212 protein-coding genes, 1 pseudogene and 1 riboswitch (2 of these 214 running past the window's edge) are annotated in these 230686 nt (G+C 34.8%); of the genes and pseudogenes, 113 read left to right on the forward strand and 100 right to left on the reverse strand.

The features are described from left to right. Positions 1-1058: the 3' portion of a glycosyltransferase gene (locus tag RM542_RS00685; RefSeq protein ID WP_311383777.1), read on the forward strand. 55 nt of this gene lie to the left of the window's left edge; 1058 of the gene's 1113 nt are visible here — the last part of the coding sequence; the start codon falls outside the window, past its left edge; it ends in the stop codon at positions 1056-1058. On the opposite strand, the gene RM542_RS00690 is transcribed toward RM542_RS00685, so the two are convergent. Further along, positions 983-2038 (reverse strand): ATP-binding protein, encoded by a 1056-nt coding sequence (locus RM542_RS00690; protein WP_311383778.1) that lies wholly within the window; start codon positions 2036-2038, stop codon positions 983-985. The two genes, RM542_RS00685 and RM542_RS00690, sit on opposite strands and share 76 nt — an antisense overlap. An 86-nt stretch (positions 2039-2124) precedes the next feature. Next, on the reverse strand, positions 2125-2811 hold the full coding sequence (locus tag RM542_RS00695; RefSeq protein WP_311383779.1) for a response regulator transcription factor: 687 nt from the start codon (positions 2809-2811) through the stop codon (positions 2125-2127). 267 nt (positions 2812-3078) lie between these two features. On the opposite strand from RM542_RS00695, the gene RM542_RS00700 reads away from it, so the two are divergent. From RM542_RS00700 to RM542_RS00725, 6 genes are all read left to right on the forward strand, one after another. After that, positions 3079-5985 (forward strand): TonB-dependent receptor domain-containing protein, encoded by a 2907-nt coding sequence (locus tag RM542_RS00700; protein ID WP_311383780.1) that lies wholly within the window; start codon positions 3079-3081, stop codon positions 5983-5985. 45 nt (positions 5986-6030) lie between these two features. After that, positions 6031-9057, forward strand: coding sequence for a hypothetical protein (locus RM542_RS00705; protein WP_311383781.1), 3027 nt, complete (start codon positions 6031-6033; stop codon positions 9055-9057). A gap of 146 nt (positions 9058-9203) precedes the next feature. Beyond that, positions 9204-9512, forward strand: a complete 309-nt coding sequence (locus tag RM542_RS00710) for a T9SS type A sorting domain-containing protein (RefSeq protein ID WP_311383782.1) — start codon at positions 9204-9206, stop codon at positions 9510-9512. A gap of 144 nt (positions 9513-9656) precedes the next feature. Next, entirely contained in the window at positions 9657-9980 is a 324-nt protein-coding gene (locus tag RM542_RS00715; protein WP_311383783.1) for a T9SS type A sorting domain-containing protein, read from the forward strand. 76 nt (positions 9981-10056) lie between these two features. After that, positions 10057-11040, forward strand: a complete 984-nt coding sequence (locus RM542_RS00720; protein WP_311383784.1) for an acyl transferase — start codon at positions 10057-10059, stop codon at positions 11038-11040. A 106-nt stretch (positions 11041-11146) separates the two neighbouring features. Further along, positions 11147-11686, forward strand: a complete 540-nt coding sequence (locus RM542_RS00725; protein WP_311383785.1) for a cupin domain-containing protein — start codon at positions 11147-11149, stop codon at positions 11684-11686. Between the two features lie 10 nt (positions 11687-11696). Here RM542_RS00725 and tyrS read toward each other — a convergent pair whose 3' ends face one another. Beyond that, positions 11697-12992, reverse strand: a complete 1296-nt coding sequence (gene tyrS / locus RM542_RS00730; RefSeq protein WP_311383786.1) for a tyrosine--tRNA ligase — start codon at positions 12990-12992, stop codon at positions 11697-11699. Between the two features lie 86 nt (positions 12993-13078). On the opposite strand from tyrS, the gene RM542_RS00735 reads away from it, so the two are divergent. Continuing rightward, a complete protein-coding gene (locus tag RM542_RS00735) occupies positions 13079-14092 on the forward strand; it encodes an NAD-dependent epimerase/dehydratase family protein (RefSeq protein WP_311383787.1) in 1014 nt (337 codons plus the stop codon). Here RM542_RS00735 and RM542_RS00740 read toward each other — a convergent pair. Genes RM542_RS00740 through RM542_RS00750 form a run of 3 tightly spaced genes read right to left on the reverse strand, consistent with a single transcriptional unit; the run spans position 14046 to position 16571 of the window. Continuing rightward, positions 14046-14534, reverse strand: a complete 489-nt coding sequence (locus RM542_RS00740; RefSeq protein ID WP_311383788.1) for a DUF4296 domain-containing protein — start codon at positions 14532-14534, stop codon at positions 14046-14048. The two genes, RM542_RS00735 and RM542_RS00740, sit on opposite strands and share 47 nt — an antisense overlap. After that, the gene (locus RM542_RS00745; protein ID WP_311383789.1) at positions 14506-15840 is read right to left on the reverse strand and encodes a dihydroorotase; all 1335 of its coding nucleotides are present in this window, start codon (positions 15838-15840) and stop codon (positions 14506-14508) included. The genes RM542_RS00740 and RM542_RS00745 overlap by 29 nt, the downstream gene beginning before the upstream one ends. A 2-nt stretch (positions 15841-15842) precedes the next feature. Next, entirely contained in the window at positions 15843-16571 is a 729-nt protein-coding gene (locus RM542_RS00750) for a polyprenol monophosphomannose synthase (protein ID WP_311383790.1), read from the reverse strand. A 94-nt stretch (positions 16572-16665) separates the two neighbouring features. On the opposite strand from RM542_RS00750, the gene RM542_RS00755 reads away from it, so the two are divergent. Genes RM542_RS00755 through RM542_RS00765 form a run of 3 tightly spaced genes read left to right on the forward strand, consistent with a single transcriptional unit; the run spans position 16666 to position 19735 of the window. Next, positions 16666-18330: a glycosyltransferase family 39 protein gene (locus tag RM542_RS00755; RefSeq protein WP_311383791.1), complete on the forward strand. Its 1665-nt coding sequence runs from the start codon at positions 16666-16668 to the stop codon at positions 18328-18330. Further along, complete coding sequence (locus RM542_RS00760) at positions 18327-18983, forward strand: DUF4271 domain-containing protein (RefSeq protein ID WP_311383792.1); 657 nt, start codon at positions 18327-18329, stop codon at positions 18981-18983. The genes RM542_RS00755 and RM542_RS00760 overlap by 4 nt, the downstream gene beginning before the upstream one ends. 5 nt (positions 18984-18988) lie before the next feature. Continuing rightward, positions 18989-19735 carry a uroporphyrinogen-III synthase gene (locus RM542_RS00765; RefSeq protein ID WP_311383793.1) on the forward strand — a complete coding sequence of 249 codons (747 nt, stop codon included), beginning with the start codon at positions 18989-18991 and terminating at the stop codon, positions 19733-19735. 60 nt (positions 19736-19795) lie between these two features. Here the strand turns inward: RM542_RS00765 and pckA are convergent, their stop codons facing one another. After that, positions 19796-21412 carry a phosphoenolpyruvate carboxykinase (ATP) gene (pckA, locus tag RM542_RS00770; protein WP_311383794.1) on the reverse strand — a complete coding sequence of 539 codons (1617 nt, stop codon included), beginning with the start codon at positions 21410-21412 and terminating at the stop codon, positions 19796-19798. Between the two features lie 74 nt (positions 21413-21486). Beyond that, positions 21487-21873 carry a DUF423 domain-containing protein gene (locus RM542_RS00775; protein ID WP_311383795.1) on the reverse strand — a complete coding sequence of 129 codons (387 nt, stop codon included), beginning with the start codon at positions 21871-21873 and terminating at the stop codon, positions 21487-21489. Between the two features lie 79 nt (positions 21874-21952). Between RM542_RS00775 and RM542_RS00780 the strand changes: the two genes are divergently transcribed. Genes RM542_RS00780 through RM542_RS00790 form a run of 3 tightly spaced genes read left to right on the forward strand, consistent with a single transcriptional unit; the run spans position 21953 to position 24798 of the window. Continuing rightward, positions 21953-23326 (forward strand): saccharopine dehydrogenase family protein, encoded by a 1374-nt coding sequence (locus RM542_RS00780; RefSeq protein WP_311383796.1) that lies wholly within the window; start codon positions 21953-21955, stop codon positions 23324-23326. 48 nt (positions 23327-23374) lie between these two features. Continuing rightward, positions 23375-23845, forward strand: coding sequence for an Lrp/AsnC ligand binding domain-containing protein (locus RM542_RS00785; RefSeq protein WP_311383797.1), 471 nt, complete (start codon positions 23375-23377; stop codon positions 23843-23845). Positions 23846-23859: 14 nt separating this feature from the next. Beyond that, positions 23860-24798, forward strand: coding sequence for a lipid A-modifier LpxR family protein (locus tag RM542_RS00790; protein ID WP_311383798.1), 939 nt, complete (start codon positions 23860-23862; stop codon positions 24796-24798). A 60-nt stretch (positions 24799-24858) separates the two neighbouring features. Here RM542_RS00790 and RM542_RS00795 read toward each other — a convergent pair whose 3' ends face one another. From RM542_RS00795 to leuS, 4 genes are all read right to left on the reverse strand, one after another. After that, complete coding sequence (locus RM542_RS00795) at positions 24859-25557, reverse strand: zinc metallopeptidase (RefSeq protein WP_311383799.1); 699 nt, start codon at positions 25555-25557, stop codon at positions 24859-24861. 185 nt (positions 25558-25742) lie between these two features. Next, positions 25743-26846 carry an alanine dehydrogenase gene (ald, locus tag RM542_RS00800; protein WP_311383800.1) on the reverse strand — a complete coding sequence of 368 codons (1104 nt, stop codon included), beginning with the start codon at positions 26844-26846 and terminating at the stop codon, positions 25743-25745. 195 nt (positions 26847-27041) lie between these two features. Further along, positions 27042-27296 (reverse strand): SemiSWEET transporter, encoded by a 255-nt coding sequence (locus tag RM542_RS00805; RefSeq protein ID WP_311383801.1) that lies wholly within the window; start codon positions 27294-27296, stop codon positions 27042-27044. Between the two features lie 70 nt (positions 27297-27366). Next, positions 27367-30183 carry a leucine--tRNA ligase gene (leuS, locus tag RM542_RS00810; RefSeq protein WP_311383802.1) on the reverse strand — a complete coding sequence of 939 codons (2817 nt, stop codon included), beginning with the start codon at positions 30181-30183 and terminating at the stop codon, positions 27367-27369. Positions 30184-30272: 89 nt separating this feature from the next. Here leuS and RM542_RS00815 point away from each other — a divergent pair, with 89 nt between their 5' ends. The 5 genes from RM542_RS00815 to RM542_RS00835 all read left to right on the forward strand — a co-directional run bounded on the left by RM542_RS00815 (position 30273) and on the right by RM542_RS00835 (position 33752). Beyond that, positions 30273-31151 carry a permease-like cell division protein FtsX gene (locus RM542_RS00815; RefSeq protein WP_311383803.1) on the forward strand — a complete coding sequence of 293 codons (879 nt, stop codon included), beginning with the start codon at positions 30273-30275 and terminating at the stop codon, positions 31149-31151. 23 nt (positions 31152-31174) lie between these two features. Then, entirely contained in the window at positions 31175-31438 is a 264-nt protein-coding gene (locus tag RM542_RS00820) for a DUF3098 domain-containing protein (protein ID WP_311383804.1), read from the forward strand. Further along, on the forward strand, positions 31439-32233 hold the full coding sequence (locus RM542_RS00825; protein ID WP_311383805.1) for an undecaprenyl-diphosphate phosphatase: 795 nt from the start codon (positions 31439-31441) through the stop codon (positions 32231-32233). It begins immediately after the preceding gene. A gap of 17 nt (positions 32234-32250) precedes the next feature. Next, entirely contained in the window at positions 32251-32952 is a 702-nt protein-coding gene (gene truB, locus RM542_RS00830) for a tRNA pseudouridine(55) synthase TruB (protein WP_311383806.1), read from the forward strand. Between the two features lie 77 nt (positions 32953-33029). Continuing rightward, positions 33030-33752 (forward strand): energy transducer TonB, encoded by a 723-nt coding sequence (locus RM542_RS00835; protein WP_311383807.1) that lies wholly within the window; start codon positions 33030-33032, stop codon positions 33750-33752. On the opposite strand, the gene RM542_RS00840 is transcribed toward RM542_RS00835, so the two are convergent. From RM542_RS00840 to RM542_RS00860, 5 genes are all read right to left on the reverse strand, one after another. Continuing rightward, positions 33735-34355: a thioredoxin family protein gene (locus tag RM542_RS00840; protein WP_311383808.1), complete on the reverse strand. Its 621-nt coding sequence runs from the start codon at positions 34353-34355 to the stop codon at positions 33735-33737. The two genes, RM542_RS00835 and RM542_RS00840, sit on opposite strands and share 18 nt — an antisense overlap. A 78-nt stretch (positions 34356-34433) precedes the next feature. Then, on the reverse strand, positions 34434-35831 hold the full coding sequence (locus RM542_RS00845) for a TolC family protein (protein ID WP_311383809.1): 1398 nt from the start codon (positions 35829-35831) through the stop codon (positions 34434-34436). 2 nt (positions 35832-35833) lie between these two features. Next, entirely contained in the window at positions 35834-37186 is a 1353-nt protein-coding gene (locus RM542_RS00850) for an HlyD family efflux transporter periplasmic adaptor subunit (RefSeq protein WP_311383810.1), read from the reverse strand. Further along, positions 37179-38861, reverse strand: coding sequence for an ATP-binding cassette domain-containing protein (locus RM542_RS00855; RefSeq protein WP_311383811.1), 1683 nt, complete (start codon positions 38859-38861; stop codon positions 37179-37181). The genes RM542_RS00850 and RM542_RS00855 overlap by 8 nt, the downstream gene beginning before the upstream one ends. Before the next feature lie 4 nt (positions 38862-38865). Continuing rightward, on the reverse strand, positions 38866-39540 hold the full coding sequence (locus tag RM542_RS00860; protein ID WP_311383812.1) for a TetR/AcrR family transcriptional regulator: 675 nt from the start codon (positions 39538-39540) through the stop codon (positions 38866-38868). A gap of 130 nt (positions 39541-39670) precedes the next feature. Between RM542_RS00860 and RM542_RS00865 the strand changes: the two genes are divergently transcribed. Further along, positions 39671-40021 carry a hypothetical protein gene (locus RM542_RS00865; protein ID WP_311383813.1) on the forward strand — a complete coding sequence of 117 codons (351 nt, stop codon included), beginning with the start codon at positions 39671-39673 and terminating at the stop codon, positions 40019-40021. Between the two features lie 6 nt (positions 40022-40027). Here RM542_RS00865 and RM542_RS00870 read toward each other — a convergent pair whose 3' ends face one another. After that, positions 40028-40954, reverse strand: a complete 927-nt coding sequence (locus RM542_RS00870; RefSeq protein WP_311383814.1) for a LysR family transcriptional regulator — start codon at positions 40952-40954, stop codon at positions 40028-40030. A gap of 82 nt (positions 40955-41036) precedes the next feature. On the opposite strand from RM542_RS00870, the gene RM542_RS00875 reads away from it, so the two are divergent. The 8 genes from RM542_RS00875 to RM542_RS00910 all read left to right on the forward strand — a co-directional run bounded on the left by RM542_RS00875 (position 41037) and on the right by RM542_RS00910 (position 47796). After that, positions 41037-41279: a hypothetical protein gene (locus RM542_RS00875; RefSeq protein WP_311383815.1), complete on the forward strand. Its 243-nt coding sequence runs from the start codon at positions 41037-41039 to the stop codon at positions 41277-41279. Between the two features lie 11 nt (positions 41280-41290). After that, positions 41291-41584, forward strand: coding sequence for a hypothetical protein (locus tag RM542_RS00880; RefSeq protein ID WP_311383816.1), 294 nt, complete (start codon positions 41291-41293; stop codon positions 41582-41584). Positions 41585-41587: 3 nt separating this feature from the next. Beyond that, positions 41588-42550 (forward strand): sodium-dependent bicarbonate transport family permease, encoded by a 963-nt coding sequence (locus tag RM542_RS00885; RefSeq protein WP_311383817.1) that lies wholly within the window; start codon positions 41588-41590, stop codon positions 42548-42550. A gap of 9 nt (positions 42551-42559) precedes the next feature. After that, positions 42560-43123 carry a DNA-3-methyladenine glycosylase I gene (locus RM542_RS00890; protein WP_311383818.1) on the forward strand — a complete coding sequence of 188 codons (564 nt, stop codon included), beginning with the start codon at positions 42560-42562 and terminating at the stop codon, positions 43121-43123. Next, positions 43113-43691, forward strand: a complete 579-nt coding sequence (locus tag RM542_RS00895) for a hypothetical protein (protein WP_311383819.1) — start codon at positions 43113-43115, stop codon at positions 43689-43691. The genes RM542_RS00890 and RM542_RS00895 overlap by 11 nt, the downstream gene beginning before the upstream one ends. Continuing rightward, entirely contained in the window at positions 43672-44364 is a 693-nt protein-coding gene (locus tag RM542_RS00900; protein WP_311383820.1) for a DUF2490 domain-containing protein, read from the forward strand. Before RM542_RS00895 ends, RM542_RS00900 begins: the two co-directional genes overlap by 20 nt. Before the next feature lie 94 nt (positions 44365-44458). Next, complete coding sequence (locus RM542_RS00905) at positions 44459-46111, forward strand: solute:sodium symporter family transporter (RefSeq protein WP_311384884.1); 1653 nt, start codon at positions 44459-44461, stop codon at positions 46109-46111. A gap of 26 nt (positions 46112-46137) precedes the next feature. Then, positions 46138-47796 carry an alpha-glucosidase gene (locus RM542_RS00910; protein ID WP_311383821.1) on the forward strand — a complete coding sequence of 553 codons (1659 nt, stop codon included), beginning with the start codon at positions 46138-46140 and terminating at the stop codon, positions 47794-47796. Positions 47797-47803: 7 nt separating this feature from the next. On the opposite strand, the gene aat is transcribed toward RM542_RS00910, so the two are convergent. Together aat and RM542_RS00920 are read right to left on the reverse strand one after the other, a co-directional pair. Further along, on the reverse strand, positions 47804-48472 hold the full coding sequence (aat, locus tag RM542_RS00915) for a leucyl/phenylalanyl-tRNA--protein transferase (protein ID WP_311383822.1): 669 nt from the start codon (positions 48470-48472) through the stop codon (positions 47804-47806). Between the two features lie 68 nt (positions 48473-48540). After that, positions 48541-48918 (reverse strand): DUF3127 domain-containing protein, encoded by a 378-nt coding sequence (locus tag RM542_RS00920; protein WP_311383823.1) that lies wholly within the window; start codon positions 48916-48918, stop codon positions 48541-48543. A 136-nt stretch (positions 48919-49054) separates the two neighbouring features. Between RM542_RS00920 and RM542_RS00925 the strand changes: the two genes are divergently transcribed. Continuing rightward, the gene (locus tag RM542_RS00925) at positions 49055-50203 is read left to right on the forward strand and encodes a HAMP domain-containing sensor histidine kinase (RefSeq protein WP_311383824.1); all 1149 of its coding nucleotides are present in this window, start codon (positions 49055-49057) and stop codon (positions 50201-50203) included. A 17-nt stretch (positions 50204-50220) separates the two neighbouring features. Then, complete coding sequence (locus RM542_RS00930; protein ID WP_311383825.1) at positions 50221-50556, forward strand: hypothetical protein; 336 nt, start codon at positions 50221-50223, stop codon at positions 50554-50556. Here RM542_RS00930 and RM542_RS00935 read toward each other — a convergent pair. Both RM542_RS00935 and greA read right to left on the reverse strand, forming a co-directional pair. Further along, a complete protein-coding gene (locus tag RM542_RS00935) occupies positions 50549-50941 on the reverse strand; it encodes an HIT family protein (protein ID WP_311383826.1) in 393 nt (130 codons plus the stop codon). The two genes, RM542_RS00930 and RM542_RS00935, sit on opposite strands and share 8 nt — an antisense overlap. Positions 50942-51011: 70 nt before the next feature. Continuing rightward, positions 51012-51485, reverse strand: coding sequence for a transcription elongation factor GreA (greA, locus tag RM542_RS00940; protein WP_311383827.1), 474 nt, complete (start codon positions 51483-51485; stop codon positions 51012-51014). A gap of 169 nt (positions 51486-51654) precedes the next feature. Here greA and RM542_RS00945 point away from each other — a divergent pair, with 169 nt between their 5' ends. Next, positions 51655-52092, forward strand: a complete 438-nt coding sequence (locus RM542_RS00945) for a hypothetical protein (protein WP_311383828.1) — start codon at positions 51655-51657, stop codon at positions 52090-52092. On the opposite strand, the gene RM542_RS00950 is transcribed toward RM542_RS00945, so the two are convergent. From RM542_RS00950 to RM542_RS00985, 8 genes are all read right to left on the reverse strand, one after another. Next, positions 52089-53078 carry a Gfo/Idh/MocA family oxidoreductase gene (locus tag RM542_RS00950; RefSeq protein WP_311383829.1) on the reverse strand — a complete coding sequence of 330 codons (990 nt, stop codon included), beginning with the start codon at positions 53076-53078 and terminating at the stop codon, positions 52089-52091. The genes RM542_RS00945 and RM542_RS00950 overlap by 4 nt on opposite strands. A gap of 46 nt (positions 53079-53124) precedes the next feature. After that, positions 53125-55299: a TonB-dependent receptor domain-containing protein gene (locus RM542_RS00955; RefSeq protein ID WP_311383830.1), complete on the reverse strand. Its 2175-nt coding sequence runs from the start codon at positions 55297-55299 to the stop codon at positions 53125-53127. 131 nt (positions 55300-55430) lie between these two features. Further along, positions 55431-55520, reverse strand: a riboswitch (TPP riboswitch). Between the two features lie 80 nt (positions 55521-55600). After that, positions 55601-55900 carry a hypothetical protein gene (locus tag RM542_RS00960; RefSeq protein ID WP_311383831.1) on the reverse strand — a complete coding sequence of 100 codons (300 nt, stop codon included), beginning with the start codon at positions 55898-55900 and terminating at the stop codon, positions 55601-55603. 406 nt (positions 55901-56306) lie between these two features. Beyond that, on the reverse strand, positions 56307-56513 hold the full coding sequence (locus RM542_RS00965; RefSeq protein WP_311383832.1) for a hypothetical protein: 207 nt from the start codon (positions 56511-56513) through the stop codon (positions 56307-56309). 103 nt (positions 56514-56616) lie between these two features. Continuing rightward, on the reverse strand, positions 56617-58716 hold the full coding sequence (locus tag RM542_RS00970) for a DUF4301 family protein (protein ID WP_311383833.1): 2100 nt from the start codon (positions 58714-58716) through the stop codon (positions 56617-56619). Beyond that, positions 58671-59309, reverse strand: coding sequence for a nicotinamide riboside transporter PnuC (gene pnuC, locus RM542_RS00975; protein ID WP_311383834.1), 639 nt, complete (start codon positions 59307-59309; stop codon positions 58671-58673). Before pnuC ends, RM542_RS00970 begins: the two co-directional genes overlap by 46 nt. Further along, entirely contained in the window at positions 59293-59553 is a 261-nt protein-coding gene (locus tag RM542_RS00980) for a hypothetical protein (RefSeq protein WP_311383835.1), read from the reverse strand. The genes pnuC and RM542_RS00980 overlap by 17 nt, the downstream gene beginning before the upstream one ends. 31 nt (positions 59554-59584) lie before the next feature. Further along, complete coding sequence (locus RM542_RS00985; RefSeq protein WP_311383836.1) at positions 59585-60229, reverse strand: 4'-phosphopantetheinyl transferase superfamily protein; 645 nt, start codon at positions 60227-60229, stop codon at positions 59585-59587. A gap of 65 nt (positions 60230-60294) precedes the next feature. On the opposite strand from RM542_RS00985, the gene ahcY reads away from it, so the two are divergent. The 3 genes from ahcY (at position 60295) to RM542_RS01000 (ending at position 63336) form a co-directional block, all read left to right on the forward strand. Further along, positions 60295-61611 carry an adenosylhomocysteinase gene (gene ahcY, locus RM542_RS00990; protein WP_311383837.1) on the forward strand — a complete coding sequence of 439 codons (1317 nt, stop codon included), beginning with the start codon at positions 60295-60297 and terminating at the stop codon, positions 61609-61611. Positions 61612-61704: 93 nt separating this feature from the next. Next, positions 61705-62808 (forward strand): SDR family oxidoreductase, encoded by a 1104-nt coding sequence (locus RM542_RS00995; protein ID WP_311383838.1) that lies wholly within the window; start codon positions 61705-61707, stop codon positions 62806-62808. A 45-nt stretch (positions 62809-62853) separates the two neighbouring features. Then, positions 62854-63336 (forward strand): hypothetical protein, encoded by a 483-nt coding sequence (locus tag RM542_RS01000; RefSeq protein ID WP_311383839.1) that lies wholly within the window; start codon positions 62854-62856, stop codon positions 63334-63336. Positions 63337-63346: 10 nt separating this feature from the next. On the opposite strand, the gene RM542_RS01005 is transcribed toward RM542_RS01000, so the two are convergent. Both RM542_RS01005 and RM542_RS01010 read right to left on the reverse strand, forming a co-directional pair. Then, positions 63347-64102, reverse strand: coding sequence for a LytTR family DNA-binding domain-containing protein (locus RM542_RS01005; RefSeq protein WP_311383840.1), 756 nt, complete (start codon positions 64100-64102; stop codon positions 63347-63349). Then, a complete protein-coding gene (locus RM542_RS01010; RefSeq protein ID WP_311383841.1) occupies positions 64102-65190 on the reverse strand; it encodes a histidine kinase in 1089 nt (362 codons plus the stop codon). The genes RM542_RS01005 and RM542_RS01010 overlap by 1 nt, the downstream gene beginning before the upstream one ends. Positions 65191-65425: 235 nt before the next feature. Between RM542_RS01010 and RM542_RS01015 the strand changes: the two genes are divergently transcribed. From RM542_RS01015 to RM542_RS01025, 3 genes are read left to right on the forward strand one after another with little or no spacing between them, the layout of a single operon-like run. After that, the gene (locus RM542_RS01015) at positions 65426-67810 is read left to right on the forward strand and encodes a TonB-dependent receptor (protein ID WP_311383842.1); all 2385 of its coding nucleotides are present in this window, start codon (positions 65426-65428) and stop codon (positions 67808-67810) included. Positions 67811-67843: 33 nt separating this feature from the next. Further along, positions 67844-67966, forward strand: a complete 123-nt coding sequence (locus tag RM542_RS01020) for a hypothetical protein (protein WP_311383843.1) — start codon at positions 67844-67846, stop codon at positions 67964-67966. Positions 67967-67970: 4 nt separating this feature from the next. Beyond that, entirely contained in the window at positions 67971-68510 is a 540-nt protein-coding gene (locus RM542_RS01025) for a DUF1569 domain-containing protein (RefSeq protein WP_311383844.1), read from the forward strand. Between the two features lie 21 nt (positions 68511-68531). On the opposite strand, the gene RM542_RS01030 is transcribed toward RM542_RS01025, so the two are convergent. The 7 genes from RM542_RS01030 to rplU all read right to left on the reverse strand — a co-directional run bounded on the left by RM542_RS01030 (position 68532) and on the right by rplU (position 78469). Beyond that, positions 68532-69077, reverse strand: a complete 546-nt coding sequence (locus RM542_RS01030; RefSeq protein WP_311383845.1) for a RidA family protein — start codon at positions 69075-69077, stop codon at positions 68532-68534. Further along, on the reverse strand, positions 69064-72165 hold the full coding sequence (locus RM542_RS01035; RefSeq protein WP_311383846.1) for an FG-GAP-like repeat-containing protein: 3102 nt from the start codon (positions 72163-72165) through the stop codon (positions 69064-69066). Before RM542_RS01035 ends, RM542_RS01030 begins: the two co-directional genes overlap by 14 nt. 42 nt (positions 72166-72207) lie before the next feature. Beyond that, positions 72208-73290: a membrane dipeptidase gene (locus RM542_RS01040; protein WP_311383847.1), complete on the reverse strand. Its 1083-nt coding sequence runs from the start codon at positions 73288-73290 to the stop codon at positions 72208-72210. Between the two features lie 98 nt (positions 73291-73388). After that, a complete protein-coding gene (locus RM542_RS01045) occupies positions 73389-74405 on the reverse strand; it encodes a phytase (protein ID WP_311383848.1) in 1017 nt (338 codons plus the stop codon). 68 nt (positions 74406-74473) lie between these two features. Continuing rightward, the gene (locus RM542_RS01050) at positions 74474-77308 is read right to left on the reverse strand and encodes a TonB-dependent receptor (protein ID WP_311383849.1); all 2835 of its coding nucleotides are present in this window, start codon (positions 77306-77308) and stop codon (positions 74474-74476) included. A 183-nt stretch (positions 77309-77491) separates the two neighbouring features. Beyond that, positions 77492-77752 (reverse strand): 50S ribosomal protein L27, encoded by a 261-nt coding sequence (gene rpmA / locus RM542_RS01055; protein ID WP_311383850.1) that lies wholly within the window; start codon positions 77750-77752, stop codon positions 77492-77494. Between the two features lie 39 nt (positions 77753-77791). Next, the gene (gene rplU, locus RM542_RS01060; RefSeq protein ID WP_311383851.1) at positions 77792-78469 is read right to left on the reverse strand and encodes a 50S ribosomal protein L21; all 678 of its coding nucleotides are present in this window, start codon (positions 78467-78469) and stop codon (positions 77792-77794) included. A gap of 270 nt (positions 78470-78739) precedes the next feature. On the opposite strand from rplU, the gene RM542_RS01065 reads away from it, so the two are divergent. Both RM542_RS01065 and RM542_RS01070 read left to right on the forward strand, forming a co-directional pair. Beyond that, on the forward strand, positions 78740-80062 hold the full coding sequence (locus tag RM542_RS01065; RefSeq protein ID WP_311383852.1) for a pitrilysin family protein: 1323 nt from the start codon (positions 78740-78742) through the stop codon (positions 80060-80062). A 1-nt stretch (position 80063) separates the two neighbouring features. Further along, a complete protein-coding gene (locus tag RM542_RS01070) occupies positions 80064-82136 on the forward strand; it encodes a pitrilysin family protein (RefSeq protein ID WP_311383853.1) in 2073 nt (690 codons plus the stop codon). A gap of 25 nt (positions 82137-82161) precedes the next feature. Here RM542_RS01070 and RM542_RS01075 read toward each other — a convergent pair whose 3' ends face one another. Then, complete coding sequence (locus RM542_RS01075; RefSeq protein WP_311383854.1) at positions 82162-83055, reverse strand: EamA family transporter; 894 nt, start codon at positions 83053-83055, stop codon at positions 82162-82164. Between the two features lie 136 nt (positions 83056-83191). Here RM542_RS01075 and RM542_RS01080 point away from each other — a divergent pair, with 136 nt between their 5' ends. Together RM542_RS01080 and RM542_RS01085 are read left to right on the forward strand one after the other, a co-directional pair. Further along, positions 83192-83515 carry a heavy-metal-associated domain-containing protein gene (locus tag RM542_RS01080; RefSeq protein WP_311383855.1) on the forward strand — a complete coding sequence of 108 codons (324 nt, stop codon included), beginning with the start codon at positions 83192-83194 and terminating at the stop codon, positions 83513-83515. Between the two features lie 4 nt (positions 83516-83519). Then, complete coding sequence (locus RM542_RS01085) at positions 83520-83948, forward strand: hypothetical protein (RefSeq protein WP_311383856.1); 429 nt, start codon at positions 83520-83522, stop codon at positions 83946-83948. Between the two features lies 1 nt (position 83949). Here the strand turns inward: RM542_RS01085 and gldD are convergent, their stop codons facing one another. The 4 genes from gldD to mutY are packed head-to-tail and all read right to left on the reverse strand — an operon-like array spanning position 83950 to position 87365. After that, complete coding sequence (gldD, locus tag RM542_RS01090) at positions 83950-84504, reverse strand: gliding motility lipoprotein GldD (protein WP_311383857.1); 555 nt, start codon at positions 84502-84504, stop codon at positions 83950-83952. Further along, entirely contained in the window at positions 84494-85822 is a 1329-nt protein-coding gene (locus RM542_RS01095; protein ID WP_311383858.1) for a gliding motility-associated protein GldE, read from the reverse strand. The genes gldD and RM542_RS01095 overlap by 11 nt, the downstream gene beginning before the upstream one ends. A 24-nt stretch (positions 85823-85846) precedes the next feature. Further along, entirely contained in the window at positions 85847-86311 is a 465-nt protein-coding gene (locus RM542_RS01100) for a single-stranded DNA-binding protein (RefSeq protein WP_311383859.1), read from the reverse strand. 22 nt (positions 86312-86333) lie between these two features. Continuing rightward, a complete protein-coding gene (gene mutY, locus RM542_RS01105; protein ID WP_311383860.1) occupies positions 86334-87365 on the reverse strand; it encodes an A/G-specific adenine glycosylase in 1032 nt (343 codons plus the stop codon). Between the two features lie 112 nt (positions 87366-87477). Here mutY and RM542_RS01110 point away from each other — a divergent pair, with 112 nt between their 5' ends. The 5 genes from RM542_RS01110 (at position 87478) to RM542_RS01130 (ending at position 91132) form a co-directional block, all read left to right on the forward strand. Beyond that, a complete protein-coding gene (locus RM542_RS01110; RefSeq protein ID WP_311383861.1) occupies positions 87478-87768 on the forward strand; it encodes an HU family DNA-binding protein in 291 nt (96 codons plus the stop codon). 260 nt (positions 87769-88028) lie between these two features. Beyond that, positions 88029-89576, forward strand: coding sequence for a ribonuclease E/G (locus RM542_RS01115; protein ID WP_311383862.1), 1548 nt, complete (start codon positions 88029-88031; stop codon positions 89574-89576). Between the two features lie 65 nt (positions 89577-89641). Then, positions 89642-89845, forward strand: coding sequence for a DUF4177 domain-containing protein (locus RM542_RS01120; protein WP_311383863.1), 204 nt, complete (start codon positions 89642-89644; stop codon positions 89843-89845). A gap of 3 nt (positions 89846-89848) precedes the next feature. Then, complete coding sequence (locus RM542_RS01125) at positions 89849-90673, forward strand: DUF3667 domain-containing protein (RefSeq protein ID WP_311383864.1); 825 nt, start codon at positions 89849-89851, stop codon at positions 90671-90673. A gap of 3 nt (positions 90674-90676) precedes the next feature. Next, positions 90677-91132 (forward strand): regulatory protein RecX, encoded by a 456-nt coding sequence (locus RM542_RS01130; protein WP_311383865.1) that lies wholly within the window; start codon positions 90677-90679, stop codon positions 91130-91132. Positions 91133-91177: 45 nt separating this feature from the next. Here RM542_RS01130 and RM542_RS01135 read toward each other — a convergent pair whose 3' ends face one another. From RM542_RS01135 to RM542_RS01170, 8 genes are all read right to left on the reverse strand, one after another. Further along, positions 91178-92044, reverse strand: coding sequence for a cupin-like domain-containing protein (locus tag RM542_RS01135; RefSeq protein ID WP_311383866.1), 867 nt, complete (start codon positions 92042-92044; stop codon positions 91178-91180). Between the two features lie 70 nt (positions 92045-92114). After that, positions 92115-93200, reverse strand: coding sequence for a biotin synthase BioB (gene bioB, locus RM542_RS01140; RefSeq protein ID WP_311383867.1), 1086 nt, complete (start codon positions 93198-93200; stop codon positions 92115-92117). A gap of 291 nt (positions 93201-93491) precedes the next feature. Beyond that, positions 93492-98375, reverse strand: coding sequence for a DNA repair ATPase (locus RM542_RS01145; protein WP_311383868.1), 4884 nt, complete (start codon positions 98373-98375; stop codon positions 93492-93494). Between the two features lie 5 nt (positions 98376-98380). After that, entirely contained in the window at positions 98381-98779 is a 399-nt protein-coding gene (locus tag RM542_RS01150) for a lipoyl domain-containing protein (RefSeq protein WP_311383869.1), read from the reverse strand. 87 nt (positions 98780-98866) lie between these two features. Next, positions 98867-100933 (reverse strand): SPFH domain-containing protein, encoded by a 2067-nt coding sequence (locus RM542_RS01155; protein WP_311383870.1) that lies wholly within the window; start codon positions 100931-100933, stop codon positions 98867-98869. 33 nt (positions 100934-100966) lie between these two features. Continuing rightward, positions 100967-101677, reverse strand: a complete 711-nt coding sequence (locus tag RM542_RS01160; RefSeq protein WP_311383871.1) for an OB-fold-containig protein — start codon at positions 101675-101677, stop codon at positions 100967-100969. A gap of 46 nt (positions 101678-101723) precedes the next feature. Beyond that, positions 101724-102443: a PspA/IM30 family protein gene (locus tag RM542_RS01165; protein WP_311383872.1), complete on the reverse strand. Its 720-nt coding sequence runs from the start codon at positions 102441-102443 to the stop codon at positions 101724-101726. 2 nt (positions 102444-102445) lie between these two features. Beyond that, entirely contained in the window at positions 102446-102841 is a 396-nt protein-coding gene (locus tag RM542_RS01170) for a molecular chaperone Tir (protein WP_311383873.1), read from the reverse strand. A gap of 219 nt (positions 102842-103060) precedes the next feature. Here RM542_RS01170 and RM542_RS01175 point away from each other — a divergent pair, with 219 nt between their 5' ends. Both RM542_RS01175 and RM542_RS01180 read left to right on the forward strand, forming a co-directional pair. Next, the gene (locus RM542_RS01175) at positions 103061-103819 is read left to right on the forward strand and encodes a helix-turn-helix transcriptional regulator (protein ID WP_311383874.1); all 759 of its coding nucleotides are present in this window, start codon (positions 103061-103063) and stop codon (positions 103817-103819) included. A gap of 18 nt (positions 103820-103837) precedes the next feature. Further along, the gene (locus RM542_RS01180) at positions 103838-106633 is read left to right on the forward strand and encodes an AAA domain-containing protein (protein ID WP_311383875.1); all 2796 of its coding nucleotides are present in this window, start codon (positions 103838-103840) and stop codon (positions 106631-106633) included. Positions 106634-106801: 168 nt separating this feature from the next. Here the strand turns inward: RM542_RS01180 and RM542_RS01185 are convergent, their stop codons facing one another. Continuing rightward, a complete protein-coding gene (locus tag RM542_RS01185) occupies positions 106802-108040 on the reverse strand; it encodes a beta-ketoacyl synthase N-terminal-like domain-containing protein (protein ID WP_311383876.1) in 1239 nt (412 codons plus the stop codon). Between the two features lie 24 nt (positions 108041-108064). Here RM542_RS01185 and RM542_RS01190 point away from each other — a divergent pair, with 24 nt between their 5' ends. After that, positions 108065-108496, forward strand: a complete 432-nt coding sequence (locus RM542_RS01190; RefSeq protein ID WP_311383877.1) for a cytochrome c oxidase assembly factor Coa1 family protein — start codon at positions 108065-108067, stop codon at positions 108494-108496. Here RM542_RS01190 and bioA read toward each other — a convergent pair. After that, entirely contained in the window at positions 108493-109764 is a 1272-nt protein-coding gene (gene bioA, locus RM542_RS01195) for an adenosylmethionine--8-amino-7-oxononanoate transaminase (RefSeq protein ID WP_311383878.1), read from the reverse strand. The genes RM542_RS01190 and bioA overlap by 4 nt on opposite strands. Before the next feature lie 126 nt (positions 109765-109890). Here bioA and RM542_RS01200 point away from each other — a divergent pair, with 126 nt between their 5' ends. Together RM542_RS01200 and RM542_RS01205 are read left to right on the forward strand one after the other, a co-directional pair. Further along, complete coding sequence (locus RM542_RS01200) at positions 109891-110610, forward strand: glycosyltransferase (RefSeq protein WP_311383879.1); 720 nt, start codon at positions 109891-109893, stop codon at positions 110608-110610. 4 nt (positions 110611-110614) lie between these two features. Continuing rightward, positions 110615-112093, forward strand: coding sequence for a glycosyltransferase family 39 protein (locus RM542_RS01205; RefSeq protein WP_311383880.1), 1479 nt, complete (start codon positions 110615-110617; stop codon positions 112091-112093). On the opposite strand, the gene bioD is transcribed toward RM542_RS01205, so the two are convergent. The 9 genes from bioD to RM542_RS01250 all read right to left on the reverse strand — a co-directional run bounded on the left by bioD (position 112079) and on the right by RM542_RS01250 (position 123954). Next, complete coding sequence (bioD, locus tag RM542_RS01210) at positions 112079-112693, reverse strand: dethiobiotin synthase (protein ID WP_311383881.1); 615 nt, start codon at positions 112691-112693, stop codon at positions 112079-112081. The two genes, RM542_RS01205 and bioD, sit on opposite strands and share 15 nt — an antisense overlap. After that, positions 112690-113076: a DUF2007 domain-containing protein gene (locus RM542_RS01215; RefSeq protein WP_311383882.1), complete on the reverse strand. Its 387-nt coding sequence runs from the start codon at positions 113074-113076 to the stop codon at positions 112690-112692. Before RM542_RS01215 ends, bioD begins: the two co-directional genes overlap by 4 nt. Further along, positions 113069-114211: an 8-amino-7-oxononanoate synthase gene (locus RM542_RS01220; RefSeq protein WP_311383883.1), complete on the reverse strand. Its 1143-nt coding sequence runs from the start codon at positions 114209-114211 to the stop codon at positions 113069-113071. Before RM542_RS01220 ends, RM542_RS01215 begins: the two co-directional genes overlap by 8 nt. Before the next feature lie 89 nt (positions 114212-114300). Beyond that, the gene (locus RM542_RS01225) at positions 114301-114579 is read right to left on the reverse strand and encodes a hypothetical protein (RefSeq protein ID WP_311383884.1); all 279 of its coding nucleotides are present in this window, start codon (positions 114577-114579) and stop codon (positions 114301-114303) included. A 26-nt stretch (positions 114580-114605) separates the two neighbouring features. Next, positions 114606-116114, reverse strand: coding sequence for a F0F1 ATP synthase subunit beta (gene atpD, locus RM542_RS01230; protein ID WP_311383885.1), 1509 nt, complete (start codon positions 116112-116114; stop codon positions 114606-114608). 165 nt (positions 116115-116279) lie between these two features. Beyond that, positions 116280-119054, reverse strand: coding sequence for a TonB-dependent receptor domain-containing protein (locus tag RM542_RS01235; protein WP_311383886.1), 2775 nt, complete (start codon positions 119052-119054; stop codon positions 116280-116282). A 207-nt stretch (positions 119055-119261) separates the two neighbouring features. Further along, positions 119262-121109, reverse strand: coding sequence for a glutamine--fructose-6-phosphate transaminase (isomerizing) (gene glmS, locus RM542_RS01240; protein ID WP_311383887.1), 1848 nt, complete (start codon positions 121107-121109; stop codon positions 119262-119264). A 134-nt stretch (positions 121110-121243) separates the two neighbouring features. Next, on the reverse strand, positions 121244-123139 hold the full coding sequence (locus tag RM542_RS01245; RefSeq protein ID WP_311383888.1) for a DUF4270 family protein: 1896 nt from the start codon (positions 123137-123139) through the stop codon (positions 121244-121246). Between the two features lie 5 nt (positions 123140-123144). Further along, on the reverse strand, positions 123145-123954 hold the full coding sequence (locus tag RM542_RS01250; RefSeq protein ID WP_311383889.1) for a glycogen/starch synthase: 810 nt from the start codon (positions 123952-123954) through the stop codon (positions 123145-123147). 101 nt (positions 123955-124055) lie between these two features. Here RM542_RS01250 and panC point away from each other — a divergent pair, with 101 nt between their 5' ends. Genes panC through RM542_RS01280 form a run of 6 tightly spaced genes read left to right on the forward strand, consistent with a single transcriptional unit; the run spans position 124056 to position 131020 of the window. Continuing rightward, positions 124056-124904, forward strand: a complete 849-nt coding sequence (gene panC / locus RM542_RS01255) for a pantoate--beta-alanine ligase (protein ID WP_311383890.1) — start codon at positions 124056-124058, stop codon at positions 124902-124904. Between the two features lie 14 nt (positions 124905-124918). Continuing rightward, on the forward strand, positions 124919-125269 hold the full coding sequence (gene panD, locus RM542_RS01260; RefSeq protein WP_311383891.1) for an aspartate 1-decarboxylase: 351 nt from the start codon (positions 124919-124921) through the stop codon (positions 125267-125269). 2 nt (positions 125270-125271) lie between these two features. After that, positions 125272-126237: a lysylphosphatidylglycerol synthase transmembrane domain-containing protein gene (locus tag RM542_RS01265; protein ID WP_311383892.1), complete on the forward strand. Its 966-nt coding sequence runs from the start codon at positions 125272-125274 to the stop codon at positions 126235-126237. 24 nt (positions 126238-126261) lie between these two features. After that, the gene (locus RM542_RS01270; protein WP_311383893.1) at positions 126262-127404 is read left to right on the forward strand and encodes an alpha/beta hydrolase-fold protein; all 1143 of its coding nucleotides are present in this window, start codon (positions 126262-126264) and stop codon (positions 127402-127404) included. A 46-nt stretch (positions 127405-127450) separates the two neighbouring features. Beyond that, entirely contained in the window at positions 127451-128812 is a 1362-nt protein-coding gene (radA, locus tag RM542_RS01275; RefSeq protein ID WP_311383894.1) for a DNA repair protein RadA, read from the forward strand. A 36-nt stretch (positions 128813-128848) separates the two neighbouring features. Further along, positions 128849-131020 (forward strand): PQQ-binding-like beta-propeller repeat protein, encoded by a 2172-nt coding sequence (locus RM542_RS01280; protein ID WP_311383895.1) that lies wholly within the window; start codon positions 128849-128851, stop codon positions 131018-131020. Here RM542_RS01280 and RM542_RS01285 read toward each other — a convergent pair. Together RM542_RS01285 and RM542_RS01290 are read right to left on the reverse strand one after the other, a co-directional pair. Continuing rightward, entirely contained in the window at positions 131017-132057 is a 1041-nt protein-coding gene (locus RM542_RS01285) for an aldo/keto reductase (RefSeq protein WP_311383896.1), read from the reverse strand. The genes RM542_RS01280 and RM542_RS01285 overlap by 4 nt on opposite strands. Positions 132058-132122: 65 nt before the next feature. After that, positions 132123-132884, reverse strand: coding sequence for an exodeoxyribonuclease III (locus RM542_RS01290; protein ID WP_311383897.1), 762 nt, complete (start codon positions 132882-132884; stop codon positions 132123-132125). Positions 132885-132937: 53 nt separating this feature from the next. On the opposite strand from RM542_RS01290, the gene RM542_RS01295 reads away from it, so the two are divergent. The 3 genes from RM542_RS01295 to RM542_RS01305 are packed head-to-tail and all read left to right on the forward strand — an operon-like array spanning position 132938 to position 135944. Continuing rightward, positions 132938-134992: a TonB-dependent receptor domain-containing protein gene (locus tag RM542_RS01295; protein ID WP_311383898.1), complete on the forward strand. Its 2055-nt coding sequence runs from the start codon at positions 132938-132940 to the stop codon at positions 134990-134992. 35 nt (positions 134993-135027) lie between these two features. After that, complete coding sequence (locus RM542_RS01300) at positions 135028-135600, forward strand: sugar O-acetyltransferase (protein ID WP_311383899.1); 573 nt, start codon at positions 135028-135030, stop codon at positions 135598-135600. Between the two features lie 2 nt (positions 135601-135602). After that, positions 135603-135944 (forward strand): VOC family protein, encoded by a 342-nt coding sequence (locus tag RM542_RS01305; protein ID WP_311383900.1) that lies wholly within the window; start codon positions 135603-135605, stop codon positions 135942-135944. Between the two features lie 55 nt (positions 135945-135999). Here the strand turns inward: RM542_RS01305 and katG are convergent, their stop codons facing one another. Beyond that, positions 136000-138195, reverse strand: coding sequence for a catalase/peroxidase HPI (gene katG / locus RM542_RS01310; protein WP_311383901.1), 2196 nt, complete (start codon positions 138193-138195; stop codon positions 136000-136002). A gap of 272 nt (positions 138196-138467) precedes the next feature. Here katG and RM542_RS01315 point away from each other — a divergent pair, with 272 nt between their 5' ends. Then, a complete protein-coding gene (locus tag RM542_RS01315; protein WP_311383902.1) occupies positions 138468-139214 on the forward strand; it encodes a hypothetical protein in 747 nt (248 codons plus the stop codon). A gap of 8 nt (positions 139215-139222) precedes the next feature. Here RM542_RS01315 and RM542_RS01320 read toward each other — a convergent pair whose 3' ends face one another. Continuing rightward, positions 139223-140764, reverse strand: a complete 1542-nt coding sequence (locus tag RM542_RS01320; RefSeq protein WP_311383903.1) for a glycine--tRNA ligase — start codon at positions 140762-140764, stop codon at positions 139223-139225. Between the two features lie 38 nt (positions 140765-140802). Continuing rightward, positions 140803-141699, reverse strand: coding sequence for a hypothetical protein (locus RM542_RS01325; RefSeq protein ID WP_311383904.1), 897 nt, complete (start codon positions 141697-141699; stop codon positions 140803-140805). Positions 141700-141775: 76 nt separating this feature from the next. Between RM542_RS01325 and RM542_RS01330 the strand changes: the two genes are divergently transcribed. Both RM542_RS01330 and RM542_RS01335 read left to right on the forward strand, forming a co-directional pair. Next, the gene (locus RM542_RS01330; protein WP_311383905.1) at positions 141776-142441 is read left to right on the forward strand and encodes a ComF family protein; all 666 of its coding nucleotides are present in this window, start codon (positions 141776-141778) and stop codon (positions 142439-142441) included. Positions 142442-142495: 54 nt separating this feature from the next. Continuing rightward, positions 142496-144115: an Ig-like domain-containing protein gene (locus RM542_RS01335; RefSeq protein WP_311383906.1), complete on the forward strand. Its 1620-nt coding sequence runs from the start codon at positions 142496-142498 to the stop codon at positions 144113-144115. On the opposite strand, the gene RM542_RS01340 is transcribed toward RM542_RS01335, so the two are convergent. From RM542_RS01340 to RM542_RS01370, 7 genes are read right to left on the reverse strand one after another with little or no spacing between them, the layout of a single operon-like run. Beyond that, a complete protein-coding gene (locus RM542_RS01340) occupies positions 144102-144875 on the reverse strand; it encodes an amidohydrolase (protein ID WP_311383907.1) in 774 nt (257 codons plus the stop codon). The genes RM542_RS01335 and RM542_RS01340 overlap by 14 nt on opposite strands. A 5-nt stretch (positions 144876-144880) precedes the next feature. Further along, on the reverse strand, positions 144881-145504 hold the full coding sequence (locus RM542_RS01345) for an NUDIX hydrolase (protein ID WP_311383908.1): 624 nt from the start codon (positions 145502-145504) through the stop codon (positions 144881-144883). A 5-nt stretch (positions 145505-145509) separates the two neighbouring features. Continuing rightward, a complete protein-coding gene (locus RM542_RS01350) occupies positions 145510-145989 on the reverse strand; it encodes an ankyrin repeat domain-containing protein (RefSeq protein WP_311383909.1) in 480 nt (159 codons plus the stop codon). Between the two features lie 36 nt (positions 145990-146025). Continuing rightward, complete coding sequence (locus RM542_RS01355; RefSeq protein ID WP_311383910.1) at positions 146026-147387, reverse strand: DUF5689 domain-containing protein; 1362 nt, start codon at positions 147385-147387, stop codon at positions 146026-146028. Positions 147388-147425: 38 nt separating this feature from the next. After that, entirely contained in the window at positions 147426-148394 is a 969-nt protein-coding gene (locus RM542_RS01360; RefSeq protein WP_311383911.1) for an alpha/beta fold hydrolase, read from the reverse strand. Then, positions 148394-149395 carry a bestrophin family ion channel gene (locus RM542_RS01365; protein ID WP_311383912.1) on the reverse strand — a complete coding sequence of 334 codons (1002 nt, stop codon included), beginning with the start codon at positions 149393-149395 and terminating at the stop codon, positions 148394-148396. The genes RM542_RS01360 and RM542_RS01365 overlap by 1 nt, the downstream gene beginning before the upstream one ends. Before the next feature lie 52 nt (positions 149396-149447). Further along, positions 149448-150425: a nitronate monooxygenase gene (locus RM542_RS01370; protein WP_311383913.1), complete on the reverse strand. Its 978-nt coding sequence runs from the start codon at positions 150423-150425 to the stop codon at positions 149448-149450. Positions 150426-150531: 106 nt separating this feature from the next. Between RM542_RS01370 and RM542_RS01375 the strand changes: the two genes are divergently transcribed. Then, complete coding sequence (locus tag RM542_RS01375) at positions 150532-151008, forward strand: thioesterase family protein (protein ID WP_311383914.1); 477 nt, start codon at positions 150532-150534, stop codon at positions 151006-151008. A gap of 159 nt (positions 151009-151167) precedes the next feature. Next, positions 151168-153360: a hypothetical protein gene (locus RM542_RS01380; RefSeq protein ID WP_311383915.1), complete on the forward strand. Its 2193-nt coding sequence runs from the start codon at positions 151168-151170 to the stop codon at positions 153358-153360. Positions 153361-153388: 28 nt separating this feature from the next. Here RM542_RS01380 and RM542_RS01385 read toward each other — a convergent pair whose 3' ends face one another. Genes RM542_RS01385 through RM542_RS01410 form a run of 6 tightly spaced genes read right to left on the reverse strand, consistent with a single transcriptional unit; the run spans position 153389 to position 156414 of the window. Further along, positions 153389-154276: a DMT family transporter gene (locus RM542_RS01385; protein ID WP_311383916.1), complete on the reverse strand. Its 888-nt coding sequence runs from the start codon at positions 154274-154276 to the stop codon at positions 153389-153391. Further along, positions 154273-154626, reverse strand: coding sequence for an ArsC/Spx/MgsR family protein (locus RM542_RS01390; RefSeq protein WP_311383917.1), 354 nt, complete (start codon positions 154624-154626; stop codon positions 154273-154275). The genes RM542_RS01385 and RM542_RS01390 overlap by 4 nt, the downstream gene beginning before the upstream one ends. Before the next feature lie 13 nt (positions 154627-154639). After that, positions 154640-155242, reverse strand: a complete 603-nt coding sequence (locus RM542_RS01395; protein ID WP_311383918.1) for a short chain dehydrogenase — start codon at positions 155240-155242, stop codon at positions 154640-154642. Between the two features lie 5 nt (positions 155243-155247). Next, positions 155248-155940: an amino acid racemase gene (locus RM542_RS01400; RefSeq protein ID WP_311383919.1), complete on the reverse strand. Its 693-nt coding sequence runs from the start codon at positions 155938-155940 to the stop codon at positions 155248-155250. Positions 155941-155943: 3 nt separating this feature from the next. Next, positions 155944-156072, reverse strand: a complete 129-nt coding sequence (locus tag RM542_RS01405; RefSeq protein ID WP_311383920.1) for a hypothetical protein — start codon at positions 156070-156072, stop codon at positions 155944-155946. A gap of 39 nt (positions 156073-156111) precedes the next feature. Further along, on the reverse strand, positions 156112-156414 hold the full coding sequence (locus RM542_RS01410) for a helix-turn-helix transcriptional regulator (RefSeq protein WP_311350076.1): 303 nt from the start codon (positions 156412-156414) through the stop codon (positions 156112-156114). A gap of 68 nt (positions 156415-156482) precedes the next feature. Between RM542_RS01410 and RM542_RS01415 the strand changes: the two genes are divergently transcribed. Next, on the forward strand, positions 156483-156944 hold the full coding sequence (locus RM542_RS01415; protein WP_311383921.1) for a DinB family protein: 462 nt from the start codon (positions 156483-156485) through the stop codon (positions 156942-156944). Here RM542_RS01415 and RM542_RS01420 read toward each other — a convergent pair. Beyond that, entirely contained in the window at positions 156941-157693 is a 753-nt protein-coding gene (locus RM542_RS01420; RefSeq protein ID WP_311383922.1) for a DUF3298 and DUF4163 domain-containing protein, read from the reverse strand. The genes RM542_RS01415 and RM542_RS01420 overlap by 4 nt on opposite strands. An 82-nt stretch (positions 157694-157775) precedes the next feature. Here RM542_RS01420 and RM542_RS01425 point away from each other — a divergent pair, with 82 nt between their 5' ends. The 4 genes from RM542_RS01425 (at position 157776) to RM542_RS01440 (ending at position 163627) form a co-directional block, all read left to right on the forward strand. After that, complete coding sequence (locus RM542_RS01425) at positions 157776-158930, forward strand: cystathionine gamma-synthase (RefSeq protein ID WP_311383923.1); 1155 nt, start codon at positions 157776-157778, stop codon at positions 158928-158930. 132 nt (positions 158931-159062) lie between these two features. Next, positions 159063-160406 carry an NADP-specific glutamate dehydrogenase gene (gene gdhA / locus RM542_RS01430; protein ID WP_311383924.1) on the forward strand — a complete coding sequence of 448 codons (1344 nt, stop codon included), beginning with the start codon at positions 159063-159065 and terminating at the stop codon, positions 160404-160406. Between the two features lie 85 nt (positions 160407-160491). Further along, a complete protein-coding gene (gene recO / locus RM542_RS01435; RefSeq protein ID WP_311383925.1) occupies positions 160492-161211 on the forward strand; it encodes a DNA repair protein RecO in 720 nt (239 codons plus the stop codon). 1 nt (position 161212) lies between these two features. After that, complete coding sequence (locus RM542_RS01440) at positions 161213-163627, forward strand: TonB-dependent receptor domain-containing protein (protein WP_311383926.1); 2415 nt, start codon at positions 161213-161215, stop codon at positions 163625-163627. A 52-nt stretch (positions 163628-163679) separates the two neighbouring features. Here the strand turns inward: RM542_RS01440 and RM542_RS01445 are convergent, their stop codons facing one another. After that, positions 163680-164069 carry a hypothetical protein gene (locus tag RM542_RS01445; RefSeq protein WP_311383927.1) on the reverse strand — a complete coding sequence of 130 codons (390 nt, stop codon included), beginning with the start codon at positions 164067-164069 and terminating at the stop codon, positions 163680-163682. A gap of 170 nt (positions 164070-164239) precedes the next feature. On the opposite strand from RM542_RS01445, the gene ileS reads away from it, so the two are divergent. The 4 genes from ileS (at position 164240) to RM542_RS01465 (ending at position 169333) form a co-directional block, all read left to right on the forward strand. Further along, entirely contained in the window at positions 164240-167638 is a 3399-nt protein-coding gene (ileS, locus tag RM542_RS01450; protein WP_311383928.1) for an isoleucine--tRNA ligase, read from the forward strand. A gap of 3 nt (positions 167639-167641) precedes the next feature. Beyond that, a complete protein-coding gene (locus RM542_RS01455; RefSeq protein WP_311383929.1) occupies positions 167642-168025 on the forward strand; it encodes a TraR/DksA C4-type zinc finger protein in 384 nt (127 codons plus the stop codon). 76 nt (positions 168026-168101) lie between these two features. Continuing rightward, positions 168102-168677 (forward strand): hypothetical protein, encoded by a 576-nt coding sequence (locus tag RM542_RS01460; protein ID WP_311383930.1) that lies wholly within the window; start codon positions 168102-168104, stop codon positions 168675-168677. A gap of 32 nt (positions 168678-168709) precedes the next feature. Then, positions 168710-169333, forward strand: a complete 624-nt coding sequence (locus RM542_RS01465; RefSeq protein WP_311383931.1) for a lipoprotein signal peptidase — start codon at positions 168710-168712, stop codon at positions 169331-169333. Here RM542_RS01465 and RM542_RS01470 read toward each other — a convergent pair. Beyond that, the gene (locus RM542_RS01470; RefSeq protein WP_311383932.1) at positions 169330-169890 is read right to left on the reverse strand and encodes a 5-formyltetrahydrofolate cyclo-ligase; all 561 of its coding nucleotides are present in this window, start codon (positions 169888-169890) and stop codon (positions 169330-169332) included. The two genes, RM542_RS01465 and RM542_RS01470, sit on opposite strands and share 4 nt — an antisense overlap. A gap of 536 nt (positions 169891-170426) precedes the next feature. On the opposite strand from RM542_RS01470, the gene uvrC reads away from it, so the two are divergent. From uvrC to RM542_RS01510, 8 genes are all read left to right on the forward strand, one after another. Continuing rightward, entirely contained in the window at positions 170427-172214 is a 1788-nt protein-coding gene (uvrC, locus tag RM542_RS01475; RefSeq protein ID WP_311383933.1) for an excinuclease ABC subunit UvrC, read from the forward strand. Between the two features lie 9 nt (positions 172215-172223). Next, positions 172224-174473, forward strand: a complete 2250-nt coding sequence (locus tag RM542_RS01480) for a patatin-like phospholipase family protein (protein WP_311383934.1) — start codon at positions 172224-172226, stop codon at positions 174471-174473. 333 nt (positions 174474-174806) lie between these two features. Beyond that, a complete protein-coding gene (locus RM542_RS01485) occupies positions 174807-175583 on the forward strand; it encodes a DUF3108 domain-containing protein (protein ID WP_311384885.1) in 777 nt (258 codons plus the stop codon). A gap of 9 nt (positions 175584-175592) precedes the next feature. After that, entirely contained in the window at positions 175593-176558 is a 966-nt protein-coding gene (locus RM542_RS01490; RefSeq protein WP_311383935.1) for a tryptophan 2,3-dioxygenase family protein, read from the forward strand. 4 nt (positions 176559-176562) lie between these two features. Further along, positions 176563-177876 carry a peptidoglycan DD-metalloendopeptidase family protein gene (locus RM542_RS01495; RefSeq protein WP_311383936.1) on the forward strand — a complete coding sequence of 438 codons (1314 nt, stop codon included), beginning with the start codon at positions 176563-176565 and terminating at the stop codon, positions 177874-177876. Continuing rightward, the gene (pgi, locus tag RM542_RS01500; protein WP_311383937.1) at positions 177842-179479 is read left to right on the forward strand and encodes a glucose-6-phosphate isomerase; all 1638 of its coding nucleotides are present in this window, start codon (positions 177842-177844) and stop codon (positions 179477-179479) included. The genes RM542_RS01495 and pgi overlap by 35 nt, the downstream gene beginning before the upstream one ends. Positions 179480-179636: 157 nt before the next feature. After that, positions 179637-182900 carry a carboxypeptidase regulatory-like domain-containing protein gene (locus RM542_RS01505; protein ID WP_311383938.1) on the forward strand — a complete coding sequence of 1088 codons (3264 nt, stop codon included), beginning with the start codon at positions 179637-179639 and terminating at the stop codon, positions 182898-182900. Positions 182901-182991: 91 nt separating this feature from the next. Then, positions 182992-183426, forward strand: a complete 435-nt coding sequence (locus RM542_RS01510; protein ID WP_311383939.1) for a hypothetical protein — start codon at positions 182992-182994, stop codon at positions 183424-183426. A 73-nt stretch (positions 183427-183499) separates the two neighbouring features. Here RM542_RS01510 and RM542_RS01515 read toward each other — a convergent pair whose 3' ends face one another. Continuing rightward, complete coding sequence (locus RM542_RS01515; protein ID WP_311383940.1) at positions 183500-184570, reverse strand: endonuclease/exonuclease/phosphatase family protein; 1071 nt, start codon at positions 184568-184570, stop codon at positions 183500-183502. 234 nt (positions 184571-184804) lie between these two features. Between RM542_RS01515 and RM542_RS01520 the strand changes: the two genes are divergently transcribed. The 5 genes from RM542_RS01520 to RM542_RS01540 all read left to right on the forward strand — a co-directional run bounded on the left by RM542_RS01520 (position 184805) and on the right by RM542_RS01540 (position 189895). Next, positions 184805-187549, forward strand: coding sequence for a TonB-dependent receptor (locus RM542_RS01520; protein WP_311383941.1), 2745 nt, complete (start codon positions 184805-184807; stop codon positions 187547-187549). A gap of 124 nt (positions 187550-187673) precedes the next feature. Then, entirely contained in the window at positions 187674-188150 is a 477-nt protein-coding gene (locus tag RM542_RS01525) for a cytochrome c (RefSeq protein ID WP_311383942.1), read from the forward strand. 82 nt (positions 188151-188232) lie between these two features. Beyond that, entirely contained in the window at positions 188233-188946 is a 714-nt protein-coding gene (locus RM542_RS01530) for a membrane or secreted protein (protein WP_311383943.1), read from the forward strand. Positions 188947-188967: 21 nt separating this feature from the next. Next, positions 188968-189558, forward strand: a complete 591-nt coding sequence (locus tag RM542_RS01535; RefSeq protein ID WP_311383944.1) for a DinB family protein — start codon at positions 188968-188970, stop codon at positions 189556-189558. Positions 189559-189643: 85 nt separating this feature from the next. Beyond that, entirely contained in the window at positions 189644-189895 is a 252-nt protein-coding gene (locus tag RM542_RS01540) for a hypothetical protein (RefSeq protein ID WP_311383945.1), read from the forward strand. Between the two features lie 15 nt (positions 189896-189910). On the opposite strand, the gene RM542_RS01545 is transcribed toward RM542_RS01540, so the two are convergent. The 5 genes from RM542_RS01545 to RM542_RS01565 all read right to left on the reverse strand — a co-directional run bounded on the left by RM542_RS01545 (position 189911) and on the right by RM542_RS01565 (position 195586). Continuing rightward, positions 189911-191536, reverse strand: coding sequence for a SulP family inorganic anion transporter (locus RM542_RS01545; protein WP_311383946.1), 1626 nt, complete (start codon positions 191534-191536; stop codon positions 189911-189913). 112 nt (positions 191537-191648) lie between these two features. After that, positions 191649-192068, reverse strand: coding sequence for a Dabb family protein (locus tag RM542_RS01550; RefSeq protein ID WP_311383947.1), 420 nt, complete (start codon positions 192066-192068; stop codon positions 191649-191651). 46 nt (positions 192069-192114) lie between these two features. Continuing rightward, positions 192115-192909: an SDR family oxidoreductase gene (locus tag RM542_RS01555; protein ID WP_311383948.1), complete on the reverse strand. Its 795-nt coding sequence runs from the start codon at positions 192907-192909 to the stop codon at positions 192115-192117. A 1-nt stretch (position 192910) separates the two neighbouring features. Continuing rightward, positions 192911-194584 (reverse strand): sodium:solute symporter, encoded by a 1674-nt coding sequence (locus tag RM542_RS01560; protein ID WP_311383949.1) that lies wholly within the window; start codon positions 194582-194584, stop codon positions 192911-192913. Between the two features lie 30 nt (positions 194585-194614). Beyond that, entirely contained in the window at positions 194615-195586 is a 972-nt protein-coding gene (locus tag RM542_RS01565; RefSeq protein WP_311383950.1) for a phytanoyl-CoA dioxygenase family protein, read from the reverse strand. A gap of 164 nt (positions 195587-195750) precedes the next feature. Between RM542_RS01565 and RM542_RS01570 the strand changes: the two genes are divergently transcribed. Continuing rightward, positions 195751-196614, forward strand: a complete 864-nt coding sequence (locus RM542_RS01570; RefSeq protein WP_311383951.1) for an AraC family transcriptional regulator — start codon at positions 195751-195753, stop codon at positions 196612-196614. A gap of 74 nt (positions 196615-196688) precedes the next feature. Here the strand turns inward: RM542_RS01570 and RM542_RS01575 are convergent, their stop codons facing one another. Further along, a complete protein-coding gene (locus RM542_RS01575; protein WP_311383952.1) occupies positions 196689-197615 on the reverse strand; it encodes a nicotinic acid mononucleotide adenyltransferase in 927 nt (308 codons plus the stop codon). A gap of 136 nt (positions 197616-197751) precedes the next feature. On the opposite strand from RM542_RS01575, the gene RM542_RS01580 reads away from it, so the two are divergent. After that, positions 197752-198741 (forward strand): NAD(P)H-dependent glycerol-3-phosphate dehydrogenase, encoded by a 990-nt coding sequence (locus RM542_RS01580; protein WP_409220515.1) that lies wholly within the window; start codon positions 197752-197754, stop codon positions 198739-198741. Here the strand turns inward: RM542_RS01580 and RM542_RS01585 are convergent. The 3 genes from RM542_RS01585 to RM542_RS01595 form a co-directional block, all read right to left on the reverse strand. Beyond that, on the reverse strand, positions 198738-200402 hold the full coding sequence (locus RM542_RS01585; protein ID WP_311383953.1) for a glycerol-3-phosphate dehydrogenase/oxidase: 1665 nt from the start codon (positions 200400-200402) through the stop codon (positions 198738-198740). The two genes, RM542_RS01580 and RM542_RS01585, sit on opposite strands and share 4 nt — an antisense overlap. Before the next feature lie 94 nt (positions 200403-200496). Continuing rightward, complete coding sequence (locus tag RM542_RS01590; RefSeq protein WP_311383954.1) at positions 200497-200805, reverse strand: antibiotic biosynthesis monooxygenase; 309 nt, start codon at positions 200803-200805, stop codon at positions 200497-200499. Next, on the reverse strand, positions 200805-201161 hold the full coding sequence (locus RM542_RS01595; protein ID WP_311383955.1) for a hypothetical protein: 357 nt from the start codon (positions 201159-201161) through the stop codon (positions 200805-200807). Before RM542_RS01595 ends, RM542_RS01590 begins: the two co-directional genes overlap by 1 nt. Positions 201162-201251: 90 nt before the next feature. Here RM542_RS01595 and RM542_RS01600 point away from each other — a divergent pair, with 90 nt between their 5' ends. The 5 genes from RM542_RS01600 to RM542_RS01620 all read left to right on the forward strand — a co-directional run bounded on the left by RM542_RS01600 (position 201252) and on the right by RM542_RS01620 (position 205181). After that, positions 201252-201758 carry a CvpA family protein gene (locus RM542_RS01600; protein WP_311383956.1) on the forward strand — a complete coding sequence of 169 codons (507 nt, stop codon included), beginning with the start codon at positions 201252-201254 and terminating at the stop codon, positions 201756-201758. 285 nt (positions 201759-202043) lie between these two features. Beyond that, positions 202044-202538, forward strand: a complete 495-nt coding sequence (locus RM542_RS01605; protein WP_311383957.1) for a CAP domain-containing protein — start codon at positions 202044-202046, stop codon at positions 202536-202538. A 127-nt stretch (positions 202539-202665) separates the two neighbouring features. Beyond that, entirely contained in the window at positions 202666-203205 is a 540-nt protein-coding gene (locus RM542_RS01610) for a 3-hydroxyanthranilate 3,4-dioxygenase (protein ID WP_311383958.1), read from the forward strand. Positions 203206-203210: 5 nt separating this feature from the next. Further along, complete coding sequence (locus RM542_RS01615) at positions 203211-203585, forward strand: DUF1304 domain-containing protein (RefSeq protein ID WP_311383959.1); 375 nt, start codon at positions 203211-203213, stop codon at positions 203583-203585. A gap of 42 nt (positions 203586-203627) precedes the next feature. Next, entirely contained in the window at positions 203628-205181 is a 1554-nt protein-coding gene (locus RM542_RS01620) for an aldehyde dehydrogenase family protein (protein WP_311383960.1), read from the forward strand. 3 nt (positions 205182-205184) lie between these two features. Here RM542_RS01620 and RM542_RS01625 read toward each other — a convergent pair whose 3' ends face one another. Then, positions 205185-206141: a sugar phosphate isomerase/epimerase family protein gene (locus RM542_RS01625; protein ID WP_311383961.1), complete on the reverse strand. Its 957-nt coding sequence runs from the start codon at positions 206139-206141 to the stop codon at positions 205185-205187. A 412-nt stretch (positions 206142-206553) separates the two neighbouring features. Here RM542_RS01625 and RM542_RS01630 point away from each other — a divergent pair, with 412 nt between their 5' ends. Next, a complete protein-coding gene (locus RM542_RS01630) occupies positions 206554-207465 on the forward strand; it encodes an OmpA family protein (protein ID WP_311383962.1) in 912 nt (303 codons plus the stop codon). Positions 207466-207489: 24 nt separating this feature from the next. Then, positions 207490-208047, forward strand: a complete 558-nt coding sequence (locus RM542_RS01635) for a hypothetical protein (protein WP_311383963.1) — start codon at positions 207490-207492, stop codon at positions 208045-208047. A gap of 61 nt (positions 208048-208108) precedes the next feature. On the opposite strand, the gene RM542_RS01640 is transcribed toward RM542_RS01635, so the two are convergent. Continuing rightward, positions 208109-209104, reverse strand: coding sequence for an acyl-ACP desaturase (locus tag RM542_RS01640; protein WP_311383964.1), 996 nt, complete (start codon positions 209102-209104; stop codon positions 208109-208111). Between the two features lie 56 nt (positions 209105-209160). Further along, positions 209161-209886: a metallophosphoesterase gene (locus tag RM542_RS01645; RefSeq protein ID WP_311383965.1), complete on the reverse strand. Its 726-nt coding sequence runs from the start codon at positions 209884-209886 to the stop codon at positions 209161-209163. A 142-nt stretch (positions 209887-210028) separates the two neighbouring features. Here RM542_RS01645 and RM542_RS01650 point away from each other — a divergent pair, with 142 nt between their 5' ends. Continuing rightward, entirely contained in the window at positions 210029-210973 is a 945-nt protein-coding gene (locus tag RM542_RS01650) for a carbohydrate kinase (RefSeq protein WP_311383966.1), read from the forward strand. 80 nt (positions 210974-211053) lie between these two features. Here the strand turns inward: RM542_RS01650 and RM542_RS01655 are convergent, their stop codons facing one another. The 3 genes from RM542_RS01655 to RM542_RS01665 are packed head-to-tail and all read right to left on the reverse strand — an operon-like array spanning position 211054 to position 213824. Next, entirely contained in the window at positions 211054-212190 is a 1137-nt protein-coding gene (locus RM542_RS01655) for an ATP-binding protein (protein ID WP_311383967.1), read from the reverse strand. Beyond that, the gene (locus RM542_RS01660; RefSeq protein WP_311383968.1) at positions 212187-212942 is read right to left on the reverse strand and encodes an SDR family NAD(P)-dependent oxidoreductase; all 756 of its coding nucleotides are present in this window, start codon (positions 212940-212942) and stop codon (positions 212187-212189) included. Before RM542_RS01660 ends, RM542_RS01655 begins: the two co-directional genes overlap by 4 nt. A gap of 9 nt (positions 212943-212951) precedes the next feature. Continuing rightward, a complete protein-coding gene (locus tag RM542_RS01665) occupies positions 212952-213824 on the reverse strand; it encodes an aldo/keto reductase (RefSeq protein ID WP_311383969.1) in 873 nt (290 codons plus the stop codon). 158 nt (positions 213825-213982) lie between these two features. Between RM542_RS01665 and RM542_RS01670 the strand changes: the two genes are divergently transcribed. From RM542_RS01670 to RM542_RS01745, 16 genes and pseudogenes are all read left to right on the forward strand, one after another. Further along, a complete protein-coding gene (locus RM542_RS01670; RefSeq protein ID WP_311383970.1) occupies positions 213983-214984 on the forward strand; it encodes a MoxR family ATPase in 1002 nt (333 codons plus the stop codon). A gap of 75 nt (positions 214985-215059) precedes the next feature. Continuing rightward, positions 215060-215926, forward strand: a complete 867-nt coding sequence (locus tag RM542_RS01675; RefSeq protein ID WP_311383971.1) for a DUF58 domain-containing protein — start codon at positions 215060-215062, stop codon at positions 215924-215926. Then, entirely contained in the window at positions 215927-217588 is a 1662-nt protein-coding gene (locus RM542_RS01680) for a BatD family protein (RefSeq protein ID WP_311383972.1), read from the forward strand. After that, the gene (locus RM542_RS01685) at positions 217588-218589 is read left to right on the forward strand and encodes a VWA domain-containing protein (RefSeq protein WP_311383973.1); all 1002 of its coding nucleotides are present in this window, start codon (positions 217588-217590) and stop codon (positions 218587-218589) included. The genes RM542_RS01680 and RM542_RS01685 overlap by 1 nt, the downstream gene beginning before the upstream one ends. Before the next feature lie 4 nt (positions 218590-218593). Next, positions 218594-219637 carry a VWA domain-containing protein gene (locus tag RM542_RS01690; RefSeq protein ID WP_311383974.1) on the forward strand — a complete coding sequence of 348 codons (1044 nt, stop codon included), beginning with the start codon at positions 218594-218596 and terminating at the stop codon, positions 219635-219637. Then, positions 219630-220076, forward strand: a pseudogene (locus tag RM542_RS14860) (tetratricopeptide repeat protein); the annotation flags it as partial. The gene RM542_RS01690 and the pseudogene RM542_RS14860, both read left to right, overlap by 8 nt. A gap of 434 nt (positions 220077-220510) precedes the next feature. Continuing rightward, entirely contained in the window at positions 220511-222292 is a 1782-nt protein-coding gene (locus RM542_RS01700; protein WP_311383976.1) for a BatD family protein, read from the forward strand. After that, complete coding sequence (locus tag RM542_RS01705; protein ID WP_311383977.1) at positions 222289-223047, forward strand: tetratricopeptide repeat protein; 759 nt, start codon at positions 222289-222291, stop codon at positions 223045-223047. The genes RM542_RS01700 and RM542_RS01705 overlap by 4 nt, the downstream gene beginning before the upstream one ends. Positions 223048-223104: 57 nt before the next feature. Then, positions 223105-223410, forward strand: coding sequence for a hypothetical protein (locus RM542_RS01710; protein WP_311383978.1), 306 nt, complete (start codon positions 223105-223107; stop codon positions 223408-223410). A 74-nt stretch (positions 223411-223484) separates the two neighbouring features. Then, positions 223485-225071 (forward strand): SulP family inorganic anion transporter, encoded by a 1587-nt coding sequence (locus tag RM542_RS01715; protein ID WP_311383979.1) that lies wholly within the window; start codon positions 223485-223487, stop codon positions 225069-225071. Between the two features lie 4 nt (positions 225072-225075). After that, on the forward strand, positions 225076-225702 hold the full coding sequence (locus RM542_RS01720; RefSeq protein WP_311383980.1) for a carbonic anhydrase family protein: 627 nt from the start codon (positions 225076-225078) through the stop codon (positions 225700-225702). Positions 225703-225810: 108 nt separating this feature from the next. Next, entirely contained in the window at positions 225811-227664 is a 1854-nt protein-coding gene (locus tag RM542_RS01725; RefSeq protein ID WP_311383981.1) for a SulP family inorganic anion transporter, read from the forward strand. A 91-nt stretch (positions 227665-227755) separates the two neighbouring features. Continuing rightward, positions 227756-228775: a phenylalanine--tRNA ligase subunit alpha gene (gene pheS / locus RM542_RS01730; protein ID WP_311383982.1), complete on the forward strand. Its 1020-nt coding sequence runs from the start codon at positions 227756-227758 to the stop codon at positions 228773-228775. Positions 228776-228784: 9 nt separating this feature from the next. Then, on the forward strand, positions 228785-229180 hold the full coding sequence (locus tag RM542_RS01735) for a hypothetical protein (protein ID WP_311383983.1): 396 nt from the start codon (positions 228785-228787) through the stop codon (positions 229178-229180). A 148-nt stretch (positions 229181-229328) separates the two neighbouring features. Next, positions 229329-230522 carry a histidinol-phosphate transaminase gene (locus RM542_RS01740; RefSeq protein ID WP_311383984.1) on the forward strand — a complete coding sequence of 398 codons (1194 nt, stop codon included), beginning with the start codon at positions 229329-229331 and terminating at the stop codon, positions 230520-230522. Positions 230523-230526: 4 nt separating this feature from the next. Continuing rightward, positions 230527-230686, forward strand: the start of a protein-coding gene (locus tag RM542_RS01745; RefSeq protein WP_311383985.1) for a permease. The gene runs 974 nt beyond the window's last position; 160 of the gene's 1134 nt are visible here — the first part of the coding sequence; the start codon lies at positions 230527-230529; its stop codon lies beyond the right edge, outside the window.

Here is a 230686-nt window from a genome sequence, read left to right on the forward strand (position 1 = left end):
CAACACGATGTATTCCAATTATAAAAGCGCTTCAAGAACATGGACATCAACCCTATATTGCCTCTGATGGCGTTGCACTATCATTACTTCAAAAAGAATTTCCTAATGTACCTTCTTTTAAACTAACATCATACAAAATAAAATATGCAGCTAAAGGCAAGAATTTCAAATTGAAGATGATTTGGGATTCACCTAAAGTCCTCAAAGCAATGGCCAAAGAAAAGAAGGAGGTTAAACAACTTATAAAAGAGCATGAACTTCAGGGAATAATTTCTGATAATAGATTAGGAGTTTATTCAAAAAAAGTGCCCTGCGTATTTATTACACATCAGCTCAATGTACTTTCAGGTAATACCACTTGGTTTAGCTCAAAAATGCATCAAAAAATTATTAAAAAATTCCAAGCTTGTTGGGTACCCGATTTAAAAGAAAAACCGAATCTGACTGGAAAATTAGGGCATCTAAAAAAATCAAAACTGAATATTGTTTACCTAGGCCCATTGAGCAGGTTTGAAAAAAGTGATGGTCATATAATTTATGATTTAATGGTTTTATTATCTGGCCCTGAACCCCAAAGAACTTTACTAGAAAAAAAACTACTTAAAGAATTAAAAGAATTTTCAGGTCAGGTACTTTTCGTTAAAGGTAAAATTGAAGATGAAAAAATAACGAAGGAAATTACCTTGACTAATGGTAAAATTACCGTGTTCAATTTTATGCAATCAAAAGAGTTAGAAAAGGCAATAAATCAAAGTAAATTCATATTGTGCAGATCAGGTTATACTACTGTGATGGATTTAGCAAAATTGGAAAAAAAAGCCTTTTTCATTCCAACCCCAGGGCAATACGAACAAGAGTATCTGGCCAAACGTTTAGACAAGCAAGGTATGGTTCCTTTTAAAAAGCAAGATGATTTTGCACTTGATGAATTAAAAAATATTATTAATTACAAAGGCTTGACCTCATTAAATTCAACCATTAATTACGAATCATTATTTGAAGTCTTTTCAAGCGTAAAAGAAAATTCAGAGCCAACGTCGACTTCACTCTCCACATAAATTCGTTCATCATGCGCTTCAATAATGTGCTTAACAATAGCCAAGCCAAGACCAGAACCACCTTCTTTACGACTACCACTTTGGTCCACCCTATAAAAACGCTCAAATAGTCTAGATATATGCTGTTTCGGAATACCTTCTCCATTGTCTGTGACACGCACAATTACTTTGTTTTTAATTAAATTTTCAACACTAACTTCTGTAGTTCCATTTGGGTTGCCATATTTTAAGGAATTAACTAAAAGATTGGTTAATACTTGCTGTATTTTTTCTGCATCACCCCAAACGTAAATGGGCTCGCTATACTCCATATCAAAAGTTAAACTAATCTCTTTTTTAGCCGCTCTCATTTCAAGTAATTCAAACACACTTTGAATTAATTCAATGATATCAAATTCTTCTTTTTCTAGACTTAAATCACCAGCCTCTAACTTAGTTATCATATCTAAGTCTTTCACAATGTAAATCAAGCGTTCGACTCCTTTATTTGCTCGTTTTAAGTACTTTTCATTTACTTTAGAATCTTTGATTGCGCCGTCTAACAGCGTTAAAATATAGCCCTGTACGGTAAATAAAGGTGTTTTAAGTTCGTGGGAGACATTGCCCAGAAAATCTTTCCGATATTCTTCTCTAATTTTTAAGGTATCTATTTCAATTTTTTTGTCTTCTGCAAATTTTCCAATTTCCTCAGTTAAGGTCTTCATGTCTGTAGTGACTGGTTTAGAAGAAAATGAAGAAGATTCTAATAAAGAAACGTCGTCATATATTTTTTTTACCCGACGGTAAATAAAACGCTCCACCCTTGCTTGAATAATGAAGAAAGAGACTAAAAAACAAATAGGAGAAAAAATAGCTGGTAGAACCCAGTCAAATTGATTCGTTAGCAATAAAATACCACACAAACACAAAATGAGCGTCAAACAAATAAATATGGAGGAACGCAATGCAAAGCGATAAGATTTTTTGAGTTTTATGGACATTGTTAGGTTGAACTCTTAATTAACGGTGTAAAATAAGAAAATTAACCATTTATAATACTTACTGCTTGCTTCTTGAAGAAATAAAACTAGAGAACAAACTTATAACCAACCCCTTTAACAGTTTTAAAATGATGATCGCCAATTTTCTCTCGAAGTTTTCGAATATGAACATCTATTGTTCTACCACCAACAACGACTTCATTGCCCCATACCTTATCTAAAATAACTTCTCTTTTAAATACTTTACTAGGTTTTGAAGTCAATAAAGAAAGTAATTCAAATTCTTTTCTAGGTAAGATTATTTCCTTGCCATCATTTACAATTTTATATTCTTCGCGATTTATGACAATATTGCCAACCTGTACAATATCTTCTACTTCAGTTTTATTTTCTTTTAGTCTTCTCAGTAGTGCTTTTACCTTACTAACTAAAACCTTAGGCTTAATTGGCTTGGTAATATAATCATCCGCTCCAGCATCGAAACCGGCTACTTGTGAATAATCTTCTCCACGTGCTGTTAAAAAAGTAATGATAGTATTTTCTAGACCAGGTGTGCTACGCATTATTTCGCAAGCCTCGATACCATCCATTTCAGGCATCATCACATCTAAAATAACAAGATGCGGTTGTTTTTTCTTTGCTTTGGCTACACCTTCAATACCATTTGTTGCGGTGTAAACTACGTAGCCCTCTGAGGATAGATTGTAACTAACAATCTCAAGAATATCTGGTTCATCATCTACTAAAAGTATCTTAACATCCTTGGTATTCATAGGTTCAAATTTTCTAGTTTGGTCATTTCAGATAAGAAAGAATTCTCTTTTAAATAATTGTATATCAACGTTTTAATAAAAATATTCGAATTAAAAAAAATATCCTTTTCGCCCAAATGTAAAGATAATACAATTACCTCTCTGTCACTTAACATTGATTTAATATCATAACATTATCGTAATGCTTTTGAAACAAATCTTTAACATGTGGATAACATGACTTTTACAGCCTCTCGCGTTCTTTGCGCCAATTATACTTAACTAATAATGAGATATCTTTTTTTAATTATCGCGATGGTTTTTTCTTTAAACCTCATCGCACAAGAAACTACTGGCAGTATTGTTGGTAAGCTTATTGACAAAGAACAGAACAATGAACCTTTAGCTTTTGCTAATGTTCTTATCAAAGGAACAACTATTGGTACCCAATCAGATTTTGATGGACTTTATGGAATCTCAGGTCTTGAGCCTGGAGTATATACCGTTCAATATAGCTATTTAGGTTACGAAACTGTTGAAATTCCAAATATTACAGTAGAAGCAGACAAAGTTACCAGTATTGATGTACCTATGAGCGCTTCATCAGGTTTTCAATTAGATGAAGTTGTAGTAACAACCGTGGCCAGAAAAGATTCAGAAGTAGCTCTATTGTTGGAACAGCGTAATGCCATAACAGTTGTAGAAAGTATTGGTGCAAAAGAATTAGGTGACCTAGGAATAAGAGATGCAAAGACTGCGACTACAAAAATTTCAGGGGTCACAGAAAGTGAAGCTTCTGGCGATATATTTGTTCGTGGTCTTGGAGATCGCTATTTATCAACAACCCTGAATGGACTCCCAATTCCTTCAGACAATGTTGACAGAAAGAATATTAATTTAGGTTTATTCCCGACTCGAGTTATTCAAAACGTAAGTATAAGCAAAACTTATTCTGCAAAAGGTTCAGCTGATCAAGCCTCTGGTAATATCAACATAACTTCAAGAGAATTAGCTGGTTCTTCTGAACTAAGTGTAGGTATTTCCGGTGGTTTAAATTCAAGTGTTTTTCAAGACGACATTAACAATAACTTTAAAACTTCACCGAATTTAGATGATTCAACCTTCGGGTTTTATAGTTCAAAAAATCCGCTTATTAACCAAGTTACTCAGCAAGGTTGGGATCCAATAATACGAGAGAATCCATATAATTTTGGGGCCAACATAACAATGGGTAAAAAGTTTTTTAATAACAAACTATCATTTTTATTAACTGGAGCTCATAGCGAAAACTACATTTATAATGTTGGGTCATTTCAATTCTTAGAATTTGGTTTTGTTCAAATAGGTGTTCCGGATTATGTGACTTATCAAACAACGATTAATAATTCAGCCTTATTAGATTTAACTTGGTATATAAACGATAAAAACAAGATAAAATCTACAACTACTTTTCTAAATACTCTTAATGATTTTGTGATTGAACAAGGTGCCGCAGGCGAAGCCCAAATTAGTGATGATACTGGAAATAGAGGAGGTTCGGAGTTTGCTAGAGATCAAAATACCAAGCAAACACAGTTATTGGTAACTCAACTTATTGGACAACACACTTTAGGAGAAAAAAATAATTTAAAATGGGCTGTTGGTTTTAATAATTTAAATGCAGATGAACCTAATAGAATACGAAATCAACTCTTTTTTGATGCAAATGGTCCTTCGGATATTGAACTGAATTCTCAAGGAGGTTTTAACCAACGTAAAGCTGCTCAATTAATAGAAGATATTGAGTACAATGGCTATATAAATGATTCTTTTCATGTTATAGATGAAGAAGATTCTGGCAAATCATTTGATATTGATTTAGGCCTAGCCTACAGAAATAAAGAAAGGGACTTCAGCTCTGAATTCATTGGAGTTACTGAACCAGTGCGTTTTACCTTAAGCACAAACAGTTTAGACGATTTAAATTCAATATTCACTATACCAAATTTCCAAGACGGTAATTTAGAAATCAACCAATTGGGTCAAAACTCAAACGGCGAACGTCAAGATACCTATAATGGCACTTATGAATCAAAAGCAGCTTATGCTGATTTTAATGTTCAATTCGGTAAATGGAATGTGAATGCTGGTTTAAGAGTGCAGTTAGATGATATTTTTGTCACCTACGACGTTGGTAATGACGGCGGTTCAGGAAGAGTTGGTGAAGTAAACCAAGAGTATAATAATGTTTACCCGAGTGTAAATCTTAAATATACTTTAAATGAAAAACAAGCATTAAGATTTGCAGGAAGTAGAACGATAACATTACCTGAATTTAAAGAAATTGCACCATTTGAATATGTTTCGCCAAGTGGATTAGTAGTTCTTGGTAATGCCGACAATTTAACCGCTTCATTCTCAAATAATTTCGATTTAAAATGGGAGTTTTTTCCCTCTAATGATCAATTAATTTCGTTAGCCTTATTCTACAAGAATATTGAAAATCCAATAAATAGAACTTTGGCCAAAGGTGGTGAAAATCGTTTAACTTTTGACAATACAGGAGATAATGCAACGGTTTATGGTATTGAATTAGAAAGTAAAATTGGTCTAATTACACCAATTGTTAATGAAGACGATGGCGGTTATTCTGGGATTGATTTAAACCTTGTTTTTAATGCTACTTATATGGAACATAAACAAGATTTGAAGTTTTTAACAAATGATGAGGGTGGAGTAACCGAATTCTTTCGTTTTGGTTCTAGCAGAGAAACCGGCCTAGAAGGTGCTTCAGATTTTATAATGAACACAAGTCTAAATTTAAAGACTTCAGGGGATAACAAATTTGCAGCTTCTTTGAATGCCAGTTATGCGTCAGATAAGATATATGTTTTAGGAAATCCAGATGGTACTGCAAATTATGATTATAGCTACAACGATAATATTGTTGAAAATGGATTTGTTGTTCTTAATGGAAGGATTAGCAAAACATTCGCAAAAAAATTAGAAGTGTCATTAACAGGTCAAAATTTATTAAATCCAGATATTAAACAAACGCAGAACGTGCTCGATAACTTTGTAGAAATTAGAGATTTCTCAGATGATATTGATGTGCGCTTAGGCCCTAATGCTCCTGAAAGAATTTTACGCAGTGAGGTTGTTAGGCAATACAAGCTAGGTAGAACCATTCGTCTCGGTTTTAACTATACATTTTAATCTTAATATAAATCGTTAACTAAAAATTTATTTAAAACTCTAATTATGAAAACGAAAATCTTTAAATTTTCAATGATGTTTGTCGCTGCTTTAGCTCTTACGCTGACTAGCTGTGGGAGTGACGACAATGACCCAGTAGCTGCTACTTGTAGCGATGGAATTCAAAACGGAACAGAAACCGGTGTTGATTGTGGTGGAACATGCGAACCATGTATTGCTGAAGCAACTTGTGATGATGGTATTCAAAACGGTGATGAAGAAGGTGTAGACTGTGGTGGTTCAAGCTGTAACGCATGTACGGAGTCTGTAGAATTAACCGGTTCACAAACGGAAGATTTAACTTTAGACGCTGCCAATACTTACACCCTGACAAATAGTTTTAGTATTGAAACTGGTGCTACTTTGACAATTCCTGCCGGAACAACTATTACTGCAACGGCTGCTTCTGGTGAAGAAACTAATACTTACATAGTTGTTCAAAAAGGAGGTGCAATTAACATTGAAGGTACTGCTGCTAATCCTGTTGTTTTTACTTCATCTAATAGTACTCCTGGTTCTTGGGGAGGTTTAGTTATTGCTGGTGACGCAACTACTACTAAAGGTGTTGATGCTACTGCTGAGGTAGGCAACATTATCTACGGCGGTTCAAATGATGCTGATAATTCTGGTAGCATTGATTATTTAATTATCAATTATGCTGGTGCTCAAATCAACTCTGAATCTCAGTACAATGGTCTTACACTTTATGCTGTTGGTTCTGGAACTTCTATCTCAAATGTTGCATTATTAAATGGTACTGATGATGGTGTTGAGTTCTTTGGTGGTACAGTTTCTGCTTCTAACTTCTATATGGAAAATAACGAAGATGATGCTATTGATTGGACTGAAGGCTGGAATGGCACATTAACTGATGCCTATGTTCTTCATACTGTTGATGGTTTCTCTACTGCTGTTGAAGCGGATGGTGATAATAATAACCCTTCCTTAGTGAATCTTACTTGTGTTTCTACAGTTGGTGGTACAGCTTTACAATTCAAAAAAGAATCTGGTGCTACTATCACTGGTCTTTCTTTAAATGGTTATGACACTTCTTTAGACTTTAGAGATGGTGGGGCTGTTACTAACGTAACAATTGATGGTGTTGTATCTAATCCTGCTTTATCATATGTTGCTGACCCTTCAGTTGATATTACAATGTTCTCATGGGCAACAGATACTGAAGTTGAAAGTAATGTTCTTACAGGAACAGTAACAGCAGACTTAACTCTTGACCCTGCCATTGATTATTTCTTAGAAGGTTCATTGAGTGTAGAATCTGGTGCTACATTAACTATCCCTGCAGGAACAAGAATAGTTGCTGATGTTCAAGCGGGTACTGAAACTAGTACTTATGTTGTAGTTCAAAAAGGTGGTGCTATTGATATTCAAGGTACTGCTGCTGAGCCAGTAATTATGACTTCTGCCAATGAAACTCCTGGTGATTGGGGTGGTTTAGTTATAGCAGGTGATGCGACTACAACTAAAGGTGTTGATGCTGTTGCTGAAGTTGGTAATATTATTTATGGTGGTACTAATGACATGGACAACTCGGGATCAATTGATTATTTGATCATCAATTTTGCTGGTGCTCAAATCAATTCTGAATCTCAATATAATGGGCTTACCTTATACGCTGTAGGTTCTATGACAAGTATTTCTAACGTTGCTTTATTGAACGGTACTGATGATGGTGTTGAATTCTTTGGTGGAACGGTTTCTGCTTCTAACTTCTACATGGAAAATAACGAAGATGATGCTATTGACTGGACTGAAGGTTGGAACGGTACATTAACTGATGCCTATGTTCTTCATACTGTTGATGGTTTCTCTACTGCTTTAGAAGCAGACGGTGACAACAATAACCCTACATTAACCAATCTTACTTGTGTTTCTACTGTGGGTGGAACTGCTTTACAGTTCAAAAAAGAATCTGGTGCTACAATCACTGGTCTTTCTTTAACAGGTTATACTACTTCAATAGACTTTAGAGATGGTGGTGCAGTAACAAATGTTACTATAGATGGGGCAACTTCTGACCCTGCAGCTACTTACGCTGCTCCAGCAACTGTTAGTGCAAATGATTTTATTTGGGCAACTGGAAATGATGAAGCACAATCTGCTATTCTAACCGGCTCAGTTTCTTCAGATTTAACTTTAGATGCTGCAATCACTTACTTTTTACAAGGCTCTTTGAGTGTTGAAGAAGGTGCTAAGCTTACTATACCTGCCGGGACAGAAATCGTTGCAGATGTTGAAGCTGGAGAGGCAACAAGTACTTATATTGTAGTTCAAAAAGGTGGTGAAATAGACATTCAAGGTACTGCTGCTAATCCAGTAGTTATGACTTCATCTGCTGAAACTCCTGGTGACTGGGGCGGATTAGTAATTGCAGGGAATGCAACTACTACTAAAGGTGTAGACGCTGTTGCTGAAGTTGGTAATATCATTTATGGTGGTACCGATGACGCTGATAGCTCAGGTAATATTGATTACTTAATCATCAACTACGCTGGTGCTCAGATTAACTCAGAATCTCAATACAACGGTCTTACACTTTATGCTGTAGGTTCTGGAACTACTATCGACTGGGTTGCTTTGTTGAACGGTACAGATGATGGTGTTGAGTTCTTCGGTGGAACTGTTTCTGCTAATAACTTCTACATGGAAAACAATGAGGATGATGCAATCGATTGGACAGAAGGCTGGAACGGTACTTTAACTAATGCTTATGTTTCTCATACGGTTGCTGGTTTCTCTACAGCTGTTGAAGCTGATGGTGATAACAATAATCCATCTTTAGTAAACCTAACTTGTGTTTCTACGGTTGATGGAACTGCTTTACAATTCAAAAAAGAATCTGGTGCTACTATCACCGGTCTTTCTTTAACTGGATACACAACTAACGTTGATTTTAGAGATGGTGGAGCTGTAACCAATGTAACTGTTGATGGTGCTACTATTGACCCAGCTGCTGCATATGATGCTGCTGCTACGGTTGATGTTGCTACGTTTGCTTGGGCAACAGGAAACTAAGTTTTTCGTCTAAAAATTATTAAAGCCCCACAATGTGGGGCTTTTTTTTGCACTTCATCGAAAAGTGTAGCTTTTTTCCTTAACAATTCATTCACACGCTTTCTATTTTTTTATATTTGTGGCATAGCCTTTGTTATCAATACTTTATGAAGCAACTTTACCTTGTGTTTTTCTTTATGGTTTGCTCGCTTGGATTCGCTCAAGAATCTCAAGGCAATGGCGATATTGAAGGTTTTAAACTCTACCCAAACCCAACAATCAACGGAAAAATCTTCATTAATACTGCTCAAAACGCACCAAAAACTGTTCATATTTTTGATGTTTTAGGAACCCAAGTTTTACAAGCTACTATTTTAGGTAAAGAGGTTAATGTGTCAAGTTTAGACAAAGGAGTTTATATTCTTAGAGTTTTTGAAAAAGATAAAGTTGCCACCCGAAAGCTTATTATCAAGTAATTTCATCTCATTCTTTACTTGATTTCTTGGTTATTCGTGCAGTTCATCGGACTGACCTACAAAGTTTTGCGTTTCACAACATTTAATGGTTTTCTTCGTTAGTAGCTGCTACTTTTACTATGCTATTACCCCAAATTGGCATATATGAAGAAAATCTACTTAATCTTACTTATGGTTTTACCTCTATTCACATTCGGTCAAGAATTGGTGAGTGTCAACGATGCTAAACCAATTGAAGTTAAAGGTTTTAAAATGTACCCTAATCCAGCTTATGGTGAAGAAGTTTACATTACTACTGAAACCAATGGTAATAAAGAAATTCAAATTTTTGATGTTTTCGGAGAAGTAGTATTGCATGAGCGTATTGCGACTAATACTCTAAACATTTCAAAATTAGTGCCTGGTGTATATGTACTTCAGGTTACGGAAAACAAAAAAACTATGACTAGAAAACTAGTCGTTAAATAAACATACCCAAACTAACATTTAATAGTAAACCCTGGCCTAATGGTTGGGGTTTCTTATTTGGTTATTTTTGTTCTTAATGAAGATTGATACAACTAGAATTTTTAATATTAAATCTGACACAGACTTTGAGTCTTTAGCTCTTGAGATATTTAAATTTCAGTTTAAGAACAATAGAATCTATAACAGTTTTTGTAATCATCTTAGTATTAATGAGGCCAAGGTGAATAATCTTCAAGACATCCCCTTTCTCCCCATTTCATTTTTTAAATCGCACCGAATCATCACAAATTCAAAACCGGCAGAGGCTATTTTCACCAGTAGCGGAACCACCGGTGCTTTAACCAGTCAACACTTTGTAACTGACATATCCATATATGAGAAGAGTTATCTAAAGGCGTTTGATTTATTCTATGGCAACTTAGAGGATTATTGTATTCTGGCATTATTGCCATCTTATTTAGAGAGAGAAGGCTCTTCATTAATATATATGGCTCAAGATTTTATTAAAAAATCAAAACATTCAAAAAGTGGTTTTTATCTAAATGACACTAATAAACTAATAGAAACCTTAACTGAATTAGAGCGTAAACAAAACAAAACACTTTTAATTGGCGTTTCTTTTGCGCTGTTAGATTTAGCCGAATCACATTCCTTTAATTTAAAAAATACCGTAGTGATGGAAACCGGTGGGATGAAAGGTAGACGAAAAGAATTAATACGCTCAGAACTTCATGAAATTCTTGGTAGCAGTTTTGGTATCTCTAAAGTACATTCAGAATACGGAATGACAGAACTTTTGTCCCAGGCTTATTCTGCCGGTGATAGTATATTCAATTGTCCGCCATGGATGAAAATTATGACACGTGATACTGAAGACCCCTTAGCTCTTCAATCACATGATAAAACCGGAGGTGTTAACGTTATTGATTTGGCAAACATCAATTCTTGCTCATTTATTGCCACTCAAGATTTAGGCAAGACCTATGAAGATGGTTCCTTTGAGATACTAGGTCGTTTTGATAACTCAGATGTACGAGGTTGTAATTTGATGGTGTTATAACTATTTACCCTCCAGTTATATAGAAAAACTAACCATTTATGAAAATTAAAAAATTCTTGTAAGAATTTTCATTATTTTTCTTTTCCAACCTTAAACCACCAATAGTATGAACCGAACAGATTTTTTAAAAACTAGTATCTATGCTGGTGCTGGTATTGTATCAATACCTGTACTTGCATCAAAAAATGTTACTGAGACAAAAGAAATTCAAGACCCAAAGATAGTTAGAGCTGATGAAGGACTAAGAGTCAACGTTTTAGGTGATCAACAGACCTTTAAATTAACTGGAGAAGATACTGATGGACGTTTGACGCTAATAGAAGAAGTTAATCCTCCAGGTACTATGATTCCTCCACATGTGCATACCAATGAAGATGAAGTTTTTAAAGTACTTGAGGGTGAACTGGAAGTTACGGTTGGTTCAAAAACCGTAATCCTTAAAGCTGGTGACCTTGCTTTTGCCCCTAAAAATATTCCTCACTCATGGAAAGTTATAGGTGATAAAGACTGTAAAACAATTTTAAGTGCTTTCCCTTCTGGAATTGAGCTTATGTTTCAAGAACTTGGAGAATTACCTCCTGGGCCACCCAATTTTGAAAAAGTGACTGAAATATGTGGTCGTTTTGGCATTTCTTTTATTCAATAAAAAATTTGCCTTAATTAACCACTAAAACAAAATAGTTCTTTTTTCCTCGTTGCAATAGCACAAACCTATTGTTAATGAGGTCATTTTTAGTAATTCTGTAGTCTTCTTTTACTTTCTCTTTATTGACAGAAATAGAATTTTGTTTTAGTTCTCTTCTAGCTTCACCATTGGAACCCAAAAATCCGGTTTTCGCTGATAGAGCAGCAATCATATCTAAACCTTCATCTAGATCAGTAATGGAAACCTCGGCCTGAGGAACGCCATCAAATACGTCTAAAAAGGTTTTGGCATCTAGCTGTTTTAAATCATCAGAAGTTGATTTTCCGAACAAAATATTACTTGCCTTAATGGCATTATCTAAATCTACTTGAGAATGCACCATTATAGTAATCTCTTCAGCCAATTTTCGTTGTAAAGCCCTTTGGTGTGGGGCCTCTTTATGATTTATAACTAATTGTTTTATTTCATCTTTAGATAGAAAGGTAAATATCTTAATGTATTTTTCTGCATCAGCATCGGAGGTATTCAACCAATACTGGTAAAATCTATAGGGCGATGTTCTTTCGGCATCTAACCAAACATTACCACTTTCAGTTTTACCGAACTTAGTACCATCTGCTTTTGTAATTAATGGGCAAGTTAGTGCATAACCCTTTCCTCCTCCTATTCTTCTAATCAATTCTGTACCCGTAGTAATATTACCCCATTGGTCACTTCCACCCATTTGTAAGGTGCAATTGTGTGCTTTATATAGGTGTAAAAAATCGTAACCTTGAACCATTTGATAGGTAAACTCAGTAAAAGACATACCTTCTTTTGCTTCTGAAGACAAACGTTTTTTTACTGAATCTTTGCTCATCATATAGTTCACAGTGATGTGTTTGCCTACATCTCTTATGAAATCTAAAAAAGAAAAATCTTTCATCCAGTCATAATTATTGACCAAGATGGCAGCATTAGATTCTTTGCTTTCAAAATCAAGAAACCTACTTAATTGCTCTTTCAAAGCTTCTTGGTTGTGACGAAGTGTTTTTTCATCTAACAAATTACGTTCGGCCGACTTTCCTGAAGGATCACCAATCATGCCCGTTGCACCACCAATGAGTGCAAATGGCTTGTGACCCGCTAATTGAAAATGACGCAACATCATTACACCAACTAAATGACCAATATGTAAAGAATCTGCTGTAGGGTCTATACCAACATATGCAGCTTGCATCCTATTCAATAAATGTTCTTCAGTACCGGGCATGGCATCATGTAACATGCCTCTCCACTTTAACTCTTCAACAAAATTCTTGGTCATAATAAATTACCTATTTATTCAGCTGCAAATATAGAATGTTGTTGGTTCTTACCTAAAAAATAGTTTGATAATAGGTACATTTGGATATGATTTTAGTCACGGGTGGAACAGGATTAGTTGGGTCGCATTTACTTTGGGATTTGGTGCAAGCGGGCCACAAACCGCGAGCTACATACCGCACAAAGAAAAAGCTAGCGTCCACCAAAAAAGTTTTTTCATATTACGATAATACCAATGAATCACTTTTTAATGCTATTGAATGGGTACAATGTGACCTATTAGATATAACGGCTTTAGAAAAAGCTTTTGAAGGTATTTCTTTTGTTTATCATGCAGCAGCCTTAATCTCTTTTGAACCAAAAGATTATCAGAAGCTTTTAAAAGTTAATGTAGAGGGCACTTATAATTTGGTCAATTTGTGTATTGCTCATAACATCAAAAAACTTTGTTACGTCAGCTCTATTGCTGCTATTGGAGATTCTATTGGTGATAAACCAGTAAAAGAATCAAATGAATGGAATGAAAATTCAACTTCGGGATACGCCGTTTCTAAACATGCAGCCGAAATGGAAGTTTGGAGGGCTTCACAAGAAGGTATTCCGTCTGTTATAGTCAATCCTGGTGTGATTTTAGGTCCTGGGTTTTGGAAATCTGGAAGCGGACTATTCTTTTATGCTGCCTGGAAAGAATCCAAATACTATTTACCAAATGGTACCGGATTTGTATCAGTTAATGATGTTGTGAACGCTATGGTTAAACTGATGGAATCTAAGGTAAAAAATGAGCGTTTCATTTTAGTGAACCAAAATTGGAGTTATTTTAAATTGAATGTTCTTTTGGCTAAACAACTAAATAAAAAGACTCCTAAAAAAGAACTTAAGATTTGGATGCTGAATATTCTTTGGAGAATGGATTGGATAAAATCTTTTGTAACCGGTTCTAGAAGAAAATTATCCAAGCACGCCGTTAAGATTTTAGGCCAAACTCAGTTTTACGATAATTCTAAAATCAATAAATTTATAACCGATTACAAATTTGAAGATTTACAAAAAGCTACTGCTCATCATTGCTCTCTGTTCTTGAAAGAACAGGGTTTCTAGATTTCTGACCAATCTTTTTTAAACTGTCTCTGACTTTGTCGGCATTTTTGCGAGCATTCTCTGTTATTGTTTTACGAGCCTTTTCAACCTCTTCGACTTGAACCTCTAGTCGTTTTAATATGGTTTCATAGATATTCTCATACTCTAAAGGCATTGAGGCATAATAAAGATCGCTCTCCGTAAACTGAACACTATCAATTTGATGTTTTTCAAATAAATAAGGCATTATCTCCACCGAATTATCTTTAAGCGCTTTGGGGTTTGTCGCATTGGCCGCATTCACCAAAGCCAAATCATATAAAATTTCAATCATTTTATCTTTTGCTATAAGGTCTTGAGGGGGTTCAATTACCTTTTCGGCACATGAGCATAAAACACTCAAAAGCAATAGCGAGCAAACTATTATTCTTAAGTTACCTATCAAAAGTGAGTCTTTTGGCATTACGTTGTTTTGAAAAGATTCCATTATTAAACGCAAGGTGTCCATTTACGAGAGTTCTTTTTACTTGATTATCAAAAATAAGCCCTTCAAAAGGAGACCACCCACATTTATAGAAAATATTATCTTTTTTAACTTCCCATTTAGTCTTGGGAGCTACTTCAACTAAGTCGGCGTAAAAGCCTTCTTTTATAAATCCACGTTTTTCGATGTCAAATAACAAAGCAGGGTTATGACACATTTTCTGAACAATCTGCTCTAAAGTTATAAGACCTTCAGAATGTTTCTGTAACATAGCGGGAAGCGCATGTTGCACTAAAGGACCGCCTGATGGTGCTTTTAAATATATATTGTCTTTTTCTTCAATAGTATGCGGAGCATGATCTGTTGCGATAACGTCAATTCGTCCATCTAATAATGCCTGCCATAACTGATTTCTATCATCCTTCGTTTTAACCGCCGGATTCCATTTGATAAGTGTTCCTTTTTCATCATAATCATCATCTGAGAACCAAAGATGATGTATACAAACCTCAGCAGTTATTTTTTTATCCTGTAAAGGAATATCATTGCGAAACAAGGCTGTCTCTTTACCGGTAGATAAGTGAAATACATGTAAGCGAGCTCCTGTTTTTTTAGCTAAAGCTATTGCTTTAGAAGATGAAAGATAACAGGCTTCTTCGCTTCGTATTATAGGATGATATTTTATTGGGATAGCATCGCCAAACTCCTCTTGATATTTTGCTAAATTCCGTCTTATGGTACCTTCATCTTCGCAATGCGTAGAGATAACCATTTCGGTATTCAAAAATATCTGCTCCAATACTTTCTCGTTATCCACCAACATATTTCCTGTCGATGACCCTAAAAATAGCTTAACTCCAGAGCAGCTCTTCTTATCTAATTTTTTTAGCTCTTCTAGGTTATCATTGGTACCCCCAAATAAAAATGAATAATTGGCAAATGATGACTCTTTGGCAACTGAAAATTTTGCTTCTAGTTTTTCAATAGTAGTTGTTTGCGGATTGGTATTAGGTTGTTCCATAAAAGAGGTAATCCCGCCTGCAACAGCAGCTCTACTTTCTGTTGCAATGTTCCCTTTATGTGTCAAACCTGGCTCTCTAAAATGAACCTGATCATCAATCACACCAGGCATAAGCAGATTACCTTTAAAATCAATAACTTCGGCATTATCATTAGAGATATCACTTGCCATTTTTTCAATAAAATCTCCTTTTATCAAAAGATCTGTCTCAAATTGCTTTCCTTCATTGATTGCTATCGCATTCTTAATTAAAACTCGCTTCATATTCAAAAACTTTTTCTAAAAAAAATACTTCTTAATTTCATGCTTATCACACCTAGAATAGCCTCTCTAACTATCGCTGAGTTCATTTTTGATTTTCCGTTAATTCGGTCAGTAAAGATTATAGAAACTTCTTCGATTTTAAATTTTTTGAGATATGCTCGATACTTCATTTCAATTTGAAATGCGTAACCAATAAATCGTACACGGTCTAATTCAATTGCTTCTAGAACTTCTCTCTTATAACAAACAAAACCAGCAGTAGGGTCATGAACCCACATGCCAGTGATAAGTTTTACATAAAATGAAGCACCATAAGACAGTAGTATTCTTGTAAGTGGCCAATTAACCACATTTACTCCTTTTTTATAACGAGAACCAACTGCTAAATCTGCTCCATTCAAACATGCCCGATGTAACCTCAATAAATCACTAGGTTTATGAGAAAAATCGGCATCCATTTCAAAAATAAATTCATAACCCCTTTCTAATGCCCATTTAAAACCGTGAATGTAAGCCGTACCTAAACCTGCTTTTTCTGTGCGTACCTCTAAGAAAAGCTTGTCAGAAAATTGTTCTTGTAATTCTTTAACGTTGTTTGCGGTTCCATCAGGAGAATTATCGTCAACAATGAGAATATGAAAGTCTTTTTTTAAGTCAAAGACAGTCTTAATTATGGCCTCAATATTCTCAATCTCATTAAATGTGGGTATGATTACTAATCCTTCTGGCACAAACTCAAGTTTAAAGAAGCAAAAATAGTGTTTTTATAAGCTCTCTTAATTGGTTTTCTTTATTTGTAACTTTGTATTGATAACTACAACCTCAATGGCAAAACGTTTTCCAAAGGCTTTTTTTGTCTTTTTAGGAGCTTTGTTTTTACTCAACTTAATACAAAGCTTTTTTACACCTCTTATATATGACGAGACTTATTACTGGTATTATGCTCAACAATTAGCTTGGGGCTATTTTGACCATCCGCCAATGGTAGGTTTTCTGATATGGCTTGGCAATTCAATATTGGCCGGAGAGCTTGGTGTGCGGTTTTTAAGTTGCATTTTAGGTTCGGGAACAATAACTATATTATGGTTATTAGTTGATAATGATTTAAAGAAAAAATATGTGCCACACTTTTTTCTTCTATTGTTTTCAATGGCCTTATTTAACGCTTATGGCTTTTTAACACTACCTGACACACCGCTTTTATTCTTCACCGCACTCTTCTTATTTGTATATAAAAAATTTCTAAAAGAGCCATCTATAGTAATGTCAATTGCCTTAGGGGTGGTTATGGCATGCCTGATGTATAGTAAATATCATGCCGTTCTTGTAATCATATTTGTGCTGATTTCTAATTTGAGCTTGTTAAAAAATAAGTTTGCCTGGTTGGCAGTTATTATAGCGCTGTTATGTTACGTTCCACATTTTAAATGGCTATATGACCATAATTTTGTTTCTATTGAATACCATATTTCAGAACGGCCAAATCAACCTTATACTTTTGAAGGATTTACCCTGGGGTATCTCTTGAATTTAATCGTAAATTTTGGATTACTTTTTCCTTGGTTTTATTGGGTTTTATTTCAATCTAAACCAAAAACTAAATTTAAAAAAGCATTAGTTTATTTAAGTTACGGTGTAATCGCTTTTTTCTTTTTATCTAGTTTTCACAGAAGAACGCAAGCACAATGGGTAATCGTTATTTGCATACCTATGGCAATATTAACCTATGAATATTTATTGCAAAATGGAAAAAGTAGAAAGTGGGTTTACCGTATTTCTATGGTTAGTGCTGTTTTACTTCTTTATGCAAGAATGGGTCTAATTCATAAACCTATGTTACCTATTATTTACGAAACTCATGGAAATAAAGAATGGTCAAAAGAACTTAAAAATATAGTTGGTGATACACCGGTTGTTTTTGAAAATAGTTATCGGAGAGCACCCATGTTTTCTTTTTATTCTGGAAATGAAACATTTTCATTGAACAACATTTACTACCGCCGAAATCAATATTCCATTGATAGCTCGGAAGCGGCTTTACAAAATCGAAGAGTTGCCTATGTTACCCCCTTTGCAACTAGTGGGGATTTCAGTTATACGACACTAAGTGGGCGAAAATATTTTGGAAGTTATATTGATAATTTTCAATCTTACAGAAAACTTGAATGCCAAATTGATGATAAGGAGATTGTATTGAATAACGAAGAATTAAGTTTGACAATATATAACCCTTATGAAGAAAAATTAGATTTAAATGATTTCAATTTTAATGTAGGTTATTTGAACAAATACAAGCAGTTAAAAGAAATTAAACCACTTCTTTTAACTTCGAACAATAGCGAACAATTTTTAAAACCAAATGACACCACTATTTTAAAAGTTAAGCTTATTATACCCGAAAAAATAGTGCCGCATTATATAAAATTCGCTGTATCTAAAAATGGGCTATTGCCAGGTATAAATAGTACGAGTATTAAAATTGAAAAATGAATCCGATATTTAGAAATATAACCACATTAGATTGGGTAACTGCGATTCTTGTATTTAGCCTAGTGTTGTTAGTTATTAGTAAATACTTTTTCAAAATGTCTTTTTCAACTTTTCTCATTTTGCCGTTTAATACTAAATATTTCGCCCTGAGCAAAAAAAAAGGTAAGCTTTTTAATGGGTTTCATTTACTTATTACACTGTTTCAATTGTTAAATATTGCGTTATTAGTTTTTATTGCCAATAACGTTTTAAATGAGAATCCAGTAAACACTTTCCCAAGTTTTTATTGGGTTATTTTAATATCAATTCTAGGCTATCTTTTTTTTAAAATTGTTCTTCAAGCATGTAATGGCTATTTCTTTGAAAATTTGAGTGAAATGAACGATTTAATTTTTGAAAAGTTAAGTTATTTCAATTACGGAGGATTAATCGCCTTTTTGGGTAATGTTATAGTTCTTTACATAATTCCAGAATCTAAAGTCATAATTTATATAGTCCTAAGCCTAATTTTATTAGTAAATGCTAGTGGTTTGGTCACTATATTGAGAAACCATCAAAAATTGATTGTTGCAGACATTCTTTATTTTATTTTGTACCTTTGCACACTCGAAATTTCACCCTTAGTGATTGTCGCAAGCTATCTAAAAGATTGATTCTTATGAAAGTAAAAACGATTTTGGTATCTCAACCAGAACCAAAGATGGAAAATTCTCCATATTCACGACTTATTGAAAAGTCAAAGGTAAAAGTTGATTTTAGACCTTTTATTCATGTGGAAGGCGTTGACGCTAAAAATGTGCGTCAACAGAAAATTGACCTTAATGATTTTACTGCAATTATTTTAACAAGTAGAAATGCTGTTGACCATTTTTTTAGAATTGCAGAAGAAATGCGATTTAAGGTGCCTGACAGCATGAAATATTTTTGTCAGTCAGAGGCAGTTGCTTTTTACTTACAGAAATATGTGGTATACAGAAAACGTAAAATATATGTTGGTAAACGTTTGTTTACTGATTTAACACCAATGTTTAAAAAATATAAGGATGAAAAGTTTTTAGTTCCTTCATCGGATAGCTTAAAACCACAGGTTCCAAAAACTCTTGATGATCTTAAATTAGATTGGAAAAGAGGTGTTTTTTATAAAACGGTGGTAAGCGACCTTTCTGATTTAAGAAACGTGTATTACGACGTATTGGTTTTCTTTAGCCCTTCAGGTATCGAGTCATTATTGAAGAATTTTCCTGACTTTGAACAGAATGATACTCGAATTGCAGTTTTCGGAAATAGTACAGTTAGCGCCGCGACGGACGCAGGTCTTCGGATAGATATTAAAGCGCCAACTCCTGAAACACCATCTATGACTATGGCTCTTCAAAAATATATTTTAGACGCTAATAATAAATAAGAGTCTATCCTTACATAAACAAAAAATCCCCAAGTAAATAGTACTTGGGGATTTTTTGCTTTAGAAGGCATATCGTTGCGGCCCACCTCGCCTAATTTCTTCATTGGCATAAGCTTCAAATTTTTTAAAATTCTCTCGAAATGCATTAGACAATTTAAAAGCTGTTTTATAATACGCGTCATCATCATTCCAAGTAGCTCTAGGACTTAATACTTCTGATGGAACCCCTGGACATTCTCTAGGTTGGGCAACACCAAAAACAGAATGAATATGATAATTGTCGTAATTATATAAACCAAGGTCACCATTTAATGCTGCACTAATCATTGCTCTTGTATACTTTAGTTTCATTCGAGTACCAATACCATAAGGGCCTCCTGTCCAACCTGTATTTACAAGCCATACATCAACACCTGACTCAATCATTTTTTTGCTTAACATCTCGGCATAGTTAGCTGGATGTAAAGGCATAAATGGAGCTCCAAAGCAAGCAGAAAATGATGGCTGAGGCTCTACCACACCTGCCTCAGTACCCGCAACCTTTGCCGTATAACCAGAAATAAAATGATAAGCCGCTTGTGATGGTGTCAATTTTGATATTGGAGGTAATACTCCGAAGGCATCTGCAGTTAAAAAGAATACATTTTTGACATTTTTGCCAATTGAGGGCTGTTGAATATTATCAATATGATAAATAGGATAACTAACTCTAGTATTTTGAGTGATGGAAGTGTCCTCAAAATCTACGTCACCCTTATCATTCATAATGACATTCTCTAAAATCGCTCCTTTTTTGATAGCGCCATAAATCTCTGGCTCATTCTCTTTTGAAAGGTTAATGACTTTAGCATAACAACCTCCTTCAAAATTAAACACGGTGTTTTTTGATGTCCAACCATGTTCATCATCGCCAATCAATTTACGATTAGGATCTGTTGAAAGGGTTGTTTTACCAGTACCTGATAATCCAAAGAAAATAGCAGTGTCACCCTTTTCACCAACGTTCGCCGAGCAGTGCATTGGTAACGTGTTCTTATCAACAGGTAAAATAAAATTTAAAGCAGAAAAGATTCCCTTTTTAATTTCACCTGTATAGCCAGTGCCACCAATTAAAGCAATCTTTCTCGAAAAATTAAGGATAGCAAAATTGTGTTGTCTTGTTCCATCAACAGTGGAGTCTGCCATAAACCCTGGAGCGTTAATAACAGTCCACTCAGCCTCAAAATGCTCTAACTCAACATTTGTAGGCCTTAAAAACATATTATATGCAAACATGTTTGACCATGGATATTCATTAATTACTCGAATGTTTAAACGATAATCTGTTTCTGCACAAGCATAAGCGTCTCTTACATAAAGTTCTTTATCATTCAAATAATCAATAACCTTATCATGTAACGCGTCAAACTTTTCACTATCGAATGGGATATTAATATCTCCCCACCAAATTTTGTCTTCAGTTATCTCATCTTTTACTATAAAACGATCCATTGGTGAACGTCCAGTGAACTCTCCAGTATTTACCGCCAAAGCACCAAAAGATGATTCCTTTCCCATCTTTTTTTCGATAGTTATTTGGTGTAATGCTTCTGAGGTTAATTGATAATGAATATTAGTATGATTTATTCCGTTTTTCGTTAACGAAATCGTTTTCGTAAGCTGGTCATTAGTGGCCATAAAACTTATTTTTTTTAAGTTGGTACAAAGCTAAAAAAAAAATAACCCTACACCACTTAAAATATTGTTCTAATTCACAATTTCTTAGACAAAACCACGTAGGCCAGATAAGCCCATCCAAAAATTAAAAAGAGACCTCCTATAGGCGTTATAAATCCAATTTTTTTAAAATCAAAATTGGTTAATACATTGGTAGCCAGTAAATAGATAGAGCCAGAAAACAAAATTACTCCTACCAATACTGTGTAGTATACTGTCATCTTGGCCCCATTTGTTATTACAGGAATTAGACTTAAAATCATTAAAAATAAGGCGTGATACATTTGATATTTCACACCAGTTTCAAACGTATTAATTTCATCTGGTCCAAGTACTTTTTTTAAGCCATGGGCTGCAAATGCCCCTATAATAACAGCCAAAAGCCCAAGTATGATACCTGTAACTAAAATTGTTTTGTTCATAACTCAAATGTCTTTATTCTTTAAAAATATAACAATTTGATACCTTAGTCTTCGTTATTTACAAAGGTAGCTTAATCTTATGTCACGAAAAATTTTAGTCTTAGGAGCAGGGAAGTCAACATCTTATTTAATTGATTATTTTCTAGATAAATCTGAATCTGAAAATCTGAAAATTACCATAGGAGATTTACACCCTATAACTATTCCCAAGTCCATACAACAGCATAATAATTGTAGTGTTATAACCCTAGACATTTTTAATGATATAGAAAGACAAAGTACTATCAAAAAATCAGATATCGTAGTCTCAATGTTGCCCGCCCGTTTCCATATCAAAGTTGCTGAAGATTGCCTTGCTTTTAAAAAGCATCTTGTGACAGCTTCTTATGTTAGTGAGGATATAAAGAAGTTAGATAAAGAGGCTAAAGACAAAAATCTAATTTTCATGAATGAAATTGGTCTAGACCCAGGACTTGATCACATGAGTGCGATGGAAGTAATTGACCGAATCCGAGAAAAAGGCGGTAAAATGCTGCTTTTTGAATCATTTACCGGCGGATTAGTAGCTCCTGAAAGCGACGACAACTTATGGAATTATAAGTTTACCTGGAATCCAAGAAATGTGGTTGTTGCAGGACAAGGGGGTGCTGCGAAATTTATTCAAGAAGGAACCTACAAGTATATTCCTTATCAAAAATTATTTCGCCGAACTGAATTTTTAGATATTGAAGGATATGGCAAATTCGAAGCTTATGCCAATCGCGATTCCTTATGGTACCGAGAGGCTTATGGTCTTGAAAGTGTCTTAACGCTTTATAGGGGTACTATGCGCAGAGTCGGTTTTTCAAAAGCATGGAATATGTTTGTTCAACTAGGAATGACTGATGACAGTTATACTATTGAAAATTCAGAGGGTATGTCATATCGCGAATTTGTAAATCTATTTTTGCCCTATTCTCCAACAGACTCGGTAGAATTAAAACTAAGACACTATTTAAAAATTGACCAAGATGATAGTGTATGGGGAAAACTACTAGAGCTTGATTTATTCAATTCAAATAAGCTATTAAGTTTGAAAAATGCTACCCCAGCTCAAGGACTTCAACAAATTCTCGAAGCAAGTTGGACCCTTAAAACAAATGAAAAAGATATGATAGTCATGTATCATAAATTTGGATATGAACTGGGGGGAGAAAAAAAACAGCTCGACGCAAATATGGTTGTAATAGGCGAAACAAAAACTCATACTGCAATGGCAAAAACCGTAGGCTTGCCAGTTGCCATTGCTACAATTCAAATTTTAAATAAAAAAATCATTACCCCAGGAGTTCAAATACCAATTTCAAAAGAAGTTTATGAACCTATCTTAAAAGAACTTAGAACTTTAGGAATCAATTTTAAAGAATATCGAGTGCCGTATTTAGGTTACAATCCTGATTCGGTGGCTAGTTAAAAGTTCGAGTCGTTTTAATACCTTTGGATTTCTAATTTCGGACAAATCATGAAATCCTCTAACAATTCGGTTAAAATAGATGGTATTGACAAAAAGATATTAAGGTATTTGATGCAAGATGCCCGAAAACCAATACTTGAGATTGCTAGAAACATCGGTATCTCTGGTGCTGCTATTCACCAAAGACTTCGAAAACTAGAAGCGTCTGGTCTTTTATCCGGATCAAAATTTGTAATTAATCCGAAGGTTTTAGGGTATACGACCATGGCTTATATTGGTATTTTTTTAGATAAAGCTATGTCAAATCCTAGGGCAGTTTCAGCTTTGGAAAAAATTCCTGAAGTTCTAGAATGTCACTACACAACAGGTAACTGGTCCATACTCATTAAAGTATTATGTAAAGATAATGAGCATCTTATGCATGTACTTAATAAAGAAATTCAACAAATAGAAGGGGTATCAAGAACGGAAACTTTTATATCGCTTAATCAACAAATTGATAGACAGATTACGATTTGACGACTAAGCTATCTATGTTAACAAAAACATTCGTCTTTTTTCCTCTTGCAGTCTTATTATTATTTTTGAATAATCATCTTCATGCTCAAACCAGTGCTCCGATTAGCTACAATCAGCAACTAGAGTTAAAACATGATAATGATTTTTTTATGCTTACCGACCGCTATTATTCATCTGGTTTATTTTTAACTTATCGAAAATTTCTTTCTAAAGGCATTTTCAAGAATAACAACGAACAATTAGACTTTACCATTGGTCAAGAGGTATACACGCCCTCACAAACACAATCTACAAATAGTGCAGTCTTTGATAGACCTTATACCGGGTTTACCGGACTAAAGACAACGTGGTCGGCTTCGTCTCAAAAAAGTGAACTTTTTAGAGCTGAAATTTTAATTGGTATTGCTGGTTTAAATTCTGGTGCAGGAGGTTTTCAACGTTGGTACCATCAAGCAATTGCCATATCAGACTCCCCATTGTGGATTGATGAAGTTAACGATAGCTTTCACTTAAATACCTATTTAAGTTATGTGAAAGACTGGACTATAGCTCCAGAACCCTTTGGAATTCGTTTGGCGCTCCAACCCACCCTTGCATTCGGTTCAAGAGACATTTATCTTGAAGCAGAAGCCATACTTTTTTTTGGTCGTAGAAATGAAATCGGTAAAAGTATTGCATATAATAGGCTAGGTTCTGTAGATAGGGAAATCTATTTTGCTCTGAGAGCAAGCTACCGAAGTGTTTTTTATAATGGCCTTATTGAAGGAAACTTGTTTGGTGATAATTCACCTATATTAACAGAAAGTTCTCAATCCATCTTACGTTTGGGATTTGATTTCTACCATCGTTTTCAACGAAATGATTATAAAGTAGGGCTTCGATTTAATTCTTCAGAAACAGTAATAGCAAAAAAACATAAATACGTTATGCTTTCTTATAGTAAAAGCTTTTAGCCAAAAAAGCCTGTTTGAAATACTTTCAAACAGGCTTAAAGAATTTTATCAAAATTATTTTTAATCGCGGCTTGCCACTCTCATTGCAAAATATAACAAAGTAGCCAATGCCCCAATTGCAGCGACAACATAAGTTCTAGCTGCCCATTTTAATGCATCCTCAGCACCGGCATATTCTTCTTGACTCACTATATTTTTGTTCTTTAACCATGCTAAAGCTCTATTACTTGCATCATATTCCACAGGCAAGGTTATAAAACTGAATAAGGTTCCAATGCCATAAAGAGCAACTCCGACCCAGGCAATGGTCCCTCCAATTGCAGTAGTACCCATCAAGGCTAAACCTCCAAAAATGACGAACATTGAAAACCTAGAAGTAATATTCAAGATAGGTACCAATTGTGATCTCATTTTCAACCAACTATAGGCTTGTGCGTGTTGTACGGCATGACCAACTTCATGAGCTGCTACAGCCGCCGCTGATGCATTTCGTTGTGCATAAACTCCTTCACTTAAATTAACCGTTTTATTTGCAGGATTGTAATGATCGGTTAGCATGCCTGGAGTTGAAATTACCTTTACGTCTCTAATGCCATGGTCATCCAACATTTTTTGCGCAATCTCAGCACCACTCATTCCATTTCTCAAATGAACTTTAGAGTAGTGTTTAAATTTACTTTTTAAACGCCTACTAACCAACATACTAAATAAGCCAAACACAGCTGCTATTACTATATAACCTATATCAAATCCAAACATAATTTTCTGTTTTAATTAATTTAAAGATACTAAAGTATTTTAGGGCAAATGCCATTCACATTAATCTCCGTTAATCTTTAGCTCCAAATTTCAAATGCAAAAACCCCGCCAAATACCCTGAGTTAGTATTTCAGGACATGACGAGGTCTCGTAAACTGACAAAATGTTAGTAAAAGCGATGTTTTTTAAACTAACACGGGACTTTGCAAATTAAAACTCTCTGCTATTTCTTTATAAACTACTTCACCTTCAATTATATTTAAACCTTTTTCTAATGACTTATCCATTCGGCAAGCACTTTGCCATCCATTATTGGCTAATTTAAGTACATAAGGCAAAGTGACATTAGTTAAAGCTACCGTAGAAGTGTAAGGTACTGCACCCGGCATATTGGCGACGCAATAGTGAACCACATCATCAATAATATATGTCGGATTTTCATGAGTAGTTGCCTTAGTAGTTTCTACACAACCACCTTGGTCAACCGCAACATCAACAATTACGGCTCCCGGATTCATATGTTTCAACATATCGCGGGTAATTAGATTAGGTGCTTTAGCTCCTTTTAATAGAACCCCTCCTATTATTAAATCGTGTGTTTGTATGTGCTTTCTAATATTAAATTCGTTAGAAAATTCAGTTACTACATGAGGTGGCATCACGTCGTTTACATAACGCAAACGTTTCATATTAATATCAAGAACTGTTACATGAGCCCCAAGACCTGCGGCCATTTTTGCAGCCTGAATACCCACAGTACCCGCACCCAAAACTAAAACTTTACCTGGGGCAACTCCTGGAACTCCGCCCAACAAAACACCTCTACCCTTTTTAGGTTTCTCAAGATATTTTGCTCCTTGCTGAATAGCCATTCGACCGGCAACTTCTGACATTGGAGTTAATAAAGGAAGTGTACCCTCATCATCTTCTACCGTTTCATATGCAATACAGATTCCTTTCTGCTTAATCATTGCACGAGTTAAAGACTCACTTGAGGCAAAATGGAAATAAGTAAAAACAATTTGACCTTCTTGTATTAATTCATATTCTTCTTGAATTGGTTCTTTGACCTTTACAATCATTTCACTAATGGCATAAACTTCACCAATGGTATCTAAAATAGCTGCTCCAACTTTTTGGTAATCACTATTGAAAAAACCACTGCCTTCACCTGCACCAGACTGCACATATACGGTATGATTATTCTTTACCAGTTCAAAAACACCAGCTGGTGTCATTCCAACTCGACTTTCATTGTTCTTAATTTCTTTGGGTATGCCTACAATCATTTTACTGTTTATTTTGATTATTGACCCAAAAGTCACTCAAATAAACGATTGAAGAAAGAAAAATTCGATAAAATGCATACTTTTTTATACAAAAAGTACTTTTATATAATTATTACCCCTATTTTTATAGGGTTAATTTTCATAAATGTTAGTTGTTTTAATATTGACCCCTACTTTTTTTAGGGGTCTTTGTTTTTATTTATGTTTTATTTTTAAAGCTAACATTATAATTACAAGAACACCCGTAATGGTATTCGCTAATATTATGGCCAAACTTTCATGGTAAATTCCATAAATCAACCATAATATTAGGCCTATAAACAAAACCACATACATGGTTAATGAAATATCAGCAGTAGATTTTTCTTTTAAAGCTTTATAAACTTGGGGTACAAAGGCTGCCGTCGTGCATGTAGCAGCAATCAAACCTATAATTTCTATAGTTTGCATACACAATACTTTTTGAATTCACTATTCAAAATCGATAGTGAATTATTACTATTATTATGAAGAAAGGTATTTAACCTACAATATTCACAATCTTACCTGGTACCACAATAACCTTTTTAGGAGTACGACCAGCCAATTGTGTTTGGGTTTTTTCATAAGCCATTACAGCAGTTTCAATCTCTTCTTTACTTAGTTCTAAAGGCAGTTCCATTGTAAAACGCATTTTACCATTAAATGAAATTGGATATTCTTTACTACTTTCAACTAAGTATGAATCATTAAAAACAGGAAAAGATGCTTCAGAAATTGATGCTTTATTTCCCAACTTTTCCCAAAGTTCTTCCGCAATATGCGGTGCATAAGGCGAAACTAAAATAGCTAGAGGCTCTAAAATAGCGCTACTGTTGCATTTCTGGGCAGTCAGTTCATTGACACAGATCATAAATGTAGAGACCGAAGTATTAAAGCTAAAATTCTCAATATCTTCTTCTACCTTTTTGATGGTTTTATGAAGGGTTTTTAAATTCTCCTTAGTTGGTTTTTCATTATCAATAGACAAATACAGTTTCCAAAGTTTTTTTAAGAACGAATGCACACCGGTAATACCTGCCGTATTCCATGGTTTGGATTGTTCTAAAGGCCCCAAAAACATTTCGTACAATCTCAAACTATCTGCTCCATATTCATCACAAATCGAGTCAGGATTTACCACATTGTATTTTGACTTGGACATTTTTTCAACTTCACGACCAACAATGTACTTTCCATCATTTAAAATGAATTCCGCGTCAGACAAATCAGGTCTCCATTTTTTAAAAGCTTCAACATCTAGTTCATCTGAAGAATTAATCAAACTGACATCTGCATGAATAGGTGTTACTTCCTTATTGGTTATTAATCCTTTTGATAAGATTTTACCCGTACTTTCTTCTCTGTAAACAAAAGCACTAGTTCCAGTAATCATCCCCTGATTAATCAACTTCTTCGCAAACTCCCCTTTTGGGGCGATACCTTTATCATGTAAGAATTTTTGCCAAAAACGGCTATATAATAAATGCCCAGTAGCATGTTCGCTACCACCAATATATAAGTCTACATCTTCCCAATACTTAATGGCCTCTTCAGAATAAATCGCCAGATCATTATGCGGATCCATATAGCGGTTAAAGTACTGTGAGCTACCTGCCCAACCTGGCATGGTATTTAACTCGAGAGGCCACACTGTGGCATTATTTATTTTATCATTACCAACTACTTTATTGGTCTCAGTGTCCCAAGCCCAGTGCGTCGCATTTCCCAATGGCGGCTCGCCTGTTTCCGTTGGCAAGTATTTTTCCACCTCTGGTAATTCTATGGGCAAATGTTCTTTCCCAATCATTTGTGGCATTCCATCCGCATCATAGTAAACAGGAAAAGGCTCTCCCCAATAGCGTTGACGACTAAATACGGCATCGCGTAATCGATAATTGATCTTACCTTTACCTTGCCCTAATTGCTCTAACTCAAAAATAGCTCTCTTTACTGCTTTTTTATAAGGCAAGCCATTTAGAAAATCAGAATCCGTAATAACAGTCTTCTCTTTATCTGCGAATGCTTCTTCTGAAATATCAACGTCTTTAAAAATATTAGGTATGGCAATGTTAAAGTGTTTAGCGAAATCATAATCGCGCTGGTCTCCACAAGGTACAGACATTACAGCACCAGTGCCATAGCCCGCTAAAACATAGTCCCCTATCCAAATTGGAAGGAGTTCTTTGCTAAAAGGGTGAATAGCATATGCGCCGGTAAAGGCACCTGAAATGGTCTTGACATCGGCCATTCTTTCGCGTTCTGACCGTTTGGCCGTGGCTGTTTTATAGGTTTCTACCTCAGCTTTTTGCTCTGGTGTGGTAATTTTAGCTACCAACTCATGTTCTGGGGCCAAAGTCATAAATGAAACTCCAAAAATAGTATCAGGGCGAGTAGTAAATACCTCGATGGGGTAAGATTGATTATTATCTACAGTAGTTGATGTCATAAAAGTGACAGATGCGCCTTCGCTTCTTCCAATCCAATTGGTTTGAGAATCTTTTAAAGGCTGTGGCCAATCTACGGTATCTAATCCATCCAACAATCTTTGTGAATAAGCCGTAATACGCATCATCCATTGACGCATTTTTTTACGAATAACTGGATGACCTCCACGTTCAGAAACGCCATTTACTATTTCGTCATTCGCCAAAACCGTGCCCAATGCTGGACACCAATTTACATCAGCGTCAGCTAAAAAGGTTAAACGATATTTTAATAAAACCTGTTGCTTCTCTTTTTCTGAAAAACCATGCCAAGTTTCATTAGAGAACATTTTAATGTCATCATCACATGCTGCATTTACGTTACTATTTCCTTCTTTTTCAAAAATTTCAATTAGGTTCTGTATATCCTCCGCTTTATCGGACTCATTATTGTACCAAGAATTAAAAAGTTGAATAAAAATCCATTGTGTCCATTTGTAATACTTAGAATTTGAAGTACGTACCTCTCGGCTCCAATCAAAAGAAAAACCTAATCTATCTAACTGTTCCCTATATCTATTGATATTTGTCTCTGTTGTAATTGCTGGGTGCTGACCTGTTTGAATCGCATATTGCTCCGCAGGCAAACCAAATGAGTCATAACCCATGGGATGTAATACGTTGAAACCTTTATGCCTTTTAAAACGCGCGTAAATATCACCTGCTATATAGCCTAGTGGATGCCCCACGTGCAAGCCTGCCCCTGAAGGATAAGGAAACATAGACAATGTATAGTACTTTGGCTTATCTGAATCATTTCTGGCCTTAAACGTTTCGTTCTTTGCCCAATAATTTTGCCATTTATTTTCGATTTCTTTAAAATCGTAGTTCATCGTATTCACTGCTTTTGTAATGCGCAAAAATAGTGGTAATCCCTTTAAAACCGATTTACTTTTCTATTTTTACTTTTTCAAAGATATATATGGCGCAATATATTGAAAGGTATCAAAGACGACGCTTAATATCATCGTATTTTTCGGTGGTGTTGAGTATTGCTCTAGTGCTTTTTCTTTTAGGGGTTCTTGGAGTGCTAGTTTTAAATACTAAAAAGTTGGCCGACCACTTTAAAGAACAGATTACAATTTCGGTCTTTTTAAAGGATAATGCCAAACCTGTAGAAATTGACCAGCTCCAAAAAAGTCTTGCAATGGCTGACTACACAAAATCTGCACTTTATGTTTCAAAAGAAGACGCAGCAGAACAATATAGTGAAGATATTGGGGAGAACTTTCAAGAATTTTTGGGATATAATCCTTTAAAAAATTCTGTAGATGTAAATCTTAAAGCAGCTTTTGTTTCGCCAGAACAAGTAGAAGAAATTGCCGTGGGTATTGCTTCTAAAACTTATGTCGATGAAGTAAGTTATGACAAACCATTACTGTCACTTTTAAATGACAATGTAAAAAAACTTAGTCTCTGGATTCTTATAGCTAGTGCCATTTTCACATTTATTGCTGTGTTACTTATCAATAGCTCAATTCGCCTTTCTATTTATTCAAAACGTTTTATTATTAAAACCATGCAAATGGTTGGGGCAACTAAAAAATTCATTCGAAAACCTTTTATAACAACTAACCTTAAATTAGGAATATTAGGGTCTTTGTTAGCCCTTTTGGCATTAGCCGTTGTTTTGTATTATGTCAATTCTAATTTTCCTGAATTGAACCTTTTTCAAGATTTAACAGTATTGATTATATTATTTTCCGGAGTGTTATTGTTGGGTGTTTTAATTTCATACATCAGTACATACTTTGCTACCCAACGTTTTCTGAATTTGAGAACCGATGACCTCTATTATTAAAACAAAAAAGAAATTTTTCCGTTATGAGTAAGAAAAATAAGACAGAGCAAAAACCAAAGATGGAATTTATCTTTCAAAAAAAGAACTATACTTTTTTGTTTATTGGACTCGGCTTAATTGCATTAGGCTTTATTCTGATGGCAGGAGGAGGTAGTGATGACCCAAATGTATTCAACCCAGAAATTTATAATTTCAGAAGAATTCGTTTGGCGCCGACTTTGATTCTTATTGGTTTGGGCATACAGATTTATGCCATCTTATTGAATCCTAACAAAAAAAAGAAATAATTGGAAATAATTGATGCTATTATCCTGGGTATCATTCAGGGATTAACGGAGTTTTTACCTGTATCTTCAAGCGGACATTTAGAACTAGGCAAGGCAATTTTAGGAGCAAATGCTATCCCAGAAGAAAGCCTGCTCTTTACTGTTGTTCTGCATTTTGCAACGGCATTAAGTACCATTGTAATTTTTCGCAAAGACATTCTTGATATTTTTAAAGGGCTATTTCAATTTAATTGGAATGAGGAAACGCAATTTGCAGTTAAAATTATTGTTTCTATGATTCCCGCAGCTTTAGTTGGCTTCTTTCTTGAAGATTTTATGATTGTATTTTTTGACGGTGCTATTATCATTGTAGGTATTATGCTAATCATCACAGCTGTATTACTTTATTTGGCAGATATGGCTAAAACAACCAATAAAGGTGTTTCATTTAAAAGTGCTTTTATCATAGGTTTGGCTCAGGCTGTGGCCATGTTACCAGGTATTTCAAGAAGTGGTGCTACTATTTCCACTTCAGTTTTGTTAGGGATTGATAAAACGAAATCTGCACGTTTTTCATTTTTGATGGTTGTACCTTTAATTTTTGGTAAAGTTGCTAAAGATATTTTAGGTGGAGAATTGAGTTTTGAAAGTTCTCAAATGGCACCTATGACAGCAGGCTTTATAGCTGCTTTTGTAGCAGGGCTTTTTGCCTGTACTTGGATGATACAACTGGTTAAGAAAAGTAAATTAACCTATTTTGCCATATACTGTTTGGTGGTAGGGCTAATCGCAATTGGTTGGAGTCTGTGGGCTTAATGATTTAGGTTCTTTTCATGAAACAAACCAAAGAAGATTTTTTAAACGGTCAAACCCTGCTTATTGATAAACCATTGGGCTGGAGTTCTTTTCAAGCTGTGAATGCTTTAAAATGGGCTATTAGAAAAAAATTTCATCTTAAAAAAATCAAAATAGGGCATGCGGGTACTTTAGACCCACTAGCTACAGGACTTTTAATTATATGTACTGGAAAATTCACAAAACAAATACCAGAACTTCAAGGGCAAATAAAAGAGTACACCGGCACTTTTACTTTAGGTGGAACAACACCTTCTTATGATTTAGAAACCGAAGTGAATCAGGAATTTTCTATTGATCATCTTACCTTAGATATAATTCATAAAACTACCTCAAAATTTATTGGTGAAATCGACCAAAAGCCACCCATATTTTCTGCCCTTAAAAAAGATGGAAAGCGCCTTTATGAATTTGCTAGAAAAGGAGTTGAGATCGAAATTAAAACAAGAAAAGTTACCATTTTCGAATTTGAAATTACCGCTATTGACTTGCCGAAAGTAAGGTTTAGAGTAGTCTGTAGTAAAGGAACTTATATTCGTTCTTTAGCCAATGATTTTGGTAAGGCCCTTAATTCTGGTGCTCACCTATCAGAACTTAAAAGAACCAAAATCGGTGATTTTGACGTAAATAAAGCCATAACTCCTGCTATTTTCAAAGAACAATTGGCTGTTGAGGATTAAGAAAACATTGAATCAAAGTACATTACAGCCTTGTATTAATTAAAATAATTTTGTGAAATTTCGGTTATAGTAGCACCATGAATCTAAATAGAAAGCAATTATCATTATTAATTACCATCTTTTCGATGGCGATTGTGCTATTGCTACTCTATAGTATTAGACTAGGTGGGCAACAAGAGGAAGAATATGTGATTGAAATGGCACTTGCCGATGAGGATATCGAAGAGTTATTACAAGAAGAAGAACAACGATTAGAGGAGTTAAAAAACAACTTAGATCCCATTAAAAGTCACATGGCTTTAAACGAAACTGCCAAACCAAGTATTGGGGAACCCGAGCCTTTAAAAACACTTGAAGAAATCATGGAAGAACGCCAAATGAGCGAAAATACTAATGATTTTTTAAGTAACGATTCTGGTTACGCTGCTAGTTTAAAAGAGCTTGCTAAAAAACGTAAAGAACGTAAAGAACAATTAGGTGAAAAAGAAGCTGAAAAGAAGGAGTTTACCAATGCGTTAAAAGACAAACGCACCTCAATTTCATTTTCATTAGTTGATAGAAATGCTTACGATTTACCACCTCCAATTTATACGTGTTTGAATGGAGGTAAAGTGGTAATCAATATTGAAGTTGATAAATCAGGCAGTGTTACTGAGGCCTATTTAAATGCTAAAAGTTCAACAACAACTGATTTTTGTTTGATTGATAACGCTATCGCTTACGCGTTAAAAGCTCAGTTTAGCTCAGGCAACAAATCACAGCAAAAAGGAACCATCACTTACTTATTTCAAAGTAAGTAATTTCACTAAATCATCAAGGATGGTTTGACCTTTATCCTTATTATACCAGACTTGTAGATTTTCTTTAAATTCAGGACTTAATTTGCCATGCTCTGTTTTGTAGTCATTTACCATTTTGGTTGCAGTACTTGGTCTCGGACCCCATTCATTTAGCACTTCATTAGTTTCTGAATTAAGTGCAATTAGTTTAGGAATGGATTGTGCACCATTTGTGAGAAATAAATTCATTAATTCAAGATTCTCATCACGCAAAACAATTTTTAAATCGAGTTTTGAGTTTAACTCAGCCATTTTGTTCATAACGGGCAAGCTAGGAGAGGCATCACCACACCAGCTCTCGGTCAAAACCAACCAAGTAGTTTTAGAATTTAGATTTGCAATCTTACTTTTATATTCTTTGGATATCTTCAAAGTTTTGTCCCAACGTTTCATTCTCCTATCATTAAGCTGGGTATAATTAATCAAGGTATCGGTTTGAATAGGTCCAGAATTAGAATTTGTCTCTGCTAATTTTTTAACTAAATCTCTATATTCACGATAACTTATTGCCTTTTCTAGCGCTTTTTTAATATTCTCTTCAACAGGTCTATTCGAGTTGTTCATACTAATAGTAATACAGTTTTGCTTTTTACAAAACTATCGTCGCTTATTTAAATTAAAACTGACAATCATCATATTACATTAAATATTATCTGGGTTAATTGCTAAGCTTTTAAAGAGTTTAGCCTTAGTAGTAAAAAATTTATTTTGCACCTGGTTTTGTTTTAACTCCGCATCAATTAGTTTGCTCTCTCGTGAGTTGATTAAGAATAAAGAACTTTCTCCAAAACTAAACTTTCGCTCTTCAGCACTTAAAAGTGTATTGTAATCACGAACAATATTGAAAATCAGTTCATTTTGAGTTACATACGAATCAAGTTCTTTATAAATTGCAAACACCTTGTTTTTGATTTCAACTTGCGCATTATCTCTTTCGTATTGGGCATCTTTCAATTTAAACTTTGCCAGCCGTAAATCACCACGTTCCTTTCTTAAAAACAAAGGAAAATAAAAATTTATACCCCCTTTATATTGCTGACTCTCAAATGAATTCAACAATTCAGGTGTAGCCGTCAAAAAATTGTAATTAACATCTATAGCGGGTAGTAATTTATTGATTTTTAATCTTTTATCTACCAATAAACCATCAATCTTAAAATCAAGTGATCTAAGCTTAGGGTGATTCTCTATGGTAAAACTATCTAAAGGTTTACCCATTATTTCCAATGTTACATCAATATCTTCTTCAACATTCACATCTGGTATAACGTTGGGTTGTAATTCTACAGGAACATCATTTATCCATAGAAAGTTTGATAACTCCAAAGTTTTATTCATTAATCTAACCTTAGCTTGCTCTAAGCCTAGGGCTCTATTTTGAACTGCAATTTTAGCTTCAACAGTATCTATTATTGCAATATCGCCGGCTATAGCTCTTCGCTTAACACCTTGAAAGCGAACTTCTGAATTCTTTAAAAAATTACTAAAAATCTTTGCGTCATTATATGCCTGCAACCAATCAAAGTAAGCTAAAGAAGCATCAAACAAAATCTTATTTACCAATAAATCTTGATCTGCTTTTGTTTGCTCACGGAAGAATTTTGCCTTTCGCAAAGTTGCCATACGTTCATTTATCCAAAAACCTCGCGCTAAAGACATTGATACTCCTGCACTGTATAGACCGTCTACCGGATAGGTTTCATCTTGATTGATAAAATCGCCTTCAGATTGTTCAAAACCACCTTTAAATTCAACACCAAAATATGTTGGTATTTTAAACGTGCCATTTAATCGCTCCCAATACTCACTATCCTTAAACTCTTTACGTTCAAAATCAACCTCTATTTTAGGATCAAAACCACCACGTGCCTTCATTAAATTAGCTTGCCCAATAGAAATAGTCAACTGCGCCTGTTTTGCAATGGGATGGTATTTTTTCACATAGCCTAAATACTCATTGAAGTTGAGTGTTATGGTGTCTTGTTGGGCATTAACGATTATAACAATCAAAAATGCAACCGTGAACAGTAGCCTTTTCATCATCATTTCTTTTTTGCCGTAGCCATTTCATTTTCAGGTTGGTAGTAGTTAGGCGGGAATCCGTTTAACTGTCGCCATAGTTCAAACCAAATGGGAACATCTTCTAAAAGTGCAATAGTAGTTGCTCCTGATCCAGCCCTTAAATCCTTAGGCCATTCCTGATCGTTACTATCGGGAGCAAGCAATACTCTATACTTGCCATTTTCACTTATAAAACGATCTATAGCTACAACCTTGCCGCCGTAAGTTCCATAAGAAACATTTGGCCATCCACTAAAAACTATTGCTGGCCATCCGTCAAATTGAATACGAACCTCTTCACCTACATGTACTAAAGGTAAATCTATAGGCTGAACATAAGTTTCAACAGCCATATCAATACTTGAAGGCATAATACCTACCAATTTATCACCCTCTTTAAAAGTCTCTCCAATTCCGCCCTGGATTGCTCTATTGATATACCCATTTTGCGGAGCTCTTATGTAATAAAGGTCATTTCTTATGGAATAATTACTAAACTCATTTTCTAATTTAGTAACCTGCGCTTCAGAATCAAATTGATTTGATTGAGCTGTGAACATATCGCTCTGCGCTTTTGAAATCTTATCAGTATACTCCGCTTGAACACGACTTATTTCGACCTTAGCATTGATAACTTCATTCTTACTGGCCAACAACTTATTCTCTTGAGATATTAATTTTGCTTGAGTTTCTTGAAGTTTTAAGCGTTTTTGTTCAACATCAGTCACCGCCTTTAATCCTTCACTTTCAAGTTGAACAGTACGTTCATATTGCCTTTGAGCAATAGTAATATTTGTTTTAGATGCCTCAAAATCAATACTATCGCTTTGTACTTTTAATTTTGATTGTAACAGCTTATTCTTTGCTTGTTGTAACTTTAAACCTCGTTCATTTGCTAAGGCTCCAATTTGGGTATTAAGCGCCTTTACCTTTCCTTCATAAGAAGAAACAGACATTTCTTTGGCCTTTATTTGCTGACCAGTTCGTTCAACCAACCTTGGGTCAAAATATTCGTTCTTAACCTCTGAAATGAATAGAATGGTATCACCCTTATTCACAAAATCGCCCTCACGTACATACCACTTTTCAATTCGCCCTGGTATCGGAGATTGTATCGTTTGTGGTCTTTGGTCGGGTGTTAGCGTAGTTAAATAACCTTTACCTGTAATATTTTGAGTCCATGGTAGAAAAAGAACAATCAAACCAATAACCGAAAAAGCTAACAAAAAGCGATTAAACTGCTTGTAATGCCTTTTATGAAAAACCTTTTGGGCTGCCTTGTAACGAGAAAGATCTATTTTCTCATTCAATTTGTTTGGAGAAATATTAAGCATCTTTATTCGTTTTTTCGTTAACTATTTGACCCGCATCCATCGTAATAATTCTACCACACCGCTGCGACCATTTTTTATTTTCACTAACGATAATTAGAGCCCAGCCGTTTGTGCTATCGCTCAAAAAATTCATAATATCATTTGCTTCGTTATCATTAAATTGATCCAATGGGTCTTTCAACACCAAAAGCTTGGGTTTTCTAACAATACTTCTTGCTAAGACAATTTTCTTGGAAATTGTATATGGTATCTGTCTCCCCTCGGGGTATAAGACTGTTTTTAAACCTTGTGGCTGGTCTTTTACAAACTCAGTAAGCTTTGTTTTTTCAAGAGCCCAATAAACCTGCTCAGTAGTTACTGTAGGGTCACCAAAAGTGATATTATTTATAATTGTTCCCTCAAAAGGAGTCTCCTCACTTAAAGATTGCCCTAAATGTGAACGATAATAGTTCAAATTAATCCCTGTAAGCGCAACATCATTTATGAAGATTTTACCTTCATCCGGTTCCAATATTCCTGCTATTAATCGTAATAAAGTAGACTTACCCGAACCACTTGGGCCTTGTAACAAAATAGAACAGCTTGGCGTAATAGTCAAGGAAACATTATCGATAATTTTCTTATCTCTATCCGGAACATGATAAGACACATCATTTAATTCTACATTAAATCCGGTGTTCTCTTTGAATGGCTTTTCCCCCATTTGAGGTTCTAAATCTTTATCAACTACTTGACCCAATTTTTCTAAAGAAGTTAATAAATCGTAAAAAGTTTCTAATCCGAGAATTAGCTTTTCAACAGAACTAATAACTAATAAAATAATAATCTCTGCAGCTACAAACTGCCCAATATTCATTTCTTGATTCAGTACCAAAAGCCCTCCAATTAATAAAAGTCCTCCGGTCACTAGTACTTTGAATCCAATCATTTGGATAAACTGAATGACCAGAATTTTAAAATGGCTTTCACGAGCTTCTAAATAATTGGCCACTAACGTATCATTTTTGTCAATAGCATGAGTCGTTTTACCAGATAGTTTAAAGCTTATTATGGATCTTGCAATTTCTTGAATCCAATGGGCAACCATGTACTTATTTTTTGATTCGTCAAGACTAGTTTCTAAGCCTTTTTGGGCAGTAAACTTGAAAACGACATAAATCAAAAGCAACAAAAGCAGACCATAAATGATAAAAAATGGATGATAAAATGAAAGTAATAACAACCCAAAAATTATCTGCAGTAAGGCAGCCGGAAAATCAATAAGTATTTTTGATAACCCTTTTTGAATAGTCAGGGTATCAAAAAATCTATTAGCTAATTCTGGAGGGTAAAAATTTCTGAGTTCGCTCATCTTAATTTTTGGAAAACGATACGAAAACTCAAATGAAGATCTTGTGAATATTTTTTGCTGAACGTTCTCGATAATTCGAATTTGCATGAGCTGTAATAAGCCAACAAAAGCAACACCTAAAGTTACCAAGACAACAAGAACAATCCACGAGGTACTTACTTGTGCGCCTTGAATAAGGTTAATAATTGCCTGAATACCTAAGGGCAGCGAAAGATTAACTAAACCGGCAAAAATTGCATAATAAAACACCTGAAAGACGTCTTTTTTATCAAGTGACAAAAGCCCTATAAGTCTTTGCCAAGACGTCAGTATAGTTTTAGCCATTAGTTTATTGGTCTATTGTTTTAAAAACTAAATCTAACATGAACTTACTCGGAGTATTTTCTTCATCGCAGTTGGTCAAGGTCTGAAAATGATCTTTCAAAAAATGTTGATGAAGAGAACCCTCTAAAATAGAACTAGCTAAACTAGAAGGATAGATATACTTAGCATTAACAGCATTTATCATTTCTTCCAAACGGGTAACCATTCTCTTGTAAATAACAAAATAACCGTCTTTATTTTCTTCATCTACTTCTTTGGTTAAAAATGACTTTGAAGATTCATTAATTACAATCTTATTTAGAAGCACCTCATTAATATGAGAGTAGGCATTATCTTCAACAATAGTTCTAGTAACAATGTTTATTGCTTGAGTTAATTTCTCTTTAGGGTCTGAAATACTATTTGTTGCAAAAACCAACTGATATTCCAACCAACCCCAATACCATGATGTTAGATAAACCAATAGTTTATGCTTATTTTCAAAGTATCGATAAATAGAACTTTCATTGGAACCTATTTTAATTCCTAATTTTTTGAAAGTGAAACTTTCAAACCCCATGTCATCAATCATGAGAATACTATGTTCAATGATACGTTTACCCAAATCAGAAGATTCAGGGTCTTTCAAATAAATTTTTTCATTAATTGCAATCTTGATGGTTTGTAAAAGCCTTTCCATTAGTTATATTTTATGCCGCAAATATAATAGTATTACTTTTATGAATTAACTGTTTAACTTCTTTTTAACGTAAGTCTAACTATTTTAGTTGCAAATAACTCATAGATTTACTTTATTAAAAATCATGCCTATGAAGCAATTAATTACTCTAATTTTTTTAATTCTAATGATTTTTTCAGCACAAAGTCAACAAAATAATTTTATTAAAAAATTTGATTATTTCATCGAAAGCCGTGGAAATACTGATGCAAATCTGATACTGACTCTACCCTATCAGGAAATAGTGCGATTAGAAAGTAAATTGAATTCCAATTCAGGCTTAGGACCATCATTTAATTACTACGGAACATCAGTCATAGTAGATCAAATGAATATTCTACCTAATGGAAACAAACAAGTTATACTTCGCAGGGAAGATGGTCGTGATTTTTATGGATATAGACCCACTTTAAAGGCAATACTCGTTCAAGACTGCCAATAATAGGCTTCATTTATAAGAGTTAAACCAGCTAAACTCGGTATTAATAATATTTTCCTTTTGTTCTATTATGTAGGATAAAAAAGTTTTAGCAACAGGTGAAAACTTTTTCGATGGTAACCAGATAAGGTTCCAATTTGTTCTTATGGGTAGATTTGGCAAGTTATAGATATTAACACTATTATTTTTTAACTCGTTCTTAATACCTATTAAGGGCATAATAGAATAACCTAAACCCGCCACGACGGCTTGTTTAACGGCCTCATTAGAGGTGAGTTCAATTTTTTTAGAAACTTTTATATGCTTTGAACTTAGGTAATTCTCCATTGCCATTCTCGTTGCAGAACCATTCTCTCTAAATATAAGTGGAGCTTCCGCTAAAGATTTTAAATTCATCGTTTTAGTCGGCTTCAAAATATTATCATTGCCCACTAAGTATAAAATGTTTTCCATAAGTTCTACCCTGTCAACTTTCAAGTGTTTTGGAAGTACCGATACTAAAGCAAAATCAACCTCATTATTTTCTAAATTCTGAACAACTGAGGATTTATTGGTAACATCCATTATTAAATCTACCCCAGAATGTTTAGACATAAAGCCTGATAAAAAATAAGGCATTACATACTTACCGGTAGAAACTACTGCCATTTTTAATCTTCCAGCTAATTTACCCCCATATTCAAGTGTTTTATAGTTAATCGCACTGATTTCATTCAACACATTTTCTGCAGCAATTGCAATTTCTTTTCCGAATTCAGTCAAAAATAACCGTCGACCAACCACCTCAGTTAAAGGGATTGGAAACTGATCTTGAAAATTTTTCAACTGAATTGACACAGCCGGTTGTGTCAAATGCAATTCTTCTGAAGCTTTTGTAATACTTTGATTTTGTGCCACTTTAACGAATATTCGGAGCTGATTCAAAGTATAATTCATAAATTTTATTTATATAATTCATTATAAATATAAATATTTATATATGAATAATTTGATTCAACTTTGCCAAAAATTTAGAATCATGTTGTTTAAACTTCCTATCGCTCAAAAGTTTACCAAAAGAAAAGATGCGTCAAGGCTGAACGACGCTTTATACCCTTTCTATTTCACTATAATGGGTATGGTTTTCGGTGGTGTTTTAATATTATCAGCAGTAAATAATTTTCTATTTTTTGAATGGCTCGCCTTGTCGATGACGATAATAATGGGCTTAATGACAATTCACTTATTAGGTAATCAACAAACAATAAAACATAAATCTTAAAACAAAAGAAGATGGAAACAATGATTAAAACAGATCAAAAAATTCAATTAGTTGATGGCAGTTTTTCAGCCTCTGAAGCATCAGATGTTATTCTTGCCCTCCTTGATGAAAAAATTAATTTTCATAAACTTCAACGTATTTCTTGGTGTGAAGGTAGTGCTGATGCCGATACTAAATACCCCGATGGTCGTATTCAAGAATTAGAAAATGAAAAACGAATTGCTAAAGAATTTATCTCTAGCATAAGAAGTGAAGGTAAAAGACTACGAATTAATGGTATTCTTGAAATCTCCCTCGAAGAATAATTGATGGATTTACACTTATTAGTTGACAATTTAACCAACCCAGCTCTATTATTCTTCTTTTTAGGAATAATTGCTGTTCAATTAAAAAGTGATTTAGAAATTCCGCCTAATTCCTCAAAATTTATATCCCTATACCTGCTTTTTGCAATTGGATTTAAAGGAGGGCTTGAGCTATCGCATAGTAATCTAAATATGGAGATTATTTGGTCTCTAATTTTCGGTATTGTTCTCGCCGTTCTAGTACCCATATATTCCTACTTTATTTTGCGTAGGAAGTTCTCTGTAGAAAATTCTGGCGCTATAGCAGCGGCATACGGCTCAGTTAGTGCGGTTACGTTTGTAACCGCACTTTCTTTTCTTGAAATGGAGCAAATTGATTTTGGTGGACATATGGTCGCCGTAATGGCACTTATGGAAGCTCCTTCCATAATTGTTGGTGTGTTATTGATGGCATTTTTCAAAAAAGAAAAACCAAAAAATGTGGATATTAAAAAAGTTCTTCATCATGCATTAACAAACGGCTCAGTTCTATTAATTCTTGGTAGTTTAGCCATTGGTTTTCTTGCTAATGAACATCAAGCAGAAGGTATTAAACCTTTTACAACTGATATTTTCAAAGGATTTTTGGCTGTATTTCTATTAGACATGGGTATTACTAGTGGTAAAAAACTCAAAGATTTTATAAAAAAAGGGCGCTTTGCCCTGATTTTCGCACTTATTGTTTCTATTCTCAATGGCATCTTTGTAGCCTGGTTTAGCCAGTATATTACAGATACTGAAGGCAATCGTTTTCTCTTTGCTATTTTAGCGGCCAGCGCGTCTTATATTGCCGTACCTGCTGCAATGAGACTAGCTGCTCCAAACGCAAATCCTAGTTTATATTTACCTATGGCATTAGCCATAACCTTTCCATTTAATATTACTTTAGGCATGCCACTTTATATGTATATTGTACAAAACTTTTAGTAGTACAATATGCAAAAACACAGGTGTGGTTGGTGTGAAGGTGATGCACTTTATGAAGCTTATCATGACAACGAATGGGGAGTACCACTTAAAGATGATGACACGTTGTTTGAGTTCTTAGTATTAGAAACGTTTCAAGCTGGTTTAAGTTGGATTACCATACTCAGAAAAAGACAAAATTTTAGAGCTGCTTTCGACCAATTTGACTATCACAAAATCGCCGAATACAAGCAGTCCAAAATAGATTCTTTATTACAAGATACCGGCATAGTACGTAACAAACTTAAAATTAATGCCACCGTATCAAATGCTAAAGCCTTTATACAAATACAAAAGCAATTTGGAAGCTTTAGCAAATACATTTGGCAGTTTGTAAATAATAAACCAATAAAGAATGCTTTCAAAAACTATAAAGACGCCCCGGCAAAAACAACGCTTTCAGATGCCTTAAGTAAAGACCTAAAGAAAAGAGGATTTAAGTTTGTTGGTAGTACTGTTATTTATGCTACCATGCAAGCTATAGGCATGGTAAATGACCATGAAACCAACTGTTTTAGATATCATGAAGTATAAACTATTCAGCACACTCATAGTTTTAGGATGTTTATTAGGTCAGGCTCAGATTAAACAAGAGCGCGAATTCAGAATTGATAAAAAGGATTTTCCTTCTCAGGCAATAGCTTTGATAAGCCCTTATGTTACTAATTCAAAAAGAGTGCGCTTTTATAAAGAAACTGATGGTGAAAAAACATCATTTGAAGCTAAGTTCAAAAAAGACAAACTCTTTTATAGTATTGAGTTTGATACCATAGGAAACCTTGAAGATATTGAGTTTGTTATTAGAAAAACTGATATTCCAACTGATGTATTCAAAAACATTGCTAATTACCTCAACGTCACCTATAAAAAAGTTAAACTAAAAAAAATTCAACAACAATATTTAGCAAAAGTCAACAATTCTGAAATAGTTTTAAAAGATGCTTTTCAAAATCTCTTACTTCAATCTATTCGTTATGAAATAATTATAAGCGCTAAAGCAAAAAAAGGCTTTCAGATTTTTGAAATAACTTTTGACTCTCAAGGAAAGCAGATTAGTACTCGTAGGTTTTCAGATTCAAAATATGACCATGTACTTTATTAATAAAAAGACATTTCATTTTTTGGCAATGTTACTTCCTACTTTAACCTTAATGGCTCAGGAAAACTTTACTGGGTATTGGCAATCTTCAATTGCCTTAAATTATGGAGTAGCAGGTGTGTATTCCCATAACTTTTCAATTAAAAACAGAAACTACATTTATAACAATGAATCTTTGCAATTGAATGTTAGGCAAATTGATTTTGCCCATTTTTCAAACTATAAAATTCAAGATAATCAAAGCCTCGCGCTGGGCATATTATATAGGTCCAGAAATATTTTTGAAGATGGTATTGATGAACTGCGTTTAACCCAACAATACAACTTGCAATCTAAACCATATGTTATACGTTATGGGCATCGTTTACGAAGTGAGCAACGCTTGAATCAAAATATTACAATTCATCGGTTTAGATATCGGTTTAGTCTTGATTTTCCATTAAAGGGAGAAAAGCTTAATGTTGGAGAGCCTTATTTTGTGGGTAATATAGAAAGCTTGCTAAGTGTTGCAAAAATGAATCAACCACAATATGATACTAGGCTCACAGCTCATTTTGGCTGGCAATTGACGAATAATACCAAGTTACAAATTGGTTCAGAGTACCGTTTAGAAAACTTCAGTCAGAACTTAGAACACATATTTTTCTTTTTAACCACCTTAAATTTCTCGCTTTAAATTGTAAGAAGCTTCTTTGAATTCCCTTCAACCTTAAACAAAACTATTTTTGTTACTTTAGCACAAACCACTTTAATCTTCAAACATTTTGGGAATTCTCACAATTATCTCGTTTTTAGGATTTACACTTTTTGTCGCTTTTGTTGCATGGTATGCTACTCGAAAAACTGATGAAAAATCGGCTGATGGCTATTACTTAGGCGGTCGTAGCCTTGGGGCAATTACCATTGCCGGTTCCTTATTATTGACAAATCTGTCAGCAGAACAAATTGTTGGATTAAATGGTCAAGCTTTTGCAGAAGGCCTAATGGTTATGGCTTGGGAAACTTTAGCAGCGATCGCAATGATTTTTACGGCAATTTATTTGTTGCCCAAATACATGAAGAAAGGAATTACTACAATTCCTGAATTTGTTGAAAAGAGATTTGACCAACAAACAAAAGCTTTGTTGTCCATACTCTTTCTCTTTGCATATGGAATAGTATTATTACCAACTATATTATATTCTGGCTCACTGGCGTTCAGTACCATGTTTGATTTACCTAATATCATGGGGGTAACTCCATGGACCGTTATATGGATATGTGTAATAACTATCGGTTTGATAGGAATGGTTTACGCCATTTTTGGTGGTTTAAAAGCCGTTGCAGTTTCTGACCTCATCAACGCAATCGGGCTTTTAATAGGTGGGCTACTGATTCCTATATTTGGCTTGTTATTAATTGGTGATGGAGATTTAGGGAGTGGATTAGGGATTTTATGGGATACTAATCCAGAAAAATTTAAAATGAAAGGGGCTGTAGATTCTTCTATCCCTTTTGGAACAATCTTTACAGGCATGATGCTTGCTCAAATCTATTATTGGGGTACTAATCAATCTATTTTACAGCGTGTTTTTGGAGCAAAAAGCCTTAAAGAAGGTCAAAAAGGAATGTTATTGGCAGCTTTCGTCAAGTTTGTTATTCCTATAATTGTTGTATTGCCAGGTATCATTGCATGGCATGTTTTTGAAGGACAGTTAGACAATCCGGATCAAGCTTATCCCGCCCTTGTTGCAAAAGTATTACCAGGTGCATTTACTGGTTTCTTTGCTGCGGTTCTTTTTGGTGCTGTATTAAGTTCGTTTAATAGTTTATTAAATAGCAGTGCAACACTTTTTGGTTTTGATTTATATCGCATGTATTTTAAGAAAGATGCTACAGAAGTTGAAACTGTAAAAGCCGGAAAAACATTTGGAATAGGACTAGCCGTTGTATCAATGTTAATTGCTCCTTTCATAGCTTTTGCTCCTGATGGTTTATTTAGTTATATCCAGCAATCTTTGGGGAGTTTAAGCGTGCCAATTTTAGCAGTAGTAATGACGGGGGTCCTCACGAAAAAAGTGCCCGCTATTGGAGCTAAAGTAGTCATGGTAGGCGGTGTGTTATTGTACTTAATTAGTCTGCTATTGTTAGAACCTCATTTTAGAGAAACCGCGGTTTCAATGGCGCAATCCCAAGGTATAACTGACTTAAATGAACTAAGTATCATTAAGGCCAAAGCCTATCCTCATTACTTACATGTAATGGGAATTTTATTCGTATTTAATATTATTGTCATGCTGGTTTTTGGTTGGCTAAAGCCAAAGAAATCAATTACGGAAGAAGAAACTACAGATGTTATAGACATCACTCCGTGGAAATATGCATTTGTTGTCGGAGCGGTAATTGCCCTTTTGGTAATCAGTACATATTTTATTTTCTCATAAATACATTTTAGATTTCATAGTTTTCAATGAAAAAGACTTGGTGGAAAGAAGGTGTGGTATATCAAATATATCCTCGTTCATTTAATGACACTTCAGGCAATGGTATTGGCGATATTGACGGTGTCATAGAAAAATTAGATTATATAAAATCTTTAGGTGTTGACATCATCTGGCTTTGCCCTGTATATGAATCACCAAACGATGATAATGGCTATGACATCAGTAATTATCGTAAAATTTCTGAAGATTTTGGTGGTCAGAAGGCTTTCAATGAATTACTTGAGAAAACCCATCAAAAAGGGCTTAAACTAGTAATGGATTTGGTTGCAAATCATACTTCAGATGAACACTATTGGTTTACTGAATCGAAGAAATCAAAGACAAATCCATATCGTGATTATTACATATGGAAGGATGGAGTAAACGGCGGTCCGCCTAATAACTGGGAGTCCTTTTTTAATGGAAGTACTTGGGAATATGATAAAACAACAGACCAATATTATTTACATTATTTCACTAAAAAGCAGCCTGACCTCAATTGGGAAAATCCGAAAGTTCGCAAAGAAATATTTGATGTTGTTGAATACTGGTTTAAAAAGGGTGTTGACGGATTTAGAATGGATGTAATTTCATTAATTTCAAAACCGGACGGCTACCCTAATTCCGAATTTGAAAAATTTCAAGAAACGATTATTAACTATTATGCCAACGGACCTAAAATTCATCAGTATTTAAATGAAATGAATCAAGAGGTTTTGAGTAAATATGATATTATGACCGTGGGAGAAGGCCCCGGAATTGATTTAGAAAATGGCCCTCTCTACGTTGACGAGAAAAGGGAAGAACTGAATATGGTCTTTCATTTTGACCATATGTTTATTGATTGTGGCGTTGGTGGAAAATACGATCCTATACCCATTAATTTTAAAACTTTTAAAACTGTTTTCAATGATTGGGACAAAGCATTAAAAAACAAAGGTTGGGGCAGTATCTTTTTGGGTAACCATGATTTTAGTAGAATGGTTTCCCGTTTTGGTAATGACAAAAAATATCATGAAGCTTCATCAAAATTGTTGGCTACGCTATTATTAACCATGAGAGGAACGACTTATATATATCAAGGTGATGAGATTGGAATGACTAATGTAGCTTATAATAGTATTAAAGATTATAATGATGTTGAAACCCTAAATGCATGGAAATCCGCTGAAGCTAATGGTCAAGATATGAATCGTTTTTTTGATGTTGTTCATCTACAAAGCAGAGATAACGCTCGTACGCCAATGCAATGGAACGATAAAAACAATGCAGGTTTTACTGATGGAACTCCTTGGCTTCAAACAAACCCAAATTATAAAAAAATCAATGTTTCAAAACAAGAAAAAAAAGCAAATTCCATATTAAATTACTATCGAGAAATGGTTGCTTTTAGAAAAGAAAATAAAACCTTTGTTTATGGAGACTATGAGTGTTTAGATGTAGACAACCCTGCTATTTATGCCTATAGACGTTGGGATGAAAACGAAAAATTTTTAGTAGTTCATAATTTTTCAGACCATTCCGTAAATTGGTCTTACAACTTAAATCAAAGGCAGTATATTTTACTTAAATCAAACTCAAGCGAAAATCAAAAAGATATTTTTGAATTTGCTCCCTGGCAAGTCAAAATTCTCAAACAGAAGTAAAACTGACTTAGTTTTCTTTATTCAATATTTGCATAAACTTATCTCGAGCCATTTCTTGTGCTCCTAAGCTTTCTAAATGCTGAGTGTACACTTGACAATCAATTAGCTTATACGACTCATTTCTGAGTTCATTTACCATATGAATAAATGCAAATTTAGAAGCATTTGAAACTAAACTAAACATGCTTTCACCACAAAATACGTGGCCTAAATCAATACCATACAAGCCACCAACTAAGTTACTATTTTGCCAAACTTCATAGGATTTTGCAAAACCTTTTTCATGCAAACTCAAGTAGGCTTCCTTCATTTTTGGAGTAATCCACGTACCTTCTTGTCCTTTGCGCTCTAGCACAGAACAATGCTCAATTACCTTATCAAAACATTTATTTTTTGTCAATTCGAATTGGTTGCTAGCGATAATTTTCCGCATGCTTTTTGAAACCTTTAATTTTTCAGGAAATAAGACCATTCTAGGATCAGGACTCCACCACAAAATCAGTGCATCTTCATTAAACCATGGAAAAATGCCATTCTGGTATGCTAGCAATAATCTTTCCGGTGATAAGTCTCCCCCAACTGCCAATAAACCTTCAGGGTTAGCATTAGAAACAGGAGGGAACTCCAATCGATCATTTAAAAAGAATAAAGGCTTATTCTTTCCATTGTTTTCCATGGATGCAATTTTTCCTTAAAAATATAGATTTTTATTAAAATTGATCTACCCAATAAGCTCAGAACTTACTAGAAAGGAAGGTCGTCGTGATCTTCTTCTTTGACATCATCAGCCGGTTCAAATGCTTCCATAGGTGGAACGGGTGGCATGCCTTCAGGACTGCTTTCTTGCTGCAGATTTTCAATACGCCAACCTTGAATACTATTAAAGTATTTGGTTTCACCTTGAGGGTTGACCCACTCACGACCTCTGAGGTTAATGCTAATTTTTACCGTCTGGCCTTCACCGTAACTATTTAATAAATCACATTTGTCTTGAACAAATTCAACCAAAATATGCTGTGGATACTGTTCTTCTGTTGTTATTACCACTTCACGCTTTCTGAAACCATTATTACCATAGGTTTTGGTCTCATCTATCATTTTGATTTTTCCCTGAACTTCCATTATAACTGAATTTATTTAAGCTTCAAAAATACGTAAAATCATGTCTAAATTGATATTGCTCTAAGGTCGTTTTTCAACAATTCCTGTCTTTTTGCGTTATCTTTGAGAGTGAACTAGTTTACTAATTCGACCTTTAATGAAATTCAATCCAAAAAGACGGACTTCGAATGTCATTCTATTGATTTCAGCTTTTGTTATTGTAAGCCTAATCCTTTGGAATACAAATATTTTCTTTGAAAAATTTAAACAGGAAGAACGTTTAAAAATAGAGAACTGGGCAGCCGCTCAAGCAAAGATTGACAATGCACCTATTGATGAAGAACTCGGAAATCTTCCAATTCAAATTCTCAGAAATAACACTTCAACACCAATGATTTTGGTAAATAAAGATGGTTCAATAAAAACTCATAATCTTATTAATGATTCTGATTTAGACACTATTCAAATTGAAAACAAGATTAAAAAGTTTCAAAATGAAAATGAACCTATTTTAATGACTTACAAAGGGGAAGAACTTGCTACACTTTATTACGGCAATTCTGATGTGCTCAACAAATTAAAATACTATCCGATTGCTCTACTACTTATTATCTTTCTTTTTGGAGCGGTAATTTTCTTTTTCTTTAAAACAAATAAAGCATCCGAACAAAACAAGTTGTGGGCCGGTATGGCTAAAGAAACTGCCCATCAAATAGGCACCCCCTTAACTTCTTTATTAGGCTGGAACGAAATTTTAAAGTCGGAAAACATCAATCCGGAAATCACTAAAGAAATAGAAAAAGATATTGACCGCTTACAAACCATAACAGAGCGCTTTTCTAAGGTAGGCTCTGTTCCCAATTTAGAAGTTCATGATATTGTCGCTGAGACTGAAAAGGCCTATCAGTATCTAAAAAGAAGAAGTTCTAAACTTATTCATTTTTCATTTAGTTCTGAATTAAATGAACTTTCTGTACTATTAAACCCGCCTTTATACAATTGGAGTATTGAAAACCTCGTTAAGAATGGTATAGATGCTATGAAAGGCAAAGGAAATATTGCTATTCAAATAGAAAAGAATGGAAATTTCGTGAATATTATGATTTCAGATACTGGACACGGAATTTCAAAAAGTGATTATCAATCCATCTTTAACCCAGGAGTTACCTCAAAAAAAAGAGGCTGGGGATTAGGTTTGTCTTTAGTTAAAAGAATTATTGAAGAGTACCATAAAGGAAAGATAAAAGTGCTTTCTTCTAGTAAAGAAGGAACCATTATGCAAATTTCACTTAAAGCAGTTGTTTAGTTATGTCGAAGCAAAATATGGTTCTGATAAAAGAGGCAGAAATTACCAATAACTGCCCGGAGTGTTTTAACCAAGAGTTAAAACTATCTTTTTATCAAAAACATACCTACACTCTTTTTTATCATAAAACTACCAATGAAGTTAGTCACGAAATTAAGTGCAAGAAGTGTTTTTCAATGATTTATCCTATAAATTGGACCCCTGATATTGAAAGGGTTTTCGAGTATTATAACAAGTTGATTGAGCCTAATAAATCTTCAACTAAATTCACAACACTATTTTACGTTTTAATACTTGTTGTTTTTGCTTTGATTACAGGAGGGATTTACATGTACCTTGAAGGTGTTATTTAAGTTTGTTCTTTATGGAAGTTGCTATAATTTCAAAATCTTCTTTTGTTAAACTTACCTTTTTTTGAAAAGTAGCATTTTCCATACTTTGAAGTGGGATTAAATGAACATGTACATGAGGTACTTCTAAACCAATTACACTAATGCCCACTCTTTTGCATTCAATAGCTTGTTCTATAGCTTGTCCAACTTTTCTAGCAAATTTCATTAGTCCTAAATAAGTTGATTCATCCAAATCCAGAATCTTATCAACTTCTTTTTTAGGAACACATAAGGTGTGCCCTTTTGCATTTGGATTGATATCTAAAAAAGCAAAAAAATTATCATCCTCTGCAATTTTATAACAGGGTATATCACCTTGGATTATTTTAGTAAATATGCTTGCCATAATATTTGATTGAAATAAAAAATCCTGACTTAAAAATCAGGATTAAATATACCATATTTTGAAAATGAAATTATCTTGTTATCTCTAAAATATCAAATTTCATTGTACCGTTAGGTACCTTTATTTCCGCCACATCACCAACAGTTTTTCCTAACAAACCTTTACCAATAGGGGAGTTCACTGAAATTTTACCAGACTTTAAATCTGCTTCACTTTCAGCCACTAAGGTATATTTCATTTCCATACCATTAGTTTGATTTTTTAATTTAACTGTAGATAGCACAAGCACTTTTGAAGTATCTAATTGTGACTCATCAATTAACCGGGCATTCGATAATGTCTCTTCCATCTTAGAAATCTTCATTTCTAGCAAGCCTTGAGCTTCTTTGGCTGCGTCATATTCAGCATTCTCCGAAAGGTCTCCCTTGTCTCTGGCCTCTCCAATTGCTTGAGAAGCTTTAGGTCTTTCAATATCTCTCAAATAATCTAGCTCTTCTTTTAGGTTTTTTAAACCTTCAGGGGTGTAGTATGAAACTTTACTCATAACATTAATTTTATGAAAAAAGGCATCGGAGAAAGCTATTAATCTTTCTCGATGCACTTGTCTTTAATAATCGAAAAATCCTCTGACACGACTATACGAATATAGTTTAGCGAGGATTTAACGCAAATATATACATTTTTTGATGATTTTTGTATTAAACTCTTCATATATGAAAGCGCGTTTAGCCCTGATTTTGTTAGTGTTAACTCTATCATGTGATAGTGGAACAACTAATAGAAACCCATTTTTACAAGAAGTAGGTTTTAGGTTTGAATTAAATTTAAACCTACCCCTCTATAACAACCTTAATAATATAGGAAACCCTATTTATGTAGGTAATGATGCCGTTGGCACCCGTGGGGCTTTTGTAATGAAAACAGGTTTAGATACATTTTTTGCTTTTGAAGCTAGTTGTCCTAATCATGCACCTAATACATGCTCTACTATGACAATTGATGGTCAAAATGTGGTATGTTCTTGTGAAGATTTCACCTATAACTTGTTTACTGGTCAATTTTTGAACAGACCTGATGATGGTGCACGTTATTACGACTTACTTTTTTATAGAGCAGTACAAAGTGGTAGTTCAGTAATAATTTCAAACTAAATAATTCCTAAAATTTTATCCATCACCCAACTGGTATGAAGGCCAGAATTTCCGGTGGAAGGATGTATTTTCTGTCCTGAAAGATGCATTTGCATATTAGCAACATGGTATTGATGTAAATGCTTAGGATGCTCTATAAATAAAGATTGATTTTTTGTTTTAGAAATCAATTCAATCGGAAACTCGCCTAAAACAGAAAATCGAATTTCGCCTTTTGAACCAAATATCTCCACTTTATCTTGACGTTCATGAACACCAAATATCCAGCTTCCTTCGCCTGTTATACCATTTTTATGAATCCAGCTACCTGTAACCGCATCATAGGCTGAATACAAGCCTTGTTGATTGACCGCAAACCCCGACGCATTTTCTATATCACCCAGTAAGAACGTAAACAAGTCTAAACCATGACTTCCAATATCGTCAAAATAACCGGCTTTGGCAATACTGGCATCCGTTCTCCAATTGTATTCGCGGTTTAAATCTAAAGGACTTGCACTTCTGCTTTTGTGCCATCTAATATGGCGTACATCGCCAATTAAATTAGCATCAAGCCATTCCTTAACTTTTAAAAATCGAGGTAAAGACCTACGATAATAAGCAATAAAAAGTGGAAGGTTCTTTTCTTGAAAAGCATTGAAAATTTCTAAGCTATCCGCATAATTTGGTGCCATAGGCTTTTCAATGCAACAAGGTTTACCGGCCTCAGCAACCTTTAACCCATAAAGCTTATGCGTATCAGGAGGTGTCGCAATATAGACAGCATCAATTTCAGGATTGTTTATAACCTCAGAAGCCTTATTGGTGAAAAAAGGCACTTGATGTCTTTTAGCATAATCTTCCGACTTATCTAAACTCCTTCGCATAACAGCTGCAAGTTTAAAACCTTCTGTCAAATTATAGGCTGGCCCACTTTTGACCTCAGTAACATCACCGCAACCTATAATACCCCAGCGTAGTGGATTGTCTTTTGAAAAGGATACCATACTTTTTTATTTAAAAATACGGTATCCTTTAAAAACTAAATAAGAATTAAAAGTTTAAAGTAGCTCCTACCAGAAAGTTGGTTCCTGCCTGTGGATAAAATCCTGCTCCTTCAATAGTTGTAACTGTTCCAGGGTTTGAAAAATCATCATCAAATGTGAAAAAATAGCCATTTGATTCAAACTTAGCATTGAATATATTATTCACTAAACCTGACAAAACAATACTATCTAAAAATCCATTACATTTTAATTCGTACTGTACATTAAAATCTGTTTGAGAATATGCTTCTAAAATTGAAGCTTCAGCATCTATGTTACCCATGAACTGCTCACCGACATATTTTGATAATAAAATCAATTGCAATTCTGGTTTTGGAAAATATGTCAAAAGATTACCAGCAATTAATTTAGGTGAGTATGCAATATTTGTATTTCCCAAATTCTGAACAACACCATCACGTTGAAAAATAAATTCTTGATTTTTATTACTACTTAATGCAATATTAGGGGTAATACTAAACTTATCATTTAATCGAATATTGGCGTCAATTTCAAGGCCTAAACGATAACTATCGCCCACATTAGCTCTTAAGGGAGCACCCACATCGTTTAACTCTCCTGTAAGTACCAATTGATCACGATATTTCATATAGTAAACATTTGTATTTACTTGAACATCACTACTCACATAGCGCCAACCTAATTCAAAATCTTTTAAATTTTCTGGTTTCGGATTTCCGTTTTCATAATCGTTTCTATTAGGCTCACGATTAGCAACTGCATAAGAAAAATAGAAGTTATTCTTTTTATTCAAGTCATAAGTAATTCCGGCTTTCGGGTTGAAAAAATTAAATATATCATCCACGAGGCCCGTATCTTCTCCATTAGCTTGGTAACCTACTGATCTATACTGCAAATCACCATACAAAGACCATTTGCTATCTAATTTATAATTTGCTTTAGTATACAAGTTAAAATCAGTTTTGGTTGAGGTATCGTCATAATAACGGTCTCTGTATTCGCTATTACTGGCAAATCTCGCCCATATCACTTCACCAAAGTGGTCGCCTTTATAAGTATTCCATCCTCCTCCGATGATAAAATTGAGTTTATCTTTTTCATAATTAGCCGAAAAAACAGCTCCATAAAAGTCATTGTCTAACCATCTACGGCGTATTAAATCAGTGGTGTTAACTACTTCGCCATCTACATTTAAAGGAGTAAACCCATAGGTATCAAAATCATCATCTTCTCTAAATTGTTCGAAAAAACCACGTCCACGAGTATAATGAATTGCCAAGTTTGAACTCCAATTAGCTGACAGTTTCTCGTTCCATAACAATTGAAAATGATCTTGTTTATAATTATCAACTTCATTTTCGTAAAACTGAGTAACACCATTTTCGTCCGTATAAATTCCAGAAGGATTGAAAGTTCTATCAGATTCTAGGGTATTTTCATCTATACCATACCAGGCTTGATAAGTAATTTCGTGACCTCCAAAAAGCAGCGCTTTAATTAAGGTGTTCTCATCCTTATAGGCAGCCTGAAGAAAATAAGATTCTAAATCTACCCTAGCCCTATCGATATAACCGTCAGAATTTATTTGAGATAGTCTTCCAGAAAGTTCAATATGATTGTTTAGTAAACCTGTGCTAAACTTGACATTATTCCGAAGTGTATTAAAACTACCTAATGAAGAAGAAACTTGAGCAAAAGCCTCCTCAGAATACCCATCAGTTAGCAAATTTAAACTGGCGCCAAAAGCACCGGCACCGTTGGTAGAGGTACCTACCCCTCTTTGCAATTGTAAACTTTCAGTTGAAGATGCGAAATCTGGCATGTTTACCCAAAACGTACCCTGCGACTCTGCGTCGTTGTAAGGAATTCCGTTTATAGTCACGTTTACCCTTGTCGCATCACTACCACGAACTCGAATTCCGGTATACCCTACCCCAGCACCTGCATCAGATGTAGTTACAACAGAAGGTAAAAAATTCATTAAAATTGGAATGTCTTGACCTAAATTTCTAGGCTTAATATCTTCTTTTGAAAGATTTGAAAAAGTAACTGGTGATGCATTTGTTACTCGCACTGCAGACACAAATACTTCATCTAATACTACTTTTTTTCCTATTAAAGAATCAGTGGTTTGTTGTTGGGCGAAAAGCCCCATTGTCAGCCAAAAAAAAGCTGAAATTGTAAAAATAAGAGTCTTCATTCGTAAAAATTTTACGAATAAAAGGGGCTATTATTCTAAGTTAAAATTGATTTTTGTCTTATTATAGACGGTTTTCCAAAATTAGGTCAGTCGTTACTTATACTGGCCCCTCGCTAAAAATACCACAAGATATTTTCTTAATGCTCGGTCCCTTAGCAGCATTACCTGCCCAGGTTCATTGGGTATAATCTCAGCTTTTTACAGCACCCCTTTGAGATGGGTACAAAAATAAGCTTACATTTTATATAAACCAAAAAAGACTGCAAATGCAGCCTTTTAATTCCTATGAAATATTCAAAAGCTATTTAAGCTTAAACCATCTTCCGTATGAATCAATATAAACAGTTCTTCTTGTACCACTCTGTAGTACCATTATTAATTTAAATTGATTTTTGGAGTTTTTATAAACAGCGGCTAATTTTGAAGTAGGGTACTGCTTCAAAATCTCTTCCACAACAGGAGGAGTAAGCTCACTAGAATTTACTTTTTTAAATTCGTCAGTGAATATTTCCATAAATTCAATGGGTTCATTAATTGATTCTATATTTTTCGCATTCAAATTGAAAGCAAAAAGCGCTACTAAAAAGAAAATATTCTTCATGATTTTTAATTTATGCGGATTCATTAGGTTTTAAATACGAACTATAAGTTAGTTTTAGATGTTATCAAACTCAGAATTTTAATTTAGAACATAAAAAAAGACTGCAAATGCAGTCTTTTAAATCGGGCCTACTAAGAAAAATTCGGGGGAAAGGCGTTTTAAACACCATTCTTAGTAAACCGTCTTGGATAAAGTATGGTTAGTGTAGCATAGCTAAATCCTTTTCTTATAAATATCTTTTTTGGGTAGTATGACTAACAAAGACCAAACAAAACTTAAAATTCCAATAATTAAAAATGCCCAAACCAAATTATTCAAATCCATGCTATTGTTCAAAATCTAAAAAAAGGACCGAAATCAAATGATACGGCCCTTTCAACCAAATCAACCAACCAAAACTGAGGGCTTATAAAGACACCTCAGAATTTTTGTTTTCAATATTTTTTAATTCCGCTGTGTTATCAGCAACATTATCTACTCGTTCGACCTTCTTTTTTATATTGAGTGCTTTCTCTAATTCCGTTTCTTCCATTTCATTTGTAAAATGTGCACCTACAAATAGCAATATCACTGTTGCTATTCCTAAGATTGAAGATTTTACTAACTCGTTCATTTTTTATGGTCTTTACTAGTAAGACACTTTCTTTTTTAAAAAGTCACTTAAAAACAAAAAAACCGCCAAATAGGCGGTTTTTATAAGATTGTTTTGTAATCATTTATCCTTGATGCGACGGTTTTAACAGGTCATTTACTGTTTTTACAGGATTGAAAGTGACTAATGGTACCTCAACAAAAATTGTATTCCAAAATGCCATAGCACCATTCCATAAGCCTGGTAATTCGAGTGCTTTTAATTCTTTACCTTCTTTAGTCTTACCAGTAATAAAACCCTGTTTAGTATCAACAAAGTTTAATAAATCAAATTTATCTCCTTTATGGTTTCTAACTGCACACACTAAATCGACCGGATTGAAATGAGTAGAATTCTTGAGAATTGAAACTTGAGATGGGTTATCCATATCAATTTGTGCAGACTCTATGATTTGAAGTGAGATATTGCCTCTTTTATCTTTTATAAAAAATGGACCCCCACCAGGCTCACCCTCATTTTTAACCATGCCACAAACTCGAATAGGTCTATTCAATTGTGCCTTTAAAAAGATAGCCTTCTCATCAATTGAAAGCTGTTTATAGTCCATTGAAAAACCAACATTTAGCTTTTCCGTTAAAAAAGATATTATTTCTTGTTCTTTAGCTTCTGTAATGGCTTCAGATTCCAAAAAACTAGCAAATTCAAAAGTCTTAGATTGCAGCTTCAATAAAATTCCTGCTAACATTTTCTTACTATCAGCAACAGCAGAAAGATTTGCATCTACAACAACATTATCAATGTTCTTTATAAAAATTATATCTGCATCTTGATCATTTAAATTCTCAATTAAAGCGCCATGACCTCCTGGTCTAAACAATATGGAACCATCAGAATTTCTAAAAGGCGAATTATCCATACTTACCGCTAAAGTATCCGTGGAGGATTTCTGATTGGAATATGTGATTTTAAAATTAGTCTTAGTTCTTGTTGAGATTTTTGGTGTATTAGCCTGCTCCTCTTTTTTAAACATGGCATCATGCTGTTCAGAAATTGTAAAGTGCAAGTTAGCTTCTTCCTTGGTTTTAGCATATAAGGCAGCTTCTTTTAAATGTTCTTCAAAAGGGGTTGCTGATTCTGATTCATACTCATGAAAAGGTAATAACCCTTTAGGAAAGAAACCATAATTTAAGCCTTGCTCGGTCAACATTTCTTTTACAAAATTAAAGGCTTGCTCTCCATCAGAAATGTTATCGCCAGATAAACGATTCATTATTAAATTGTAAAAAGGAAATTGCTTCATTCCATCAACAAATCTCTTTACATCAATATCATTCGTTCTATCTATATAAGATGCTAAACTCTCCTGCTGAGGGTTGTATAAATCAATAAAATTAAACATCGCCTTAAACATACGACTGGCGGCACCAGAAGCAGGTACGAATTTCAAAAGAGATAATTCTTCTTTATTATTTTCAAAAAAACTTATAAACTCTTTCTGTTCTTCTTCGGAACATCTCATTATTCCCTCTCCAACAACAGCCGCCTTTTCTAAATCAACAAACGGAATTCCTTCATTAAAAGTGGCGATTTGGTCTTCTACCTTTTCTGTTGTAATACCTTTATTTTGAAGTTGTATTAAATCTTTATCTGTAAAATCAATCATGCCTTTCGATAGTTTTTCAATATGTTCAACAGCAGTTTTCAACCGCACATCTTTATCTCCGTTTAAAGTAATAAAATTCTTATTATATTTTTCAAGGGTGTCTTTAAAATAGTTAAACATTTTTTCACGCTCATCAGGCTTATCCCTTAAATCATCAGCTTCCCAAGGTGTGTCAATATTTGTTAGCAGGTATAAATCGTAACTATTTTCTAATGCATATTTTTCTAATAAAGAGTCACATTTACCAATGTAATAGGCTTCAGAGTAGACTTTAGTTTCCAATAAATCGGTGTCACAAAAAAGAATTTTATTGGCTTTTTTACTTATTGAATTTTCTAGTTTAATTTGCCCTTCGGCTATTGGAAGTAAGTCATGAGGTTCACAAGTTTTCTTTTCTCTATCCCACTTTTCTTGAAGATACTCACGAGCATATTCAGGCACCCACTCCGTTTTGTAATAATCAGCAAGTTGTTTAGCCAAAGTTGTTTTACCTGTTGATTCAGGACCAAATAGTACTATTTTAATAAGGCTTGTGGGCTCTTGTTTAAGTTTTTCTTCCATGCTTGATAGCCATAAATGGCAATAATGGTAAATAATAAATATTGAAAAGATGAGAATACTAGTCCTTTATAAAGGTAAAGCGGCACTGAAATTAAATCCCCAAGAATCCAAAAAATCCAATTTTCTAATTTCTTTTTAGCCATTAACCACATTCCTACAAAAAATATAGCTGTCGTAAAGGTGTCAACATAGGCTGTCCAATTATCAAACTTGTCAAAGATTAAATAGACAATAACAACTAGTAATATAGCTCCAAAAAAAAGGAAAACTCCCCATTTCTTATCTTTTTGATTGATTACGGTAATAGGAATAAAGTGGGTGTCATCAACTTTTCGTGTCCAGATATACCAGCCAAACATACTCATTACAAAGTAGTAAGCATTAATAAGCATATCACCCAAAAGTCCGTAAACTAAAAGTATATAAACCGCAATAGCCGTTGCGATAATTCCTGTTGGATAAACCAAAATGTTTTCTCGTTTTGAAAACCAAACACTTAGCAGCGCAAAAAAAACACTTATAGATTCCAACACAACAATATGTGTTGGAACGCCATCGTATTGCGAAAAAATCCAATCAAAAATGTGGCTCATAATCGCTTCGGTCAGATTTTACCAATTTCATATGTAACAAACCCTTATCCATTAACTCGAAAGCGATTTCAATTTCAGTTTGTAACACATCCATTACCTTGTTATATTCTCCAAAAACTTGTGTGCTCAACGGATTCTCTAAAATTGTAAGACCAGAGATCCTAAGTTTTTTAATAAAACTGATGATATGAACTTCAAAATCGTCTTGTAAAGGAGAAAAAGTTAGTTCTGCTGATATGTTCATTATGGTGTTTTGCATTTAGAAGGCAAAGCTACTAAATACTATCTTTTGAACGAAGCGCGTAGACACATGTAAAATCTTCAAACTCTAAAAAAGAAACTTTGTAATTAGACTTCTGACCCTCATATAATATTTGAGCAGTTGTTTCCAAATCAGAAAAATAGAAGTCTTTTACATCAATATGTTTTAGAAAACTCAATCCGGGTTGTGCGTATATTTTATAAAGAGACTCTTTAGCACCCCAAACAATCGTTAACTTTCTTATAATCGCTTCAGAATTTGCCAAAGTTCTGTATTCTTCGAGAGGAGTAAATTTATGCGCAATCCGAAGAATTTTATCGCGTTGTTTTTCAATATCAATACCAACCTCCAATGCTTTACTAACAATTATTGCCGTAAACTCATTTGAATGTGTGATAGATATATACCTGCCGTCATGTAAAAAAGGTTTACCAAAATCATTATAATACACTGCTGCATCATCAAAACCTGCTGCAGCAAATAAATGTCGAATGCTCAAAAAAGCGCGACGATGCATTTTAGATTTCATCTTCTGCATTCGTAGCTCACAGTGCTCCGTTAAAATCACATTTTTAGCAAGTGAGTTTTCAGATTCTGTTACTTTCCAAATATAGACCTTAGTGTCAGATGAAACTGTTATGGTTTTGTAAATAGGCACGGTAGAAAGTTATGTAATTTGTACCTTTGCACCTCAAAATTGCTTGAAAATAAATCGAAAAAATTATGAATACGAAAACAATTCCGTTTGTGCCTTTTAAGGTTAAAGATATTGCTCTTGCCGAATGGGGAAGAAAAGAGATTGATTTAGCTGAAGCTGAAATGCCAGGATTAATGGCTTTGCGCGAAGAATATAAAAATGAACAGCCTTTAAAAGGCTCTAGAATTGCAGGTTGTCTACATATGACCATTCAGACTGCAGTTTTAATTGAAACCTTGGTTGATCTTGGAGCAGATGTCACTTGGAGTTCTTGTAATATTTTTTCTACTCAAGACCATGCTGCAGCTGCTATTGCCGCTGCTGGAATACCAGTTTATGCTTGGAAAGGAATGAACGAAGAGGAATTTGATTGGTGTATTGAACAAACCTTGTTTTTTGGTGAAGACAGACAGCCTTTAAATATGATTCTGGACGATGGCGGTGATTTAACTAATATGGTATTAGATCAGTACCCAGAACTAGCTGCAGGAATCAAAGGGCTTTCTGAAGAAACTACTACAGGTGTACATAGATTATACGAAAGAGTTAAGAATGGCACCTTACCAATGCCTGCAATTAATGTCAACGACTCGGTCACTAAGTCGAAATTTGATAACAAATATGGCTGTAAAGAAAGTGCTGTTGATGCCATCCGTCGAGCGACGGATACTATGTTAGCTGGTAAACGTGTTGTTGTTGCTGGTTACGGTGACGTTGGTAAAGGAACTGCTGCTTCATTTAGGGGAGCTGGTTCTATTGTAACGGTGACTGAAATTGACCCAATCTGCGCTTTACAAGCTTGTATGGACGGTTTTGAGGTTAAAAAATTAGAATCCGTAATCCAAAATGCTGATATCGTAATTACCACCACAGGTAATAAGGATATCATTCGTGAAGAGCATTTTAGAGCTTTAAAAGACAAAGCTATTGTTTGTAACATTGGTCATTTTGATAATGAAATTGATATGGCTTGGCTAAATGATGAATACGGTAATACCAAAGATGAAATAAAACCTCAAGTAGACAAATATACTATTGAAGGAAAAGATGTCATCATTTTAGCGGAAGGACGTTTAGTTAACCTTGGTTGTGCTACTGGTCATCCAAGTTTTGTCATGAGTAATTCTTTTACAAACCAAACCTTAGCTCAAATTGAACTATGGAATAACAGTGCTAATTATGCGAATGAAGTTTATATGTTACCTAAACACCTAGATGAAAAGGTTGCAAAGTTGCACTTGGCAAGACTAGGAGCTGAATTAACTGAACTAAAGCAAGATCAGGCAGAATATATTGGTGTAACTGTAGAAGGCCCTTACAAACCTGAATATTACAGATACTAAAAGCAAAGTTTTTATTTGTATCATAAAGAACCCTTGCATAACTGCAAGGGTTTATTTTTTAAGTACGATATTTAGCATATCAATCAACTATCAATGAACATCATTTTAACAGGTGCCACTGGCACCTTAGGTTCTCAAGTATTATTCTCATTATTAGAAACTAGACTTCAAGAAATTGAAATGCTCTATTTAATTGTTAGAAAAAAAAATAGAGCTTCCGCTGCAGATCGTATAGCTAGTATGTTGGAAAGTGAAATAGCCCCAGTAACAATAAAAAACAATCAAAAAACAATAAAAAACAAGGTTCAGGTAGTCGATGCAAAAGAAGTTTTTGAACCTCTAAGCTTTTTGAAGAAAACTAATACTTACTATTTTATTCATTCAGCGGGTTACGTAAATTTATCCGTAGACCCAAGTAGCGAACAAGAGATTTTTAAAGAAAATTTAAGTTTTACAGAGCAGATTTTCAACACCTATAAATCGTATCTAAAAAAGTTTATTTATATCAGCACAGCATTTTCCATTGGCAAATTAGATGGGATATTGAAAGATAATTATGTGGCTATAGAACAAAATGAATATCGAAATTTTTATGAAGCTTCAAAACATGCCGCTGAAAAATATCTCGTAAAGGCAGGGCTAGAGAACAAAATTGCGATTCAAATTTTAAGACCCAGTGTTCTTGGAGGCAATATAATGGATAGACCTTCATTTTTTATTTCTAAATACATGGTTTTTTACCTTTTTGCAAAATTTTTTCACCGCAATAACTCTGATGATATGGTTCGTATTCAGGCCAATTCGGATAGTAAACTGAATATCATTCCAACAGATTATGCTGCCAAAGTCATTACCAAAGTCTTTGACACAACTATAGAACAACTAAATATTGTTAACTCCAAAGGCACTCAAATCTTTACAGGTATTACTAAAATTTTGGAAACTGTTGATTTTAAAAACTTTAGGTTAACTCAAGAGTTATTAGAAACGGCTAATGAATTTGAAAGTACCTTAGAAAAGTTTTATTACGAAACCATTGGTATTCATTTAACTCCGTACCTAACGGCAAAACCTTACGAATGGGACACCACCCTTTTAGAAAGTATTTTACCTATACCTCAATATAATTTAGAAGAATACCTGGTAAACACCATTGAATATGCCAAAGAAAATGGTTTTAGAAACCAAAGATGGTAAAAGCAACCCTTCTCCTTTTACAACGTCTTTATTAAAAAGGTAACCATGGTAAAGCATTCTCTTCAAATAATTTATTCTCTTTCTTTATCGCTTCTTTTCAGCTGCACACCATCATCAAATGATGCCTTAGAATTAACAGAAGAAATCAATGCTGTCTCTTTTAAGTTAGACGTCCCTGCTGGTTGGTCACTTCAAATTGACCAAGGAATAGATACTTACATCGGTAGAATAGCAAATGAAAGTGATACTATTTTTTTTGACTATGGCTACCTTAGTTTTGGAGGTTTAGATCTTGTTGACGAAAATGATAATACCATTTCTTTTGAACGCACTTTGATTAATGGAATACCTTCTATTATTGTTAAAGAAAACACTCCTTATGAAAATAGCAGGAGCATCCGTTTGAGTGCCTATATTGATTCAGGAGATAGAACAAGTCTTAATAGACTATATTGTTTTGACCCAAGCGACGAAGCTACAATACGTGCTATTATGAAATCACATGTTTTTTTACCTATAACTAATTAATTTGGATAAATCACATATCTAACCAGCGCTTAAAATTTGTAGTTCGTTCTCTTGAAACAATAACTTTTTCTTCCTCTTTAGGTAGAATTTTAAGTAGTAAGCGACTATTAAAGTAACTATGTATCTCGGTTACTGACTTTACCGAAACCATAAATTTTCTGTTAATCCTAAAAAAGTGCACGGGATTCAAGATATTCTCCAATTGGTCAATAGTATATTCAATTGGATATGATTGACCTGAATGTGTTTGTAAACAAATCATACCTTCATGTGATTTAAAATAGGCAATATCTTCCACGTTAAAAGACTTAAACATATTACCTACTTTAACCATAAATCGATGTTTATACTCTTTATGAAAAAGCTGTTTTAAATGTTCAAGATTTTCGGTCGCCCCATTCCCGTTTCTGGTAATATTTTTTTTGAATTTTTCTAAGGCCTTTTTCAAGTCTTCTTTAACGATAGGTTTTAATAAATAATCTAAACCGTTGTACTTAAAACCACGAATAGCAAATTCATTATAAGCAGTTGTAAAAATGACTGGAGGATGTTCTTCAAGGCCATCCAATATATCAAAGCCATACCCGTCGTTCAATTGAATGTCTAAAAAAACAAGATCAGGTTGTTCGTTTTTATTAAACCATTTTGAGCCACTTTCAACGGAATTAAGTATTGCTTCAAGCTTAATATCAGGGGCCAGTTCATTAACCAATTGCCCTAAACGTTTAGCTGCAAACTCTTCGTCTTCAACGATAATAGCTTTCATTAAGAAATGGCTTTTAAATTCATTTTAGTGATATTTTCACTTAAAAGAGGAATAATAACTTCAAAAAAATCGCTTTCCTTACGAACTAGGACTTGTTTATTAGTGTAAAAAGCATATCTCTTTTTAATGTTTTTAATACCTAATTCAGTTGTCTTTTCCTTTAAATTTCTCTTTTGAAAATTATTTTTAATAACTAAAGCATCCTTGCTAATCGTTGAAATTGAAACTTTTAAGGGCTTTTCTTTGCTATATAAATTATGCTTGAGGGCGTTTTCAACCAACATTTGTAAGGAGAGGGTTGGTATTAAATATCGCTCTGGGTCCACGCTTATATTAAGGTCAATGGTTACGGCTTCTTTATGGCGCACATCCATCATAAAAGTAAAAGCATCCAAAAATCCAAGTTCCTTACTTAATGTTACTAAATCATGTTCGCGATTATCTAAAATGTACCGATAACTTCGAGCCAACCTAGTTACAAAATCAGAAGCCAAATCTCTATCCTCATACATTAAAGATGTTAATGTGTTTAAACTATTGAATAAAAAATGAGGGCTAATTTGATTTTTTAATGAAGCGTATTGTGACGCCAACATATCTTTCTGTAAATCTTCTAGTTGTTTCTCCAATTCATCATGGTGATTCATAGCATAATGAAACATATTAGCAAAAATGACGGCCATTCCAATTAAAACCCCTCTTGAAAAGTCTATAATAAATTGTTGCTCCGGTCCATTAGGGCAAACAATTCCCCAAGCTTCTTTAAATGTAAATTGTGCTAAATAATACACTAAAGCACACATAGGCAACATGATTGACATGTTAATACATATAATCTTTAAACTTCTTTTAAGGTTAAGTCGACAATACTTTTTATGACGTTTTAATAAATAATCGTTTACCTCCCAAGTGAGCATAAGAAGGAAAAAAGCGCTGACATAATAAAACAGACTAGTTGAAGTAAATAACCCTTCATATTCTTTTCCGTCATGCTCCATGGTCATCTTAACCGCAAAATACACCACATTGACCACCATCCAGCGGAACAAAAACTTATGAACTCCTTTTTTACTAAAAAAACCTTTCATCGCAACTTTAAAGATACATAAGTATTAAGTTGTTATTATAACACCTTTTTTCTACTGTTGATATTTGATTTGAATTGTAGCTATCTCATCTGAACTGTAATCTAAAGACTTAATCAAGATTTTTCGCTTTAAAAGCTAAATCAACAGCCTATTTGAATAATTAACGATACATAAATTTAGTGCATATCATAGGCAAACAGACTTTTCATCTTTGAGTAAATCAAACAAAAAAGTCATGAAGAATTTAGTATTATTATTGCTAATTGCAACGTTTCAATTAGGTTTTGCTCAAACAGGTGTTATAAAGGGCGTAGTAATTGATAAACAATCAGAACAACCACTGGAAGGCTCAACTATTGAATTACTTAATGTAGCAACAGCAACAGGAGTTATTACTGATTTTGATGGCAGATTTACGTTGGAAAATGTGCCATTAGGTCGGCATGCTATACAAATTAGTTATATCGGATACGAGAGTTTAACGCTTCCCAACATTGAGGTAACCGCAGGAAAACAAGTTATTGTCAACATCAGTCTTTTAGAATCATTTAATCAACTAGATGAAATTATTCTGACGAATAATACCAACCAAGATAAGGCACTAAACAAATTAGCAACCGTTTCTGCTAGACAGTTTGGAGTAGAAGAAGTTACTCGATTTTCTGGAGGGCGAAGTGATGTAGGTAGGTTAGCAGCTAACTTTGCAGGAGTTTCTGCGCCTAATGATAGTAGAAATGACATTGTGGTACGAGGTAATAGCCCCACTGGACTTTTATGGCGACTGGAAGGTGTTCCTATTCCGAGCCCGAATCATTTTTCAACCGCAGGTACCACTGGTGGACCTGTTTCTGCTTTAAATCCAAATCTTTTAAAAAATTCAGATTTTATTACTTCAGCATTCCCGGCGGAATACGGAAATGCTATAGGAGGTGTTTTTGACTTGGGGTTTAGAACAGGAAATCCAGATTCTTATGAATACACATTGCAAACAGGAATATTTACAGGTATTGAAGCCATGGCTGAAGGTCCTTTGGGCACTAACAAAGGGTCTTTTGTTGTTGCTGCTAGATATTCCTTGGTTGGTTTATTAGGTGTAGGAGCTGGTGGAACCTCAGCCGTACCCAATTACAATGACCTATCTTTTAATCTCGATTTTGGAAAGGTTAATAACGGCAGTCTATCCTTTTTTGGCATTTTAGGAGGTTCAGATATTGAGTTTCTCGGTGATGATATTGATGAAAAAGATCTGTTCGCTGCAGAAGATGAAAATAGTTTTGCCGACTCTAAATTCGGAGTACTCGGACTTAAGTACAATTTAAGTATTGGAGACAAAGCGTATTTAAAAACTATACTTTCTGGATCTTATTCCGGAAATACTTTTTTTGCTGATAGATTTATTGACAAAAATACCCCCGAAGAGCGTTTGATAAGATTTACAGACGCTGATAATACAGAAGTACGGTTTACACTTTCTACACTTTTTAATAATAAAGTCACTAATAAATTCAGCTTTAGAACAGGATTACTATTTGAAAACTTTAATATTCAAAATCTATTGAGAGATAGAAACGAGCAAGCAGATACAAATGGAGACGGTTATCCTGATTTAATAACCTTTACCGACATTGATGAGAACATCAGTCTTATTCAACCTTACATTCAAGGTCAATTAAGATTAAGCGAAACTTTAACCTTAAATGCCGGTCTACATTCGCAATACAGTACATTAAATAAACAATTCGCTTTAGGGCCCAGAGCAGCCGTAAATTATCAATTTTCACCTAATCACGCCCTTAATTTTGGTTACGGATTGCATTATCAAAATATCCCATATCCTTTACTCTTTTTAAATGAAAATGTTGGTGGAAACATTTCACAGACCAATAAAGACTTAGACTTTGTTCAAAGCAGTCATTTTGTTCTAGGTTATGATGTTAAATTAGGGAATTCATGGAGAGGAAAATTGGAGTTATACCGCCAAGATATTAATGGAGCTGGTGTTGAATCTAATCCCTCTAGTTATTCAAGTTTAACTGAAGGTGCAGATTTTATTTTTCAAAATGACCGAGTATCATTGGTAAATGATGGAACTGGGTTCAATCAAGGTATTGAATTTACGTTGGAGAAATTTTTTAGCAAAGGGTATTATGGCCTATTTACTGGTTCCTTCTTTGAAAGTAAATATGAAGGTAGTGATGGTATTGAAAGAAATAGCCCCTTTAATAATGGTTATGTTATTAACATTTTGGCGGGTAAAGAATTTAAAATTGGAAATTCAGGAAATAAAACTCTTTTTGTCGATACTCGTGTCACCAATTCTGGTGGACGCTATTTTACTCCTGTAGATTTAGAAGCGTCGCAGTTGGCCGGTTTCGAAATTTTGAGAGAAGATGAAGCTTTCAGCCAACAATTAGACGACTATTTCAGATGGGACGTTAAGTTTGGAATTAAAATTAACAGCAAAAACAAAAAACGTTCTCATCAACTTTATTTTGATTTGCAAAATATAACGGCAAACGAAAATATTTTCACAAGAAGATATAACCGATTGACAAATCAAGTTGATCAAGTAGACCAAATAGGATTTTTTCCTGATTTTGGTTACAAGTTTCAATTTTAAGCGTCATATAGTCAACAATCAAAAGCAACAATCATGAAAAAAGTAAAAGAAAAAACTCAAAAGAATGCAAAAGAAATAAAGACTACTACCTTTAGCCTAAATAGAAAAAAACTATCAAAAACTCGTTTTATATGGTGGGGTTGGAAAACAGTTTAAAAAGATGAAGAAAATAGCGCTCATTTTAGGGATAATTATAATTGGCCTTATCGCCTTTGTTCAATTGAGAAAACGTGAAACTTCACCAGATTTTTTAAATAAAGAATTTGGTGAAATAGAAAAGTTATTTTCCAAAAGAGATTTTGCAAATCCTGAAGTTTCGAAGGCGAATGTTGCTTGGCACCTAGATCATATGTTAAAGACAATCAATCAAGTTTCGAAAAAGTTAATCGATTCTGATCCAGGTGCATTTCGTTCAAATTTTAGTCCCCAAAGAACTTTTGTACATACTTCTGGTATAATTCCAAGAGGAGCTGCAGAGTCACCAAAAAATGTAAGACCACCCGAAGTTGTTTTATTAGATAGTCTTGAAAGACAGTTAAGTCTAGCAAAAATTAACTTAAAAAAAATCACAGATCTAAATGAGAAAGCAAATTTTCAACATCCCATATTTAAGCAACTAGATCGTGACCAAACCAGACGATTTCTTGATGTGCATACCAACCATCATCTAAAAATTATTCGAGATATTTTAAATGATTAATTTTAATGTTATGACTAAATTCTAATCATAAACTTCAACAATCAATTCTATTTCAACACATTGACCTCTGGGCAAAGACGCCATACCTACAGCTGCCCTTGCATGTTTTCCTTTTTCTCCAAATACTTCAACCATCAAATCAGAAAACCCATTAATGACTTTGGGTTGATCTACAAAGGAAGGCTCGCAATTAACCATACCCAACACTTTAACAACACGTTTTACTCTATTAAGGTTACCAAGCATTGATTTGAGTACAGCAAGTTGATTAATTGCCGTAAGGCGTGCACCTTCATAGGCTTTTTCAATAGTAACATCTTTACCAACCTTACCTGTAATTTCTGTGCCATCGGCATATCTTGGCCCTTTACCTGCTAAGAAGATAAGATTTCCAGTTTGTACCCCATTCACATAATTAGCTACAGGTTGTGGGGGACTCGGTAAGGTGATACCTAATTCTTGTAATTTGGCCTCTGGATCATAATCTTTTTCGGGCTCTTCTTGACCAAATGAAACAATGCCAGTTAAAATAATTATCGGAATAAGTAATTGACTAATTTTTTTCATTTTCTACTTTTTTACGCGGTTCAAAATCAGCTTCTTTCCAGAGCGCATTACTATCATAATAATTACCATTCGTAATTACTGCGGAAACCGTTCTTAGGTTAGAAATATCTTTAAGCGGGTTTTTATCCAGTATAGCTATATCAGCCTCTTTGCCTATTTCTAAACTACCCGTTTGTTGTTCCATCTTCATTACCCTAGCTGGGATAATGGTGGCGGTTTGAATAGCCTCAAAAGGAGTTAGCTTTGCAAGTTTATGGTATGCCTCTATTTCTTGATACAAACTAAAAACCGGCACTATATTATCTGTACCCGCTACAATTGGTACACCTGCTCTAAAAAAGTGTCCTATTATTTCTAAATACTTGGTATATCTAGCCTTTCGCTCTAGTGATGCTTCTAGACTTACTCCCTTTCTATTCCTTTTGGGTTCCCATAACTCATAAGCTATTCTTGGCGCATCTGGTTCAATTGTTTTTAAAGCTTTTCCCTCCTGTAAAGAAGTGATAATTCTTATATTCATTGTAGGATCCAAAACAATTTTATGTTCCAATAGAAAGTCAGTTGCTCTTTTAATCTGATCACTACTAATCGCATTATAATCTATTTCTAGTTTCCCAAAATTCTTTTTTTTCTCATTAGGAAAAAGTAATGAGGTTATCGCTCTATCATGACTAAACATATTCATTCCCAATTTTACAGCATCTGCAACGGTTCCAACAGGTGTAGGTATATGTCCAGTTACTGTAACCCCTCTTTTATGTGCCTCTTCGGAAAGCACTTTTAAGATGTCAGGTTCTATTGAGTTATAAATTTTTATCTGCTTATACCCTAGGTCAATATATCTTTTTACTACATCTTTTGCTTCTTGTTCCGTTCTGGCTCGAATAATTCCATTACCTTTTTTTCCAGGTCCATCGGTCATTCCCGCTAAGAGAATATCTGGCCCTAGTTTACCTTCTTTTGTAATGGCATCCCTAAAAGCGGTAGCAAACTCAATCTCATTACCATTATCTCTGATTGTAGTTACGCCTCCGGCCAAGTAGGCAGGTGCCCATGGTACTTGATTGCTATGAGCATGCATATCCCAAAGCCCAGGAATGAGTGTTTTTCCTTTTACATCAATAATTTTTGCCTCCGTCGGAAGTTCTATTTTGCCTTCATCTTCTATCTTGGCAATACGTCCATCTTGGATAAGTAAAACTTTATTTTTTTGGGTTTTATCATGAATACCATCTACTATATCTCCGCCTACTAAAGCAATAGTTTTGAATGGTTGTTTCTTTTGATTTTTGGTATATGTTGCTAAATCTGTCATTTGTTCTGCGACATGCCCTGCTATAAAAGTCGACATGGCGGATTCATAGCCCCTTTTAATAACTTCTCGAATTTGGGTATTAGCTTTAACTAAAGCAACGAGATTTTTATGCTTATCTAGCCAAACCGTTCTACCGCCCCAATTGATTCCTTCAACAACATATCTATCTAGTATTTGCTGTTTCCCCTTAATTTGTATGGTGTCTTTAGCCGTATGCCTAATCTCAATTTTACCTCGGGGCAAAGTAGTTAGGCCTTTTGGCCATTCTCCATTCTTAAAATAATAATGATATAGCATCATTTCTATAGCAGCTGGAATATTGCTATGAAGTGGAAAAAACGCCTCCTTGATATTAATCGTAACAGGGTCAAAGTATTCTTCCAATATTGTTGCTTGATTATCGTGCAACTCCATTTTAAAAATGTTTGTTGTGTCTCCACGAGCAATTCGGATACTACTATAAAATTGAGGCGAAAATCCATCCTTAGTTACTTCTAAAACTGATTGAACACCAGATATTCTACCTCTTTCATTTTCACCTTGTAAAGACTCAATACGCAGGTTGTCTTTTTGGTTAACAATATTGAATGTCTCTTCTCCAATTAAAGACTGTCTCCGATAAACTAAAAAAACTCCTTTTTGATCTATATTTTCTAGCGCAGAGTCTTTATAACGATTAAAGTAATATCTATTGACTTCATCAGAATTACTTACTACAATATCCGGCAAACCATCTCTATTTAAATCATCAGTATAAATGTCATAAGTGAAAGAATCTTTATCTGATAAAGTAATCTTCTCCCAATTCTTTCCATTATTTGAATTGATAAAAACATGATTAGGTTGTCTAAAATTTCCAACAACGATATCGTCATTTCCATCAAGATTGAAATCTGCAGTGCTTAATGAAGAAGTATTATCCGAAACGGAATCATATACTATTTGAGATTCATATTTTAAAGTACTACTCCCGAAGTAGATTCTATTAGGTTCGCCAATATTAGCACTAACAATATCTAGATATCCATCATTATTTACATCTGTGATGGCAACAGCTCTGGTATTATCTTTTCCACTGCCAAAAGGAACTTTTGTTGTAAAATTTAATTGACCGTTGTTTATATAAACATAATTTTGTTGTTCATCTCTATTGGCTAGTATAAGATCGTTATCTCCATCATTATCCATATCTGCTACTTCTACATCAATAGTAGAATCACTCATACTACCAAAACCAAGAGACTGATTAAATTTTCCTTTCCCATTGTTTAGACATATTTCATTTTGTCTTCCTCTATTGGTAATTAGAATATCTTCATCACCATCATTATCAATATCTGCAACAATAATATTTCTCGTTGGTGCATAATTTTCTCCAAAGTTGCCTGCTTTAGTAAAATTTCCTTTACCGTCATTTATAAAAAGGCAATTGGGTGCCATATCATTACCTACGGCGATATCAAGGTCCCCATCATTATCAAAGTCGGCTAACTCTGTTGAATAGCTAGTTGCTCTTTCAGCACCAAGAGGTTTAGAGACCGAAAATTTTCCGCTACCATTATTAAAGAAAATCCTATTTTGACCAGGCCAATGTCTTCCATTAGCTAAAACCACGTCCTTATCACCATCATTGTCTAAATCACCTACACCCATAGAAGCAGTCCGTTCTATATGAGTTCCAAAGATTAACCTGTTATTAGTAATGAATTTTACCGATTGGCTTTGAACAGCGAAGCCAATAAAAAGGAATAAGAAAAGAGGTGTTTTGGTCATGTGCTAAACTATTTTAAAATGAAAGGAAAAGAGAAACATAAATTAAGACTGCAATACTTCATCATAATACCGCAAGAAATTTAGACCCAATATTTTTTCAATATCACCAGTGCTATAGCCTCTTTTTTCAAGAAGTCTTGTTACATTTTGATATCTATCTGTTTCATCAAGCTCAGGAATCCACGGTGGCCATTGTACTTTATAAGAAGGTTTGAACCGTGTTAATCGAGGTACGTACCAATTCTCTCTTGTTGCGCCATTCGCCTCTAATCCTTGTATCGGATAATCAGCAGCTAATCCCACATGGTCTATCCCTCCAACTTTCACAGCATGATCTATATGGTCTACGTAAGTTTCTAGAGTTGTATCAACACCTAAGTTTGGCCCTAACATATAGCCAAGGCATATAATACCCATTACTCCTCCTTTATTTGCCATAGCTTTTATCTGTGCATCTGTTTTAGCACGGGGATGATTTTTATGTAGTGCCTCACACATAGAGTGGTTAATCATTGCCCCAGTTTTACTGAACTCAATACCATCATCGGTAGTTTGTCTACCACAATGAGAAAGATCAATAATAATACCTAGTTCATTCATGCGATTAACTGCTTCTATACCGAAATCGGAAAGTCCCGCATTGGTTCTTTCTGTGCAGCCATCACCAATCAAATTACGTTCATTGTAAGTAAGCTGCATCCAACGAGTTCCGGCTTGATATAGAATATCTAGATTATCTATATCATTTACAATCATTCTCGAATTTTGAAAACCAAAGAGTACTGCAACTTTATTTTCTTTTTTTGCACGCTTGAAGTCTTCTGCAGTAGTCGCGTGAATTAATTTGTCACTATTATCATCTACAATGTCTTTCCAATTTACCAAAGAAAGTAATGATCTATTTAAGTTGAAAGAATCTAAGGAAACATTAAAGCCGGAATACCCGGTCTTTGCGAGGGCGGCAAAAGAAGCTTTATCCCAGTTTCTGCCTATAATGAGACCATCTATAACTATGGATTGGTTATAAACCTTGCTCTCCTTATTAAAGGCAGCCTTAGCATCATAGGTTAAAAGGGATGATAAGGCTCCAAGTGCTGCAAGTCTATTAAATTCTCCTCTATTCATTTTTAAGGTGGTTATTTAGCCTAAGTTAGTAAATATTAGACTCCACTTACTTGATGATAAAAGAATTTTGGTTTCAAATTGAGAAATTTGTGATTACCTTATTTTTGAGGGATTATGTTATTTAAATCATAAAAATAGAAGTTCTTAGCATCGTTCATTGCTACAAAAAGTCCATTAGGAAAAGTATCATTAAGAGGCACAGTTACAACTTCACAACCATCGGTTTCAAGTGTTGCAAGATTTACAGCTTTTATAAATGTGTTATCTTCTTGTGAAAAAATATTAAACTCTCCCTGCTGCTGATTGGAAACAATAAGTTGCCCCTTCCCATGCTCATAAGTCGCAATGGCGATACCCTCTATATCCTTTAAAAAGTATTCTCCGCCAAAGCAAGATATTTCTTCATTCCCCATACTTGGCTCAGCATAATATTTTCGAATACAAACTCCTTCATCAGAATAATAAACAAAACCCATTTCGTCATCTACAGCAATGGCTTCAATTTCTTTTTGACCACTAAAAGTGCCGAACTTCCTAACTAAATTTGACTGAATTTCTAAGCTATCTGCCTTTAGTTCATACTGATATAGATAATTAGTTGCAGGCCCTGTTTTTCTGCCTACAATAGCATAAATTTTAGAGTCCTTGGGTGACTTATATAGCGAAATTCCCATTGGTAAATTCTGCTCAAATTCTGTGGCATCTTTAAAAACTTGAAAACCTCCATTATCCAATGGTTTCATATCTGGCACAGAATACATTCTAATTTGTTGTTTTTCTCTTTCGGTAAAAACAAGAATGTCTGTTTGGGTAGTGTCGTTAATTTGAAAACCATATTCCACATCCACATTATTAGGTCGCTGAATGTTTCTTATAGTTTTTTCTTCAATTATTTTTCCTTCTAAATCAAAAGCATATATCGCGCCATTTGTTTCTTTATCAGTACCAAACACAATGCTCTTTGAAGCATCCTTAGGATTTACCCAAATTGCAGGGTCATCAGTATCATTTAATGTGGTTTCTGTAACAATGTCTGGTTTTATGGGAATAAGCTTGCTTTTTTTACATGATGTAAGACCTATTAAGACTAAAAAAAAGATACTAATTTGTTTCATAATATTCAATTTAAGACAAAACCGCCCTCTTTTTCAAAAGGACGGTTTTAAGGCTAAACTAACTTAAACTATTTTTTAAATAAGTCATATTTTAGGCCAAAAGTAAACCTAAGACTATAAAACTCTACTTGTTGTGTTCTTGCACTTACCCCTTGAAAGTAACGTAAAGGTTGATTTGTAATATTATTGAGGTCTGCGTAAAGTCTTAATTTATTATTGATTGCATATGAAGCATTAAAATCCAAAAATGTTTGAACATCATAGTACCTATCTTCAAAAGCATTACCGCCTATCTCATCGATATAAGAATCTGAGAAGTTTAATGATAGTCTTGCACTAAACTTTTTGTCAGCATAGCCTAAAGAACCATTGAACATATTTGGTGCTGTATTAGGTAAATCTAAATCGGTACGTTCATCACCATCTTCATTACGAATGCCATCAGCACTTGAAGTCAAGAACGTATAATTGAGGTACAAACTAAAATTTCTAGCAAAGCCTGGTAAAAAATCTAATTGCTTTTGAAAAGCGACTTCTGCCCCGAATATAGTGGCTTTATCTCCATTTAAAGGTTGAAATAAATCAAATCCTGCTGAACCGGCACCGAATGAGTCATCAGGAGCTTCAGAAATAAATGTGTAAACAAAATCATTTATATTCTTATAAAAAAGACCACCAGAAATAAGACCTACGCTTTTAAAATAGTGTTCTGCCATTACATCAAAATTCATTGATGTTGTTGGATCTAGCTCAGGATTTCCTACAAAAATTTCTTCGTCACCTTCTACAAGATCGGAGAAAGGTGTTAGATCAACATAGTTAGGCCTTGCTAAAGTATTTGTCCAAGCAAGTCTTAAAATTGTATTATCAGAAACATCATATTTAAAGTGCAGACCTGGCATAATATTCGTGTATGAACTTTCATTTGTTGTTTCTCCTATTACTTCCTCTTCATCTAATATTTGATTTCCAGTAGCTGTTATTTTAGTGTTCTCTAAACGTAAACCCGCTATAACACTTAACTTATCTGAAAGCTTTTGGTTTGCCATAATATATGCGGCCCACACATCTTCACTAACATCAAAATTATCTCTTAGAAATTCATCAGGAACTGATTCGCCAGCGTTATCGGTCAAATCAAGTCCACCTAAGAAAACCTCATCAGGATATAATCCCGCTTCGTATTGACTACCAGCCAAGAAATTAGAATCCGTATAGCTTTTAGTCGGAAAATCGGCTAAAGTTGGATATTGGTCTTCTAAGTCAAATTCAAAAAAGTTATTATCTCTAAACTTCTTTTTAAAACGACCTCTTGCACCAAATTTGACTGTTCCATCACCATTTCCAAAAAAATCAGAAGGAAGTTCAAAATTAATGAAGAAGTTAATATCTTCTTCTTCTGTATATTGAGTTTCATTGGTGATTTCATCAAACTCAAAAGCGCTTAAATCGTTAACATCTGCAGCATTTTCTGCGGTCATTATTGGAAATTCGGGGTCAGTATTATCATTTAATACCGAATACTCCGCTACATATTGTGCATAACGTTCATCCAATCTTTCTTCAGAAGCCTTTGCATATGAAGCCATCCAATCCATTTTCAAGCTTCCAAATAAATGGTTACCGCCGAGACTATAATTTTGCATTCTCTGGTCTTCCAACCGTCGATTTTTATTTCTATCATTATTTATTCCCCCTTTTGTTTCTCTAGCAATTTCAGCCGGGAACCTTGTAGGAACCCCATTAGTGATTGTAAAGTCATCAACACCAATATTCTCTGGGTCTAAAATCTCTTGAGCTAAGACAAAACGATTTTCTCGATCATCTCGCCAATTATACATGGTCTTTAAATAAATAGTGTTGTCCGCATTAAAATTATAATCAAAATTTGCGGCAAAACTTCTACGAATACGCTGTACCAAATAGGTGCGTTGTTCACTTACGTTTGTGTAAGGATTTACATCCAACTCTTCTTCTTCACCGTCCTCGTTGGTAAAGGCAAACTCATCAGTCCATTCCGCTTCTACATTGTCAGAACCAAAATCGTTATCATTAATTGAGGCCGACACCATCCAACCAAATTTGCCATCCTTACTCCGGTCGCCAACTAATAAAGAACCATTTAAAATTCTTTTGTCAGTAATAAAATTGATTCCTGAACCAGCAGTGGCAGAAAGTCTAAAGCCTTGCGGAGCAGTTCTAGTAACCAAGTTCACAGAACCACCAAGGGCATCAGCATCCATATCGGGAGTTACTGCTTTGTTTACTTCAATGGTCTGAATCATATCTGAAGGAATTAAATCCATCTGAATATTTCTGTTATCCCCTTCTGCAGAGGGAATACGGCTACCATTTAAGGTTACGGAATTAAGTTGTGGTGATAAACCACGAACAATAATATTTCGTGCTTCACCCTGATCAACTTGCATAGTAATTCCAGGTATTCGCTTTACTGCATCTCCAATATTAGCATCTGGGAACTTCCCTATCTGGTCCGTAGATACTACATTGGTAATGTTAAGATTTGTTCTTTGAGTGTTAAGCGCTTTTGCTGTACCACTTATTCCATAGGCAGATACTTCAACACCCTCTAATTCAACATTAGTGGAATTCATATTTAAATTCACTACTGTTGTTTCTCCATTAATTACTGTAATTTCTTGAGAAACGGGTGAGTATCCAATATAAGAGATCTCTAGTGTATAGGTGCCTTCCGGCACCGCTACAATGGTAAAGCGACCATCAAAGTTAGATATTGCCCCTTTTTCAATTGAAGCGATATAAACGCTAGCACCAGGTACATAAATCCCATTTTCATCCGAAATGGTGCCCTGAATATTTCCCGTTTGAGCAAAAATAAATGAGGTAAAAAATAAACTTAAAAGACTTAAACTACTTTTCATTTTCTGAGTGGTTAATTATAGACCACAAAGAACTTGGAAATAGGTATAATATGAGGTTAGTTAATTTTTAAGATTAAATCAACTTTAGTCAAAATAACATGGTAGTTTAAAATAACCTAACAGTTAGTTAACAAAAAACCCCCACCAAAGGTGAGGGTTCTATATTTTTAGAAAAAGAATATTTTATGCTTCAAAAGGTTCTATAGAAACATAAGACTTTCCGCCTACTTTCTTTTCAAATTTTACCAAGCCATCAACTTTCGCATGTAACGTGTGGTCTTTACCTGCGTAAACATTTTCACCTGGGTTGTGTTTTGTACCTCGCTGTCTAACGATAATGTTACCAGCTATTGCAGCCTGACCGCCAAAAATCTTAACACCTAATCGTTTCGATTCTGACTCTCTACCGTTCTTTGAACTACCTACACCTTTTTTATGTGCCATTTTTCTACGGTTTTATATTGTTATACCAGATGGTTGACCTTATGCCTTACCACCGTCTAATTCATCTTGCCATTTTTTAAGCTCATCCCACTTACCATCAGCTGCTAATTTAGCTTGTGCTGGCCAAGTGTCAGTAACATGATTACCGCGAACTTCAGAAATAATTTCAGAAATTTTTGCTGGTTTAGCTTTCGCTAAATCAGCAAAAGTAGCGATACCTGCTTCAATTAGAGTTGAAGCAATCTTTGGTCCAATACCTTCTATTTTCTTTAAATCATCAGCTTTTGCTTTGGCAGTTGCCTTTTTAGCTGGAGCTGCTTTTTTAGGAGCTGCCTCTTTTTTTGGAGCGGCTTCCTTTTTTGTTGTTGCTGCTTTAGTCTTTGCCGGAGAAGCTTTCTTAGCTCCCTTAGCAACAATGCTTTCCACAACAATCTCAGTCAAAGATTGTCTATGACCATTCTTCTTTCTGTAACCTTTACGTCTTTTCTTATGAAAAACGATTACTTTATCACCTCTAAGGTGCTTAACGACTTTGGCCTCTACGGCCGCACCGTCTATGACTGGGGCGCCAATAGTAACGCTACCATTATCATCTAAAAGAAGTACTTTATCAAAAGTTACCTTTTTACCTTCTTCAGCTTGTAAACGGTGAACGTACACTTTTTGGTCTTTCGCAACTTTAAACTGCTGCCCTGCCATCTCTACAATTGCGTACATACTGATTATATTAAATTATTCACTGAGCTATTTTCTCAAATAGCGGGTGCAAATATACTGCTAAATCCTTAATCTACAAGAATTTTTAGCCATTTAAGTAAATTATTTCTTCCCATTGAGAACAATTTAATTATCTGACTAATTCTTCTATAATTTCTTGTTAAAGAAATAGTAGTTTTCATTCCGACACTACAAAAAAATTATATTCGTGTAACATTATTAAGAATTGTAATACAAACATTTAAAATCTTTAATTCTAAACACTAAAAAATGAAAAAAAATTGCTTGAGTTTCTTTGGCGTTCTTTTTTCAATGAGCTTAGTTTTTTCGCAAGAAGTAGCCTTTGAAGAATACGATTTAGATAACGGTATGCATGTAATTCTGCACCAAGATAATAACGTACCAGTAGTAACTGTTGCCGTCTCGTACCATGTTGGGTCAAAAAATGAAAATCCGAATAAAACAGGGTTTGCTCATTTCTTTGAGCATCTTTTATTTGAAGGAACTAAAAATATTGAACGTGGTGAATGGTTTAAACTTGTGTCTTCCAATGGTGGCAGTAATAATGCAACCACAAACTATGATCGTACCTACTATTATGAGAATTTTCCATCAAATAATCTAGAATTAGGACTTTGGATGGAATCGGAGAGATTACTTCATCCTGTTATCAATCAAATTGGAGTAGACACTCAAAAAGAAGTTGTACAAGAAGAAAGACGACTACGAGTAGATAATGCTCCCTATGGTAGATGGCAAGAACAAATGTTCAAAAACCTATTCACCAAACACCCATATAATTGGACTGTTATTGGTTCACTAGAGCATTTGGCTAGTGCTTCGTTAGAAGACTTTCAAAATTTCAATAAAAAGTTTTACGTACCAAACAATGCCGTATTAGTAGTGGCAGGAGACTTGGAAATAGAGAAAACAAAAAAAATGATTCAAGATTATTTTGGTCCTATTCCTCGAGGTGCTGATGTTGTTCAGAACACTTTTATTGAAGACCCTATACAAGGGCCTGTAAAAGTTAAATTTGAAGATCCAAATATTCAAATTCCTCTAATAATGATGGGGTATCGCACACCTGGTCAGACCGAACGTGATGCTTATGTGCTTGATATGATTTCTACATATTTGAGTGATGGTAAAAGTTCCAAGCTTTATAAAAAGCTAGTAGACGATAAAAAAATGGCTTTACAAGTATTTGCTTTCAATGGTTCTCAAGAAGACTACGGTGCCTATATCGTAGGGGGCTTACCTGTTGGGGAAACATCTTTAGAGGATATTATGAAAGAGGTTGATGAAGAAATAGTGAAGGTTCAAACGGAACTAATTTCAGAAAAAGATTACCAAAAACTTCAAAATAAAGCAGAGAATAATTTTGTGAATTCAAATAGCAGTATCGCGGGAATCGCTGGTTCATTAGCAAATTACCATTTACTTTATGATGATACTAGCTTAATTAATACTCAAATAGATATCTACCGCAGCATCACCAGAGAAGAGATTAGAGATGTTGCCGCTAAATATCTTAAAGTAAATGAGCGTGTAGAACTGGAATATCTACCTGAACAAAAAAATGCTAACTAAGATGAAAAAGAATATATTATTCGCAATACTGACATTGTTTTTTACAATTTCATATGCACAAATAGACCGCACACAACAGCCAAAACCAGGACCTGCTCCGCAGATTAACTTGGAAGAACCTAACACTTTTGAGTTGAAAAATGGTTTAAAAGTAATGGTTGTTGAAAATAGAAAATTGCCGAGAGTATCAATACAGTTGGATATTGATAACCCACCAATTCTTGAAGGAGAAAAAGCTGGAGTCTCTGGTCTTATGTCTAGTATGCTTGGCAATGGTTCAACTACTATTCCAAAAGATGATTTTAATGAAGAGGTAGATTTTTTAGGAGCAAGAATTAATTTTGGTTCTCAAAGCGCGTTTGCAAGTAGTCTTTCTAAATATTTTCCCAGAATTTTAGAACTTATGGCAGATGCGGCCATTAACCCTAATTTCACTGCTGAAGAATTCGAAAAAGAAAAAGCAAAATTACTTACAGGGCTAAAAGCAGAAGAAAATGATGTTTCTGCCATAGCGAATAGAGTTCAGAGAGCATTGGCCTACGGAACTAAACATCCATACGGAGAAATTACCTCTGAAGCGACTGTGAACAATGTCACTTTGTTGGATGTTGAGGAATTTTATAGAGACTATTTTGTACCAGCTAATGCCTATTTAGTTGTCATTGGTGATATTAATTTTGAGGAGGTTAAAGAATTAGTAACAAAAGCATTCACGCCTTGGACAAAGGCAACACCTCCTTCATTGAGCTATACTAAACCAACAGATGCGCAATACACTCAAATAAATTTTGTTGATATGCCCAATGCCGTGCAATCAGAAGTGGCTGTTCAAAGTTTAGTTGAATTGCAAATGAAAGATGATGATTACTTACCTGCTTTAGTAGCGAACCAAATTTTAGGTGGAGGCGGTGAAGGAAGGCTATTCTTAAATCTTAGAGAAGACAAAGGATATACCTATGGTTCATACTCTTCAATCGGAAATGATAAATATCAACCTGTTCGATTTACAGCAGAAGCCCAAGTACGTAATCAAGTTACAGACAGTTCTGTTGTAGAAATTTTGAGTGAAATTGACCGTATAGTTAATGAACCGGTTACTGCTGAGGAATTAAAAAATACAAAAGCCAAATATGTTGGGCGTTTTGTAATGGCTTTAGAGCGACCGCAAACCATTGCTAATTATGCACTAAATATTCAAAAAGAAGGACTATCAAAAGACTTTTATAAGACATATTTAGAACGTATAAACGCGATTACAACGGAAGATGTTCAGAAAGCGGCCAAAAAATACTTTACCACCAATAATGCGCGTATCGTAGTCGCTGGAAAAGGAAGTGAAGTCCTTGAGAATCTTGAAAAAGTTTCTTTTAATGAAAAGACCGTTCCTGTTTTATACTATGACAAGGTTGCTTCAAAAACTGGGAAACCAGATTATAACAGCGCTATCCCTGAAGGAATCACAGCAACTACAGTTATTGAAAAATACTTAGAAGCAATTGGTGGAAAATCAAAATTAGAAGCTGTTGAATCATATGCCATGTTGGCCGAGGCAGAAATGCAAGGGATGAAACTGGAGTTAGAAATGAAGAAAACCTCAAAAGAGCAATTTATGCAAGATGTTAGAATGATGGGGAACTCTATGCAAAAACAGGTCATTGATGGTGATAGAGGCTATATGATGGCTCAAGGTCAACGCAAGGATTTAACTGAAGAAGAAATAACAGCATTAAAAGAAGAGTCAGCAGCTTTTCCAGAATTAAATTATCTTATCGCTGGTGATATTACTTTAGAAGGCATTGAAGCTGTTGGTGATAAAAAAGCGTATAAGCTTAAAATCACCGACGAGAAAACTGTTTTTTATGATGTTGAATCTGGCCTAAAACTTCAAGAAGTAACTGTGCAAGAAATGCAAGGTCAAACTGTTCAACAGAATATGATGTTGAGTGATTATAAGGTAGTATCTGGAATACTTTTCCCATTTAAGTTATCTCAAACTATGGGGCCTCAAAAATTTGATTTTATCGTTAAAGAGATAAAAGTTAATGAAGGAGTATCCGCAGCAGATTTTGAATAATCTAATAGCTTTTTCTAATTAAAAATCAAGACGTCTTTCGAGGCGTCTTTTTTTTGTTTACTAAATAAACTCCGACCAATATTAATAAAGCAGCCAAAAACTGACTTAAGGTAAATTTTTCTCCATCTAAAATTCCCCAAAAAATACCTACTATAGGTATTAAATAAGTTACAGAAACTGAGAATACTGCCGAAGAAATTTGAACTAATTTATTAAACATTATTTTAGCAATGCAAGTGCCTATAACGCATAAAATGATAATATAACCTAGCGAGCTCCAAAAATGTTCGCCCGAAGTAACCTGGATGCTAAAAAAGCCTGAAAATGGCAGGACGATTATGGCAGGTATAATAATAGCAGCAAAATTGCCAACGGCAATACCCATTGGAGTAACATTTTGTAGTTTGCTTTTAATAATATTCGCATTACACGCATAACAGATTGTGGCAATAATCACAAAACCAGCATACCAATAGTTTTGATTTGGGTTCACTCCTTTACCAAAAAAAATCAAAAACGCTGCTCCGATTAAACCAACTAAAACTCCTATTAATTGGTTCTTTGAGAATGAAATTCCGAAAGCAAAAAGCCCCACAAATAAGGTAAATAAGGGCACTAAAGAATTCAAGATTGCAGCAATGCTACTATCTATTTCAGTCTCTGCGTAGGCAAATAAAAACATTGGAAAAAAACTACCAATAAAACCTGATAAAGCAATCCATTTCCATTCTTCTTTTGAAATTTTTTTTAAAGATTTATATCCTATTAAAAATAGAAAAAAACCAGCAATAACAATTCTTGCAGAACCTAATTGAATAGGGGTAAAACCTTCTAAACCTTTTTTAATTAAAATATAAGAAGTACCCCAAATGATGGATAATACAAAAAGATAAATCCATTTTCTATTTTGTTCGGTCATTATAATCTTGGATTATAGTTTGGTATACTAATCTCTGAACAAAGGTATTCTTATTAAGAGCTAAATGACCAGAATTAAGATAAGATTTAGGTTCTAATTAAAGTTCTTATTACTTTCACTTTATAAAGTTTTTTTCATGCGATTTAAAAAAAATATTCTGCCTTTTATAGCCCTATTAGCAACAATATCATCTTTTGGTCAAAAGCAACAGACAAATTTAACAACCATTGAAATCACAATATCCGGAATGGCCTGCCAAGAAGGTTGCGCAGATGTTATCAATGAAAACATCAAAAACTTGACAGGAGTTCAAAATTCAGAAGTAAGTTTTGAAATCGGAAAAGCTATTGTCTCTTATGATTCATTGATTATTCCAATTGACAGTATAAAGCAAAAAATTATAGCAACAAAAGTTAAAAATTACAACTATGTTATTGAAGCAATTCAGACTAAACAATAAAAACATGTTTAATCATCTTAATAAAATTGCCTTACTTTTTATTCTAGTTTTTTCATTTTCTTGTAAACAAGAAAAAAAAACTGAAGAAGAAAAGCCAACTCAAATGGAACAAGTAATGATCGTTCATGATGAAGTAATGCCTAAAATGGGAACGGTTTCAAAACTTGTGGCGCAATTAAAATCTAAAGTTGATTCAACCGAAACTGGTATGGAATATCAAGCGGCTATGAGAGATCTTCAAAAAGCCAATAAATCGATGATGGATTGGATGATGGGGTTTGGAAATCGTTTTGATTCTGATGAAATATTGAATGGAAAAGAACTTACTTCTGAAAAAAAAGAATGGTTAAACGAAGAGGAGGAGAAGGTTAACGCTTTAAAAGAACAAATAAATATGAGTATAGAGAAAGCTCAATTACTATTAGAAAAATAATTTAATCTTTCCATTCTAAGCTTTCCATAATCTTTCGAATATCATTTTGCAAATAAATTGCAGCTGGGAAAATGGAATCATAATTGGGCTTAGCGTAAAAATAAAGCGAGCCCGTTACGAAGTTCTTAGTACTATCAGTTGCGTAAAATTGTGATTGAGATGCAGCATTTCCCGTTATTTCATAAAACATCCCAAATACCCTTTTATCATCATTAATAAAGGGTTGCTCAACAATATTATCAGCTTTCACAACATGTTCATATGATAATTTTTGAGCGTCATTTAATAATGTTTTTAAATCGTCATTTACTGGTTTGTATGTTAAATATATTGAGCCTTTTATAGTCGGGTAATCTAGTGTAAGACCGTTAATGTTTTGTTGTTTTACGATTGCAATATTATTCTGTTCAAAAACAAAATTTGGAGTTTCTGATTTAATGTAAGATGCTGTGGGATAATCAAGTCGCATCATTGCTTTTGGCTTAGGCAAAACCTCATCATTACATGCCAAATTGAAAAACACACAAGCCAATAAAATTAATATGCTATACTTCATGAGGTAGTTTTACCTTGATTTGTTTTAAGCGTTTTTTGTCTAAACTTTCTACAGTAAATACAAATTCATTAAAAATAACCTTCTCCCCTCGCTTCGGAAAACTTCCGGAAATTTCTAACACGAAACCGGCAATGGTTTCAGACTCACCCTTATTGTCTTCAAAGAGTTCATCATCATCTAGTTTAACAACTCTGTAAAAATCTTTCAACGTTGTTTTTCCTTCAAAAACATATGTTTGATCATCCAGCTTTGAATAAATCAAATCTTCATCATCAAATTCATCACTAATATCGCCTACTATTTCTTCAATAATATCTTCTAAAGTTACAATACCTGAGGTGCCGCCATATTCATCAACTACAATTGCCAAGTGCTTTTTTTGCTCTTGAAACTCTAGCAGTAAATCATCAAGTTTTTTATTCTCCGGCACAAAGTAAGGTTCTCGAATTAGAGATATCCAATTAAACGATTTTCTGTCAATATAAGACAGCAAATCTTTAACGTACAACACCCCTAAAACATTATCCATGTTCTCTGAAAAAACAGGTATTCTAGAATATCCATTTTTTTTAATTTCTTGAATTACTTCAGGAAATTTCATCTCTTCATTCAAAGCAAAAATATCAATACGAGGTCGCATCACCTGTTTCGTATCTGTATTACCGAAAGACACAATACCTTCTAAGATTTTTTGCTCCTCTTTGGTAGTATCACCTTCTGAGGTTAATTCTAAAGCTTGTGATAAATGATCAACACCAAAATTTGATTTTTTTTTACCTAATTTATCTTGAAGGAACAAAGTAGCCGAACGCATAGGCATGCTGATTGGTGTAAAAATAGTATCCAACACTCTAAGTGGCGAGGCCATAAAATGTGAGAATTGAACTCGATTTCTATTGGCATATATTTTAGGAAGAATTTCACCAAACATTAATATTAAGAAGGTCGCAACTAGAACTTCAAGAACAAAACGAACAGAAATTACACCAAAAATAGTTTGATTAATCGTTGAAAACAAGATATCTCCTATTGAACTAAAAAGAAGCACAATACCAATGTTTAAGGCATTATTAGCAATCAATATTGTAGCTAATAGCTTTTTTGGCTTCAATAAAAGCTTAAGAATCAGCTTACCTCTGCTAGTATCTTCTTCTTCAATTTCATTCAAATTGGTTTGAGATAGGCCAAAAAGAGCAACTTCTGCACCAGAGATTAAGGCTGAAAAAAGCAAAAGAATTAATAACACCAAAACTTTTACAATAAAAACTCCATTAAAGACAATTGCTATTAAGGATAAACTGTAAGGGTCAGGGTCCAATGCCGAGTAATTTAATTTTACTTATTAAAAAGGTAAATCGTCGTCCGGTTCGGAGTTTGAAACCGGTGTAACTGAAGCTTGAGTCGTTGGTGGTTGGGTTGGCGCAGCTTGTTGATTAGTTTGACCACTCTGCATATTGGCACCAGCTTCATTCTTATTAGTTAGAAAGGTAAAATCTTGAACATGAACTTCTGTAGTGTATCTTGTATTGCCATCTTCACCTTGCCACTGTCTATTTTTTAATCTGCCTTCAACATAGACTTTATCGCCTTTGCTTAAATATTTTTCACAAATCTCAGCAGCCTTGTTTCGAACCACAACATTATGCCAGTCAGTATTTGTTACTTTTTCTCCAGTTTGTTTGTTGGTATAGGTTTCATTAGTAGCAATAGGAAATCTACCAATACACCCACCACCTTCAAAATAGTGCATTTTAACTTCATCACCTAAGTGCCCAATTAGCATTACTTTATTTACTGTTCCGCTCATAGTGAATCAAAAGTACTAAATTTTAAAAGCTTCGGATAAAATCTGCTATTAAAACTGGAACCGGATACTCCTCCAAACTTTTCCATGATACAGCTTTTGGCAAATTCCCTTCAACCTCAATAATCCAAAACTTTGTGTGAAGATGTTGATGAGATAGTTTATGAATTATTGGCTTTTCATTAAAAAGAGAAATTTCATACTTTTTTATGTTGGAATAGTTTTCTGAAACCCTCTTTGAAACTTGATTAATATTGGCCTCGGACTCTGATTCAAACAAGGGAAATTGATAAAGATTTTGCCATATTCCTTTGCCTGTGCGCTGCTCCAATATGGTGTGTTTTTTAGAGTCCAAAAAAATTAGATAATTAAAATTCTTCTTCTTAACCTTTAATTTTTTGAGCTTAATTGGTAATTCATGAACTCGATTTTGTGCTAAAGCAACACAATTTTCACTTAAAGGACAATGAAGACAATAAGGTTTTTTAGGAGCGCATTGAATTGCTCCAAACTCCATAATACCCTGATTATAATCACGAATTTCTTTAGTATTCATAACTTCTCCAGCAAGTTTTTTAAAATGCTTTATTCCTGCTGTTGAATTAATAGGGAGTTCTATACCATAATAACGTGCCAATACTCGATAAACATTGCCATCAACCACGGGCTCGGCTTGGTCAAAACAAATAGAAGCAATGGCACTTGCAGTATAATCACCAACTCCCTTCAATTTAATTAGACCTTCATAAGTATTCGGAAAAGAACCATTAAACTCATTAACCACCATTTTAGCAGTAGCATGCATATTTCTAGCTCGGGAATAATACCCTAAACCTTGCCAAAGTTTAAGTACTCTTTCCTCGCTTGCCGAAGCCATATCTTTAACAGTAGGAAACTCCTTTATGAATTTTTCATAATAAGGTAAGCCTTGAGCAACTCTAGTTTGTTGGAGCATTACTTCGGATAACCAAATATTATATGGGTTACGAGTTGAACGCCATGGAAGTACACGTTTATTCTCAGCGTACCAATTCAAAATTTCATAGGAAAAATTCATGTATGAAAATACTATAAGATTAAAGTAACAGTTTATATACTTAAATTTTAGGGCTTTATGTAAAACATTTATATATTTGCAAGCCTAAAAAAAACGAAAATATAAATACGAAATGACGAAAGCGGATATTGTATCTAAAATCTCAGAAAAACTGGGTATTGAAAAAGGAGACGTACAAGCGACTGTAGAATCTTTTATGGAAGAGGTTAAAACCTCACTAGAGAGTGGAGATAATGTTTATCTAAGAGGTTTTGGTAGCTTTATTATCAAAACTAGAGCTGAGAAAACAGGAAGAAATATTTCAAAGAATACAACCATCAAAATTCCTGCACACAATATTCCTGCTTTTAAACCTGCTAAGGTTTTTGTAGAAGGAGTAAAAAGTAATGTACAGGTAAAATAATTTACTAACGAAAAAGCAACGCGAATATGCCGAGTGGAAAAAAGAGAAAAAGACATAAGGTAGCTACACACAAGCGTAAGAAACGCCGGAGAGCTAACCGACACAAGAAAAAGTAGTCAGCTGACTACTTTTTCGCTTTAATACGTTCATTGACATCATGGTTAAAAAATTTTTAGTACTTGATTGGTCTTTATAGATCAAACAATATATATGTTAAATCCATTCGTCTCAAAATTAGAGACGGATATAAATCGAAACAGGTGAATAGAGAATTAATCGTAAGATCTAGTTCTGATGCTGTCGATTTTGCCTTATTAAAAGATGGAAAACTTATTGAACTTCACAAAGAAGAAGACAACAATAGCTTTTCGGTTGGGGATATTTTCCTCGCCAAAATCAGAAAACCCGTTACGGGCCTAAATGCAGCCTTCGTAAATGTTGGTTATGAAAAAGATGCCTTTCTGCATTATCATGACCTTGGCCCACAGCTAGCTTCTATGCTAAAGTTCATTAAGCAAGCAAGAACGGGAAAACTCAAAGATTTTTCCTTAAAAGATTTTCCATTTGAAAAAGATATTGATAAGAATGGCTCGATAAACGAAGTTATCAAAGCCAATCAATCGTTATTAGTACAAATTGTAAAAGAACCCATTTCAACCAAAGGACCAAGAATTAGTTCTGAGCTTTCAATAGCCGGGCGCTATTTGGTCATGGTTCCTTTTTCCGACCGCGTTTCAGTTTCTCAAAAAATTGAAAGTAATGAAGAAAAAAGTAGGCTTAAAAGACTTGTAAAAAGTATTAAGCCAAAAGGGTTTGGAGTAATAATTCGTACCGTGGCAGAAGGCAAAAAAGTCGCAGAACTCGACAAAGATCTCCAAAACTTGCAGACAAAATGGACTGCAATGTGCAAAACGTTGTATAAAGCCGAACATCCGTCGAAAGTATTAGTTGAACTCAACAGAGCTTCTTCAATTCTAAGAGACATTTTTAATGATTCTTTTACAGGAATTCACGTAGATGATGAAACGCTTCATGACAATATTAAAGACTATGTGCACGAAATAGCTCCGCAGAAGGAGTCCATTGTAAAATTATATAGTGGTTCAGCCCCCATATTTGAAAAATTTGGGATTGAACGACAAATTAAAACCTCTTTTGGCAAAACTGCCACAATGAGTAAAGGAGCTTACCTTGTTATTGAACATACTGAAGCTTTACACGTAATTGATGTAAATAGCGGTAACCGTTCAAATAAAGCAAAAAATCAAGAAGATACCGCATTGGAAGTAAATATGTTGGCAGCCGCAGAAATTGCAAGGCAACTTCGTTTGCGAGATATGGGTGGTATAATTGTTGTTGATTTTATTGATATGACAAGGGGTGATCATCGTAGAAAACTCTTTGATTTTCTTAGAGATGAAATGAAAGATGACCGCGCTAAGCATAAGATTTTACCTCCAAGTAAATTTGGTTTAGTACAAATCACAAGGCAACGGGTAAGACCTGAGATGAATATTAAAACCAGCGAAGAGAACCCTAACGGTTCTGGCAAAGAGGTAGAAGCGCCTATTGTTTTACTTGATAAAATCAATTTTGAGTTAGAACGTATTTTAAAAGGCCCGAATAAGAATAAAAGTATCGTACTCAATATACATCCTTTTATAGCAGCTTATTTGACTAAAGGAGTGCCTTCCATTCGTCAAAAATGGTTTTTAGAGTATAAAAAATGGGTTAAAATTCAACCTAGAGATGCCTATACTTATCTTGAATATAGATTTAAAGATAAACAGGGCAAAGTAGTTAGATAACAAAAAGCGACTTCAGTAATGGAGTCGCTTTTTTTGTATCTTGTTTTTAACAAACGTAATACAAAATGAAGGAATATAAAGTTGAATCATTTATTTACTACTCTAAACTTAAACTTGACACAAAACATATCTTAAAAGATTCTACAAAAGATATACAGGTAAAACTAGACGAAATGGCTAAAGAAGGATGGAAATTATCCTCGACTGACGCCACAAATTTTGGCGCGGCAGTATACATGTATTTATATTTTGAACGAGATGTAAAATAGTCTATGGAATGTAAAAACTGTGCATATGAAATTGACGAAAATGAATTTTATTGTCAGCATTGCGGAGGTAAAATTATAAGAAATCGTATTTCGTTAAAATTATTGCTTTCTGAGGCAGCAGCTAATATTTTCGGTTGGGACAACAAATATTTTCTAACTGTTAGAGGTTTATTTGTTTACCCTGGAAAACTACTACAACAATATATTGACGGTACCAGAAAACGTTATATGAACCCTATTAGCTTTTTGTTGATAGGACTAACCTTGGGCATATTCTTCTTTAATATTTTTAGTGAACAGTACTTGTCCATAACGGAAAAAGCCAATGAATCTCAGCTTGAGTGGATGGCTCAAAATCTTGGTGGTATTTATGAAAGTGATGAATTTCAAGAAAAATCAAGGGCAGATTCAAACAAAATGCAAGAATTTCTCCTTCGGTATTTAAATATTATTACTTTAATTAATTTACCCCTTTATGCCTTATTATCGTGGTCAGTATTTAGAAAACGCTATAACTTTGGTGAACATTTAGTCGTTAATTCTTATCTACAAGGCGTAGGTTTTCTTTTTTCTATACTTTTCTTCTTTGTGGCGATTATAGTTCATCCTTCTTTGTTTTTTTTAAGTTTACTCGGTACTTTTTCACTTTATTGTCATGCCTACAAACAACTTTATAAGCTAAGTTGGTCAGAATTGATCTTAAAAATTCTTCTTTTTATTGGGATTCTTATTGGTCTTTCAATTGTTTTGGGTATAGCATTCTTTGTAATTGGTTATATAGGTGCAAGATTTGGTCTTCTTGATTTTGAGAATTTGATTAAAATGTAATAAATGACATTAAGAGAAGCCAAAAGAAAGTTAGAAAACTATTGTGCCTATCAAGAACGTTGTCATAAAGAGGTAATTGAGAAGTTAAAAGGAATGCGTATGATTCCTGAGGCTATAGATCAAATTGTAACTCAACTTATTGAAGATAACTTTTTAAATGAAGAACGCTTCGCTAAAAGTTTTGCCAGAGGAAAATTTAATATTAAAAAGTGGGGTAAAAACCGAATTGTAAATGAATTAAAACAACGTCAAATCTCTAGATATAATATTACCGCCGCCTTAAAAGAGATTGACGAAGAAACTTATATTGAAACCCTTGATACCCTTGCTAAAAAAAGATTAGAACAAATTACTGAAACGAATCTTCAAAAAAAACGTAAAAAACTAGCTGATTATCTTTTATATCGAGGCTGGGAAAGTCACTTGGTATATGAAAAACTAAGAGAATTAATTAAGTAATCTTCTGTGTTCTATACCCTTTTTATCAAATAGAAGTGCAATACCTTACGCTTTTACAATAGCATCAGTATTTTTTATGGCCCTCTCATTCTTCCAATCAATCCATTTTTGACCCTTAACCCTTCTCATAATATTGTCAAAATAACGCATCACCAAAAGATTATAAACTGCCTTTATGAAATTTCTTGGCTTTCGTGCAATAGCCCTTAAACTCATTGAAAAACCTGGAGTAATATATTTCATATAATGCCAATACCCTTCAGGTATGTAAAGAACGTTACCGTGTTTTAATTGAGTAGTAAAACCCTTAGCATGTTTTAAAGCTGGCCATTTATTAAAATCAGGTTTTGAAAAATCAATATCCTCTCTTACAATTAAAGAATGTGGCACCTTATATAGAAATTTAGTTTCAGACTGGGAGTAAAGAATGCACTCTTTTTCACCTTCAAAATGGAAGTGAAAAATATTCGCCAAATCAATGTCGTAATGCATAAAAGTATGAGACCCCTTACCACCAAAAAAGAGCATAGGTAAGCCCTTCATTAAACTTAGTCCAAAATCAGGATAATTATAATCTTTTTGAAGTTGAGGCAACTCTTTTAAAGCATTCCATAAAAAAATTCGAAACTTAGTGGGTTTACTTTTTAAAAGATCAACATAATCAGCCATTTTCATGGTAGCATGAGGCTCATTAAAGCCTTCATCATGTGCAACTGGGCGATCATCATAAAGAGGAACTTGCTTATCACCAGCAATCTTTTTCATATAATCTAAACTCCATTTAGAATATGCAGGCCAGTCTTTTATAAATTGTTCTATAACCACAGGTCTCTGTGGCTTAAAATAATCTTTTAAAAACGCTTCTTTAGTAAGCGTTTTAACGCGTGGTATTTGTTCTAGGTTAAGTCCCAAATTTTAAAAATTTAGAAAAACTAAGGTAGTAAACGAATTATAATTGGGGAATAATCACAAATTCTTCTACTTATTTAGCGTTTTGCTTGGCTAATTCGTTACGTTCAATTTTATGACCTGGACGAGACCATTTTGGCTTTTCACCTAAAGGCTGATATTGAGAATCTTTAGCCTCTATAGTTTCTGGTTGGGATACCTTTGTGAAAGGCTTTTGTGTGTTTAAACCTAATAATTTAAACATCTCCATATCTTCATTGACATCAGGATTTGGAGTTGTTAGTAATTTATCCCCCGCAAAAATAGAATTAGCACCTGCAAAGAAACACATAGCTTGCCCCTCTCGCGTCATTTCAGTTCTCCCCGCTGAAAGCCTAACTTGTGTTTCAGGCATTACAATCCTGGTCGTTGCTACCATTCTAATCATATCCCAAATAGCGACAGGCTCAATATCCTCCATTGGTGTACCCTCAACAGGTACTAAAGCATTAATTGGCACCGATTCAGGTTGCGGACTCAAAGAAGCTAAAGCAACCAACATACCAGCTCTATCTTCCAATTTTTCACCCATACCAATAATACCTCCACTGCAAACAGTAACATTTGTTTTTCGAACATTTTCAATAGTATCTAAACGGTCTTCAAACGTACGAGTAGAAATTACATCTTTATAATAATCCTCTGAAGTGTCTAGATTATGGTTGTATGCATATAAGCCTGCTTCCGCTAATCGTTTGGCTTGATTCTCCGTAATCATTCCTAGGGTGCAACAAACCTCCATATCTAATTTATTGATAGTTCGCACCATCTCAAGAACTTGGTCAAATTCGGGTCCGTCTTTAACGTTACGCCAAGCGGCACCCATACAAACTCTAGAGCTACCCGAAGCCTTTGCTCTTAATGCTTGTGCTTTCACATGAGGAACAGTCATCAAGTCATTACCTTCAATGTCGGTATGATAACGTGCCGCTTGTGGACAGTACCCACAGTCTTCAGGGCAGCCGCCAGTTTTAATAGAAAGTAAGGTTGAAACCTGAACTGTATTTGGATCATGACTTTTTCTATGAACAGTAGCGGCTTCATAAAGCAACTCCATTAACGGTTTATTATAAATGCCAAGAATCTGTTCTTTCGTCCAATCGTGTCTTATCTCGCTCATAGGTCAAAAATAGGAAATTCTAAAAAAGAAAACCGAAGTTTTCACTTCGGTTTTTTAGTCAAATCAGAACTTGTTTATTCTTCTTTTTTTTTATCAGCTGCAGCCTTTTTTATCTCAGCTTGAACTTCCTCAGAAGTAATGTCCTTACCCTTTAAATATTCAGGTAATTGCTTGCCAGCCAATAACTGGCGAAAATTTAACAAAAGGCATCAAATAATTGTTTAATTAAGCGTTAGGATTATCATAAATTTTAATAATTAAAGATTGAAAGGATGTCTAGAATTACTAACTTTATTTCTCTTTCACCTGTTTCTGAAGTGCTTTTTGAATACCCTCCAAGTGCTTGTTGAATTGCGATACCTGTTCCAACAATTGGAACATGGCAGCCTGGTTTCCAAAACTTTTTACCTTGTTCTGCTCTAAAAAAGTATCCTTAATGGACGCCCATCGAGTTTCTTCCTCTTTTGACAAGGACCGGGTAAGTGCTTTGTATTTTAAAAAATTGGCCTCGGCAGCACTGGTCAAGGTCTGGGATTCACTTTCGTAATGCGACAGCAAAAGCGTTTGTAATTCCCCATCGTTCATAATGGGAACAATTTTTGCCACCAATTTATTCATATCCCGGTAGGAGCCTTGCAACTTAAACGAGGGCTCTTTTCGGTAGGCGTCTTCCATTGCAGCAGATTTAATATAAGTTTTGTTGACTTTTAGCACTGTGTTACGTACCCGAAGCACCTTTTTTAAAACGGCCAAATAATCCTGAACTTCCTGCCTGGTATGGTTACCTTTTAGTAAAGAGGCATCCTCCGTTTCGCTTTCTACCATATGCAGCAGTTGGTAGACATCTTCAAACGACTTGCTGCTTAGCTGTTGTAAAATGGGATTGGAGGTCAAAGCGTTTTCAATCAAACTCAGTTCAAACAAATCCGCGGTATCCCCAATGATATCACCTAAATTGTAAATGTCTGCTCGGTTGGCCAACATATCCGGAATTTGAAACTTATCCCCACTTTCCGTATATGGGTTTCCGGCCATGATGACACAAAACTTCTTGGCCCGCAAATCATAGGTTTTGCCCACACCATTATATATCCCCTCTATTTTCCGGGTTCCATCTGCCAAGGAAATGAATTTTTGCAAAAACTCTGGATTGCAATGTTGAATATCATCCAAATACAACATCACATTATTGCCCATCTCAAAAGCCAAGTTGAGCTTTTTCAACTCTTCTTTGGCTGCAGAATTTGTTGCCGTATTGGGATCAACCGATGTCACCTCATGGCCTATGGCAGGCCCGTTGATCTTCATGAAAATCAATCCCAAACGGTTTGCCATGTACTCCATTAAGGTTGTTTTACCATATCCTGGTGGGGAAATAAGGAGGAGCATTCCCATTCTATCGGTGCGTTTGGTATCGCCAGCACTTCCCAATTGCTTTGCAAGATTATCCCCAATCAATGGAAAATATACCTGATCGATCAGTTTGTTTCGAACAAAGGATGACAATACCCTTGGTTTGAAACTTTCCAATTTTAAATCCGCTTTTACCTGTTCCGTCAATTCATGTTTGGCTTTACTAAATACAGTAAAGGCTTTTACCTCATGGTTGCTAAAGTGCGCTAGGGTCGCAACAAATTTGTGGTATTCAAATGCGAAGGTCCCATCCTTAAAACTGCCATGGCTGCCCCTCATTTGGGTGATGTCAATGGCTGGGCTTATGGCAATAGCTCTTGTGCTCTGGCTAAACAGGAACAAACAACATACTTCGTACAGATATTTCTGTTGCGGTCCGGACCCAGTATCAAGATATGCTTTGACCCATTGCCAAGCCAATGCAATGCGCTCTTGAATGTCTTCCATTTGGGTATGCGGGTCAATCGCAACCTTTTCTTTAATCTTGGCGTACAGCTTTTTGCCCTTCAATTGCTTGGCAAATTGCCCATAGAGTTTTTGGGCCGAATGACTGACCACAAAATCATTGTGTTCCTTGATTTCCTCAAAGAGGTACTGGGCAATGTCATAGTTCAGCGCGGCGTCAAACAACTCACTGCTATTGGCAAATTCAGCAATGGCCGCAGCCAACTGGCGGACCACTTTTTGATGTGCCGTGCTGCCCGGAAATACCTTAACAACCTGCCCTGCGTTCTTAAGCGACTCGTTCCAATGTTCAAAATCTGTTATATTCAACGTCTGCCAAAAAAATTGGGCGAATGCACGGATTTCAGGCGAATAAGTTAAGACCCCCAAATCATGGTGTTTTGAGACCAGAGCAGAAAGTATCTTATGGGCATCTTCATCATGTACCCCTTTTACATAGCCTTCAGCATAGTTTTTACTGGTTTCTTCAGTCACCAGTTTTTTAAGGGCTGTTTTCGATAGATCGTTCAAATGGGTCTTGTCTTCACGGTTGAAAATCTTGTATGCCAAATACGCGGCACGATACACCGTTTCATTTTCAGAAACCAGTTCTTGGTTCCAATATGCTTTTGATTGTGTTAGCGTTTCATTATTGATTTCTTGGTAAAAATCAGTGCCCGTCAAATGGTAATACAATCCTTCGTCCTTATATACAATAGTCAAGTCTAAGACTTGTTTGTTGACCCCGAATTTATGCTTGCCCAGTTTGATGATGTTCTCACCATCTTCATACAGATCTTGCTTGTCTTTCAACTTGCGTATCGCATCTTCTTTGGCGACCTTAACCGCAGTTTCAATGGCCTCTGCCTTTCCGGAATCTTCCAATTCCAAAAGTTGCTGAATGATATCCCGAATCTTACTGACCATTAAATCCCCCGCAAAATAGCCGTTGATATCATTTAGATTGTCAAAGGTCAGGGACTTCTTGAGTACGCCTTTTAAAATTCGTTTTGCCGAATTTTCCAAAGCCACAGTTCGCTTGTTACGCGCTTCAATCAAGGTCATTTTTCGGCTTTCGAAAGCATTGTAGACTTCTTCCCGCTTCTCAATGATTTGGGTGATAAAATCTTCAAAATCAGAAAAACGGCCTTCAAGATCTTCCAATTGCAAAACAACCTTGTTCAATGATTCTTCCGTTTTTTCGGGCGTGCTGGAAATATCAAGGTAATTGATCACACTCTGGTCTACCAACTTTAACTGGGCCGCAAATTCAGCTCCGGACTCTTCAACCGATAGCGAATTGATTTTATTTCTTATCGCTGCCTTGAGTTGGTTGATCGAAGCAAAAATCAATGAAATATTATCAATGATCTTAGTGGTTTGTGAAGTGTCTTCAATCTTTAGGTTGGAAACGATCTCAATGAGCATTTCAAGATCTTCTGCAATTTGATTGACCTCATCTTGAAGCTGTTTGGTTTCAACGACCTTTGATACCTTTTTCAACAAGGCTTGCTTTTCAGATACACGGGCTTGATAGGGAGCAAGGGCTTTGTCATCAATCAGAAAAAGAACACAGCGTTGCGAAACCTTATCGGTCTGTTCTGCAATGTTTTGTTCTAGAGTTTCAATAAATGAAAAGTCTACATAACGTACTTCTTTTAGACCAATTACCTCCCCTCGAAAGGAACGGAGCTTAGATAAAATCTGAACAAAATCATCTATAGACTTGAAGGAACTGCTCTTTATCTTCCCGAAAATCGCTATAGCAGTTTCTTGGGTTGCCTTAGTGGTCGCCGCTGCTGTTTTGCGCAGCTGAACTACCTTCTCAAATTCATCAATAGCGGCATTGGCCGTTTCATTGATAGCGGCTAGTGGTGCACTGAGTTGGTGGGCCACTTCTTCATGAATCCAGTAATAGCTGTCCAAAATATCGGAGGAGAACTTGACAAGATCATCATAAAGACCCCCATAGTTGTCTTCCTTATTCAACAGGGTGATTAGTGATTGACATTCGGCCATGGCCTCCACAATATCCTTATTTCCAATTTTATAAAGCAAGGAATCAGTGTGTTCTGAAGGAACCTCGTCCCCTTTCATAAAGGTGGTCTGCCATATTTGGATGACATGATGCTTGGTTTGCTCCTCGTCGGTTTTAAAATAACATAGTTCGCCGTGCTTCAAGATGGTAAACCCGTTGCAAATGATAGGTGTCTTTATTTCTTGTTCAATGACGTTGTACGACATCAAGACATACAATCCGGTTTGCTTTTCGTAAAAAACATATAGAAAATCTTCACCGTTGGGCGAGCTGATTTTCTCGGCAAACCGTACTTTGCCCAAGTCATACTCAAACCGTTTGAAGGCGCCTGATTGCAAATAATACCCGTTGGGATAAATGACACCCTGATCATTAGGCAACAAAATACAGGCATCTTGTATGCTCTGTATCTTCTTTACTTCTTGGATTTTGTGATTATAGACAAAATAGCGTGCTTCTTCTTGAAAAGGTTTGATTTCAATGGCGATCAAATTGCCGATTTCGGCGTAGCGGTACTGGCCATCATCCAAGGTTTGGTCTTTATGAATGACATCTTCACTGAAAATACCCAACCCTTCATCCGTATTGTCTTCTATTTTTATGGTCAGATCTCCTCCGATCGTTTCCACAAAAACTTTATCTAAAATAGAAACATGGGGATGTTCTCCATAGCGCTGCATATCGCGATCGGTCTCGGTCCAGTTGAATTCATGCTGTTTGGGCATTTTCAATTCATGGTCACTGCGATTATCTTGATACTGCAATGAATCCTCATTTATCAACCATTTGAACGTCTTAATATCTGAAGTACTATCGCTCAATTGAAAGACCATGTGCAAATAGTTGCCTACTATCGCAAACTTGCTAAAAATGGTATTTCTATAGTATTTATAAAGGTTGATGAAATCGTCTAAGAATACGCTATCCGCCATCAATTCCAGAGATTGCGGAACAAAATTCCCGTCTTCATAGGTATATACGCCAAACACATCTTCTAGTTTGATGTTGGTGCGCAATCCGAAATGCACATTATATCCTAGAATGGTGTGGTTGCCAATAGTGATTATATCCCTGGCAATACAATTGTTCTCTGTATTGATGCGTTTATTGGAAATTAATTGGGTCACCACACTACCAAAGACCTGCTTTCGGCTCTCATTCAGTTGGTTCAGCCGTTTTTGCAGTTCATTTTTATGCTCTTTTAATCGCCCTTGAATGATTTCATAAGTACCATCATCAAGTATGGTAGTGCTGGGAGTGTTTTGTTGTTCTTCCTGCATTGATTTTATTTGATTTGGTGATGCGTATCACCAACTTCTTTATTTTTTATAAATACCGAGACTTCCGGTGCAAAAATTTTTTCCTTTACCCCTTGAATCCTAAAAATTTCATCGTCTACCTTAAGATTCTGCTTCATACTACAGGTACTTAGCAAGCGGCCACTATAATAACTTTCAAATTCCAACGTAACTGGTCCATTTTCTAGTTCACAGACCACATCTCCAGTTCTGACCAATTGCCCAGGTTGTACACGCCACTTTGTAATACTATATTCATCACCATACCCTAAGTCTGGTACTAGAATAGTTTCGATTTTTCCTTTTTCTAGATGGTTTTCTTTGATAGTACCCCACTGTTTTTGAGGGGCATCCATACCAAAAACCCAGTGTAAAATTCTTTTCAACAAAGCAACAACAATTTCAAGGTTTCGATTTGACAAGGGAATTTGGCCCCTGACCCCTAAATGGGATCTGGAGCCTATCCTCTTATATTACTTCAATTTATTGTTGCCCAAACCTAAGCTATTGGCGAGATTCAATAGGTTTTCAAACATATTGCTCTCGTCATTGCTCGTGGCCTTACCTTTTAGTTGTACCAACAAGCTGGCTATGGATAGATTCTTCAGGTCTTCGCTTGAGATGTCATATTGAGCAGCAAACTGCTTCACACGATTCAATAGATTCCCGGCCACATCCTCCGTACCCAAAATGGCATCTTTAATGTCTTGAGCTTGTTCGGAATGCTGTACCAATCTATCAAAGCCTTTAGCACGTGTAACTTGACCAACAATTTGTTCAAAGAACATGGATTCACCACCTACAATGTCGATATTGGCCGCTTTCAATCCTTCGGTCAGCACTTGTGCTTGCGCATCGGCAATATCTTTCTGGATATTGATTTGTGCTAGGTCTACTTGAAGTTCTTTATCAAGTCGCAACTTGAACTCTTCGTGTTCTTTCCCTACACCATCAAGCTTTTTCATAGCATTGGCTTTCTCTTCAATTCCTGCAGCATCAGCGAGTGCTTTTTCCTTAATCACATCGGCCTCAGCCAGACCTTCTTTTTTGATTGCTTCAGCTTTAGCTTCGATTCCGGCAGCCTCTGCTTTGGCCTTCTTTTCTATAATTAAAGCTTCCACAATACCTTGTCTTTCAGAAGCATCTGCTTTGGCATGCATCACCTCAGCTTCCGATAATCCGATGGTTGCTTCTTCCTTTGCTCTAGCCTCTGCCAAGGTTTTACGGGCTTCAGCTTCTTTTTCACTAGCTTCTTTTTTGGCCTTAGCCTCTATATTGATTTCTTCGGCTTGCTGTTTAGCCGCTTCTTTTTGAGCTTCGGCAGCTTTAATGGTTTTGATCAAATCTTCTTGGGCAAGAGCTTCCGCAAGGGTGACTTTTACTTGCTTCTCACGATCTGCTCCTTTGAACGCCTGTATATCTTTCATGTTTTCTTGCTCCTCTACAACACCCTTCTCCAACATGACGCGATCCCGAATCACGTCTTGAATATTCTTCTTTTCTACTTCAACTACTTTTTCTTTTTCAATCTGTGCTAAGGTGACCACCCGTTCTCTTTCCGTGGCTTCCAATGCACGATCTTTCTCTACACGTTCCGTCTCAACAGCTGTGGTGCGTTCTTTATTTTTTAAGGCTACGACCACCTGACGCTGTTTATTCTCTTCGGCAACTTGAAGTTTTTCTTCCGTTGCGATACGCGCGCTTTCTGATTTGAGTTTTTCTTCTTCGCCCACTTTAATGATTTCAGCTTCTTCTCGTGATTTGATATTGGCAATTTCCCGCTTTTGTTGTTCTTCCTTTTCGGCCAATTGTCGGTCCAATTCCAAAATCGCTTCCCGGGCTTCGACATCTTGCTTGCGGATCACCTTTTCCTCATCCCTTTTGATTAGGTTCGCCTTGACGTTTTGGGCCGCGGTAAGGTCGGTAATCTTCTTGATGCCTTCAGCATCCAATATGTTGTCAGGTTTTAAATGTGATACTGCGGTTTGTTCTAAGTAATCAATAGCGCAATCTTCCAAAGTGTATCCGTTTAAATCGGTACCAATGATGTCTACAATTTCATCTCTGAATTCGCGCCGTGCTTCATACAGGGCAATGAAATCAAACTTCTTACCCACCGTTTTCAAGGCTTCAGAGAATTTTGCTTCAAAAAGATCTTCCAAGGTTTCTTTTCTTGAAGCACGTTCGACGCCTATGGTCTGGGCAACTTTTTTAATAAAATCCACTTCATTGTTCACACGAACAAAGAAGGCCACCTTGATATCAGCACGCATATTGTCTTTACAAATAAGTCCTTCTACACCCATTCGCTCAATCTGGATTTTCTTTACGGAGATATCCATGACTTCTACCCGATGAAAAACGGGTACTACATATAGTCCTTTGTCAGTAGCCACTTTGGTACCTCCAAAGCCAGTACGAACCAAGGCTTGCCCTTGATGTACTTTCTTATAGAACAAGGCTATAATTGCAAAGTATACGATGATAAGAAACAGGAGTATTCCCAATCCTGTTACGATGATAGGTAAGATTCCTTCCATAGTTTTTATTGTTGTTTTAGTGGTTTAATTTATTTATGATTTACTTACAAAAAAGTAATTTTTATCATTAGACTGCTTAATAATAAGTACGCTTTCTCGAAAAGTCAATGCTGTACCGTCGAGCGATCTGACGTAAATGTTCATAATGTTTCCATCTACGTTTACTTCTGCATTACCTAATTTTTCTCCTGAAATATTCGATAGCAGTATCGCCTCTCTTCCTAAAAAGTCTACCGCTTTATCCCCATCTTTATTTAAGTTTTTAAAGAAGGCTTTAAATGGCGTTGTTACGATTTTAGTCAGAAATAATGATGGAATCAAGGCCAGTAGTACGATAACAAAACCAAAACTATTATCATAGCTAAAAGTAATGACCGTAGTAAGCACACTAATAATCCACCAAGTAAAAATCCAGAAAGTGAATGTGAACATAAATGGAATTCCGACAAAGTTGAAATAAATCAAAATGATTTGCCACCATTTAAGTTTTCGGGTACCCTTATTTACAACATGTTCCCGATCTACTTCGGCATTGGCTACATCGGAAAAATCCATACTTCCACCCTCAATTCCGGTATCCATATCCATGTCAATGTCTGCGTCCACTTCGATATCGACATCTATATCTAGGTCAAAATCCAAGCCGCTAATCATAGTTATTATCCAGTAGATGATAAGTATGATTAATAACACACTTAAAGTAATGTTAACCTGAGAAAAGATGATGTCAAAATAGTTTTCCAATGTTGGTTGGTGTTTAGGGTATACTTATAACTTTCGTGGTCGTAATTTACGATTCCTTATCGCTCTTCATGCCCAATTGCTCTTTCAGCTTAGCCAAATCAGCGTCAGCATTGGCTTCAGAAACATCAGCAGCTTTGTCTATTTCTTCGTCTATAGACTTTGAGGCATTGGCAATGTCACCATAAGCTTCTGCGAGCGCTTCTTCTTGCTGCACTTTTTCCTTCATGCGCTCCAGCATGGAAACCGTGCTTGAGCTATCGATTTCAGCCATCTGCTTGTTCAGGTTTTTAGTTGCCTTAGAGACTTTTACGCGGGCCTTAAGTGTTTTGAGCTCATTTTCCCACTTAGAAATATTCTGCTTTATCTCTTGAACGTTCTTTTCCAAATTGGCAACAGAAGTGTCAAACTTTTCTGAATCACTTTTGCTTCGGGTAGCCTGCTGGTTAGCGGCTTCTTTCTTCACCAATGCTTCCCGGGCCAAACGATCAGCTTCCTCTCCATCCATCTCATTTTTTTGTCCTTTTTGAAGAATGAGCATTGCTTTTTGTTCATAATCTTCCGCTTTGGACAAAAACTCTTCAGTATCATTCTTTGAGCGAATTGCAAGCGCTTTTACCTGGGCCAATGACTCCAAACTTTTCTCTAGATCCCCTTTCATGTCCTTGATACCTTGCTCCGTAAGTTTGATTGGGTCTTCCATTTTGTCGATTACGGCATTTGCCTCGGCTTCCCCGATTTTAAATAACCTTTTAAAAAAATTTACCATGTTTACTGTTTTGAATAGTTTATAATTTGATCTGCATACTCGCTTAAAAGCAAGCTTAATGAATTTAAAGACCCCTCCAGTTCATCTAAATTTAGGTTCTGAAGGCGCAATGTGTCCCTAAAGATTACTTTTTCTCCTGTTTCGTCAAGCACAAACGCACCATGTACAATGTCCCTATTCTTTTTAAGGAGTTCTTTATACACTTTGGCATCGCTAAGGCCGATATCAAATATGTGCTGCTCTATAATAAGTATCGGGGTAAAAACCCCTAGTATCACATTCTTGATTCCCTCTTGCTCCTTATTGATGACCAGTATGCCTTCCTCCTGATTTTCCGTAGCGATATCAAAATCCAATTCTTGGAGGTATGCTTTGACTTTTTGATAATTCTTTTCCATGCTTTTTGTTGGTTACTAGTTAAAATACATTGCTCGAATCGAGCTTTAAAATACGTGCTTTTGGCAAAAAGACCTGCGACAAATAGCTAATATAAATAGCTAAATTGACAAAAATCCTAATATTTTCAGCAATTTTGAATACCAAACCATATATTTTAGTATATTTACGAGACAAGTATAGCAATTATTTTTCATTTTTGCAAATATTATTAGCATTTTATGTCTTTTTTCGGTAAAAACATTAAAAAAATTCGAAGTGTCCAAAATCTCAGTCAGCAAGATTTTTCAAAGATATTTGATTTAAAAAGAGCGACTTTAGGGGCATATGAGGAGCAACGCAGTGAGCCAAAAATAGAAACAATAATCAAAATTGCTAATTATTTTAGTATTTCCATAGATGACCTACTAACCAATGAGCTAACCGTAAATGAACTATTGAAATTTAAGGCAGATTTTACAACCAATACCGCAAAAGTGCCTAAGAACGTTTTTCCAATCATAAGTTGTGTAACTGCAGCGCTTGTTCCGGAATATCCGTCCTCTTTCCAAGATGATGGTTTTATGAAAAGTTTGCCAAAATTGCAATTACCCGTATCCCATCCAGAGGTTTCCTTGGCCTTTGAAGTACAAAATTTGGAAATGACCCATTTGGACCGTGGTTTTTATCCCAAGGATGTTATTATAGGGTGTAAAGTAGCTCAAAAAGATTTCAAGAATCTTGACAAAGGCTCCTATTGTGTCCTTGTAACAGATGAGAATCTAATATTTAGAAGGTCTTTCTTTTCTTCTCATCAGGTTACTCTTAAAACAGAACATAAAAACATAGAAGACATTACAATGCCTATCTCGTCCATTAAACAACTTTGGCACATACGGCATGTGTTTTGTAATCAAATCCCTGACTTTACCGATATGATCGAAGGCCGTTTGACCCTAATGCACCAGGATATTCAAAAACTGCACGAAATAATGCGATAAGGTGACTGACTTAAAGCAATGACCGTTAAGCTATCCAACATTATCAACTATTTTCATGACTGCTACCTTGCCGACAACCGGTCCATTAGCATCATGAATTTCTTGAAGCCAAAGGTGGCGCACAAAATCAATTTTGAGCAAGAGGAATTGATAAATGGAAAGTATCCCATTGTTCCTATTCCAAATGAACAAGCAGAGCAATTGCTAAAAAACGCAAAGCTTTTTGAAAAGGAAAAAGAGCTCGTCCATGGTTCGCTTTTTGTATGCGGAACTTACATTGACTTTCAGGGAAAATTACAATCGTTATGTACTCCCTTATTCTACCATACTATTCGTATAGAAAAAAAGGATGATTTTTTCTTCACTCGAATCGATCTTAAATCCAGAAGGTTGAACTACCCATTGTTGCAATTGTTGGCAAGTAATGATGATCATGATGGTTTTAAAGATATTCTGTTAAAGGCCTTGCCAAATGACACTTTTGATTTTCAATCTATCAGCCTATTGGCAAAGCTGTTCCAAAAACACTATCCCCACATTGAAACCACCGAACTTTTGGGGTATCCTAAAAACCTTAGTTTAAATCAACTAAAGTACCGCTTGCGAAAACTTAAGGAAACTAAGAATGAATACCAAATTGTGCCTTTTAGTGCCATGGGCATTGTTGATAAATCCGCTCGGACCCGTGGGGTCCTTAACGAATTAAAGCAGCTTGGTACCATAACTGACTTTTCGCTCCCCCTATCGTTTCTGTTCGAAAGTTCGAAGAAGTCTTTACCTGAAATTGGCAAGGAGATACAAGGTTATGTGCCTACTATTCTTAGCAAAGCACAAAAAAATCTAGTGCTTTCTGCGGCCAACCATCCAACAACCTTAATTGTTGGACCGCCGGGCACCGGAAAGACCTATACCATTTCGGCAATCGCCTTGGAACATATGAGCCGGGGAGAATCGGTTTTGATTGCTTCAAGGACAGATGAGGCCGTAGATGTGGTCGCCGAAAAAATAAATACGCAGTTAGGTTTTGAACATTGCATCATCCGGGGTGGTAGAAAAAGAAAGCATATCACTAAGGTGCGCCGTTTTATAAAGTCATTATTGCTCAGCGCTTTCCCAATGCGATTTTTGCACAAGGAATTCAACGAACACAATGGCTTTGACGACTTGTCCAAACTAAGAGATGCCTTAAAATCCCTCCACCGACAACTTCAAAAACTCAAAATCGAAACAAACAAGTTGGAGGGTGCCTATGACAAAATATTGGGCGGAGAAAAGGAAAAAAGTGCGTTTTTAAGCCAAAAAGAACCCAAGCTATGGGACAATTTGAAAACCTTATGGCTAGAATTAGAAAATAAGCTAGCATTTCAAGGACCGTTAGATTACCTAATTACAAAAATCATGGGCAATGATACCCGTTCCGTGAAAAAAACCAAAGAGTTTTTGAAATGGAACTATGTTCTCAACCTGCTTTTGGTCATACAGCGGAATTGGAGCGATTTTAATGAATTCTATAAGGCACTCAACACCCATAGCGATACAGAACGTGTTGCCATTTTTGAAAAAATCAATTTCGACAGCATTTTAAAGGCCTTCCCTATTTGGTTGATAAATCTTTCAGAAATCAAGGATAAGGTCCCACTTCAAAAAGAACTTTTTGATGTAGTAATCATCGACGAAGCCACCCAATGCGATATTGCATCATGTATTCCGGCCATGCAACGTGCCAAAAGAGTGGTGTTCGCCGGCGACCCCAGTCAATTGCGGCATATCTCCTTTCTTTCAAAAGACATTCAATTTCGTACCCAGCAAAAACTGGAGTTACAGGCAGTAGATACTTTCCTTTTAAATTATAGGGACCATAGTATATTAGATCTTGCCATTCATAGCTTACAAAGTCGATCGCAAGTTGCCATGCTAGACGAGCACTACCGTAGCCTTCCCCAAATCATAGGATTCAGCAATCAAGAATTCTATAACAACGAACTCCGGCTGATGACACATAAGCCGGGCCGGGATGAACAATCTCTGTTCTTTATTGCAACCAATGGAAAACGAGAGGGTAATGGTGTAAATACTGTTGAAGCGGAAAACTTGTTGGAAGATGTTATTGATCTGGTCCGTAACGAGGCGCAATTAGACCCCAAACTCGTATCTTCCATTGGAATTCTTTCCCCATTTAGAAGTCAGGTCGACCATCTTTCACAAGCTTTGTTACATAAATTTAACATAGAAACCCTAGACCGCCACAAGTTTAAGGTGGGCACTCCCTATGCTTTCCAGGGCGAAGAACGGGATATAATGTATCTCTCCATGGTTGTGGATGGCACAACGCACCACTCCACAAAACAACATCTGAACAAACCAGATGTTTTCAATGTATCGATTACCAGAGCCAGGCATAGGCAGTATATATACTATTCAGGAAGCCCTAACGATCACAAACCGGAGAGTCTTTTCCGGAAATACTACGCGTACGGAAGCAGAAGCAAATCAACATCCTATAAAGGAAAAGTTCCAGCTCACGATGTCTTTTTGAAGCAAGTGCAAGCTAGCCTGCCCAAGGTGGCTTACGACAAGATCTGGGAAGGGTACAAAATCGCGGATATTACGCTAGATCTTTTATTACGAACGAAATCAGGCTATTATGCCATTGATCTTATAGGATACCCAGGGGATTTTGTGCATGCACTTTCTGTGGAACGCATCCGAATTTTGAACAGGGCCCAAATCAAAATCTTCCCCGTATCTTTTGTCGATTGGTACTTTGATCAGGTTACCGTTTTAGCTAATATTGCGGCCTTTTTAAAAACTTAATGCCCATTCTGCCTTAGGCGCAGTGTTCTTTGGACGCCTCAAAATACTTAAAGGTATTGACTATTACCAAATCTAGCCCAACCTTATTATCATTCTTCAAATTAATAAACTTTATGCTAGACTTTAAAAGTACTTAATATGATACTTTACAAGTAACTGTTGTCAGTTTTATTTAGAAAGTAAGATTGAAACTGCATTCCCCCCAAAACCGACTGCATTAACCATTACTCGAGAAATAGTTGATGGCTTATCTTGTATTGGAACAAATGGAACTGGAATAGTTTTTTGATGTAATAGCATTAGAATTGCCATTTCAATACTTAGCATTCCTGAAGCACCAAAAGTGTGCCCTACCTTCCATTTATTTGTCGTCAAAAAAGGAGTTTTGTTACAAAACACCTTCTTAACAGCATTATATTCTGCCTTATCTCCTTTTACCGTTCCTGGAGAATGCATAACAACAACATCTACATTATCAGCAGATTGACCACCTAAAGCCATGGTCATACTATCTTGAAAACATTGAGCATCTTTTGATATAGATACATTGTGCTCAAGAGCCTCTGTGGCATAACCAAGACCTATAATTTTTGCTATTGTATTACTTGAACTACCCTTTTCAAGACAAGCCACTGATGCACCTTCACCTAATACCATAGTGTTCTTTGTTTTTTCTAAATCTAGTGCTCGGCATGGGAAAAAATTCTCGACCGAGACTGTTTTATTAGTAGTTGAAAAACTAGAAGGGGATGTTGATGTATAAATTTTTAAAGCTTTCATTTGAGCAATAGTAAAAGCAGTTAATGGTGCCTCACTACCTCCTACTAAAAATTTATCTGCCATTCCACTTTGAATCCATGCAATACCATTTAGCATTGCATGTAAGGCCGTAGAACAGGTTATGGAGTGTGAAATATTTGGACCCTTTGTTCCCAAGTCATGAGCAACCCAGGTAGAGATATTACCTAAAGTTGTGGTCGGTGATGTTAAAGTTGAGGTATTATTACTTTTCAAAAATTCCTTGTGATAACGCTCAAAGAGTGAAGTTGCCCCTCTTGAAGAGCCTATGTTGACACCAAAATTATCACCGGTTGTCCAACCTGAGGTTTCAATAGCAAATCTCGAAGTATACATTGCATAAAGCACTGATAAATCAAGATATTTATATTTCGAATCTGAATTTCTTAAAATTTCAATTTCTGAAACTAAAGATTCTGGCAATGTGGCTGCGTAAACCTCATCGTTGCCTATCTTAATATTTTCTAAATAATGAGAATTTTTTTGATAAGCTTCCCAAGTTTGTTTGAGTGAACTTCCTATTGAGGAAATGGAAGATATAGCTGTTATGGAGATAGGCTCTTTCAATTGTCGAATTAATTCAGCAAAAGTAAAAGTTCTTACCTTCATGATTCCAATAAAAGTAAAGAAACCATGAATAATGAGTTAGTACCTCAACCAAATTGGTTGAAAAGAAACTGGAAATGGGCATTACCTTTAGGTGGTTGTCTAACACTAATCATAGGTTTGGTTGTATTGTTTGGTAGTCTATTTTGGGGTATTACCAATGTCATGGAAGATTCACAACCTTATGAATATGTTTTTGAACTTATTAATCAAGACGAGGAACTAATGAATATTTTGGGTTCACCTATTGAAAAAGATGGTGTGATACAAGGTAATATTAATTGGATAAATGGTGACAAAAGTGCCAAAATGGTCATCCCTATATCTGGGTCAAAAGGAAATGGTAGTTTATTTATAGATGCAAGCGGAAAAGCAGATGAGTGGATTTATCATGAAATACGAGTTGAAGTTAATGAGCAGGAATTTGATTTTTTAGAATCAACTGATACGGAGTATTAAGAATTTAAAAAATCTGAAATAGATTGATAAATTTTATGCAATTGGTCATTAGTAATAACGTAAGGGGGCAAAGTATAAATTGTATTTCCAAGAGGTCTCAGATTGACTCCTTTCGCCATAAAATATTTATACATTTCATCTCGTAATTTACCATAACGATTAGTTTCAACTTTTAAGTCAATTGCTAATACAACACCAAGCGTTCGGGCATTTTCAATTTTCGGATGATTTTCTATTTGTTTTAAAAACTTTTGATGTTCACCTTCAATATATTTTCTTCGTTCCTTTATATGAGGTGAAACAAGCAAGTCCAGTCCTGCTAGCGCAGCAGCACAACCTAAAGGGTGTCCGCTATAGGTATGTGCATGAAAGAAACCCTTTGCTGTTTCATTACTTAAGAAAGCATCAAAAATTTGTTGGCTACAGCTTGTTATACTTAAGGGAAACATTCCGGCCGTAAGTGATTTGCTCAAACAAATAATATCAGGTTTATGTTCTAAATAATCACAGGCAAAATTCTTTCCTGTTTTACCAAAACCAGTCATGATCTCATCAGCAATGCAAAGCACATCATGTTCTTGACATTTTTTGATTAGCATATTCAATCCTTTTGCAGAATGGAATTTCATACCGGCAGCGCCTTGAATTAGTGGTTCAAAAACAAAAGCAGCACAAGAATTTGATTTTAAAATAATATCCAACTTGCCTAATACTTCATCAATCGTTTCGTCTGTTGGTATTGGTATTCTTTCGACTTTCAATAAAAAATTTTCAAATGGCCCGTTATAAGAAGAAATACCTGATGCACTCATTGCTCCAAAAGTGTCACCATGAAATCCATCTTCAAATGCAATTAGAGTATCTCTACGTTTTCCTTGATTATGATGAAATTGCAAAGCCATTTTTATACCTGCCTCAATTGCAGTAGAACCATTATCATTAAAAAATATTTTAGATTGATTATCTGGTAAAATTTGAATCAAACGCTCTGAAAGTTCAATAGCTGGCTTATGAGTAAAACCACTAAACATGACAAAATCTAATTCTTGCATTTGCTTATTTAAAGCAGCAGTAATATCCTCATTACAATGACCATACATCGCCGTATACCAAGAGGCTATTCCATCAATATATTGTTTGCCATGTTCATCCCAAATTAATGCTCCTTTGGCCTTTGTTATTGCTAATGGAGCAGCCGCAGTCTTATGTTGAGTTAAAGGGTGCCAAATATGTTTTTTATCGCGAGTAATTAGTTCTTCTTTCTTCATAGGTTTTCTCAAGAGCAAAATACTATAGTTACAAAGATGGGAAAAGAAGCGAGGTATTTCAATTTATTCCAATACTTACACTATAAAATCATAACTTATATTTGCACAAATTTCAGCCAAATAATCTTGACTATAATTGTTCCTTGTTATAACGAAGCAAATCGATTACCTGTTGATAGTTTTTTAACCTTTTTGAAAAACTATCCGGCGTGTAAAATTTGCTTTGTCAATGACGCCTCTTCTGATAATACGGGAATAATTTTAAATGGCATAAAAGAGAATTTTGTAGAAAGAATTACCGTATTAACCAATGTCAAGAATCAAGGAAAAGCAGAATCAGTTAGAACGGGCGTATTGCATATTCTTAATAGTGAAAATGCTATTGCATATTTAGATGCTGATTTAGCTACCTCTCTTGAAGAGTGCTATTCTTATTTTTCATTTTTAGAAAATGATAAACGTTTTGTTTTTGCATCAAGAATTTTGAAAATTGGTTCCGTGGTAGATCGAAAGTTTTCAAGATTTTTAGCTGGTCGAATTATAGCAACTTTTATTTCGAGTATTCTTGATATCAAAGTTTACGATACCCAATGCGGGTGCAAAGTTTTTGATTCTGAAGTTGCAAAAATTGCTTTTAAAGACCCTTTTATTTCTAAATGGTTATTTGATGTTGAAATTTTCAGCCGACTGTTAAAATATTATGGAAAATCAGATGCTTTAGACTTTATGGAAGAAGTGCCGGTCAAAAGATGGGTAGATCAAGGAGAATCAAAAGTAAAAGTGACCTATTTTTTTAAACTTTGGTTTGATCTTTTAAAAATTTGGAGATTTCATAGAACATCATAGTTATATGCCAATTCATAATTCTATTTCAAATTTATCAGAAAAGGCAATTTTTGCCATCCTATTTCTATATTGTCTATTCATTCGTTTGCCATTCTTCTTTAGAGACTATATTGATAGAGACGAAAGTTCTTTCATATTAATGGGTCAATCTTGGGTAGATGGATATCTTCCCTTTACAGAATTATGGGATATAAAACCTCCTTTAATCTTTTTCTTCTTTGGCTCCATTATTTATTTTTTTGGGAAAAGTTTTATTGCAATTAGACTAATTGGTGTTTTATTAGTTACCACTTCTTCATTTTTTACCTACAAATTGGCCAAAGAAGAAGCATCAAAGTCTATAGCTTTAATCACAGCAGTGCTATGTATAATTCTTCAAAGTTTATTTGGTAGTTTACAAGGAATTATGTCAGAACATATTGCAATGGCATTCATGACACCAGCAATATGGTTAATGGTAACAACTAAAAACTCGATTTATAAATGGATAGGAATAGGCATTTTAGTTGGATGTGCCTTAATGATAAAACTAAACCTTGCCTACGTTGCCCTCATTTTAGGTTTAATTATCATTTGGACTTCCTACAAAAATGAAAAATCAATATTATCAATTTTAAATCCCATTTTATATGGCTTAGGTGCTCTTGTAATAATTGTGATTTGTTTTTTACCTTATTACAAAGATGATTTGTCTATGCTTTGGTGGAAATCTGTTGTTGAAGCACCGTTGGCTTATGCGGGTGCTAGAAATGATTCATTCATAAAACTCTTAGCGTATTTATCACCCTTTATTTTATTAATATGGTATTCATGGAAAAGAGGATTATTAAATTTTAAAAACCATAATACGCTATTTATTATTGGTTCAATTTTTGGAACGCTATTGGCTTTTATTAAAGGAGGAAGAGTGAATGGCCATTATCTAATCTTAATTTACCCAACGATTTTGGCATTTATAGCAATATTAATTAAGAAAAAATATTCTTTAAGACTCAAAAAATTCATTCCATTTATTAGTCTATTTCTTTTTTTAATTCCAGTGGAAAGCTATTTAGAATATTACAATATTATCAAACATAAAATAGAAAGAGGTTCTGTATTTAATGGCGAAGGCATAACTGTTCCAAAATACTTTAAGGATTATGGGATTAATTCTTCAAACATATATTTTGCTGAGTATCACATTGGATATTGGTTAATGAATGCAAAACCGGTTACCAAGAGTGCAACCCAACCTAGCAATATTTTAAAAGATGAAATGTTTTTTGCTTATGAAAATCCAAGGGCAACTGGTGAAAAAGAATTACAATTTATAATCGAACAAAAATCTCCTAGTCATATTGTTACAAGAAAAAATCGACGTGTTTTTGATAAAAAGGAATACAAAGCAAACTTCTATATTAATTTACAGCTATTAAAACTTTATAAACCATTAGATACTGTCGATAATGCTATTATCTATGAAAGGTTAAAACTTAAGTAGAGAAGGTCTTAATAAAGCAGCATGTTTTTCTATAACTGCTTGATTAATATTTTTTTCTTCATTAATTCTACCTAAAAAAGTGGCTTGAGTCTTCTTTAAAATAATATTTTCTGTTGTAGTATGTTCATCTCCACTAAAGATTATTCCAGGTTGATAACCCTTATTTTGTAATGCCTTTATGGTCAATAAACTATGATTGATACTACCTAAATAGTGTCTTGAAACTACAATTACCTTATAGTCCGGTTTAATCAAATCTAAAATAGTATCATCATCATTTATTGGAACTAACAACCCACCAGCGCCTTCAATTACCAAATGGTTATCTGTCTCAGGTTCCACTATTTGCTTTAAATAAATTTGAACACCATCAATTTCAGCTGCCGCATGAGGACTCATAGGAGTTTTTAATGCATAACTATTTTGATGAAAGACAGATTTTTTATTTGAAATTAAAGCTTTGACCTTATGCGTATCCGAATTGTCTAAATCACCTGCTTGTATGGGCTTCCAATAATCTGCTTCTAAAGCTTCTGTTACAATTGCAGAGGCAATTGTTTTTCCCACCTCAGTAGATATCCCTGTAATAAAGAATTTCATTTTTCAGCTTTTCTAATAAATTGACAATTGGCACAGCGGTATTTTTTCGGTTCAAAAAATGGAAAGAGTTTATAAAAAATTGTTTTTCGTTGATAAAGTACCTCTGATTTTTCTGCCTTACAATTTGGACAGACGATTAATTCCCCGTCTTCATCAACAGCATAATTACGTACTTGATCAAATATTTCTTGTGCTCGCTCCTTATCTTCTTGATGTACCTGTAATTTTATTCCGCCTATTGCGTTGCTGGCAAAGGGTTCAACACCAACGGTATTCGCATCTTTCAATGTTACTGAAATTCCTTCTGATTCTAACTTTCCTTTGATAATTTGAACATCTGCCAAAAACTCAAAGCTGCCTAAAGTAATCAAGTCTTTACCCATTTTCTTTAATCAATAATAAAACTCTTTCTATTTCATCTTTCGTATTGAAAGCATGCAGACAAATTCTTAAGCGCTCATTCCCTTTAGGAACCGTTGGTGCTAAAATTGGACGAATATCAAAACCACTTGCCATTAGGGTTATTGATAAACTTCTAACGGCTATGTTACCCGATATCAACGCAATTTGAATAGCAGATGTACTCAACAAAAATACTTGCCTTAGGTGCAGTGCTTCAATTGTCTGGTTAAAATAGTGAATATTCTGTCTTAATTTCTCTATTAAACTTTTGCCATATTCAACTTCTAAAAATTGATGTGCAGCTAAAATAGATGCGATGGAATGGGGTGCTAAGGCCGTTGTATAAATAAGACTTCGCGCAAAATTAATCAAGTATTCTTTTAAAGGTTTACTACCCAAAATTGCCGCACCATGGCTGCCTATTGCCTTTCCAAATGTAATAATCTGGGCAAAAACTTTTTCTTGTAAGTTCTTTTCGACCACTAAACCCTTACCAAAAACACCAATAGCATGAGCTTCATCTACTATAAAATATAGGCTATGTTCATTACAAAATTTTGCAAGTTCGCTTATATTGGGGGAATCACCATCCATAGAGAAAACTGACTCCGTCACTACATAAATTTCCTCATAAAAATCCTTTTCTCTAATCTTGTCAATCTGACCTCTTAAATCATCAACATTGTTATGCTTGAATTTAAATGCCTTTGCATTGCTCATTTTAATGCCATCACGAATACTAGCATGAATCAATTCATCATAAAAAATAATATCATTTCTTTGTGGTACACAAGAAAAAAAACCGATGTTAGCGTCATAACCCGAGTTGAAAATCAAAGCACTTTCAAAGTCATAAAAAGACTTTAAATAAGACTCTAATTCTGAATATAAATTATGATTGCCAGTAAGCAATCTCGAACCAGTAGCCCCGTTAAAAGAACTATTTGATTTCAATATCTCATTAGTTGCACTTTGCAATAACGATGTTCTGGATAAGCCCAAATAATCATTAGATGAAAAATCAATCAAATCTTGTTGAGGCTTTAGCTCTCGAAAACTATTCTCCTCTTGGCGCCTTATAAGTTTTCTGGATAATTTTTCAGGGAAATCTGACATAAATCAAAAGTAGCATCTTTATCGAAATATTAATGACAAAAAAAAGCCGCTTGAAATAAGCAGCTTTTTTTGAATTATATCGTTTTGGTTTAATCAGCCAAAACTATCACCTTGTTATCCTTTAATTCAATGGTACCGCTATTAATAGCTAAAATGGTTTCCCCACTGGCGCCTTGAGAGAATTTATTTTGGAATTCTTCTTCTATTGAAATATCACCTTGAAATTTTACACTACCCTCTTGTAATAATGATACAATCGGAGCGTGGTTTTGTAACATTTGAAACTCACCATTAATACCAGGCACCGTAACTGAAGTTACTTCACCTGAAAAAAGAGTAGCCTCTGGAGATACAATTTCTAAATACATTTTTATAGTAATTAGTTTGTTAGTATTTAAGCTTCCGCAAGCATTTTTTCACCAGCTTCAATAGCTTCTTCAATGGTCCCTTTTAAGTTAAATGCTGACTCTGGTAAGTGATCTAATTCACCATCCATAATCATATTAAAACCTTTAATAGTCTCTTTAATATCAACTAAAACTCCTGGGATTCCTGTAAACTGCTCTGCTACATGAAAAGGTTGTGATAAGAAACGTTGTACACGTCTAGCACGTCCTACAGCAAGTTTATCTTCTTCAGAAAGCTCTTCCATACCCAGAATTGCAATGATATCTTGAAGCTCTTTATAACGCTGTAATAACTCTTTAACTCGTTGCGCACAACCGTAATGATCATCACCTAAAATATCAGCAGTTAAAATTCTAGAAGTTGAATCTAACGGGTCAACTGCTGGATAAATACCAAGCTCCGCAATTTTACGAGAAAGTACCGTTGTCGCATCTAAGTGCGCAAAAGTTGTTGCTGGCGCTGGATCCGTTAAATCATCCGCTGGTACATAAACCGCTTGTACTGAAGTAATAGAACCTCTTTTTGTTGATGTAATACGTTCTTGCATTGCACCCATTTCAGTTGCTAATGTAGGTTGGTAACCTACTGCAGATGGCATACGACCTAATAATGCAGATACTTCAGAACCTGCTTGTGTAAATCGGAAGATATTGTCAACAAAGAAAAGAACATCTTTACCTTGGCCATCACCTGCCCCATCACGGAAGTATTCAGCAATTGTTAATCCAGATAAAGCTACACGAGCACGAGCTCCTGGAGGCTCATTCATTTGACCAAAAACGAAAGTCGCTTTTGACTCTTTCATTGCTTCTTTATCAACTTTAGATAAATCCCATCCGCCTTCTTCCATTGAATGCGTGAAATCATCACCGTATTTAATGATACCAGACTCCAACATCTCTCTAAGCAAGTCATTTCCTTCTCTTGTACGTTCACCAACCCCTGCAAATACCGAAAGACCACCATGACCCTTTGCAATGTTGTTAATTAACTCTTGAATTAATACCGTTTTACCAACACCTGCACCTCCAAATAATCCAATTTTACCACCTTTGGCATAAGGCTCAATTAAATCAATTACTTTGATACCTGTAAAAAGAACTTCTGTTGAAGTAGAAAGATCTTCAAATTTTGGTGCTTCACGGTGAATTGGAAGTCCATTTTTACCAGCTTTTGGCAAATTCTCCATTCCATCAATTGCATCCCCGATTACATTAAAAAGACGTCCATAAACATCTTCACCTATTGGCATTTGTATAGAGCTACCAGTTGCTACAGCCTCAACACCTCTGCTTAACCCATCTGTTGAGTCCATTGAGATTGTTCTTACCGTATTTTCACCAACATGAGATTGTACTTCAAGAACTAGTTTTGAGCCATCTTCTTTGTCTATTTCTAAAGAATCATAAATTTTAGGAATCTCAGTTCCTGATTCAAATTCAACATCAATAACTGGTCCGATGATTTGGGCAACTTTACCTGTAACTTTAGCCATTACTTGCTTATTTCGTTTTATTCAATTTCTTAGTGGGAAAAACCCTCTTTTTTCCGGCTGCAAAGATATGTTTTTCGTTTTGTAATTAGAAACTTCCATAATCTTTTTTTAAAACAAAAAAGCAGCCATTGCGGCTGCCTTTGTTAAAAAGTAAATGTTATGTTATTATGGATTGATTGTCCAAGACACGTAGTAAATGGAACCTATCAAACCGGAACCAACAGCTTGAAAGTATTCTTCATTCAAAATGTTGGATGCTCCTGCCTTAAATACAGATTTAATACCTGGAACAGTATAATTCACTTGAGCATCAAGCACGGTAAATGAAGGAACGTCACCATCAGCAAACGAAGCTTCCCAGAAATATGAATCGCTCCAACGATAGTTTACTCCAAATCCGAAATTCTTAAAAAGCTCTGTATTACCAAAAGAAGCCTTCACTCTATGTTTTGGTGTATTGAAATTAGTTCTAAAATCGGGGAAAGCAACTTTATCGAAATCTAAATCGGTAAAGGTATAGTTAACACCTAAATCAAAATCTCCCAAAATTTTAGTATCAACGCCTATTGTAGCTCCCCATGAATTAATATCAACTGTTGAATTGGTATAGGCTTGGTACGCTTTAAAATCTCCATTTGCAAGAGCTAAAACAGATAATGAATTATCGCCCACCTGTCCGTATAATGGAACGATAGTCGTTACGTTAGCAATAAAATTTGCATAACTGTTATAGTAACCACTTAAATCAATAGTAAATTTACCTAGCTGAGCACGGTAACCCGCTTCCACAGCAGTAATTTCTTCCGGTTGAACAAGACCTGGTGTAGCTATCTCTAAAGCCGTCGGGTCGCCGGTAGCAGAAAACGCACCAACAGAACTTAATGAATACGCATTTTCATAGGCCGATCTACCTGTTACTTGAACCGTTTCGGCTCCACCTGTAAATACCTGGCCTGGCTGACTAACTGGAAAAGTTCTAATATCTCTATCAAGGTTAGTTGGCGCAGAACCAACTAAAATTGCTTGACCTGCATCAAGTCCAATAAATAAATCTTGAGTAGTTGGGTTTCTAAATCCTTGTTGTATCGAGGCTCGTAGATTATGGTTTCTGTTTTCTCCTAGTGTAACTGAAAAACCAGCTCTAGGCGAGAAGAAACCATCAAAGAATTCATTCTTATCATAACGACCTGACACCGTTAATTTAAGTCTTTCATCAGCTAGCTTTTTCTGTACTTGCATGTAACCACCATACTCCTGATAAGTAATTGGTCCATCAATATCAGTAAATATAGTTCCACTTGAATTTAGTTCGTATTCTCTCCAAGAGCCGCCAACTTGAATATCTGCCCAATCATCAATCAAATGCGCTAAATTATAGTTACCATTTACGTGTCGGAATTTCGTGTTATCAATAAATTTTGAACCTGTTGTCAAGTCACCATCACTTGTAACAGCATTAAAAGCACTTTTAAACTGAGCACTTCCCGGTTCGTAACGTCCGGTATCGGCAGCCGCTCTAGCTGCAGCATGTGCTTGTTCATCTGTTGCTAAAACACCTGATCCCACTCCCAATTTAGCTCCTATAAAAGTAGCCGCATAATCACCAAACCATGCTAAATCAGATTTCCACCTTCTATTAACATTTATAGCAGTAAATCTTGTATCATAGGCATCACCTGAGTTCTCTGAAACAATATATCCTCTTATAAAAAAGTTATCATTTTTCAATTCTAATTTATGCTGTTGCATAGTAAAACCTTGTACTGCGTATCTATTAATACCTTGATATATAGTAGTACCACGACCGATACGACCATTATATATAAGTTCTAAATCATCGGCAAAAGGTCTGTAGTGCAAAGAGAAATCCGTTTTTACACTCTCCGCGTTATAATTTGTTAAATCGCTCTCATTATAGCCCGTTCTACTAACAAAAGCTGACCCTACCGTACCAGCAGGTAATCCTCCTAAAACATCAAAATTTAAGACCGTACCAACTTCATCACCATAAACATTTAAACCATTGTAAGCTGGGTTCGACCGATCAGCTCCTGGGTTGGCCAAATCATCAGTTCTATTTGCATGCCAATCTTCACCTTTCAAGAATGAAAAGGTAGCTTTTGCAGCAAATTTGTCGCTAAAAGCATGTGCGGCTCGAATACCAAAATCATAATACTGATTATCACCGGCAGCCTCTTGAGATGTTATACCGGTTTTACCATATGCGCTGATTCCCTGAAAATCCCATGGATTTTTACTACGCATAAATAGTATACCATTAAATGCACCGGCACCGTATAAAGCCGAAGATGCCCCTGGTAATATCTCAACACTTTGAACATCTAGTTCAGACATACCAACTAAATTACCTAATACAAAATTCAAACCTGGGGCAGTATTATCCATTCCGTCTACCAGCTGCATAAATCTTGTATTTGCAAAAGTTGCAAAACCTCTTGTGTTTATAGATTGAAAAGTTAAACTGTTGGTATTGATATCTACACCCTTTAGATTTTGCAGACCGCCATAAAAAGATTCCGCAGTTGTATTCTTTATTTCTTTTAAACCGAAACGTTCAACAGATACTGGTGATTCAAAAATTCGTTCTGGCGTTCTCGAAGCCGAAATCACAATTTCATCAAGTGCTGTAGAGTTTTCATTCAATATAACGGCTAAGGATTGATTATTTTCTGTAACTGCAACGGTTGCAGTACTATATCCTATACTTGATATTTTTAAATCAAATGGAGGCGTCTGCGAAGTAGTTAAAGTAAAATTACCATCAAAATCCGCTACCGTTCCTTCTGCCACACCTACTATAACAATATTTGCACTTGGTACAGGATTTCCATTTTCATCTGCAACTTTTCCAGTAACTGTAGTTTGTGACATTAAAGATGTTCCCAAGATTAGGAAAAATGCCAAAATTAAATTTTTCATTAGACTTGAATTTGCGTTAAGTTAGTTTTAAATCAGCGTTAAAAATTTGAGCGGAATATACATTTTTTTAAGATTATATCCACGGAAAGAAAAAGAAATTATGCATGCATAGTACTTTTTCTTTAAAAAAACACGGTTTGAAGTGAGAATTTAACAAAAAAAACCGTCATAAATGACGGTTTTACAAAAATATGCTTTGGTAGATAATTACTCAACAGTAACTGATTTTGCCAAATTTCTTGGCTGATCGACATTACAACCTCTCATTAACGCAATATGATATGAAAGCAATTGTAAAGGAATTGTAGTTAACAATGGCGTTAAAGCTTCTGATGATTCAGGAACCTCAACAACATGGTCAGCAATGCCTTTAACGGTTTCATCACCCTCTGTTACAATTGCAATAATTTTACCACTACGTGATTTAATTTCTTGAATATTACTAACTACCTTTTCGTAGTGTCCTTTTCTTGTAGCTATTACAACTACGGGCATTTCTTCATCAATCAAAGCAATAGGCCCATGTTTCATTTCCGCAGCAGGGTAACCTTCAGCATGGATATAACTAATTTCTTTTAATTTCAAGGCTCCTTCAAGAGCAACAGGAAAATTATAACCTCTTCCCAAATACAAACAATTTGTAGAATCTTTATAAACCTCAGCTATCTTTTCTACTAAATCATTTGATTTTAAGGCCTTCTCAACTTTTTGCGGTATACCCTCGAGTTCCGTCAAAAATTCATGGTACTTAGATTGTGAAAATTCACCTTTTTCTTTAGCTAGTTTTAGAGCAATCATTGTTAAAACCGTTATTTGGGTTGTAAAGGCTTTAGTTGAAGCCACACCAATTTCAGGTCCCGCATGTGTATAAGCACCAGCATGTGTTTCACGTGCTATAGAAGATCCGACCACATTACAAACTCCGAAAACAAATGCTCCCTTTTCTTTGGCCATTTTAATAGCTGCTAGAGTATCTGCTGTTTCGCCAGATTGCGAAACAGCAATCAAAATGTCCTTTTCCGTGATTACAGGGTTTCTGTATCTAAATTCTGAAGCATATTCGACTTCAACAGGAATTCTAGCTAAATCTTCAAAAATATACTCAGCAACTAATCCCGCATGCCATGACGTTCCGCAGGCTACAATAATTATACGGTTAGCATTCAAGAATCTCTCAATATTATGATCAATTCCTGACATTCTAATATAACCCTCATCTGCTAACAAACGACCTCTATAAGTATCATGAATTGCCCTAGGTTGCTCATATATTTCTTTAAGCATAAAGTGATCGTAGCCACCCTTCTCAATTTCCTCCAAGTTCATTTGGAGTTCTAAAATGTTAGGATAGCTTATAGCATCATCTTTTATCTTACGTAACTTTATTTCTTTTCCAATTCGTATAATAGCCATTTCTTCATCTTCAAGGTAAACGGCATTATTGGTAAACTCGATAAACGGTGAAGCATCAGAAGCAATAAAATATTCACTTTCTCCAATACCTATAGCTAAGGGACTTCCAAGTTTTGCTACTACAATTTCATCAGGTTTGTTCTTGTCAAAAACTGCAATAGCATATGCTCCTATTACCTGATTTAATGCAATTTGAACTGCTTTCCCAAGTTTTACACCCTCCTTCTTTTTTACTTCCTCAATAAGATTAACTAAAACCTCTGTGTCAGTATCAGATTCAAAGGTGTAACCCCTCTTGATTAAAGCTTTTTTAATTGATTCGTAATTCTCTATTATTCCATTATGAATAATGACTAAATCGCCCGAATTAGAAACATGTGGATGTGAGTTAACATCGTTAGGAACACCATGTGTAGCCCACCTTGTATGGCCTAAACCTAACTTACCATTTGTATCTATTGATTGAGTGGCTTTATTTTTTAAATCTTCAACCTTTCCCTTTGTTTTTGAAAGCTGCATACTTTCACCATCAAAAAGAACGACCCCCGCACTATCATAGCCACGATATTCTAGCCTTTGTAAGCCTTTAATTATTATTGGATAGGCATCTCTATGCCCAATATAACCAACTATTCCACACATATTATTAGTTTATTTGAGGTTCTGTCAAACAAGTTTTCATTTGCAAAAATAATATTTGAATGAATAAACTTGTTAAACTCTAGATGTATTAACGAAAAAAACACACAACTGGTATACGGAACAAAAATTGGCTGCTAATTTGCTTCAGTATAAAAAATTTCCAGCTTTAATTTTTTATCATCGTCTTGCAAATCTACATTTGGTCCATAAAGGACGGTACCTAAAGGATTTATATTTGACAATACAGGAATACTCGGATTATTCATATCCGTAGATTGAGATTCTAATGCCCCGGTAATACTTATATCAGAAGAAAGAGTTAGACCAAGGGTTACATTTTCTTCGTCACGCAGAATCAAATCATTAACATATTCAGTAAGTCTAACAGTATACTTTACCCCATTACCATCATCATCCCTTTCAATAATACCATCGTAGTTTAAAAATTGACCTAAGGGAGTAATTGAAGTAGAAGTTTCATTTGTTATATCATACAATGGATCTAAACTTTCTAATTCAAATAAATATAATCTAGGCGGTTCTGTTGCGTTAGATTCACTATCAATAAGGCTTCTATCAATATAAAATACAAGATTAGCCTCGTTGATAATCCAATTGTTGCTTTTGATTTCAGAAATTATGTTAGTACCATTATCCTCTTCAAATAAATTTATTTCGGCATATGATCCCGAACCTCCTTTTAAGTATATTCTAGAATCACTCACATCATCATCCAGAGAAGCAATTATATCTGATGAATAAGGTTCGTCTATATAAGTATTAACTGCGTTGCCATTGGTATTGTTATTAATATTTTGGAAAAAGTTAATCGTAAAATCTCTTTCAACTCTTTCAATTTCGCCTGTCGTTGTATCAGCGTCTGTATCACTATCATCAACAACGAAATCATCGAATTCATATGTCACTGTAATGTTCGCTTGGGATAAATCAAACAAAAGCATAAGATCTTGTCCAGCAGGAGGAGTTAGCGTAAAATGTAATCCTCTAATGAAATCACTAAAATTTGCCTGACTTTGAAATTCTGTACTTCCTTCTTTATCTATAAAGTTTTCTTGAAAAAATTGAGTATCCAGTTTTATTCGAATGCCTGGATTTAGTCGCGTTTCTACAACCTCTGATTCATCTTCATCTTCGGTATCGGGATCATCTTCTTCAAAAAACAAATACTCGAGACTGCTAATTGTAACTGTAGTATCTGCCAAAACTTCTGAAACAAAACTTGGTGAAAATTGTTGGGTCGAATAATATTCTTGAGCTTCTTGGAAGTTCGTATTAGGATCTAAGTCTCTTAGAAAAAAAGTTGATCTTTCCACCTTAAAACCAAAAGTTGAGCCTATAATTTCATCTTTTCTTATTGAATTTGAAAATATACTATCTAAAGCAAAATTTATTGGAAAAGAATTTATTATTGTTGATTCATCTTCAGCATCGCCAATACCATCGCCATCAGTATCTGGATTAAAAGGATCTGTTCCTGCTACTCTTTCTTCGTTATCCGTGACACCATCACCATCCTCATCAGTGTCTGGATCAGTTGAATCGTTATCAAACTCATCTTGTACTCCATCGTTATCAGCATCTCTACTCGCTGCGGGTACTTGTTGATAAGGTATATACAGAATGACTTCTTTTACAACTTCATTTTCCGGAATGGTATCGTTGTTACCAGAATTATCTTGTAACAACTCTTCTTCTGCACTAAGATTACCATATTCTGTTATCCCTTGTAAATTTGGCAAGGTCAATTGTGTGGTAACTTTTGCCTCTCTTAGTCCATAAATGGGGTCATTATAAGTTCCCATTTGATACAATGGCATTTTATTTGTTTGGACAGCATTAAGTCCTTTATTGAAAGCAAAAACTTCAAATTCTGCACTAGCCGTATTAAAAGGCTCTCCACCAATAACACCGTCGCCTATTGTATCAAGCTCCTCTTCACAAGAAACCAAAAAAGCGAACAAAATAATTACTCCAGCAAAAGCTGAAATTACATTTTTGTAAATACCCATTAGGTCTATTTTAACACTTCTGTATTGTAGAAATTAGAATAAGCTTCTTCTGCTTCTTGAAATGAAACAAAAGGTAAAACAGGCTTATCCAAGTTGGAAATATGTTCTGTTAAATCTTCAGAAATTTCTTCCGATGCTAAAATAACCGCATCAGAATAATCTACTGCTACCTTTAACAAATTATTATAGTCAGGAGTACTTAAAGTGCTGATTTTACTATCTTCAATACCATCAAATGCAATCTTCTTTTGCATATTAGCATCTAATTCACCATCAAAACTTTTACCATATACAGATGTTACAATCTTACTATCAGCAAAAATTGGTTCATCAGCATAATATTGTCTTAAGTATAATGGCAATAGAGACGCCATCCATCCATGAACATGAATAATATCTGGTGACCAGTTTAATTTCTTTACAGTTTCAACGACACCTTTGGCGAAGAAAATAGCACGCTCATCATTGTCTGGGAAAAGATTTCCATCTTTATCAGTAAATGTTCCTTTTCGTTTAAAATATTCTTCATTATCAATGAAGTAAACTTGAATTCTTTCCCTTGGAATTGAAGCAACCTTAATAATTAAAGGCATATCCATGTCATTTATTACTAGGTTCATCCCAGACAAACGAATGACCTCATGCAATTGATGTCGTCGTTCATTAATATTTCCATAGCGAGGCATAAAAATCCTAATTTGACCACCATTACTGTTGACCATTCTTGGAGCTTCATATGACATTAAAGAGACTTGATTCTCTGGGAGGTAAGGCACTAATTCAGAAGATACAAATAATATCTTTTTACCATTCATAAACGTAATTTTTGTTTATCGAAAAAACGTAGCTGCAAAAATACAAAATTTATGTAGATTACCAGTATTTATAGTATTTTTGCACGTTTTTAACGCTTTATATGCAAGTTTACACTACTAAAAAAGACCTTTTAGCTATTCTTAAGTCTAAAAAGAACAAAGAACTAAGCCTTGGTTTCGTCCCAACAATGGGCGCTTTGCATAAAGGTCATATTTCCTTAGTTCAAAGAGCTTTCAATGAAAATGAATTAGTCGTGGTTAGTATTTTTGTCAATCCAACTCAGTTTGACAATGAAGAAGATTTAGATAAATATCCTAATACCCTAAAACAAGATTTAGATTTACTTGAAAAAGTTTCAACTAATATCATTGTTTTTGCACCCACGAAGAATGACATTTATGATGATAAAATTAAATCTGAATCATATAATTTTAATGGCCTTGAAAAGGTTATGGAAGGCACCTTTAGGGCAGGGCATTTTAACGGTGTAGCTACTATTGTTGAGTTACTTTTAAAAACAGTGGGGCCGGATAAAGCCTACTTTGGAGAAAAAGACTTTCAGCAACTTCAGATTATCAAAAGACTTGTGACCTTAAAAGACATTTCGTGTCAAATTATTGGTTGTCCAATTGAGCGTGAACCGAGCGGTTTAGCTATGAGTTCTCGTAATGAACGCCTTTCTAAATCGACTAGAAAAAAGGCAGGTTTTATTTATGAAACTCTTAAAACTGCCAAAATAAAATTTGGCACGAAAAGTGCACCTATAGTTAAAGAATGGGTTTTTAACCAATTTTTAAATAGTTCACTTTTTGAGTTAGAATATTTTGAAATAACGGATATAGACACCTTAACACCAATAGCAAAAAAACAAATTGATATAAAATATCGGGCTTTCATAGCTGTATACACTGAAGAGGTTCGCCTGATTGATAATATCGCACTTAATTAAGTAATTTTACCCCCATGCAAATCGAAGTCGTAAAATCAAAAATTCATCGTGTTAAAGTCACAGGAGCGGACTTAAACTATATTGGTAGTATTACCATTGATGAAGATTTGATGGATGCCGCTAATATCATAAGAGGCGAAAAAGTTCAAATTGTAAACAACAATAATGGCGAACGCCTTGAGACTTACGCCATTCCTGGGCCTAGAAATTCAGGTGAAATTACTTTAAATGGAGCGGCAGCTAGAAAAGTAGCTGTTGGAGATATCCTTATTTTAATAACTTACGCTAGAATGGATATAGAAAAAGCAAAAAGCTTTAATCCAGCATTAGTTTTTCCTGATGAGAACTCCAATTTATTAAATTAATTTTGACTCCATCCTTTAAAAAAATTCTTAAAATCGTAGTTCCAATTTTATTGGGAGTTGGTTTGGTTTGGTACTCTTATTTCTCTACAACACCTGAGGATAGAAAAATAATTATTGAAAATATCTCAAAGGCAAATCCATTTTGGGTTGGCTTATCTATTCTTATTGGCATTTTAAGTCATGTTTCAAGAGCTATAAGATGGAATTATTTATTAAATCCTTTAAATTATCGTCCAAGGTTAAGCAATAATATTTTAATTATTCTAACCTCATACTTAGCAAATTTAGGTATACCTAGGTCTGGAGAATTTTTACGCGCTACTGCCTTAACTACTTATGAAAAAGTGCCTTTTGAAAAAGGTTTTGGGACTATAGTTACAGAAAGAGTAATTGACCTTTTAATGCTTTTTATAATCATAGCATTTACTCTTGTTTTACAAACCGACATCATCTTAAACTTTTTAAATAACTACGGAATCAACCTAATTGGCTCACTAATATTTTTAACAATATGCATCTTAGGTCTTTTGAGCGCAGTATTCCTTATTAGAAAGTCAACAACAGGTTTTGCTTTAAAACTAAAAACCTTTTTAAATGGTATGCTTGAAGGGGTTTCGAGTATTCTAAAAATGAAAAGCAAATGGTTATTCGTTCTACATACTTTGATTATTTGGGGTTGTTATATTGCTATGTTTTGGGTGATTAAGTACACCGTTACTGAAACAATAGACTTAACATTTTCTCAAATTCTTGTAGCCTTTATTGCTGGAGCTTTTGCTATGTCAACTACAAATGGTGGTATTGGGGCATACCCGATTGCCGTTACAGCTGCACTCTCACTATTTGATATTACCGAGGTATCCGGAAAAGCTTTTGGGTGGATTATGTGGATTTCTCAAACCCTAATGATAGTAGTTTTTGGGGCAATATCTTTCTTACTACTACCGTTATTGAACAGAAATCGATAATCCTGATTATCAAAAGAATACCCCATGACCCAAAAATTATTTGCCGTTTTGGCACTGTTATCTATTGGAATTAATGCTCAAGTAAAACAAGAAATATTTGAATCTTTTAGACTACAAGAACGTCGAGATGTTTCTTATTACTTTCCGGAAGATTATACCTATGAAAAAAAATACCCTCTAATTGTTGTATTAGATGCCGAATATCTTTTTGATAATGTGGTGGCTAATGCAAAATTTTATAGCACACATAACAGAATGCCAGAAGCTATCATTGTTGGTGTTCATCAAAGTCAAAATGATCTTCGTTGGGAGGATTGTGATTTTGAAGAATCTACTGGACTTCCAACTGAGAAAGGAAAATTATTCTACGAGTTTCTTGGCACTGAACTTATCCCATATTTAGAAACCAGTTACAACATAGCTCCATTTAAAATGTTCATAGGTTATGATATCACTGCCAATTTTGGTAATTATTTTCTATTCAAAGACAAATCATTATTTAATGCGTATCTAACGATCTCTCCTGTACTTGCAACTGAAATGGATAGTCGAATTCCTGCAAGATTGTCAGCATTAAATCAAGAGATTTTTTACAATTTAGTATTAGAGAAAGAACCAACTGATGATCGTCAAAAAATTCTTCAAATGAATACAGCTATCAGCTCTATTCAAAAAGAAAATTTACATTATTTCTTTGACCAATACGATGAACCAGATCATATTTCTATTGCTGCTTATGGCATTAGTAAGGCATTTGACAATGTCTTTAAACTTTTTAGACCAATTAGCCCCAAAGAATATAAAGAGCACATTCTTACCTCAAACGACCCTGTCATAAACTATCTTGATGCTAAATATGGAATGATTGAAGAGTTACTTGGTTTTGAAAAAGAAGTTGAGTTAAACGATATTATGGCCATTTATGCCGCTTGTCTTAAAAAGGAAGATTATGAAAGTCTTCAACCTTTGTCAGAAATCTGTAAAAAACAATTTCCTGAAAGTATGATGGGTTTTTATTTTGAAGGTGAGTACCTTGAATTAATTGGCGAACCCAAGAAAGCTTTTAAAACCTTTGAAAAGGCTTTTCAAATGAATGAAATTGATTTCTTGACCAAAGACATGGCTCTTGACAAAATGGATGCGCTTAAAGCAGATTTTGGCTATTAACATATAGAACTTTAAACTTATCTTTAGCCAAATTCCTAAAGAATAAATGGCAAAGACCAAAACTGCTTATTTCTGTCAAAATTGTGGTGCTCAATACGCAAAATGGATTGGTCAATGTACCTCTTGTAAAGAATGGAACACCGTTGTTGAAGAAGTGGTTCAAAAAGAAGGCAAAAAAACTTGGAAATCTTCAACATCAACCCTACAAAAAGCCTCAAAACCGTTATTAGTAAAAGAAATTAATAGTGATAAAGAAATCCGTCTAAACACCCTTGATTTAGAATTCAATCGTGTTCTAGGAGGGGGATTAGTACCTGGATCTTTAACCTTATTGGGAGGCGAACCAGGAATTGGAAAAAGCACCTTGCTGCTTCAAATTGCATTAAAACTTCAATATAAAACCCTTTATGTTTCTGGCGAAGAAAGTCAAAAACAGATTAAGATGCGTGCCGATCGCATTCATCCGAATTCTGAAAATTGTTTTATTCTTACGGAAACAAAAACTCAGAACATCTTTCAACAAATTGTCGCGCTTGAACCTGATTTGGTGGTTATTGATTCTATTCAAACATTACATTCTGATTATATTGAATCAGCAGCAGGTAGTATTTCGCAAATTAGAGAATGTACTGCCGAACTGATCAAGTTTGCAAAAGAAAGTAACACTCCTGTTATTTTAGTCGGTCATATCACTAAAGATGGAACCATTGCAGGTCCTAAAATTTTAGAACATATGGTGGACACCGTACTTCAATTTGAAGGAGATAGAAATTATGTCTATCGTATACTTAGATCATTAAAAAATAGATTCGGTTCTACTGCAGAACTAGGTATTTACGAGATGCAAGGCAGTGGACTTCGAGAGGTTAATAATCCTTCTGAGGTACTAATTTCAAAAAACGATCAAGATTTAAGTGGTACTGCAATTGCAGCTACTGTAGAAGGAATGCGGCCTTTACTTATTGAAATACAAGCTTTGGTAAGCACTGCTGTTTATGGAACACCACAACGTTCAGCCACAGGATTTAATGCTAAACGCTTAAATATGCTTTTGGCTGTACTTGAAAAACGTGCAGGTTTCAAACTTGCGGCAAAAGATGTTTTTTTGAATATTACTGGAGGAATTTCAATTGATGACCCCGCGACAGACTTGGCCGTTATCTCCGCAATCTTGTCTAGTAATAGTGATATTCCTATTGAAAAAGGAGTTTGTTTTGCAGCTGAAGTGGGTCTTGCTGGCGAAATTAGACCTGTTCAACGAATTGATCAAAGAATTTTAGAAGCAGAAAAATTAGGCTTTCAAACCATATATGTTTCCAAAAACAATAAGATTGGCTTAAAGAAAACCCAAATTAAGGTCAAACTGGCCTCAAAGATTGAACAAATAGTTATCGAATTGTTTGGTTGAAAAAGTCCTTATATTTAAAGGACTAACAAGACCAAAATGAAAACCAATTTCACTTATACTTTACTAGGCACGGCATTCTTGATATTGAGTTGTAATACTACCTATGACCCAAATACACAACCTGATTATCATAATTGGAATGATTATTTAGGTGATTCAGGGAGATCCCATTTTAGCACACTTACTCAAATTGACACCATAAATGTCAAAAATCTTGAGCTTGCTTGGAGCTACAAAAGTGGTGGTCTTGAAAATGGGAGAACAACACAAATACAAACCAATCCATTGATTATTGAATCTACCCTTTATGGCGTAAATGCTGCAATGGAGTTATTCGCGGTAAATGGTGAAAATGGTAAACAAATTTGGAATTTTAAACCTGCAACTAAGGACAAGACTGGTTTAGGCTTAAATCGTGGATTAAGTTTCTGGAAGGCTAATTCTGAAAGCGAAGAGGATAGATTGTTTTTTGCTTCAGGGTTTCATGTATATGCTGTTGCGAGAAAAACGGGTAAGGCAATTACAAGTTTTGGAACCAACGGGAGTATAGATTTAAGAGAGGGTTTGGGTAGAGGTGCCACAAAACTAGCTGTATACGCTAATACTCCGGGTGCCATCTATCAGAACTTATTGATTATGGGTACTCGAGTCGGTGAAGGACCGGGCTCATCTCCTGGTCATATAAGAGCATATAATGTAATTACGGGTAAAATTGAATGGATATTTCACACAATTCCTCAACCAGAGGAATTTGGTTATGACTCATGGCCGAAGGAAGCCTATAAAACAGTGGGGGGAGCCAATAGTTGGTCAGGAAATGCTATAGACCATGAAAGAGGTATTGTATATTTTCCAACAGGTTCTGCAGCTTTTGACTGGTATGGTGGAGATCGTCATGGTGAAAATCTATTTGCTAATTCACTTTTAGCTTTAAATGCTAAAACGGGAGAACGTCTTTGGCATTATCAGTTTGTTCACCATGATTTATGGGATAGAGATTTACCTGCACCACCTAACCTTTTTACGATGAATCGTAATGGACAGAAGATTCCGGCAGTAGCACAGGTAACCAAAAGTGGCCATGTATTTGTTTTTAACCGTGTTACAGGTGAACCTTTGTTTCCTATTGAAGAAAAAGCATATCCTAATTCTAATTTAGAAGGAGAACAAGCCCACCCTACACAACCTTTACCAACAAAACCTGCACCTTTTGCTAAACAGCAGCTGACAGAGGCTGATTTATACGCACCCAATCAACCAGCATTTGTAGATGATTTTGTGGACAAGGAACAAAACATAAATCCTCCAACTGTTCTAGATAAATTCAATCAAATTACTTCAAAAGGACAGTTTGTTCCTATTGATACCACAGGAGTTTTGTTATATCCCGGAGCCGATGGCGGAGCTGAATGGGGTGGGGCAGCCATGGATCCTAACAAAGGAATTATGTATGTGAACTCTAATGAAATGGCTTGGATTGTACGAATGAAAAAAGTTGGCGGAGAATCAAATGAAGAATCAAATTTTGGAGCGTCCTTAACCCAAATTCATTGTGCTCGTTGTCATGGAGGTGAATTACAAGGTCTTGGAGCAATTCCAGAACTACAAAATATTAAAGAACGTTATTCTGTTGATTCTATTCAAAGCATTATTAAAAATGGAAAAGGTGCGATGCTTAGTATGCCTAATCTTTCTGATTCTAAGGTAAAAGCTATTGCTAATTACATTTCAGATATAGAAGTAGAAACCGACCATCGCGCTGAAGAGGGCTTGACTAAAGTGCCTTATGCAGTTGCTGGTTTTGGTCGCTTTAAAGATAATCGAGGTTATCCGGTAATGACACCACCCTGGGGAACCTTGAACGCTATTAATTTAAATACTGGAGAATACATATGGAAAGTTCCTTTTGGGCATGAAGAACAATTGAATGACCCTAATCATCCCGTTTCAGGGCTAGAAAATTATGGTGGTCCTGTGGTTACTGCAAGTGACTTATTATTTATAGCTGCAACAAAAGATGAAAAATTTCGAGCCTACAATATGAAAAATGGAAGTCTTTTATGGCAAACAGAATTGCCAACAGGTGGTTACGCTACACCTGCAACTTATAGCATCGGTGGAAAGCAATTTATAGTAATTGCATGTGGTGGTGGTAAAATGGGTACTGCCTCTGGCGATGAATACCGGGCTTATGCTTTACCCGATTAAGGTGCAGGATTAGGAATCTCGTTATGAATAGCTTCAATACCTTTTAAAACCTCATCGGATAAATCTACATTGATACTTTCAATATTTTCCTTTAGTTGCTCCATGGTTGTTGCCCCAATGATATTACTTGTTACAAATGTCCTCGTATTTACAAAAGCCAGTGACATTTGCGTTAACGAAAGACCATGTTCAGTTGCCAGGTCAAAGTACTTTTGAGTTGCTCTTACAGAATTTTCATTACTATAACGGTTATAGTTCGGAAATAAAGTTACTCTGCCTTTTCGAGGTTTTTTTCCACCTAAATATTTGCCACTAAGAACCCCAAATCCCAATGGTGAATATGGTAATAATCCTATTTTTTCTCTAATTGAAACTTCAGAAAGGCCAACTTCAAATAATCTATTCAGAAGACTATATGCGTTTTGAATGGTTGCCATTCGTGGAAGAGCCTGATGAACTTTGGCCTCTTCTAAAAATCGCATCACACCCCAAGGGTTTTCATTAGAAAGCCCTACTTGCCTAATCTTACCTTCTTGAACTAAATCACGCAGTGTTTCTAGAACTTGGTGAATGTTATCTTCCCAAAAATCTGGAGCATCGGCATTAAAGCCTCGTTGCCCAAAAAAATTAGTATTACGTTCAGGCCAATGCAATTGGTACAAGTCTATATAATCTGTTTGTAATCTTTTTAGACTTCCTTCAACAGCTGATATTATTGAATCTTTACTAAATCCGGTTGTCCGTATATGCTTTGTATAATCTCCTGTTCCAGCAATCTTAGAACCCAAAATAACTTTATCTCGATTACCTCTTTTTTTAAACCAATTACCAATGATTTCTTCAGTGACAGCATATAGTTCTTTTTTAGCTGGCACAGGGTAAAGCTCAGCAGTATCAAAGAAATTTACTCCTTGTTCTAGAGCGTAATCCATTTGTTCATGACCTTCTTCCTCAGAATTTTGACGACCCCAAGTCATAGTTCCTAAACAAATTTTACTAACTCTGATATTAGTATTTGGTAAGCGGGTATATTTCATGATAAAAACTATAAAGATGCAAAACTAGTGGATCAACATTAAGATCGGTGTTAAGCTTTTGTGATTTATTCTACTTCTAATAAAATTGGACAATGGTCACTGTGTTTAGCTTCGGGAAGAATTATGGAACGCTTCAACCTGTCTTTTAGAGAGCTATTCACCATACCATAATCTAACCGCCAGCCTTTGTTATTATTTCTTGCATTTGCTCTGTAACTCCACCAAGTATAATTATGGGGTTCTTTATTAAAATGCCTAAAACTATCTATAAACCCACTCTTCATGAAATCACCTATCCACTCACGCTCGACTGGTAAAAAACCTGAAACATTTTTAAGTCCAGTTGGGTTATGTATATCAATAGCTTCATGACAAATATTGTAATCACCACAAACGATTAAATTCTCTCGCTCTTTTCGAAGTTCGTTGGCATATTCTTGAAAGTCCGCCATATATTTTAATTTAAACTCAAGACGGTCCATATTTGAACCAGAAGGCAAATACATGCTCATTACTGAAATATCGCCAAAATCAGCTCTTATATTTCTTCCTTCAAAATCCATATAGTCAATTCCCGTTCCATACTCAACATGGTCAGGTTTTATTTTACAAAGTAATGCAACACCACTATATCCCTTCTTTTGTGCGCTAAACCAATAATGGTATTTGTAACCCGCCTCTTCAAATAGAGCAACATCGACTTGCTCTTGCATTGCTTTTGTTTCTTGCAAACAAATCACGTCAGGCCCAACTGATTTTAGCCATTCTACAAAACCTTTTTTTAAAGCAGCACGTATACCATTGACGTTATAAGAAGCTATTTTCATTTTCTTTGTTTAGGCTTTAAAAATAGTTATTTTTAAATCTTACAATTCTGTTGATGAAACAAGTTTTATTATTTCTTTTTACATGCTGTTGTTCTCTTGTTTTATTCAGTCAAAAAGACTCTGTTAATCTATTAAATGAAGTTATCCTAATTGAAGACTTTGTTAAAAAAAAAGCTGTTGGAATCACGCCGTCAGACCAATTAAACATAACTGATTTAGAACAATATAGTCCAATCGACTTTGCTTCTGGTCTTAACGAAATTTCTGGCCTTTATGTTTTGTCTGGAGCATTGAATACTAACCGAATTACCATTCGCGGTGTTGGAGCACGAACACCTTTTAGTACAGACAAGCTTCGTATGTATTTTAACGGAATACCAATAACCAATGGAACAGGAGTTTCTACTATTGAAGCTTATGATTTTGAAAATATGGGGCGTATAGAAGTGGTAAAAGGCCCAAAAGGAACTTCCTTAGGGGCTAATTTGGGCGGAGTCATTCTATTAAACACTAAACCACCTGAAGTTGGTAAAACTTTTTTGAGTAACACGTTTACCATTGGGTCTTTTAATATGCTCAAAGACAATTTATCCTTTAGACACTCAGAGAAAGGTTTTAATTTAAATTTGAGCTACAACCATTTACGAACAGATGGTTTCCGACAAAATAATAGTTTTGAACGCGATGGGTTTTTATTAACCTCTTCGGTCAAATTATATCCTAAAGGTAAATTAGATTTTCTAGTCAACTATATTGACTATACCGCAAGTATTCCAAGTTCAATAAACCAAACTGATTTCAGTGAAGATCCCCGAAGGGCAGCTGCAAATTGGCTTGCAGCTCGCGGTTTTGAAACCAATAAGTACGCACTTGCTGGATTATCGCTTAGTCATTTTTTTAATGATGATTTAAAAATCACATCAAGTATTTTTTACACCTACTTGGACCATTATGAACCCAGGCCTTTCAATATTTTAGATGAGTTTACTAATGGTTATGGTTTTAGGTCACTTTTGGAAGGGACAATTTTTAAGGGTGATTTTACCATTGGGGCTGAATTATACAAAGATGAATACAATTGGCAGACTTTTTTCAACCAATTTCGGGATAATGACGGTAATGGAAGTTTGCAAGGAGCTCAATTGAGTGATAACAAAGAATTTCGTTCGCAACTAAACCTATTTGGTACTTATGCCTACCAATTGACGCCAAAACTAACAGCACAAGTTGGCCTCGCATTAAACCAAACTAATTTTGATTTTAGAGATTTGTTCAATGATGAAGATGAGAATACTTCTGCTAAACGAGATTTTGAAGCTATTTTACTACCCAGCGTAGGTTTGGAATATCAAATTAAAAAAGGAATCTTATACGCCAATATCGGACGTGGATTCTCGAACCCCGGATTGGAAGAGACTTTGACTCCTGATGAGGTTATTAATCCCAATATTGAGCAAGAAAAAGGTGTTAATTATGAATTAGGAGGGCGGTTTTTATTATTTACAAACCAATTGAGCATAAATGCCGCAGTCTATCAAATGAATATTACAGACTTATTGGTGGCCGAACGCATTAATGAAGACCAATTTATCGGTCGGAATGCTGGTGAAACTAAACACCAAGGATTTGAATTAGATTTACGGTATCGCCAGAAAATTAATGGGAATTGGTCATTGATTCCTCGGTTGAGCTATAGCTATAGCAATCATAGTTTTGTTGATTTTATTGATGGAGACGATAATTTTTCTGGAAATGATTTGGCAGGCGTTCCAAGGCATCGAATAAACTCCGGAATTGCTTTACGGAGAGCTAATGATTTCGTTTTTAATTTAACACATCAATTTGTAGATGACATTCTTTTGAACGATGCCAATACCTTGAGTAGTGAAGCATTCAATGTTTTTAACCTTTCAACACGATATAACACTTCAATAACGAATAACTTGAAACTTGGAATCAATTTTGGTTTGAACAATCTTTTTAACACCAATTATGCACAGTCTGTCCTAATCAATGCAACCGGATTTGGTGGTGCTGCGCCACGTTACTTTTATCCCGGGAACGGGAGAAACTATTTTACAGGAATGCGATTGAATTATTCTTTTTAACTAACTTATCTTTAATAAGGTAGAATTAGAATACGATGACCGAAAAAGAGAAAATGCTTAATGGTGAACCCTATAACTCTAGAGACCCAGAGTTACTAAAGCAATACCATAAAGCCAGAGCAATACTAAAAGCCTATAATAACCTAGATTCTACTGAGCTTCAAGAGCGTTCAAATCTTCTAAAAAGTCTATTTGAAAAGATGGGTAATGCAGTTTGGGTTGAAGCTCCATTTTTTTGTGATTATGGTGAACATATTTCAATTGGAGAAAATACATTTATTAATGCCAATTGTATTTTTATTGACGATAATAAAATAAATATCGGAGCTAACGGACTTATTGGTCCACATGTTCAAATTTATACTGCCGAACATCCATTAAAAGCTTCAGAGCGAATCATTACGTCTGAAGAAGGAACACACTACTTAACATCTACCAAACCAGTAAATATTGGGCGTAATGTTTGGATTGGAGGTAATTCCGTTATTTTTCCTGATGTTACTATTGGCGATAATGTTACTATTGGAGCAGGTAGCATTGTAACAAAAGACATTCCGGATAACGTGTTAGCTTTCGGCAATCCATGTAAAGTACAGAAACAACTTTAAATATGAGTTACACACCTATTAACTACATTGAATTTAAATCAACTGACCTTAAGGCAACAAAAACATTTTATTCCCAAGTTTTCGGTTGGTCATTTACAGATTATGGCGATAGATATACCGCTTTTTCAGATAGTGGAGTTGAAGGTGGTTTTGAATTAAGTAATGGACCCATCACAAATGGAGTTTTGGTAGTCTTGCACCATTTAAATCTTATAAATATTAAAGAGAAAGTGCTAAAAAGTGGTGGAAAAATTTCTGTAGATATTTTCTCTTTTCCAGGCGGGAGTCGTTTTCAGTTTTTAGACCCTTCGGGTAATGAATTAGCAGTTTGGTGTAAAGAATAAAAAAAGCATCCTGATTTTCATCAGGATGCTTTCTCTTTCATAGCAATTTTAGATCTTAATTCAAATCAAAACGATCTAAGTTCATCACTTTAGTCCATGCGGCAACAAAATCTGCAACAAATTTGTCTTTAGCATCATCTGTTCCGTAAACCTCAGCAATTGCTCTTAATTCTGAATTAGATCCAAAAATCAGGTCCGCACGGGTTCCAGTAAAGGCAACATTACCTGTGATTCTATGACTTCCTTCAAAATAACGATCGTCATCTGATGTTGCTTTCCAAGTATAGGTCATATCTAATAGATTACTAAAGAAATCATTAGTCAAACTACCCACATTGTCAGTGAACACTCCGTAGTTCGATCCATCATAGTTTGTTCCTAAAACACGAAGACCGCCTACTAAAACAGTCATTTCTGGTACTGTTAAAGTCAATAGGTTTGCACGATCTATCAATAAATCTTCCGCAGCAACCTGTAAATCACCTTTAATATAGTTTCTAAAACCGTCTGCTAAAGGCTCTAAGTAATTAAAAGATTCTATATCCGTTTTTTCCTGAGTAGCATCTCCACGACCTTGGGTAAATGGAACTTCAACTGTATGACCAGCATTTTTGGCCGCTTCTTCAACACCAACACTACCCATTAAAACAATTAAATCTGCCATAGAAACCTCAGCACTAAATTCGTTTTGAATTGCTTCAAGAACAGTTAAAACCTTATTTAGTTCAGCTGGGTTATTAACTTCCCAACTACGTTGTGGTTCTAATTGAATTCGAGCACCATTAGCCCCGCCTCTTTTGTCAGAACCTCTAAACGTTGAAGCAGAAGCCCAAGCCGTACTTACCATTTGCGAAACAGTCAAACCTGAAGCTGCTATCATATTTTTCAACGACGTTATATCTGCATCACTTAAAGTATACCCTACTTTAGGAATTGGATCTTGCCATAATAATTCTTCGCTTGGTACCTCAGGGCCTAAATAACGATCTACAGGACCCATATCTCTATGTGTTAGTTTGTACCAAGCACGAGCAAAAGCATCTTCAAACGCCTTATGGTCTTCATGAAAACGTTTAGAAATTTCCAAATAAGCAGGATCAGTTTTCAAAGCAATATCTGCGGTCGTCATCATTAATGCCTGTGTTCCATTACCTCCAGCTGAAGGCGCCATTTTTGCTTTTGACGCTGCAGTTGGTGTCCATTGATGTGCACCAGCAGGGCTTTTTGTTAATTCCCAATCGTAATTTAGAAGCACATCAAAATAATCAGCATCCCATTGTGTTGGGTTTGGTGTCCAAGCTCCTTCAATACCACTTGTTATGGTATCTTCTAAAACCCCACTTTTATAAGAGTTTTTCCAACCTGTACTCATTTCTTCAATCGAAGCTCCGGCCGGTTCAGCACCTACATATTGGTTCGGGTCTGCAGCTCCATGAGCTTTTCCAAAAGTATGACCCCCTGCAACCAAAGCCACAGTTTCTTCGTCGTTCATAGCCATACGTCCAAAGGTTTCACGAACATCTTTCGCCGAGCCCATTGGATCAGGGTTTCCGTTTGGACCTTCTGGGTTAACATAAATCCAACCCATCATAACTGCTCCAAGATGACCTTCTAATTCCCCTTCTTCATAACGCTCTTCATTAGCGCCCCATTCTGTTTCGCTACCCCAATACACGTCTTGCTCTGGTTCCCAAATATCTTCTCTACCACCGGCGAAACCAAATGTTGGGAAACCCATAGATTCTAAAGCACAATTACCTGCAAGAATCATCAAATCAGCCCAAGAAATTTTATTACCATATTTCTTTTTAATCGGCCATAATAATAACCGAGCCTTATCTAAATTTCCATTATCAGGCCAGCTGTTAATTGGAGCAAAACGTTGGTTACCACCACCGGCCCCACCGCGGCCATCACCTACTCTATAGGTTCCAGCACTATGCCAAGCCATACGAATCATAAATCCACCATAATGGCCATAATCAGCAGGCCACCAATCTTGTGAATTGGTCATTAAATCAGTTACTTCTTTTTTCAAAGTAGCGAAGTCGACACTATTAAATGCTTCTGCATAGTCAAAATCTTCACCCATTGGATTAGACGCAGCTGAATGTTGACGTAGAATATTTAGTTTAAGTTCATTCGGCCACCAATCACGGTTCTTAACCCCTTGACCACCTGTCTTTTTTGTTGTACCTGCGAAAAATGGACATTTATTGATGTCTCCATTTCCATTGTGCGGATCGCTCATAATATGTTGATTTTTGTTTTATTTATTCTTTGAGATGTTTAAAAATAAGGCTCTTATTTCTGAATTGAACTTCACTTTTATTTTTTTGCGTTATGTTAACATTGGAGATGTCTATAGTAGATCTATAAAGAATTGTTTTTGACTATCTTAGAAGCAAAGATATTTAATCCAATGGGATGCCATTAAAAACTATCATTACACTTATTATTTTAGTTTGTTCAACTAAAATTTCTTTGGGACAGGTAAACTCGGTTAGCGCTCTAAAATTTAATTTGGAAAAAGATTTACTGATAATACAGTATGATTGTAAAACTGATGTTGATGATTTACATTCAATTGCTGCATTTGCTACTTTAGTTTCTCATTCTAAATATGAAAATTTAAACTACCATGCTGTAGCTGGTACATATGGAATGCAAAATGGCTTATATGTGCCACCTAACAAATTGTTTGCGCTAGCATTTGGTGAAAACTGGAGCGACGCCCATAATTCTTATGAAAAGGCTTTGGAAACCGTAACCCAACTCGGACTAAAAACATTAAAGTCAACTGGTTCTTTATGGATTGCTGAAGCGGGACAATCAGATTTTACTTTTGATGTTATCAAAGCACTTCAACTTGCACTTCCAAGTTTTGATAACAAACGTATTCACGTGGTTCAACATAGTGATTGGAATGAAGAGGTCACTACGCCCGAAAAGTTAGACTTTGTCAAATCATCAATTACCTATTATAAAATCCCTGATGGTAATGCCACAAAAAATGGCACTCCTGGTTTTCGTTCTGAGGAAATTATTCCTTGGTCTTATAGCATTAAGGGTGAGAATTTATCTCAGGTATGGAATCTTGCCATAAAGCTGGGAAACCAATATAATGGAAAAGACAATCGCTATTTGAATAAAGCAATTGAAAAAGGGGGTCTTGATTTCTCTGATTTTTCAGAGGTCTGTTGGATTCTTGGTTTAACAGACATCGAAGATGCCAACGCTTATTTTAAATATATTTCCGAAAAGGATTGAATTACAATTTAAATGCGTTGCAACCACTCCCGCATATCCACTTCTTTAGCAATAATACCTTTTACCTCATCAATTTGAACACGTTGTTGTTCCATAGTATCCCGATGACGAATGGTAACGGTTTCATCTTCTAGAGTTTGATGATCTACTGTAATACAAAATGGCGTACCATTAGCATCTTGTCTGCGATAACGACGCCCTACGGCGTCTTTTTCATCATAGGTCACATTAAAATCCCATTTTAAATCATCAACTAACCTCTTCGCCACTTCGGGTAATCCATCACGTTTCAACAAAGGTAAAATGGCAGCTTTGGTCGGTGCCAACACCGCTGGTAATTTTAAAACCGTTCTGGTCGTATTGTTCTCTAGCTCTTCTTCTTTTAAACTATTGCTAAAAACGGCTAAAAACATTCTATCTAAACCAATGGAAGTTTCTAAAACATAAGGAACGTAACTCTTATTTTCTTCTGGGTCAAAATACTGTAGTTTTTTACCTGAATGTTTTTCGTGCTGACTTAAATCAAAATCCGTTCTGGAGTGGATTCCTTCCAATTCTTTAAACCCAAATGGAAACTTGAATTCAATATCAGAAGCAGCGTCGGCGTAATGCGCTAATTTCTCATGGTCATGAAAACGATAACTTTCTTCTCCCATACCCAAAGAAAGATGCCAGTTCATGCGTTTCTCTTTCCATTTCTCATACCATTCTTGCTGCGTACCCGGCTTGATAAAATATTGCATTTCCATCTGTTCAAATTCACGCATTCTAAATATAAACTGCCTAGCAACAATTTCATTACGGAAGGCCTTACCTGTTTGAGCAATTCCGAAAGGAATCTTCATTCTTCCAGTTTTTTGAACATTCAAGAAGTTTACAAAAATACCTTGAGCCGTTTCTGGACGTAAGTATAAATCCATTGCCGAATCAGCTGAAGCTCCTAATTTAGTTCCAAACATTAGGTTGAACTGCTTTACATCAGTCCAATTTCGAGAGCCAGAAAGAGGGCAGGCAATTTCTAGTTCTTCAATTAAAGCTTTGACATCAACTAAATCTTCATTTTCCAATGATTGCCCTAGTCTCTTTAATATTCCATCTGCCTTTTTTTGATAATCAACTACACGAGCATTGGTTTCTAAAAATTGTTTTTTGTCAAAACTATCACCAAATCGTTTAGCAGCTTTCTTTACTTCTTTTTCAATCTTGGCTTCAATTTTGGCAACATAATCTTCAACCAAAACATCAGCTCTATATCTTTTCTTAGAGTCTTTATTGTCAATTAACGGGTCGTTGAATGCATCAACATGGCCAGAAGCTTTCCATGTAGTCGGATGCATAAATATTGCAGAATCTAGGCCGACTATATTATCATTAAGCTGAACCATCGCTTGCCACCAATATTCGCGTATATTTTTTTTGAGCTCCACTCCATTTTGAGCATAGTCATAAACTGCGCTTAAGCCATCATAAATCTCACTTGATTGGAATACATAACCGTATTCTTTTGCATGTGAAATTACCTTTTTGAAAATGTCTTCTTGATTTGCCATTGGGCAAAAATAGTACAATGACTAAAAAGAGCGAAGTTTTATTTTAACTGAAATTCCGAAGAAGAAAGCAGGCGCTCATCTTCAAACACATTTAAGGTATAAATACCAGGTTCTAATGAACCTTCTGGGACTGTTATAGCATCGCAAACACTAATTTCTTCCCCTAAATAAATTACCTCAGTGCGCTTGCTATAGGTGTTCCCACTAACATTAACCAGGTTTGCATTATCTTCTATAACCTTCATGTCTGGATTTAAAAACTGCAGGTAAACTACCTTAACCTCACCTTTATCATTAGGGTTAGCTAAAATGGTCACACAACCTCTCAATTTTTCTATGGTAGACGCTTTATTGGTATTTAATGGACGACCAGCACGTAAGCGAAAACCTTTGCCTTCAGCATTCTCCATTTTAAGGTAGCTCTTGACCTTTAATTCTTTAGTTAATTCTTGATTCTTTTTTCGAAACAACGCTTCAGCCTCTTGCAATGAGCTTGTTTTACCTCGCAATTCTTGAATCTCGCGTCGTGTGCGCTCGTATCGCTCCGTCAACAAACCATTATTGTAACGAAGAAAATTATTTTTAAGCTTTAGGCTATCAAACTTGGCTTCTAGTAAACGAAGTGCTTTTTGACTTTCTCGAAGTTTTGCAATATTAAAATTTAACCTTCCGACGGAATCCAATAGAGTTTGTACTTCGAATCGTGAATCGCGAAGTTCAATCTCATTAATTTCATTCTCTCCAGAAAGTCTATCAACTTCTGCCTTCATTAAGGTCATATCTTTTACCAAAAGTCTTTTTTCGTCTTCCAAATAACTCATTTGATTCTGCGACTGCGCATAACTATAATAGAAAGCTATGGACATAGCAATTATTACTGCGACCAAAGCAGCCATAATTATTTTGTAGTTGAAAGTAGTATCTTGAGACTCCATTTAAGGTGAATAGTAGGTAAAAGGTATGTTTGGTATTAAGCTTTCAAAGATAATAAACGATATTAACTCAATACTATTGCCACCTATCTGTTTTGGATGTAATGCACAATTAATCAGAGGAGAGCACATTTTATGTACCGTTTGTCGACATGATTTACCGATTACCGATTACAATTTTAAAGAAGAGAACGAAATTGACCGTATTTTCTATGGTCGAACTCGGATTAAAAAGGCATCATCCATGCTTTTTTTCTCAAAAACAGGTATCGTTAAAAATCTACTGCACTATTTAAAATACAAAAATCAGGAGGATATCGGTGATTTTTTAGGAAACTGGTATGGCGAAATACTACTTGAAAAAGGAGATTTAATGGATATTGATATTGTACTACCTGTGCCTTTGCATCATAAAAAACTTAAAGAGCGTGGATATAATCAAGTTGAAAAGTTTGGAAAACAACTTGCCAGTCATCTTAACGCCAAGTATATGAATGATGTTCTCATTAAAACAGCGAATACCAAAACTCAAACAAAAAAGACAAGACTCAAACGATGGCAGAATAATGAAGACTTATATAAAATAAGAGATTCAGCTTTTCTCAAAAACAAAAAAATACTTTTGGTTGACGATGTTATTACTACAGGAGCTACTATTGAAATATGTGCTTTTGCATTAAATAAAACTAAAGGTGTTGAACTATATGTGGCTACAATGGCAATGGTACCTAAAGCAATGAATTAACTTTATTGGTAATCGAATAAATTGTTTCTTTGTTCAAGAATTCGTTTTTGTTCTATGGTTTTTTTAAGAAAATTATTAAGTCTATCATTCTTATTGTTAGTTGTTCTTGCCTTTTGGCAATGCGCAAAGAGAGGTACGCCTAGTGGTGGCCCTAAAGATTTAACGCCGCCTGTTCTGCTTAAAACAGAACCAGAAAACCTCAGTACTAATTTTAATGCTAATACGATACGATTGTATTTTGATGAGTATATCAAACTTAAAGACGTTCAAAATCAACTGATTGTTTCACCGCCGCTTAAATACCTTCCAGAAATTAAGCCTCTCAGTGGGGCGAGCAAGTATATAGAAATTACAATTAAGGACACCTTAAGAGAAAATACAACGTACACCATAAACTTTGGACAAAGCATAGTTGACAATAATGAAGGTAATCCTAATAGTTTTTTAAGCTACGTGTTTTCTACGGGAGAATATATCGATTCTCTCACACTAACTGGTGCTGTTAAAGATGCGTTCAATAGAAAAGCTGAAGAATTTGTTAGTGTCATGCTTTATGCAATAGATAGCGCATATAATGATTCAACCATTTACAAATCGCCTCCAAATTATATAACTAATACCTTAGATAGTCTTCCATTTTTTCAGCTTCAATATCTCAAAGCCGGAAAATACTCTTTAGTGGGTATAACTGATAAAGCAAAAAATAATGTCTTTAATCAACGTTCCGATAAAATTGGATTTTTAACCGATACTATTACCATACCGACAGACTCGGTATATCTGCTCAACCTATTTATGGAGGAACCTGATTACAGTGTTCCTGTACCTACTTATGTAGCTAAGAACCGAATTCTATTCGGATATAATGGTGATGAAGTTGGTCCAAAAATAAAAGCATTGACTGAACTTCCAGATTCTGTTAAGACTAAAGTTTTAAAGGATAGAGAAAAAGACACACTGAATTACTGGTTAAGCCCTACAGATATTGATTCTATCATTTTTACGGTGACTAATGAAAAGTTGAATATTATTGACACTTTTACTGTCAAAACTAAAAAATTAGAAGTAGACAGTCTCAAGTTGAATGCTAGTCATAACCGTAAGATTGGCTTTGAAGACAAGTTTCATATTCTGAGTAATACCCCGCTGATAAAAATAGATACTTCGTTGATTCAAATAATAGATAAAGATTCTGTGTTCACACCTTTTGAAGCTCTTCTTGACACTATTAATAATAAGGTTGATATTAATTTCGAAGTTATCGATAATCAACGTTATGCGATTGCCTTGATGCCTGGCGCAATCACCGATTTTTTTGGTACACAGAATGACACCTTAAAATATAATCCTAGTACAGGAAGCTATGCTGATTATGGCGACATGACTTTGAACTTGTCAGGGGCAGTAAGATACCCTGTAATAGTTCAGTTAACTAACGATAAAGGAGACATCATACGAGAAAAATTTGCGAAAGAACCTCAGGTTTTTCAATTCAACTACTTGGAACCAAGTCAATATAGTTTTCGAATTATTTTTGATAAGAATGGAAATAAAAAATGGGATACTGGTAACTATTTAGAAAAATTACAGCCTGAGGTAATAAAATATTATCCTGATTTTATTGATGTTAGGGCCTTTTCAACCTATAATGAGACTTTTATTATTGCCAATTAAACGCATCTCTATCATTTAAAAATTTAAGTTTATTTCGCGTTTTTTCAATATGACCTTTAGATAGCCTTGCATAAACTATTTCTTCCTTTTCTGAATAAGCTACTTGTTCACCCAAAACATTATAAACTGCCGAATGGCCTACATATTCATGACCAAGGCCATCGATTCCAATTCGATTTACACCAATACAATAACTCATGTTTTCAATAGCTCGAGCTTTTAAAAGAGCATCCCATGCATTAACTCTTGGTTTAGGCCAATTTGCAACATAAAGCAACACATCATAATCTTCGGTATTCCTTGCCCAAACAGGAAACCTCAAGTCGTAACATATGAGTGGACAAATTTTGAAACCTTTGTATTCTAACATTAACTTTTCTATTCCTGACTGATAAACCTCATGTTCACCTGCCAATGTAAACGTATGCTTCTTGTCATAAGTACAGTAAGTTCCGTTTGGAAAGACAAAAAATAACCTATTAAAAAAGTTGTCGTTTTCTTGAAAAACTAAACTGCCTGCAAGAGCAGCATTCTTTTCTTTAGCTAAATCTTGCATCCATTGCAGAGTTTTTAAACCTTCGTCCTCATCAATGTTCTGTGGTTGCATAGTAAAACCCGTGGTAAACATTTCAGGAAGAACAATCAAATCAATGGCAGAGGTTATTTGGGTTAATTTCTCAGAAAAAGATATTCTATTTGCTACAGGGTTCTCCCAATATAGTTGAGATTGTATCAAAGCAATATGTAAGTTTTCATCCATGTTTATTAATCAACATAAACTTCTAAAATATCGTTTTTAGCCATACCAAATAACTGGTTCAATTGAGACGCTAATATTCTCTCTTCAGAAAGTTCAGGTAAACTATCTAATGAAAAATAAGCCGCTCCTTTCATATCAAATCCGGGTTCTAATTTGCCGCCTATGGCCTTGCAGAAAAACATTAATTTATAAATGTAATAGGGCTCTGCAGGATGCTCATGTCTTTGCTTATCGTAAATAGCCAATAAACGCACAACCTCAACATCAATGCCGGTTTCCTCCTTAATTTCTTTAATGACTACTTCTTTTGGTGTATTCCCAATATCTGCCCAACCCCCAGGTATAGTCCATTTATTGTCCACGCTTTCCTTCGCCATCAAAATCTCATCTTTTTCATTGATTACCAAACCTCGTACGTCCACTTTTGGTGTTGGATAATCAATTTGTGGAAGAAAAAAACTATCCAATTTGGCAAATGTCTCGTTCGAAAGATGAGCCATCAGTTTTAAACTGATATCTTTTAATTCTTCATAACGTTCAATATCGTAAGGTACATCTGTATATATCAAACCAATATCAGCAATGTCTTTTAACCTTTTTACAGCATCTAGCTGCTCTTTTGGACTCATAATTCCTAATTGTACTTTTCTAAAAGTTTAATAAGTTCAGTCGCTTCTTGCATATTAGCGTGATCAAGAGCTGTCTGACCTCTGGCATCTTTGGTTTTGATATCTGCGTTATGTTCAAGTAATAATTTTGCGATTTCAAGACGATTGAAGGTCGCTGCATAAATCAAACAAGTAGCTCCCATGGCATTAATATGGTTGACATTTGCGCCTTTTGCAATTAATTTTTGAGCAATTTCAGTATATCCCTTAAAACAAACGCCCATTAAAGCCGTATTACCTGAACCATCTTTGGCATCAACTTCAATTCTCTTTTCTAACAAAAAATCAGCTATATGTCCCTGATTATAATATGTTGCAAGTATCAACGGTGTTGAACCTCGATCATCTACACTACTTATTAAATGTGGATAATTAATTGATAGTTCCTTTATTTTTTCAAGATCCCCTGTTCTTATGGCACTAAAAAAAAGCTCTACGTTTGTCATGATGTGAAATGATAATTTGAAGGTATAAAAAAGTAATCAATCTCTAATACCTGGAGTAAAATCTTCAGGTGCATTTTGTGGTAGATTTACTGTTCCGCTATTGCCAGAGTCGTTAAAAATTATCCACTCTGAAAAAGTATAATTTAAATTAGCTTGATTTATATTTGAAATTCTGACAGCTTTGCCATCTTCAAACTCGTGATTAGTATTTGAACCATCTTCACCAATAATACCAAAAACATCAATCACAGTTCCAAAAGGGTCTACCAATTCTAAATTATCATCTCCATTGGAATCCGCCGGGCTATTTGTTCCGACCGTTAAATCGGGAACAAAACCATAAATTAATTCAAACTCTTCAGAATTTGGTGAAATCACTAAAGTGCTCTCCCCTTCAATAATAAATCCACTTAAATCAATTGTCGAACTTATCTCAGAATTAGCATTAGTGTAACGACGAATAGTCCATTTATTTAAATCCAAAGCTTGCGAAGAGGCATTATAAAGTTCTATAAATCTTGCTCCTGCATTGTTATTTGGGTCCGCTAACTCCGAAAAAAATATCGAGGTTGATGTAAATTCCGTTATGATTTCTTCACAACGTTCTAGTAAAAAGTCTATATCATTTAGATCTCTAATCGCAATGAAGTAATCATCATTTTCTCTTAATAATACCCCTGTAATACTGCCATTACCTTCAGGTAATATTACGTCTTGAAAATCAGAAAAGCCACTGTTCAATAGCATAAGTTCATTTTCAGAGCAATCTACTAAAGTACGTTCCGTCTCTTCAAGGGCGATTGCGAATGATTCGCCTAATTCATCATCAATTACTTGAACATTTTCAAAACTTACTAAAGTATTTACTAAACTGGGATTAATATTGGCAATCTCTATTGGAGTTGAAGTTATATCAGTTACATCCTCACAGGCTAAAAATATATGCTCAGGTATCTGAAGCGCTGGTAATCTACCAACGGACACACTGCCAAATCCGGCAAATGTTCCTCCTAATTTAAATACATCTTTGCTCTTACCTAAGTACAAACCTTTAAGTTTAATTACAATTTTACTGCCTGGTTCAAAAAGCAAATAGGATTGTCTTAAATCGATTTCAATTTGAAAACCTTCTGAAGGGTTAGTTGGACGATCTTGAAAATGTAATACGCTAAAAAAATTACCTGCACTATCCGAAGACACCACATAGCCCTCTATTACTAAATCTTCTTGTATTTGTAATAATTCGCCTAAGTAAAGTGCTTTGACTTGTTCAAATGTGACATTTGCTTCTAAACCTTCAACACAATTTAAAGCTGGAGCATCAAAATCATTTGATTTTACACAAGAATAGCAAAAGACGAGGATTGCCAATAAAGGCAAATAAAAATTACGAAACATTTTAAGTTAATGGTATCTTGTAAATGTATGAAATGTATTTACTTTTCAGTAACTCTCTTCATAAAGTCCAAAGCTTGTTGTTCAGCATAGCTTGAATTTTGCTTTCCCCAGAAACCAACATGACCTCCAAAATCAGGAACTTCTAGAAAAAGGTTTTTATTACTATCAGCTTCGTTAAAAGGATAACAAGCATCACCTAAAAACGAATCATTCTTTGCATTGAGCACCAAACTGGGTATCTTAATTTGAGGTAAAAATTGCTTGCAACTACATTTTTCATAATAATCTAAGGCATCTTTAAAGCCATGCGCTTGACTTGTATAGATATCATCAAAATCTTTTAAGGTATGAATGGACGATATTTCAGTGGTTGTTATTCTATCAGGAAATAATTTTTGCTTTTGCCACAGTTTTGCAATTAAATGTTTTTTGAACCTTTTAGAATACAAAACATTCTTAGAATTCAAAAGCTCATCACAAGCACTTTTTAAACTGCAAGGCACTGAAACCCCTACCGCTGCCTTTATATGATTTGGAATGTGATTTCCTTCACCTAAATATTTTAAAATAAGATTACCACCCAGACTGAAACCCATTAAATAAATTTCATCATAAGATTTATTCTTTAGAATATGTTCAACAACGCAAACAACATCTTCCGTTGCACCTGAATGATAAGAACGGTAAAGTCTATTAAGTTGACCGCTACAGCTTCTCAAATTAACAGCACAAGTATCAAAACCGTTTTGTGTAAATTTTTTTGCACTACCTGCAATATAATGTCGTTGAGCATCACCTTCTAAACCATGAAAAAGCAGTACTACTTTCTTGGTAGGTAAAACACTCTCGCTCCAATCAAGGTCCAAGAAATCATAATCTGGAGTTTCAATACGTTCTCTCTTTTGAACTAATCCACTGATTTTTCTAAAGACTCCCGAATAAATTGTAGAAAAGTGACCATTTCTAAACGGAAAAGGAGGTTTGTAGTTTGATGGTACTAATGGCATTAATACAATATGTTATGCATTGGCTTTGTCTTTTCTGGGAGATTTTCTTCATCTAACATATCTCGCAAATCAATCTCGATAGTTCTGCAAAGCGCAGTCATGGGCACATCATTAATGCGACCTTCAAAAGGGTCTTCGCTATTACTTCCAACTTTTTCCATAGTTGTAAACATCCAAGAGATAAGCACGGAAAAGAAAATCATCAATACGATATACCACCAATTATTTCCTTCATCTAATTGGGCTAGTTGGGTCTCAAATACGTTTAATAAACCTAAAGGAAGTAAAAGCACAAATATCCATGTAAAGACTGTACTAAAATAAGCATACTGTCTAGGGAAAGGAGTGTTCTTAATACGTTCACATTTACCTTGAAGATTATACATTTCTTCAAGATTGTTATGGAAAACCTGTTTATCAAATTCTGTAATTTTACCTTCCGCTAATAAGCTCTTAAGTTGTAAAGCCTGATTCTTGATTAAATGTGTTGCCACATTTTTTCTATTTTCTAAGTCTTGAACCTCTTTTGGGTCTAACAAAACGTCAAATCCATTACAAACTGGATTTCGCTCTCCATGCTTATCGAACATACGCTCAACAGAACGATTTTCTTTAATGGAAAAACTATTAGGTTGTCGCAATTGTATGCGCAATGCATTAATCCACGCAATTTGTCTATAAATCAAAGTTATTTGAGCTGCACGGTCATTTTCTACATAACTAAGAACATTATTGGCCCAAGTTCGGGAATAGTTTACAATCCCTCCCCATATTTTTCGGCCTTCCCAAAATCGGTCATAACTCTGACTGTTTTTAAAACCTATGTAAAATGCTACAGCAATACCAATAACGGAAAGTGGCTGAAAAGGAATATCTATATGCTTCCAATCTAAAATATGATATAATGAAAAAAGTAGTGCTGCATAAAGGGTGAAGAAGATTAGGTTTTTCCATGCGAAGCGCATGATTATACCCCAGCTTATATTTCGTTTGATGTACATTATAAATTGATTAGTAAATTAAACTACCAATTTACGAAGAACAGACTTTATTTTAGTTCTTAGGATAACGTTCTAGCAAATTATATTGTTCTTCAATAGCCTCTTTGAATTCAGATTTAAGTTCGTTCACTAAATCAGCGACGGGCATAGTTTTATCAATTGTTGTTACCCCTTGACCTGCCGACCAAATTGTTTTCCAAGCTTTGGCTTCAGTATCCAATTCTTTTCCGAAATCAATTTTAGTATCCTTTTTTAAATCTTCTTCAGTGATACCTGCAGCTTTCAGACTAGCACCTAAAAAATTAGCATGAACTCCAGATATAGCGGCAGTATAGGTAACATCACTAGCACCTGCAGCGATAATCATATCTTTATATTCTTGAGGAGCTTTACTTTCATTTGCGTTAATAAAACGTGTACCCATATATGCCAAATCAGCACCCATTTGCATTGCAGAAGCAATATCTCTTCCTTTTGAAATACAACCTGATAACAGAATAGTTTTATCAAAGAATTTTTTGACTTCAGCAACCAAGCTCATTGGATTTATTGTTCCGGCATGACCACCTGCACCAGCTGCAACTAAAATTAATCCGTCGACCCCAGCGCCAGCAGCTTTCTCAGCATGACGTTTTTTAATCACATCATGAAAAACCAACCCTCCATAACTATGAATGGCATCAATCACCATTGAAACTGCACCGAGTGAGGTTATTACTAATGGTACTTGATGTTTAATACACAACTTAACATCAGCTTCTAACCTCGGGTTAGTAGGATGAACAATCAGATTAACCCCGAAAGGAGCCGCTTTTTTACCAGTTTCTTCTTCCCAATTTTTAAGTTCAGATTTTATTTCAATGAGCCATTCTTCAAAGCCTTCACTAGTCCTTTGGTTTAAAGCAGGAAAAGTACCAACGATTCCGTTTTTACAACATTCAATAACCAATTTTGGACCTGATATTAGAAACATAGGTGCTGCAACAGCAGGTAATGAAAGGTCTTTAATAAAAGATGCTTTTTGACTCATAAGTTCTAATCTTAAGTTGTTGATAAATCTACCACTTTTTTAGTACGGTCTTCAAATCTATACTATTTTTGAAAAATATTATGCATGCATAGCAAAATTAGTCATTATGTTTTTAAAAGAATTTGAAATTCGCTGGAGTGATATTGATGCCAATCGCCATTTGGCAAATTCTGCTTATGTACAATATTCTGGGCATGCTAGAATGTCGTACTTAGCTCAACTGAGCTTCAATCAAAAAACCATGGCAAAACATCAAATAGGACCTGTAGTATTTTATGAACATATCTATTATTTTAAAGAGGTTTTTATAGGAAAACCTATTCAAGTATCTACGGAACTAAAGGGAATGAGTGCAGACGGAATGTTTTTTGAATTTCATCACGATTTTTACGACTCAATTGGAAAAAACTTTGCACACTCAGAAATGATGGGGGCTTGGATAGACTTAAAAGCAAGAAAATTAAGCATATTACCAGATGAATTTATGTCGGCTGTAGCTAAAATTGAACGTGCCGATGACTTTAAAGTATTGACCAAAGAAGATACCCGAAAATATGCTAGAATACCTAAGGATTTAAAGTGACTAAGGTAAAAATCAAAAATTACCATTCTTCTTAAACCATACTTTTTTGGTCTAACCTGTAAAGAGTTACAGTATCAAGGAAAAACTTTTAAGAATTGTTCAAATTCATTTTAAGATGTTTAACTTCATATGGTTGAAAACCAAACTCAATTCATCCTCATGAAAAATAAACTGTGGTTATTTCTTACCGTTTTAACTCTTATTTTTTATGGCATTGCAGGGTATCATTTTTTAACGGGTTGGCCTCCTTTTATAATGATGATGATTGGGATGTTTTTAGGACTTGCAGTTTCAACAATTGCCTATGGGTTCATAAGGCTAATTAATACCCAAGTCAAAAGAATACCCGCTAACTATATTGTTCCTATTCTCAGTACAATAATTGGTTTGTGTATTTTGAGGTTTATTGGCTTCGGTTGGCCAGCCTTGGTTTTCTTAACCATCACTGCATTGGGTATATTATTCTGCAGTGTTCTATTTTGGTTTTTAAAGAAAAAATCCCCTTTTTCAGGAGTTATTTTGGGGATTTTAGTTGTGGTAATAGGCCTCGTTTTTTTTGTATTGATAAACCCAGGTTCAGACCCTTTCGAAAACAAGTTGCCTTTAATGCTCTCACCAAACCAAAATAGCATTATAGATGATTTACAACTTGAAAATCCCACAGCTCTCGGACCTTACGAAGTAAGGGAATTTACTTATGGTAGCGGCAAAGATGTGCAGCGAAAAGAATATGCACATGAGGTAACCTACAGAACTAATACGGTAAATGGTAAATGGCTTATACCGGATTGGAAGGGTAAAAAGAAAAAATGGCGAGAACGATATTGGGAGTTCGGTCCGGAGAATTTTCCTTTAAATGGAAGAGTTTATATGCCAGAAGGGCAAGGCCAATTTCCGTTGATCTTAATCGTACATGGCAACCATAATATGATTGATTATTCTGATAATGGATATGGTTATTTAGGAGAAGTTTTGGCCAGCAGAGGATTCATCACAGTATCAGTCGATGAGAATTTTTTAAATGGGCATTGGTCCGGTGATTTCAGAGGGAAAGAAATGCCCGCTAGAGCTTGGTTGCTATTAAAACATCTTGAACAATGGCAACGTTGGAATTCTGATGAAAATCATTATTTGAGAGACAAAGTCGATATGAACAATATTATGCTTGTAGGGCATTCAAGAGGTGGTGAAGCGGTTGCTATAGCTGCTGCATACAATGAACTCCCGTATTTTCCAGATAATGCTAAAGAGAAATTTGATTTTAACTTTGGTATTAAGGGTATCGTAGCAATAGCGCCAACTGACTATAGGTACCATCGAAAAATAAGCTTAAAAAATTTGAACTTTTTAAGTCTTCAAGGTTCCTATGATTCTGATGAAGTTAGTTTTTGGGGTATGCGCGCCTACCGAAGATTAAGATTTACAGATTCAATTTCTAGGTTTAAGACCGGTGTTTACATTCACCATGCAAATCATGGTCAGTTCAACTCTACTTGGGGTAAATCGGATTTTGGAGCACCTGCTAAATGGCTATTAAATTTAGCTCCATTGTTGGAAGGTCAAGAGCAACAAGAAACTGCCAAAGTCTTTATCAATGCGTTTGCTGAGGCCACACTTAAAAACAATCAAGACTATAAAACTATTTTCAAAGATGTTGCAATTGCGAAAGAATGGTTGCCAAACGAACAATACCTCACCCATTTTGAATCGTCAGACTTTAAAATTATTGCCGATTTTGAAGAAGATATTAATATCAATACTGCAAGGGATAGTTCTAAACTACTAGCCAACAACTTGGCCTTTTGGAAAGAAGAAAATTTAAATACTCGTGATAACAATTCTCAAGAGAATAATGTTGTGGTATTGGGATGGGATAAAAAAGATTCGCTCAATACTGAGGAGATAGCTTCTTATGAACTAACACTATCAGAAAAGCATAAGTCCTTTTTTGATAGGGAGTCAACCTTACAATTCACTTTGGGTGCCGGAAACCACGAATTATTAAACCCAAACCAAAAGAATAAAGAAAAAAATAAAAGAGAAGTACCACAATTAGATTTTACTATTCAATTAACCGACGAACAAAAAGAAACTTCTTCAATTAGTGTTAGCGCTATTAAAGTCATTCCGAAGCCCTTAAAAACTCGTTTTACAAAATTTAAATTTTTAGATAAAGAAATGATTGGCGAAGATTGGGAAGTTCAGTTACAGACCTATCACTTGTCATTAAATACCCTCACAGATAGGAATTCTGAATTGAACTTAGAAACTGTGAAGAGCTTAAAATTTATATTTGACCAAACGCCTTATGGGGTAGTTGTTTTAGATGAAATTGGGGTTTCGTCAAATTGAAAGGGGTAGAATACTTTTAAATACCATGTTAGGCCTTTACTTTTTTACTGGCCAAATACACACCAATCAGCACCAAAGCCGTAGCCCCTATTTTTACAATAGTAAGCGAATCTTTACCGGTCAGTAATGCGAAAATAATACCGAATATGGGCTGCACATAAATAAAAGCCCCTATAGTAGAAGCTTTAAGTTCTGTCATGGCAAAAATGTTGAACAAGTAGGTCATAAAAGTGGTACATACAATTACAAAAGCCACCACGCCATAAACCCAAAGCGGCATTGTAGTCCATTCAATTTCTAAAAACTGGGGTAATGTTATGGGAAGATTTATAATAACTGCAATTGTAAACAACCATTTCATTAAAGTGAATGGATGGTATTTTTCTAATAATTTTTTAGCAACTATTAAATAAGAACCGTAAGCTGTGGCGTTCATTATAAACAAAAAATTGCCTAAAGGAATATTCGGAGCATCTTGTCGTAACTCCGCTCCAAAAAGCACTAAAGAAACAGCCCCGATAAAACCAAGTGCAATACCCAAGCCTTTATTTAAAGTAATTCGTTCTTTCAGAAAAAATGAAGACAAAACAACAACAATGATCGGGCTAATTGTTACTAATACAGCACTATTAATCGGTGTAGACAGTTCTAATCCTTTAAAAAAAGAAAGCATATTAATGACCATCCCGAGTACAGCTGCCAAAAACATTCTAGCCCAATCCTTTTTATCTATCTTTTCTTTAGGTCCAAACAATGAAATACTCCAAAAAAGAATGGCCGCGCCCACTACACGAAGAAAAATGAAACCAAAAGGTTTTACATATGTTGGCATTACCCCTTTCGCTAGGGTGTGATTAATACCATAAATGGTCGTCGCCCCAATTGCCGCTAGCAGGGCTAGCGTTCTTTTGCTCATCCGTGCAATGCGATTTTTGCACCTTCAACTTGTTTTTTGGCATTACCAATAAAAATTTTGTCATCAACAACTACAACAGGTCTTTTTAAAAACGTATAATGTTCTAAAATCAAATTCTTAAAGTCTAAATCGCCCAACTCTTGGTTATTTAATCCACGTTGGCGGAAAAGCATTGCTCTTCGGCTGAATAAATCTTCATAACTAGCTGTTAAAGCTCGCATTTCTTCCAATTCGTTCTCAGTTACTCCCTTAGATTTTATTTCGCGTAATTCAATACCGTCCAACGGTTCCAATGCTTTTAAGATTTTCTGACAGGTTTTACAGGTTTCTAGGTGGTATATTTTTTTCATTTTTAAGTAATTCTTATTCGTAAATTCTTATTATTTGTCCATTATCTTTTCCGAGAACGCTCCTAACATATCCGTTAACCACTTTTTTCATTGGAACCGGATTATGCCCCGGAAAATAGTCTCTATACTTTTCATAAGCGTCTTCAACCATTACGGCTGAAACAACATTCACCCGCACACCATTTTCTATCTCTAAAACTACCGCTTTTACAAAGCTATGAATTGCTCCGTTCACCATGGCAGCACTTGCCGTTTTAATTACAGGATTATCTGCCAAAATACCTGTTGTTAGCGTAATAGAACCCCCTGATTTTAAATAGTTTTGTCCAATGCGTACTAGATTAACTTGGCCCATGAGCTTGCTTTTAAAGCCGATATAATAATCTTCCTCAGTAAGGTCATTAAAATTGGCCCATTTCGCCTCACCAGCTGCACAGATTATAGCGTCGACTTTACCTAGATTTTTAAACATAGTTTCTATAGAAGCACTATCTGCTATATCCACCTTGATATCAGCATTTTTTCTTCCTGCTACAATAACTTCATGCTCGGCTTTAAAGTGTTTGGTTAGCGTATTACCTATTGTTCCGTTACCTCCAATGATTAAAATTTTCATACCATTTAGTTTAGTGCAAAATCAATTGCCATTTGCGAGTGAACCAAAGTTGTATTGAATGTTGGAAGAGCAACTTCTTTATCTGGAATCAATATAGGAAGTTCGGTACATCCTAAAATTACGCCTTCCACACCTTGGTTTTGCAATTTTGAAATAATGTTTAAGCATTTTTCTTTAGCATCTGTCGTAAACTTTCCTTTTACCAGTTCGTTATATATAATGTCTTGCAGAAAAACACGATCTTCCAATTCAGGGATAATGACTTCAAGTCCATATTGATCTTCCAAAATTCTGGTATAAAAATCTTTTTCCATAGTGAATTGGGTTCCTAAAAGTGCAATTTTCTGCAACCCCTGTTCTTCAATGGCTCTGCCCGTAGCATCTGCAATATGTAGAAAGGGCACGGTAATCGCATCTTTTATAGCATTACTTACCAAATGAATAGTGTTGGTACAAAGCACTATCATATCTGCACCTGCCTTTTCTAGCTTAGCCGCATGTATTGCCATAAGCTCTCCTATCGCATCCCAATTATCTTCAAACGAATATTTTTTAATTTCAGAAAAGTCGACAGAGCTCATGATAATTTTAGCTGAATGCGAGCCCCCTAGTTTTTGTTGTACTAATTTGTTTAGGTATTCATAATACACTTTTGAAGACTCCCAACTCATGCCTCCTATTAAACCAATTATTTTCATCTGTTATTTTATTTTTGACATTTCTTCAGCACCTAAAATCCTCAGTTTTAAAATCCAATTTAAAAAAGCTTTTAAAATACTTTTATGCTTTGCTTGTTCTTCTGTCTGACAATATATCGTATTTGTATTCATTTTTAGATTTCGCTATTTATAGATATGTTTTAAAAAAAATTACAACTCTTCCTTCAAACTTTTCATATAAGCCTGTATGACATCATCATTTCTTTTATAATATGTCCACTTACCATGCCTGGTAGGAATAACCAATCTTGCATTTTGCATACTATTCAAATAGGTTGAAATAGTAGATTGTGACAAACCTGTTTTATCTTGAATAAACCCAACACAAACCCCATCATCAAAATGATCAATATCTTGGTGGGGGGGGAAATTCGCTTCAGGATCTTTTAACCACTTTAAAATATCAACACGAGTTTGATTTGATAAAATTTTACTTATTTCAACTATATTCACATTACAAACATACAAATTATATTTACATATCTAGAATTTTAGATATGTTTTAACAGAAACATTAATTCTTGGACAACTTATTTACTATTATCCGTCAAAATCGCAAAGAGTTATATCATTTTTTAAAAAACACTCCTAAAGAAGAACTATTTAAAATCCCCAAGGGATTTAACAATAATATTTGGTGGAATATTGCTCATGTGGTGGTTACCGAGCAAAAACTAATCTACGGACTCAGTGGCTTGCCCCTAAATATTTCACAAGATTTAGTCGCTAAATATCAAAAAGGAACTTCACCAAAAGAAAATCCTAATGATGAAGAATTCGAATTGATTAAAACTTTGCTATTTAGTTTACCTGAAAAAACTGAAAAAGATTATAAAGCTGGTTTGTTTTCTTCTTTTAAACCTTACATGACAACGCCAAAAGTGCCTTTAAATAATGTCGATGATGCAATTGCCTTTAATATTTTTCATGAAGGTTTGCATCTGGGTAGTATTTTAGCTTTGGCAAGAGCGGTTAAAAACTAGTCCGTTATCAAAACATACCCTTCTTTTAGAAAAGAATTAACCTCATTGAATGGCAAAACCAATTCAATTGGCCCATCTGCATAAGAGGCTATCTCATATTGGTTATAAATAAGTTGGATTCCGTTTTCAGTAAAACCAATATTTTCGGGTAATTGGAAGGTATCATTAGTAAACATAAAACCCGTGCTATTGATATTAGTTTCTGTAGGAACGTTTTGTTTTATTCTAAAATTATTCTCAGTAAACGCGATAAATCCTTCAAAATCATGGAACAATTCATGATTCTCTAATTCTAGTCCTTTTTGCTTATCAAAATTTAAAAGCGTAGTAGCTCCATAACCATGGGCGCCGCCAGTAAAAGAATAAGAATTTAAAAGAATACTAATTAACCTATCATTCTCGAAAATAATTTCACCATTGAACTCAGCTTCCCATCCCACGGTTTCATCATTAAATTTACGTCTAAGTTCTTGGTAACTATTCGTAAATGATTTCATTGCACCGTCGATGGTGTTGACGTCTAGAGAGTCTTCAAATTTTAGAGCATTTACTATTTCTTCTTTTAACGCTATATTGATGGTTTCTGCAATTCTTGTTTCATCTAATGCATGAGGAATTTCAATCTTAATCTCAGGACAAGCATCACACTTTTCGTTTTCGAGTTGTAGGTTTTCAAAAGTAAGTTTTGATTCCGTTTCACAACAAAGGTTCAGAACTAACAAAAAGATTAGGAGCACTATTTTTCTCATGAAAATTAAATATTTATCAAAAATAGACTTTGATTGAATACTCCGAAACTTAACGATACATTTGTATCATAATATTTTTAATATGAGTGATAAAGACTTAAAATTCAATAGTAAAACTATACATGGGGGTCAACAACCTGATGCTGCCTATGGTGCGGTCATGCCTCCAATATATCAAACCTCAACTTATGCGCAAACCACACCCGGTGGCCATAAAGGTTTTGAATATTCAAGAAGTGCAAACCCCACCCGTACGGCTTTAGAAAATTCCTTAGCAAGCATAGAAAACGGTAATTACGGTTTGGCCTTTGGTAGTGGCCTTGCAGCAATTGATGCTGTAGTAAAATTATTAAATCCGGGTGATGAAGTAGTTTCAACTAATGATTTATACGGAGGCAGTTACAGAATATTCAAACAAATATTTGAAAAATTTGGTATCACCTTTCACTTTATAGGTATGCAGTCTATAGATACGATTGAGTCACATATCAATGTAAATACCAAATTAATTTGGGTTGAAACACCTACCAATCCAATGATGAATGTTATAGATATAAAAGGAGTTTCCGATTTGGCAAAAAAACACAACATACTTTTAGCTGTAGACAACACTTTTGCAACACCTTATTTGCAGCGGCCTTTAGACTTAGGGGCAGATATCGTAATGCATTCTGCAACGAAATATCTAGGAGGACATAGTGATGTTGTAGTTGGCGCTTTGATTGTAAAAGACAAAGACTTGGCCGATAAATTATATTTCATTCAAAATGCAAGCGGTGCTGTTTGTGGTCCAATGGATAGTTTTTTAACATTAAGGGGTATTAAAACACTTCATGTTCGCATGCAACGCCATTGCGACAACGGAAAAGCAATAGCCGAGTATTTAGCAAATCATCCAAAAATCGGTAAAGTATATTGGCCTGGTTTTGAAAATCATGCAAATCATGAAATTGCTAAAACTCAAATGGATGATTTTGGAGGAATGATTTCCTTTGTGCCCAATGGAAGTAGCTATGATGAGGCCATTCAGATTGTAGAAAAATTAGAGCTATTCACCCTGGCTGAATCTCTAGGTGGTGTGGAGAGTTTGGCGGGTCACCCAGCTAGTATGACTCATGCTAGCATTCCTAAAGAAGAACGCGAAAAGAGTGGTGTTGTCGATTCTTTAATTCGATTGAGTGTAGGTATAGAAGATGCTGAAGATTTAATAGCTGATTTAGAACAAGCTATTGGTTAAATTAATTTTTGAAACATTTTTAAATATTTGGTTTTTAAATTATACAAATAGCATAATTTTGCCGTTATATTCCTAATTCAATAAAATAGGTCTTTTTAATAGTTAAAGAATTAACAAATTAGCAATCCGTTTATGGAACAAAAAATAAAAGCATTTATGGACGAGGTTATTTCCAGAAATGGTCATGAACCTGAATTTATTCAAGCGGTACAGGAAGTTGCAGAAACTGTAATTCCATATATCGCCAAACAAAAAATTTATAACGGTAAAAACATTCTACTAAGAATGGTTGAACCTGAGCGTTTACTTTCTTTCAGAGTGGCATGGGTTGATGATGATGGTGAAATTCATGTGAACCGTGGGTATCGTATTCAAATGAATTCGGCGATTGGCCCTTACAAAGGAGGTTTGCGTTTTCACCCAACTGTTAATGCTAGTGTATTAAAGTTTTTAGCTTTTGAACAAGTTTTTAAAAATAGTTTAACAACTCTACCAATGGGTGGTGGTAAAGGAGGCTCAGATTTTGACCCAAAAGGAAAATCTCATGATGAGGTAATGCGTTTTTGTCACGCCTTTATGCTAGAGTTGAATAGGCATATTGGCCCAAATACTGATGTCCCTGCTGGTGATATTGGTGTTGGTGCACGTGAAATTGGATTTTTATTCGGAATGTATAAAAAGATTCGTAACGAGTTTACAGGTGTTTTGACAGGTAAAGGACGTTCATGGGGTGGTTCTTTAATACGACCAGAAGCTACAGGATATGGTACCGTATATTTTGCGGATAGTATGTTAAAAACAAAGGGAGAATCTTTCGAAGGTAAAAAAGTAGTCATATCAGGTTCTGGAAATGTGGCTCAATATGCAGCTGAAAAGGTATTACAACTAGGCGGTAAAGTATTTACACTTTCTGATTCTGGAGGTTACATTTATGACAATGATGGTATTGATGATGAAAAGTTAGCTTTTGTAATGGATTTAAAAAACAACCGTAGAGGTAGAATCTCTGAATATGCAGATCAATATGCCTCTGCAACTTATCATAAAGGAAAGACACCTTGGGAAGTTAGTTGCGACATTGCCTTACCTTGTGCAACACAGAACGAATTGAATGGTGATGATGCAGCAACATTAATTAAAAATGGATGTATTGGTGTCGCTGAAGGCGCCAATATGCCTTCTACACCTGAAGCTATCCATGCGTTTCATGAAGCAAAAATTCTTTTTGCTCCAGGAAAGGCTTCTAATGCTGGAGGGGTTGCCACTTCTGGGCTTGAGATGTCACAAAATTCACTACGAATTAGCTGGACCCGTGAAGAAGTTGATGAAAAGCTTAAAGGTATTATGGAAGACATCCATGATTCTTGTATTGAGTTTGGAAAAGAAGAAGATGGTTACTGCAATTATGTAAAAGGAGCAAACATAGCTGGCTTTGTTAAAGTTGCTGATGCTATGTTAGCACAAGGTGTGATTTAATTCACCACAGTAAATTATTTGAGACCCGTTAGGCATATACCGCAAATGTGGTATTTAAATCCTAACGGGTCTTTATCTTTACAACATGCTAGTACAGACCAAAGCAATTGTATTCTCTTCTTTAAAATATGGGGACACTAGTCTAATAGTCAAAGCATACACGGCTTCAGATGGCCTAAAATCATACTTACTAAAAGGAGTTTTAGCTTCAAAAAAAGGGAAATTGAAAGTTGCTTATTTTCAGCCCTTAATGCAATTGGAACTTACAGCCAATCATAAAAACAAAGGTACTTTAGAAAGTATCAGGGAAGTAAAGGTGATTAACCCATATCAAAGTCTCCATACCGATATCGTAAAAAATAGTATTGTCTTATTTTTAGCCGAAATGTTAGGAAATAGCATTCAAGAAGAAGAAAAAGATATTTCTCTTTACAATTATTTAGAAGATGCCCTAAAATGGCTTGACATCAATAATAAAATTGCCAATTATCATTTATTATTCTTAATAAACTTAACCAAATATTTAGGCTTTTACCCAGAGGAGAATAGTGGGGTTTTTAATCACTTTGATTTGTTAGAAGGACAGTTTGTTACGTCCCCCACATTAAATCCCTTAATACACGAAGAACAAGTTCTTGTCTTTAAACAACTTTTGGGCATAAATTTTGATGCACTATTAACACTAAAAATAACCAAGGTTAATCGTGAATCGCTTTTAAAATCAGTAATTCTGTATTTTGAACTACATTTGCACGGATTTAGAAAACCCAAGTCCTTGGCAGTTTTAAACGCAGTGTTCGACTAGTATGCACAAAGTAATTTTCTTTGTTTTTACACTTATTATTGTTATCAAAACCAATGCTCAGCAAATACAGGTTTTAGATGCTGATACGGGCAATGGTATAGTTAATGTTGCTGTATTCAATCAAGATAAATCAAAAACCACAATCACAGATTTTGATGGGAGAAGTGATGTTTCTCAGTTTAGCTCCAACGAGCGTATTTTCTTCAAACACATAAGCTACGAAACTTTTTCAACTACTAAAACACAACTTAACAAAAAAGGTAATCGTATTTATTTAACGTTAAAACCAGAGCAACTCGACGAGGTCGTAATGTCCGTATCTAAGTGGGAACAACAACGTAAAGATATTCCGCAAAAAATAGCATCTATTGATGCTCAAAGTATAGCATTTACAAATCCACAAACTTCGGCAGACGTATTACAATCTAGTGGCAAAGTATTTGTTCAAAAAAGTCAATTAGGTGGTGGCAGCCCTATGATTAGAGGTTTCTCAACAAATAGATTATTACTATCCGTAGATGGCGTTCGAATGAACAATGCAATTTTTAGAGGTGGTAATATTCAAAATGTTATTTCCATTGATCCTTTTACTATTAAAAATACTGAAGTGATTTTTGGCCCGGGCTCCGTAATTTACGGTAGTGATGCGATAGGCGGAGTAATGAACTTTTTTACAAGGAAGCCAAGATTATCATATACAGATAGCCTTACCTTGTCTGGTAATACAAGTTATCGTTTTGCTTCAGCGAATTCAGAAAAAACAGTGCACGTAGATTTCAATTTGGGGCATCAGACTTGGGCATCTTATACTAGTTTTTCTTATAATGATTTTGGAGATTTAAATATGGGTAGTCATGGTCCTGATTCATATTTGAGAAATAATTATGTGATTAGGGAAAGCAATCAAGATGTTTTGGTTACTAATTCTAATCCCCAAAAACAGGTGCCATCGGGGTATAACCAAATTAACTTTCTACAAAAATTTAGATTTAAGCCGAATAATAATTGGAATTATGATTTAGGACTATATTATTCTGAAACTTCAGACTATTCTAGATATGACCGTTTAATTAGACCTAATGATTCAGGTGATGGACTGCGCTCAGCGGAATGGTTTTATGGCCCTCAAAAATGGTTCATGAGTAATTTTCAAGTCACCAAAAAAGGCAAAGGCAAATTTTATGACGGAGTTAAATTAACTGCGGCTTATCAATTTTTTGAAGAAAGTAGAAATAGCCGCGATTTTCAAGATATTACAAGAAATACAACCTTCGAAAAGGTTGATGCGTTGTCAATTAATCTAGATTTTGAAAATAAAAAAATTGGGGCTCTCCAATTATACTATGGTGCCGAATACATATTTAATAAAGTAAGGTCTATAGGCCAAGATTTAAATATTGAGACGAATGAATTGGTTGAAGCTGTTTCAAGACATCCTGATGGGGCCACATGGCAGACTTTTGCCGGTTATGTGAGTGGTAATTATCAATTAAAACCAAATTTAACGCTGCTTTCTGGCCTTCGCTATAGTCAGGTTTGGGTTGATGCTGAATTTGATAATACTTTTTTTGATTTTCCTTTTAATGAAGCAGATATCATCACCGGCGCTTTAACAGGTAGCATAGGTATGAGCTGGTTTCCAAAAGCAGATTTGCAGTTAACACTAAATGGTTCTACAGGATTTAGAGCGCCTAATATTGATGATATTGGAAAAATATTTGATTCAGAGCCAGGTTCTGTTGTGGTTCCAAATCCTGATTTAGAACCGGAATACGCCTATAATATAGACTTTGGAATTCAAAAAAACTTTAATGATAAAGTTGTACTCAAAGGTGCTACTTTTTATACATATCTGGTGGATGCATTGGTACGCAGAGATTTCACTTTTAATGGACAATCAGAGATACTCTATAATGGTGAACTAAGCAATGTTCAAGCAATTCAAAATGCCGCCAAAGCTTATGTGTATGGTTTTGAATTTGGGGTTGAAGCTTTTATGAACGAAAATATTTCCTTCGTAGGTAATCTTACTATTACCGATGGTATTGAAGAAGATGATGACGGAACTGATTCTGCGGCTCGTCATGCAGCACCAACATTTGCAGATGCCCATATCATTTGGAAAAATCAAAAGTTTAAAGCTGATTTATTCTTGAACTATAATGGAGAAATCCCTTTTGAAGAATTAGCGCTTTCTGAACAGGGCAAGGATTTCATTTATGCATCAGACCAAAACGGAAATCCATTTTCGCCATCTTGGTATACGCTAAATTTTAGGTCACAACTTCAAATTTCAAACGCACTAAAGACTAGTATTAGTCTTGAAAACATAACCGACCAACGTTATAGAACTTACTCTTCAGGTATTGTTGCACCAGGCATCAATGTAATTATCGGCTTAGGCTATAATTTTTAAAGAAAAAACCCTGGCGAAGGCCAGGGTCTAAGTTATTGTGGGGTGCATTAACTTATTTATGATCAACAGCATTTTTAGCATCTTCCGCTGTTTTTTCAACAGCTGCTTTCGCATCATTACCCATTTCTTTTGCCTTATCTAAAGCATCAGAACCAGCTTCTTTAGCATCTTCTCCCATTTCTTTTGCTTTATCCATCGCTCCTTCGCCAGCAGCTTTGATACTATCTATAGCTTGTTCACCAGCTTCTTTAACATCTTCGCCAGCTTCTTTTACTTTGTCAACTGCGTTTTCACCAGCTTCTTTTAAATCGCTGCCTGCTTCCTCAAGTGTTTCAGCTGCACTCTCAGTTGCTTCTTCAGCTTTCTTAGCAGCATCTTTACAAGAAACAAATACTGAAGTTGTTAATGACAATGCCAAAACGGCTAATAATACTTTTTTCATTTAAATTGTATTTAGTGTTTATTATTATAGTTATCTACGTCTCAAAACATAATTTAGACGTAAATCATACTTTTAAGACACAGCTTTTATCTTTTAGGTCACTGAATACTACCTAATTCCGTCTAAATTTTTATTTTTGCACCCTTGTAAATCCAGAAGGATAACGCTTTATGAAGTTTGCAGAATATAAAGGATTAAACCTGCCCAAAGTATCAGAAGAAATTTTGAACTATTGGAAAGAAAACAACATCTTCGAAAAGAGTGTAAGTACTCGTGAAGGTAAGCCCAGCTATGTTTTTTATGAAGGACCACCTTCGGCAAACGGAATGCCCGGAATACATCATGTTATGGCGCGTACTATTAAGGATATTTTTCCGCGGTATAAAACGATGAAAGGGTTTCAAGTTAAACGGAAAGCAGGTTGGGATACTCATGGTTTGCCTATTGAACTAGGAGTTGAAAAGGAACTTGGTATTACAAAAGAAGATATTGGTTCTAAAATATCTGTGGAGGCATACAATGACGCTTGTAAAAAAGCAGTAATGCGTTATACGGATGTCTGGAATGAAATGACGGAGAAAGTAGGGTACTGGGTCGATATGGATGATCCTTACATTACCTATAAGTCTAAATACATGGAGTCTGTTTGGTGGTTACTAAAACAGATTTATAACAAAGGATTAATTTATAAGGGCTATACCATTCAGCCATATTCTCCCAAAGCTGGAACTGGATTAAGCTCACATGAGTTAAACCAGCCAGGGACGTATCAAGATGTAACAGACACTACTGTTACTGCGCAATTTAAAGCGGTTGAAGTTTCTTTGCCTGAGTTTTTAAAACGTTTTGACCATCTGCATTTTCTTGCTTGGACAACTACTCCATGGACCTTGCCCAGTAATACAGCATTAACCGTAGGTTCTAAAATTGATTACGTGGTGGTTGCAACCTATAATCAGTATACTTTTGAGCCAATTCATGTGATTCTGGCTAAAAATTTGGTTGGAAAGCAGTTTGCAGGAAAGTATGAACAAACAGAAGATGTTGAAGTACTTTCTAGCTATTCAAAAGAAGACAAGAAAATACCATATTTAATTGCTACGGAATGTAAAGGTTCTGATTTATTAGAAATTAGATACGAGCAGTTAATAGATTATGCTTCTCCATATGAGAATCCTGAAAATGCCTTTCGTGTAATAGCAGGAGACTTTGTAACTACCGAAGATGGAACCGGTATCGTACATACAGCTCCTACTTTTGGTGCAGATGATGCGCTTGTTGCTAAACAAGCTTCACCAGAAATTCCACCATTATTGGTGTTGGATGAAAATAAAAATCCAGTTCCTTTAGTGGATTTACAAGGTAAGTTTAGATCAGAATTAAAAGAATTTGCTGGTAAGTATGTGAAAAACGAATACTATGATGATGGTAAAGCTCCTGAACGTTCTATAGATGTTGAACTAGCCATTAAACTAAAAGAAGAGAACAAAGCTTTTAAGGTTGAAAAATACCTGCACAGTTACCCAAATTGTTGGCGCACAGATAAACCAATTTTATACTATCCGTTAGATTCATGGTTTATCAAGGTTACGGATGTCAAAAATCGAATGTTTGAGTTGAATGAAACCATTAATTGGAAACCTAAATCTACTGGTGAAGGTCGTTTTGGTAACTGGTTAGCGAACGCAAACGACTGGAATCTATCACGGTCACGGTATTGGGGAATTCCATTACCAATTTGGAGAACAGAAGACGGTAGTGAACAAAAAATGATTGGTTCTGTTGCTGAATTAAAATTAGAAATGACCAAAGCCATTGAGGCTAATGTTTTAGAGAAAGATATATTTGAAGATTTTATAGTTGGTGATATGACTGAAGCCAATTATGACAAAATAGATTTACATAAGAATATAGTTGATCAAATTACTTTGGTTTCTGCTTCAGGTAAACCAATGAAAAGGGAAGCTGACCTTATTGACGTCTGGTTTGATAGTGGTTCAATGCCTTATGCGCAATGGCACTACCCTTTTGAAAATAAAAACTTTATTGACAACTCAGAAACCTTCCCTGCTGATTTTATTGCAGAAGGTGTAGACCAAACTAGAGGTTGGTTTTATACGCTGCACGCCATAGGCACAATGGTTTTTGATTCTGTTGCTTATAAAAATGTAGTTTCTAATGGATTGGTATTAGACAAAGAAGGTAAAAAAATGTCTAAACGTTTAGGCAATGCTGTTGACCCATTTGAAACCATACCAGAACATGGAGCTGACGCAACACGTTGGTATATGATTTCTAATGCAAATCCTTGGGATAATTTAAAATTTGATGTCGAAGGTATTGCTGAGGTAAAGCGTAAATTTTTTGGAACGCTTTATAATACATATTCTTTCTTTTCACTTTATGCCAATATTGATGGTTTCGGTTATAAAGAGGAAGAAATAGCTTTAAAGGATAGACCAGAACTAGACCAATGGATTTTATCCGAATTAAACACGGTTATCAAAAAAGTTGATGATGCCTTTAATGATTATGAACCCACTCGAGCTGCAAGGGCTATTTCTGATTTCGTCCAAGAAAATTTAAGTAACTGGTACGTTCGTTTAAGCCGAAGAAGATTTTGGAAAGGCGATTATCAACACGATAAAATTTCTGCTTACCAAACGCTGTATACTTGTCTACTAACTATTGCGAAGTTATCTGCTCCAATTGCTCCATTTTTTATGGATAGCTTATATAAAGATTTGGACGAGGTAACTAACATGGAAGGTTTTGAAAGCGTACACCTAGCAAATTTTCCAGAGTTTGATAAGGCAATAGTGAACACAAGCCTAGAAAATAAAATGCAAACTGCACAAAAGATTTCATCCTTAGTGCTTTCTATCCGCCAAAAAGAAAAAATAAAAGTACGACAGCCTTTGCAAAAAATAATGGTGCCAGTACTTAATAACTCGCAGCGTAATGAAATTAAAGCTGTTGCTGATTTGATTAAATCCGAAGTGAACGTTAAAGAAATCGAATTAATGGATGACGCTTCTGATATATTGGTCAAACAAATCAAACCTAATTTTAAGGTTCTTGGCCCGAAATTTGGCAAAGACATGAAGGTTATTTCAACTGCGATAAATCAACTTGAACAGGAAGACATCCAAAAAATCGAACAACAAGGCGAATTAACAGTACTAATAGATAATAAAAGTATTATTTTACAGTTGTCAGATGTAGAAATAACCTCTCAAGATATTGAAGGTTGGCTGGTAGCCAGCTCTGGTTCGTTAACTGTTGCACTCGATGTTACTATTAATGAAAGCCTTAAAAATGAAGGTATTGCGAGAGAGTTAGTGAATAGAATTCAAAACCTTAGAAAAGAATCTGGATTTGAAGTCACTGACAAGATCGACTTAAGCATACAGAGAGATGGTATAATTGAAAAAGCGATTGCTAACAACGAACAATATTTAAAAAGTGAAACTCTAATCGCTGAACTTAATTATGAAGATAATTTAAAAGAAGGTAAGGAAATTGCCTTCGATGATGTGAACACTAAATTGTTTATCCAAAAACATTAAAAAATGGCTCAAGATTTAAAAGTTAGATACTCAGACAAAGACCTAGGTGAATTCAAGACTTTAATTGAAGAAAAAATAATAAAAGCAAATACTCATCTTGAACTTTTAAAAAGTTCTTATATGAATGATGGTAACAATGGTACTGATGATACCTCGCCTACATTTAAGGCGTTTGAAGAAGGTTCAGAAACCATGAGTAAAGAAGCAAATACACAACTTGCTATTAGACAAGAAAAGTTTATTAGAGATTTGAAAAATGCTTTGCTCCGAATTGAAAATAAGACTTATGGCATCTGTCGTGTGACAGGTAAACTCATCAATAAAGAACGTTTAAAGCTCGTGCCTCATGCTACACTAAGTATTGAGGCCAAAAATATGCAGAAATAAGAGAAACGCCTTAGGGCGTTTTTTTGTTATGAAAGCTTCTATTTTTTTTGTTTTGTTTTTTTGGTGGTCACAACTAATGTGCGGACAAAAGATTGTTCAAAAAGTAATTGAAAATCCAGTTAATCAAAATATCTATATTGATACTAATAATTGCTTTCAAGTAGATTTAAAAACCTCTTCTTCCAAGCAACTTCAAGTAATAGCATCGATAGAGGGAGAATATCTAAAAGATTTAGTAGTCAAAATTGAAGAAAAAGGTAATGACGTATTTGTGAGTGCTGGGTTTTTACCCAATTTTATAATGCCAAATGACAAATTAAATGCTCTTGAAGAAGTTTCTATTGCTTTGTATATTACTATTCCAATCTATGCTAACATTCAACTTTTTGGAACCAATTCTAACGTTAATGCCACAGGTAAATACAACAGATTAAAAATAACTCTTGCCGATGGTGATTGTATTTTAAAAAATGTCACAAAGAAAACCGAGGTTAAAACACAAAATGGAAATATCATGGTAATTGCTGAAAGTGGCACCATTAAAGCTAACAGCAATTATGGAGAAGTAAGTAAGAATAAAATTCCTCAAGGAGAATCAAGTTATATCTTGAATTCTGTTCAAGGTAATATAGAGCTGAATAAAACCGAATAATATGGTTATTTTTGCCCTTTGATAGTTAAAAAATGAGTCTCAAAAAATCCCTTCTTTTAATCATTATCATATTATTGATAGACCAAATCAGTAAAATATATGTAAAAACACATTTTGTGTATCAAGACTCAGTGGAGGTATTTAGTTGGTTCAAAATTTTATTTATTGAAAATGAAGGCGCCGCATGGGGAACTAAACTCAGTGACTTATTACCAATTTCTGATTCAGCTGGAAAACTATTCTTAACAGTATTTAGATTATTCGCTATTTGCGGCATCGGTTATTGGTTATATGATATCATTCAAAAAAACGCTCCCAAAGTTTTAATATTAGCAGTTTCTCTAATTTTTGCAGGAGCATTCGGAAACATAATTGACTCGATTTTTTATGGAGCAATTTTCAATGAAAGTTATAATGAAGTAGCTACTCTATTTTCTGATCAACCTTATGGCAGACTATTTTATGGAAAAGTAGTAGATATGCTTTACTTTCCTATAATTCAAAATGCTACTTGGCCCTCTTGGGTTCCATTTTTTGGAGGCAATAATTTTTCCTTTTTTGATCCTATTTTTAATGTAGCTGATACGGCAATAAGCACTGGAGTAGGAATACTTATCTTTTTTAACAAAAAGGCCTTTTCAAAATCTAAAATTTAAAACTTATAAATATTATTGGGGGTTACACAGTAGTCTAATGAAATGTCATTATAATTAATATCTTTTATTTCATTTTCAGGTTCAAAAAAAGAAAGACCTATTTTAACTACTTCTGGTTTACATTGTGCTAAGAAAATATCATAATACCCCTTGCCGTAACCTACTCGATTCCCATTTTTGTCATAAGCCAGCAAAGGAATAAATACCACGTCAATCTTATCTTCCTTTATCTCAATACCATCAATAGGTTCAGGAATATTTAGCTTATTTAATCTTAGCCTAGTACTATCAGTTAATAAATAGTGTTTTAATTCTGTTGAAGAAACTGTCCTAGGTATTATAATGTTTTTATCCTTTCCTTGTAAAACTGTAATAAGGAATGAAGAATCAACTTCTTTAAGGGTATTAATTGAGAGGAATGTGTGGTAAAAAGAAAAGTCCCAAATAGGTAGTTTTAATACCATATTTGAGATTTTTATACTACAGTCGTAAATAAAATCAGATGAAAAAGACTTTCTTTTGTCTTTGTAAACTAATCTAAGCTGACTCTTAAGCATTTATTTTGAACAATCTTCGTTCTAGGGGAATTTTAAGCTACATATTAATCACGACTAGAAATTGCGTAATAAATTTTAAAAAATAGCATCAAAATTAAATACATCCCTAAAACTAATACGTAGTTTTCCATGATTTAATTAATTTAAAAGCTAAAGTTAAGAAAATATCATCAATTAATTCCTTGAAAGGCGTGTTTTTATCGGTGAAATGCACTTTTTTGAGAGAAATTTAACTAAAAAGTATTGTGTCAAAAACATTTAATGCCATATCTATTTATCTTTCAATAGTTTACATTTTTGTTTCTGATCCTCTTAATTTTGAAAAAATCCTATGCGAATAATATAACCTGTTATAAAATCAATCAATTCTTCAATTTTTGAATTAATAAATTGTCAAATCTTGATTTATTTTAATCACAATTGAAAAATTCTTAATCCAAAAATTCTAAAAAAATAATTTCGTAATAGTAATATTAGACCGTGCTAAGAAATTAAAATAGTAATTTTAATTTCTACCAAAAAAATGAGCAGCATTTATGTCTGACTTATCTATTGAAGTTCAATTAAGTTCATTACCAAATAATCCTGGTGTGTATCAGTTTTATGATACTGATGGCAAAATACTTTATGTAGGCAAGGCTAAAAATCTCAAAAAAAGAGTCTCCTCGTATTTCACCAAAAACCATGATTATGGTAAAACAAGGGTATTAGTGAAAAAAATCAATTCAATAAAACACATTGTTGTAGCCAATGAATCTGATGCCTTATTGTTAGAGAATAGTCTAATCAAAAAAAATCAGCCGAGATACAATGTTTTATTGCGTGATGATAAAACCTATCCTTGGATTTGTATAAAAAATGAGAGGTTTCCAAGAATATTCCCTACTAGAAAACTAATTAAAGACGGGTCGGAGTATTTTGGCCCATACACTAGTATGAAAACGGTTAAAACACTATTAGATCTTGTTAAAAGTGTTTACCCGCTTCGCACTTGTAATTATGATCTTTCTCTTGAAAAAATTAAATCAGGAAAATATAAGCGTTGTTTAGAATTTCATTTAGGTAATTGCAAAGGACCTTGTGAAAATCTACAATCAGAGAAAGAATATCATAGACAAATTGAAGATATAAGGCTTATCATAAAAGGTAATTTCAAAAGTTCATTGAGTTATTTCAAGCACCAGATGAAAATTTACGCCCGAGAAATGGAGTTTGAAAAAGCACAAATAATCAAAGAAAAGATTGAAGTTTTAGAGAACTACAAAGTTAAATCTACCATCGTAAATCCTAAGATTAGTGATGTTGATGTTTTTTCAATTTTTACAGATGAAACTCATGGCTATATCAATTTCTTACAAGTTTCTAATGGGTCAATTATAAGGTCTCACACCTTAGAAATAAAGAAAAAGTTAGATGAAAGTGATGAAGAATTACTGAGACTCGCAATAATCGAAATAAGAAATCGCTTTAATTCAAATTCAACAGAACTTTATTTGCCATTTGTAGTTAAAATTGATGAGAACTTGAAAATAACAGTTCCGAAGTTGGGTGATAAACGCAAGTTACTTGACCTTTCAACAAGAAACGCGAAGTTCTTTAGGCAAGAACGTTTCAAACAAATAAAAATAACTGATCCCGATAGGCATACTAAAAGAATAATGGCTCAAATGAAGGCTGATTTAAGACTTTCTAAAGAACCAACGCATATCGAATGCTTTGATAATTCTAATATTCAAGGTAGTAATCCGGTAGCTGCTTGTGTTGTTTTTAAAAATGGCAAACCGGCAAAAAAAGAATATCGTCATTTTAATATCAAAACTGTTATCGGTCCAGATGATTTTGCATCAATGGAAGAAGTAGTATTTAGGCGTTACAAGAGATTACTTAATGAAGCGGAGCCTTTACCCCAGCTTATAGTTATTGATGGCGGAAAAGGGCAACTCTCTTCTGCCGTAAAAAGTTTAGATATTTTGGGGTTGAGGGGTAAAGTTGCCATTATTGGCATAGCCAAAAGATTAGAAGAGATTTATTTTCCTGAAGATCCTATTCCTCTGTATTTAGATAAAAAATCAGAATCACTTCGGATAATACAACAATTACGTAACGAAGCTCATCGTTTTGGCATCACTTTTCATAGAAATAAGCGCAGTTCAAAAGCTATAAATTCAGAATTAGAACAAATTGAGGGTATTGGAGGTAAAACAATTGAACTTTTATTAAAAGAATTTAAATCAGTTAAGCGAGTAAAAGAGGCTTCAATTGATACCTTAGCAAGGTCAATCGGAATGGCAAAAGCAAAGAAGGTTTTTGAAGCCTTTCACTAATAATTAGCTATGAACAAAAAAATTATCCAATTAGTTTTATTGTTTATTATAAGCAATCTTTTTTCTCAAGAAGAACCCAAAATAGGCCTGGTTCTTAGCGGCGGAGGTGCAAAAGGGCTAGCGCATATTGGGGCTCTTAAAGTAATTGAAGATGCAGGTATAGAAATTGACTATATCGGCGGAACAAGCATGGGTGCTATTGTCGGTGCTTTGTACGCCTCGGGATATTCTGCAAGTGAATTGGATTCCATTTTTAAAGCAACAGATTTTTCAAAATTAATTCAAGATAACGTGCCTCGAGGGGCCAAAACATTTTACGAAAAAGATGATTCAGAACGTTATGCTTTAGGGCTTCCTTTCGACAATTTTAAAGTTTCTTTTCCTCAAGCTATTTCCGGAGGACAAAACATATATAATGAATTTGTTCGCCTTTTATACCATGTAAAAGATGTAGATGATTTCAACAAATTACCTATTCCTTTTTTATGTATTGCAACTAATGTTGAGACTGGTGAAGCTGTTTTACTTAATGATGGATATTTACCAGAAGCCATTATGGCGAGTGGAACATTTCCATCTCTTTTTGAACCAGCAGAGGTTGACGGAAACATTTTAATTGATGGCGGTGTAGTCAATAACTATCCCATTGACGAAGTAAAGGCATTAGGTGCAGATTTAGTAATAGGTGTTGATGTTCAAGATGAATTATCTAATAGAGAAGCGCTGTCATCAGCTACTGAAATTCTGCTGCAAATAAATAACTATCGTACGGTGAATGATATGATTACCAAAAAAGCCAAAACAGATATTTATATCAAACCAAATATTGAAGACTTTTCAGTAATCGCATTTGAAAAAGGAGCAGAAATAATAGAAAGCGGAAAAATTGCAGCAGAAAAAAGACTAGAAGAACTTAAAGCTATTGGAGCAAAAACAACTAAAAAAAATATTAAAAACCCTCGCTTTCACACTTCTGATAGCCTAATTATTAATAGGCTTATAATAAAAGGTAATGAGACTTATACAAGAGGCTATATAAAAGGTAAACTCCGATTCAATCTTGCGAATGAAATTTCTTTTAGCAAACTCAAAAGAGGAATTAATAATCTTGCAGCTACAGGTAATTTTAAAGCAATACGGTATAAATTAATTTCTAATGGATTAGGAACAGATTTGATATTGAAACTCAAAGAAAAACCCACAAAGATGTTTATTAAAATGGGGGCTCATTATGACGATTTATATAAAAGCTCGGCACTAATAAATCTTACTAGAAAAAACTTTTTATTGAAAGACGATGTTGCATCTTTCGATTTAATTTTAGGTGACCATGTTCGTTATAATATGCAATATTATGTTGATAAGGGTTTTTATTGGAGTTTTGGAATTAATTCAATGTTTAATGATTTTGATCAAGAAATTGAATTTGATTTAATACGCAGCAATTTTGAAGTATTAGATGACCCAAATATTGGTGAAATAAGTCTAGATGTTACAGATTTCACCAATCAATTATACATTCAAACCGTATTGCGAGAAGAATTTGCTTTTAGTCTTGGTCTTGAACATAAACTATTAAGATACAGTACAAGAACCATCAACAATTCACTACCAGAAATTGATGAGAATTTTCGCCCAACGGAAGGTAACCGAACTTTTTTCGAAGATAGCCACTTCTTTAGCACTTATGGTAGACTAACATTTGACACCTATGATGATAAGTACTTTCCAACAAAAGGATTGTTTTTTGATGGAGATTTTCATTTTTATCTTTTATCGTCCGATTTCAATAATAATTTTAAAGAATTTTCAATTGCCAAGGCCAGAATGGGAACCGCTCTATCAATTTTTTCAGACTTATCTATCAATATAGAAACTGAAGGTGGTTTTAAGCTGGGCACCTCAAGTGTTACATCGTTTGATTTCGTATTAGGCGGTTTTGGCAACAATCCAATCAATAATTTTGTTCCATTTTTTGGTTATGATTTTTTAAGCCTTCCCGGTAACAGTTATGTAAAAGCCTACACTAGGTTGGACTATGAAATAGCACCCAAAAACCATTTGCTATTTACTGCTAACATTGCCAATATTGCCGATGATTTATTTAGAACGGGAGAATGGTTTACAACACCTGATTTTTCAGGGTATGGGGTTGGTTATGGTTTAGAATCATTTATTGGTCCTGTTCAAGTATATTATTCTTGGACACCTCAGCTAGATGAGGGTAATTTTTTCTTTAGCGTGGGCTACTGGTTTTAGGCTGTACCTTAAAAATTTCTTAGTTTTTTCTTAAATAAATAACATCTTTTATTAAGAGATTCAAAATAAAACGCATTCTTAGTTAAAGTTGGTTAAAAGCAAGAATGCGCATCAAATACCAGCCTATATTTGTATTGCAAGAGGGGTGGTTCCCTCTTAACTTTAAGTATTGGTTTTTCATAATTTAAAGTTTGGTTGGTTATTTAGGAAAAGCCCTGATGAGAACATCGGGGCTTTTTTTTGTACAATACTTTGGAATAACTTTTGTTTAATTAATTGTTAAACAGTTTGAGCTAAACGGCTTTTTAATAATTTTACATGAATACAATTGCTATGAAAAGATTGGTTGTTTTTATTTTTTGCTGCATAACGATTGCCGCTTCTGGGCAAAAAAGTAATGCTTATAAGTCTGGTGAATGGCTAAAATTTAGAATTCATTATGGAGTTTTTAATGCCAGTTTTGCAACACTAAAACTAGAATCTGATAAATTAGATTCGATACCTGTTTTCCATGTCATCGGAAAAGGCAAAACTACTGGCTTAGCACGATTGTTCTTTAAAGTTGATGATACTTACGAAAGTTATTTTGGGCGTTATGATAACAAGCCCTATAAGTTTATTAGAAAGATAGACGAAGGTGGGTATACCAAGGATATGGAAATCAACTTTGATTATGATGAAAATAAAGCCCTACTAGTTGATAAAAAGAATAATAAGGAATTTGGTTTTGAAATTGACAATAAAGTGCAAGATTTATTATCGGGAGCATACCATCTAAGGAATAATTATGCTGTTGAAGATTTAGTTGAAGGTGAAAGTATCGTAATGGATATGCTCTATGATGACGATGGAGTTTATCAATTTAAATTAAAATTTTTGGGTAAAGAAGTTGTAAAAACTAAATATGGTAAGGTTGAATGTTTAAAATTTAGACCTTATGTACAATCTGGGCGTGTCTTTAAAGAACAAGAAAGCTTAACTTTGTGGGTATCGAACGATTTAAATAAGATTCCCATTCGGATTAAGGCAGATTTAGCTGTTGGTTCAATCAAAGCCGATTTAGATGGTTATAACGGTCTTAAAAATCAGTTCAAAATAATTATGGATTGATCAATACTAATGAAGAAAGATGAGCTAATTGAGTCCCAAATCAACAAGCTTGAAGAAAAATTTAAAAACTCCGGTCAAGACTTAAGTTCTTATTTAGACGGATTACTGTATCAACGCTACCTAACTTATTGGGATTATATACATTTAGACACCTTACTAAGTCTGCAGGTCCCGCGTACGCATTTTCCTGATGAAGAAATCTTCATCATGTACCATCAAATCACAGAACTATACTTTAAATTAATTCTTCATGAAGAAAAACAAATTGTTGATGACAAATCACAAGATTTAGATTTCTTTATTTCAAAAGCAAATCGTATTAATAGTTACTTTCAAGCCTTGACTTCGTCTTTTAGTATCATGATAAATGGCATGGAACGAGAGCAATTTTTAAGATATAGGATGGCATTATTACCGGCAAGTGGTTTTCAATCAGCTCAATATAGAATGCTTGAAATCTATGCTACTCCAATGGAAAATTTGGTTCACCACACTGAAAGAGAAAAGTATTCTAATGAGGATTCTATTGATGAATTATATGAACATATTTATTGGAAGAAAGGAGCTACAGATAAAAAAACAGGTGAAAAAACACTAACCCTTAAACAATTCGAATATAGATATACACCCAGATTAATAAGAATTGCAAACCAGGTTAATGGCACTACCATTTATGAAAAATATCTTAGTTTGCCCAAATCATACCAGGAAAACGTAACGTTAATCGAAGCGCTTAAAAATCTTGATATTAATGCAAATGTTAATTGGCCATTAATGCATATGGGTTCAGCATATCGTTATTTATCAAAGGATAAAGCGGCAGTTGATGCCACTGGGGGTACCAATTGGAAAAACTATTTGCCCCCAAGTTTTCAAAAAATAATATTTTTCCCAACTTTGTATACAGAAACTGAGCTGGATAATTGGGGAAAACAGTGGGTAGAGCACATTTTCAACCCAGAGAATAATGATTAAAAATATGCGAAAGTGTTGGGGTATAATTTTGGCATTTATAGTACTTTCTTCTTGTAAAAAAGAAGAAAAAACTTCTTCGAAAAATTTGGTTCAAATAAAAGCTGAAAAACCAATTCCAAAGATTTATGGTTTCAACTTAGAAAAATTTGATGTGCTTCGCGACACTATAAAGAATGGAGACAGTTTTGGAAAACTAATGCTTCAGAATCACGTGGACTATCCTAAAATTGTAAAGATTGCAGAAGAATACAAAGATACCTTTGATGTTAAAAGAATTAAAGTTGGTAAACCTTATGTAATTCTTAAAGCAAAAGACACTACTGAAAAGGCTCAAATATTCATTTATGAAAATGATCGTATCAATTATACTGTCGTCGACTTAAGGGATTCCGTACAAGCCTATACGAGTAAAAAGAAAGTAAAATATGTACAACGAGAGATTGCTGGCGTAATTAAAAATTCATTGTCGATTGATATGGACTCACTTGGCGTTGATTATAATGTCACCTTAAATTTGTCAGATATTTATGCTTGGACCATTGATTTTTTTAGGTTAGAAAAAGGTGATGAATTTAAAATCATTTATAATGAACGTTATATAAGTGATTCAATCTACGCTGGTGTTGAACCAATTAAAGCTGCTTTTTTTAAACACAAGGGGAAACCGATATATGCTTTTCCTTATGTGACAGATTCGTTAAAAAATATTATGGACTACTTTGATCAAGATGCAAATAATTTAAGAAGCACTTTTTTAAAAGCTCCTATTAAATTCAACTATCGATTATCTTCAAGATACAATCTCAGAAGACGCATTGCTTATTATGGTTACAAAGTGCGACCGCACAAAGGAACGGACTATGCAGCTGCTATTGGCACACCTATAGTAGCCACCGCTGATGGAACTGTTACTGAGTCTAGAAGAAGGGGAGGCAATGGTAAGTATGTTAAAATAAAACATAACGGAACTTACAGCACTCAATATTTACACATGAAAGCTCAAAAGGTAAAAAAGGGAGAGTATGTCAGACAGGGTGATGTCATTGGTTGGGTTGGTATGACCGGTAACACGGGAGGGCCTCATGTTTGTTATCGTTTTTGGAAAAATGGCAAACAAGTTGACCCACTTAGAGAAAAACTACCGTCGGCAAAACCTATTGCTGATTCGTTAAAAACAGATTATTTAGCCTTCATCGAACCAATAAAATCACAATTGGATTGTATTGAATATGAAGAACCAATTAAAGAAGAAAATGAAAATCTTATAACACTCAACCAAGAGAATGGCACTAACCAAAATCAATCCTACAACGACTAAAGCTTGGTCCAAGCTTACTTCACATTTTGAACAAACCAAAAATCAAACTCTAAAAAATCTTTTTAAATCTGACCCAAATAGAGCTGAAAAATTCACACTAAAATGGAAGGATTTTCTTGTTGATTTCTCAAAAAATAGAATTAATCAAGAGACTTTAGATTTGTTATTAGAGTTAGCAAAAGAACTAAAGCTAGAGGAATCAATTTCAGCTCAGTTTTCAGGTGAAATTATAAATGAAACTGAAGGTCGTTCTGTTTTGCATACTGCCTTAAGGGCAAAGAAAAAAGATGTTATTGCTATTGAAGGTGAAAATATAGTACCTGAAGTTTATGCAGTTAAGGAGAAAATAAGAGCTTTTTCAGAAAGTATTATTTCTGGAACTAAAAAAGGATATACCGGTAAGAAATTTACTGATGTGGTAAATATAGGTATTGGTGGATCAGACCTGGGGCCAGCAATGGTTGTTGAAGCTCTTAAGTATTACAAAAATCACCTGAAATCTCATTTTGTTAGCAATGTTGACGGCGATCATACTCATGAAATTCTTAAAGAGTTAGATCCCGAGACTACCTTATTTGTAGTAGTATCAAAAACATTTACTACACAAGAAACCCTAAGTAATGCTACCACAATTAAAAAATGGTTCTTAAATCATGCAAACCAAAAAGATATTGCTAAACACTTTGCCGCTGTATCTACCAATACCGAGAAAATTGCGGAATTTGGAATTTCTTCAGAAAATGTTTTCCCAATGTGGGATTGGGTTGGAGGGCGTTTTTCTCTTTGGAGCGCTGTAGGGCTTTCAATAGCATTGACAGTTGGTTACGAAAATTTTGATGATTTGCTTTCGGGTGCAAATGAAATGGATTTGCATTTTAAAGAAACTGATTTGTCAAAAAATATTCCTGTCATACTAGCCTTACTAAGTATATGGTACAATAATTTTTATAAGGCTGAGACCGAAGCTATAATACCTTACACACAATATTTAAGTCGTTTTTCGGCCTATTTACAGCAAGGTATTATGGAAAGTAATGGGAAAAGCGTTGATAGAGCTGGTAACCGAATAAATTATGAATCAGGCACCATTATCTGGGGGGAACCAGGCACCAATTCACAACATGCTTTTTTTCAGCTAATTCACCAAGGAACAAAACTAATACCAGCAGACTTTATTGGGTATAAGAACTCCTTACATGGCGATGTAGATCATCATAATAAATTAATGGCCAATTTTTTTGCTCAAACTGAGGCATTAATGAATGGTAAAACTAAAGAGGAGGTTGAAGAAGAATTCAAATCAGCAGGTAAAACCCTATTTGATGTAAAACATCTTATTCCTTTTAAAGTATTTGAAGGCAACAAACCAACGAACACTATCTTAATTGACAAACTAACACCTAACTCTTTGGGCTCGTTAATTGCTCTGTACGAACACAAAATATTTGTACAAGGTGTTGTTTGGAATATTTTTAGTTACGATCAATGGGGTGTAGAACTAGGAAAACAGCTTGCCAAAAATGTGCTCAATGACATTCAAAATTCCGAAATCAGCAAACACGATTCTTCAACTTTAAGTCTTTTGCAATATTTTAAGAAATGATTGATGATTTCTTAATTTTCAACAATTTTTAGGCCACTCATTATCAATTATTTATAACAATTTTTAATAATTTTAGTAGGTGTATTCTTAACATTTAGTTAACGTGCCGAATTGTCTAAAACATGACTTTTGCGCAGACAATTCAAACACTCTTAAAATGAAAAAATTCTACTTAATTGCTATTGCCTTATTGTTTTCGGCGGCAGCATTTTCACAAGGGGTTACTACGTCCGCTATTGGAGGTAAAGTAACCGACAACACAGGAGAGGCTTTACTTGGCGCAAGTATTGTCGCTGTCCACATTCCTACTGGTACTGCTTATGGTGCAGCTACTGATTTTGACGGTTTTTATCGTATTTCTGGTATGCGTACAGGTGGTCCATACAAAGTGACCATATCTTATGTTGGTTTTAATGATGATTTAAGAGAAGGTATTTTCTTAAACTTAGGTTCTACGAACCAGATTAATTCTCAAATGACTGAATCGGCAACTGCTTTAGATGAAGTTGTAATAACTGCCGTTTCAAATGGTGTTTTTGGATCAAACAAGACAGGTACTGAGACTAATATTTCTCAGCGTCAAGTTGCTACTACTCCTGCAGCTTCTCGTTCTATTGCCGATTTTGTTCGTTTGACTCCTCAAGCTCAATTAAGTGAGGGTGATGATGGATTCTCAATCTCTTTAGCTGGTCAAAACAACAGATACAACGCTATTTATATTGATGGTGCTGTAAATAACGACGTTTTTGGTTTAGCAGGTTCTGGTACTAATGGTGGGCAGACTGGTGTTAATCCATTATCAGTTGATGCAATTGAAACATTTCAAATAAACATTGCTCCTTTTGATGTTAGACAATCAGGTTTCTCTGGTGGTTCTATTAATGCTGTTACTCGTTCTGGTTCAAACAACTTTGAAGGTTCAGCATATTATTTCACCCGTAATGAAAGTTTAGTTGGTAAAACGCCAGGCGCACTTTTAAATGAAGGTGATGAAGCTGAAAAAGTTTCTGATTTTAGCGCCAACACTTATGGTGTACGTTTAGGTGGTCCACTTATTGAAGATAAATTATTCTTCTTTGTGAACTACGAACGTAATGAAACTGAAATTCCACAACCATTTATCTTTAGTAACTATACTGGTCGTTCATCTCAAGCAGATTTAGATGGCTTAAGTAGTTTCCTTCAAAATACTTACGGTTATAACCCTGGTATCTTTGATAACAACTCAAGAACATTGGAAAGCAACACTTTAGTGGCTAAATTAGACTGGAACATCAATGAAAATAATAACTTGTCTTTAAGACATAGTTATGTTGGTGCTGAAAACCTTGAAGCAAGAAGTTCTGGTAATAGAAATATTGGTTTTATTAATGGTTCTGAATTTTTTAATTCAACTACAAATTCAACTGCTTTAGAATTAAACTCTCGTTTCGGAAACAAGTTTAGTAACAACTTAATAGTAGGTTATACTTCTGTTAGAGATGATAGAGATCCTTCTGGTGATCCTTTCCCAACAGTAGATATTCAAGATGGTGACGGAACTATTTCTTTTGGTTCAGAACCGTTCTCTACCGCCAATTTATTAAACACTGATTATTTGACTATTACAAATAACTTTGAAATTTATGCTGGTCGTCATACAGTAACTCTAGGTGCTACAGCGGAATTTGCAACGGTTAAGAATTTATTCTTTGCTTTCAATTTTGGTGATTATACTTTTGAGGATCAATTTGATGATGATGGGAACCTACTTTCTTCAGGTTTAAACCAATTTTTAACAGGTCAAGTATCTGATGTTTATCAGCATGGCTATTCTTTAGTTGGTGATGGCACTGTTGGCGATGAATCAAATGGTTCTGCAGATTTTAAAACTTTTCAAGCTGGTTTCTACGTCCAAGATGACTTTCAAATGACTGATAATTTTAAGGTTAGTTTTGGTGCGCGTATTGATATTCCTAGCTGGGAAGATGGTACCGTGAATGACGACTTTAACACCACTACTATTCCATTATTAGAGGCTGCAGGTAAAGATTTACAGGGAGCTCAAGTTGGTCAAGGAGTTGGTACCGCTGTTTTCGCTCCAAGATTAGGTTTTAACTGGGATGTAAATGGTGAAAGAAATACACAGATTCGTGGTGGTTTAGGCGTATTTACCTCTAGATTACCTTTAGTATGGCCTGGTGGAACGTACAATAATAATGGTGTTACTGGCGGATTTACATTTGATGCTACTTTCTTTGGTCCTGATGCTGGTCAACTTTTTGAGCCAGACGTGAATAATCAATTTGAGTCAGTTACTCCAGGTTCTGGTGGTCTTGGTGGTAATATTGATTTAATCGCAGAAAATTTCAAATTGCCTCAGGTAATGAAATATAATATTGCTGTTGATCAAAAATTACCATTCTGGGGATTAATTGCTTCAGCTGATTTCTTATATACTGATGTTATGACTGATATCTACTATGAGAATTTAAATTTAGGTGATCCGATCGGGAACTATCAGGGTGCTGATGGAAGACCTTTCTATAATAGAGGTGATGAAATTGACGACACCTATGGTAGAATTATCTTGGCATCTAACACTGGTGGAGGTAATGCAACTAATGCAACATTTACGTTAAGAAAGCCTTTTGATGGTGGTTTTGCTGGATCTGTTTCTTATACGTATGGTGAGTCTAATAAAATCTTTGATGGAACTTCATCTCAGAATAGCTCACAGTGGAGAAATATTCAGTCTGTAAATGGTAAAAACTCTGACTTACCTGTAACGCGTTCAGATTTTGCCTTAGGTAACCGTATCGTTGCTGATGCATCTTACCAAATAAGTTGGAATGAGAATGTGAAAACTACAGTTGCTTTATTGTACCAAGGTTTCCAAGGCTCTCCATATAGTTTTACTTATAATGAAGGTAGAGATATTTTCAATGACGATTCTCGTGATAATGCCTTAATCTTTATTCCTGCAAGTGAAGGTCAAATTCAATTCTCTGGTGATGCTGCTGAACAAGCTGCTCAATGGGCACAATTAGACAACTTTATTAATAGCGTAGATCACTTACGCGAAAATAGAGGTGGTTATGCGGAGCGTAATGCTACTCGTGGACCATGGAGTCATATTGTTGATTTAAAACTTTTGCAAGACATCTCATTTGATATGGGTGGTAAAAAACACACATTACAATTAACTGCTGATGTTTTCAATTTTGGTAACCTATTGAATAACGATTGGGGTAAACTTAAGTTTGTACGTAGCAATGTTAGTCCATTGACAACGGTTTCAACAGGAGACATTCCTGTATTTAGTATCAATACGGGTGTTATGGATGACTTAGGAAATCCTGATTTTGAAGAATTTGATGATTCAGGTATTCAGTCTTCAAGATGGCAAGCACAATTAGGTGTTAGATACATCTTTAATTAAGTTTAGTATATAGTTTAGTTTAAAAACCTCTGCTCCGGCAGGGGTTTTTTTATGCGTAAAATTCTGTACATTTAGGCATCAAATTTTAATCATGGAAATTCTAAAAAGCCTTCACTCTTATTTTGCTTACATCGTTTTATTTATTTTGCTAGCCGCAACACTCAATGCAATTACAGGGTGGTTAGGAAAAAAAGAATTTCGATTTGAAAAAGATTTAAGATTAAGTCTTTTTGCACTGATTTTATCGCATATTCAATTATTAATTGGTCTTATACTGTTCTTTGTATCGGCCAATGGATTAAAAGCTATTCAGACTTTAGGTATGGGTGGTTTAAATTCTGCTTCTAGATTGTTAGCAATTGAACATCCATTCATCAATATTATTGCATTGGCTTTAATCACCATAGGATGGTCTCGTCATAAAAAGAAACTAGATGATACTGCCAAGTTTAAAAGTATAGGTGTTTTTTACGGTTTGGGTTTACTTCTAATTTTAAGCAGAATACCTTGGAACCAATGGTTGTAGTTTCCCCCAAAGCATAAAAAGGTAGGAGATAAATTCTCAACTACTCTTTAAATGAATACTAGAATTTAAAACTTTAAAATCTTCCCTTTTTAAGAGAGTTAGAAGAGGATTGGACTTCTTTTACCAAATACAGATATATCGGAAAATGATCTGCATAACCACCTTGGTAAGTCGTGCCTACATATGTTCTAAAAGGATACCCTTTATACTTTCCTTGAGAATTTTCTAAATACGATGGATTAAAAATACCAGCTTTCCAATAGGAATGATTTTGTCTATTCTTACTAATCAAATTTGGTGTTAAAACAAATTGGTCGAATAGGTTCCATTTATCACGATAAGCCAAAGAACCTACTCCTTTTTTAAATAGTCTTTCCATAGGATTAAAGAGTGAAGTGCTGTCTAATTTTTTAAGCTTTCCAATACTCTTTAATACCTTTTTAAAACTATCATCAACCGGGTCATCATTAAAATCTCCCATACTGATAATCTTAGCGCTACTATTTAATTTTTGAATGGAGTCAATAGTGCGCTTATTACGTTGAGCAGCTTTTATTCTATTGGGTTTACTCCTAGCCTCTCCACCACTCCTTGATGGCCAATGGTTTACAATAAAATAGAACTGTTCTTTATCTAATAATCCACCAACTACTAATTGATCTCGTGTGTAATCTCTCTTTCCTTCCGTATCAAAAAGTAAAACCCTTTGGCTCTTAAATGAAGTTGGCAGAAAAACTTCCTTTTTATACAATAATGCAACATCAATCCCTCTTTCATCAGGTGAATCAAAGTGTATAATTCCGTAATCTTTATCTAAAAGATTTTCATCATTAATCAAGTCTACAATGACTTTCTTATTTTCAACCTCACAAAGCCCAACTATATCCGGCGAAGAACCTGTGAGCCCATAACCAATTTGAGAAATAACTCTTGAGATATCATTAATTTTCTTTTGGTAACGTTTTTTAGTCCAACGATATCTTCCTTTTGAAGTTCTTTGGTCATCAAAAACCAAGGTGTCATTTTCAGTATCAAAAAGATTTTCAACATTATAAAAAGCTATGGTTCTCACCTTAAAAGTCTTTTCATTTTGACCAAAGCAATAGGATGAAAACAAAAAAAGTACTACCAACCCTAATCTCATAATTTCGAAAATAACTAAAATATTACTTTCCCGTAAAGATTAGTCTAGAGCGTGTTTAATTGACTGTTTCAAATTTTTTAGTTATTCACGCTGAGGTCCTTCCCTTAGTTTGAATGGGAGGTGATTTTTAGGATAATTAGAGGGAAAATCGGAGGGGTCAAACTAAAGAATTCTTCCAAATACCAATTATTTTATTCAATTTTATGTAACATTGAAGCATACACTAACCATGTTATGCGCTTTTTATCTTTGCTCATTCTCTTCTTTGGAGTGTGCTTTTGTGCAATTGCACAAAAGACGCCAAATATATCTGGACAGCTCCTATTTAAACAAACTAAAACACCTTTGCACAATGCTTTTATAAAAATTGAAGGAACTTCAATTTTATCAAAGACGAATGTTTCTGGTGATTTTGAAATCAGACCAAAGACTTTTGGCGAATTCATAATTCATATCTCCAAACCTGATTATAAATCTAAACGTTTACCTATTTCATATGATGGTCAGTCTATTAACCTTGGAATAATTTTACTTGAAAAAGATATCACTTTAGAAAAAAATGATAATCTCATTTCCCTTACAGATGGTGATCTTTCTGATGACAATGAATCTACTTCCGTTTCAGCTGGCTTATTACAGGCGACAAGAGATGTTTTTTTAAATCGTGCTGCTTTTGATTTTGGTCAAGCATTCTTTCGTGTTCGAGGTTATGATTCACAAAATGGACAAGTGCTTTTGAATGGAATAAAAATGAATAAATTTTATGATGGGCGACCTCAATGGAATAATTGGGGTGGTTTAAATGACGTCATCCGAAATCAAGAATTCTCGAATGGATTGAAAGCTTCCCCATATACCTTTGGAGGAGTTTTAGGGACTACTAATATCGACCTACGACCTTCTGGGTTAAGGCCAGGTTTACGTATTTCAAGTTCTATTTCAAACCGAACTTATACCGGTCGCTTAATGGCTACATATACTGCCCCCATGTCCTCTAAAAGAATAGGTTATAGCTTTTCAGCATCACGCCGTTGGGCAAATGAAGGATATTTAGACGGTACTTTATATGATGCTTATTCTTTTTTTGGAGCTTTAGAATACCAAATAAATAAAAGGCAAAGTATCATTCTAACTTCAATTTTGGCAAAAAATAGAAGAGGACGTTCATCTGCTATAACTGAAGAAGTTTTTGAACTTGGCGGGAGGCAATATAATCCTTATTGGGGTGAACAAAACAATGCTATAAGAAATAGTAGGAATCGAGATATATTTGAACCTATATTCTTGCTCAATCATTTTTATCAAAGTGAAAATTTCACATTGACCTCTGGAATTGCCTACCAGTTCGGCGAAAATTCTAGAGCCAGATTAGGTTATTTTAATGCCCCTAATCCCGACCCTACCTATTACAGATATTTACCTAGTTTTTACATTAATAATTCGGTTGGTGCAGATTTTACTAATGCATCATTGGCAAGAGAGGGATTTCTTCAGAATCAACAATTAAATTGGTCTACACTTTATACTGCTAATACAAACTTTAAAAATAATGGTAGAGCTTCTTATATTTTATATGATGATACCGTTAAAGATTCTCAATTTTCATTTTCTAGTGTTGCCAATTTAAAAATTGAATCAAACATTCAATTAGATTTCGGAGTCAATTATAGCAATCTAAGTTCAAAGAATTTTGCAGTTATAAATGATTTACTTGGTGCTAATTTTCATGAAGACATTGACCCATTTTCAGATACCCAAAACGATTTAGGTGGTGATTTAATTAAAATTAAAGGGGATATCTTCAATTATAATTATAATATTAAGGCTACTCGTTTCAATGCTTTTGGTCAAATTACGACCAATTTTGATAACTGGAATGCTTTTCTAGCGCTTTCCTCTTCAACTAATATTTATCAACGTGAAGGATTGTTTCAAAATGAACGGTTTTTAGAGTCATCATCAGGCACAAGTGAAGCTGTTAAGTTCTTTAATTATGGATTGAAAGCCGGTTTCAATTATGGTATAACTGGACGCCATTGGTTAAAATTAAATAGCACATATCGCTCAAGACCACCTGTATTGCAAAACGTATTTATTAACCCAAGAGAGAACAATGAAATAGTGCCAAACCTTCAAAGCGAGAAAATTACATCTCTAGACTTTAGCTACATCATACGACTACCAAATTTAACAGGTAGACTGACCGGTTTTTATACTCGTTTTCAAAACACAACAGACATTAATTTCTTTTTCGTCGACGCTGGTGTAGGTTCTGATTTCGTTCAAGAAGTAATAACAGATTTAGACAAGTTACATATGGGGTTAGAACTTGGTTTAGAATATCAAGCTTCATCAAGCGTTAAGTTATCCGCAGTCGCCAATATTGGCAAATATTTATATGCCAGCAATCCGAATTTGACCATCAATTTTGATACGGCAGCTGCTGATGAAGACTTGATTAATCTTGAAGGAAATGTTGACTTAGGCATTGCCGATATCAAAGATTTAAGATTAGCACAAGGACCACAGCAAGCCCTTGCATTGGGTATCGAATATCGAGATCCAAAATATTGGTGGATTGGAGCTAGCACAAACTATTTAGCAAATAATTATGCCAATATTTCGACTATAACTAGAACACAAAGCTTTTTATTAGATCCTGAAACTGGCCTAAGGTTTCCAGACGCGACACAAGAAAACGTTGCTAAACTCTTGAAGCAATCAAAACTAGATGATTTCTATTTATTAAATCTAGTAGGCGGTAAATCATGGCTAAAAAAAGGAACTTACATCAGTATTTTTGCGAGCATAAACAACGCTTTTGATACCATATTTAGAACTGGTGGTTATGAGCAAAGTAGAAACGGTAATTTTGGACAATTACAACAAGACAATCTTAGAAACGATCCTTCATTTGCACCCAAGTATTGGTATGGCTTTGGAAGAACCTATTTTTTAAACTTTGCGATTAGTTTTTAGCATCGCAAACGATATAGCTTTTCAGAATAGTTAGAAACCTTTCAAACTCCATTATAAACATCCAACTTTTAATTATATTAGAGGTTCAATCTGAATAAACACAACTGAACTAAATTCGGCAATTATGAAAAAACTTATCCTGTTCATCGCTTTAGGAGCTTTTATTGCAAGCTGCGGCGGTAAAAAAGATTCAAAAAAAGACGGTTTTGAAGTAAGCAGAACCAAAGAGGCTAAAGCAGTTGCCGAAAGTGAAGGCGTACCAGTTGACTTAGATAATAAAGGTGTCGGACCAATTAAAAGTGTAGACTTTTCTGCCGACGTTGATACCGAAATGGCAGCCCGTGGTGAAGCAAAATTTAATGCTATTTGTGTGGCTTGCCATATGGTTGACCAACGAATGATTGGCCCGGCTATGGAAGGTGTATATGATAGAAGAAGCCCAGAATGGGTAATGAATATGATTTTGAACCCTGATGGAATGTTGAAAGAAGACCCAATTGCAAAAGCACTTTTAAAAGAATATAACAATGCCATTATGCTTAATCAGAACTTAACAGAAGATGAAGCACGTGATGTGGCTGAGTATTTGAGAACATTATAAAATAGTTATAAATTCTTCAAAAATGCTGTTGTCCATAACTATTGGGTAACAGCATTTTTTGTAGTACTAAAATTCTAAACTGATGGTTAAAAAAGCACTATTTGTATCTTTTTGTTTACTGGCTTCAGCCTTTTTAAACGCCCAATCTTTAATTGGGGCTTGGGAAGCAACTGGTGATTTCGGAGGCAAGAATATACGCAGCGTTGTCATTTTCTCAAGCAATCACCAAGTCGGCACTTTTTATGATGCCGAATCTGGTGCATTTGTTGGTACTAATGGGGGAACATGGTCTTTAGAAGGCACTACCTTATCTGAAACGGTAGAATTTGACACTGAAAACCCCGAAAGGGTTGGAAGTACAAGTTCTTTTGAAATTGAACTTTCAACTGATGAGTTAAAAATTAAAGATGCTCCAATGGTTTGGAAACGCGTTGATAATGGTTCACCCGGCGCACTTGCTGGTGCATGGCTAATGTCCGGGCGTAAACGAGATGGTGAAATCCAATCAAGAGATACCAGCAGGCCAAGAAAAACAATGAAAATACTTTCTGGAACACGTTTTCAATGGATTGCCTACAATACTGAAACCAAACAATTTATGGGAACCGGTGGAGGTAATTACACAACCATAGATGGTAAATACACTGAAAATATAGAGTTCTTTTCAAGAGATGACTCGCGTGTTGGAGCAAGTCTTGAATTTAATTTTGAACTAAAAGAAGGCGATTGGCACCACTCTGGTTTTAGTAGCAAAGGAGCACCACTATATGAGATTTGGAGTTTGCGAAAAGAATAAACCAAACGGTAAGAATACAAAATGATTAGACTAATTATAGTACCCCTACTCTTTGTAATATCAACACTTCAATCACAAACAATGGATGTTCCCTATCACCAAATTCCTGATTATCCTAAAGACTATACCACAGGCAATGTTGTTGCTAGAATGATTGATGGTTTAGGATATCGCTTTTATTGGGCTACAGAAGGTTTAACAACATCTGATTTGACTTATAAGCCTTCAGAAAATGGTCGTACAATGCTAGAAACGTTGCAGCATATCTATGGCATGTCTGAAATGATTTTAGAATCGCCAAAAGGTGAACCAAGTATTCGCCCAAAAGATTTTTCAAATTATTCTTTTGAAGAATTACGTACGAAAACCTTACATAATCTTCATGCAGCAAGTAACCTAGTTAAAGGTAAAACTGCAGATGAGGTTTCAAGTTTTAAAGTGACTTTCCAACGTGGAGAAAAGCAAACGGACTTCCCCTATTGGAATATGCTAAACGGAATGCTTTCAGATTGTATTTACCATACGGGGCAGCTTGTACTAATGAGAAGAGCCAACGGTAACCCACAAAACCCAAATGTGAATGTTTTTATGGGTAAAACCCGCGAAAACTAGCGATTATCGGTTAAAACTGTAACAAAGCTTTCATTTTTACTACCCATAAATAAAGGAGAAGAATATGGGGTACGCGGGTCAACCAATGAAAGTTGTTAAAGCAAATAGAGCTTTACTCAAGAAAAAAAGAAATTTTAGAGATATCCGAAAAGACTATATCGGTCATGCAGGTGAAACTCAGCTTCAATTCAAAGAACTTACTGAATTTGAAAAAAAGAAGATTAGAGACAAGATTATTGCTCAAGCAAAAAGAGATAAGTTAATTGAGTTAAAAGCATCCATTATCTCGGTATTGATACTAGCAATTCTAGTCTTTATAATCTACCGTATGTTTTAATGGCTACACCAAATTTTAAAGACCCCAGACCTTAAACGGATTGGTCTCATCTTGGGTCTTTTTTCTAACCTTATCAGTTACAACCTTGTACGTTGGATCTTCAAGAACATTCACTTCTATAATATCTTGAGCGTTGGTAAGTAAACGAATACAATCTTTACTTAAGTGTCTTATATGAACATTTTTACCTGCCTTAGAATAGCGTTCTGTTAGCTTGTTTAAAGCTTCAATACCCGACATATCGGCAACACGACTTTCTTGAAAATCGATTATGACCTCTTCAGGATCATTTTGAACATCAAACTTTTCGGCAAACAAAGTAGTAGATCCAAAGAAAAGCGGCCCATAAATTTCATAATGTTTGATGCCATCATCATCAACATACTTTCTTGCCCGAATACGTTTGGCATTTTCCCATGAATATGCCAATGCAGAAATAATAACTCCTAACAAAACTGCTACAGCAAGGTTATGCGTAATTGCAGTAATTAAAGTGACTAATATCATTACAATAACATCAGAATTTGGCATTTTTCTGAAGGTTTTAAAACTAGCCCATTCAAATGTGCCAATAGCAACCATGAACATTAAACCTACCAAGGCAGCCATAGGAAGTTGCTCAATTAAACTACTACCAAACATTATAAAAACTAATAACATTACAGCAGCTGTAATCCCTGATAGTCTAGCTCTAGCCCCAGAAGAAGTATTTATCAAACTTTGGCCAATCATAGCACAACCACCCATACCCGATAAAAATCCTGATAAAATATTTGCAGTTCCCTGAGCCACACATTCTTTATTACTACGACCCCTAGTTTCGGTAATTTCATCAATGATATTCAAGGTCAGAAGGCTTTCTATTAAACCTACCCCGGCCACAATACCTGCATAAGGAATTATAATCATAAAAGTTTGCCATGTAAATGGTATTTGAGGAATGGATAATGGTGGAAAACCACCTTTAATACTTTCACCCTCGCGCATGGTATCAGCAACTGTTAGGGTATCAATACCAAAACCAATTACAATGGCTGAAACCACCACAATTGCTAATAATGATGAAGGTATCGCTTTAGTTAATTTAGGAAAACCCCAAATAATCAACATTGTCAACAAAGTCAAGCCTAGCATTATATACAATGAAGAACCCGATAATAACTCTTCAGTACCCTTTTGATAAAAGTTAGGAAACTGTGCCATAAAAATGATTATGGCCAAGCCATTTACAAAACCAAACATTACGGGGTGAGGTACTAAACGAATAAATTTTCCAAGGCGTAACAGCCCTGCTAAAATTTGTAAGACCCCAGCGATAATAACTGTAGCAAAAACATAATTCAAAATGGTAGTCGGCTCAATGCCAGGAAAAGTATTTTTTAATTCTAAAATTAATCCAACAAAAATCACAGCCACAGCACCAGTAGCTCCAGAAATCATGCCCGGACGACCCCCCAAAATTGAGGTTACTAAAGCCAAAATAAAGGCAGCGTAAAGACCCGTTAATGGTGAAAAACCTGGAATTAATGCAAAAGCAATTGCCTCAGGTACTAAAGCTAATGCAACCGTTAATCCTGATAAAATTTCAGTTTTATAATCTACCTTTTGCTTAAAGTCAAAGAGATTCAGGTATTTGCGCATATCAGTCTATTTGAAGCCGGCAAAATTAACCCATTATTTTAAAGTATAACTTTAAAGTGAATTATTTTACTAATACTAACAACTAATTACTGATTTCGGACTTTTTCAGCTGTTAATTTGCCCAATAATCAACTACAAATACTTTCTCTACGTGAGTCCCTAAACTGGCAACAAACTCTTGATGCTTAGGATGAGGAGTGTAAATACTATCTCTGTCTTCTTCCGATTTAAAAGTCAATAAATAACAATGGGTAAAGCCCTGGTGAAAATCTTCTGGGCTATCGTTAAGACCCCATTCAAAATCTTGAATAACCGAAATATGATTTGGGAGCTCTGCAAAGCTTTTGTTTAATTTTTCAACTTGCTCAGTACTTGTGCTATCATTAAACTTAAAAATCACCACATGTCTTAATAATTTATCCTCTTTCATTTCTTCTGATTTTACTTCTTTTTCAACGGCAACTTTCTCTTTTGTATCCATACATGAAATAAGTAATATGACACTCAACACTGCTCCTAATAATTTTTTCATTCCTCTATTTTTATATTTAATAATCATTTATATATGCGATGGGATTTTAAATTAACCCTCCAGTACTGCCGCCCTCAATTTTAATAGCCGCTCCATTCGTTGCAGAAGCCAAAGGACTACAATAATATACGGTGGTTGATGCAACCTCATCTACACTTGCAAAACGTTGTAAAAGTGATGACGTTCTAACATCTTTAAAAAAATCTGCTTCTATAGCTGCTTTGGTTTTCCCCGATTTGACAGCTTCATCCTCTAAAAACTGCTCCGCTCCTTCTGATAATGTAGAGCCAGGAATAATGGAGTTGATAGTAACACCACTAGACTTAGTTAATTGAGCTAAACCTTTTGCAACGCTCAACATAGCAGTTTTTGTCATACTATATGCCAACATATCTGGTGGCACTAATTCTGCACATTCGCTCGAAACAAATAAAATTCGTCCCCAATTTTGTTTTAGCATATTTGGCAAGAAATATCTTGATAAACGAACACCACTCATGACATTAATTTCATACTGTTCTTGCCAATCACTATCATCCATTTCAAAAAAAGACGCAGATTTATAAATGCCCACGTTATTTACTAATATGTCTAAATCCGGTAAGTTTTCACAAAGCGATTTTACTTCTTCTATATTTGAGAAATCAGCTGCAAAGCCAGAAATATCAGCATTACTATTTATCTTTCTTAGTTTGTTTAAAGCTACTTCAACTGATTGTTCTGATCGCCCGTTGATAATAACTTTAGCTCCTTCATTTAAAAGACCTTTTGCTATTGCAAAACCTATTCCTGCAGTTGAGCCTGAAATGAATGCTGTTTTGTTCTTGAGTTTTAAATCCATATTAACTTGCTAAACCTAGTGGGCTAAATAAAGCCCATAAAACCAATACAAAAACTATAAGCAATACCGTTAAGGTTGCATCTTTAGACCACTTCATCTGGCTATTACTAGATCGCTGAAAAGTAACTAATGCTAACTCTTCAGCTGGTAAAGGCTTTCCAAATCTGCTTACTATTGCCAGTATAACAGCACATAATAGAAAGAGAAACAAGGCAAAGTGAAGAAAATTAATTTCTAAAAAATAAAACAATAAGGACCCATCATTTACAGTAAGTGATCCTTCATTAGCCATGAACTCAGTAACTAAACGCATAATTCCAATAATAAAACCTGACCATAGTGCAACTATGGCGCCTTTAGCATTTATCCATTTATAAAAAAGCCCAAATAAAAATACAGCTGCAATTGGTGGTGAAATATAGGCTTGAACACTTTGGAGATAATGGAAAATACCACCACCCATTAAGCTTCGCATAAAAGGAATCCAACCTAAACTCACAATAACTAAGATAATGGTGGCAATCTGGCCAAATCGCACAAGGCTTTTATCTGTAGCTTTTGGTCTATATTGTTTATAAAAATCAATCGTTAATAAGGTTGAGCTTGAATTAAATGCTGACGATAATGAACTCATTAAAGCCGCTAACAATCCAGCTATGGCGAGTCCTTTTAATCCTATTGGTAGAAAACTATTAATCATTGCTGGCAAAGCTTGATCCGCATTGTCAAGAATAAAATTAATTTCGCCCTTCTGCAATAAAGCATACGCTATGACCCCCGGAATAAAAAAGATGAATACCGGCAACAATTTTAGATACCCTGCAAAGAGTGCACCTTTACGTGCATTTGAAACATCTTTTGCAGACAGTGTTCTTTGAACGATATATTGGTCTGTACACCAATACCAAACGCCTAAAATTGGAGCTCCAAAGAGCATTCCTGTCCAAGGATATTCAGTATCTGACATTGGCCTCCAGAGATTAAAGAAACGTTCAGCAGGCGGATTACCTGGAGTTTGAGCTGCAACCTCAAGTGTATTCATTAAACCGTCCCAACCGCCTAGTTGATAAATTCCAAATACAGTAACAGCGACGGTCCCTACTAATAAAATTACTGCTTGCACCATATCGGTGTAAATAACTGCTTTTAGACCCCCAAGGACCGTATAAAAACCTGTAGCTATAACTGTAATTATTGCCCCAGTCCAAAATGGTACTCCAATGGTCTCAAAAACTAAAGCTCCAGCGAATATTATAAGTGATATTTTTGTAATAACATAAGCCAAAATAGAAACCACCGAAAGGTAATTTCGACAGGCCTTTGAGTATCTTTTCTCTAAAAATTCTGGCATGGTATACACCCCTGTTCTTAAATAGAAAGGAACGAAAACCCATCCCAACAGAATTAAAACTAATGAGGCTATTATTTCAAAATTGGCCATCGGCATATTAGCTCTAGCTCCTGCACCAGAAACCCCTAAAATGATCTCTGAGCCAATGTTAGAAGCGAATAAGGATGCCCCCACAACCAACCAACCTTGGTTTTTTCCTGCAAGAAAATAATCTGCAGCACTTCCTTCTTTATTTCCTTTTGAAGCCCATTGGGCTATCCATAAAATTATTGCAAAATAAAATAGGATAATACCTATATCCCAAAGGCTCATTGTGGTTGTCATAAAAGTCTTTTTTGGTTAAGAATTGGTAAACTACCAATTTTTCAAACCTAATAATTTTTCACCTAGATCAGTCAGTTTTGCTGTGTCATATTTATCACGTTCCCAATTTCTTGGGTCGCCTGGGAAAGCGTAACCTTCAGGGGCTACCCTGTTTTTCCAAGAAGTAACTCTCCAATCTCTGAGATGTTGATTATCTTCTTCAGCAGGCATCATAGAAATATACTGTGCTATACGCACTTTATCTCCAGATTTATTTGGTCGAATACCGTGTGGTTCTGTACTATTAAATATCAATAAATCACCAGCGTTCATTTTTACTTTTACAATCTTATCTTCTAAACCATCTAAACTGGGTTGGAACCGATCTCTATCTTCAGGTTGTGTGAGTTTCCAAGTATCATAATTTCTATATAACCATGGTATGCATTGAAAACCACCCATATGTTCATCCGTTTGGTCAGCTAAAGCCAAAACTCCTTGAACGTTTTGAGGTCTAGTTTCAGGGTCATAGTCCCAATGTATAAATCCCTTTTTATTTTCTCCCGGGCGTTGTGGAAAATTTAAGTTCGCTCGATCAATAGTAACCCATAATTTTTCAGTTCCCCAAACATCAACAAAAGCATCATAAACTCTTTGCATTTGTCTATTATTCCACAAATGTTGGTTATTATAAACTTCCACCATTCCTGTTCCGGTTAATTCTTTCATTTGCATTTCTGCTCTAGGTGGGGCATACCAAGTATTAGAATCATTAGGGTCTTTCTCATCAAACTCCCACAAAAAATCTGCAGTAGCTTGTGCCTGTTCCTTAGGGACGGCGTTTTTTATAACGATATATCCGTTATGTTTCCAGAACTCCCAATCTTCTTCAGATAAGACTCTTAATGGTTGTTTATTAGACCTATCATTCAATTTTATTTTACTACTCGTAGCCGTTGACGGATTACCAGGGATTTCTTCATGTGCCTTATTGGCCATTTCTAATTTTACGTCATTCTTCATAGTCGTGAATTTTAATTTATTGAGTCAAAAGTAGCCTAGCCTACATATCATATCAACTCTAATATTGATATAAATTTGAATTATATTGATATTTTAATTTGATATTGCATGTTTTAATGTAAATTCTGTGTAATTTATCTCAATAAAAGACTAATAACATTCTAATGAAAATTCAATTAGAAACCATTTCTCCCAATACAAAAAGTCCCTTTAGACTTTTACATGATCCTAAATTGAATCATCTATTTTATTGGCATTTTCATCCTGAATTAGAATTAGTCTATATTGAAGGAGCTAGCGCCAAAAGGCATGTTGGAAATCATATTTCTGAGTATCAAGGAAGCGATTTAGTGCTTATTGGTGCTAACATTCCGCATTTAAATTTTGACCATGGCGTAACTACAGATTATAGAAAAGAAGTTTTACATTTTAAAACAAGTTTTAGAAATAACATATTAGATAGTTTACCTGAATTACAACAAATTGATAGGCTTTTGGATTTATCTAAATATGGAATCGCCTTTTCTGGAAAAACTAAAGAAGAAGCTGGTGAACTTATGAAACGATTGCACTTACTGGAACCCTTTGACTATTTTATGTGCATTATGCAACTTTTAAGGCTATTGGCAAAAAGTAATGAATTTGAACTCTTACATAAAACACCCTTTATAAACAAGTATAGTAGTAAAGAGCAAAAACGAATTAGAAAGATTTATGCTTTTATTGATGAGCGATATCAAACAAAAATTTCAGTAGATGAAGTGGCTGCTCTGTGCAATTTGACAAAACCTGCTTTCTGTAGATATTATAAAAAAGCCACCGGCAATACTTTTATTGAATTTTTAAATCAATATAGAATCAGTCAGGCAAAGCGATTATTATTAAAAGGTAAAAATGTTAGTGAAGCTTGTTATGATTGCGGTTTTGAAAGCCTATCCTATTTCAATCGCAGTTTCAAAAAGGTAACTGGACAGAATCCTTCAGAATTTAAAAATACATATAGCTCAAAAAAGAACCGCCCTGAGTAAAATACTACAGGGCGATTCCTAACTAAATAACCAACCAAAAAACTTTTATAATAGTCGTAGACTATTTGTATTCCTTACATTTTACGCTGACGCGTGACGTTCATTTTTTTGTTAGAGCTTTTCACTCTCTTTTTATCAACCTTACCGTTAGCCTCTTTAGTTTTTAAATACTGCACAAAGCCTCGACCTCCAAACTCATAAATTGTTTCACTAGCAACGTGATACAGTTCTATAGTTCCATCATCAATAACGTATAGTTCAAAGTAATCATTGCCCATAAAGTCATAATCGAGTGTTAAAGTTTTGAGCGTTTCATCGTTTGTGTCAAATACTTCGTACTTACCTTCATAGTCCCATTGTAGGTTTGATAAAGGGGTGCCTGTTCTATCAATAGAAGACCTAAAAACCCCTCCATTATCAGAGAAAAATTGCAAATAGTTTTCATCATCAAACTCATTTATTGCACCAACTTCACTGGTAAAGGTTTTCTCCCAAGCATCGTATTCTTGAATGAAGTATGTAATGTTTTCATAGAAAACACGATCATAATCAAAATTGCTTCGTCTATAACCATTTAAAAAGTACGAGGTTCTAGATCTAGAATCACGCAATTCAATAGTATTATTGTTTACCGCATAAACCTCTAAGGCCCATAAGCCGTCTATGTCGTGGTCTATTTCAACAACTCCGCTCAAAGTAGCATAAGAACCAACATCAATACCTAAGCCCCCTCCAGTTTTTCCAATTCCAACAATGTTATTATTCGCCAATAACACTCCATTATCAAATGATACTGTAAAAGCTCTTTGTAAAAATGGCACCTCACCATTACCCTCTGTAGCATTTATGTCTACATACCATAAATCATAAGATTGTAACACTTGATCAGTATTAAATGCAGACTCTACAATAAAGTCGTCTTCAATAAATACCTCGGTATAGCATGAAGTTGCTAATAAGGTTATTCCAAATAATCCGAATAGTAATTTTTTTGATTTCATATCTCGTGGTTTTATGGTTCATCTAACTTAAATCAATCAGCGTGCCAAATATTATAACACGTTGATAATCATGTATTAACATCTAATATTTGATTTTATCTACCTTTAACCTTGAAAAAATTAAATTCAAGCGCTTTTGAAATTTGCTGTTTTAGGTGGTGGAAGTTGGGCCACGGCTATTGTTAAAATGTTGACTGAGAATTTAGACACCGTTCATTGGTACATGCGGAATGAAACAGCCATTACACATATAATGACTGAGGGTAACAATCCTAATTACTTAAGTTCTGTTGATTTAAAGACCGCATCTCTTTTTCTTACAAGTGATATTAATGAAGCAATAACCGCTGCGGATTTTTTAATTTTTGCCATACCCTCAGCTTTTCTAGATCAAGAACTACAAAATTTGAACACAAGCTTTGAAAACAAGGTGATTTTTTCGGCAATTAAAGGAATTGTGCCTGAAACCGGACTAATTGTTGGAGAACATTTTCATGATACCTATCAAGTACCTTTTGAAAATATTGGCGTCATAACAGGACCGTGTCACGCTGAGGAAGTAGCCTTAGAACGTTTATCTTATTTAACAATCGCATGTGCTGACGAAACTAAAGCAAAATTATTGGCAGAACATTTAAATAGTCATTACATAAAAACTAAAATTTCCGATGATATTATCGGAACGGAATATGCAGCTATGCTTAAGAATATCTATGCAATTGCTGCGGGTATTGCTCATGGCCTTGGCTATGGCGATAATTTTCAAAGTGTTTTAATGAGTAATGCTATTCGCGAAATGAAACGCTTTATTGCTCGTGTTCATAAAATGAAACGTAATATAAATAATTCTGCCTATTTAGGTGATTTGTTGGTGACTGGTTATTCCACTTTTAGCCGGAACCGAATGTTTGGGAATATGATTGGAAAGGGATATACCGTAAAAAGTGCCCAAATGGAAATGAATATGGTTGCTGAAGGCTATTATGCCACTAAAAGCGCCCATTTGTTAAATCAAAAGCATGAGAAAAAGTCTAAAACCCCTATCATAGACGCTGTCTATCAAGTTCTTTACGAAAACAAAAACGCGAAAAAAACTTTTAAAAAATTGACAGAAAAATTGGACTAAGCTCTATCTAAAGAAAAATTAGAATGTCTATCCAATTCGTTTTCTAATTGTACTTTAAAATTCAACATCTTTTCATCAGAATATTCAAAAACCTTTTTAATATCATCAAAAACCGGATTCATATAGGTTCTAATACTTTCAATGTCAAAATATAGTCTGCCTGTTCTTCTTATAAAAAAATCTATTGGATTAGATATCATTTCATATTCTATACCAAATTTTAACTCTGCCCTTAACAGACGTAATTGGTTATCATTATTTCTAAAGCCTTTATAATTATCCAAAATTATTTCAGTCTGCTTACCATAATTGGTAACTAGAAACCAGGCATCATGTTCGGTCAATCCATCCGCTTTTATACGTTCGAAGATTTCTTGAATATATTTTTTAACGTGTTTAAATTTTTTAAAATCGTTACCACACAAAGGAATTTTATCTGTAGTACATGGTTTTAATTTTATTCCTTCTTCTTCGACTTGCTTTGCAATTCTATCGACAGCACGCTCAGCCATTTTACGATAACCGGTAAGTTTACCGCCCGCTATGCTAATCAACCCAGAATCTGAAGTGAAAATCTCGTCCTTACGTGAAAGCTCTGAAGCAGATTTTCCCTCTTCATGAATTAATGGTCGAAGACCTGCCCATGAAGAAATAATATCTTCCATTTCTAAATTAATACTTGGAAACATATTATTTACAGCTGAAATTAAGTAAATGGCATCAGCCAAATCTGTTTCTACTTTATCTTTATCTAAATTAAAATTAGTGTCAGTAGTACCCACATAAGTGATTTTACCTCTAGGGATTGCAAACATCATTCTCCCATCAGGAATATCAAAATACACCGATTGCTTTACAGGAAGTTTTTCATACGGAAATACCAAATGCACACCCTTAGTTAAGTGCAAGCGTTTCCCTTTTTTTGAATTATTGGTACTACGTAACTCATCCACCCAAGGCCCTGCCGCGCTAATGACATATTTAGATTTTATCTCGAAAGGTTTACCTGTAATAATATCCAAGACTTTAACACCTGCTACCTTATTATCTTCATAAATAAAATCAGTAACCTCAGCATAATTCAATGCTTTAGCACCATGCTGTAGACTGGTTTTAATGTTTTCAGTTGTTAAACGTGCATCATCAGTTCTATATTCTGCATAATACCCAGCGCCATTCAATATTTTCTTCGGTAATAATGGCTCCAATTTAAGAGCTTCTTTTTTACCCAACATTTGACGTTGATCTTCTCCTTCGACCTGAGCGAGTATATCATATACCTTTAACCCAATTGAGGTAAGCCATTTACCATAAGAACCGCCTTCTATGAGTGGTAACAACATTTTCTCTGGTAATACGAGATGCGGCGCAAGTTTGTGGACTATTGCCCTTTCAGAACCAACTTCTTTTACCAACCAAAAATCAAACTGTTTTAAATATCGCAGTCCTCCGTGTATTAATTTTGTAGACTTGCTACTTGTACCTGAAGCGAAATCTCCTTTTTCAATAAGGGCAACTTTAAGTCCGCGTGACGCCGCGTCAAGTGCAATTCCGCCACCCGTTATTCCACCGCCAATTACTACAAGATCGTATGTGTCTTTTAAAAGGACCTGAACTGTTTCATTACGCTCAAGATTAGAAAACCGAGTTGGTGATTTCATAAGTAGCAATTTTTTGAGAACGTAAAATTACAAAATCATAGAGCTACAAAATGCCTCATGGAATTATGGTTTTGTAAAAAAGAAAATATGTAAATTAAATTGTGAACTCATATTCCCGTTCTACTCGACAAATACGAACCTTGTACCAAGAATACCAAGCTGTTTTCCCCTTGGTCTGGGCCACTTGATGGTCCACGTTAGCCTTCCAATTGCTAATTGCCTCTAAACTTTGCCAATAACTTATGGCAATACCTAAACCATCACGAGCTGTTTCAAAATCAAGAAATCCATCCTGTTTTCTCGCTAAACTTTCCATAGTTATGGCCATTTCAGCGTAACCATTATCGCCTTCAGTTCTTTTGTTAGTAAAGATTACAGCGTAATACGGCTTTTTGAGTTCCATTAGTTTATAAATTCTTTTTCGACAAAATAATTTACAATTGCTTCCTTCATTAAAACTGTCTGTTCACCAGCTTTTAATGGTGGCAATTCCTCTTTGACAGTATAGTGCGGCCAACCGTCATCATCAAAAAAATCAAATTCGTAATATCCATAAGGTTCTAACAATCTACAAATAGCAATATGCATCAAGTTGACTTTTTCGTCTTTCTTATACTTACGCTGGTACTGTCCGAGTTCTTGTACACCAACCAAATAAATTATGGCGTCTAATTCTAAAGGGTCTCCATCTGAAAATTTTAGGGATAGCTTCTCAACCAATAGTTGCCAGCGCTCTTTTAAAACAATATCTCTTGCCATAGGTAACAAAGATACTACTCAAGCTTCACTATTAAAATCGTGCTATTTTAATGTTGTTTTGTAACTACTATATTTGTTCAAACCATTAGCATGAGTTTTATTGACATTGTTTTAGGCATTCTTTTGATTTGGGGACTATATAAAGGACTAAAAAATGGGCTCTTTGTTGAGCTCGCTTCTTTGGTCGCATTAATAGCTGGTATTTATGGTTCTATACATTTCTCATACATTGCAAGTGATTATCTTTCAGAAAATATGGATTGGAATGATCGCTATATTAAAATTGCTTCATTTTTGATTACCTTCATCGCTATTGTCTTAATAGTGAATCTAGCTGGTAAGTTCTTAACCAAAATTGCAGATTTTGCTATGCTTGGTCTTTTGAACAAAATCGCGGGCGCTATTTTTGGCGCGCTTAAAGTTGCTGTAATACTCGGGGCTTTACTTATTTTCTTTGAAAAGGCTACTTCTTCCTTCAACTTTGTAAATGAAGAAACTCAAACAGACTCCATTCTGTATAAACCCATTCGTGATATTGGCGACTTTGTCTTTAGCACAGTTTTAAAAGAAAAGCCAAATACCACTTCTGAAGAGTAATCTTTTCCCACTAGCCGTTATTTTTCTACCACTTACCCAAGTCCATTTTTAACATTCTTCGACTAATGGTTATTAGAGCACGTCGAACGGTAAAAAATCATTCGAAATACCACTTTCTTCGATGAAATGATACCTGTATTTAGTCGATAAACCCTTAATATACGTGATTTTACAGATTGTCGAATAAAAAGTGCTTCTTGAAGAATTTTTGAGGTCTTGCTCATGACTGGATATACTTTAGCCAAACAAATCAGAAAGAAAACAAAACCTTTTTAAACCAATTACATGAAATTATTTTACTCTACAATGTTCGTTTTTGCTCTAGTATTTACATCTTGTAGCACGTCTTCAGTTCAAGACGATGAATCGCTTTTTGAAAATGGGGCTGAGGAGATTGAAGTAACTTTAACAGAAGCAGAGACGGAACTTTTTAATATCGTAAATACCTATAGAAGTTCAAATGGAATGAGCGAATTGGTTTTTAGTAACAATACCTACAAATATGCTCAGGAGCATACCCAGTTTATGATCGTTGAAGATGAAATTAGCCATGATAATTTTAGTGTAAGAGCTTCAAAAATTGCACAAGAAACAAGCGCAACACATATTGCGGAAAACGTAGCTAAAAATTATCCAGAGGCAGCAATGGCTTTACAGGGTTGGTTAGAGAGTGATTCTCATAAAAATACCATCGAAGGAGACTTTACCCATACTGCCATAAGTATCAAAGAAAATTCAGAAGGAAAATTATTTTACACCCAAATTTTCTTCAAGAAATAAAATTAGATTCGATTTTATATTAAGTGTTTTAATAAGTATTATAATGGTTTAGAAAAGGCTCACAGCAATGTGGGCCTTTTTCTATTTCGGTTGATTGCAAGAGGTTTTGTAACTTTCAAAAAAAACAATGTTAATTAAAGCTCCTTTCAATCTCAATACTTGGATTGAAGAAAATAGAGAATCACTCAAACCTCCAGTGGGTAATAAAAACCTTTATAAAGATGCTGGAGATTACATTGTTATGATTGTTGCTGGGCCTAATGCACGCAAAGACTATCATTACAACGAAACAGAAGAATTGTTCTATCAACTCGAAGGAAATATTGAAGTACATATTCAAGAAAATGGAAAGAAGAAAACCATGCAATTAGGTCCGGGAGATATGTACCTACATCCGGCCAAGGTACCTCACTCTCCAGTGCGACATGAAGGTTCCATTGGTTTGGTTATTGAACGCAAACGAAACCATATGAATGTTGATGATGGATTACTTTGGTTTTGTGATAATTGTAATCATAAATTGTACGAGGCCTATTTTACTTTACATGACATTGAAAAAGACTTTTTAAGTCATTTTGAACATTTTTATGGGTCAAAAGAATTGAGAACCTGTGATAATTGTAATACCATTATGCCCGTTGATAAACGTTTTATTGCTAAAAACTAATGCTTATGCTACTCATTGCTAAAATAATAACGGCCTTAGTTGCCATTTTACACCTATATTTTTTATGGTTAGAAATGTTTGCATGGACAACAAAAGCCAGAAAAGTATTTAAAAATTTCCCTCAAGATTTGTTTGAACCTACAAAGTCTATGGCTGCTAACCAAGGATTATATAACGGTTTTTTAGCCGCTGGTTTAATTTGGTCATTACTTATTCAAGATTCAGTTTGGCAATTTTATATTGCTTTGTTTTTTCTGTCGTGCGTAGCTGTGGCAGGAATTTATGGTGCAATGTCAGTTTCAAAAAAAATATTTACAATTCAAGCAATGCCTGCTTTGATAGGTATTGTTTTGCTTTTAGCTACCCTTTATTCTTCGTAGTTTTGTGAAAAATCTAACAATACCGCTTTAAAAAGTTATAAAATGTCAAAAATCGCTTCAGCTTTTGGATTGGATACTGCCTTAAAACAACTAGGCTTAAAAGAAATCAATAATGGAACTTCAACGGGTATAACTAATTTTGGTTCAGGTGAACTAATTTCTTCCTTTTCCCCAGTTGATGGCGAATTAATAGGTAAAGTAAAAGCTACTACCAAAGACGAGTATGAAAAAGTGATGTCTGCAGCGTCTGCGGCCTTTACAGATTGGAAAACCAAGCCGGCCCCTCTTAGAGGAGAAATTGTTAGACAGTTTGGTGAAAAGCTAAGAGAATTGAAAGAACCTTTAGGTAAGTTAGTTTCTTATGAAATGGGCAAATCGTACCAAGAAGGCTTAGGTGAAGTGCAAGAAATGATTGATATCTGTGATTTTGCCGTTGGTTTATCAAGACAGTTACATGGCTTAACTATGCATTCAGAAAGACCTGGACATCGCATGTACGAACAGTATCACCCCTTAGGTATTGTAGGTATTATTTCCGCGTTCAATTTTCCTGTTGCTGTTTGGGCTTGGAATACTGCCTTGGCATGGGTAAGCGGCGATGTTTGTGTTTGGAAGCCCTCTGAGAAAACTCCGTTGTGCGGTGTTGCATGTCAAAATATTATAGCGGAAGTATTAAAACAAAATAACTTGCCAGAAGGAATCTCATGTTTAATTAACGGAGATTACGAAGTAGGGGAAATGATGACCAATGATAAAAGAGTGCCTTTAGTTTCGGCAACAGGCTCTATTAGAATGGGAAAAATAGTTGCTCAAGCTGTTGCTGCTCGTTTAGGGAAATCGTTATTAGAACTTGGCGGCAATAATGCCATTATTGTTACCCCTGATGCCGATATAAAAATGACTGTTATTGGAGCTGTTTTTGGAGCTGTGGGTACCGCTGGTCAAAGATGTACCTCTACTAGAAGATTAATAGTTCATGAATCTATGTATGATCAAGTCAAGAGCAGTGTTGTTGATGCTTATAAACAACTACGTATTGGCAATCCATTAGATGAGAACAATCATGTAGGTCCACTAATTGATACCGACGCTGTTGCAATGTATAACGCTTCATTAAAGAGTGTGGTAAAAGAAGGTGGTAAAGTTTTAGTTGAAGGCCAAGTATTATCGGGAGAAGGTTATGAAAGCGGATGCTATGTGAAACCGGCAATTGTCGAGGCAGATAATTCATATGAAACAGTACAAGAAGAAACCTTTGCACCTATCCTTTATTTACTTAAATATTCTGGTGAAGTGGAAAATGCTATTGCACAACAAAATGGTGTAGTTCAAGGATTATCTTCGGCAATCATGACGAATAACCTGCGTGAAGCTGAACGTTTTCTATCTGCTTCAGGAAGTGATTGTGGTATAGCTAATGTCAACATTGGTACTTCGGGAGCTGAAATTGGTGGTGCTTTTGGTGGTGAAAAAGAAACTGGTGGTGGTCGTGAAAGTGGTTCTGACGCCTGGAAAGTTTACATGCGCAGACAGACTAATACGATAAATTACACTACAGAACTTCCTTTAGCCCAAGGAATAAAATTTGATTTGTAAACCTTAAATGAGCTCTCTTAAGTTTTTATACGAGTTTTTCAAGGTTTTTTCAGGTTCAGGAGCTATATCACGCTCTAAGAAGAAATGTTCTACTCCTGATGCTTTTGCCTGTGCAATAATTCCTTTAATATCATAAACTCCATCACCTGGATCACTCATCAAAGGAAAACCAGCCATCCATTGGTCAGGTGTTTGTCCGTCACCTTTAAAGCGAAATTCTTTCGTAGCATCCTTGATATGCAAGGCCTTATAGCTTAATGGGTATTTCTTCAAATAATCAATTGGGTTTGCACCTGCAGCCTGCATCCAAAAAATATCTAGTTCAAATTTGACAAATTCTGAATTTACATTCTCCAATAAAAAATTCATTGGTATTTTTCCGTCAAGCTCCATATGCTCATAGCCGTGATTATGGTAGACAAATTGAATATTATATGCTGCCATCTTTTCGCCAAAGGAATTAAATTCTTCAACAAATCTTTTATAATTATCAAGTGAGCTCTTTTCCTCTTGAATAGCAGGTAAAACCAAATATTTTGTGTCTAATTTAGAAACTTCATCCAGCATTTTTTCTAAACCATGACGAAGTGTATCCATATCAGTATGCATGGATGGAGATTTTAAATTGAAGTCTTTTAACAAACCAGCTGTTTCTTCTATAGTATTTCCATAAAAAGCATCATTAGTTATGCCCAACATTGGCTTAATTTGATTCCAACTATCTTTTGCACTTTGTACGCTAAAAGGGTATGGTCCAAAAAATTCAACCTCTTGATAACCCAATTCACTTATCAATTGTAATGATCCTTTCAAATCAGTATCAACCATTTTAGGAATAGTAAATAATTGTACACCAAGTGTAGTATTATTTAATAAGGTTGAAAAGCTCTTTAATGAAGGGTTCATTGCTAATGCTCCAACACCTAACAAACCATTTTTTAGGGCCTTTCTTCTATTCATATTTCAAATTTAATTGGTTAAGTAAGATAATAATAAAACTTACTTTTTGTCTTTCAAAAAAGAAAAAACCGCTGTCCAACGCAAGAACAACGGCTTTTAAAACCAACTTAACTAACTCAAACTAAAGTTTGAAAAACCATTCTCAATGCCGGAACTTTGTCGGGAGAGAACGGGTATATTATCTTTTGAATGCAATTTCAGTATTAATCATCTAACAAAAAATAAGACTATTATAAGTGGTACTAAATAATGTATAACTGGTCGTATTTTTCATCCTAATGAAGTAACAAAACTGATTCTATTTGTGTAAACTGTTTCATAATCCATTGGTTACGAACAATTTCCTTGTCATATTTTAACTTTTTTAACTAATTTTTAATACTTTGTGCCTCAAACACTAATACTATTAAAAATGACAAAAAACCTACCCTATTTACTAGGTATGATTATTACCATTTTAATAGGAACCTTTTTCTATTTTACCTATTGCAGCGATTGCCGTTTGGCAACAGCTGAAACCGAACAGGTGCAAGAAGAAATAATTCCTGTTAAAGAACCTGAACCCACTTCATTTCCTTTTTCAGTAAAAGATGGCGAATACGCATTTGATGTGAATGATAATTTCAATTTTGATTTGTCTTCATCCAGCGTTCTTATGCCGCTTTCAGAAAATGTAAGTAATGGAGTTGAAAGTTTAAAGTCTTATTTGTTAGAAAATAACAATAAGGTTATTAACATTACTGGATTGTATCGCAGCGATGAAGACAACCCTTCAGCTTTCCCTAATCTTGGATTAGCACGAGCAAATGCTGTAAAGAACTATTTAGTTGCAAACGGCATTCCATCAGTGCAAACGAGCATCTTTGGCAAACTCATGGATGAGCTCTTACCATTAGATAATACACTATTGGGGCCTATCACTTATGAAATCGAGGAGGGTAACGAAAACGCTGGCGAAGCATTAGAAGCGTTGCATGATGAGATTATTGCTAATCCATTAGTTCTCTATTTTCAAACCGGACAAGCTGCCATCAATTTAACCACAGAGCAACGACAAAAGGTTGCGAACATTTCTTCTTATTTAGATAAAGTAGAAGGTGCATCTTGTAAAGTGGTTGGACATACTGATAATACTGGCAACAGAATTACAAACATTGGCCTAGGCCAAGAACGTGCAGATTTTGCTAAGGCTTATCTTGTTTCAAACGGTATTTCTGCTGATAAAATTAATACCTCTTCACAAGGCCCTGACTCACCAATTGCGACAAACGCAACAGAAGAAGGAAGGTCTAAAAACCGAAGAACTGTAGTAACACTTAACTAATAATAACATTTAAAAACAATAAAAATGAATTTTGATAATATTTGGTGCTGGTTAATTCCGCTTTTAGTAGGGGCAATTTGTGGTCTCTTAGGTTACCTTTGGGGTAAAAGTAAAAGAGAAGTAATTGATAATTCGGCGGAGCTTAAAGTACTTGAAGATAAAAATACCAAACTTAGAGCTGATTTAGATGCTTGTACTAAAAAGTTAACGGCTAAGCCTGTTACAAAAGCGGCCAAACCTTCTAAACCTAAAGTTGCATCTTCAATAGCGGCCACCGCTATAGCTTTTGATGCTGCCGGAGCAAAAGCTGCTTTTGGAAAGAAGATAAAACAAGACGACCTTAAAATTGTAGAAGGAATTGGACCTAAAATTGAAGGTCTTTTTCACAATTTTGGAATAAAAACGTGGCAGGCACTTTCAGAAACAAAAGTTGCTAAGTGTCAAGAAGTTTTAAATTCTGGTGGTAAACGCTATCAAATGCATGATCCTGCTTCATGGCCAATGCAGGCGAAAATGGCATTTAAAGGGGATTGGAAAAAACTAGCCAAATGGCAAGATGAACATAAAGCAGGTAAATTATAAATATTCCAAATTTAAATAACCATCAAAAAAACCGGTTTCAAATGAAACCGGTTTTTATCTTTTATAACATTCCGTTAGCCTCTACCCACTTAAACCTATATTGGTCTTCATTAAACTGCATACGCTCAGAAATTCGTTGTAGTCTATCTGGAAGCTTCATTAAATAATCTCGAGCTTTTTCGGCTTGTTCTGAAAGTGCAGTGACATTACCTATATCCCAATAGGTATTCAGTTTTCTTAGAATATCAACATAGTCTTGAGCGGTATAAACTCCTAAACGTTGAGCACAATTAGAGAACAATTCAAATGCCGAACTTATTTCACTCCCTGATTCTCTTAAAAAGTGTGCAGGCATAACAATTTTCTTTTTCATCATATCAGCAAAAGCCAGCATCATTCCATTTGGATCTTGTCCAAAAATCGTTTTTACAAACTCGCGATAAGCTAAATGATGTCGCATTTCATCGCCTGCAATTATCGTACACATCTTACCTAGCAAGGTATTGCCCTTTTTCTTAGCCATTTGACCTACACGTTTGTGCGATATATTAGTAGCTAGTTCTTGAAATGTAGTATATATAAAGTTCTTATAGGGGTCTCTATCCGTCCCTATATCAAAACCATCTGCGATTAAATGCTGCGTGGTTATTTCAATTTCGCGCATATTAACTCTTCCTGATAGATAAAGGTATTTATTAAGAACATCACCATGTCTATTCTCTTCAGCAGTCCATGCTCGAACCCATTTAGACCATCCATTGTCTTTCCCTGAATGTTGGTCAACCCCTTCAACGTCCATCAGCCAAGACTCATAGGTAGGCAAGGCTTCTTCCGTTATAGTATCAGCTACCAACGTAACCCAAAAGTCATATCCTAGTTCTTTTGATTCCTCACGAATTTGTTCAACTTCATCAAAAAAAGTATCCTCTTGTGAATTAGGTAAAAAATCGGTGGGCTGCCAAATTTTTTCTATCGGCACCAAAAAGTCATTCATAAAACCTTGAACTTTTGGTTCAATAGCTTGCATTACTTCTAAACGTATATTCTTCAACGACATGAATAGCGAATTTAGGTAAAGGTCATTATTATTATTCGAAATCGAATCGTTTAGACTCAGTTTCTTCCTTTTTCACCTGGGTAAAAGCTTTCAACAGCATCACTCTGCCAAAATTCTTTTGTATCTACATCCATAGCAGTTAATGAACCTTTAAAAGCTGCACCAGTATCAACATTCCAAACATTAGCCCCATTTTGTGGTATTGCTTTACCCGTTTTTGATATAGGTGTGTGACCAATAAAAATTTCTAGGTAATTCGATAGTCTTTTAGGGTAATTTTTATCTCTAGGTTGAAGCCCTGGATTAATTGCTTTTGCAAGTTCCCATAGTGTTCTATCCCAATAAAATAATTCATTAAAAAACTCGTATTCTATTCCTTTAAGATTTGTAAACCCAGCGTGAAGATATAACCTGTTTTCTTTGTCAACGTAAGTGTTTTTTAATGACTCATAAAACGCTATATGCGCATCCCAATGCTGCTTTCCGGCTTTAAGATATGAATCTCTTGTAGCGGCACCCCCATGTGCTAACCATGTCGAATTTTCTTCTCCGGTCAACATCCAGTCTTTACATAGTTCATCATGATTGCCACGAATAAAGGTGCATCGATGTGTTTTGTCTAAATCAATTAGAAAATTGACTGTTTCAAAAGCGTCACTCCAAGAATCTACGTAATCCCCTAAAAAAATAAGATGGTCATTCGTAGTTACCTCAGCTCTTACCAATAGTTGTTCTAATGCTTTTAAGCCAGAATGAATATCACCTACTACCAATTTCCTCATTTCAGATTTTTTAACAATATTAAAAACAATAATGTTTTTATCATGAAAAATTTGGGTTAAGAAATAAATACTCATTTCAGATATAATTTGGACAGGGAATGTAATTCTATGTACCTTGCCTATTCATTTTAACCTTCATCTCATGACCCGAGTTTTTTGTATCGGTGAACTTCTAATTGATTTCGTGGCTGAAAATCAAGGTAATGACCTTTCAAAAGCAATTAATTTTACAAAAAAAGCCGGTGGAGCTCCTGCCAACGTTGCTTGTGCCATATCAAAACTTGGTGGTAAAAGTTCTTTTATTGGTTGTGTTGGTAAAGACCCCTTTGGTTCTTTTTTATTAGATGTTCTTAAAAATGAAAATGTTGATATTTCTAAGTCTCAACGTGCTAATACTTTTACAACATTAGCATTTGTTTCTTTGGCTGAAGATGGTGAAAGAGACTTTGTTTTTAGTAGAGGAGCAGATAGAGAATTAAAGTATGATTCGTCAATTAAAAAAGATTTTGACAGAAACATGATTCATTTAGGAGCTGCCACTGCAATGTTAGGAGGTGGTCTTGAAGAAGCATATGGACATTATTTTTTTGATGCTCTAACGAAAGATGCTTTTATAAGTTTTGATCCTAATTTTAGAACTGATCTTTGGAAGGACAATGAAGCTGTGTTTATAAAAAAATGCATGCCTTATGTAGAGAAATCACATTTATGCAAGTTTAGTTTAGAAGAAGCTTTTTTGCTGTCAGGAAAAGATACTGTAAAAGAAGCCTGCGAAGTTTTACATAAAGCAGGCGCAAAAATTATTACTATTACTTTAGGTAAAGAAGGCACTTTTGTAAGTACTGACAATATGCAACATACAGTGCCAAGCATAAAAGTTTCTCCTGTTGATACTACCGGTGCTGGCGATGCTTTTATTGGTTGTTTACTTTACCAAATCTCGCAACTTTCGAATTTTAATATGGTTTTTAATGATGATGAGTTGTTAATGAAAATGGTTGAAAAAGCAAATAAAGCCGGAGCCATAACTACGACCAATTACGGGGCCATCATAGCTCTACCTACATTAGCACAATTAGAAGATTGAACTTTATTCCAGTTTCAACTATAGCTTTGATAAATTAGTTTACTAATGCATAAATTTGAACTCTTCTGATTCAAAAAATACTAACTGTATCTAACCTTTCTCAAAACCCTTAATGACTCTTTCAAAGATTGATAAACATGTCTATCTGTTTTTTTTAAAATTGACCTTGCCGACTCCATAAGTTCTTTAGCTTCTTCAAATCCATTTAAGTAACAAATAAGATAGGTGTCTGGCAAAAATTCTAAGTCAACTCTTTCAGCTGGTGTCAATCTAATATTATTCTCTAGCTTTTGTAAGAGCGCATTATTGGCATTGAAAATATGATACAATGTTTTCTTATCATATTGGGGTGGTTCAAAGAGAAGTTCGCTATTAATAGCATAATTACCATTATCAGAGAATGTTATCGTTACTTCTTCTAATGGAAAATACTTTTGTTGTTTGCTCAAACCAAGTTGAACATATTCTAAAATAGTAAATGAGTCATCATCATAATTAATGGTAATCTCATCTAAAGCAGAATAGAATAATTTTACTTGTTCATTTATAAGTTCGATATCTACACGAGAATAATAAGTTTCACTCTTGACTTTCTTTTCATGTCCTGCCCAACATAACACGAACTGTTCTTTAAAAACTTTATAATTACTAGTTAGATTAGAATGTCTATTATTCAAAAAATCGATCACGCCATCTAGCGTTAACTCAATATTATTACGAGCGTGTTGCTCAATTGTTGCAACTTTATCAGAATTTATATCTTCTAACTTAATATCAAATGCCTTTGGCAAACTAATACTACCTTCTCTAAAGAAAACAGCTCCCCCATAATATTTCCAGATGTTTTTTCTTAATGCGCATACTTTTCCGTTAGATGTTATTGTAACTAAACCAACAACTTTACCTTCGGGTAAATCAGGAAAAGGAATATTCTCATAAGAAATTTTTGGTGGGTTATCTAGGTAGGCATTAACCAGGTTTTGGATTTTACTATCGTCAAAAAAATCTACTCCAACAATCTTGTTGTCTTCATCTTCAACGCCGACAACTATGAATGAATTATTCTTAGGGTTACTGTTTGCCAATGCACAAACATGTTTTAAAAATTTAGCCTTTCCCTCTTTTTCTCCAATAGCAATAAATCGCTTTTTGTCATAAAAACTGTTCTCATCGTTATGAGCAAGTAAGTTTTTAACCAAAAGGCGTTTATTAATCATAAATTTTTCTTCACAATCGTAGAACTTGCTTGGGCTGTTGACATTACTACCAAATCAGCAATGTTAACATGGTAAGGTCTTGTGACCACAAAACGAATAATATCAGCAATATCTTCAGGCTTGAGCGGCTGATAACCTTGATACACTTTTTCTGCGCGATTTGAATCTCCTTTAAAACGTACTTCACTAAATTCTGTTTCAACAAGACCAGGATTAATAGCCCCTACGCGAATACCATATTCATTTAAATCAATTCGCATTCCTTGATTGATAGCATCAACAGCATATTTACTTGCGCAATACACATTTCCTTTTGGATAAACCTCTTTACCAGCAGTTGAACCAATATTGATAATATGCCCTGATTTTCGTTCTACCATTTGGGGTAGAATTGCCTTTGAAACATACAGTAATCCTTTGACATTAATATCAAGCATGGCATCCCAATCGTCAAGATTTCCTTCATTTATTGGGTCAAGACCATGAGCATTCCCCGCATTATTTATCAAAATATCGATACTTTCAAATACACCTGACAAAGATGCTATAGCATCAAAAACACCTTTTCTGTCACGTACATCAAAATTTAATGTCTCCACTTTTGTTACCGCACCTAGTTGTTTTTTTAGGGCATCTAAGCGTTCTTGACGGCGACCACAAAGTATCAAATTTATACCATGCTTAGCCAATAATTCGGCGGTTGCTTTTCCAATACCACTACTTGCTCCAGTTATTAAAGCTGTTTTTGACATACTATATTTTTAAGGTATTGGTTCTCCTTTGCTAGCTTCGAGGAGTTTAAACCAATCTTTTAATTCTAAATTAATATTAACTGCTTCAATGGAACTTTTTAAGCGCTCTTTGGTAGCAGTTCCAACTACAGGATGAACAGCAGACGGATGTTTTAAAATAAACGCAAGTAATAGTTGACTTTCGTCAGCATTATATTTGTCTTTTAACTCGTTCATTACCCCTTTAATTCTAGAGTTTTGTTCATTTTCTTCTCTAAAATAATTACCTAAAGGACTCCATGACATTGCCATTCTATTTTTTGCCATACAATCATTAAATGTACCATCATACATCGGGTCATCGTGTGTCAATGAAAACTCTACTTGATTAGCCCCTACATGAATTGCGGTATCTAACATTTGAATTTGAGCAGGTGTGAAATTAGAAACACCAAACTGTTTAATTTTACCCTCATCTAGCAATTTTTGAATTCCTTTTATAATTTCTGTTGGATTCATTAAAGGACTAGGTCGATGAAGTAAGAATAAATCAATGTAATCGGTTTGAAGATTTTTTAGCGACTGCTCTGCGGACCAAATAATATAGTCGGCATCATATTGGTAATGCGCCACTTGGTTATCTCTGCAATGACCCATTTGAATTCCGCATTTTGTAATTATCTGTAAATCAATACGTTTAACGCCGCTTTGTTTCAACGCTTTTCCAAAATCAGCTTCTGTGCCATAATCTCCGTAAATATCAGCGTGGTCAAAGGTGTGAATCCCTGTTTCTAGACAATAGTTTATTAGCCCTTCTATTTCATTTGTTGGTAGTTTTTTACCCCAACTGCCCCAAGTCATCGTTCCAGCAATTATTTTAGAGTATTTCTGTGTATTTTGCATAAGTGGTGAAAATATAAAATTAATACCTTAAACTCTTCACAAAACTAGGGCTCACGCCGTTTTTTTAACCAATAATTAACAGCCCATTTTTAAATAAATTTTCATTTTGCACTTTGTTAAAATTCTAAATAAAAAAATAAGGCATTACAATATTTCCTATGGAAGAAAATACTACGATTGATATTAGTGCGGTAAACGAAAAAATTGCAAAAGAAAGCGCTTTTATTGACCTGCTTACTATTGAAATGAATAAGGCTATTGTTGGTCAAAACCATATGATTGAAAGATTGCTCATTGGCTTGTTAGGTCAAGGACATATTCTATTAGAGGGTGTCCCTGGATTAGCAAAAACACTAGCAATTAACACCTTGGCTAAGGCAGTGAAAGGTAGTTTTAGTAGAATTCAGTTTACTCCAGACTTATTACCTGCAGATGTTGTAGGTACTATGATTTATAACATAAAAGAGAATGACTTTTCTATAAAGAAAGGCCCTATTTTCGCCAATTTCGTTCTAGCAGATGAGATTAATCGAGCTCCAGCAAAAGTACAATCGGCCTTACTAGAGGCTATGCAAGAAAAGCAAGTTACAATAGGAGATGAGACTTTTAAATTGACTCCTCCATTCTTGGTAATGGCAACTCAAAACCCGGTTGAACAAGAAGGAACTTATCCATTACCAGAAGCTCAGGTTGACCGTTTCATGCTAAAAACAGTTATCGATTATCCAAAATTGAACGAAGAACAAATGATTATGAGGCAGAATCTAAAAGGTAGTTTAGAGCCCATAAAACCAGTTGTTACCGTAAAACAAATTCTTAGCGCACAAAAAGCAGTTCGTGAAGTGTACATGGATGAAAAAATAGAAAAATATATTCTTGATATAGTTTTTGCTACTAGGTATCCAGAAAAATACAATTTAGAACATTTAAAAAACCTCATCAGTTTTGGTGCTTCACCAAGAGGAAGTATCAATCTCGCAAACGCTTCAAAATGCTATGCATTTATAAAAAGAAGAGGTTACGTAATTCCTGAAGATGTTCGCGCCGTAGTACATGATGTTTTACGCCACAGAATAGGTATTACTTATGAGGCAGAAGCAGAAAATGTTACCTCTGAAGAAATCATAAACAAAATTGTAAACGAGGTTGAGGTGCCTTAGAAATTGTTGTTTAATCAACTAGTATCATTCCAAATAATAACCAACTGCTATTACCGATTACTTTTCATTGATTAAATGGATACAAAAGAGTTACTAAAAAAAGTACGCAAAATTGAGATTAAGACAAGAAGATTGTCTGATCATATTTTTGGTGGTGAATATCACTCAACCTTTAAAGGTAGAGGTATGACTTTTAGTGAAGTACGTCAATATCAATTTGGTGATGATGTTCGTTCCATTGACTGGAATGTAACTGCTAGGTATAATGAGCCATATGTAAAAGTGTTTGAAGAAGAACGTGAATTAACCATGATGTTGATGGTTGATGTTAGTGGTTCTGAATTATTTGGAACAACCAATCAATTCAAAAAAGAAATCATTACAGAAATTTCGGCAACGTTAGCTTTTTCAGCAATGCAGAATAATGACAAAGTAGGGCTTATTCTTTTTTCTAATGAAGTAGAACTTTTTATCCCACCTAAAAAAGGAAAAAGTCATGTACTTCGTATCATTCGAGAATTATTAGAATTTGTACCTCGGAGCCATGAGACTAATATTTCTGAGGCATTTAAATTTCTAAGAAATGTGATGAAAAAGAAAGCTATTGTATTCATGCTTTCTGATTTTATTGCTGAAGGTTATGATAACACTCTTCGAATAGCTGGTAATAAGCATGACGTTACCGGAATTCGTATTTATGATGAAAAAGAAGAATACATTCCGAACTTAGGAATGATTCAGGTTCAGGATGCTGAAACTGGAGGGATTCAGTTAGTAAATACCAGTTCTAAAAAAGTACGACATGAATATTGGAAATATCATTTAGAACGTGTAGACTATTTTAATGACGCTTTTGCGAAATCTGGGAGTGGAGTTTTAAGTTGTAGAGTAGATGAAAGCTACGTGAAAAAATTGTTGGGGTATTTTAAACGAAGAGGATAAATGAGAGTTGTAGGTTTCAAATTAATAATCCAAGGCCATTCTCGATTAATTAGTCGAGGATTGACCTTTGCTTTTTTTCTGCTTTCATTTGTCAGTTTTACCCAAGCCCAATCCACAGTAAAAGCAAATATTGATTCTACTTCAATAAAAATTGGAGAACAAATTCAATATAAAATTACTGTTGAAACCGACTCACTGAATATTGTTTACTTTCCGGAAGACCAAACCTTCTCTCCATTAGAGATGGTTGAGGCTTTAAAAATTGATACGACAAAAAATAAAGACCGTATAACCCTTCAAAGAATTTATGCGCTTACTCAATTTGATAGTGGCGCCTATACTATACCGCCTCAAAGAATTGCTATCAATGAAGAACCCTTTTTTACTGATTCTTTTCAAATCAAAGTTGCCGACGTTGTTGTTGATACTACCAAACAAAAAATGTTTGATATTAAACCTTTGATTGAAGTGGAAAAAAGCAACGCTAAACTTTTTAAAACTCTATTATGGATTTTTCTTGGTTTGCTTTTTATAGGTGGCTTAGTTTACTGGTTATTTCTCAGAAAAAAACCGTTAACTGAAGAAGAAAAAGTTGCGCTTCTACCTCCATTTGATAGAGCCTTATTACAATTAAAGGAGCTTGAAAATTCAAGGTATCTAATTCAAGATGAATACAAAAAATACTATTCTGAGCTCACAGATATTGTTCGTTCCTATTTAGAGGAAGATGTTCATGTTTCCGCATTAGAAAGTACAACTGATCAATTAATTGAAAAATTAGAGCTCTTAAAAGATGCTGGGGAGCTAACACTAGATGAAAGTACTATTGACCAATTTAAAAAAGTGTTAAGAACAGCAGATTTGGTAAAATTTGCCAAATCAAAACCACCGACGTCAGTAGCAGAGCAGGATAGAAAACTTGTTGAAGATATTGTTGTTAAAACCAAGGAAGCATTGCCCGAACCGACTGTGGAAGATTTGCTGCAAAACGAAGAGTATCTTGAGGAATTAGCAAAGAAAAAACAACGAAAAAGAATTTATTTAGCGGCGGCAATTTTCGCAGGCATTTTATTCATCGGAGCAGCATCTTCCATAGTGTACTACGGTTTTAGTGAAGTAAAAGATACTGTTTTAGGACACCCAACAAAGGAATTACTAGAAAGTGAATGGGTACATAGCACCTACGGGTATCCACCTATTGATATTGCAACGCCAAAAGTCTTACTGCGTCAAGAAATAAAGTTGCCAGAAGAATTAAAAGCCGAAATTGCAGACTTACAAGCCTTTGGTTATAGAAGTTCGTTGGGTTTATTTACAGTAATGACCACGTCTACAACATTTGCTCAAGCTAATGAACCTGATTTTGAAAAACCAATTGAACAATTATTACAAAGCTTTGAAAAACAAGGGGCAAAAAACATTATTACCAAGCAAGAAGAGTTTTTTACCAATGCCGGGGTTAAAGGATTAAAAACTTTTGGTAGTGGTAAATTTAAAGTCCCTGAGTCTTCTGATTTAATTAAGGGAAAATACGCCATTCTTAGTTTTGGTGGCAAAGGGTTTATGCAACAAATAGTCATTACATGGTTGGATGATGATAAGTATGCAGAAAAAATTGTTGAACGTGTATTGACCTCGGTCGATGTAAAAACCCAAAGCTAATGTTTGATAATATAGAATTTGCAAACCCTCAATTTTTCTGGTTATTTCTTTTGTTGCCTTTAGCTATTTTGTGGTACATACTCACTAGAAAAAAACAGCTTGCTTCACTTACAATTTCAACATTGAAAGGTTTTAATGGAAGCCGAATTCTTTCAAAACTGAAGCCTTTACTTTTTGCTTTGCGATTATTAGCCCTTTCTGCTATAATAACTGCTTTAGCAAGGCCGCAAACAGAAGATATTTCAACCAGAACAAAAACTACTAAAGGAATTGATATTGTAATGGCAATTGATGTTTCGTCAAGTATGTTAGCCCAAGATTTAAAACCAAATCGTCTGGCAGCCTTGAAGGAAGTAGCTGCTAATTTTATCAAAAAACGTCCTAATGATAGAATTGGTTTGGTTGCGTATGCAGGAGAAAGTTATACGAAAACCCCAATTACAAGTGACAAATCAATTGTTTTAGGAGCCCTACGAGAAATCACTTATGGTCAACTAGAAGATGGTACGGCCATAGGTATGGGGCTAGCGACGTCGGTTAATAGACTAAAAGAAAGTAAAGCAATAAGCAAAGTTATTATTTTACTTACTGATGGGGTAAATAACTCAGGATTTATTGAGCCACAGACAGCAGCAGACCTTGCAGTTGAATATGATATAAAAACGTACACCATTGGTTTAGGAACAAATGGCAATGCCTTAACACCAATCGCCTACAAACGTGATGGCAAAACTTTTCAATATGGAATGCGGCAAGTCGAAATTGATGAACAACTGTTACAAGATATAGCTGACGTAACAGGTGGGCAATACTTTAGAGCAACGAACAATGATAAGTTAGAAGAAATCTATGATGAAATTAATAAGCTCGAGAAAACAGAAATTGAAGAATTTAAGTATTACAAATACGAAGAAAAGTTTCGCCCTTTGGTTTTCTTAGCAGGATTTTTACTATTGATTGAGTGGGGATTAAGGGCAACATTATTTAAAAGTTTTATATAACAACATGGTTCAATTTGAAGAAAAATTATATTTCTATTTACTAGGTCTTGTACCGGTTTTAGTTTTGCTTTTTCTTTTATTACAGGTTTGGAAGAGAAGTAAACAACGAGAGTTTGCTACTTCTAAACTGCTTAAGCGTCTTGCTCCTAACAAATCTAAATTTAAATCAACCCTTAAGCTTATTGTTCTTTTATTGGGTATTTCATGTTTGGTGGTTGCTCTGGTGAATCCAAAAATTGGAACTAAACTAGAAACTGTGAAACGAGAAGGAGTAGATATTGTATTTGCAGTGGATGTTTCTAAAAGTATGTTAGCTGAAGATATTGCACCCAATAGATTAGAAAAGGCAAAGCGCTTAGTTTCTGAAATAATAAATCAGTTAGCAAGCGACCGTATTGGCATAATTGCTTATGCTGGCCAGGCTTATCCACAGTTACCAATCACTACAGACTATGGTGCAGCAAAAATGTTTTTACAAAGCATGAATACTAATATGCTTTCATCGCAAGGCACAGCAATTAATTCAGCCATCGAATTAGCCTCAACATATTACAATGATGAAGAGCAAACCAATCGCGTATTATTCATTATTTCTGACGGGGAAGATCATTCAGAAGGAAATACCTTAAGCGCTGTAGAAGAAGCAACTCAAAACGGAATTAAAATATTTACCATTGGTGTTGGAAAACCAAAAGGAGCACCGATACCTATTAAGCGTAAAGGTGTTATTGAAAGTCTAAAGAAAAACGCTGAGGGAGAAGTAGTAATAACCAAACTAAATGAACCCGTGCTGTCAGCTATAGCTGATGAAGGTAATGGGGTTTATATAAATGGCGCTAATACGGAAAATGCAGTGGAGTTTATCAAGGAAGAATTGAATAAGATGGATAAAAAAGAATTTGAGGCCAAACAGTTTGCTGAATATAAAGATCAATTTCAGTGGTTTTTAGGCTTGGGACTTTTCTTTTTATTTTTAGATGTTTTCTTGTTAGACAGAAAAACAAAATGGTTGAAAAAGTTAAACCTTTTTAATGAGCATAATGAATAGGAGAAATATAATCTTAGGATTCGTAATACTTTTTGCTGGCTTTATTCAAGCACAGGATGATGAAGACGCCTTAAAGAAAGAAGCTAAAGCGTTTAAAGAATCTAAAAATATTACCTATAACGCTAATGAAACCCTGACTCAAAACGATTTTGTAAATGCTGAGGCGGATTATAGAAGAGCTATTTCTAAAAGTGATAAAAATGCCGCAGCTCCTTATAACTTAGGAAGAGCATATTATAATCGTGAAAGTTTTACAGAAGCCTTTGGCCGTTTTAAACAAGCTGGTGAAAAAGCAGAAGAAAAACCTGTAAAGCATAGAGCATTCCATAATATGGGAAATGTTTTTATGAAAAATGAAGAATATGAAAAAGCTGTTGAGGCCTATAAACAAGCACTACGAAATAACCCAAATGACGAAGAAACACGGTATAATCTTGCTTTAGCCAAAGAAATGCTTAAGAAACAACAAGACGAGCAAAAGAACGACGACAATCAAGACGATAAAAAAGACCAAGACCAAAAAGACGATAAAGACAAAAATCAAGATCAGAATCAAGAAGGGGAGAACGATAAGGATAATGAAGGAGACCAAAAAGATGACGAAAATAAAGACGAGGGTGATGAAGGTGATAAAGGAAAAGAAAAGCCTGAAGAGAATAAAGAGGGCGAAGGTGATGAAAAGAAAGAACAAAAACAAAAGCCTAATGAAGGCGATAAACCTGAAGAAAAGAATAAGCCTAGACCTAATCAACTTTCAAAACAACAGATTCAAAACTTGTTAGAAGCCATGCAAAACGAAGAAAAAAAGGTGCAAGAAAAAATGGAAGCTAAAAAAGTTAAAGGCGCTAAAATTAAAAATGAAAAGGACTGGTAATGCCTAAAGAGTTCTTTAAAAGTATATTAATCTTATTCCCCTTTTTACTTCTGGGTAAGCTTACTATTGCACAAGAACAAAAAGAAGAGGTCACTTTCGAAATAAAACTTAGCAAAGAAAAGCTTGGTTTAAATGAGCGTTTACGAGTAGAATTCACGATGAATAAGGACGGTGATAATTTTAACCCTCCTAGTTTTGAAAACTTTAATGTTATAATGGGGCCTTCACAATCTATAAGTTCATCATGGATTAATGGTAAAAGAAGTTTTGCAAAATCGTACACTTATATATTAAAACCTACCAAACAAGGCACATTTAAGCTGGATCAATCTACTATCGAAATTGATGGTAATACCTATAAAACCTTGCCAAAAACGATTGTGGTAACGGCAGCGGTTGAAAATCCGAATGCCCCAAAAACTGCTAATGATGTTGCCGATGAAAGCTTGCATTTAGTTGCCGAGGTTTCTAAGGGCAATCCATACCTTAATGAGGCTGTTACCGTAGTGTACAAACTTTATATTAGTCCATCTATTTCAGTGACAAATTTCAGACCTGTAGATAGCCCTAAATACAATAATTTCTGGAGTCAAGATATTCCAGTTACTAAATACACCACTAATAATGGCACTTATAAGGGTAAACCCTATCGTAGTGTTGTTCTTAAAAGAGTAGTGCTATATCCTCAAAAATCTGGAAAACTAGACATTGAACCTTTGTCACTCGAAATTTTTGTAGACGTGCCTACAAATAGAAGAGACTTTTTTGGAGGTAAAATATATAGTCAAGCTAACAAAACGGTTTCAGCAGGTCGTCGAACTTTAAATGTACTACCCTTACCTGAGGCCGGAAAACCTGCTGATTTTGGGGGTGCTGTAGGCGAATTTGATTTTTCAGTATCAACGAGTAAAACCGCTTTGAATGCATCTGAATCACTACAAGCAGTTGTAGAAGTAACTGGCAAAGGTAATCTCAAGTTATTTCAACTTCCTAAACCAGATTTACCAAGTGCTTTAGAGGTTTATGAACCTGAGTTTGATGAAAGTGTTAGAACTACAATTTCAGGTATGCAAGGGAAGGTTGCAAACCACTATACGGTTGTACCATCTTTTAGGGGAAAATACCCAATACCTTCAATTTCATTTAGTTACTTTAATCCGAAAACTAAGAAGTATAATACAATTGACTCTGACGAAATCACTATTGATGTGATGGAGGGGCCAACCGATAATCAAATTATAGATAATACTGGTGTTGCTAAAGTAGCCGTTCCAACAAGTAAGCAATTTCATTTTATTAAAGTCAAACCTAATTTGACAAGAATGAATGTTAACTATTTTTTTGGTTCAAACTTATTCTATCTGCTGCTATTAGGTCCTTTATTACTTATTCCAATAGTTATTTTGTTTAGAAAAAAACGCGAAAAAGATGCAGGAAATGTTGAAGGAAATAGGCTGAAGAAAGCAAATAGGTTAGCAAGAAAATACTTGTCAACCGCAAAAAAAGAATTAGGTAATGAAGATAATTTTTATATCGCTCTAGAAAAGGCTTTACATAATTATTTGAAGGCAAAACTTAAGATTGAAACTTCAGAATTTAGCAAAGAAAAAATCACCTCTTTATTAAGTGAGAAAAAGGTATCAGATGAACAAATACAAGACTTTATTGGTCTTTTAAAAAACTGTGAAATGGCACGGTATAGTCCATTTACCGAGGTTCAAATGCAACAGGATTACAATAAGGCAAGTGAAGTAATCTCACGAATAGATAAACAGTTATGAAAACCTATATAGCTATCTTATTTTTTCTAATATCATTCGGCGCTTTTGGCCAGAATAACACCTTGTTTCAACATGCGACTGGGTCATACAATGAAGGTGATTATAAAAAAGCTATAGGATTTTATGAGCAAATTCTAGAAAACAAACAACATTCGTCCGAACTCTATTTTAATTTAGGAAATGCCTACTATAAGCTCGGAGAAATTGGCCCCAGTATTTATTATTATGAAAAAGCGTTATTGCTTAAACCCAATGATGTTGAAATAAAAAACAATTTGAGTTATGCCAATAATATGAAGCTTGATGCTATTGAAGAAATGCCCGAAACGGTTTTAGTCAGTTTTTACAATAGTGTTGTCAATTATTTTTCATTTGAACAATGGGCATATTTAGCTGTTTTTATGGTTTTCTTATTCGTTTTAGGTTATATTATCTACTACTTTTTATATAACGCCACCTACAAACGAATTTCATTTATTGTTAGTGTTCTCGCTATGGTCTTGGCCGTTTTCTCAGTTGTTATGGCTTATTTTCAATTCAATGAATTCAAAAAAGACAATCCTGCCATCATTTTTAGTCGTGAAATTGTAGTGACCTCGGAACCTAATAATCGTAGTGAAAGACTATTCACCCTTCATGAAGGAACCAAAGTAAATGTGCTTGAGCAATTAGGAGACTGGCAAAAAGTTAAAATACCGGATGGACAGACGGGCTGGCTACTCGCAGAAAACTTAAAACTGTTAAAAAAATTTTAAAATAGATTTAACAAGATTCAATAGTTATACTATTATCTTTACTGCTCATTTTTCTAAATGTCAAAGTCTATTACATTTTCGCTAATTTCTTTAATGCTCGTCGTTTCTATTTTAGCGCCGTCAATAGAATCGCTGTGCACTTCTGATAATGACAATGCTTTAGTTATTGATTTCAATGAAGAAGAAAATAATAAGAACGAAACAGAGAAAAAGTTTGATGAAAATGAACTCTTTTTTTCGAACTCAACTCAAAACAGAAGTCTTTATTTAGCTCAGGAGCTTACTAGAAATCAAATTTCACTCCTTCCATATTCAGATATCTCCTCTGAAATTGTATTACCACCACCAAAAGAGGTAATTTAAATCAGGAATCTTTAACCAATTTTTTAATTGTCTTCAAAAAGTTAAACAGCTAAGAAGACTAAAAACTATTTCACATGTTTAAGAATTTAAAGAACGACTTGCCCGCTAGTATCGTGGTATTTTTTGTAGCACTCCCCTTATGTTTGGGTATTGCATTAGCGAGTGGCGCTCCACTTTTTTCAGGTTTAATTGCTGGAATTATCGGTGGTATTTTTGTTGGATCACTTAGTGGTTCGCATATCGGCGTGAGCGGACCAGCGGCTGGTTTGGCGGCTATAGTTTTAGCGGCTATAGCATCTTTAGGTTACGAAAATTTTTTAGTAGCAGTAGTTTTAGGAGGTGTTATTCAGTTATTGTTTGGTATTCTTCGCCTTGGAATAATTGGCTATTATTTTCCTTCTTCTGTCATTAAAGGAATGCTAACAGGTATCGGAATTATAATTATATTAAAACAAATTCCATATTTCTTCGGGTATGATAAAGATCCTGAAGGCGACTTCGCATTTTTTCAAATAGATGGAGAAAACACATTCTCAGAAATATTTAATACTATCAGTGGTATTATAAGCGGTAATTATAGTCTCGGTGCAACAGTAATTGCTTTAATTGCCATGATTATACTTATTTTGTGGAGTAATGTCCTTTCTAAAAAGGGAAGAATATTTCAACTAATTCAAGGGCCACTAGTCGCTGTTGTAGTTGGTATTCTGTTTTATGTCTTTACAAAAGATAGTTCTTTTGTAATAACTGATGATCATTTAGTTGCCGTACCTGTACCAGATAGCTTTAATAGTTTTATTGGTCAATTTAGTTTTCCTGCTTTTAGCGCAATTACTAAAATAGAAGTTTGGATAGCAGGTTTTACAATAGCTTTAGTGGCCAGTTTAGAAACACTGTTATGTGTTGAAGCGACAGATAAATTGGACCCACAAAAAAGAGTTACTCCTACGAATAGAGAATTACTAGCTCAAGGTGCCGGAAATATAGTTTCTGGTTTAATTGGTGGTATTCCAATTACTCAAGTAATCGTTCGTAGCTCAGCGAATATACAATCAGGTGGAAAAACAAAACTTTCCGCCATTGTTCACGGATTTTTCTTACTCATTTCGGTAATGTTAATTCCATCATTGCTTAACATGATTCCTTTATCTGTGCTTGCAGCAGTATTGTTTATTGTTGGTTACAAACTAGCTAAACCACAGTTATTTAAAACCATGTGGAAATTAGGTTGGAAACAGTTTTTGCCCTTTATTGTTACCGTTTTAGTAATAGTATTTAAAGACCTTCTTTGGGGTATTGGTATCGGTTTAGTTGTTGGTATTGTGGTTATTTTAATTAAGAGCTACCAGAACTCACACTTTTTACATATTGAAGAGAATAATGATGGAAGCAAATTTAAAATGACTTTAGCTGAAGAAGTAACCTTCTTTAATAAAGGGGCTATCATTAAAGAGTTAGACCGTTTACCTGATGGTTCTTATTTAGAATTAGATGTGCGAAAAACGCGTTATTTAGACAACGATATCATTGAAATTTTAGAAGACTTTTCATTTAAAGCTAAAGAAAGAGACATTGATATTAAATTAGTCTCTGAGAGAGGTATTGTAGAAAACCCTCCTAGTTATATTGAATTTTTTAATTTAAGAAAGAAAACAGCATAATATTATGATAACACAAACACAAGAAACACAAGCTGTAATGACACCAGATGCTGCAATAACTCTTCTAAAAGAAGGCAATGCGCGTTTTGTTGAGAAAAAAATGACCAGCCGAGATTTAATAACACAAGTGAAACAAACAACTTCAGGTCAATATCCTTTTGCAACAGTTTTAAGTTGTATTGATTCAAGAGTATCTGCAGAACTTGTTTTTGACCAAGGTGTTGGTGATATTTTTAGCGCTAGAGTTGCAGGAAATATTGTAAACGAAGATATTTTAGGTAGTATGGAGTTTGCCTGTAAACTTGCTGGTACAAAACTAATTGTTGTCTTAGGCCATACAAGCTGTGGTGCAGTTAAAGGCGCTTGTGATGACGCTAAAATGGGTAATCTAACTACTTTGCTTCATAAGATTAAACCAGCAGTTAGAGCAGTTAATGAACCTTCTGATGATACTCAACGAAATTCAAAGAATCTTGATTTTGTGAATGCAGTTGCCAATAAAAACATTCATTTAACAATAGAAGACATACGAAGCCTGAGCCCTGTCCTTAAAGATATGGAAGATAATGGTGAAATTTCCATTGTTGGTGCTATGTACGATATTGCTGATGGCAGGGTGCATTTTCTATAATTGGTAAGCAAATATTATAAAAAGGTCAATGATGAATCATCATTGACCTTTTTTGTTCCCGCAAAATAAGTATCTTGGATTCTGAATCTTATAAAATTAATTGACCCTATGTTTAAGCATATAAAAGGAGATATTTTTGGAGGAATTACTGCTGGTATTGTTGCTCTGCCCTTGGCACTAGCATTTGGTGTGAGTTCAGGTCTTGGCCCAAGCGCTGGTCTTTACGGTGCCATTTTTATAGGATTTTTTGCCGCGTTGTTTGGAGGAACAAACACTCAAATTTCTGGTCCAACTGCTCCGATGACGGCCGTAAGTATGATTGTAATCGCAGGTATTATCGCCACTAATGACGGTGATGTGAGTAAGGCCTTGCCTGCCATTTTAACTGTCTTCTTATTGGCTGGTATTATGCAAATTGGGCTTGGTATTCTTGGGCTTGGCACCTACATAAAATATATTCCCTATCCTGTTGTGTCTGGCTTTATGACAGCCATTGGCGTTATTATTCTTATTACGCAAATTTTACCAACGGTAGGGTACTATCCAAAAGAAGATGTTGAATATGTCTCTACATTTAAGGAAAGTGCAAAAGAAAAAATTCTTGAAAATATCTTAAAAGAAGAGCAAGGGAAATCTGTTTTAACCTTGAAAAATTTTGAAGAAGCCATTAATAAAGGTGAAAAAACAACTCAAGCCGAAATTTTAAAAGAAGCCCAAACATTAGCTGCTAATAATGCCTCAGGTGTTTTAGGTACTTTTAAAGTTTTAGGGCGCGCATTTAAAAACATTAATTGGCTAGAACTAATTTTGGCTTTTGGAACTATAATTATAATTTATGGTTTTAAAAGAATTACTACAGCAGTACCTAGTACTCTTGTAGCCTTACTTGTAATGTCTGGAATTGCATATGGATTTCAATTAAATTATCGGCCAATAGAAGAAATCCCAAGTGGGTTGCCAATTCCTAATCTCGAGATTATTACCGCATTCGATATTAGTTCAATAACACCTTATATATTTACAGCATTAACCCTCGCACTTTTAGGGGCCATCGATTCATTACTAACGTCGGTAATAGCGGATAATATGACCCAAACCAAGCATAAACCTAACAAAGAATTAATTGGTCAGGGGCTTGGTAATAGCATTGCAGCCATTTTTGGCGGAATCCCAGGTGCTGGTGCAACTATCAGAACTGTTGTAAATATCAAATCAGGCGGCAAAACAAAACTTTCTGGAATGATTGCCGGCGTTTTGTTGTTAGTTGTTCTTCTTGCTTTAGGACCTATTGCTTCAAAAATTCCTGCTGCGGTTCTAGCAGGTATTTTGATAACTGTTGGTATTGGTGTAATGGATTACAAAGGACTAAAAGCCATTCCTTATCTACCAAAAGATATCAAAATCGGACCATTAAAACTCAGTTCTGAGGTTATCATAATGCTGGTTGTTATGGTGTTGTCTTCTATATGGAATTTAGTATACGCGGTAGGTATAGGGCTTGTTTTGGCTTCATTAACTTTTATGAAAAAGATAGGAGACTTAACTGCAAAAAATTCAGATGTCAAACCTTTAGCTGAAGAAGCTTGGCCAGATGAAAATGAATTTCCTAAAAATTTAAAAGAAGAAGTCTTTATAAAACATATTAAAGGACCATTATTTTTTGGATCAACCAGCGAATTTCAGCAATTGGCTGAACAAATTCCTAATAGTGGATCTACAATTATAATAAGACTTGGTCGCATGCCATATATAGATCAGTCTGGGCTTTATGCTATGGAAGATGTGCTTCATGATTTAAAAAGTCAAAATAAAACGGTACTATTCGTAAAGGTTTTAGATCAACCAAAATATATGATGGAGCGAATTGATATTATCCCTGACTTAATACCTAAAGAACATATTTTTGAAGATTTTGATACTTGCCTTTCATGGGTTTTAACCAATGTTAAAGATGTAGTATAACTTTATTTATAATCGCTTTTATCAAGAAGGACATACCTTAAGGTTTCTTCAAAGACAATTCACTAAATTTGCCGGCACAAAGTAGCTAATCATGATTGACACCCTTAAGGAGCATCTGGCCATCGTTGAACAATTCAATAGTACCTCTAAAGATGAAATTGAAGCTTTTAGAATTAAGTACTTAGGAAAAAAAGGGCTGCTCAATGAGTATTTTGCTGAATTCAAGAACGTGCCTAATGAGCAGAAAAAGGAGTTCGGGCAAGTCATCAATCAATTAAAAAGTACTGCTGCAGAAAAGGTAAATTCTCTAAAAGAAAATCTTGAAAATCAATCTGAATCTTCAGGACAATTTGGCGATTTAACAAGACCTGGAGACCCTATTGAAATTGGGGCTAGACATCCAATTTCGATTGTCAAAAATCAAATTATTGATATTTTTTCTAGAATAGGTTTCAATGTTTCAGAAGGTCCTGAAATTGAAGATGACTGGCATAACTTTACCGCTTTAAATTTACCTGAATACCATCCAGCACGTGATATGCAGGATACTTTCTTTATTCAAACAGATCCTGATATTTTGTTACGTACACACACTTCTTCCGTTCAAGTGCGCTATATGGAAAACAACCAACCACCTATTCGTACAATTTCACCAGGCAGGGTCTATCGTAACGAGGCGATATCAGCTAGATCACATTGCTTTTTTCATCAGGTAGAAGGTTTATACGTTGATAAAAATGTTTCTTTTGCCGATTTAAAACAAACATTACAATATTTTACCTCTGAGATGTTCGGTAAGTCTAAAATTAGACTTCGCCCTTCTTATTTCCCGTTCACAGAGCCTAGCGCGGAAGTAGATGTTTATTGGGGTTTGGAAACAGAGACTGACTATAAAATGACCAAAGGCACAGGCTGGCTAGAAATTATGGGTTGTGGTATGGTTGACCCGAACGTTTTAACTAATTGTGGCATTGACCCAGAGATATACTCTGGATTTGCATTTGGCATGGGTATAGATCGTATTGCCCTTTTACTTCATCAAATATCTGATATTCGTTTATTAAGCGAAAATGATATTCGTTTTTTAGAGCAATTTAAAAACGCCTTATAGTTTTCGATTATGAAAAAGGATATTGAAATTCCTATAGTCAAGGATGTTTATGTTGCCGTTGCTCATGAATGGAATAAAGAATTTCTATCTAAAGACTGGAACGCTTACATCATAAATAATCGAAATACTTCAATAGAAATGGCGCTAGTGGTGTCAAAAGGATACGAGGGAGATGTTAAAACTTCAACCATGCGTTATGCTTTCGGCGAAGTTAAGGCCAAAGGCTTTGAAAAAATTGAGATGATTACTGAAGACATACTCAGCTTAAATAATGAATTTTATCTTACCTATTATGCTGATAACAAGCTGTATGAAAAACGGTTTGTTTTTGAGAAAAATACCGTTTCAGAAAATAATTTAGTACGTATACCGCTTTTAGAAATGGAAGGTGTTTTTGCTAAATAATTTCGTTTAAACATTTGAAATTAATAATTATTATAGCTTAAAAATACATATATCATATTTTAACCCCTTGATTTTTATCGTTTTACCATAGGATTTATTGACAGCTACTTCTAATTTAGAGACATAGCTAATTCAAAAAACTATTCCTATGAGAACTACCCGATTAAACCGAAGAGACTGGTTAAAAAAAGGAATGCTTACCGCAGGTGGAGTTATGGCAGCACCCTACTTCAGCTTTGCCGAAACTTCAACAGCTCCTTTGCAACTTGATCAAAATGGGGACGCTATTTATAGCCCCTTTTTTAAAGAATATTTGCCGAAAAATTTTAGAGAATTCCCTGTATTAGAAGCTAAGCTTAATGCTAATGAAAACCCATATGGGCCATCACCTATGGCATTAGATGCGTTAAAAAATTCCGCTTCTGGCGGCAATCGTTATGCATGGAAAGAACTTTTTCAATTAGTGGACAAAATTGCAAAATTTGAAGGCGTTACTTCTAAGAATATCATGATGGGCCCTGGTTCATCCGATCTTTTAGAAAAAACTGCAATGGTACTTTTCATGAATGGGGGTAATGTTGTTTCAGCTGACCCAGCATATATGTCATTAATTCGGGTTGCAGAAGCTGCTGGCGGTAGTTGGAAACCCGTACCACTAAAAGATGACTGGTCTCATGATTTAAAGGCCATGGAAGCAGCTATTGACGAAGAAACAAAATTAGTTTACATCTGTAACCCTAATAACCCTACGGGTACCATAACAGATTCAAAAGAGCTTCTTGATTTTTGTTCAAGAGTTTCTGAAAAAGTACCGGTCTTTGTTGACGAAGCGTATTTATGGTTTTTAGATGATGGCGCTAAGAAAAGTATGGTATCATTAATCAATGAAGGTAAAGACGTTATTATCGCCAGAACGTTCTCGAAGATTCACGGTATGGCAGGTTTAAGAGTAGGTTATGCAGTTGCTCAAGAAGCAACCTTAGATAAATTACAAAAAATAACAAGAGCTGGAATGGGAATCTCGTATCCATCTGTTTACGCAGCTATGGGTGCCATGGACGATGCGGAATTCATTGAAAGTTCAAGACTAAAGAACACGGCCTGTCGAGAATATGTTTATGCTGAACTTACCAAAATGGGCATTGAATATGTTCCATCTCATACCAGTTTTATGATTTTCCCTATTGAAATGGAAGGGAAAGAATTTTTGAAAAAGATGACCGATTTAAAAGTAGGTGTTCGAGCATTTAATTTTATGGGTAAAAATTGGTGTCGTGTAAGTATGGGTACTATGGATGAAATGAAACTTTTTACGGATGCATTAGGTAAAGTCATCGTTTAGTCAAATGGATATTAGTTTTCAAAAAACGATAGTTTTCTTATTTTTCATCTTCATTGGTTTTTTACTCAAAGCTAAGTTTAAATCAAAGGAAGAGGTAACTGGTATCAAAAAGATTATTTTAAATCTTGCGCTTCCTGCTACCATTTTTATAGCCCTTTTGGGTG

Origin of the sequence: Croceitalea sp. P059 (genome assembly GCF_031846365.1) — a bacterium.
Taxonomy (GTDB): Bacteria; Bacteroidota; Bacteroidia; order Flavobacteriales; family Flavobacteriaceae; genus Croceitalea; species Croceitalea vernalis.

Coding starts and splice junctions, on each gene's coding strand:
- gldD (WP_311383857.1), bottom strand. CDS start 84,504: ATGAAGTATAGCATATTAATTTTATTGGCTTGTGTGTTTTTCAATTTG.
- RM542_RS01065 (WP_311383852.1), top strand. CDS start 78,740: ATGAAAAAAAATTGCTTGAGTTTCTTTGGCGTTCTTTTTTCAATGAGC.
- RM542_RS01480 (WP_311383934.1), top strand. CDS start 172,224: ATGAACAAAAAAATTATCCAATTAGTTTTATTGTTTATTATAAGCAAT.
- RM542_RS01595 (WP_311383955.1), bottom strand. CDS start 201,161: ATGGCAAGAGATATTGTTTTAAAAGAGCGCTGGCAACTATTGGTTGAG.
- RM542_RS00700 (WP_311383780.1), top strand. CDS start 3,079: ATGAGATATCTTTTTTTAATTATCGCGATGGTTTTTTCTTTAAACCTC.
- RM542_RS00795 (WP_311383799.1), bottom strand. CDS start 25,557: ATGTTTGGATTTGATATAGGTTATATAGTAATAGCAGCTGTGTTTGGC.
- RM542_RS01405 (WP_311383920.1), bottom strand. CDS start 156,072: ATGAATACAAATACGATATATTGTCAGACAGAAGAACAAGCAAAGCAT.
- RM542_RS01020 (WP_311383843.1), top strand. CDS start 67,844: ATGAAAAAAGTAAAAGAAAAAACTCAAAAGAATGCAAAAGAAATAAAG.
- RM542_RS01425 (WP_311383923.1), top strand. CDS start 157,776: ATGAGTGATAAAGACTTAAAATTCAATAGTAAAACTATACATGGGGGT.
- RM542_RS01325 (WP_311383904.1), bottom strand. CDS start 141,699: ATGGAGTCTCAAGATACTACTTTCAACTACAAAATAATTATGGCTGCT.
- RM542_RS00820 (WP_311383804.1), top strand. CDS start 31,175: ATGAGTAAGAAAAATAAGACAGAGCAAAAACCAAAGATGGAATTTATC.
- RM542_RS01645 (WP_311383965.1), bottom strand. CDS start 209,886: ATGAGGAAATTGGTAGTAGGTGATATTCATTCTGGCTTAAAAGCATTA.
- truB (WP_311383806.1), top strand. CDS start 32,251: ATGAAACAAACCAAAGAAGATTTTTTAAACGGTCAAACCCTGCTTATT.
- RM542_RS01035 (WP_311383846.1), bottom strand. CDS start 72,165: ATGACCAAAACACCTCTTTTCTTATTCCTTTTTATTGGCTTCGCTGTT.
- RM542_RS00775 (WP_311383795.1), bottom strand. CDS start 21,873: ATGAACAAAACAATTTTAGTTACAGGTATCATACTTGGGCTTTTGGCT.
- RM542_RS01715 (WP_311383979.1), top strand. CDS start 223,485: ATGTTTAAGAATTTAAAGAACGACTTGCCCGCTAGTATCGTGGTATTT.
- rpmA (WP_311383850.1), bottom strand. CDS start 77,752: ATGGCACATAAAAAAGGTGTAGGTAGTTCAAAGAACGGTAGAGAGTCA.
- pheS (WP_311383982.1), top strand. CDS start 227,756: ATGATTGACACCCTTAAGGAGCATCTGGCCATCGTTGAACAATTCAAT.
- RM542_RS01050 (WP_311383849.1), bottom strand. CDS start 77,308: ATGAAAAGTAGTTTAAGTCTTTTAAGTTTATTTTTTACCTCATTTATT.
- RM542_RS01120 (WP_311383863.1), top strand. CDS start 89,642: ATGAAGGAATATAAAGTTGAATCATTTATTTACTACTCTAAACTTAAA.
- RM542_RS01655 (WP_311383967.1), bottom strand. CDS start 212,190: ATGATTAATAAACGCCTTTTGGTTAAAAACTTACTTGCTCATAACGAT.
- RM542_RS01535 (WP_311383944.1), top strand. CDS start 188,968: ATGATTAGACTAATTATAGTACCCCTACTCTTTGTAATATCAACACTT.
- RM542_RS01295 (WP_311383898.1), top strand. CDS start 132,938: ATGAAACAAGTTTTATTATTTCTTTTTACATGCTGTTGTTCTCTTGTT.
- bioD (WP_311383881.1), bottom strand. CDS start 112,693: ATGAAATTCTTTATTACAGGGATATCTACTGAGGTGGGAAAAACAATT.
- RM542_RS01355 (WP_311383910.1), bottom strand. CDS start 147,387: ATGTTTCGTAATTTTTATTTGCCTTTATTGGCAATCCTCGTCTTTTGC.
- leuS (WP_311383802.1), bottom strand. CDS start 30,183: ATGAACTACGATTTTAAAGAAATCGAAAATAAATGGCAAAATTATTGG.
- RM542_RS01470 (WP_311383932.1), bottom strand. CDS start 169,890: ATGCTTAAGAGTCAGCTTAGATTAGTTTACAAAGACAAAAGAAAGTCT.
- gdhA (WP_311383924.1), top strand. CDS start 159,063: ATGGAACAAAAAATAAAAGCATTTATGGACGAGGTTATTTCCAGAAAT.
- RM542_RS00945 (WP_311383828.1), top strand. CDS start 51,655: ATGAAAGCGCGTTTAGCCCTGATTTTGTTAGTGTTAACTCTATCATGT.
- ald (WP_311383800.1), bottom strand. CDS start 26,846: ATGATTGTAGGCATACCCAAAGAAATTAAGAACAATGAAAGTCGAGTT.
- RM542_RS01180 (WP_311383875.1), top strand. CDS start 103,838: ATGACCGTTAAGCTATCCAACATTATCAACTATTTTCATGACTGCTAC.
- RM542_RS00870 (WP_311383814.1), bottom strand. CDS start 40,954: ATGAATTATACTTTGAATCAGCTCCGAATATTCGTTAAAGTGGCACAA.
- RM542_RS01495 (WP_311383936.1), top strand. CDS start 176,563: ATGCGAAAGTGTTGGGGTATAATTTTGGCATTTATAGTACTTTCTTCT.
- RM542_RS01705 (WP_311383977.1), top strand. CDS start 222,289: ATGAAAACCTATATAGCTATCTTATTTTTTCTAATATCATTCGGCGCT.
- pckA (WP_311383794.1), bottom strand. CDS start 21,412: ATGGCCACTAATGACCAGCTTACGAAAACGATTTCGTTAACGAAAAAC.
- RM542_RS01335 (WP_311383906.1), top strand. CDS start 142,496: ATGGTTTTTTTAAGAAAATTATTAAGTCTATCATTCTTATTGTTAGTT.
- RM542_RS00690 (WP_311383778.1), bottom strand. CDS start 2,038: ATGTCCATAAAACTCAAAAAATCTTATCGCTTTGCATTGCGTTCCTCC.
- RM542_RS01565 (WP_311383950.1), bottom strand. CDS start 195,586: ATGAAGAATGACGTAAAATTAGAAATGGCCAATAAGGCACATGAAGAA.
- atpD (WP_311383885.1), bottom strand. CDS start 116,114: ATGGCTAAAGTTACAGGTAAAGTTGCCCAAATCATCGGACCAGTTATT.
- RM542_RS00965 (WP_311383832.1), bottom strand. CDS start 56,513: ATGAACGAGTTAGTAAAATCTTCAATCTTAGGAATAGCAACAGTGATA.
- RM542_RS01650 (WP_311383966.1), top strand. CDS start 210,029: ATGACCCGAGTTTTTTGTATCGGTGAACTTCTAATTGATTTCGTGGCT.
- RM542_RS01625 (WP_311383961.1), bottom strand. CDS start 206,141: ATGAATAGAAGAAAGGCCCTAAAAAATGGTTTGTTAGGTGTTGGAGCA.
- RM542_RS00855 (WP_311383811.1), bottom strand. CDS start 38,861: ATGGCTAAAACTATACTGACGTCTTGGCAAAGACTTATAGGGCTTTTG.
- RM542_RS01690 (WP_311383974.1), top strand. CDS start 218,594: ATGGTTCAATTTGAAGAAAAATTATATTTCTATTTACTAGGTCTTGTA.
- RM542_RS01015 (WP_311383842.1), top strand. CDS start 65,426: ATGAAGAATTTAGTATTATTATTGCTAATTGCAACGTTTCAATTAGGT.
- RM542_RS01525 (WP_311383942.1), top strand. CDS start 187,674: ATGAAAAAACTTATCCTGTTCATCGCTTTAGGAGCTTTTATTGCAAGC.
- RM542_RS01270 (WP_311383893.1), top strand. CDS start 126,262: ATGACCCAAAAATTATTTGCCGTTTTGGCACTGTTATCTATTGGAATT.
- RM542_RS01740 (WP_311383984.1), top strand. CDS start 229,329: ATGAGAACTACCCGATTAAACCGAAGAGACTGGTTAAAAAAAGGAATG.
- RM542_RS01350 (WP_311383909.1), bottom strand. CDS start 145,989: ATGACAAACGTAGAGCTTTTTTTTAGTGCCATAAGAACAGGGGATCTT.
- RM542_RS01320 (WP_311383903.1), bottom strand. CDS start 140,764: ATGGCAAATCAAGAAGACATTTTCAAAAAGGTAATTTCACATGCAAAA.
- RM542_RS01170 (WP_311383873.1), bottom strand. CDS start 102,841: ATGGAAAAGAATTATCAAAAAGTCAAAGCATACCTCCAAGAATTGGAT.
- RM542_RS00835 (WP_311383807.1), top strand. CDS start 33,030: ATGAATCTAAATAGAAAGCAATTATCATTATTAATTACCATCTTTTCG.
- RM542_RS01290 (WP_311383897.1), bottom strand. CDS start 132,884: ATGAAAATAGCTTCTTATAACGTCAATGGTATACGTGCTGCTTTAAAA.
- RM542_RS00885 (WP_311383817.1), top strand. CDS start 41,588: ATGGATTTACACTTATTAGTTGACAATTTAACCAACCCAGCTCTATTA.
- RM542_RS00865 (WP_311383813.1), top strand. CDS start 39,671: ATGAAGCAATTAATTACTCTAATTTTTTTAATTCTAATGATTTTTTCA.
- RM542_RS01680 (WP_311383972.1), top strand. CDS start 215,927: ATGAGAGTTGTAGGTTTCAAATTAATAATCCAAGGCCATTCTCGATTA.
- RM542_RS01395 (WP_311383918.1), bottom strand. CDS start 155,242: ATGAAAATTTTAATCATTGGAGGTAACGGAACAATAGGTAATACGCTA.
- RM542_RS01550 (WP_311383947.1), bottom strand. CDS start 192,068: ATGAAAAAATTATTAGGAGCAGTGTTGAGTGTCATATTACTTATTTCA.
- RM542_RS01700 (WP_311383976.1), top strand. CDS start 220,511: ATGCCTAAAGAGTTCTTTAAAAGTATATTAATCTTATTCCCCTTTTTA.
- bioB (WP_311383867.1), bottom strand. CDS start 93,200: ATGAGCGAGATAAGACACGATTGGACGAAAGAACAGATTCTTGGCATT.
- RM542_RS01515 (WP_311383940.1), bottom strand. CDS start 184,570: ATGAGATTAGGGTTGGTAGTACTTTTTTTGTTTTCATCCTATTGCTTT.
- ahcY (WP_311383837.1), top strand. CDS start 60,295: ATGAATACGAAAACAATTCCGTTTGTGCCTTTTAAGGTTAAAGATATT.
- RM542_RS00815 (WP_311383803.1), top strand. CDS start 30,273: ATGGCGCAATATATTGAAAGGTATCAAAGACGACGCTTAATATCATCG.
- RM542_RS01155 (WP_311383870.1), bottom strand. CDS start 100,933: ATGGAAGGAATCTTACCTATCATCGTAACAGGATTGGGAATACTCCTG.
- RM542_RS00780 (WP_311383796.1), top strand. CDS start 21,953: ATGTCACGAAAAATTTTAGTCTTAGGAGCAGGGAAGTCAACATCTTAT.
- RM542_RS01530 (WP_311383943.1), top strand. CDS start 188,233: ATGGTTAAAAAAGCACTATTTGTATCTTTTTGTTTACTGGCTTCAGCC.
- RM542_RS01305 (WP_311383900.1), top strand. CDS start 135,603: ATGAGTTACACACCTATTAACTACATTGAATTTAAATCAACTGACCTT.
- katG (WP_311383901.1), bottom strand. CDS start 138,195: ATGAGCGATCCGCACAATGGAAATGGAGACATCAATAAATGTCCATTT.
- glmS (WP_311383887.1), bottom strand. CDS start 121,109: ATGTGTGGAATAGTTGGTTATATTGGGCATAGAGATGCCTATCCAATA.
- RM542_RS01600 (WP_311383956.1), top strand. CDS start 201,252: ATGAGTTTTATTGACATTGTTTTAGGCATTCTTTTGATTTGGGGACTA.
- RM542_RS01025 (WP_311383844.1), top strand. CDS start 67,971: ATGAAGAAAATAGCGCTCATTTTAGGGATAATTATAATTGGCCTTATC.
- RM542_RS01000 (WP_311383839.1), top strand. CDS start 62,854: ATGGTAAAGCATTCTCTTCAAATAATTTATTCTCTTTCTTTATCGCTT.
- RM542_RS01540 (WP_311383945.1), top strand. CDS start 189,644: ATGAAAGTTGTTAAAGCAAATAGAGCTTTACTCAAGAAAAAAAGAAAT.
- RM542_RS00715 (WP_311383783.1), top strand. CDS start 9,657: ATGAAGAAAATCTACTTAATCTTACTTATGGTTTTACCTCTATTCACA.
- RM542_RS00955 (WP_311383830.1), bottom strand. CDS start 55,299: ATGAAGACTCTTATTTTTACAATTTCAGCTTTTTTTTGGCTGACAATG.
- RM542_RS01030 (WP_311383845.1), bottom strand. CDS start 69,077: ATGAAAAAAATTAGTCAATTACTTATTCCGATAATTATTTTAACTGGC.
- RM542_RS00970 (WP_311383833.1), bottom strand. CDS start 58,716: ATGGAAGAAAAACTTAAACAAGAGCCCACAAGCCTTATTAAAATAGTA.
- RM542_RS01510 (WP_311383939.1), top strand. CDS start 182,992: ATGGAAATTCTAAAAAGCCTTCACTCTTATTTTGCTTACATCGTTTTA.
- RM542_RS01070 (WP_311383853.1), top strand. CDS start 80,064: ATGAAAAAGAATATATTATTCGCAATACTGACATTGTTTTTTACAATT.
- RM542_RS00925 (WP_311383824.1), top strand. CDS start 49,055: ATGAAATTCAATCCAAAAAGACGGACTTCGAATGTCATTCTATTGATT.
- RM542_RS00880 (WP_311383816.1), top strand. CDS start 41,291: ATGGAAACAATGATTAAAACAGATCAAAAAATTCAATTAGTTGATGGC.
- RM542_RS01735 (WP_311383983.1), top strand. CDS start 228,785: ATGAAAAAGGATATTGAAATTCCTATAGTCAAGGATGTTTATGTTGCC.
- panC (WP_311383890.1), top strand. CDS start 124,056: ATGCAAGTTTACACTACTAAAAAAGACCTTTTAGCTATTCTTAAGTCT.
- RM542_RS01280 (WP_311383895.1), top strand. CDS start 128,849: ATGAAAACCAATTTCACTTATACTTTACTAGGCACGGCATTCTTGATA.
- RM542_RS00950 (WP_311383829.1), bottom strand. CDS start 53,078: ATGGTATCCTTTTCAAAAGACAATCCACTACGCTGGGGTATTATAGGT.
- RM542_RS01660 (WP_311383968.1), bottom strand. CDS start 212,942: ATGTCAAAAACAGCTTTAATAACTGGAGCAAGTAGTGGTATTGGAAAA.
- RM542_RS01100 (WP_311383859.1), bottom strand. CDS start 86,311: ATGAGCGGAACAGTAAATAAAGTAATGCTAATTGGGCACTTAGGTGAT.
- RM542_RS01725 (WP_311383981.1), top strand. CDS start 225,811: ATGTTTAAGCATATAAAAGGAGATATTTTTGGAGGAATTACTGCTGGT.
- RM542_RS01340 (WP_311383907.1), bottom strand. CDS start 144,875: ATGGATGAAAACTTACATATTGCTTTGATACAATCTCAACTATATTGG.
- RM542_RS01285 (WP_311383896.1), bottom strand. CDS start 132,057: ATGAAATATACCCGCTTACCAAATACTAATATCAGAGTTAGTAAAATT.
- RM542_RS01375 (WP_311383914.1), top strand. CDS start 150,532: ATGTTTTTAAAAGAATTTGAAATTCGCTGGAGTGATATTGATGCCAAT.
- RM542_RS01615 (WP_311383959.1), top strand. CDS start 203,211: ATGCTACTCATTGCTAAAATAATAACGGCCTTAGTTGCCATTTTACAC.
- RM542_RS01620 (WP_311383960.1), top strand. CDS start 203,628: ATGTCAAAAATCGCTTCAGCTTTTGGATTGGATACTGCCTTAAAACAA.
- ileS (WP_311383928.1), top strand. CDS start 164,240: ATGAAGTTTGCAGAATATAAAGGATTAAACCTGCCCAAAGTATCAGAA.
- RM542_RS01165 (WP_311383872.1), bottom strand. CDS start 102,443: ATGGTAAATTTTTTTAAAAGGTTATTTAAAATCGGGGAAGCCGAGGCA.
- RM542_RS00890 (WP_311383818.1), top strand. CDS start 42,560: ATGCAAAAACACAGGTGTGGTTGGTGTGAAGGTGATGCACTTTATGAA.
- RM542_RS00785 (WP_311383797.1), top strand. CDS start 23,375: ATGAAATCCTCTAACAATTCGGTTAAAATAGATGGTATTGACAAAAAG.
- RM542_RS00735 (WP_311383787.1), top strand. CDS start 13,079: ATGATTTTAGTCACGGGTGGAACAGGATTAGTTGGGTCGCATTTACTT.
- RM542_RS01710 (WP_311383978.1), top strand. CDS start 223,105: ATGTCAAAGTCTATTACATTTTCGCTAATTTCTTTAATGCTCGTCGTT.
- aat (WP_311383822.1), bottom strand. CDS start 48,472: ATGGAAAACAATGGAAAGAATAAGCCTTTATTCTTTTTAAATGATCGA.
- RM542_RS00930 (WP_311383825.1), top strand. CDS start 50,221: ATGGTTCTGATAAAAGAGGCAGAAATTACCAATAACTGCCCGGAGTGT.
- RM542_RS01185 (WP_311383876.1), bottom strand. CDS start 108,040: ATGAAGGTAAGAACTTTTACTTTTGCTGAATTAATTCGACAATTGAAA.
- RM542_RS01385 (WP_311383916.1), bottom strand. CDS start 154,276: ATGAGCAAAAGAACGCTAGCCCTGCTAGCGGCAATTGGGGCGACGACC.
- RM542_RS00710 (WP_311383782.1), top strand. CDS start 9,204: ATGAAGCAACTTTACCTTGTGTTTTTCTTTATGGTTTGCTCGCTTGGA.
- RM542_RS00910 (WP_311383821.1), top strand. CDS start 46,138: ATGAAAAAGACTTGGTGGAAAGAAGGTGTGGTATATCAAATATATCCT.
- RM542_RS00745 (WP_311383789.1), bottom strand. CDS start 15,840: ATGAAGCGAGTTTTAATTAAGAATGCGATAGCAATCAATGAAGGAAAG.
- RM542_RS01630 (WP_311383962.1), top strand. CDS start 206,554: ATGACAAAAAACCTACCCTATTTACTAGGTATGATTATTACCATTTTA.
- RM542_RS01245 (WP_311383888.1), bottom strand. CDS start 123,139: ATGGGTATTTACAAAAATGTAATTTCAGCTTTTGCTGGAGTAATTATT.
- RM542_RS01175 (WP_311383874.1), top strand. CDS start 103,061: ATGTCTTTTTTCGGTAAAAACATTAAAAAAATTCGAAGTGTCCAAAAT.
- RM542_RS00755 (WP_311383791.1), top strand. CDS start 16,666: ATGGCAAAACGTTTTCCAAAGGCTTTTTTTGTCTTTTTAGGAGCTTTG.
- RM542_RS01440 (WP_311383926.1), top strand. CDS start 161,213: ATGCACAAAGTAATTTTCTTTGTTTTTACACTTATTATTGTTATCAAA.
- RM542_RS01460 (WP_311383930.1), top strand. CDS start 168,102: ATGTGCGGACAAAAGATTGTTCAAAAAGTAATTGAAAATCCAGTTAAT.
- RM542_RS01520 (WP_311383941.1), top strand. CDS start 184,805: ATGCGCTTTTTATCTTTGCTCATTCTCTTCTTTGGAGTGTGCTTTTGT.
- RM542_RS01080 (WP_311383855.1), top strand. CDS start 83,192: ATGCGATTTAAAAAAAATATTCTGCCTTTTATAGCCCTATTAGCAACA.
- RM542_RS01005 (WP_311383840.1), bottom strand. CDS start 64,102: ATGAAAGCTATTATCGTTGAAGACGAAGAGTTTGCAGCTAAACGTTTA.
- RM542_RS01665 (WP_311383969.1), bottom strand. CDS start 213,824: ATGCAAAATACACAGAAATACTCTAAAATAATTGCTGGAACGATGACT.
- RM542_RS00760 (WP_311383792.1), top strand. CDS start 18,327: ATGAATCCGATATTTAGAAATATAACCACATTAGATTGGGTAACTGCG.
- RM542_RS01390 (WP_311383917.1), bottom strand. CDS start 154,626: ATGAAAAAAATATACCACCTAGAAACCTGTAAAACCTGTCAGAAAATC.
- RM542_RS00725 (WP_311383785.1), top strand. CDS start 11,147: ATGAACCGAACAGATTTTTTAAAAACTAGTATCTATGCTGGTGCTGGT.
- tyrS (WP_311383786.1), bottom strand. CDS start 12,992: ATGACCAAGAATTTTGTTGAAGAGTTAAAGTGGAGAGGCATGTTACAT.
- RM542_RS00995 (WP_311383838.1), top strand. CDS start 61,705: ATGAACATCATTTTAACAGGTGCCACTGGCACCTTAGGTTCTCAAGTA.
- RM542_RS01040 (WP_311383847.1), bottom strand. CDS start 73,290: ATGAATAGAGGAGAATTTAATAGACTTGCAGCACTTGGAGCCTTATCA.
- RM542_RS00980 (WP_311383835.1), bottom strand. CDS start 59,553: ATGAACATATCAGCAGAACTAACTTTTTCTCCTTTACAAGACGATTTT.
- RM542_RS00790 (WP_311383798.1), top strand. CDS start 23,860: ATGTTAACAAAAACATTCGTCTTTTTTCCTCTTGCAGTCTTATTATTA.
- rplU (WP_311383851.1), bottom strand. CDS start 78,469: ATGTACGCAATTGTAGAGATGGCAGGGCAGCAGTTTAAAGTTGCGAAA.
- RM542_RS01605 (WP_311383957.1), top strand. CDS start 202,044: ATGAAATTATTTTACTCTACAATGTTCGTTTTTGCTCTAGTATTTACA.
- RM542_RS00900 (WP_311383820.1), top strand. CDS start 43,672: ATGACCATGTACTTTATTAATAAAAAGACATTTCATTTTTTGGCAATG.
- RM542_RS01085 (WP_311383856.1), top strand. CDS start 83,520: ATGTTTAATCATCTTAATAAAATTGCCTTACTTTTTATTCTAGTTTTT.
- RM542_RS00705 (WP_311383781.1), top strand. CDS start 6,031: ATGAAAACGAAAATCTTTAAATTTTCAATGATGTTTGTCGCTGCTTTA.
- RM542_RS01360 (WP_311383911.1), bottom strand. CDS start 148,394: ATGCCATTAGTACCATCAAACTACAAACCTCCTTTTCCGTTTAGAAAT.
- RM542_RS01010 (WP_311383841.1), bottom strand. CDS start 65,190: ATGAAAGGTTTTTTTAGTAAAAAAGGAGTTCATAAGTTTTTGTTCCGC.
- RM542_RS00875 (WP_311383815.1), top strand. CDS start 41,037: ATGTTGTTTAAACTTCCTATCGCTCAAAAGTTTACCAAAAGAAAAGAT.
- RM542_RS01455 (WP_311383929.1), top strand. CDS start 167,642: ATGGCTCAAGATTTAAAAGTTAGATACTCAGACAAAGACCTAGGTGAA.
- RM542_RS01225 (WP_311383884.1), bottom strand. CDS start 114,579: ATGTATTTAGAAATTGTATCTCCAGAGGCTACTCTTTTTTCAGGTGAA.
- RM542_RS01545 (WP_311383946.1), bottom strand. CDS start 191,536: ATGCGCAAATACCTGAATCTCTTTGACTTTAAGCAAAAGGTAGATTAT.
- RM542_RS00740 (WP_311383788.1), bottom strand. CDS start 14,534: ATGCCAAAAGACTCACTTTTGATAGGTAACTTAAGAATAATAGTTTGC.
- greA (WP_311383827.1), bottom strand. CDS start 51,485: ATGAGTAAAGTTTCATACTACACCCCTGAAGGTTTAAAAAACCTAAAA.
- RM542_RS01505 (WP_311383938.1), top strand. CDS start 179,637: ATGAAAAAATTCTACTTAATTGCTATTGCCTTATTGTTTTCGGCGGCA.
- RM542_RS01720 (WP_311383980.1), top strand. CDS start 225,076: ATGATAACACAAACACAAGAAACACAAGCTGTAATGACACCAGATGCT.
- RM542_RS01215 (WP_311383882.1), bottom strand. CDS start 113,076: ATGGGTAAAGACTTGATTACTTTAGGCAGCTTTGAGTTTTTGGCAGAT.
- RM542_RS01570 (WP_311383951.1), top strand. CDS start 195,751: ATGAAAATTCAATTAGAAACCATTTCTCCCAATACAAAAAGTCCCTTT.
- RM542_RS01220 (WP_311383883.1), bottom strand. CDS start 114,211: ATGTCAGATTTCCCTGAAAAATTATCCAGAAAACTTATAAGGCGCCAA.
- RM542_RS00935 (WP_311383826.1), bottom strand. CDS start 50,941: ATGGCAAGCATATTTACTAAAATAATCCAAGGTGATATACCCTGTTAT.
- pnuC (WP_311383834.1), bottom strand. CDS start 59,309: ATGAGCCACATTTTTGATTGGATTTTTTCGCAATACGATGGCGTTCCA.
- RM542_RS00720 (WP_311383784.1), top strand. CDS start 10,057: ATGAAGATTGATACAACTAGAATTTTTAATATTAAATCTGACACAGAC.
- RM542_RS01075 (WP_311383854.1), bottom strand. CDS start 83,055: ATGACCGAACAAAATAGAAAATGGATTTATCTTTTTGTATTATCCATC.
- RM542_RS01670 (WP_311383970.1), top strand. CDS start 213,983: ATGGAAGAAAATACTACGATTGATATTAGTGCGGTAAACGAAAAAATT.
- RM542_RS01205 (WP_311383880.1), top strand. CDS start 110,615: ATGCCAATTCATAATTCTATTTCAAATTTATCAGAAAAGGCAATTTTT.
- RM542_RS01560 (WP_311383949.1), bottom strand. CDS start 194,584: ATGACAACCACAATGAGCCTTTGGGATATAGGTATTATCCTATTTTAT.
- RM542_RS01485 (WP_311384885.1), top strand. CDS start 174,807: ATGAAAAGATTGGTTGTTTTTATTTTTTGCTGCATAACGATTGCCGCT.
- RM542_RS01585 (WP_311383953.1), bottom strand. CDS start 200,402: ATGAAATCACCAACTCGGTTTTCTAATCTTGAGCGTAATGAAACAGTT.
- RM542_RS01365 (WP_311383912.1), bottom strand. CDS start 149,395: ATGTACATCAAACGAAATATAAGCTGGGGTATAATCATGCGCTTCGCA.
- RM542_RS01125 (WP_311383864.1), top strand. CDS start 89,849: ATGGAATGTAAAAACTGTGCATATGAAATTGACGAAAATGAATTTTAT.
- RM542_RS01250 (WP_311383889.1), bottom strand. CDS start 123,954: ATGAATGGTAAAAAGATATTATTTGTATCTTCTGAATTAGTGCCTTAC.
- bioA (WP_311383878.1), bottom strand. CDS start 109,764: ATGAAGAAAGAAGAACTAATTACTCGCGATAAAAAACATATTTGGCAC.
- RM542_RS00805 (WP_311383801.1), bottom strand. CDS start 27,296: ATGCAAACTATAGAAATTATAGGTTTGATTGCTGCTACATGCACGACG.
- pgi (WP_311383937.1), top strand. CDS start 177,842: ATGGCACTAACCAAAATCAATCCTACAACGACTAAAGCTTGGTCCAAG.
- RM542_RS00845 (WP_311383809.1), bottom strand. CDS start 35,831: ATGAAAAGGCTACTGTTCACGGTTGCATTTTTGATTGTTATAATCGTT.
- RM542_RS01110 (WP_311383861.1), top strand. CDS start 87,478: ATGACGAAAGCGGATATTGTATCTAAAATCTCAGAAAAACTGGGTATT.
- RM542_RS01685 (WP_311383973.1), top strand. CDS start 217,588: ATGTTTGATAATATAGAATTTGCAAACCCTCAATTTTTCTGGTTATTT.
- RM542_RS01575 (WP_311383952.1), bottom strand. CDS start 197,615: ATGAAATCAAAAAAATTACTATTCGGATTATTTGGAATAACCTTATTA.
- RM542_RS01380 (WP_311383915.1), top strand. CDS start 151,168: ATGAAAAATAAACTGTGGTTATTTCTTACCGTTTTAACTCTTATTTTT.
- RM542_RS01490 (WP_311383935.1), top strand. CDS start 175,593: ATGAAGAAAGATGAGCTAATTGAGTCCCAAATCAACAAGCTTGAAGAA.
- RM542_RS01045 (WP_311383848.1), bottom strand. CDS start 74,405: ATGAAACAAATTAGTATCTTTTTTTTAGTCTTAATAGGTCTTACATCA.
- RM542_RS00920 (WP_311383823.1), bottom strand. CDS start 48,918: ATGGAAGTTCAGGGAAAAATCAAAATGATAGATGAGACCAAAACCTAT.
- recO (WP_311383925.1), top strand. CDS start 160,492: ATGCTAGTACAGACCAAAGCAATTGTATTCTCTTCTTTAAAATATGGG.
- RM542_RS01590 (WP_311383954.1), bottom strand. CDS start 200,805: ATGGAACTCAAAAAGCCGTATTACGCTGTAATCTTTACTAACAAAAGA.
- RM542_RS00850 (WP_311383810.1), bottom strand. CDS start 37,186: ATGCTTAATATTTCTCCAAACAAATTGAATGAGAAAATAGATCTTTCT.
- RM542_RS01640 (WP_311383964.1), bottom strand. CDS start 209,104: ATGTCGTTGAAGAATATACGTTTAGAAGTAATGCAAGCTATTGAACCA.
- RM542_RS00960 (WP_311383831.1), bottom strand. CDS start 55,900: ATGAAGAATATTTTCTTTTTAGTAGCGCTTTTTGCTTTCAATTTGAAT.
- RM542_RS01675 (WP_311383971.1), top strand. CDS start 215,060: ATGGATACAAAAGAGTTACTAAAAAAAGTACGCAAAATTGAGATTAAG.
- radA (WP_311383894.1), top strand. CDS start 127,451: ATGGCAAAGACCAAAACTGCTTATTTCTGTCAAAATTGTGGTGCTCAA.
- RM542_RS00840 (WP_311383808.1), bottom strand. CDS start 34,355: ATGAACAACTCGAATAGACCTGTTGAAGAGAATATTAAAAAAGCGCTA.
- RM542_RS00895 (WP_311383819.1), top strand. CDS start 43,113: ATGAAGTATAAACTATTCAGCACACTCATAGTTTTAGGATGTTTATTA.
- panD (WP_311383891.1), top strand. CDS start 124,919: ATGCAAATCGAAGTCGTAAAATCAAAAATTCATCGTGTTAAAGTCACA.
- RM542_RS01190 (WP_311383877.1), top strand. CDS start 108,065: ATGAATAATGAGTTAGTACCTCAACCAAATTGGTTGAAAAGAAACTGG.
- RM542_RS01420 (WP_311383922.1), bottom strand. CDS start 157,693: ATGAGAAAAATAGTGCTCCTAATCTTTTTGTTAGTTCTGAACCTTTGT.
- RM542_RS01235 (WP_311383886.1), bottom strand. CDS start 119,054: ATGAAAAATTTAATTTTGGCATTTTTCCTAATCTTGGGAACATCTTTA.
- RM542_RS01345 (WP_311383908.1), bottom strand. CDS start 145,504: ATGAGTCCAAAAGAGCAGCTAGATGCTGTAAAAAGGTTAAAAGACATT.
- RM542_RS01400 (WP_311383919.1), bottom strand. CDS start 155,940: ATGAAAATAATTGGTTTAATAGGAGGCATGAGTTGGGAGTCTTCAAAA.
- RM542_RS00860 (WP_311383812.1), bottom strand. CDS start 39,540: ATGGAAAGGCTTTTACAAACCATCAAGATTGCAATTAATGAAAAAATT.
- RM542_RS01445 (WP_311383927.1), bottom strand. CDS start 164,069: ATGAAAAAAGTATTATTAGCCGTTTTGGCATTGTCATTAACAACTTCA.
- RM542_RS01300 (WP_311383899.1), top strand. CDS start 135,028: ATGACCGAAAAAGAGAAAATGCTTAATGGTGAACCCTATAACTCTAGA.
- RM542_RS00765 (WP_311383793.1), top strand. CDS start 18,989: ATGAAAGTAAAAACGATTTTGGTATCTCAACCAGAACCAAAGATGGAA.
- RM542_RS00695 (WP_311383779.1), bottom strand. CDS start 2,811: ATGAATACCAAGGATGTTAAGATACTTTTAGTAGATGATGAACCAGAT.
- RM542_RS01145 (WP_311383868.1), bottom strand. CDS start 98,375: ATGCAGGAAGAACAACAAAACACTCCCAGCACTACCATACTTGATGAT.
- uvrC (WP_311383933.1), top strand. CDS start 170,427: ATGTCTGACTTATCTATTGAAGTTCAATTAAGTTCATTACCAAATAAT.
- RM542_RS01555 (WP_311383948.1), bottom strand. CDS start 192,909: ATGGATTTAAAACTCAAGAACAAAACAGCATTCATTTCAGGCTCAACT.
- RM542_RS01130 (WP_311383865.1), top strand. CDS start 90,677: ATGACATTAAGAGAAGCCAAAAGAAAGTTAGAAAACTATTGTGCCTAT.
- RM542_RS01465 (WP_311383931.1), top strand. CDS start 168,710: ATGAGTCTCAAAAAATCCCTTCTTTTAATCATTATCATATTATTGATA.
- mutY (WP_311383860.1), bottom strand. CDS start 87,365: ATGAATTTTTCCTATGAAATTTTGAATTGGTACGCTGAGAATAAACGT.
- RM542_RS01635 (WP_311383963.1), top strand. CDS start 207,490: ATGAATTTTGATAATATTTGGTGCTGGTTAATTCCGCTTTTAGTAGGG.
- RM542_RS01610 (WP_311383958.1), top strand. CDS start 202,666: ATGTTAATTAAAGCTCCTTTCAATCTCAATACTTGGATTGAAGAAAAT.
- RM542_RS01370 (WP_311383913.1), bottom strand. CDS start 150,425: ATGAGTCAAAAAGCATCTTTTATTAAAGACCTTTCATTACCTGCTGTT.